This is a genomic window from Epilithonimonas mollis (genome assembly GCF_900142325.1).
Taxonomy (GTDB): Bacteria; Bacteroidota; Bacteroidia; order Flavobacteriales; family Weeksellaceae; genus Epilithonimonas; species Epilithonimonas mollis.
Genome location: NZ_FRAM01000004.1, coordinates 1 through 230,686, shown reverse-complemented (window position 1 = coordinate 230,686; position 230,686 = coordinate 1). Strand labels below are relative to the sequence as shown.

The 230,686-nt window shown below is 36.6% G+C and carries 218 protein-coding genes, 2 tRNA genes, 1 other RNA gene and 1 pseudogene (1 of these 222 cut by a window edge); 137 read left to right on the top strand and 85 right to left on the bottom strand.

Annotated features, from left to right (window positions below; genetic code table 11):
* Positions 1-356, top strand: partial view of a Co2+/Mg2+ efflux protein ApaG gene (gene apaG, locus BUA97_RS15295; RefSeq protein ID WP_072999900.1) — the 3' portion only. It extends 28 nt beyond the left edge of the window; 356 of the gene's 384 nt are visible here — the last part of the coding sequence; its start codon lies beyond the left edge, outside the window; it ends in the stop codon at positions 354-356.
* Between the two features lie 8 nt (positions 357-364).
* Here apaG and BUA97_RS15290 read toward each other — a convergent pair whose 3' ends face one another.
* From BUA97_RS15290 to BUA97_RS15280, 3 genes are read right to left on the bottom strand one after another with little or no spacing between them, the layout of a single operon-like run.
* Positions 365-919 carry a 3'-5' exonuclease gene (locus tag BUA97_RS15290; RefSeq protein ID WP_072999898.1) on the bottom strand — a complete coding sequence of 185 codons (555 nt, stop codon included), beginning with the start codon at positions 917-919 and terminating at the stop codon, positions 365-367.
* Position 920: 1 nt separating this feature from the next.
* Complete coding sequence (locus BUA97_RS15285; RefSeq protein ID WP_072999895.1) at positions 921-1,898, bottom strand: glycosyltransferase family 2 protein; 978 nt, start codon at positions 1,896-1,898, stop codon at positions 921-923.
* The gene (locus tag BUA97_RS15280; RefSeq protein ID WP_072999893.1) at positions 1,898-2,776 is read right to left on the bottom strand and encodes a lysophospholipid acyltransferase family protein; all 879 of its coding nucleotides are present in this window, start codon (positions 2,774-2,776) and stop codon (positions 1,898-1,900) included. Before BUA97_RS15280 ends, BUA97_RS15285 begins: the two co-directional genes overlap by 1 nt.
* 86 nt (positions 2,777-2,862) lie before the next feature.
* On the opposite strand from BUA97_RS15280, the gene BUA97_RS15275 reads away from it, so the two are divergent.
* Entirely contained in the window at positions 2,863-3,414 is a 552-nt protein-coding gene (locus BUA97_RS15275) for a thioredoxin family protein (protein ID WP_072999891.1), read from the top strand.
* 71 nt (positions 3,415-3,485) lie between these two features.
* Here the strand turns inward: BUA97_RS15275 and rplI are convergent, their stop codons facing one another.
* The 6 genes from rplI to folP form a co-directional block, all read right to left on the bottom strand.
* Positions 3,486-3,989 carry a 50S ribosomal protein L9 gene (rplI, locus tag BUA97_RS15270; RefSeq protein WP_072999889.1) on the bottom strand — a complete coding sequence of 168 codons (504 nt, stop codon included), beginning with the start codon at positions 3,987-3,989 and terminating at the stop codon, positions 3,486-3,488.
* 165 nt (positions 3,990-4,154) lie between these two features.
* On the bottom strand, positions 4,155-4,457 hold the full coding sequence (gene rpsR / locus BUA97_RS15265; RefSeq protein WP_027382072.1) for a 30S ribosomal protein S18: 303 nt from the start codon (positions 4,455-4,457) through the stop codon (positions 4,155-4,157).
* Positions 4,458-4,485: 28 nt separating this feature from the next.
* Positions 4,486-4,827, bottom strand: coding sequence for a 30S ribosomal protein S6 (rpsF, locus tag BUA97_RS15260; protein ID WP_072999886.1), 342 nt, complete (start codon positions 4,825-4,827; stop codon positions 4,486-4,488).
* A 120-nt stretch (positions 4,828-4,947) separates the two neighbouring features.
* Positions 4,948-6,570: a T9SS-dependent choice-of-anchor J family protein gene (locus tag BUA97_RS15255; RefSeq protein WP_072999884.1), complete on the bottom strand. Its 1,623-nt coding sequence runs from the start codon at positions 6,568-6,570 to the stop codon at positions 4,948-4,950.
* 200 nt (positions 6,571-6,770) lie between these two features.
* Positions 6,771-8,114: a chloride channel protein gene (locus tag BUA97_RS15250; protein ID WP_072999882.1), complete on the bottom strand. Its 1,344-nt coding sequence runs from the start codon at positions 8,112-8,114 to the stop codon at positions 6,771-6,773.
* A 2-nt stretch (positions 8,115-8,116) separates the two neighbouring features.
* Positions 8,117-8,932, bottom strand: coding sequence for a dihydropteroate synthase (gene folP / locus BUA97_RS15245; protein ID WP_073000111.1), 816 nt, complete (start codon positions 8,930-8,932; stop codon positions 8,117-8,119).
* 147 nt (positions 8,933-9,079) lie between these two features.
* Here folP and BUA97_RS15240 point away from each other — a divergent pair, with 147 nt between their 5' ends.
* The 17 genes from BUA97_RS15240 (at position 9,080) to BUA97_RS15160 (ending at position 24,615) form a co-directional block, all read left to right on the top strand.
* Entirely contained in the window at positions 9,080-9,616 is a 537-nt protein-coding gene (locus tag BUA97_RS15240; RefSeq protein WP_072999880.1) for a DUF1599 domain-containing protein, read from the top strand.
* 17 nt (positions 9,617-9,633) lie between these two features.
* A complete protein-coding gene (locus BUA97_RS15235) occupies positions 9,634-10,707 on the top strand; it encodes a BT_3928 family protein (RefSeq protein WP_072999878.1) in 1,074 nt (357 codons plus the stop codon).
* A 71-nt stretch (positions 10,708-10,778) separates the two neighbouring features.
* On the top strand, positions 10,779-11,129 hold the full coding sequence (locus BUA97_RS15230; protein WP_072999875.1) for a tellurite resistance TerB family protein: 351 nt from the start codon (positions 10,779-10,781) through the stop codon (positions 11,127-11,129).
* Positions 11,130-11,136: 7 nt separating this feature from the next.
* Complete coding sequence (gene tpiA, locus BUA97_RS15225) at positions 11,137-11,898, top strand: triose-phosphate isomerase (protein WP_072999873.1); 762 nt, start codon at positions 11,137-11,139, stop codon at positions 11,896-11,898.
* Positions 11,899-11,946: 48 nt separating this feature from the next.
* Positions 11,947-12,678 (top strand): hypothetical protein, encoded by a 732-nt coding sequence (locus BUA97_RS15220; RefSeq protein WP_072999871.1) that lies wholly within the window; start codon positions 11,947-11,949, stop codon positions 12,676-12,678.
* 12 nt (positions 12,679-12,690) lie between these two features.
* Positions 12,691-13,089 (top strand): methylmalonyl-CoA epimerase, encoded by a 399-nt coding sequence (mce, locus tag BUA97_RS15215; protein ID WP_072999868.1) that lies wholly within the window; start codon positions 12,691-12,693, stop codon positions 13,087-13,089.
* A 61-nt stretch (positions 13,090-13,150) separates the two neighbouring features.
* Positions 13,151-13,224, top strand: a tRNA-Ile gene (locus BUA97_RS15210).
* A gap of 139 nt (positions 13,225-13,363) precedes the next feature.
* Positions 13,364-14,710 (top strand): sigma-54-dependent transcriptional regulator, encoded by a 1,347-nt coding sequence (locus tag BUA97_RS15205; protein ID WP_072999866.1) that lies wholly within the window; start codon positions 13,364-13,366, stop codon positions 14,708-14,710.
* A gap of 157 nt (positions 14,711-14,867) precedes the next feature.
* Positions 14,868-15,227, top strand: a complete 360-nt coding sequence (locus BUA97_RS15200; RefSeq protein ID WP_073000108.1) for a DUF7674 family protein — start codon at positions 14,868-14,870, stop codon at positions 15,225-15,227.
* 232 nt (positions 15,228-15,459) lie between these two features.
* Positions 15,460-15,537 carry a K(+)-transporting ATPase subunit F gene (kdpF, locus tag BUA97_RS17035; RefSeq protein ID WP_139258359.1) on the top strand — a complete coding sequence of 26 codons (78 nt, stop codon included), beginning with the start codon at positions 15,460-15,462 and terminating at the stop codon, positions 15,535-15,537.
* 88 nt (positions 15,538-15,625) lie between these two features.
* Positions 15,626-17,323, top strand: coding sequence for a potassium-transporting ATPase subunit KdpA (gene kdpA, locus BUA97_RS15190; RefSeq protein WP_072999861.1), 1,698 nt, complete (start codon positions 15,626-15,628; stop codon positions 17,321-17,323).
* Positions 17,324-17,421: 98 nt separating this feature from the next.
* Positions 17,422-19,461 (top strand): potassium-transporting ATPase subunit KdpB, encoded by a 2,040-nt coding sequence (kdpB, locus tag BUA97_RS15185; protein WP_072999859.1) that lies wholly within the window; start codon positions 17,422-17,424, stop codon positions 19,459-19,461.
* Between the two features lie 149 nt (positions 19,462-19,610).
* Positions 19,611-20,171, top strand: coding sequence for a K(+)-transporting ATPase subunit C (locus BUA97_RS15180; protein ID WP_072999857.1), 561 nt, complete (start codon positions 19,611-19,613; stop codon positions 20,169-20,171).
* 16 nt (positions 20,172-20,187) lie between these two features.
* On the top strand, positions 20,188-21,267 hold the full coding sequence (locus BUA97_RS15175; RefSeq protein WP_072999855.1) for a porin: 1,080 nt from the start codon (positions 20,188-20,190) through the stop codon (positions 21,265-21,267).
* An 83-nt stretch (positions 21,268-21,350) separates the two neighbouring features.
* A complete protein-coding gene (locus BUA97_RS15170; RefSeq protein ID WP_072999853.1) occupies positions 21,351-22,472 on the top strand; it encodes a histidine kinase in 1,122 nt (373 codons plus the stop codon).
* A 198-nt stretch (positions 22,473-22,670) separates the two neighbouring features.
* On the top strand, positions 22,671-22,763 hold the full coding sequence (locus BUA97_RS17450; protein WP_317041424.1) for a four helix bundle protein: 93 nt from the start codon (positions 22,671-22,673) through the stop codon (positions 22,761-22,763).
* Between the two features lie 133 nt (positions 22,764-22,896).
* A complete protein-coding gene (locus BUA97_RS15160; protein ID WP_072999851.1) occupies positions 22,897-24,615 on the top strand; it encodes a sensor histidine kinase in 1,719 nt (572 codons plus the stop codon).
* 22 nt (positions 24,616-24,637) lie between these two features.
* Here the strand turns inward: BUA97_RS15160 and BUA97_RS15155 are convergent, their stop codons facing one another.
* Complete coding sequence (locus BUA97_RS15155; protein WP_072999849.1) at positions 24,638-26,380, bottom strand: FAD/NAD(P)-binding protein; 1,743 nt, start codon at positions 26,378-26,380, stop codon at positions 24,638-24,640.
* Positions 26,381-26,506: 126 nt separating this feature from the next.
* Between BUA97_RS15155 and BUA97_RS15150 the strand changes: the two genes are divergently transcribed.
* The 15 genes from BUA97_RS15150 to BUA97_RS15080 all read left to right on the top strand — a co-directional run bounded on the left by BUA97_RS15150 (position 26,507) and on the right by BUA97_RS15080 (position 42,121).
* Entirely contained in the window at positions 26,507-27,115 is a 609-nt protein-coding gene (locus tag BUA97_RS15150) for a Crp/Fnr family transcriptional regulator (RefSeq protein ID WP_072999846.1), read from the top strand.
* A 66-nt stretch (positions 27,116-27,181) separates the two neighbouring features.
* Positions 27,182-27,493: a rhodanese-like domain-containing protein gene (locus BUA97_RS15145; protein ID WP_072999844.1), complete on the top strand. Its 312-nt coding sequence runs from the start codon at positions 27,182-27,184 to the stop codon at positions 27,491-27,493.
* A gap of 4 nt (positions 27,494-27,497) precedes the next feature.
* Positions 27,498-27,932 carry an OsmC family protein gene (locus tag BUA97_RS15140; protein WP_084081360.1) on the top strand — a complete coding sequence of 145 codons (435 nt, stop codon included), beginning with the start codon at positions 27,498-27,500 and terminating at the stop codon, positions 27,930-27,932.
* Positions 27,933-28,070: 138 nt separating this feature from the next.
* The gene (locus BUA97_RS15135) at positions 28,071-29,378 is read left to right on the top strand and encodes a TolC family protein (protein ID WP_072999840.1); all 1,308 of its coding nucleotides are present in this window, start codon (positions 28,071-28,073) and stop codon (positions 29,376-29,378) included.
* An 84-nt stretch (positions 29,379-29,462) separates the two neighbouring features.
* Positions 29,463-30,551 (top strand): efflux RND transporter periplasmic adaptor subunit, encoded by a 1,089-nt coding sequence (locus tag BUA97_RS15130; RefSeq protein WP_072999837.1) that lies wholly within the window; start codon positions 29,463-29,465, stop codon positions 30,549-30,551.
* 90 nt (positions 30,552-30,641) lie between these two features.
* Complete coding sequence (locus tag BUA97_RS15125) at positions 30,642-33,869, top strand: efflux RND transporter permease subunit (protein ID WP_072999835.1); 3,228 nt, start codon at positions 30,642-30,644, stop codon at positions 33,867-33,869.
* A 36-nt stretch (positions 33,870-33,905) separates the two neighbouring features.
* Positions 33,906-34,211: a hypothetical protein gene (locus tag BUA97_RS15120; RefSeq protein ID WP_072999832.1), complete on the top strand. Its 306-nt coding sequence runs from the start codon at positions 33,906-33,908 to the stop codon at positions 34,209-34,211.
* On the top strand, positions 34,195-34,386 hold the full coding sequence (locus BUA97_RS17255) for a DUF6132 family protein (RefSeq protein WP_072999830.1): 192 nt from the start codon (positions 34,195-34,197) through the stop codon (positions 34,384-34,386). Before BUA97_RS15120 ends, BUA97_RS17255 begins: the two co-directional genes overlap by 17 nt.
* 19 nt (positions 34,387-34,405) lie before the next feature.
* On the top strand, positions 34,406-34,612 hold the full coding sequence (locus tag BUA97_RS15110; RefSeq protein WP_072999828.1) for a YgaP family membrane protein: 207 nt from the start codon (positions 34,406-34,408) through the stop codon (positions 34,610-34,612).
* Positions 34,613-34,917: 305 nt separating this feature from the next.
* On the top strand, positions 34,918-36,348 hold the full coding sequence (locus tag BUA97_RS15105) for a hypothetical protein (protein ID WP_072999825.1): 1,431 nt from the start codon (positions 34,918-34,920) through the stop codon (positions 36,346-36,348).
* Entirely contained in the window at positions 36,349-37,341 is a 993-nt protein-coding gene (locus tag BUA97_RS15100; RefSeq protein WP_072999823.1) for a caspase family protein, read from the top strand.
* Positions 37,328-38,761 (top strand): hypothetical protein, encoded by a 1,434-nt coding sequence (locus BUA97_RS15095; RefSeq protein WP_139258351.1) that lies wholly within the window; start codon positions 37,328-37,330, stop codon positions 38,759-38,761. Before BUA97_RS15100 ends, BUA97_RS15095 begins: the two co-directional genes overlap by 14 nt.
* A 461-nt stretch (positions 38,762-39,222) precedes the next feature.
* On the top strand, positions 39,223-40,614 hold the full coding sequence (gene lpdA, locus BUA97_RS15090; protein ID WP_072999818.1) for a dihydrolipoyl dehydrogenase: 1,392 nt from the start codon (positions 39,223-39,225) through the stop codon (positions 40,612-40,614).
* 9 nt (positions 40,615-40,623) lie between these two features.
* Positions 40,624-41,256, top strand: a complete 633-nt coding sequence (locus BUA97_RS15085; RefSeq protein ID WP_139258349.1) for a hypothetical protein — start codon at positions 40,624-40,626, stop codon at positions 41,254-41,256.
* Between the two features lie 67 nt (positions 41,257-41,323).
* Positions 41,324-42,121 (top strand): patatin-like phospholipase family protein, encoded by a 798-nt coding sequence (locus BUA97_RS15080; RefSeq protein ID WP_072999812.1) that lies wholly within the window; start codon positions 41,324-41,326, stop codon positions 42,119-42,121.
* Between the two features lie 3 nt (positions 42,122-42,124).
* Here BUA97_RS15080 and BUA97_RS15075 read toward each other — a convergent pair whose 3' ends face one another.
* Entirely contained in the window at positions 42,125-42,952 is an 828-nt protein-coding gene (locus BUA97_RS15075) for an ion transporter (protein WP_072999810.1), read from the bottom strand.
* Between the two features lie 119 nt (positions 42,953-43,071).
* Here BUA97_RS15075 and parS point away from each other — a divergent pair, with 119 nt between their 5' ends.
* The 4 genes from parS to BUA97_RS15055 are packed head-to-tail and all read left to right on the top strand — an operon-like array spanning position 43,072 to position 45,882.
* The gene (gene parS, locus BUA97_RS15070; RefSeq protein ID WP_084081359.1) at positions 43,072-43,530 is read left to right on the top strand and encodes a type II RES/Xre toxin-antitoxin system antitoxin; all 459 of its coding nucleotides are present in this window, start codon (positions 43,072-43,074) and stop codon (positions 43,528-43,530) included.
* A gap of 5 nt (positions 43,531-43,535) precedes the next feature.
* Positions 43,536-43,988 carry an RES family NAD+ phosphorylase gene (locus BUA97_RS15065; protein ID WP_072999808.1) on the top strand — a complete coding sequence of 151 codons (453 nt, stop codon included), beginning with the start codon at positions 43,536-43,538 and terminating at the stop codon, positions 43,986-43,988.
* Between the two features lie 14 nt (positions 43,989-44,002).
* The gene (locus BUA97_RS15060) at positions 44,003-45,100 is read left to right on the top strand and encodes a Nif3-like dinuclear metal center hexameric protein (protein WP_072999806.1); all 1,098 of its coding nucleotides are present in this window, start codon (positions 44,003-44,005) and stop codon (positions 45,098-45,100) included.
* Positions 45,101-45,102: 2 nt separating this feature from the next.
* A complete protein-coding gene (locus BUA97_RS15055) occupies positions 45,103-45,882 on the top strand; it encodes a zinc ribbon domain-containing protein (RefSeq protein WP_072999804.1) in 780 nt (259 codons plus the stop codon).
* Between the two features lie 87 nt (positions 45,883-45,969).
* Here BUA97_RS15055 and BUA97_RS15050 read toward each other — a convergent pair whose 3' ends face one another.
* Positions 45,970-46,785 carry a head GIN domain-containing protein gene (locus BUA97_RS15050; RefSeq protein ID WP_084081358.1) on the bottom strand — a complete coding sequence of 272 codons (816 nt, stop codon included), beginning with the start codon at positions 46,783-46,785 and terminating at the stop codon, positions 45,970-45,972.
* Between the two features lie 150 nt (positions 46,786-46,935).
* On the opposite strand from BUA97_RS15050, the gene BUA97_RS15045 reads away from it, so the two are divergent.
* The 5 genes from BUA97_RS15045 (at position 46,936) to BUA97_RS15025 (ending at position 51,748) form a co-directional block, all read left to right on the top strand.
* Positions 46,936-47,427 (top strand): DUF4920 domain-containing protein, encoded by a 492-nt coding sequence (locus BUA97_RS15045; RefSeq protein ID WP_072999801.1) that lies wholly within the window; start codon positions 46,936-46,938, stop codon positions 47,425-47,427.
* Positions 47,428-47,717: 290 nt separating this feature from the next.
* The gene (locus BUA97_RS15040) at positions 47,718-48,554 is read left to right on the top strand and encodes a 1,4-dihydroxy-2-naphthoyl-CoA synthase (protein WP_072999799.1); all 837 of its coding nucleotides are present in this window, start codon (positions 47,718-47,720) and stop codon (positions 48,552-48,554) included.
* A gap of 26 nt (positions 48,555-48,580) precedes the next feature.
* A complete protein-coding gene (locus tag BUA97_RS15035; RefSeq protein ID WP_084081357.1) occupies positions 48,581-50,122 on the top strand; it encodes a serine hydrolase domain-containing protein in 1,542 nt (513 codons plus the stop codon).
* A complete protein-coding gene (gene menA / locus BUA97_RS15030) occupies positions 50,123-51,052 on the top strand; it encodes a 1,4-dihydroxy-2-naphthoate octaprenyltransferase (RefSeq protein ID WP_072999794.1) in 930 nt (309 codons plus the stop codon). It abuts the gene before it with no gap.
* A 12-nt stretch (positions 51,053-51,064) separates the two neighbouring features.
* Positions 51,065-51,748 (top strand): metal-dependent hydrolase, encoded by a 684-nt coding sequence (locus BUA97_RS15025; RefSeq protein WP_072999791.1) that lies wholly within the window; start codon positions 51,065-51,067, stop codon positions 51,746-51,748.
* Positions 51,749-51,821: 73 nt separating this feature from the next.
* On the opposite strand, the gene ffs is transcribed toward BUA97_RS15025, so the two are convergent.
* Positions 51,822-51,919: signal recognition particle sRNA small type (ffs, locus tag BUA97_RS15020), an RNA gene on the bottom strand.
* 130 nt (positions 51,920-52,049) lie between these two features.
* On the opposite strand from ffs, the gene BUA97_RS15015 reads away from it, so the two are divergent.
* From BUA97_RS15015 to BUA97_RS14955, 12 genes are all read left to right on the top strand, one after another.
* Positions 52,050-52,637: a DUF4199 domain-containing protein gene (locus BUA97_RS15015; protein ID WP_072999790.1), complete on the top strand. Its 588-nt coding sequence runs from the start codon at positions 52,050-52,052 to the stop codon at positions 52,635-52,637.
* A gap of 107 nt (positions 52,638-52,744) precedes the next feature.
* Complete coding sequence (locus tag BUA97_RS15010; protein ID WP_072999787.1) at positions 52,745-53,698, top strand: glycosyltransferase family 2 protein; 954 nt, start codon at positions 52,745-52,747, stop codon at positions 53,696-53,698.
* Between the two features lie 2 nt (positions 53,699-53,700).
* On the top strand, positions 53,701-54,150 hold the full coding sequence (locus BUA97_RS15005; protein WP_072999785.1) for a copper resistance protein CopD: 450 nt from the start codon (positions 53,701-53,703) through the stop codon (positions 54,148-54,150).
* A 370-nt stretch (positions 54,151-54,520) separates the two neighbouring features.
* Positions 54,521-55,222 carry a GIN domain-containing protein gene (locus BUA97_RS14995; RefSeq protein ID WP_072999780.1) on the top strand — a complete coding sequence of 234 codons (702 nt, stop codon included), beginning with the start codon at positions 54,521-54,523 and terminating at the stop codon, positions 55,220-55,222.
* A gap of 17 nt (positions 55,223-55,239) precedes the next feature.
* Positions 55,240-56,958, top strand: a complete 1,719-nt coding sequence (locus BUA97_RS14990) for a phospho-sugar mutase (protein WP_072999778.1) — start codon at positions 55,240-55,242, stop codon at positions 56,956-56,958.
* Positions 56,959-57,150: 192 nt separating this feature from the next.
* Positions 57,151-58,404, top strand: coding sequence for a pyridoxal phosphate-dependent aminotransferase (locus BUA97_RS14985; protein ID WP_072999776.1), 1,254 nt, complete (start codon positions 57,151-57,153; stop codon positions 58,402-58,404).
* 61 nt (positions 58,405-58,465) lie between these two features.
* A complete protein-coding gene (locus BUA97_RS14980; RefSeq protein ID WP_072999774.1) occupies positions 58,466-58,939 on the top strand; it encodes an antitoxin Xre-like helix-turn-helix domain-containing protein in 474 nt (157 codons plus the stop codon).
* A 2-nt stretch (positions 58,940-58,941) separates the two neighbouring features.
* Positions 58,942-59,409, top strand: a complete 468-nt coding sequence (locus tag BUA97_RS14975) for an RES family NAD+ phosphorylase (RefSeq protein WP_072999772.1) — start codon at positions 58,942-58,944, stop codon at positions 59,407-59,409.
* Positions 59,409-60,131, top strand: coding sequence for a 3-deoxy-manno-octulosonate cytidylyltransferase (kdsB, locus tag BUA97_RS14970; RefSeq protein WP_072999770.1), 723 nt, complete (start codon positions 59,409-59,411; stop codon positions 60,129-60,131). The genes BUA97_RS14975 and kdsB overlap by 1 nt, the downstream gene beginning before the upstream one ends.
* Before the next feature lie 86 nt (positions 60,132-60,217).
* Positions 60,218-60,880, top strand: coding sequence for a histidine kinase (locus BUA97_RS14965; protein ID WP_072999767.1), 663 nt, complete (start codon positions 60,218-60,220; stop codon positions 60,878-60,880).
* A gap of 12 nt (positions 60,881-60,892) precedes the next feature.
* Positions 60,893-61,246, top strand: a complete 354-nt coding sequence (locus BUA97_RS14960; protein ID WP_072999764.1) for an MmcQ/YjbR family DNA-binding protein — start codon at positions 60,893-60,895, stop codon at positions 61,244-61,246.
* Between the two features lie 166 nt (positions 61,247-61,412).
* The gene (locus BUA97_RS14955; RefSeq protein ID WP_072999762.1) at positions 61,413-63,671 is read left to right on the top strand and encodes a glycoside hydrolase family 3 C-terminal domain-containing protein; all 2,259 of its coding nucleotides are present in this window, start codon (positions 61,413-61,415) and stop codon (positions 63,669-63,671) included.
* A gap of 49 nt (positions 63,672-63,720) precedes the next feature.
* Here the strand turns inward: BUA97_RS14955 and BUA97_RS14950 are convergent, their stop codons facing one another.
* Positions 63,721-64,653 (bottom strand): bifunctional riboflavin kinase/FAD synthetase, encoded by a 933-nt coding sequence (locus tag BUA97_RS14950; protein WP_072999760.1) that lies wholly within the window; start codon positions 64,651-64,653, stop codon positions 63,721-63,723.
* A gap of 159 nt (positions 64,654-64,812) precedes the next feature.
* Here BUA97_RS14950 and atpD point away from each other — a divergent pair, with 159 nt between their 5' ends.
* Positions 64,813-66,321 (top strand): F0F1 ATP synthase subunit beta, encoded by a 1,509-nt coding sequence (gene atpD / locus BUA97_RS14945; protein ID WP_072999758.1) that lies wholly within the window; start codon positions 64,813-64,815, stop codon positions 66,319-66,321.
* An 84-nt stretch (positions 66,322-66,405) separates the two neighbouring features.
* On the top strand, positions 66,406-66,687 hold the full coding sequence (locus BUA97_RS14940) for a FoF1 ATP synthase subunit delta/epsilon (RefSeq protein ID WP_072999756.1): 282 nt from the start codon (positions 66,406-66,408) through the stop codon (positions 66,685-66,687).
* 160 nt (positions 66,688-66,847) lie between these two features.
* Here BUA97_RS14940 and BUA97_RS14935 read toward each other — a convergent pair whose 3' ends face one another.
* Positions 66,848-67,870, bottom strand: coding sequence for a ParA family protein (locus tag BUA97_RS14935; RefSeq protein WP_072999753.1), 1,023 nt, complete (start codon positions 67,868-67,870; stop codon positions 66,848-66,850).
* 471 nt (positions 67,871-68,341) lie between these two features.
* On the opposite strand from BUA97_RS14935, the gene BUA97_RS14930 reads away from it, so the two are divergent.
* Positions 68,342-69,049 (top strand): DUF6261 family protein, encoded by a 708-nt coding sequence (locus BUA97_RS14930; RefSeq protein WP_072999750.1) that lies wholly within the window; start codon positions 68,342-68,344, stop codon positions 69,047-69,049.
* A 73-nt stretch (positions 69,050-69,122) separates the two neighbouring features.
* Positions 69,123-69,556, top strand: a pseudogene (locus BUA97_RS14925) (FKBP-type peptidyl-prolyl cis-trans isomerase).
* A 206-nt stretch (positions 69,557-69,762) separates the two neighbouring features.
* On the opposite strand, the gene BUA97_RS14920 reads toward BUA97_RS14925, so the two are convergent.
* Positions 69,763-71,958 carry a B12-binding domain-containing radical SAM protein gene (locus BUA97_RS14920; RefSeq protein WP_072999747.1) on the bottom strand — a complete coding sequence of 732 codons (2,196 nt, stop codon included), beginning with the start codon at positions 71,956-71,958 and terminating at the stop codon, positions 69,763-69,765.
* A gap of 251 nt (positions 71,959-72,209) precedes the next feature.
* Between BUA97_RS14920 and BUA97_RS14915 the strand changes: the two genes are divergently transcribed.
* From BUA97_RS14915 to BUA97_RS14890, 6 genes are read left to right on the top strand one after another with little or no spacing between them, the layout of a single operon-like run.
* Positions 72,210-73,676, top strand: coding sequence for a hybrid sensor histidine kinase/response regulator (locus BUA97_RS14915; RefSeq protein ID WP_072999745.1), 1,467 nt, complete (start codon positions 72,210-72,212; stop codon positions 73,674-73,676).
* A 6-nt stretch (positions 73,677-73,682) separates the two neighbouring features.
* Positions 73,683-77,279 carry a response regulator gene (locus tag BUA97_RS14910; protein WP_072999743.1) on the top strand — a complete coding sequence of 1,199 codons (3,597 nt, stop codon included), beginning with the start codon at positions 73,683-73,685 and terminating at the stop codon, positions 77,277-77,279.
* Position 77,280: 1 nt separating this feature from the next.
* Entirely contained in the window at positions 77,281-77,646 is a 366-nt protein-coding gene (locus tag BUA97_RS14905) for a response regulator (RefSeq protein WP_073000102.1), read from the top strand.
* Entirely contained in the window at positions 77,643-78,476 is an 834-nt protein-coding gene (locus BUA97_RS14900; protein ID WP_317041422.1) for a CheR family methyltransferase, read from the top strand. Before BUA97_RS14905 ends, BUA97_RS14900 begins: the two co-directional genes overlap by 4 nt.
* 1 nt (position 78,477) lies before the next feature.
* Positions 78,478-79,050, top strand: coding sequence for a chemotaxis protein CheB (locus BUA97_RS14895; RefSeq protein ID WP_072999739.1), 573 nt, complete (start codon positions 78,478-78,480; stop codon positions 79,048-79,050).
* Positions 79,051-79,077: 27 nt separating this feature from the next.
* Positions 79,078-79,440: a response regulator gene (locus BUA97_RS14890; protein ID WP_072999737.1), complete on the top strand. Its 363-nt coding sequence runs from the start codon at positions 79,078-79,080 to the stop codon at positions 79,438-79,440.
* A gap of 5 nt (positions 79,441-79,445) precedes the next feature.
* On the opposite strand, the gene BUA97_RS14885 is transcribed toward BUA97_RS14890, so the two are convergent.
* The 3 genes from BUA97_RS14885 to BUA97_RS14875 form a co-directional block, all read right to left on the bottom strand.
* Positions 79,446-79,517: transfer RNA gene (locus tag BUA97_RS14885), tRNA-Arg, on the bottom strand.
* Between the two features lie 24 nt (positions 79,518-79,541).
* Positions 79,542-80,060: a helix-turn-helix domain-containing protein gene (locus BUA97_RS14880; protein ID WP_072999735.1), complete on the bottom strand. Its 519-nt coding sequence runs from the start codon at positions 80,058-80,060 to the stop codon at positions 79,542-79,544.
* A 264-nt stretch (positions 80,061-80,324) separates the two neighbouring features.
* A complete protein-coding gene (locus BUA97_RS14875; protein ID WP_072999733.1) occupies positions 80,325-81,377 on the bottom strand; it encodes a TerC/Alx family metal homeostasis membrane protein in 1,053 nt (350 codons plus the stop codon).
* A gap of 339 nt (positions 81,378-81,716) precedes the next feature.
* Here BUA97_RS14875 and BUA97_RS14870 point away from each other — a divergent pair, with 339 nt between their 5' ends.
* The 10 genes from BUA97_RS14870 to BUA97_RS14830 all read left to right on the top strand — a co-directional run bounded on the left by BUA97_RS14870 (position 81,717) and on the right by BUA97_RS14830 (position 89,151).
* Positions 81,717-82,820, top strand: a complete 1,104-nt coding sequence (locus tag BUA97_RS14870) for a M14 family zinc carboxypeptidase (RefSeq protein ID WP_072999731.1) — start codon at positions 81,717-81,719, stop codon at positions 82,818-82,820.
* A 154-nt stretch (positions 82,821-82,974) separates the two neighbouring features.
* On the top strand, positions 82,975-83,496 hold the full coding sequence (locus tag BUA97_RS14865; RefSeq protein WP_072999729.1) for a hypothetical protein: 522 nt from the start codon (positions 82,975-82,977) through the stop codon (positions 83,494-83,496).
* Positions 83,497-84,012: 516 nt separating this feature from the next.
* The gene (locus tag BUA97_RS14860; protein WP_139258347.1) at positions 84,013-85,275 is read left to right on the top strand and encodes a rolling circle replication-associated protein; all 1,263 of its coding nucleotides are present in this window, start codon (positions 84,013-84,015) and stop codon (positions 85,273-85,275) included.
* A complete protein-coding gene (locus BUA97_RS14855) occupies positions 85,272-85,526 on the top strand; it encodes a hypothetical protein (RefSeq protein ID WP_072999723.1) in 255 nt (84 codons plus the stop codon). The genes BUA97_RS14860 and BUA97_RS14855 overlap by 4 nt, the downstream gene beginning before the upstream one ends.
* Before the next feature lie 291 nt (positions 85,527-85,817).
* Positions 85,818-86,462, top strand: coding sequence for a hypothetical protein (locus BUA97_RS14850; RefSeq protein ID WP_072999720.1), 645 nt, complete (start codon positions 85,818-85,820; stop codon positions 86,460-86,462).
* Positions 86,463-86,483: 21 nt separating this feature from the next.
* On the top strand, positions 86,484-87,374 hold the full coding sequence (locus BUA97_RS14845) for a hypothetical protein (RefSeq protein WP_072999716.1): 891 nt from the start codon (positions 86,484-86,486) through the stop codon (positions 87,372-87,374).
* Positions 87,375-87,665, top strand: coding sequence for a hypothetical protein (locus BUA97_RS14840; RefSeq protein WP_072999713.1), 291 nt, complete (start codon positions 87,375-87,377; stop codon positions 87,663-87,665).
* Positions 87,666-87,684: 19 nt separating this feature from the next.
* Complete coding sequence (locus tag BUA97_RS14835) at positions 87,685-88,107, top strand: hypothetical protein (RefSeq protein ID WP_072999711.1); 423 nt, start codon at positions 87,685-87,687, stop codon at positions 88,105-88,107.
* A gap of 28 nt (positions 88,108-88,135) precedes the next feature.
* Positions 88,136-88,282, top strand: coding sequence for a hypothetical protein (locus tag BUA97_RS17180; RefSeq protein WP_175546214.1), 147 nt, complete (start codon positions 88,136-88,138; stop codon positions 88,280-88,282).
* Between the two features lie 95 nt (positions 88,283-88,377).
* Positions 88,378-89,151, top strand: a complete 774-nt coding sequence (locus BUA97_RS14830; protein WP_139258345.1) for a hypothetical protein — start codon at positions 88,378-88,380, stop codon at positions 89,149-89,151.
* Here BUA97_RS14830 and BUA97_RS14825 read toward each other — a convergent pair.
* The gene (locus BUA97_RS14825; protein WP_072999707.1) at positions 89,135-89,479 is read right to left on the bottom strand and encodes a hypothetical protein; all 345 of its coding nucleotides are present in this window, start codon (positions 89,477-89,479) and stop codon (positions 89,135-89,137) included. The genes BUA97_RS14830 and BUA97_RS14825 overlap by 17 nt on opposite strands.
* A 2-nt stretch (positions 89,480-89,481) precedes the next feature.
* Entirely contained in the window at positions 89,482-90,030 is a 549-nt protein-coding gene (locus BUA97_RS14820) for a hypothetical protein (protein ID WP_072999705.1), read from the bottom strand.
* A gap of 51 nt (positions 90,031-90,081) precedes the next feature.
* On the opposite strand from BUA97_RS14820, the gene BUA97_RS14815 reads away from it, so the two are divergent.
* The 3 genes from BUA97_RS14815 (at position 90,082) to BUA97_RS14800 (ending at position 92,100) form a co-directional block, all read left to right on the top strand.
* Positions 90,082-90,717: a hypothetical protein gene (locus BUA97_RS14815; RefSeq protein WP_072999703.1), complete on the top strand. Its 636-nt coding sequence runs from the start codon at positions 90,082-90,084 to the stop codon at positions 90,715-90,717.
* A 100-nt stretch (positions 90,718-90,817) separates the two neighbouring features.
* The gene (locus BUA97_RS14810; protein WP_072999700.1) at positions 90,818-91,093 is read left to right on the top strand and encodes a hypothetical protein; all 276 of its coding nucleotides are present in this window, start codon (positions 90,818-90,820) and stop codon (positions 91,091-91,093) included.
* Between the two features lie 500 nt (positions 91,094-91,593).
* Positions 91,594-92,100 (top strand): hypothetical protein, encoded by a 507-nt coding sequence (locus BUA97_RS14800; RefSeq protein WP_072999696.1) that lies wholly within the window; start codon positions 91,594-91,596, stop codon positions 92,098-92,100.
* Between the two features lie 71 nt (positions 92,101-92,171).
* Here BUA97_RS14800 and BUA97_RS14795 read toward each other — a convergent pair whose 3' ends face one another.
* The 5 genes from BUA97_RS14795 to BUA97_RS14775 all read right to left on the bottom strand — a co-directional run bounded on the left by BUA97_RS14795 (position 92,172) and on the right by BUA97_RS14775 (position 99,968).
* Positions 92,172-92,966, bottom strand: a complete 795-nt coding sequence (locus BUA97_RS14795) for a glycoside hydrolase family 16 protein (RefSeq protein ID WP_072999693.1) — start codon at positions 92,964-92,966, stop codon at positions 92,172-92,174.
* 12 nt (positions 92,967-92,978) lie between these two features.
* Positions 92,979-94,439 carry a glycoside hydrolase family 30 protein gene (locus tag BUA97_RS14790; RefSeq protein ID WP_072999691.1) on the bottom strand — a complete coding sequence of 487 codons (1,461 nt, stop codon included), beginning with the start codon at positions 94,437-94,439 and terminating at the stop codon, positions 92,979-92,981.
* 164 nt (positions 94,440-94,603) lie between these two features.
* Positions 94,604-95,488 carry a hypothetical protein gene (locus BUA97_RS14785; RefSeq protein WP_072999689.1) on the bottom strand — a complete coding sequence of 295 codons (885 nt, stop codon included), beginning with the start codon at positions 95,486-95,488 and terminating at the stop codon, positions 94,604-94,606.
* Positions 95,489-95,501: 13 nt separating this feature from the next.
* Entirely contained in the window at positions 95,502-97,055 is a 1,554-nt protein-coding gene (locus BUA97_RS14780; RefSeq protein WP_072999686.1) for a RagB/SusD family nutrient uptake outer membrane protein, read from the bottom strand.
* A 12-nt stretch (positions 97,056-97,067) separates the two neighbouring features.
* The gene (locus tag BUA97_RS14775; RefSeq protein ID WP_072999684.1) at positions 97,068-99,968 is read right to left on the bottom strand and encodes a SusC/RagA family TonB-linked outer membrane protein; all 2,901 of its coding nucleotides are present in this window, start codon (positions 99,966-99,968) and stop codon (positions 97,068-97,070) included.
* A 206-nt stretch (positions 99,969-100,174) separates the two neighbouring features.
* Between BUA97_RS14775 and BUA97_RS14770 the strand changes: the two genes are divergently transcribed.
* Both BUA97_RS14770 and BUA97_RS14765 read left to right on the top strand, forming a co-directional pair.
* Entirely contained in the window at positions 100,175-101,347 is a 1,173-nt protein-coding gene (locus tag BUA97_RS14770) for an MFS transporter (protein WP_072999682.1), read from the top strand.
* A 5-nt stretch (positions 101,348-101,352) separates the two neighbouring features.
* On the top strand, positions 101,353-102,117 hold the full coding sequence (locus tag BUA97_RS14765; protein WP_072999679.1) for an NUDIX hydrolase: 765 nt from the start codon (positions 101,353-101,355) through the stop codon (positions 102,115-102,117).
* A gap of 60 nt (positions 102,118-102,177) precedes the next feature.
* Here BUA97_RS14765 and BUA97_RS14760 read toward each other — a convergent pair whose 3' ends face one another.
* From BUA97_RS14760 to polA, 4 genes are all read right to left on the bottom strand, one after another.
* Positions 102,178-103,203 (bottom strand): M28 family metallopeptidase, encoded by a 1,026-nt coding sequence (locus BUA97_RS14760; protein ID WP_072999678.1) that lies wholly within the window; start codon positions 103,201-103,203, stop codon positions 102,178-102,180.
* 73 nt (positions 103,204-103,276) lie between these two features.
* Complete coding sequence (locus BUA97_RS14755; protein ID WP_072999676.1) at positions 103,277-103,627, bottom strand: bleomycin resistance protein; 351 nt, start codon at positions 103,625-103,627, stop codon at positions 103,277-103,279.
* Positions 103,628-103,658: 31 nt separating this feature from the next.
* Complete coding sequence (locus BUA97_RS14750) at positions 103,659-103,928, bottom strand: YciI family protein (RefSeq protein WP_072999673.1); 270 nt, start codon at positions 103,926-103,928, stop codon at positions 103,659-103,661.
* A 38-nt stretch (positions 103,929-103,966) separates the two neighbouring features.
* On the bottom strand, positions 103,967-106,810 hold the full coding sequence (polA, locus tag BUA97_RS14745) for a DNA polymerase I (RefSeq protein WP_072999671.1): 2,844 nt from the start codon (positions 106,808-106,810) through the stop codon (positions 103,967-103,969).
* Positions 106,811-106,944: 134 nt separating this feature from the next.
* On the opposite strand from polA, the gene BUA97_RS14740 reads away from it, so the two are divergent.
* Both BUA97_RS14740 and mgtE read left to right on the top strand, forming a co-directional pair.
* Positions 106,945-107,523 (top strand): pyruvate decarboxylase, encoded by a 579-nt coding sequence (locus tag BUA97_RS14740; protein WP_072999669.1) that lies wholly within the window; start codon positions 106,945-106,947, stop codon positions 107,521-107,523.
* 78 nt (positions 107,524-107,601) lie between these two features.
* Positions 107,602-108,921, top strand: a complete 1,320-nt coding sequence (gene mgtE, locus BUA97_RS14735; RefSeq protein WP_072999667.1) for a magnesium transporter — start codon at positions 107,602-107,604, stop codon at positions 108,919-108,921.
* A gap of 1 nt (position 108,922) precedes the next feature.
* Here the strand turns inward: mgtE and BUA97_RS14730 are convergent, their stop codons facing one another.
* Positions 108,923-110,374: a hypothetical protein gene (locus BUA97_RS14730; protein ID WP_072999665.1), complete on the bottom strand. Its 1,452-nt coding sequence runs from the start codon at positions 110,372-110,374 to the stop codon at positions 108,923-108,925.
* Between the two features lie 152 nt (positions 110,375-110,526).
* Between BUA97_RS14730 and BUA97_RS14725 the strand changes: the two genes are divergently transcribed.
* Positions 110,527-110,727: a YqaE/Pmp3 family membrane protein gene (locus BUA97_RS14725; protein ID WP_072999663.1), complete on the top strand. Its 201-nt coding sequence runs from the start codon at positions 110,527-110,529 to the stop codon at positions 110,725-110,727.
* An 87-nt stretch (positions 110,728-110,814) separates the two neighbouring features.
* Here BUA97_RS14725 and BUA97_RS14720 read toward each other — a convergent pair whose 3' ends face one another.
* From BUA97_RS14720 to BUA97_RS14710, 3 genes are all read right to left on the bottom strand, one after another.
* Positions 110,815-113,727 (bottom strand): M16 family metallopeptidase, encoded by a 2,913-nt coding sequence (locus tag BUA97_RS14720; RefSeq protein WP_072999661.1) that lies wholly within the window; start codon positions 113,725-113,727, stop codon positions 110,815-110,817.
* 245 nt (positions 113,728-113,972) lie between these two features.
* The gene (locus tag BUA97_RS14715) at positions 113,973-114,242 is read right to left on the bottom strand and encodes a hypothetical protein (RefSeq protein WP_072999659.1); all 270 of its coding nucleotides are present in this window, start codon (positions 114,240-114,242) and stop codon (positions 113,973-113,975) included.
* Positions 114,243-114,571: 329 nt separating this feature from the next.
* A complete protein-coding gene (locus tag BUA97_RS14710; RefSeq protein WP_072999656.1) occupies positions 114,572-115,606 on the bottom strand; it encodes an acyl-CoA reductase in 1,035 nt (344 codons plus the stop codon).
* Between the two features lie 50 nt (positions 115,607-115,656).
* Between BUA97_RS14710 and BUA97_RS14705 the strand changes: the two genes are divergently transcribed.
* The 6 genes from BUA97_RS14705 (at position 115,657) to BUA97_RS14680 (ending at position 122,426) form a co-directional block, all read left to right on the top strand.
* On the top strand, positions 115,657-116,007 hold the full coding sequence (locus tag BUA97_RS14705; RefSeq protein WP_072999654.1) for a 4Fe-4S binding protein: 351 nt from the start codon (positions 115,657-115,659) through the stop codon (positions 116,005-116,007).
* An 81-nt stretch (positions 116,008-116,088) separates the two neighbouring features.
* The gene (serC, locus tag BUA97_RS14700; protein WP_072999652.1) at positions 116,089-117,144 is read left to right on the top strand and encodes a 3-phosphoserine/phosphohydroxythreonine transaminase; all 1,056 of its coding nucleotides are present in this window, start codon (positions 116,089-116,091) and stop codon (positions 117,142-117,144) included.
* Positions 117,145-117,309: 165 nt separating this feature from the next.
* On the top strand, positions 117,310-118,266 hold the full coding sequence (locus BUA97_RS14695; protein WP_072999649.1) for a D-2-hydroxyacid dehydrogenase: 957 nt from the start codon (positions 117,310-117,312) through the stop codon (positions 118,264-118,266).
* Between the two features lie 3 nt (positions 118,267-118,269).
* A complete protein-coding gene (locus BUA97_RS14690) occupies positions 118,270-119,511 on the top strand; it encodes a DUF1015 domain-containing protein (protein ID WP_072999647.1) in 1,242 nt (413 codons plus the stop codon).
* A gap of 196 nt (positions 119,512-119,707) precedes the next feature.
* Complete coding sequence (locus BUA97_RS14685) at positions 119,708-121,909, top strand: ATP-binding protein (RefSeq protein ID WP_072999645.1); 2,202 nt, start codon at positions 119,708-119,710, stop codon at positions 121,907-121,909.
* Entirely contained in the window at positions 121,890-122,426 is a 537-nt protein-coding gene (locus BUA97_RS14680) for a biliverdin-producing heme oxygenase (RefSeq protein ID WP_072999642.1), read from the top strand. Before BUA97_RS14685 ends, BUA97_RS14680 begins: the two co-directional genes overlap by 20 nt.
* Before the next feature lie 50 nt (positions 122,427-122,476).
* On the opposite strand, the gene BUA97_RS14675 is transcribed toward BUA97_RS14680, so the two are convergent.
* The 3 genes from BUA97_RS14675 to BUA97_RS14665 all read right to left on the bottom strand — a co-directional run bounded on the left by BUA97_RS14675 (position 122,477) and on the right by BUA97_RS14665 (position 125,305).
* Positions 122,477-123,574 carry a peptidylprolyl isomerase gene (locus BUA97_RS14675; protein ID WP_072999640.1) on the bottom strand — a complete coding sequence of 366 codons (1,098 nt, stop codon included), beginning with the start codon at positions 123,572-123,574 and terminating at the stop codon, positions 122,477-122,479.
* Positions 123,575-123,593: 19 nt separating this feature from the next.
* The gene (locus BUA97_RS14670) at positions 123,594-124,103 is read right to left on the bottom strand and encodes an FKBP-type peptidyl-prolyl cis-trans isomerase (RefSeq protein ID WP_072999637.1); all 510 of its coding nucleotides are present in this window, start codon (positions 124,101-124,103) and stop codon (positions 123,594-123,596) included.
* 131 nt (positions 124,104-124,234) lie between these two features.
* Entirely contained in the window at positions 124,235-125,305 is a 1,071-nt protein-coding gene (locus BUA97_RS14665) for a branched-chain amino acid aminotransferase (protein ID WP_072999635.1), read from the bottom strand.
* Between the two features lie 83 nt (positions 125,306-125,388).
* On the opposite strand from BUA97_RS14665, the gene mnmD reads away from it, so the two are divergent.
* Both mnmD and BUA97_RS14655 read left to right on the top strand, forming a co-directional pair.
* Entirely contained in the window at positions 125,389-126,063 is a 675-nt protein-coding gene (gene mnmD, locus BUA97_RS14660; RefSeq protein ID WP_073000100.1) for a tRNA (5-methylaminomethyl-2-thiouridine)(34)-methyltransferase MnmD, read from the top strand.
* Positions 126,064-126,097: 34 nt separating this feature from the next.
* The gene (locus BUA97_RS14655) at positions 126,098-126,514 is read left to right on the top strand and encodes an NUDIX domain-containing protein (protein ID WP_072999633.1); all 417 of its coding nucleotides are present in this window, start codon (positions 126,098-126,100) and stop codon (positions 126,512-126,514) included.
* Between the two features lie 16 nt (positions 126,515-126,530).
* Here BUA97_RS14655 and BUA97_RS14650 read toward each other — a convergent pair whose 3' ends face one another.
* The 3 genes from BUA97_RS14650 to recQ form a co-directional block, all read right to left on the bottom strand.
* Entirely contained in the window at positions 126,531-126,986 is a 456-nt protein-coding gene (locus BUA97_RS14650; protein ID WP_072999631.1) for a hypothetical protein, read from the bottom strand.
* Positions 126,987-127,001: 15 nt separating this feature from the next.
* A complete protein-coding gene (locus BUA97_RS14645; protein ID WP_072999629.1) occupies positions 127,002-128,072 on the bottom strand; it encodes a glycosyltransferase in 1,071 nt (356 codons plus the stop codon).
* 97 nt (positions 128,073-128,169) lie between these two features.
* Complete coding sequence (recQ, locus tag BUA97_RS14640) at positions 128,170-130,380, bottom strand: DNA helicase RecQ (protein ID WP_072999627.1); 2,211 nt, start codon at positions 130,378-130,380, stop codon at positions 128,170-128,172.
* A 186-nt stretch (positions 130,381-130,566) separates the two neighbouring features.
* Here recQ and BUA97_RS14635 point away from each other — a divergent pair, with 186 nt between their 5' ends.
* Both BUA97_RS14635 and tatC read left to right on the top strand, forming a co-directional pair.
* Positions 130,567-131,526 carry a KpsF/GutQ family sugar-phosphate isomerase gene (locus tag BUA97_RS14635; protein WP_072999625.1) on the top strand — a complete coding sequence of 320 codons (960 nt, stop codon included), beginning with the start codon at positions 130,567-130,569 and terminating at the stop codon, positions 131,524-131,526.
* A 54-nt stretch (positions 131,527-131,580) separates the two neighbouring features.
* Complete coding sequence (gene tatC / locus BUA97_RS14630; protein WP_072999623.1) at positions 131,581-132,408, top strand: twin-arginine translocase subunit TatC; 828 nt, start codon at positions 131,581-131,583, stop codon at positions 132,406-132,408.
* A gap of 53 nt (positions 132,409-132,461) precedes the next feature.
* Here the strand turns inward: tatC and BUA97_RS14625 are convergent, their stop codons facing one another.
* Positions 132,462-133,034, bottom strand: coding sequence for a Crp/Fnr family transcriptional regulator (locus tag BUA97_RS14625; RefSeq protein WP_072999621.1), 573 nt, complete (start codon positions 133,032-133,034; stop codon positions 132,462-132,464).
* Between the two features lie 530 nt (positions 133,035-133,564).
* Positions 133,565-134,062, bottom strand: coding sequence for a thiol peroxidase (gene tpx / locus BUA97_RS14620; protein ID WP_072999618.1), 498 nt, complete (start codon positions 134,060-134,062; stop codon positions 133,565-133,567).
* A 197-nt stretch (positions 134,063-134,259) separates the two neighbouring features.
* On the opposite strand from tpx, the gene BUA97_RS14615 reads away from it, so the two are divergent.
* From BUA97_RS14615 to BUA97_RS14600, 4 genes are all read left to right on the top strand, one after another.
* Positions 134,260-136,479 (top strand): NADP-dependent isocitrate dehydrogenase, encoded by a 2,220-nt coding sequence (locus tag BUA97_RS14615; protein WP_072999616.1) that lies wholly within the window; start codon positions 134,260-134,262, stop codon positions 136,477-136,479.
* Positions 136,480-136,574: 95 nt separating this feature from the next.
* Positions 136,575-138,962 (top strand): hypothetical protein, encoded by a 2,388-nt coding sequence (locus BUA97_RS14610; protein ID WP_072999614.1) that lies wholly within the window; start codon positions 136,575-136,577, stop codon positions 138,960-138,962.
* Between the two features lie 403 nt (positions 138,963-139,365).
* Positions 139,366-139,938 carry a hypothetical protein gene (locus BUA97_RS14605; RefSeq protein WP_072999611.1) on the top strand — a complete coding sequence of 191 codons (573 nt, stop codon included), beginning with the start codon at positions 139,366-139,368 and terminating at the stop codon, positions 139,936-139,938.
* Between the two features lie 4 nt (positions 139,939-139,942).
* Positions 139,943-142,066, top strand: coding sequence for a cation:proton antiporter (locus BUA97_RS14600; protein WP_072999609.1), 2,124 nt, complete (start codon positions 139,943-139,945; stop codon positions 142,064-142,066).
* 60 nt (positions 142,067-142,126) lie between these two features.
* Here BUA97_RS14600 and BUA97_RS14595 read toward each other — a convergent pair whose 3' ends face one another.
* The 8 genes from BUA97_RS14595 to BUA97_RS14560 form a co-directional block, all read right to left on the bottom strand.
* Entirely contained in the window at positions 142,127-143,161 is a 1,035-nt protein-coding gene (locus BUA97_RS14595; RefSeq protein WP_084081356.1) for a pseudouridine synthase, read from the bottom strand.
* A 99-nt stretch (positions 143,162-143,260) separates the two neighbouring features.
* Positions 143,261-143,707, bottom strand: a complete 447-nt coding sequence (locus BUA97_RS14590; RefSeq protein ID WP_072999607.1) for a DinB family protein — start codon at positions 143,705-143,707, stop codon at positions 143,261-143,263.
* On the bottom strand, positions 143,707-144,873 hold the full coding sequence (locus BUA97_RS14585; RefSeq protein WP_072999605.1) for a methylmalonyl-CoA mutase family protein: 1,167 nt from the start codon (positions 144,871-144,873) through the stop codon (positions 143,707-143,709). The genes BUA97_RS14590 and BUA97_RS14585 overlap by 1 nt, the downstream gene beginning before the upstream one ends.
* Positions 144,874-144,878: 5 nt before the next feature.
* Positions 144,879-145,229 (bottom strand): FtsB family cell division protein, encoded by a 351-nt coding sequence (locus tag BUA97_RS14580; RefSeq protein WP_072999602.1) that lies wholly within the window; start codon positions 145,227-145,229, stop codon positions 144,879-144,881.
* Positions 145,230-145,240: 11 nt separating this feature from the next.
* Entirely contained in the window at positions 145,241-145,858 is a 618-nt protein-coding gene (gene udk / locus BUA97_RS14575) for a uridine kinase (RefSeq protein ID WP_072999600.1), read from the bottom strand.
* A gap of 95 nt (positions 145,859-145,953) precedes the next feature.
* Positions 145,954-146,415 carry a hypothetical protein gene (locus BUA97_RS14570; RefSeq protein ID WP_139258343.1) on the bottom strand — a complete coding sequence of 154 codons (462 nt, stop codon included), beginning with the start codon at positions 146,413-146,415 and terminating at the stop codon, positions 145,954-145,956.
* A 101-nt stretch (positions 146,416-146,516) separates the two neighbouring features.
* Complete coding sequence (locus tag BUA97_RS14565) at positions 146,517-147,140, bottom strand: SanA/YdcF family protein (protein ID WP_072999595.1); 624 nt, start codon at positions 147,138-147,140, stop codon at positions 146,517-146,519.
* 3 nt (positions 147,141-147,143) lie between these two features.
* Complete coding sequence (locus tag BUA97_RS14560; protein WP_072999592.1) at positions 147,144-148,271, bottom strand: 2Fe-2S iron-sulfur cluster-binding protein; 1,128 nt, start codon at positions 148,269-148,271, stop codon at positions 147,144-147,146.
* Between the two features lie 152 nt (positions 148,272-148,423).
* Between BUA97_RS14560 and BUA97_RS14555 the strand changes: the two genes are divergently transcribed.
* The 10 genes from BUA97_RS14555 to BUA97_RS14510 all read left to right on the top strand — a co-directional run bounded on the left by BUA97_RS14555 (position 148,424) and on the right by BUA97_RS14510 (position 158,932).
* Positions 148,424-149,179, top strand: a complete 756-nt coding sequence (locus BUA97_RS14555) for a hypothetical protein (protein WP_072999590.1) — start codon at positions 148,424-148,426, stop codon at positions 149,177-149,179.
* 8 nt (positions 149,180-149,187) lie between these two features.
* A complete protein-coding gene (locus tag BUA97_RS14550) occupies positions 149,188-149,823 on the top strand; it encodes a TlpA family protein disulfide reductase (protein WP_072999588.1) in 636 nt (211 codons plus the stop codon).
* A gap of 5 nt (positions 149,824-149,828) precedes the next feature.
* On the top strand, positions 149,829-150,803 hold the full coding sequence (locus BUA97_RS14545; RefSeq protein WP_072999586.1) for a FecCD family ABC transporter permease: 975 nt from the start codon (positions 149,829-149,831) through the stop codon (positions 150,801-150,803).
* The gene (locus tag BUA97_RS14540; protein ID WP_072999583.1) at positions 150,803-151,747 is read left to right on the top strand and encodes an ABC transporter ATP-binding protein; all 945 of its coding nucleotides are present in this window, start codon (positions 150,803-150,805) and stop codon (positions 151,745-151,747) included. The genes BUA97_RS14545 and BUA97_RS14540 overlap by 1 nt, the downstream gene beginning before the upstream one ends.
* A gap of 144 nt (positions 151,748-151,891) precedes the next feature.
* Positions 151,892-152,344: a MarR family winged helix-turn-helix transcriptional regulator gene (locus BUA97_RS14535; protein WP_072999581.1), complete on the top strand. Its 453-nt coding sequence runs from the start codon at positions 151,892-151,894 to the stop codon at positions 152,342-152,344.
* A gap of 9 nt (positions 152,345-152,353) precedes the next feature.
* The gene (locus BUA97_RS14530; protein WP_072999579.1) at positions 152,354-154,726 is read left to right on the top strand and encodes a 3-hydroxyacyl-CoA dehydrogenase/enoyl-CoA hydratase family protein; all 2,373 of its coding nucleotides are present in this window, start codon (positions 152,354-152,356) and stop codon (positions 154,724-154,726) included.
* Positions 154,727-154,812: 86 nt separating this feature from the next.
* Entirely contained in the window at positions 154,813-155,274 is a 462-nt protein-coding gene (gene tnpA, locus BUA97_RS14525; RefSeq protein WP_072999578.1) for an IS200/IS605 family transposase, read from the top strand.
* Positions 155,275-155,371: 97 nt separating this feature from the next.
* Positions 155,372-156,547 (top strand): acetyl-CoA C-acyltransferase, encoded by a 1,176-nt coding sequence (locus BUA97_RS14520; RefSeq protein WP_072999576.1) that lies wholly within the window; start codon positions 155,372-155,374, stop codon positions 156,545-156,547.
* Between the two features lie 112 nt (positions 156,548-156,659).
* Positions 156,660-157,025 carry a four helix bundle protein gene (locus BUA97_RS14515; protein ID WP_072999575.1) on the top strand — a complete coding sequence of 122 codons (366 nt, stop codon included), beginning with the start codon at positions 156,660-156,662 and terminating at the stop codon, positions 157,023-157,025.
* A gap of 119 nt (positions 157,026-157,144) precedes the next feature.
* Positions 157,145-158,932: an acyl-CoA dehydrogenase family protein gene (locus BUA97_RS14510; protein ID WP_072999573.1), complete on the top strand. Its 1,788-nt coding sequence runs from the start codon at positions 157,145-157,147 to the stop codon at positions 158,930-158,932.
* Between the two features lie 61 nt (positions 158,933-158,993).
* On the opposite strand, the gene BUA97_RS14505 is transcribed toward BUA97_RS14510, so the two are convergent.
* From BUA97_RS14505 to BUA97_RS14490, 4 genes are all read right to left on the bottom strand, one after another.
* Complete coding sequence (locus tag BUA97_RS14505) at positions 158,994-159,686, bottom strand: DUF5677 domain-containing protein (protein ID WP_072999571.1); 693 nt, start codon at positions 159,684-159,686, stop codon at positions 158,994-158,996.
* Positions 159,683-160,054 carry a hypothetical protein gene (locus tag BUA97_RS14500; protein WP_072999569.1) on the bottom strand — a complete coding sequence of 124 codons (372 nt, stop codon included), beginning with the start codon at positions 160,052-160,054 and terminating at the stop codon, positions 159,683-159,685. The genes BUA97_RS14505 and BUA97_RS14500 overlap by 4 nt, the downstream gene beginning before the upstream one ends.
* 293 nt (positions 160,055-160,347) lie before the next feature.
* Positions 160,348-161,559, bottom strand: coding sequence for a DUF763 domain-containing protein (locus tag BUA97_RS14495; protein WP_072999567.1), 1,212 nt, complete (start codon positions 161,557-161,559; stop codon positions 160,348-160,350).
* Positions 161,560-161,699: 140 nt separating this feature from the next.
* Entirely contained in the window at positions 161,700-162,050 is a 351-nt protein-coding gene (locus BUA97_RS14490; RefSeq protein WP_072999565.1) for an arsenate reductase family protein, read from the bottom strand.
* A 96-nt stretch (positions 162,051-162,146) separates the two neighbouring features.
* Here BUA97_RS14490 and BUA97_RS14485 point away from each other — a divergent pair, with 96 nt between their 5' ends.
* From BUA97_RS14485 to trpA, 9 genes are all read left to right on the top strand, one after another.
* Positions 162,147-162,614: an acyl-CoA thioesterase gene (locus BUA97_RS14485; RefSeq protein ID WP_072999563.1), complete on the top strand. Its 468-nt coding sequence runs from the start codon at positions 162,147-162,149 to the stop codon at positions 162,612-162,614.
* Between the two features lie 293 nt (positions 162,615-162,907).
* Entirely contained in the window at positions 162,908-164,326 is a 1,419-nt protein-coding gene (locus BUA97_RS14480; RefSeq protein ID WP_084081355.1) for an anthranilate synthase component I family protein, read from the top strand.
* 70 nt (positions 164,327-164,396) lie between these two features.
* Positions 164,397-164,987, top strand: coding sequence for an anthranilate synthase component II (locus tag BUA97_RS14475; protein WP_073000096.1), 591 nt, complete (start codon positions 164,397-164,399; stop codon positions 164,985-164,987).
* A 63-nt stretch (positions 164,988-165,050) separates the two neighbouring features.
* Positions 165,051-166,040 carry an anthranilate phosphoribosyltransferase gene (gene trpD / locus BUA97_RS14470; RefSeq protein ID WP_072999560.1) on the top strand — a complete coding sequence of 330 codons (990 nt, stop codon included), beginning with the start codon at positions 165,051-165,053 and terminating at the stop codon, positions 166,038-166,040.
* A 65-nt stretch (positions 166,041-166,105) separates the two neighbouring features.
* Positions 166,106-166,885 carry an indole-3-glycerol phosphate synthase TrpC gene (trpC, locus tag BUA97_RS14465; RefSeq protein WP_072999558.1) on the top strand — a complete coding sequence of 260 codons (780 nt, stop codon included), beginning with the start codon at positions 166,106-166,108 and terminating at the stop codon, positions 166,883-166,885.
* Positions 166,886-166,903: 18 nt separating this feature from the next.
* A complete protein-coding gene (locus BUA97_RS14460; RefSeq protein WP_072999555.1) occupies positions 166,904-167,620 on the top strand; it encodes a phosphoribosylanthranilate isomerase in 717 nt (238 codons plus the stop codon).
* Between the two features lie 103 nt (positions 167,621-167,723).
* Positions 167,724-168,119, top strand: a complete 396-nt coding sequence (locus BUA97_RS14455; RefSeq protein ID WP_221405667.1) for a transposase — start codon at positions 167,724-167,726, stop codon at positions 168,117-168,119.
* A gap of 88 nt (positions 168,120-168,207) precedes the next feature.
* On the top strand, positions 168,208-169,395 hold the full coding sequence (gene trpB / locus BUA97_RS14450; RefSeq protein ID WP_073000094.1) for a tryptophan synthase subunit beta: 1,188 nt from the start codon (positions 168,208-168,210) through the stop codon (positions 169,393-169,395).
* Positions 169,396-169,478: 83 nt separating this feature from the next.
* Entirely contained in the window at positions 169,479-170,210 is a 732-nt protein-coding gene (gene trpA, locus BUA97_RS14445) for a tryptophan synthase subunit alpha (RefSeq protein WP_072999553.1), read from the top strand.
* A gap of 100 nt (positions 170,211-170,310) precedes the next feature.
* Here trpA and BUA97_RS14440 read toward each other — a convergent pair whose 3' ends face one another.
* The 13 genes from BUA97_RS14440 to BUA97_RS14380 form a co-directional block, all read right to left on the bottom strand.
* Positions 170,311-170,655, bottom strand: coding sequence for a phage holin family protein (locus tag BUA97_RS14440; protein WP_072999551.1), 345 nt, complete (start codon positions 170,653-170,655; stop codon positions 170,311-170,313).
* Between the two features lie 45 nt (positions 170,656-170,700).
* The gene (locus BUA97_RS14435; protein WP_084081354.1) at positions 170,701-171,324 is read right to left on the bottom strand and encodes a peptide deformylase; all 624 of its coding nucleotides are present in this window, start codon (positions 171,322-171,324) and stop codon (positions 170,701-170,703) included.
* Positions 171,325-171,820: 496 nt separating this feature from the next.
* Entirely contained in the window at positions 171,821-174,919 is a 3,099-nt protein-coding gene (locus tag BUA97_RS14430) for an efflux RND transporter permease subunit (protein ID WP_072999549.1), read from the bottom strand.
* Between the two features lie 320 nt (positions 174,920-175,239).
* Entirely contained in the window at positions 175,240-176,322 is a 1,083-nt protein-coding gene (locus BUA97_RS14425) for an efflux RND transporter periplasmic adaptor subunit (RefSeq protein WP_072999546.1), read from the bottom strand.
* Positions 176,323-176,326: 4 nt separating this feature from the next.
* Positions 176,327-177,574 (bottom strand): TolC family protein, encoded by a 1,248-nt coding sequence (locus BUA97_RS14420; RefSeq protein ID WP_245795941.1) that lies wholly within the window; start codon positions 177,572-177,574, stop codon positions 176,327-176,329.
* A 226-nt stretch (positions 177,575-177,800) separates the two neighbouring features.
* Positions 177,801-179,165: a sensor histidine kinase gene (locus BUA97_RS14415; protein ID WP_072999544.1), complete on the bottom strand. Its 1,365-nt coding sequence runs from the start codon at positions 179,163-179,165 to the stop codon at positions 177,801-177,803.
* A 31-nt stretch (positions 179,166-179,196) separates the two neighbouring features.
* A complete protein-coding gene (locus tag BUA97_RS14410; protein WP_072999542.1) occupies positions 179,197-179,874 on the bottom strand; it encodes a response regulator transcription factor in 678 nt (225 codons plus the stop codon).
* 148 nt (positions 179,875-180,022) lie between these two features.
* Positions 180,023-181,045, bottom strand: coding sequence for a hemin-degrading factor (locus tag BUA97_RS14405; protein WP_072999540.1), 1,023 nt, complete (start codon positions 181,043-181,045; stop codon positions 180,023-180,025).
* A 110-nt stretch (positions 181,046-181,155) separates the two neighbouring features.
* The gene (locus tag BUA97_RS14400; RefSeq protein WP_072999538.1) at positions 181,156-181,932 is read right to left on the bottom strand and encodes a heme ABC transporter ATP-binding protein; all 777 of its coding nucleotides are present in this window, start codon (positions 181,930-181,932) and stop codon (positions 181,156-181,158) included.
* On the bottom strand, positions 181,929-182,969 hold the full coding sequence (locus BUA97_RS14395) for a FecCD family ABC transporter permease (protein ID WP_072999535.1): 1,041 nt from the start codon (positions 182,967-182,969) through the stop codon (positions 181,929-181,931). Before BUA97_RS14395 ends, BUA97_RS14400 begins: the two co-directional genes overlap by 4 nt.
* A 64-nt stretch (positions 182,970-183,033) precedes the next feature.
* Positions 183,034-183,915, bottom strand: coding sequence for a heme/hemin ABC transporter substrate-binding protein (locus BUA97_RS14390; RefSeq protein ID WP_072999532.1), 882 nt, complete (start codon positions 183,913-183,915; stop codon positions 183,034-183,036).
* 35 nt (positions 183,916-183,950) lie between these two features.
* Positions 183,951-185,054, bottom strand: coding sequence for an HmuY family protein (locus BUA97_RS14385; RefSeq protein WP_072999530.1), 1,104 nt, complete (start codon positions 185,052-185,054; stop codon positions 183,951-183,953).
* A 15-nt stretch (positions 185,055-185,069) separates the two neighbouring features.
* Positions 185,070-187,169, bottom strand: coding sequence for a TonB-dependent receptor plug domain-containing protein (locus BUA97_RS14380; protein WP_072999528.1), 2,100 nt, complete (start codon positions 187,167-187,169; stop codon positions 185,070-185,072).
* Positions 187,170-187,266: 97 nt separating this feature from the next.
* Here BUA97_RS14380 and BUA97_RS14375 point away from each other — a divergent pair, with 97 nt between their 5' ends.
* Entirely contained in the window at positions 187,267-188,553 is a 1,287-nt protein-coding gene (locus BUA97_RS14375; protein ID WP_072999526.1) for an HmuY family protein, read from the top strand.
* Between the two features lie 107 nt (positions 188,554-188,660).
* Positions 188,661-189,371 (top strand): lipoyl(octanoyl) transferase LipB, encoded by a 711-nt coding sequence (gene lipB / locus BUA97_RS14370; protein ID WP_072999524.1) that lies wholly within the window; start codon positions 188,661-188,663, stop codon positions 189,369-189,371.
* Between the two features lie 32 nt (positions 189,372-189,403).
* Here the strand turns inward: lipB and BUA97_RS14365 are convergent, their stop codons facing one another.
* Entirely contained in the window at positions 189,404-189,814 is a 411-nt protein-coding gene (locus tag BUA97_RS14365) for a hypothetical protein (RefSeq protein ID WP_072999521.1), read from the bottom strand.
* Positions 189,815-189,857: 43 nt separating this feature from the next.
* Complete coding sequence (gene dgt, locus BUA97_RS14360; RefSeq protein WP_072999519.1) at positions 189,858-191,213, bottom strand: dGTP triphosphohydrolase; 1,356 nt, start codon at positions 191,211-191,213, stop codon at positions 189,858-189,860.
* A 71-nt stretch (positions 191,214-191,284) separates the two neighbouring features.
* On the opposite strand from dgt, the gene BUA97_RS14355 reads away from it, so the two are divergent.
* From BUA97_RS14355 to BUA97_RS14335, 5 genes are all read left to right on the top strand, one after another.
* Positions 191,285-192,019 (top strand): DNA-formamidopyrimidine glycosylase family protein, encoded by a 735-nt coding sequence (locus tag BUA97_RS14355; RefSeq protein ID WP_072999516.1) that lies wholly within the window; start codon positions 191,285-191,287, stop codon positions 192,017-192,019.
* A 69-nt stretch (positions 192,020-192,088) separates the two neighbouring features.
* Positions 192,089-193,006: a T9SS type A sorting domain-containing protein gene (locus tag BUA97_RS14350; RefSeq protein WP_072999515.1), complete on the top strand. Its 918-nt coding sequence runs from the start codon at positions 192,089-192,091 to the stop codon at positions 193,004-193,006.
* A gap of 61 nt (positions 193,007-193,067) precedes the next feature.
* Positions 193,068-193,730 (top strand): DUF2461 domain-containing protein, encoded by a 663-nt coding sequence (locus BUA97_RS14345; protein ID WP_072999513.1) that lies wholly within the window; start codon positions 193,068-193,070, stop codon positions 193,728-193,730.
* Positions 193,731-193,784: 54 nt separating this feature from the next.
* Positions 193,785-194,549, top strand: a complete 765-nt coding sequence (locus tag BUA97_RS14340) for an alpha/beta hydrolase family esterase (protein ID WP_072999511.1) — start codon at positions 193,785-193,787, stop codon at positions 194,547-194,549.
* A 171-nt stretch (positions 194,550-194,720) separates the two neighbouring features.
* Positions 194,721-195,125, top strand: coding sequence for a DUF805 domain-containing protein (locus tag BUA97_RS14335; protein ID WP_072999510.1), 405 nt, complete (start codon positions 194,721-194,723; stop codon positions 195,123-195,125).
* A 76-nt stretch (positions 195,126-195,201) separates the two neighbouring features.
* Here BUA97_RS14335 and gcvP read toward each other — a convergent pair whose 3' ends face one another.
* From gcvP to BUA97_RS14305, 5 genes are all read right to left on the bottom strand, one after another.
* Complete coding sequence (gene gcvP / locus BUA97_RS14330) at positions 195,202-198,060, bottom strand: aminomethyl-transferring glycine dehydrogenase (protein ID WP_072999507.1); 2,859 nt, start codon at positions 198,058-198,060, stop codon at positions 195,202-195,204.
* Positions 198,061-198,156: 96 nt separating this feature from the next.
* Entirely contained in the window at positions 198,157-199,155 is a 999-nt protein-coding gene (locus tag BUA97_RS14325; RefSeq protein ID WP_072999505.1) for an NAD-dependent epimerase/dehydratase family protein, read from the bottom strand.
* 258 nt (positions 199,156-199,413) lie between these two features.
* Positions 199,414-200,190 (bottom strand): alpha/beta fold hydrolase, encoded by a 777-nt coding sequence (locus tag BUA97_RS14315; RefSeq protein WP_072999500.1) that lies wholly within the window; start codon positions 200,188-200,190, stop codon positions 199,414-199,416.
* Between the two features lie 16 nt (positions 200,191-200,206).
* Positions 200,207-200,926 carry a pyridoxine 5'-phosphate synthase gene (locus BUA97_RS14310; protein ID WP_072999498.1) on the bottom strand — a complete coding sequence of 240 codons (720 nt, stop codon included), beginning with the start codon at positions 200,924-200,926 and terminating at the stop codon, positions 200,207-200,209.
* Positions 200,927-200,999: 73 nt separating this feature from the next.
* On the bottom strand, positions 201,000-202,259 hold the full coding sequence (locus tag BUA97_RS14305) for a mechanosensitive ion channel family protein (protein ID WP_072999496.1): 1,260 nt from the start codon (positions 202,257-202,259) through the stop codon (positions 201,000-201,002).
* Between the two features lie 142 nt (positions 202,260-202,401).
* Between BUA97_RS14305 and BUA97_RS14300 the strand changes: the two genes are divergently transcribed.
* Positions 202,402-202,890 (top strand): DUF456 domain-containing protein, encoded by a 489-nt coding sequence (locus tag BUA97_RS14300; protein ID WP_072999494.1) that lies wholly within the window; start codon positions 202,402-202,404, stop codon positions 202,888-202,890.
* A 12-nt stretch (positions 202,891-202,902) separates the two neighbouring features.
* On the top strand, positions 202,903-203,319 hold the full coding sequence (locus BUA97_RS14295; RefSeq protein ID WP_072999492.1) for a C40 family peptidase: 417 nt from the start codon (positions 202,903-202,905) through the stop codon (positions 203,317-203,319).
* Between the two features lie 11 nt (positions 203,320-203,330).
* Here the strand turns inward: BUA97_RS14295 and BUA97_RS14290 are convergent, their stop codons facing one another.
* The gene (locus tag BUA97_RS14290; RefSeq protein WP_072999489.1) at positions 203,331-203,975 is read right to left on the bottom strand and encodes a uracil-DNA glycosylase; all 645 of its coding nucleotides are present in this window, start codon (positions 203,973-203,975) and stop codon (positions 203,331-203,333) included.
* Positions 203,976-204,182: 207 nt separating this feature from the next.
* Between BUA97_RS14290 and BUA97_RS14285 the strand changes: the two genes are divergently transcribed.
* From BUA97_RS14285 to idi, 7 genes are all read left to right on the top strand, one after another.
* Positions 204,183-205,256 (top strand): lactonase family protein, encoded by a 1,074-nt coding sequence (locus BUA97_RS14285; RefSeq protein WP_175546212.1) that lies wholly within the window; start codon positions 204,183-204,185, stop codon positions 205,254-205,256.
* 48 nt (positions 205,257-205,304) lie between these two features.
* A complete protein-coding gene (locus tag BUA97_RS14280; protein WP_139258340.1) occupies positions 205,305-207,626 on the top strand; it encodes a DUF5686 family protein in 2,322 nt (773 codons plus the stop codon).
* Positions 207,627-207,689: 63 nt separating this feature from the next.
* Positions 207,690-208,817 carry a lactonase family protein gene (locus BUA97_RS14275; protein ID WP_072999484.1) on the top strand — a complete coding sequence of 376 codons (1,128 nt, stop codon included), beginning with the start codon at positions 207,690-207,692 and terminating at the stop codon, positions 208,815-208,817.
* Positions 208,818-208,851: 34 nt separating this feature from the next.
* Complete coding sequence (locus BUA97_RS14270) at positions 208,852-209,400, top strand: hypothetical protein (protein WP_072999482.1); 549 nt, start codon at positions 208,852-208,854, stop codon at positions 209,398-209,400.
* Positions 209,401-209,471: 71 nt separating this feature from the next.
* The gene (gene rsmA, locus BUA97_RS14265; RefSeq protein ID WP_072999480.1) at positions 209,472-210,251 is read left to right on the top strand and encodes a 16S rRNA (adenine(1518)-N(6)/adenine(1519)-N(6))-dimethyltransferase RsmA; all 780 of its coding nucleotides are present in this window, start codon (positions 209,472-209,474) and stop codon (positions 210,249-210,251) included.
* Between the two features lie 12 nt (positions 210,252-210,263).
* Positions 210,264-210,833, top strand: coding sequence for a hypothetical protein (locus tag BUA97_RS14260; RefSeq protein WP_072999478.1), 570 nt, complete (start codon positions 210,264-210,266; stop codon positions 210,831-210,833).
* Between the two features lie 315 nt (positions 210,834-211,148).
* The gene (gene idi / locus BUA97_RS14255) at positions 211,149-211,658 is read left to right on the top strand and encodes an isopentenyl-diphosphate Delta-isomerase (protein ID WP_072999476.1); all 510 of its coding nucleotides are present in this window, start codon (positions 211,149-211,151) and stop codon (positions 211,656-211,658) included.
* A gap of 97 nt (positions 211,659-211,755) precedes the next feature.
* Here the strand turns inward: idi and BUA97_RS14250 are convergent, their stop codons facing one another.
* A complete protein-coding gene (locus tag BUA97_RS14250) occupies positions 211,756-213,489 on the bottom strand; it encodes an FG-GAP-like repeat-containing protein (RefSeq protein ID WP_072999474.1) in 1,734 nt (577 codons plus the stop codon).
* Positions 213,490-213,686: 197 nt separating this feature from the next.
* Here BUA97_RS14250 and BUA97_RS14245 point away from each other — a divergent pair, with 197 nt between their 5' ends.
* Genes BUA97_RS14245 through BUA97_RS14235 form a run of 3 tightly spaced genes read left to right on the top strand, consistent with a single transcriptional unit; the run spans position 213,687 to position 216,118 of the window.
* Positions 213,687-214,700 (top strand): sensor histidine kinase, encoded by a 1,014-nt coding sequence (locus BUA97_RS14245; protein ID WP_072999472.1) that lies wholly within the window; start codon positions 213,687-213,689, stop codon positions 214,698-214,700.
* Complete coding sequence (locus BUA97_RS14240) at positions 214,697-215,419, top strand: LytR/AlgR family response regulator transcription factor (protein ID WP_072999469.1); 723 nt, start codon at positions 214,697-214,699, stop codon at positions 215,417-215,419. Before BUA97_RS14245 ends, BUA97_RS14240 begins: the two co-directional genes overlap by 4 nt.
* Positions 215,420-215,464: 45 nt before the next feature.
* Complete coding sequence (locus tag BUA97_RS14235) at positions 215,465-216,118, top strand: NAD(P)H-binding protein (RefSeq protein WP_072999467.1); 654 nt, start codon at positions 215,465-215,467, stop codon at positions 216,116-216,118.
* 36 nt (positions 216,119-216,154) lie between these two features.
* On the opposite strand, the gene galE is transcribed toward BUA97_RS14235, so the two are convergent.
* Together galE and BUA97_RS14220 are read right to left on the bottom strand one after the other, a co-directional pair.
* A complete protein-coding gene (gene galE / locus BUA97_RS14230; protein WP_072999465.1) occupies positions 216,155-217,174 on the bottom strand; it encodes a UDP-glucose 4-epimerase GalE in 1,020 nt (339 codons plus the stop codon).
* A gap of 459 nt (positions 217,175-217,633) precedes the next feature.
* Positions 217,634-218,773, bottom strand: a complete 1,140-nt coding sequence (locus tag BUA97_RS14220; RefSeq protein ID WP_072999460.1) for a DegT/DnrJ/EryC1/StrS family aminotransferase — start codon at positions 218,771-218,773, stop codon at positions 217,634-217,636.
* Between the two features lie 129 nt (positions 218,774-218,902).
* Between BUA97_RS14220 and BUA97_RS14215 the strand changes: the two genes are divergently transcribed.
* Positions 218,903-220,498, top strand: coding sequence for a S8/S53 family peptidase (locus BUA97_RS14215; protein ID WP_073000085.1), 1,596 nt, complete (start codon positions 218,903-218,905; stop codon positions 220,496-220,498).
* A 54-nt stretch (positions 220,499-220,552) separates the two neighbouring features.
* Here BUA97_RS14215 and BUA97_RS14210 read toward each other — a convergent pair whose 3' ends face one another.
* Complete coding sequence (locus tag BUA97_RS14210; RefSeq protein WP_072999458.1) at positions 220,553-221,140, bottom strand: Crp/Fnr family transcriptional regulator; 588 nt, start codon at positions 221,138-221,140, stop codon at positions 220,553-220,555.
* 137 nt (positions 221,141-221,277) lie between these two features.
* On the opposite strand from BUA97_RS14210, the gene BUA97_RS14205 reads away from it, so the two are divergent.
* Positions 221,278-222,171, top strand: coding sequence for an SDR family oxidoreductase (locus BUA97_RS14205; protein WP_072999456.1), 894 nt, complete (start codon positions 221,278-221,280; stop codon positions 222,169-222,171).
* Between the two features lie 128 nt (positions 222,172-222,299).
* On the opposite strand, the gene nrdG is transcribed toward BUA97_RS14205, so the two are convergent.
* The 6 genes from nrdG to BUA97_RS14175 all read right to left on the bottom strand — a co-directional run.
* Positions 222,300-222,764: an anaerobic ribonucleoside-triphosphate reductase activating protein gene (gene nrdG / locus BUA97_RS14200; RefSeq protein ID WP_072999454.1), complete on the bottom strand. Its 465-nt coding sequence runs from the start codon at positions 222,762-222,764 to the stop codon at positions 222,300-222,302.
* Positions 222,751-224,544: an anaerobic ribonucleoside-triphosphate reductase gene (gene nrdD, locus BUA97_RS14195; protein WP_072999452.1), complete on the bottom strand. Its 1,794-nt coding sequence runs from the start codon at positions 224,542-224,544 to the stop codon at positions 222,751-222,753. The genes nrdG and nrdD overlap by 14 nt, the downstream gene beginning before the upstream one ends.
* A 661-nt stretch (positions 224,545-225,205) precedes the next feature.
* Positions 225,206-226,609, bottom strand: coding sequence for a helix-turn-helix transcriptional regulator (locus BUA97_RS14190; RefSeq protein WP_139258338.1), 1,404 nt, complete (start codon positions 226,607-226,609; stop codon positions 225,206-225,208).
* Positions 226,610-227,099: 490 nt separating this feature from the next.
* Positions 227,100-227,687 carry a glycoside hydrolase family 97 C-terminal domain-containing protein gene (locus tag BUA97_RS14185; RefSeq protein ID WP_072999448.1) on the bottom strand — a complete coding sequence of 196 codons (588 nt, stop codon included), beginning with the start codon at positions 227,685-227,687 and terminating at the stop codon, positions 227,100-227,102.
* A 956-nt stretch (positions 227,688-228,643) separates the two neighbouring features.
* Positions 228,644-228,865, bottom strand: coding sequence for a hypothetical protein (locus BUA97_RS14180; protein ID WP_072999445.1), 222 nt, complete (start codon positions 228,863-228,865; stop codon positions 228,644-228,646).
* 280 nt (positions 228,866-229,145) lie between these two features.
* On the bottom strand, positions 229,146-230,686 hold a 1,541-nt coding region (locus tag BUA97_RS14175), incomplete at its 5' end, for a helicase-related protein (protein WP_221405666.1).

Here is a 230,686-nt window from a genome sequence, read left to right as displayed (position 1 = left end):
AAGTTAGCGTTACCGCAGAGTATGATAGCTTTAACAGTTATCCTTCTGAGAACCGGTTTGTTTTCAAATATAATATAGAAATTCAGAATCTTGGGACAGAAACTGTAAAACTTCTTAGCAGAAGATGGATGATCTATGATCTTGGATTTGGTTTTACGGATGTAGAAGGTGCGGGCGTGATCGGTTTGACACCAATTCTTGCAACAGGCGAAACGTTTACCTATTTTTCCAATGTGATTCTGAAATCAGGTGTTGGGAATATGGACGGTTCTTATCAATTCGAAAGTTGTACAAATGAGAATTTTACGGTTGAAATTCCAAAATTCAATTTAGTTTCCGAAGTTTTGAGTAATTAATTTAATAATTATAGAATCTTGATTTTTTTGTTAAAAACTTCACGTACTTCATCATTCCTTGTGATGAAAAGTCTTTGGAAACTTAATAAAGAAATCTTCGCACATACTTCCGCATCTGCATCTGCACGGTGATGATTAAAATTGATCTGATGATGGTCTGCCAAACTTCTCAGACCATAACTTTTCAGATCTTTCCATGCTTTTTTGGCAACGCCTATGCTGCATAGATAGTTGATATTCGGTTTGAAAAATCCATAATATTCCAGACATCCTCGCAAAACAGCTGCATCAAAAGCTGCATTATGAGCGATAATCAGATTGCCATATATCAGGTTTTCTATCTCGTACCAAACGTCGGCAAAAGTGGGAGAGTGCTGCACATCTTCAGGCGTGATACCATGAACTGCTGTATTATGATAATTAAAATATGGGAAAGAAGGTGGCTTTATCAGCCAGGATTTGGTTTCTTTGATCAGACCATTTTCCACAATACAAATCCCTAACTCGCAGGCGGAATTTTTCTCATGAGTCGCTGTTTCAAAATCTAAAGCAATAAAATCCATCTTAATGATTTTTAGAACCTAAAAAATGTCTGAAAATCAACCATTTTGATTGATAGTAAGGATCGATCTGTTTTTTTTGCCTCAATGCAATCGATTTCGGAAGCTGCCAATAAAATCCGACATGTGATTTGAAAACTGCCCAAAGATGCTTCCACCCGTTTTTATAGGCAAAATATAAACCAGCAATTGCATCCAGGGATAATCGGAAAAATAAAATAAAGAATGCTTTGGAGGAGGGTAAATTCTTCAGCATCATTGTCAGATTATTTCTGAAATTAAGATATGTTTTTTGCGGATTTTGTTTGTTCAGTGTTCCGCCGCCGACATGATAAACTTTGGATTTTCCGGTGTAATAAATTTGTCTTCCTGCATTTTTCAATCTCCAGCAAAGATCTATTTCTTCCTGATGGGCAAAAAACCTCTCATCGAAACCATTCATGTTCCAAAAATCCTCTGAACGGATGAATAGTGAACAGCCGGAAGCCCAGAAAATTTCGGTTTCGTCGTCGTATTGTCCATTATCCGTTTCAATATCATCGAAAATCCGTCCTCTGCAATACGGATAGCCGAGATTATCAATCAAACCGCCACCAGCACCAGCAAATTCGAATTTATTTTTTTGATTATAATCCAGAATTTTCGGTTGGATTGCAGCGATATTTAGATTTTCGGAAAATAGTGTTGTAATAGGTGAAATCCAGTTTTCTGTCACTTCCACATCGGAATTCAGTAAACAGTAAATATCAGCCTGTATTGATTTTAAACCTTCATTGTATCCTTTTGCGAAGCCTGAATTATTTTTGTTTTGAATAATATTAACAGTAGTAAAATAAGACCTCAAAAAATCAACAGAATTGTCTGTTGAAGCATTGTCGATGACATAAATCTGTGCGTCTGCGGAATATAAAATAACAGATGGAAGAAATTTCTCCAGCCAGTTTTTTCCGTTCCAGTTCAGTATGGCAATTGCTACAGTCATTATTCTTCGTAGGTTTTTATAGCATCCTTATATTTCCATCTTCTGTGCGACCAAAGCCAGTTGTCCGGTCTTTTCCGGATTGTATTTTCCAACAAACCATGGAACTTTTTTACGACTTCATGTTCCACAAATTTTTCTCCATCGGGATAGATTCTGTGATAATTGACTTGATAAAATCCACGTTTGACCTTCTTCATCTCGCAATAGATGAAAACCATGTCCATCCTGGTCGACAATTTATCATAACCAATAAAAGCAGGAGTTTTCTGATTCAAGAATTTCAAACCATAGTTAACGTGAGAGACATGTGGTGTCTGATCCGCAACAAACATATAAATAGAATCTCCATTGTTTGGTGTACGGAAAATATGTTTGATAACTTCATTGGCCTCCAGCGATTTATTATTAAATCTGTTTCGGATCGTTTTGATTTTCTTTTCCCAGAATCTGCTGCTCATTTTCCGGTAGACGGGATGACAATCTTTTTGGGGAACAATAGTTGCCAGTGCATTAAACCATTCCCAATTGAAAACATGGCCGGAAAGAAGGATGATGTTTTTGCCTTCTGCCTTTGCCTCGTGAAAAAGTTCCTGATTCAGATGTTGCATTCTGACCCGTGATTCTGTCTGGCTGATTGTAAAAGCTTTTAGCATTTCTGCCAGATAATCACAAAAATTTGAAAAGAACTTTTTTGAAATCTTTCTTATTTCCTGCTTAGATTTCTCAGGAAATGCATTTCTCATATTTTCTAGGACGACGGCTTTTCTGTAACCAATGAGATAATAATTAAGAAAAAACATTATGTCAGAAAACCAATATAATATCCTGAGAGGAAGACGTGAAATAAGTAATAATATGCTAAATAGAAATTGATTCAATGTATCATGAATATTGGCAAATATACTGAAAAATGGCTGGATTTTTGATTAACTTTGATGTTTAATTAAATCAAGTATCAATAATAATGAGAAAATCTGTAAAGAGTTTGTTGTTTTTAGGAAGCATTTTATTATTTTCTCTGACAAACGCTCAGACTAAAGAGAATACTTTAACTAAGGAGCAGTTAGAAGCGAAGAAAAAAGCTGTAGCTGAAGAAAATGCCAAACTTCCCAAACCTTATCATCCTGAAGCTAATGCGGAAACGGATATTCAAAATGTTTTGAAGCTAGCAAAAAAAGAACATAAGAATGTGCTGATACAAGCAGGTGGAAATTGGTGTATCTGGTGTCTGAGATTCAACAACTATGTCCAGAAAACACCAGAGCTGAAACAGATTGTAAATAAGAATTACATCTATTATCATCTGAATTGGTCGCCAGAGAATAAAAATGAAAAAATCTTGACTAGCTATGGAAACCCAGGCGATAAGTTCGGCTATCCCGTTTTTATCATTCTGGATGAAAATGGAAAGCAACTCCATACGCAGGATAGCGCAGTTTTGGAAGAGGGAAGTGGCTATAGCCTGACGAAGGTAAAAGAATTCTTCAATTCCTGGAGACCAACAACTTCTTCTTAATCCCGAACTTTACACAACCAAAAAAACCACTTCGATTGAAGTGGTTTTTTTTATTTGAATCTTATTTTTGATTAAGCTTCTTCAGTTTTAGGTGCTTCTTCTTTTTTAGCAGGAGCAGCTTCTACCGGTGCATCAGAAACGATATCAAACTCATAGTTATACTCAACATTTCTGTGAAGTCTAACGTTAGCTGAGAATTTACCTGTTCTTTTAATTGTGTTACCAGGGATTTTGATGTATTTTTTATCAACTACTACACCAGCTTTTGCTAAAGCAGCAGCAAGGTCGGCATTATTGATAGAACCGAACAATTTATCACCTGTACCTACTTTTGCAGGAATGGTGACAGAAGTTTTCTTCAATTGATCTACAACAGCGTCAGCAGCAGCAACCAATTTAGCTTCTTCTTCTTTTCTGGATTCCAAAGTAGCTTCTAATTGAGCTTTATTCTTTGGAGTTGCCAATAATGCAAAACCTTGAGGAATCAGAAAGTTTCTTGCATAACCAGGTTTTACATTTACTGTATCAAACTCAAGTCCTAAGTTTTCTACATCTTTTTTTAGGATAATTTCCATTGTTGTTGTCTTGTTTAGATTCTAGAAGTTAGAGGTTAGAATTAAGACATTAGAAATCTAATATCCGGATCTTTTATCTAATATCTAAAAACAGTTAGAATTAATTAATTTATTCAGCAACAAAAAGCCAGAAGCTACCGCTAATGGCTATTTGTAATTTTTTTCTTATTTCAATAAGTCAGCTACATAAGGCATCAAAGCAAGGTGTCTTGCTCTTTTGATAGCAGCAGATACTTTTCTTTGATATTTAAGAGAAGTTCCAGTATATCTTCTTGGTAAGATTTTACCTTGTTCGTTAACGAACTGTAAAAGGAAGTCAGCATCTTTATAATCTACGTGCTTGATTCCGAATTTTTTGAATCTACAATATTTCTTTTCAGATTTTGTATTGATATCAAGTGGAGTGAGGAATTTCACTTCTGATTCGCCTCCGGCAGAGGCTTGTTTTGCCATATCGTCTATTGCCATTGTTTTAAATTTTTTAAGGGTTAATGAATTAAGCTTTTGCAGATTTTAGTTTGCTTCTTCTTGTTACTGCATAATCCAAAGCATGTTTGTCAAGTTTAGTCGTTAGATAACGGATCACTCTTTCATCACGTTTGAAAGCAGTTTCTAGGTCTGCAACCACAGTTCCTTCTCCTTTGAATTCGATCAGGGTATAAAAACCATTCTTTTTCAATTGGATAGGATAAGCCAATTTCTTAAGTCCCCAATTTTCTTTGGCAACGATTTCGCAATTGTTTGAAGTCAATAGATCTTCAAATTTTTTCACTGCTTCCTCCACCTGAGCATCAGATAGAACGGGAGTTAAAATGAAAACAGTTTCGTAATTGTTCATAATGTTAATTAATTTTAATTAAAAATTCGAGTTGCAAAAGTACAACTTTTTTCTGAATTACAAATATTTATAACAAAAAAATCCCGCCGGATAGCGGGATTCAAATTATAGGATCAATTTTTATTTCTTGATAACCTTTGTAGAAGTAGTGGTTCCGTCTGTCAAAGTAGTAGTAACTACATAAACACCAACGTTAAATTTGCTGAAATCGATTTGAGATTTTGCTTCATTCAATTCATTTGTAAATATCTGTTTGCCTGCAGCGTCAAATACTTTCACGGATTTTATTTTTCCTTGAGCTTCGATTGTAAAGATGTCTTTAACAGGGTTCGGATAAGCTTTGATTGCTTTCTTGACTTCAGAAACGGCTAGTACGGACACATTTACGCTGTAGTCTTCTGCCTGTCCATAACTTGCTCCAATACATGGATTTAAAAGATTGGAAACATCTTCGCCTTCATCATCATAGATTTTCTTTATTCTCATCCTGGTACTACCGATAACTGCATCTGAAGGAACACTGATGGAATGTGTTACCTGCTGTCCGTCTGCACCGGTAGAGTTAGTAAGAGTCTGTGTTACCTCGTATACTTCTCCGGCGTCATTTAAAGTTCCGTTTTGATTCCAGTCTATAAATACTGCAAACTTGCTGGTGTAATCTCCGTTTGTATTTCCTTCCAGTGTTATGGTATAAGAATTTCCAGGATTAACGCTTGCAGCTTGGTCTAAGAACATCTCATGTGGTGTTTCTAATGCATCTGGATCAGTCGGATTATTAATCCCTGCAAAATTTACTAAAGTAATAGGTTCTGTTCCGTCCAGTAGAATGCCGAGAAAATCAACTTCGAAAGTCAGAGGGCCACAATAAGGAGGTATAGCGCTTGTTGTAAAAGAAGAAACGGTACATCCTGTTGCAGCACCTGCAGCATTTCTAGGTGCGATTTTCCAATAATAAACTGTGTTTAAAGCAAGATTGCTTGTTACTGTATAACTTGTACCCGTTACATTGCTAACTAATGTTGTAGGGTTAGGATTGGTGTCCATATAAAGATCATAAGAACTTGCACCGGCAACTGAAGCCCAGGATAATGTAGCGTTAGCAGCAACGCCTGTGGCAGCATTTGCTGGAGAAATAATGCTTGTACAAGAAGGTGGAGCGGTAGGAGCATTTTCAACTTTGATGTTATCGACAAGTAAAACATACATATCGTTACTATTATTAACGAATGCTATTCTAACCGTTTGTCCAGCATAAGCTGCTAAAGGAACCTCCCTGCTGGTCCAAGTGCTGTTCTCACCAGTAGTAGAATATAACTGAACTGAAAAATCAGCTACGGTATTACCACCATTCGTTGATAACATGACCTTGTAGCCATCCCGGTAATCAGGATCCTGAGCTTTCGCATCCCATTTTAAGACCGAAGCTGCTGCTGGTAGTACAATCTGTGGGCTTATCAGCCAATCGTTAGATGCTCCTGCAGGACTATACCATGATGTACTCATCGCTGCATAGTCTCCATCAGGTCCACCATAATTAGGGGTAGGTCCTCCTTTGTCTTTTGAAATCCAGGCTCCTGTAAATCCTTGATCGGCAACACCTTCAGCCGGTGTGCGACCATCCACGTCAATAATTGTCCAGGCAGCGATTCCCGGCCCGTTTCCATCGAAATTTTCTTGAAAAGTTTGACCGAATCCTAATACTGGTATAGCCAATAAAGCTAAATTAAGTAAATGTTTTTTCATAAGAATTATTTTTTTAATGTAATCAAATCTATCGAAATTATTCCGAATAAGCCAAATTTTATTTGTTAAAAATGAATACTTTAACTAAATGATCCGGATTCTTTGAGCTTTTGTAATTCTAATAATTTATTGCCATTTTTTCATTTTTAAATAATTTTTTTATTGCTGAAAATTTTTTTTAATGTTAAATTCTGAGAATATTATTTTTTAATATCACTCAGAAAATTGACTTTTAGTTCCTCATATAAAGAGTGACGGCTCACTAAAAGAGAAAATATAGAGGACATCATTCCCGCCAGCATCAGGTGGAAAATCAAAGAATGCCGGTCTGTCATTTCGAGAACGAGAATAGCGGATGTAAAAGGTGCTCTGGTAATCCCGGTAAGGAAAGCAACCATGCCTGCAAGAATCAGAACATTGGTTTCGTTATCGGACAGATTCATAATTTCTGAAAACACGCTTCCGATTGAAGCTCCTGTAGATAATGCTGGCGCAAAAATCCCGCCCGAACCACCGGAAGTGAATGCCAAAGCAGGTCCAAGCATTCTGAGAATGGGAACATACCAAGCTTCGGTTTTATTGTCGGTAAAAAGAACGCGCTCTATTATCTCTTTTCCCGAGCCTAAAATATCGCGATTAATAAAATAAGCAATTGTAGCCACAATCAATCCGCAGATCAATAGAAAAATAATGTTGGAAAAGTCTGTTTTTAGTTTTTTCTTCAGCCTGTTGATTTTCAGCATTGCAACAGAAAGCTGACTGCTGAGAATCCCTGCAATTCCTGAAACAAAAATAATCGGAAACATAATCCATAATGTTACACCTTGCGTTTTTGGATAACCGAGATACAGATAAGAGCCAGCCAGAGTTTGCGCCGTAAGTCCTGCGATAATAACCGCTGTGAAAAGTGCTGTCTTAAAATAACTGATATGCGTTTTGGATAATTCCTCGACGGCAAAAACTATTCCTCCCAAAGGTGTGTTGAAAGCAGCTGAAAGTCCTGCTGCTGCTCCCGTCAAAATCATGTTTTTCTTAGAAATCTTCGGCCACCAATCAGGCAGGAACTCATAGACCTTCCTGAAAATGGAACCTGCGATCTGAATGGTCGGACCTTCCCGTCCGATCGCTCCTCCGGAACTCACCAGAACGAAACTGGATAAGATTTTAATAAGAATAATCCTGAAGCTTAGTAATTGATTGATCAGGTGATTGTCTCTCGGGTTGGCTAATTCTACAGCCGCCATCACCTGGGGGATACCACTACCTTTGGCAAAAGGCGAATATTTTTTTACCAGCCACCACGAAATTACAAACCCGGCTGGTGCAAGAACGAAAATCATCCATAGATGCCAGTCAAGGATTTTGTGAAGCATTTGTTCCCCAAAAGCAAAAATCTGAGCATACAAAACAGCAATTAATCCTGTGATGATGGAGCCAATCCAAAAAGGAACTGCCTGCAGCATATTTTGTTTCAGCCGTTCATTTCTGATATTATCAAAAGATGTTTTCAGTATTTTTCTTACATATCGAATGATCTTTTTCATTGTCAGAGTTTTAGCGTTTCGGGATTATGAAGACGAATGATATCTGCTCCTTTTTCCAATAACTTATGATGCAATTCTAAAGTTTCATTATCCACTTCATTTGCGTATTTCCCGAGAGGTTTATAAATGAATGATTTTTTGGAAATACCAGCCAGAACCGGATATCTTCCGAAGCCAATGTATTCAAAATCATTAATCATTTTATATTGATCCTCAACTGTCTTTCCGAAACCAAATCCCGGATCGAGAATGATATCATTAATGCCTTTTTGCTGTAAGACATTGATCTTTTCCGAGAAAAACCGGTTGATTGACATGATAATATCTTCAAATTTAACTTTCTCATGCATAGATTCATAACAAGAGCTGATATGCATCAATATATAAGGTAAGCCGGCATTTGAAACCGTATCCAAAAGTTCAGCATCAAATTGTCCGGCAGAGATATCATTAACAATATCAATGCCTTCATTGTAACCAAATTTCACAACATCCGAATAAAAAGTATCCAAAGAAATCAGGCTTTCCGGAAATGTTTTTTTGATCAATGATATTGTATTTCCAATCCTTTTGATTTCTTCCCCGGCTTTCAAAAAATCGGCATTGGGACGGGTAGACTGTGCACCAATGTCGATGATTGTTGCACCGTTTTCTAATAAGTTTTCAGCTTGTAAAAGTGCCTTTTTTTCATTGTTGTATTTTCCGCCATCAGAAAAAGAATCGGGCGTTAGATTCAGTATTCCCATCAGTGTTGGTCTAGACAGATCGATCAACTTACCATTGCAACTGATCGAGAAAAACTGAGATTGATTTGACATTTTGTAAGAAAAGACCATGAAACAAAAGTAAGGATTTCAATTAGAAATGACTGACTCCTGACAGATGATTTGAGAAAAACAAAAACTGATAACCATCAATTTTTAACTTTCAACTAAATTTGTATCTTTGAACCAATTGACCAATTTATGCACAATACATCCGCGCAATTTGATGAAGTAATAACAGGTTGCAGAGACCTTTTCCAGAAAAAAATGAAGGATTACGGAACCGCCTGGCGCGTTCTTCGCCCGAGTTCTATCACAGACCAGATTTATATTAAAGTCAGCAGAATCCGTACTTTGCAGATGACAGATGTGAAAATGGTAGACGAAAGCGAGGAAGATGAGTTCATCGCAATCGTCAATTACTCCATCATCGGATTGATACAATTGGAAAAAGGATTTTCCGACGAAATGAATGCAAATCCTCATGAAATTATCAGCCTTTATGATGTTTACGCCCAAAAAGCAAAGGAATTGATGGAGCGCAAAAACCACGATTATGGCGAAGCCTGGCGTGAGATGAGAATTTCCTCTATTACAGATTTAATTTATCAAAAAGTATTGAGAACCAAACAGATAGAAGATAATCAAGGGGAAACTTTGGTTTCGGAAGGTTTGGATGCGAACTATTTTGATATGCTGAATTATGCTGTTTTTTGTCTGATTAAATTTAAAAATTAAAATAACCAGTAAGAATTATGAAAGCAGTTTTACGCTATATAGTTGCACTTATCTTTATCGCTTCCGGTTTCGTGAAAGCCGTTGATTTGAAAGGGTTTTCTTTCAAGCTGGAAGAATATTTTTCACCAGTTGTTTTCAATTTGCCGTTTTTGGAAAATTATGCTTTGGTGTTTTCAATCATTGTAGTTGTTCTGGAATTGGTTTTAGGTTTTATGATGTTGATGAAAATCAAACTTAAGGAAACTATCTATGCACTGATTGTGCTTTGCATTTTCTTTGGTTTTCTTACATTTTATTCCGCTTTTTATAATGTTGTTACAGATTGCGGATGTTTCGGAGATGCACTGAAATTCACGCCCTGGCAATCATTCTGGAAAGATATTACGCTTTTGGTTTTATTAATCATATTGGCTTTTCTTTACAGAAAACGTGAAGAAAATGAGAAAGTGAGATTTGGAAAATTACCTTTGCTTGGTGTTTTTGTTTTGATTATGATTTTCGTGATGTTCAGAGGAATTGTTCACGAGCCGATGATCGATTTCAGAGCTTATGCAATTGGAACAGATCTGGCGTCAGAAAAGCAAAAAATTGATAAAAACCCTTCCGAATACAAAACTTTTTATTCACTTAAAAATTCAAAAACCGGCGAAGTTAAAAAAGTAGATCAGTACGAATACATTAATAAGGAATATTGGAAAGATACAAATTGGCAAATCGAGGAAGGAAAAACTACGTCCGAAATTTCTAAAAAAGGTTATGAATCTGAGATTTCAAAATTCAAAGTGGAAGATATCAACGGAAACAATATCACCGACGGTATTCTGAAAGAGCCGAGAGTAGTTTTAGTTTTCACTTATAAACCAAAGGAAGCAGATCCGGAACTGGTTAAAAAAACAGAGATCAAAGCTTTGACAGAGAAAGCAAAAGTTTACGGAATCAGCACGAAGCCAGATTTCTATAAACAAATTCCAAATTTTATGATGGATGAAATCGCCATCAAAACCATAGCCAGAAGCAATCCTTTCGTTCTGATTTTAGAAAAAGGAAAAGTGGTGGAAAAACTGGGAGTTAAAGATTATTTGGATCAATAATCTTAAATATTAGGAAAAATATCATATTGGTCTAACATCTAAGTCTAATATCTAACATCTATATTTGTATAATGAGAAAATCAAACAAACCAATCGCCGGCTATCATTTACTGATGATTCTGTCCGCAGTCGATGGAATAATAAAGCCGGAAGAAGGACTTAAAATTCAGGAATATATGGCAGAAGAATTTCCGTTCCGCCTGAATTTGGATGACGAGTTGGAGATCATTGCTCAGCTGACGTCGGACCAATGGCAGAATCACTTCGAGTTTCATGCGAAATGTTTTGAAGAGGATTCTACGGAAAAGGAGCGAAAAGACTTTATTCAATTTGCAAAATCTCTTATCAAAGCTGACAACAAAGTGAGCGATGACGAGCACAAATTCTACATTCTACTTAAAAACCTTTGGAAATTAAATTAATATCAAAATGAGAAAGAACATTGTTGCAGGAAACTGGAAAATGAACAAAACCTATGCTGAGGCGCAGGAACTGATGTATCAGCTTTTGGAATACAAAAAAAATAATGCTACCAACTGCGAGGTCTTCATCGCACCGCCAGCTTTGTATCTTGCAGCTGCGAAGGAAGTTTTCAAAAATGGGGAAGTGGGCGTGTATGCTCAGGATGTTTCAGAATATGCGAGTGGTGCTTATACTGGAGAGATTTCTGTAGATATGCTGGCATCCATTGATGCAGACGGAAGCCTGGTTTCGCACTCCGAGAGAAGAACTTTCCACGGCGAAACAGACAGCCATGCTAACAGAAAGGTAAAAGCGCTTTTAGACAAAGGTCTCACGCCAATCTATTGCAATGGTGAAAAGCTGGAAGAAAGAAAATCAGGAAGACATTTCGAAGTTGTTAAAAATCAAACTGAAACTGCACTTTTCACTTTATCCGCTGAAGAAATCAAAAAAGTAGTGATAGCTTACGAACCAGTCTGGGCCATCGGAACCGGTGAAACAGCAACTGCAGAACAAGCACAGGAAGTTCATGCCTACATCAGAAACCTGATTGCAGACAAGTACGGAAAAGAAGTAGCTGATGAAGTTTCTATCCTTTACGGGGGAAGTGTGAAGCCCGATAATGCTAAGGAAATCTTTTCTCAGCCTGATGTGGACGGCGGTTTGATCGGTGGCGCCGCACTAAAAATCGAAGACTTTTCAAAAATTATTGAAGGCTTTAATAATTAATTCATATTTTCACAGGCCACAAATTATTTGTGGCTATTTAAATTTCTTATGAAAAAACTATTAACCACGATTTCTTTATCCGTTTGTGTTTTTCTATTTTCACAAACTTCATTACCACAAACTTCTTCGAAAGGAACAATTGTTACAAAAACCAATCAAACCATTGAGTTTAGGAATTTGAAATTCGAAAAAGGTAAAATTACTTATACTGATAAAAATACTAATGCAGAGGAATTTTTATATGATAATTCTGTAAAATCAATGTCTTATTATGATAATGATGGAAATCTGAAATCTTATGAAGCTCAGGAAATGATAGCAGATAATATTTCTGGTAATGTTTCTCAACAAAATAATCATATTACTGAGCCGGAAAAAATTATCAATAAACCTGCTAAATTAGGCTCTGACAAAGAAATCATCAGTTATCTTATTCAAAACCGGAATCAGGATTATCTGAAAGGTCAAAAGCTGAATAATTTAGGAACCGGATTTCTAATTGGAGGAGGAGCTTGTGTTGTAATTGGAGCTGTTATCAATTTAAATTCAGGTGCTGATGAGCCAACAATAACCAATCAAAAACCTGAATCAAAAGGAAGCCCGATACCCATTATCATTGGATTGGTCGGAATGGGAGCTGGAGCGGTTATGAAAATTTCCGGACATTCCCAAATGAAGAAAGCTGTCAATAATTATAAAACAGCTGGTATTAATAAAATAAACCCTGCTTATTTTGCACTGGCTGATAACAAAGGCTTAGGGTTACAAATTAAATTTTAAAGTCTTTACTTAATGAGAATTGAACATCTTGGAATTGCTGTCAGATCTTTATCAGATTCGGATGATTTATTTGCCCGACTTCTTGGCAAGCCAAATTACAAACAGGAATCCGTGGAAAGAGAAGGTGTAAAAACGTCATTCTATGGACTTGGAGATAGTAAAGTTGAACTCTTAGAAGCCACCAATGCCGACAGTCCGATTGCCAAATTCCTCAATAAAAATGGAGAAGGCATTCATCATATTGCATTTGGCGTGGAAAATATCGGATATGAAATTGAAAGATTGAAAAAACAAGGCTTTATTTTTATCTCAGAAGAGCCTAAAGAAGGTGCTGATAACAAATTAGTTGTCTTCCTGCATCCGAAATCTACCAACGGTGTGTTGGTAGAATTGTGTCAAGAAAAACCTTGAAAAGTTTGGTAGATAAAGAAAAAGTACTATTTTTGCAAACACAAAATTTAACCAATTTTGAGGTCCTATAGCTCAGTTGGTTAGAGCACCTGACTCATAATCAGGTGGTCCCTGGTTCGAGCCCAGGTGGGACCACAATAAAACCCTTGGATGTACTGATATTCAAGGGTTTGTTTTTTTGTAGGGAATATCTTATTTTTTTTCATATTCAAAAAAATAAATTGTTCATTTACCTAACTACTTAATATTTACATTTGCACTATAATTTGATCAATTGAACAAAATCCTTATCATCGACGACGAAGAAAAAATCAGAACTTTACTTTCCAGAATTATAAGTTTGGAAGGTTTTGAGGTTTTTCAGGCTTCTGATGTAAAAAATGCTAAGAAACGACTCGAAGTTTCGGAAATTGATGTGGTTATCAGCGATGTGAAACTTCCAGATGGAAGTGGTGTTGAGTTCTCAAAAATCATTAAAAATAAATATCCATCCCTGGAAGTCATTCTTTTGACCGCTTACGGCAATATTCCCGATGGTGTTCAGGCGATTAAAAATGGTGCTTTCGATTATATTACAAAAGGTGATGACAACAACAAAATCATTCCTTTAGTCTATAAAGCATTGGAAAAAGTAGCTTTAAATAAAAGAGTTTTACAACTCGAGAGACAACTTGACAATAAGCAATCTTTTGATAATGTCATCGGAAAATCAAAACTGATTCAGTTCGCTATCGATTCAGCTAAAAAAGTGGCTGGAACTGACGCAACAGTTTTGCTAAATGGGGAAACCGGAACTGGAAAAGAAGTCTTTGCGCAGGCTATTCATAATGCAAGTAATCGCAATAAACAGAATTTTGTGGCGGTCAACTGCTCGGCTTTCAGCAAAGAATTATTGGAAAATGAATTGTTTGGTCATAAAGCGGGAGCGTTCACTGGCGCAATGAAAGATTCAAAAGGGATTTTTGAAGAAGCCAACAACGGAACTGTTTTCCTGGATGAGATAGGAGAGATGCCTTTGGATTTGCAGGCAAAGCTATTACGTGTCTTGGAATCTGGAGAGTTTTTGAAAGTCGGAGACAGCAAACCGACGAAAGTTAATGTTAGAATTATCGCCGCAACCAACCGAGATTTGCAAACTGAAATAGACAAAGGGAATTTCCGTGAAGATTTGTTTTATAGAATCAATATTTTCAACATCATTCTGCCGTCGTTGCGCGATAGAACTTCTGATATTCCGGAACTAGCCCATTATTTTCTTGTTAAATTTTCTCAAAAAATCGGAAAAAAAATCATTTCTATTTCTGATGATTATATTGATATTCTTAAAAAACATTCGTGGAAAGGCAACATTCGCGAACTTAGAAATATCATCGAGAGAAGCATCATTTTAGAAGATAACAGCATTTTATCAATCAATAGTTTACCTTTTGATTTACAACAGTCAAAAATTTCCCAAACTGCAAACAATACTTTGTCCGCATTCTCAATGGCAAGCGCAGAAAAAATCCATATCCAGAAAACGCTGAATTACACCAAAGGCAACAAAACCGAAGCCGCACGTTTGCTGGAAATCGGGATTGCAACCTTGTATCGCAAAATAGAAGAATACAAAATATCATAATTAATTATCATATTGAGAAAAAGCCTATCATTTTGATAGGCTTTTTTGTTTTTTAAATTTTAAAAAATAATTTTAATTGATTGATTTCCATGGGATTGAATGTTTAAATTATCAAAGGGAATGTATCTTGGCATTAATGATTCAAAATAATAATAAAATGAATCACACAGAAGCCATTCAGGAAATTATCAAAGTTGCACCTGAATCTGAAGAAGAGTTCAAAGAAATCTACAAGACTAAAAATTCTTTTATGGTCATCAATGTTTTCACAAAACAAATCCAAAAACTGATAAAAAAGAAAGACAAAATCATCCTCATCAATTGTCTCAACAAAATGAATGAAATCTACAGAAAGGGCGACCATACCTTGAAAAATGCCGTAGAATCCATTTTCATTTATTCATTGGACAGTATGATTTTTTCCTGTGACCAAGTTTATAAAAATCTCATTTTTGAAAAGATTCCTGTGGGTTTGCAAAAGGCTTATTTCCGTCAGGTTTACAAATCCGGATTATAAAGTTCAAAACAATGAAAAGCAAAAACCGGCATGATTGGGAACTTTGGAAAGCTTCCGGGTCCAGACATCAATTTCAGATTCTAATCGTCAATATTGCTGTGATTCTCAGTGTTTTTGTAGTCGCCGCAATCATTCAATTTTCATAAAATTCAACAATGACAACAATAACAATTTTCTTAGGATCGGCTCTATTTGCCATCTTTTTTCTAACCGTCAAATACTTCGAAAAAATATGATCGTTCTATTCATAATCGCCCTTGCCGTCTTCGCATATATGTGTTACGTGCTTATAAAACCGGAAAAATTTTAAAAGTGAAAGTTTACGGTAAAAAGTTAGTAGGTATGTGCCACTTTTTTTACCTCTTACTTCTAATATCTAACTCATTACAAATTAAAAAATGAACTCAGAAATTTTAGGAATTATATTAATGTTCTTTCTCACCGTATCTCTCGCGATACCGCTTGGAAGATACATTGGTAAACTGTTCAGCAACGAAAAAACTTGGCTGGATAAAATTTTAAACCCAATAGACAACATTTTCTACAAACTCTCAGGCATCAATCCGGAAAAGGAAATGAATTGGAAACAACATCTCTTGGCATTGTTGACCATCAATTTAGTTTGGTTTTTAGCAGCAATGTTCGTACTCACCAATATGAGTTGGCTTCCATTGGATCCGGACAACAATCCATCGATGAGCGGCGATCTGGCCTTCAACACCGCCGTGAGCTTTGTGACCAATACCAATCTTCAGCATTACTCAGGAGAAACCGGAATCTCATATTTGGGTCAATTGACCCTTATGCTTTGGCAATTCATCAGTGCAGGTTGCGGAATGGCCGCAGCAGCAATTGTTTTCACAGCAATGAAAGAAAAAACGACCGATAAGCTCGGGAATTTCTACTTCTTTTTTGTGAGAAGTTGCACCAGAATTCTGTTTCCAATTGCTGTTGTAGTAGCTTCTCTATTAGCATTCAACGGAACACCGATGACTTTTGAAGGCAAAGACACAATCACCAATCTGCAGGGCGATAAGGTAGAAGTGAGTCGCGGTCCTGTTGCCGCATTTGTCGCTATCAAACATTTGGGAACGAATGGTGGCGGATTTTTTGGTCCTAACTCAGCTCATCCATTAGAAAACCCCAATTATTTCACCAATATCGTCGAAATTGTTACCCAAATGCTGATTCCGTTAGCAATGATTTTCGCAATGGGTTATATTCTTAGAAGAAGAAAACTGGCTTGGACAATTTTTGGTGTAATGACAATTGGATTTTTATTGTTGATGATTCCAACTGTGATTTCAGAAACTGGCGGAAATCCTGCAATTTCTAATATGGGAATTTCTCAGACGATGGGAAATATGGAGGGTAAAGAAATCAGATTCGGTTCTGCAGCTTCGGCTTATTGGAGCATCGCAACCACCGTTATTTCAACAGGAAGTATCAACTCGATGCACGATAGTTTTATGCCAATCAGCGGAATGAATCAACTACTCGGAATGATGGTCAATTGTTTCTACGGCGGCGTCGGCGTCGGATTTTTGAATTTTTATATCTTTATCATTCTGGCCGTTTTCATCAGTGGACTGATGGTCGGCAGGACACCAGAATTCCTCGGCAAAAAAATAGAAGCGAAAGAAATGAAAATCGCAATGATGATTGCCTTGCTTCATCCATTTTTGATTCTTGCAGGAACTGCAATTGCAAGTTATACTTATGCCGGTAATCCTGAAACTTACGCCAGTTGGCTCAACAATCCAGGTTTCCACGGTTTCAGCGAGATGCTTTATGAATTCACTTCTTCAAGCGCCAATAACGGAAGTGGTTTCGAAGGTCTGGGCGACAACACGCCATTCTGGAATATTGCCTGTGGGATTGTGATGTTGATGGCAAGATATCTACCAATCATCGGTCCGGTTGCAATTGCAGGCAGTTTAGCTGCCAAGAAATACATTCCGGAAAGTGCAGGAACTTTGAAAACAGATACTTCTACATTTGGATTGATGGTCTTCGCTGTCATTGCTTTGGTTGCAGCATTGTCATTCTTTCCGGCATTGGGATTGGGTCCGATTGCAGAATATTTTTCAATTTAATTTTTATCAGTAATGAAATCGCCATTAACAAGATTCGTAAACAAAACAAGTTATTAGGCGATTGTATTTGACATTTAAAAAAAAATAAATTTTTCCAAATGAAAGGAGATAATAACAATTTGTTTCAAAAAGAGCTCGTGAATGAGGCTTTGAAACAATCATTTATAAAACTAAATCCAGCTAAAATGTTCCGAAACCCGGTGATGTTTATGGTTTGGGTAGGAACGCTGGTAATGGCTGGCGTTTGCGTCTGGATTGCGAAGGGCGAACAAAATCAAGGTAGTTTGATTTATAATGTTGTCGTAACAGCAGTTCTTTTCATCACGTTACTTTTTGCCAATTTTGCCGAAGCTATAGCCGAAGCAAGAGGAAAAGCACAAGCCGACTCACTCAGAAAAACAAGGGAAGAAACGCCCGCAAAATGGATTAAACCTGTTGGTGATATTTTCAATGATGAAATCACAAGCGTGCCTTCTTCTGAACTTAAAAAAGGCGATGTATTTCTTTGTGAACCTGGCGATATTATTCCTTCAGACGGAGAAATTATCGAAGGTCTTGCAACCATTGACGAAAGTGCAATAACAGGAGAAAGCGCACCCGTCATCCGGGAATCTGGCGGCGACAAAAGCAGTGTGACGGGTGGAACAAAAGTGCTTTCTGACAGAATAAAAGTAAAAGTAACAACAGAACCTGGCGAAAGTTTTCTTGATAAGATGATTGCTTTGGTAGAAGGTGCTTCCAGACAAAAAACACCAAACGAAATTGCTTTGACCATTTTGCTGGCAGGTTTTACATTAGTTTTCATCATCGTGACTGTGACTTTGAAACCTTTCGGAGATTACGCCCACACACCAATTACTATTGCCGCTTTCATTTCATTATTTGTTTGTTTGATTCCAACCACGATTGGCGGATTATTGTCAGCCATCGGAATTGCCGGAATGGACAGAGCTTTGCGAGCTAATGTCATCACAAAAAGTGGAAAAGCGGTAGAAACAGCGGGAGATGTAGATGTGCTTTTGCTGGATAAAACAGGAACAATCACCATCGGGAACAGAAAAGCAACGCATTTTCATTTGGCTAACGGAATCGATGATAAAGATTTCAAGAAAGCTGTTATACTAAGTTCAATGTCGGATGAAACGCCGGAAGGAAAATCCATTATAGAATTGGCTGGAGTCAGTCCTTCAAGCTATGAAATCAAAAATTCGGAATTCATCAAGTTCACCGCAGAAACAAGAAGTTCAGGTATCAATTATGACAATATCAGAATTCGAAAAGGTGCTTCTGATGCTATCCGAAATTTGGTAGAGAAAGCAGGCAATCCATTTCCGAAAGAAACAGAAGAAGCCGTAAAAAATATTTCTAGCAACGGAGGAACGCCTTTAGTCGTTTCGGAAAATGAAAAAGTTTTAGGTGTTGTAGAACTTCAGGATATCATCAAGCCGGGCATTCAGGAACGTTTTGAACGTTTAAGAAAAATGGGAATCAAAACTGTTATGGTAACCGGTGACAATCCACTAACCGCCAAATACATCGCTGAAAAAGCTGGTGTAGACGATTTCATTGCCGAAGCCAAACCGGAAGACAAGATGAATTACATAAAAAAAGAACAATCCGAAGGCCGTTTGGTAGCAATGATGGGCGACGGAACCAACGATGCGCCTGCTCTCGCTCAGGCCGATGTTGGTGTAGCAATGAACAGCGGAACTCAGGCTGCTAAAGAAGCCGGAAATATGGTGGATTTAGACAATGATCCGACCAAACTGATTGAAATCGTTGAGATAGGAAAGCAGCTTTTGATGACCCGCGGAACTTTAACGACCTTCAGTATTGCCAACGATGTTGCGAAATATTTTGCCATTGTTCCAGCCTTGTTCATCGCTTCGATTCCAGCGCTTCAGGGTCTTAATATTATGAACCTGCATTCTCCGGAAACTGCTATTCTATCAGCAGTTATCTTCAATGCGATTATTATTCCGATCTTGATTCCGTTGGCTCTGAAAGGCGTTGCCTACAAACCAATTGGCGCCAGTGCATTGCTCAGGAGAAACCTTTTGATTTATGGTCTGGGAGGTGTTTTGATTCCTTTCATCGGGATAAAAATCATTGACCTTTTAGTGTCGTTATTCTTTTAGGATGATTTGGGCAGCTTTTCCGTCCTCCGTTCCCGCTATTTTTTGCCAAGCTTTTCCCGCTACAAAAAAATGAGCTCCACTCAGGCCGGGCTGCAGATTCAGGATAAAAGACGTCTCAACAATCGATAGAACATTTAAAATCAATCATAATGAAACAAAATATATTATCAGCCATCAGACTCACAGCAGTTTGCCTATTATTTTTCGCTGGATTTTACACCTTAATCATTTTTGGAATCGCCCAGTTTTCTCCAAACAACGGGAAAGGCGAAATCCTGACTTTCAACAATAAAAAATATTACGCCAATGTTGGTCAAGCTTTTACGGAAGACCAATATTTCTGGTCGCGTCCATCGGCTGTCGATTACAATGCAGCGGGCGCAGGAGGAAGCAACAAAGGTCCCAACAATCCTGATTATCTAAAAAAAGTACAGGAAAGAATCGACAACTTTATGAAACATAATCCGGACGTCAAGAAATCAGAAATCCCTTCTGATCTGGTCACAGCAAGTGGAAGTGGACTGGACCCGGATATTTCTATTCAGGGAGCCAAAGTTCAAATTAAAAGAATTGCTAAAATCAGAAATCTTAATGAAAATCAAATTGAGAAATTGATCATATCCAATACAAAAAAACCTTTTCTAGGAATCTTCGGAACTGAAAAAATCAATGTTCTGAAACTCAACATTGCTTTAGACGGTTTGAAATAATATTAAAAATTAAAAAATGAAAATAACTATAAAAATGGCATTTTCAATGCTTGCATTATCCACTATGCTTTTTGCACAAGAAGTAAATGAGCCACTGAAAATCTCCGTTTACGCAGAATTATATTATCAGTTTGAGGCCAATAATCCAAAAAATAATTTACGTCCTTCATTTATTTACAGCCACAACAGAAACAATGAAGTCAATCTGAACTTAGGTTTCATCAAAGCGAATTATGAAACCGATAAACTCCGAGCCAATCTCTCATTAGCAACAGGAACGTATATGAATGCCAATTATTCTGCTGAATCTGGTGTTTTAAAAAATATCTACGAAGCCAACGTTGGTGTAAAAATCTCGAAATCAAAAAATCTTTGGATCGATGCAGGGATTTTGCCATCACATATTGGATTCGAAAGTGCTGTGAGCAAAGATTGCTGGGCTTTGACCAGAAGTCTACAGGCGGAAAATTCGCCTTACTTTGAAAGTGGCGCCAAGATATCTTACACCAGCAATTCGGGAAAATGGTTTTTGAGCGGTTTGGTGCTGAACGGCTGGCAAAGAATCCAAAGAGTGGCTGGCAATTCTACCGTGGCGTTCGGTCATCAATTAACTTATAAACCAACCGAAAAAATAACGTTGAACAGCAGTTCATTCATCGGAAATGATAAACCGGATAGTATCAGACAAATGCGTTATTTCCATAACTTGTACGGTATTTTTCAATTGACAGATAGATTCGCTTTGACAACCGGATTTGATATTGGGGCTGAACAAAAGGCGAAGGGAAGTGAGCAGTATAATGTCTGGTATTCGCCGGTTATGATTGCGAAATTCAGTCCGACCGAAAAGCTGAGCTTTGCGGTAAGAGGCGAGTATTACCAAGATAAAAAAGGCGTCATCATTGCGACCGGAACAGATAATGGTTTTCAAACGTTCGGATATTCTCTGAATGCCGATTACTGGATTCTTCCGAATTTGGTCTGGCGGACAGAAGTAAAAAATATGAACAGCAAAGACCCGATTTTCCTTACCAGAAATGAGGCTTTTAAGAATAATAATTTTTCTGCAGTGACATCACTAGCCGTTAGTTTTTAACTGGTGAACAATCTTATTTGTAAACTAACTAACTTCATTGCAATACTTTTTCCACTTACTTTTCACCTCTCACTTAAAAAATTATGGATGAGAAAAAATCTGCGCAGGACTTCCTCGATTTAATCAAAAAATCACGGCGGGGAAAATTCAAGATCTACATCGGAATGAGTGCTGGTGTGGGAAAAACATACCGAATGCTTCAGGAAGCGCACACTCTTTTGTTAAACGGCATCGATGTGAAAATCGGCTATATTGAAACGCATAACCGAAAGGAAACCCACGCTCTGCTGGATGGACTTCCTGTGATTCCGAGACGAACTTTGTTTTATAAAGGAAAAGAACTGGATGAGTTGGATGTCCAGGCGGTGATTAATCTGCGGCCGGAAGTTGTGATTGTGGATGAGTTGGCGCATACAAATATCCAAGGAAGCAAAAATGAAAAACGCTGGCAGGATGTGATGGAGATTCTGGAATCTGGGATTAATGTGATTTCCGCAGTTAATATTCAGCATATCGAAAGTCTGAATAAAGATGTGAAGGAAATTACGAATATCGAGGTCAAAGAAAGAATTCCGGACAGCGTGTTGGGACAGGCCGACGAAGTGGTCAATATTGACCTGACGTCAGAAGAACTGATTGACCGTCTGAAAGCGGGAAAAATCTATGACCAGTCGAAAGTCAATTCGGCCCTGAGTAATTTTTTCAAAAGTGAAAATATCCTGCAACTGCGTGAACTGGCTTTAAAAGAAGTGGCTTCGCAAGTCCAGCGAAAAGTGGAAACCGAAGTTTCATCTATCAAAAATATCAGAAAAGAAAAGTTTCTGGCTTGCATCAGTTCCAACGAAAAAACGGCGAAGAATGTCATTAGGAAAACGGCGAGATTAGCCAATTATTACAACAGCCAATGGTGTTTGCTGTACGTACAGATTCCAAGAGAAAGTGCAGATAAGATTGCGCTGGACAAGCAAAGACATTTGATTAATAATTTTAAATTAGCCACAGAATTAGGCGCAAAAATAATTAAAGTTGAAAGTCCAAGCATTGTGCACACCATTATGGAACAGTGTGAAGAACAGAAAATTACTACAGTCTGCATCGGTAAACCGCATCTCAATCTCTGGAAAATCATTGTCGCGACGGATACTTTCAATACCTTGCTCAATAAATTGTCTAAGGAAAGTATCGACTTGGTTATACTTAGTTGATAGTTGAAAATTTAAAATTGAAATATGAAAAGTCAAAATATTTTAAAAGATAAGTCTTACATTTTTGCTATAAGAAGTGTGAAGTTTTATAAATTTTTGAAAGATGAAAAAAAAGAATTTATTTTTATCAAAACAAGTTTTGAGAATTGGAACTTCTAATGGTGTAATGGTGGAAGAAGCTTTGCATGGATAAATAAAATGGATTTTATTCACAAACTTTCTATAGCAAATAAGGAAGCAAACGAAACAAGATATTGGAATAAGATTATTGAAAGATACAGATTTTATTGAGGAAAAATTATCGCAATCTCTTATTTTCGATTTGGAAGAATTGATAAAGCTTTTGATGGCAATTATTAAAACCACAAAAAATTCTATTTCTAAGTGATTTCAATTTTAAATTCATCGTTATCAATTTATTAAAATGAAAATTAAAACAAAATTAAACATCGGTGTCGGTCTTCTATTTATGATGATTTTGGTACTTTCTGTCCTGAGTGGCTGGTACATCAATCAACTGAAAAAAGATACGAATAACATCCTGAAAGCCAATTACAACACATTGGAATATTCCCGGAATATGCTTCTGGCTTTGGAGGAAATCAACTCTGACCCGTTGGCTTTCAAGGTTTTTCAAAAACATCTGAGTAAACAAAAGGAAAATGTGACCGAACAAGGTGAGAAAGAAGCAACGGATAATGTGGCCATTCATTTTGATGCTTTGAAGAAAGATTCAAAAAATATGCTTCTTCAATCTTCCATAAGAAAAGACATTGCAGAGTTGATGCAACTGAATATGAGCGCCATTGAGCATAAAAGCAGTATTGCAGATTCGACGGCGAAAAGTGCGATAATGGGGATTTCTGTGACGGGGATGTTATGTTTCATCATTGCCTTTATTTTATTGGTAAATTTGCCCTCAAATATTGCAAATCCGATAAAAATATTGACGGAAAGTATCAAACAAATTGCTAACGAGAACTATAAGGAAAGAATTCATTTTGAAAGCAGAAGCGAGTTTGGAGAATTGGCAAGATCTTTCAACACAATGGCAGAAAAACTTCAGGAATATTCGGAAAGTAAGCTGGACAAAATCATCAGAGGCAAAAAACGTATCGAGACTTTGATTGACAATATGCACGATCCTGTGATTGGCATTGATGAAAACAAAAAAATACTTTTCGTGAATGATGAAGCATTGAAAATTACCGGGCTGCAAAAGGAAAATTTTGTTGGGAGGTTGATTCAGGATGTGGCGGTTAATAATGATTTAGTGCGGGATTTGATTAAGGAAATGACTAATAGTTCCAATAATAATTCTGACAAAGAACCAATGAAAATCTATGCACACGGAAAAGAAAGTTATTTTGAAAAGGAAATCATCGACATCAATGTAATCCCGACTGGTGAGAAAGAAAGCCAGTTTATTGGTCAGGTGATTATGTTGAGGAATATTACGCCTTTCAAAGAATTGGATTTCGCCAAGACCAATTTTTTAGGAACGGTTTCTCACGAGTTCAAAACGCCGATATCTTCCATCCAGATGGGACTTCAGCTCCTGGAAAATGAGAGAATCGGAAACCTGAATGATGAACAGAAAAATCTGGTCCATGGCATCAAGGAAGACTCCAACCGACTTTTGACAATCACTGGCGAATTGCTTAATGTCACTCAAGTAGAAAGTGGAATTATCCAGCTTAATTCAAAACTCTCAAATATTCAAGACATCATTGATTATGCTGTGAATGCTAATAAATCATCTGCTGACCAGAAGGAAATTAATATTAAAATCAAAATCCAAGAAGGCCTGACAGAAGTATTCGCTGATGCCGAAAAAACGTCTTGGGTTCTGAACAATCTCTTGTCCAATGCCATTCGCTATTCTTATGAGAATTCTGATATTGAGATTGATGTCAGAAGTGAAAGTAATAAAATCAAATTCTCAGTAAAAGATCACGGGCGCGGAATTGAACAGCAATATTTGGAAAAGATTTTTGACCGGTATTTCAGAATTCCTGGAACCAAAAAAGAAGGAACCGGATTGGGATTGAGCATCAGCAAACAATTTATAGAAGCACAAAAAGGACAAATCTTTGTGGAAAGTGAAATAGGATCGGGAAGTAGATTTTCATTTTATTTGTAGCCAAATTATACAAAATTGATATCTATACAATTACTTTCTCCTCAGATGTCTCATCGGAAAGTTCTTCCCCGATAGATAAGGCCACACGTTTACCAGCTGTATCGCAAAAGTCCAACCCGGAATAATCAGGATTGAGACCACCGATAAAAGGAACAGCCATAATGTACAGTCCTTTTACAATAGCACCAAATGGATCGAGAGACTGAAAGTGATCATTGATCTCAACGCCATGGACATTCATATAATAATTGTTATTAAATCCTTTATGTACCTGAATATCAGCGTTTATAAGCCTGGATGCCTCGTCGTTGTTTTTGAAATTAAGGTAAGCAGCACTTACTAAATCATCTTTTTGGAGACCTGGAAAAGGTATATCTTTAACCTCCAATGGCTGTTGCCCCACAGCATCAATAAAGAGTGGATAATGCTGCTCGATTTTTTTATCATCAACCGACTTATAATGGTACACTGCTCCAACTTTTGAATGCGGTTCTACATAACTTTCCTTGTCTACCTGCGTCAGATCCAGGATGTCAGCTTCATACAATGCGATGAGCTCTTCATAGGAAGACTGAGGAAGTGAAGCGATAATTACCGATATCAGTGGCATCATGGTTTTTCTCAGTCTGATCATATCCTCAGCCGAAAAATGTTTTGCAGGATAGTTCATAGCATAACTGAATGCCGCCAGGCACTCTTTCCAGCTGATGCTTTGCTTTCTGTGTATCGAGCGTTCGGCCTCTTTATATTCGGCCTGGAAAAGAGTGAAACTATCCAATTCTCTGCGAATCCCTATCATTTTCTCCACAAATGCTTCGATGCTTAGATCCTTGATTGTTTCAAAAAATTCAGGATCCCTGTTTTTCAAAGGTTTCTTAAAGCTTTTATCATACACATAATCCAGGTCTATAAATCCACCATGATTTTGTTTATACTCATAGATCTCATCCAATGACATTATCCATTTGCCGGAATATGCCTGATCCTCTGAATGAAACCGCAATGCAGGGAGAAAACCGCCGGTAGAGAACATCTCTATCTTGAAGTTTTGAGACGTATCATTCAATTTATATTTAAGATTGCCATTCTCCAGCCTGATGAAAGTTCCATTCAGTCGTGCAAGAGTTTTTACAGCATCCACTGCAGTCAGAGATGAGCCTCTCACGGCAACAGTATGATTGGATGGAGATGTAAATTTAGACGGTGGATAAGGAGAATCAAACCAGCCTTCTACAAGACCTTCATAAGTCTTTGGCCAATAGTGACCGGTACAAAGAACTGCAAAATGCACGTTCACATTTTCTTTTGAAGTGATGATCGAATAGCTGTTGTCTGAATTATTTTTCACGATATCCCTGACCTCGCAGTTGGTATGGAAAATGACACCTGTTCCCTGCTTTTTTGCCTTCCTGATGTAAAATTTAAATACAAATTCAAGATAATTTCCCAAAAGCAGTCTGGGTATCACTTTATAAGGATTGAAGTTACGAGGCAAAAAATCAGCAAAACTTTCCGGCGGATGCGATTCTATATAATCTTCAAAGCTGATTTCAAAATTTGGCAACTCATTGGCAGAAACATTTGCAACATGTTCCAAGGATGATCCGTCTTTACCATAAGGCATTCCCACACCCATTCTGTCATTTTTTTCAAAAATATATATGCGCTCCAGGTTTATGCTATTCTCCACCATGTTTTTTAGAAGTAGCAAGGCAGCAGGACCACCGCCAACAATGCCTAATATCATAGAATTATTCACATTCATAATTTTTTGTTTTGCATTACCAAAATGTATTCCTTTTTTTATCAGAATATCATTTAAGTATAAAAAATGTTTTAGCTTTATGATTGTATGATATGGAAAGATTGTTAATTATATTTATATTTGAAAATGAATATCAGTAAAATTTCGGATCCGGAATTCAAAAAAGAAATTGCTTCAAATGACAATCTTAAACTTTTTCCCAAGGGAACGGTTATTTTAGATATCAATTCTTACATCAATTATATTCCGTTGGTACTCTCAGGAAGCATAAAAGTAATGCGTACTGATGAAGACGGACGGGAAATTCTTCTTTATTATCTTACGCCTGGTGAAAGCTGTATTTCTTCTATACTTTCCGGGCTTACTCAGGATACTTCAAAAGTGAAAGTTGTAGTAGAAGAAAACGCCGAGATTCTTATGATTTCCCTTCAGCAGGCGAAAGACTGGCTCAGGAAATATCCGGAATGGACGGATTTCATTTTTGGACTTTACCAAAGAAGATTTGAAGACTTATTGGAAGTAGTCAATGCAGTTGCTTTTCAGAAAGTAGATGCAAGATTATTACATCTTTTAAACCAAAAATCGCAGCTTTATAAATCCAAAGAACTTTCTGTAACCCATCAGCAACTAGCAGATGAACTTGGAATCACTCGCGAGGCGGTAAGCCGTGTTCTTAAACAAATCGAAACCGAAGGCAAGATAAAACTTTCCCGAAATAAAATTACGCTATTGTAACTTACATCACTGACGGATATTATTCCTGAAGGTAAATTTGCATTATCAATTTAAACAATCATTAAAATGTTAGATGCAATAAAAAACCTTTTCGGGATGGATAAAACCGATTACGCAGAACTTGTGAAAAAAGGAGCTGTGATTTTAGACGTAAGAAGTAAAAGCGAATATGACGGAGGACATATCAAAGATTCAATTAATATTCCTGTAGATCAGCTTCAGAAAAATCTCTCGAAATTAAAAGACAAGGACAAAACAATAATCACTTGTTGCGCTTCCGGAATGAGAAGTGCTTCTGCTAAAAGTATTTTGCAGAATAATGGCTATAAAAATGTTCACAATGGTGGTGGCTGGGCAAGCCTGAACAATAAAATCTAAACTGATGGAAGCACATTTTTATAACGTCGATGTAAAGTGGGAAAGTGATCGTAAAGGTGAAATCTCATCATCAGAAATTTCTCAAAAATTAGAGGTAGCCACACCACCACAGTTTCCTAAAGGAATGGAAAATATATGGTCTCCGGAACATCTGTTCACCGCAGCAGTAAGCAGTTGTTTAATGACCACATTTTTAGCAATTGCAGAAAATTCCAAGCTGGATTTTGTCAATTTTGAATGCAATTCTAAAGGAAAATTAGAACAGATTGATGGAAAATTTCTGATGACAGAAGTCATTCTGGAACCTGTTGTTATGATTAAGAATGAGGCAGACAGAGAAAAAGCGGAACGTGTTCTCCAAAAATCTGAAGCTAATTGCTTAATTTCCAATTCAGTTAAATCTAAAATTACTATGATTTCTGAGATCAAATTAGCATAAATGTCTCCATATACTTTTCAATTGTTACCGCCGCCTTTGGCGGTTTTTTTTGTTAAGTTTCAGTAAATATTTCTTTATGTGATAAAGGTTACTGTGCAGCATTTTGCATCATCTTATTTTTGCTTTAAAATTAGAGAAATGAGAAAAATAAGCCTACTTATTTTATTATTGACAACCTATTCAGAAGTTTTTTCACAAGAGGCTGTTCCTATTTCAAAAACAGATCTGGAAAGTAAAGTAAGCGACAATAATCTTCAGGTAAAAATGGCAAAAAAAGAAGCAGAGCTTGCCCAAGCCGAACTGTTGGGAACAAGAGCAATGTATCTTCCTAATGTGAATGCTTCTTACACATTTTCCAATACCAACAATCCTTTGTATGCCTTTGGTTCAAAGCTCAATCAGGCGAGGATCACAGCAATGGATTTCAATCCGGATAACCTTAATAATCCTAAAAGCATCTCCAATTTTGCGACAAAAATAGAAGTTCAGCAACCCATTATCAATATGGATGCGGTGTATCAAAAAAAAGCCGGACAAGTAAAAGTTGAGGCGCTCAACATCAAAACAGAAAGAACCAGAGAATACGTTCAGTTTGAGCTGAAGAAATCCTATATGATGCTTCAGCTGGCTTATAAAATGCTCGAAACCCTTGAAAATGCTAAGCAAACAACACTTGCCAATAAAAAAGTAATCGACAATTATTACAAAAACGGTATGATTCAGAAATCTGAAGTGTTGTATATGGATGTAAGGATCAGCGAGATAGAAAGTCAGATTCAGACAGCAAAATCCAATGTAAAAAATGCTTCGGATTACCTTTATTTTTTACTGAATGAAAACTCTGATAATAAAGTGCTAAAGCCCACAGAATCTTTGCAATACACAGAATATATCGTTGATTCTAATCTGAGATTAAACGACCATCGAAAGGATTTACAAGCTTATCAAAAATCTCTCGAAGCTTACGACTGGATGATTAAATCTTCAAAAGCCAAGTTTCTCCCAAAACTCAATGCTTTCGGAAGTTTTGAGATGTATGACAACAAAGTTGCCCAATTCAATGCCAACGGTTATCTCGCAGGAATTCAGCTTTCCTGGAATGTCTTTGACGGACTCAAATCAAAAAGCGAACAGGAAAAATATAAAGCAGAGCGTTCCAAGGCAGAAACCGAAATCGAGCAATATACCAAACAAAGCCAGCTGGAACTCAGTAAAGCCAATCGCCAGATAGAAGATGCGCAAACAAAGGTCAGTTTTACAAAGCAAGCTTGGGAACAAAGCAAAGAAGCCTACAGAATCCGAAAAAACCGTTACGATCAGGGGCTGGAAAAATCGGCCGACCTGCTCTCCGCAGAAACACTGATGTCTCAAAAAGAACTGGAATATCAGCAGGCTGTTTTTGAGTACAACGTAGCCGGTGAATACCAGCAGTTTCTGAAAAAATAATTTTCAGAAGCAAAGACTTGAATGGTTCAATAACAATAGCTGCAGGTGAAATCTGTGGAACAAATAAAAAGAAAAAATTTAATAATGAAAATATACCTTTATTCAACCTTGATTCTCAGCGCACTTCTGATGGGAAGCTGCTCCTCAGACGAAAAAAAATCCGCACAGAATTCCGATGCGCCAATTTCTGTTACAGTCAGTCATAGCATATCAGGCTCGGAAGGTTCATCTGCCACAGCAAGCGGAAAACTGGTGGCAAAAAATTCAGTCAATGTTTCTACCCGGATGATGGGTTATATCACTTCAATGAAAGCTGAAGTGGGACAAAACGTCACAGCAGGTCAGCTTTTGGTAAACATTAATGCAACAGATATTCAGGCAAAAGGCGGACAAGCCAGTGCGCAGATTTCTCAGGCTCAGGCCAATTATAATATGGCTAAAAAAGATTACGAAAGATTTCAGAATTTATATAAATCTCAAAGTGCTTCCCAAAAAGAACTCGATGATATGAGAGCACGCTACGAAATGGCAAGTGCAGGTTTACAGGCTGCGCAACAGATGAAAAACGAGGTGAATGCTCAGTACCGTTACACCAATGTTACTGCGCCAATTTCCGGAACCATTACCGCAAAATTTGCGGAACAAGGAGATTTGGCAAATCCGGGAATGCCTTTACTGACGATAGAATCGCCATCATCTTTGCAGGCTCAGGTTTTGGTTTCTGAGCAGAATATCACAATGATTTCCAACGGAATGCCGGTTGATGTCACCTTAAAATCAATGAACAGAACCGTTTCCGGAACAGTATCAGAAATCAGTAAATCGGCAACGAACACAGGTGGACAATATATGGTGAAAATCAACATTCATAATGCTTCCGATTTGCTTCCTGGAATGTTTGTGAATGTGCAATTCCCTTTCAAAACATCAGGAAAAATAAATCAGGATTTTAATGAAACAATGATGATTCCTACTTCAGCTTTGGTAGAAAACGGTCAGCTTGCAGGCGTTTATGTGGTTAGTTCTCAAAACACAGCCGTTCTCAGATGGATAAGAACAGGAAAAACATTAGGCGATCAAGTCGAGGTTTTGTCAGGTTTGAACTCCAAGGAAACCTACATTGTTTCTTCAACAGGAAAATTGTATAACGGAGCAAAAGTTCAAGTAAAATAATGTAATAATATATCAATTGAGAAATTTACCAATGAAAATCATTGTTACACTGTTAGATTGATTCATTGTTATATTAAAAAAAATATTTTTATGGAAAAAGGATTCGCAGGACGTATCGCCGAGTTTTTCATCAATTCAAAATTGACCATTCTGTTGATGATTGCTTTGATGATTATTGGCCTTTATAGTTCGACATTAATACCGAGAGAAGAAGAACCGCAGATTATTATTCCGATGGCGGATGTAATGGTAGGTTATCCCGGAGCAAATCCGAAGGAAGTGGAAAGCCGTATCGTAAAACCTCTGGAAAAGATTATTTCCAACATCAAAGGTGTAGAACACATCCATTCTATGGCGATGAACGGACAGGCTATGATTATCGTCCAGTTTTATGTTGGCGAAGATACGGAACGTTCTTATGTAAAGCTTTATGATGAGCTAATGAAGAATAAAAACATCTTTCCGAAAGGTGTGATGGAACCAATGGTGAAAACCCGTTCCATTGATGATGTCCCGATGCTCGGCTTGACTTTGTGGAGTGACAATGCTAATTACAATGACTTTCAGCTTCGTCAGATCGGAGAAGAATTATCTTCCGAAATCAAAAAAATAAAAGATGTTTCTCTTACCAAAACCATAGGTGGCAGAAACCGCCAGTTACAAGTTGTTTTAGATAAAGATAAAATGGCGGAACTGAACGTCGATGCAATTTCTGTAATGCAGATGATTCAGGCGAATAACGGAAGTTCACAATCCGGGAAGTTTGATTCAGGCGATTCTGAATATCTTCTGACAACAGGTCAGTTTCTAAACTCTGCTGAAGATGTTGAAAATCTGGTTATCGGAACTTCACAGAATATGCCGGTGTACCTGAAACAGGTCGCAACGATTAAAGACGGTGCTTCAGATCCTGCCAATTATGTAAGTTTCGGATACGGAAACGCCGTAGAAAGCGGCAAAAAATTCAAATCGGAATATCCTGCAGTTACGGTCTCGGTTTCCAAAGTGAAAGGTGCCGATGCGATGAAAATATCGGAGCAGATTCTTACCAAAGTAGACGAGCTGAAGAAGAATCTGATTCCAAATGACGTACACGTAGAAGTTACCAGAAATTATGGAGAAACAGCTTCTCACAAAGTTTCAGAATTATTGATGCACCTTGGCGTTGCTATTTTGGCAGTAACAATTCTTGTGATGTTAGCAATGGGCTGGAGAGGCGGATTGGTGGTTTTCTTTTCAGTTCCATTGACGTTTGCTTTAACCTTATTCAGCTATTATATCTTAGGATATACATTGAATAGAATCACGCTTTTTGCATTGGTTTTTGTCGTCGGAATTGTGGTGGATGACAGTATCATCATAGCAGAAAATATGCACAGGCATTTTCATATGAGAAAATTACCGTTCAAACAAGCGGCAATTTATGCCATTAATGAAGTCGGGAATCCTACTATTTTAGCAACTTTTACAGTAATTGCTGCGATTTTGCCAATGGCATTCGTATCAGGAATGATGGGTCCCTATATGTCACCAATGCCAATTGGAGCTTCGATCGCGATGATGCTTTCCCTTTTTGTGGCATTAACGGTGACGCCTTATCTCGGTTATCATTTATTAAAGGTAAAAGATGAGCAACATCATAAAGAAGAACAAGGTCTGGAAACAGGCAGAATTTATAAGATCTATAAAAAAATTGAACAACCGCTGTTAGATTCAAAATCAAAACGATGGACGATGATGGGAGTAACTGTGGTTTTACTGTTGATTTCTGTAGCAGCGTTTTTTACCAAATGGGTAGCGGTAAAAATGCTTCCGTTTGACAACAAAAATGAAATTCAGGTAGTAATCGATATGCCGGAAGGAACAACGCTGGAAAGAACTTCAGCCGTTACTCAGGATATCGCGCAATATCTGAAAAAAGTTCCGGAAGTGGTGAACTATCAGAATTATGTAGGTTCTTCTGCACCAATAACTTTCAATGGTTTGGTTCGTCATTACGATATGCGTGGAAGTAGTAATACGGCAGATATTCAGGTCAATCTTTTGCACAAAGAAGACCGTGATAAGCAAAGCCACGATGTAGCGAAAGCAATTCGTCCGGAAATTCAGAAAATAGCGGCCAAATACGAAGCCAATGTAAAGGTAGTAGAAGTTCCGCCTGGACCACCGGTTCTTTCAACAATTGTAGCAGAAATCTACGGCCCTGATTATGAAGGACAAATAAAAGTAGCGAAACAGGTGGAAGATATTCTAAAGAAAACCGATGATGTTGTGGATATCGATTGGATGGTGGAAGCGCCACAGAAAGAATTCAAGCTAGTTCCGGATAAAGAAAAGGCTATGTTGAACGGTGTTGCACCACAGCAGATTGTAGGCAATATGACCTATCTGATGGGAGAGTATCCAATTGGAAACCTTTACGATGAAAAATCTAGTGATCCTGTAGATATTGTTATGAAATTGAAAAATGCCGATAAATCTAATATTCAGGATATTACAGGACTAAAAGTAAAAGGGCAAATGGGAATGGTTCCGGTGAGCGATCTTGTAAAAGTGGAGGAGAAAAAACTGGACAAAACCATTTATAGAAAAGATCAGAAAAGGGTAGTGTACGTGCTTGCTGATATGGCAGGAAAACTGGAAAGCCCGGCTTATGCCATTCTCGGAATGGATGAAAAGCTTAAAAAAATCCAGTTTCCGAATGGTTATAGTATGAATGAACTTTATATGAATCAACCCGAAGATGAGAGTAATTATACCGTAAAATGGGATGGAGAATGGCAGATTACGTTAGAGGTTTTCCGTGATCTGGGAACTGCTTTCGCAGTGGTGATTATCATTATTTATATGCTGATTGTCGGTTGGTTTCAGAATTTCAAAACGCCTATTGTGATGATGGTTGCGATTCCGCTTTCACTCATCGGAATTGTTTTAGGACATTGGCTTTTAGGAGCGTTCTTCACGGCAACCTCTTTTATCGGAATGATCGCTCTGGCTGGAGTAATGGTGAGAAACTCCGTTCTTTTAATCGATTTTATAGAAATCCGTCTGAAAGAGGGAATTCCTATGAAACAAGCCATTATCGAAGCAGGAGCTGTGAGAACAACACCAATTTTATTAACGACAGGAGCAGTCGTAATTGGAGCAGTCATCATTCTTTTTGACCCGATTTTTCAGGGATTAGCTATCTCATTGGTTTTCGGAGCAATAGTTTCTACATTGCTTACATTGGTTGTAGTGCCGTTGGTTTATTATGCTACTGAAAGAAAAAAATGGGAGAGAAAATCCGAATCTGATGACAAGTTTTTTGAAGCATAAAATCTATAAAGTTTTCAACAATTCAACATTTATCTTATGAAACTATTATTAATCACCGCAGTAGAAGAATTTGAAAAAGATGTTATTAATATTCTTAAAAATTCGGGAGTGAGATCATTTTCTTATCAATCTGTAAAAGGTTTTAAAAACGATAAAAACGAAATGAACAACTGGTTCGGAAAAGATGATATTGCTATAGATTCTCTTCTTTTCACGGTTTTTTCAGAGTATAACTGTGTGGATAGCATTTATAAAAATATAAACGAATTCAACTCCAATCAGGAAACTGTTTCCCAGATTCACATTGTAACAATAAATTCAGAAGATGAAAATTTTAAGTAAAAAGAGAGTACCATCGCTTATCGGAGCACTAGTAGGAGCCATTGCAGGATATCTGTATTATTACTTCATTGGTTGCAGCACAGGAAGCTGTGCAATTACTTCCAACCCTTTTAATAGTTCTATTTATGGATTAGTAATGGGCTATCTCTTGGTATCAGTTTTTGATAATAAGTAAAAAAAAATAATAAAAAATTATGCAAACAAGAATAGTACATGCAATCGCAGGCACTTTCATTTTGGGAAGTCTGCTTTTAGGAATTTATGTGAGCTCAAACTGGTTTTGGCTTACTGGCTTTGTAGGAATTAATATGTGGATCCACGCTCTCACGAACTGGTGTCTGATGTACATGATCCTTAGTAAATTTGGGGTGAAAAAAGATGGGACGAAATGTTCCTTATAATTTGCTTCAAGATTTTTATCCTTTGTTATTTTTTAATGAGACAGACTGCAAGAATTAGAATCAATTCCGATAATACGTTTCTTTAACGGTATTTTAGATATAGTTTAAATTGTTTATATTTTATTTGGTTTTTATTTTAAAAAATTATTAAATTAGTAGGCATAATACTAATAATGATGATAATCTGTTAATTTGGTTTCTGCCGGTAGTTTCGAGTTAGATTATAAAGGTTGTTACCTGATAAAATAGATAAGAATTGATTTTAAGTTAAATAAACTAATAATAACCATCAAAATCTTATTAAAATGGAAACTCTTGAGAAGAATTACTACATCAATGTTGGTGTTAATGGAACATTTCGCGATTCAGGAAAAGTTCACACCACATCTTCAGACGTCGATAACATTTTTAAATTTCTTAATGAAAATGAGGTTGAAAAGCTGGTCATTTATTTCCATGGAGGTTTGGTAAGTGAAAAAAATGGAATGAACGCAGCGGAGCTCATGAAAAATTATTTTGCGGATACAAAATTGAAAAGGCACGTTGTTTCGTTCGTTTGGGAAACAGGTCCTATAGAAACTCTGGTTCAGAATCTAAAGGAACTGAAAGAACTGGCCGGTAAAGATCTTTTTCAGGAAGTCGTCAAATTTGTCATTAAAATTGTTGCAAAAAAATTGGGGATTGAAGATGCAAGAGGAGGGGGAGAATACCTGACTGATGAGACTATAGATGATGAAAAACATAAAGTTGCCCCCTTTGAAAAGCTGGATAAAAGTTTTGATTCTAAAGGAGGAGGCGGTTTTCAAATTGATGACGAAGATGAAAGCAACAGTCAGTTTTATGCACAACTCGAAACTGAAAGCAGGAACTTAATCAGAGCGGAGGGTTCCGAGGAAATCAAAAATGTAAGTGATGATAATGGAGAAGTCGCTAAAGGTGGTTTTTTTGCTATTGCTAAAGTTGTTGCACAGATTTCTTTTGCCGTTTTAAAAAGGTATCTGAAAAAAAACCACCATGATTTTTACCCGACCGTTATGGAAGAGGCTTTCAGAAAAATATACCTTGACAAGGTTGGGCAATGGGGATGGAAACAGATGAAAGATAAATCGGCCAAAATGTTTGAAACTAATGCAGGACTTTCCGGTGATAATCAGCATGCGGGCACATACTTTCTTAATTTGTTAAATAAACATGTTGGAAGCCTGTCAGCAACGGGTAAAACTATTGAGATAGAGCTGATTGGCCACAGTGCCGGTTCTATTGCTATTTGTAATTTGTTGGAAGCAGTGGATAAAAATTTTAGTTCCATAAAGTTTAATAATATATTTTTCTTAGCACCGGCTTGCCGAACGGATTTATTCCTCGAAAAAGGAAAACCGGCATTGGATAAAGGCTTGGTTAAGAATTTTAAAATGTTTACAATGGAAGAAAAGAATGAGAAAAGGGATCACTGCATTCCTTACACTTACACGCATTCTTTATTGTATATGATTTCTGGATTATTTGAAGACGAAGTTGATGCCAAGATTATGGGACTTCATGAACAATTCAGGATCGAGGGACGTTATGCGGCTTTTGATGAATTGAAAAAGCTCAACACTTTTATAACTGCGAATAAACTTGTATTGTCTATCGATACCATAAACTTTGATGAAAGTATGCGCTCAAATTCTCTGAAGCATGCAGATTTTGATAATGATATCTATACCTTAAGATCGATATTAAAATCTATCTAAATGGAGTATGCAATTGTAATTGGTATTGACCATTATGATCAAAGACCACTAAAAGGTGCTGTAGCAGATGCTGAAGCTTTTGCTAAGTTTTTAACGGATAAAAAGCTTATCAGTGATAGCAATCAGAATCTGAAACTCTTTAAGTCCGATGTGGCTAATACGGTAGTTCTTGGGCCAGAGATTGATAAAGCTATCGAGGATATTGTAAAAGATGCCAAAAAAAGGAAGAATGAAAATAACCGTCTCTACTTTTATTTTTCCGGCCACGGCATTGGTAATACTTTTATAAATACCGCATTGTGTATGCGTTATTGGAGTTCAGTATATATAAACCATTGTATTTCAAGTCTGAAATATACCACAGGTATAATAAATAAAGGCGCTTTTGATGAGGTTCTGATCTTTCTTGACTGCTGCAGGGAACATGATACAACAATTGAGGGACTTCCTCCTATCGGCGATTGGCAAAATAAAGTAGGTGACAGAAATCCGAAATTATTCGTTTGTAATTCTACAATCTATGGCAAACTTAGTTATGAAATCGATATCGATTCCAATAAAAAAAGAGGAGCTTTTACTTCCTTTCTGATTGATAGTTTAAATGGTGATGCCGATATAAATGGAAATGGAAAAGTTACTGCTCTGGATCTGAAAAAACATATTGATGATAATTTTTTAAGTTATGCCCAAAGATTTAATAAGATTCAGCAAGGTACTGTATTTACAGATACAGGTGGCGATTCAATCATAATTTGCGAAGTTGAACAATTGACAGCTGAGTATAATTATGAAATTATTTTTAAAAGGAATTCAAATGTTTCTCTTCTGACGCACCAGTTCGCAGAATTGTATAGAGCCAATGTAAAAGTTGGTGATAAATGGCATAAAAAGCTTGGAAGAGGTACTTTTTTATTAAAAGATAATAATAACAACGAACCTCCGAAAGCAATCTTTAATTATTCTGAAAACACAATGAGCTATGATGAATTCTAAAAATAAATATCAAATAAATATTTCCTTCAATCAAAAACTCGAAGGATTACAATTGACTGTGATCGATGGAATGTTCACTATTGTTTTTGAAGGGAACTCAGAATGTTTGCAACTAGAGCTTGATCCTGGTGTTTATCAGTTAAAAGCAGTCTTGATAGATTATTACCAAGAATATCTTTTGCTTGTTGACAGCAACAAGAGTTTCCGGTTTGATTTTAATTATCCCGCTGTTGCTCCTATACTATCATTCAGGACAACCCATGAGTATTTTAGCCAAAATGCCGAACTATACAGTCAGATGTCAACTGTTGTAAGTTCAGAAGATCATCCGGATTTCTTGCTTTTTGCTGCAAAATATGATAAGGATATGTTTCCGGATATTATAATGGAAAACTTGCTTCCACATTATTCTATAATTAAAAATAATAACGAAATACTATATCAGTTAGGTCCGGAAAATGCAAAATATAATAGTGATTATGGCTGGCTGGCATTCTCTGGTAGGCTGCCTGAAGGTCAATATCTTCTGAAATGGACTGATGGAAATGATAGTAGAATTTTTCCATTCTGTATCTTTGATGGCTTCCAGACACAATTTTTTATCCGTTACTCCTCTTTGCCGGATTTTGAAAACTGTTTTTTCTTTTATACAAAAAAATGTTGCTTTAACGCTGATGCAGAAGAGTACCTTGTGCTGGACAAAATTCTTTTCACATACAGGGACTACAGCAATTTCAAATTATTGACCGAGAAAGACCACAGCATCATCAGGCAGCATCCTTATCTGATGACCCTTATTCATATTCTTCAACTAGAACTGTCAGAAAAACTGGATTATGAAAATTGCCAGCTTTTGCTTTTGCCGGATCTGATTCTCCTTTCAGACAAGCTCCAGCACAATGGAAACGACGAACAACTCCCTGTGATTTCTTCAATAATGAATAAGTATTCCAACAATACAATAGATAAAAAAATGCCTTTCAAACCAGGATCTTTAATTGACAGAGCAATTGACCATGTTAAGTATGATCTCTTCTGGAATAATTTTTCAAAGATCGATAATGTGCAGGAATGGATTGAATCATACACTAAAATGATTAGCGAATCAGATAAAATTCCGATCAGCACCAAGGATAATCAAATAATAAAACTGGGAAAAAAACTAATAAACAGTTTTTCTCCGCCTACTGAAATTGTAATTGAAAACAGACTAAATTCATTAATTGGAGAAATTCATTTAGAAAACCTTGAAACTAATGTTGCCAATACCATCAACAGCATCGGAAATGTTTCTGAAGTTGCTGCTAAGCTGAATTTACCGGCAACTCAGGTGTTAAGAAATTATGATACCTATAAAGATATCTACGATAAACTGAACCAGTCACCTTCGGAAATCACGAATAATAAAACACTTTTTTAAAAAAAAGTGTTTTTTATTTTATTTATAAATTATTCAGAATATTCCAACCTTTTTTAAACTACTGCAGGCGGGTTTTTTCGCCACCTGTAAACGTTACCTGAAAAACAACGAAGTTGAAGAAGAAGTTTTAACCGATACTTTCTACCTGATTTTCACAAAGATTAAGCAACTGAAAGATTTTCAAATTTACATCTTCTGTGGCTTCGTTCGATTGGTTTTGAGGCAGCCATAATTCATCAACGATAAAGATTAAACAAAATCATTAATCTTGCAAAACAAGGAAAATCAAAGGATGAAGGCGGTTGTCGCTCAGAATTTATCAGACTGATTGAAAGTTGTAAGCAGATCAAAAATTAATTTTAAAAATTTATATTAATCCAAAAAGCAACTAACAAAGTTGCTTTTTGTCATATTATGCTTCCAATAATTTTCCGTAAATTCGCATCAAATTTTTAAATCAGATGAACTACGATATTATTGTTATTGGAAGTGGACCTGGCGGATATGTAACTGCAATCAGAGCTGCTCAATTGGGTTTCAAAACCGCTATAATCGAAAAAGAAAATCTTGGAGGTATTTGTCTTAACTGGGGTTGTATCCCGACAAAAGCCCTTCTGAAATCTGCTCACGTTTTCAATTATTTGAAACACGCTGAAGATTATGGTCTTAATAAAGTAGAGAATCCTGGCTTCGATTTCACAAAAGTGATACAGAGAAGTAGAGGTGTGGCTTCTAAAATGAGCGGTGGAATTTCTTTCTTGATGAAGAAAAACAAAATTGACGTCATTATGGGAACTGCAACTGTGAAAGCTGGTAAAAAAGTGACTGTCGTAGATGCAGAAGGAAAATCAACTGAATATTCTGGCACCAACATCATCATTGCAACAGGAGCACGATCCAGAGAATTGCCAAACCTTCCTCAGGATGGTAAAAAAGTAATCGGTTACAGACAAGCTTTGTCTCTTCCCGAGCAACCGAAATCTATGATTGTTATAGGTTCCGGAGCGATTGGAATTGAGTTTGCGGATTTTTATAATTCTATGGGAACTAAGGTTACTGTAGTTGAGTTTTTACCAAACATTGTCCCTTTGGAGGATGAAGAAGTTTCAAAACACGTTGAAAAATCCCTTAAAAAATCAGGAATCGAAATAATGACTAATTCTTCTGTAGAGTCGGTAGATACTTCAGGAAACGGCGTGAAGGCAAAAGTGAAAACGGCGAAAGGCGAAATCACTTTAGAGGCAGATATTCTTCTCTCTGCTGTCGGAATTGCTGCGAACGTAGAAGGAATCGGCCTGGAAGCTGTTGGAATCAAAACAGATAAAGGAAGAGTTCTTGTCAATGAATGGTACGAAACTTCTGTTCCGGGTTATTATGCAATTGGAGATATTATCCCAACCCAGGCTTTGGCTCACGTTGCATCTGCGGAAGGAATTACTTGTGTAGAGAAAATCAAAGGATTACATGTGGAAGCTATTGATTACGGAAATATTCCAGGTTGTACTTATTGTCATCCGGAAATCGCTTCTGTTGGTCTGACTGAAAAACAAGCTAAGGAAAAAGGTTACGAAATCAAAGTGGGTAAATTCCCTTTCTCAGCCTCCGGAAAAGCAACTGCAAACGGTGATGTTGACGGTTTCATAAAAGTTATTTTCGATGCAAAATACGGCGAATGGCTGGGTTGTCATATGGTTGGCGACGGCGTTACTGATATGATTGCTGAAGCTGTTGTAGCAAGAAGATTGGAAACAACTGGGCACGATATCATCAAATCTATCCACCCGCATCCGACATTGTCTGAATCAATCATGGAAGCAGCAGCAGCAGCTTACGGTGAAGTGATTCATATTTAAATAACTTTAGTGAAAAATTTATTTTTATTCTTATTAGTTCTTTTTGGTGCAATGTCCCTTTTTGGACAAAAAAAGTTTGAATATAAAAATTATCATTTTTCTGCTAAATATGTACTGAAAAATTCCAAGGATACTATTTTCACAAAAATTGAAAATTTTGACAAGAACAGGTATCCGATTTTTTCTTATTCAACAATTGTTAAAAGACTTCATTTTAGGAATAGTAATGGGGAAAAGGAAGCAATTAATGAGGGTGATATCCAATATTTAGAAATCAATGATAACCTGAATGTCAACAGAGAGTTTATTGCTTCATCATCAGTTCTAAATAAAAATAAAGGATTGTTAGAAGTTTTCCATACCGGCAAAATAAGTTTCTTCTCTGATTATAACTATAATTATGATTTAAGTATTAATAGTTTTGCAAGGGATATTATTGTTGTAAGAGATTATTTAGTGGATAATCAAAATGGAAAATTTTACGGGCCATATGCTCATAAATTAGGTGCTTTTTCTGCAATAACGCTCATGGACAACCTAAAAGAGAATTTTAAAGATTATCCGGATTTACAGAGTATGACAGAGAATGTCCAATCTAAAGAGAGTTTTATTAATTTACTAAAATCTTATGATGCTAAATAATCAGGATTAACATAATATTCATATTATAAAACCACAGATTGTTCTGTGGTTTTTTTAATTTTACTTAATGGAAAATTCGAAAACAGGATTGGTTCTTTCAGGAGGCGGAACGCGTGGACTTGCTCACGCCGGTGTTCTGAAGTTTCTTAAGGAGAAGAATATAGAACCAGACGTTATTTCATGCTGCAGCGCAGGTTCCATCGTCGGTTCTTTATATGCTTTCGGAAAAACAGCGGAAGAGATTTTGGATTTTTTTCAGTCGGTTTATTTTTTCAACTGGAAGCATTTTACGTTTAATCAGCCTGGATTTGTCTCATCAGCTATTTTTTCAACTTATCTCAATCCGATTTTTAAAGATATTACTTTGGGAGATCTGGATAAAGATGTCAGAATCGTTGCCACAGAACTGATTAGCGGACAACAAAAAGTTTTTGAAAAACATTATAAAGTGGTGGATGCCATTATTGCTTCTTCTTGTATTCCGGGTATTTCCACGCCATATTTTATCGGAAAGGAAATGTACAGCGACGGTGGCGTTTTGAATAATTTTCCGGCAGATATCATTCATAATGAGTGTGATAAAATAATTGGTGTCTATGTCACACCGCCACAAGATGTGGAGGTGAATGATCTGAGAAGCATACGTTCAGTTACTACCCGCGCCTATGAATTGTTATCACACAGAACCGAGATTTATAAATTTGCGTTTTGCGATTGGTTTATTACTTCTAAAAAATTATCAAAATATGGAACTTTCGAGCGGAAACCTCATAGACTGGAAGAGATTTTCCAAATCGGTTATGATGAGGCGAAGCGAACCTTTTACGAAAATGAAGAAGAATTTGAAATCTTTTATAAGTCCTAATTATTATATTATTTTTTCACCACAGATCTTACAAAAACGTGCATTGTCTTCATTGTCTTCATTGCCGCAGCGGCTGCATTGGATATCACTTCCCCTACGTTTTCGGAATTCTGAGGTCACGATACCTGTAGGAACAGCGATAATACTATAACCGCAAAGCATTACTATAATTGATAATAATTTTCCAAGTGGTGTTGCCGGAGATATGTCGCCATATCCGACGGTTGTGATAGTAACCACCGCCCAATAAACACTTTGCGGAATACTGCTGAATCCATTTTTTCCACCTTCCACAACATACATAAGTGCCCCTATTATAACGATGAAAATAACCATAAACAAAAGAAAAATATAAATTTTTCTCGAACTGTGCCTGAGTGCAGAAACAATAAAACGGCCATCGTGCATATAGTCTGCCAGATTAAAAATCCTGAAGACCCTCAGTATTCTCAATATTCTGATAATGGCCACAAAATGCCAAACTGGAAAAAATAGACTGATGTAGAAAGGAATAATGGAAAGAAAATCAATGATTCCAAGTGGACTGAAAATATACTCTTCTCTGTCTTTGATGCAGATTATCCTCAGAATATATTCTATCGTAAATATTATTGTAATATAAAATTCGGCGTAGTAGAATTCTTTATAATATTGTAATTTGATGATGGGTATGGTTTCTACCATCAGCAGAACGGTACTGAAAATAATTAATATCAGCAGGCTTATATCGAATATCTTACCAGCTTTAGTATCCGATAAATAAACGGTTTCGTAAATTTTTTTTCGCCAGCCATCTTCTGGAATAAGATCAAATTCTGGTTTTACTTTCATTGATTAAAAATATTAAATGAAGATAGTCAAAAGAATTAAATCAAAAAACAATAAAAAACGAGACAAAAGTCTTTATTTTGTAGACAAAAGTCTTATATTTGTAGAAGAAAAAATTACAAATGAAAAAATACGCACCTTCCAAAGCACATTCGGATATAGTTAATGAGCCTATAGCAGCCTATGGTTATCAAAACTTTGATGATGCAGGATTGTTTCGACTAATGGATATTGCAAAGCATGGGATATCCTTCAAGATATTCGATAATATTACAAAAAAATTCCCTTTTACAATGCAGGAGTGGGCGGATTTTCTTCATATTTCCGCAAAGACTTTGTCCCGTTACCAAAAAGAAGAGAAATCTTTTGATACGCTACAGTCCGAAAAAATCCTGCAGATAGAAATCCTTTACAAAAGAGGAGAAGAAGTTTTTGGTTCGGCCGATGGTTTTTTGATTTGGTTGCAGACGGAGAATATGGCATTGGGAAGAACAAAACCCCAGGATTTACTGGGCAGCAGCTTTGGAATTTCTCTTCTTATGGATGAGCTTACGCGGATAGAACACGGCATTTTAGCATAATCCCAATGATCGTTTACAGGCTCAGCAAGGAGATCTATGCGGATGATCTTAGCGGGAAAGGTGCAGAGATAGCTGGCGGAAGATGGAACAGCAAAGGAAATGCAGCACTTTATACGGCTCAGTCTATTGCGCTTTGTGTGGCAGAGATTGCGGTTCATATTCCTTTAGGGATTTTGCCAAAGGATTATCGTTTGACTCATATTGAGATTCCGGATATTGATTTTCTGGAACCAAAACGCCTTCCGAAGGATTGGAACAGTTTTCCTCATATTCACGATACTCAGAAAATCGGAGACAGATTTCTTAAAGAAAGAAAATTTCTCATTTTGAAGATTCCTTCTGCTGCTGTTCAGGGCGAGTTTAATTATATCATTAATCCGAGACACCAGGATTTTTCTGGAATAAAAATAAAGAAGATAGAAAAGTTTACTTTTGATGACCGGTTGTTTATCAGATAAAAATATTAATTCAAATGAAAATCAAAGAGTTTATTAAAGATTTTGAGCAAATAATCCCAGCAAGACAAGCTGAAGATTTTGATAATGTTGGATTACTTTGTGGAAATCCCGATCGGGAAATTTCCGGTATCCTGATTGCGCACGATGCTTTGGAATCCGTTATAGATGAAGCGATCAAAAAGGATTTTAATCTGGTTCTTTGTTTTCATCCGATTATTTTTTCAGGTTTAAAATCAATCACGGGAAAGAATTATGTTGAGAAAGCGGTTCTGAAAGCTTTAGAAAATAAAATTGCAATCTATGCGATTCATACAGCATTTGATAATGATTATTTTGGGGTTAATTTTAAGATATGCGAAATTCTGGGTGTAAAGGATCAAAAAATCCTGTTGCCTAAACAAAATCAATTAAAAAAACTGGAGGTTTATGTTCCTGTTGATGCTGCTGAGAATTTGAAAAATGCTATGTTTGAAGCTGGAGCTGGAAATATTGGTTTCTATGATGAATGCAGTTTTTCGATCGATGGAAACGGAACTTTCCGAGCTTTGGAAGGTTCAAATCCGGTTGTTGGAAATCAAAATGAAAGAGAAAATGCAAAAGAAGTTTTGCTTTCTGTGATTTTTGAAGATTATAAAAAAAACCAAATTCTCTTTGCAATGCAGCAGAATCATCCGTATGAGGAAGTGGCTTATCAATTGATTGCTCTCGATAATGATAATCAATATACAGGTTTGGGAAGATTTGGAGATTTGGAAACGGAGATGGATGAAACCGGGTTTCTAACATTTGTAAAAGAAAAATTTAATATTAATGTCATCAGACACAATCCTTTAACCCAGAAAAAAATTAAGAGAGTAGGTGTTTTGGGCGGAAGCGGAGCCAGTGGTATCAAAGCGGCTTTAGCGGTAAAATGTGATGCATACCTCACGGGAGATGTCAAGTATCATGATTTCTTTTCAGGAGAAGAAAAAATGCTGATTTGTGACATTGGACATTTTGAGTCGGAACAATTTGTGGTTCAACAATTATTTGAAATTTTGTCCGAAAAATTTACTACCTTTGCCATCGCTAAAACGACAATAAAAACAAATCCTGTTAATTATTTTATATAGATATGGCTAAAGTAAACGAAATTTCTGTTGAAGAAAAATTAAGAGCTCTTTACGATTTGCAAATCATCGATTCCCGTTTGGATGAGATTCGCAATACAAGAGGCGAATTGCCGATTGAAGTGGAAGATCTTGAGATAGAAATTGAAGGTCTTGAAAAAAGAGCCCAAAAATTCGAATCCGAAATTGCTGAGCAGAATGCTGAAATCAACGCTAAAAAAGAGTTGATGAAACAAGCGCACAACCTTATTGAAAAATATAAGACGCAGCAAGATAATGTTAGAAATAACAAAGAATTCGAAGCATTAGCAAAAGAAGTGGAGTATCAGGAACTGGAGATCCAGCTTGCTGAAAAAAGAATCAAAGAATTCGGAGGCAGAATCGATCATAAAAAAGAAACTTTATTGGATCTTACTAATAAAATTGATGAACTTAAAAATCATCTTTCTCATAAAAAAAGCGAACTGGACACACTGATCGCTGAAACTCAGAAAGAAGAAGACTATCTGTTAGAAAAATCTAAAGAGTTTGCCGAGAAAATTGATGAAAGACTTTTGGTCTCTTATCAGAGAATCCGTCAGGGTTCTTCTACAGGTCTTGCAGTTGTAGGTCTGGAAAGAGGAGCACCGAAAGGTTCGTTCTTCACCATTCCGCCGCAAAAGCAGATGGAAATAGCGCAGAGAAAGAAAATCATTATCGATGAGCATTCCGGGAAAATCCTTGTGGATGATGAGTTGGTAAACGAAGAAACTGCAAAAATGGAAGATATTATTAAATTCAACTAATCGGATTTAACTAAAGCCAAATAAAAAGAGCCTTGAAATTTTCAAGGCTCTTCTCGTTTTTGAAAGAAAATAATATAATATAATGAATTATCGGATATTAACAGATCCGGAGCTGCTTTCGTTTTTGGTCACTTTATTCAGTTCCCCTCTCTTGATAACATTGATGTCTCCGCTGGAAGATGCGCTTGCGGTAAGGTTTTGACGGACTCCAATTGTTATATCAGCCGAGGACGACGTTGTCAGAACTGCACTGTCGGCTGTCAAGTTTTCCGCTTTGATATCTCCCGAGGAAGAAGCCTGAGCACTCACGCTGTCCACTTTTCCTTTGATGCTGATTCCGCCGGAAGACGAGGTCTGCATATTCAGAGTTTTGGCGTTCACCTCTCCGTTATAATCGCCGCTGCTGGAAGCCTGGATGTTGATGTTGTTTCCGCTGATATTTCCTTTGATGCTTCCCGAGCTTGATACCTTCACATCAAGGTCAGAAAATTTGAAAGCATCTTTCAGAACAATACTTCCGCTGGAGTTGGCTGCCAATCTGTCAAAATCTTTAGCATACACCTTAATTTTTATTCTGTCGGTAGATATGCTTTTCATGCCTTTGGACTCGATTTTTACCTGCACTTTTCTTCCGTCTTGTTTTACAATGACATATTGCATCAGATCAGAAGGAGCATAAACAACGATTTTTTCCTGGTCAGATTTATAAACTTCTGCATTCAGTGAAGTGGAAATCTGTAATTCGTCAAAGTCTACAGAATAAGATTTCTCAATCACTTCACCTTTGCCGGCATCGGAAAGAATGTGAGAAAACATCACGTCATTAGAGCCATTTTTGGTCTGTATGCAAGAGAAATTTCCTACAGAAGCCAAAAGAATCAGAGATAAAAGTTTTATTTTCATAAGTATAAATTTTATAAGTACAAATTTTAGAGGATTTTGAATTTATATAAGATAAGACAACCGGAAAGTCTCTTTCGTTACATCAAAAAATAAATATTTTCATTTTAATTAATTTTCTAAATTTACAGCATTAAAAATAAATCATTGATTATGAAAAATATATTGTTTGCATTCGTATTGACAGGGTTGTCTGTTTCGGCTTTTGCACAATCTGCTCCGCCAGCCGGTGATGCAAAAGTGGGCGAGTTCTATGGTAAAGATGTTTCTGCAAAGTCGGTTAGGAAGGCGATCTCTACAGACGAACTGAACAAAGAATTAAAATCAACACCAAAAATTGCCAAAACTTCCGTAAAAGGAAAAGTAACCGGTGTTTGTCCGAAAAAAGGATGTTGGGTAAGCCTCGCAACAGATTCAGGAGAAACAATCTTCGTTAAGATGAAAGATTATGCATTCTTCGTTCCAACAGCCTTGGAAGGTAAAACGGTAGTTTTGGAAGGCAGTGCAGAAAGCAAAACCACTTCTGTAAAAGAATTGCAACATTACGCTGAAGATGCCAAAAAATCTCAGGCAGAAATCGACGCTATCACAGAACTAAAAACTGAAACCAGATTTTTGGCAAGCGCTATCAAAGTTGTAGAATAAATTGATTTCAAAATAATTTATAAGCTCTGGATTTTTCCGGAGCTTTTTTATTGGGGCGTAACCCTTTGTTTTATTTGCCTTTTACGTTTTGGTCGCAAAAGAAATTTTCTTCAAGGCAAACAAAACAAGCGGGTCGGGCTATCCGCTAATATCTTTTTTGCCCAAGCTTTTGCCCATGCAAAAAAGGATAACCGCTACTATCCCTTTCGCATTCCAATAAAACGTTTCATTGATTTCCTTTTGAAACAACATCTGTTCTGCGTATATTTACACTCTAAAATTTTCAAAAAATGGCAGACTGGAAGACCGTCAAAGAATACCAAGATATTACCTATAAAAAGTCAAATGGCGTCGCAAGAATCGCTATCAACAGACCAGAAGTCAGAAACGCTTTCCGACCAAAAACAACCTCAGAACTTTACGATGCTTTTTATGACGCTTACGAAGATTCGTCAATCGGAGTAGTTTTGTTGACAGGCGAAGGTCCAAGTCCGAAGGACGGCGGTCACGCTTTTTGCAGCGGTGGCGACCAAAAAGCACGTGGACATCAGGGTTACGTTGGAGAAGACGGAAGACATCGTCTCAATATTTTGGAAGTTCAGCGTTTGATTCGTTTTATGCCAAAAGCGGTGATTGCTGTTGTTAATGGTTGGGCAGTTGGTGGCGGACATTCGCTTCACGTGGTTTGTGATTTGACTTTGGCGAGTGAAGAGCACGCAATTTTCAAACAAACCGATGCTGATGTTACAAGTTTTGACGGTGGTTATGGTTCTGCTTATTTGGCGAAAATGGTTGGTCAGAAAAAAGCCAGAGAAATTTTCTTTTTAGGAAGAAATTATTCGGCTCAGGAAGCTGCTGATATGGGAATGGTCAACGCCGTTATTCCTCATGCAGAATTGGAAAATACCGCCTACGAATGGGCGCAGGAAATACTTGCTAAATCTCCAACATCCATCAGGATGTTAAAATTTGCGATGAATCTGACAGACGACGGGATGGTAGGTCAGCAGATTTTCGCTGGTGAAGCAACGCGTTTAGCTTATATGACAGAAGAAGCGAAGGAAGGTAGAAATGCTTTCCTAGAAAAGCGTAAGCCGAATTTCGGAGACGACCAGTGGATTTCTTAATTAATAAATAAACAGAACAATTGCTTATGTTCCATTCATCTTTTATTTGCAGAAAAACAATATTGCCACAGATGGCTTTTGCTTGTGCGCTGTTGTCTGCTCAGACTCCTTTGCAAAAAAGCATTCCTGAAAAAGAAGGGATTTCTTCGGAAGCAATTATAAAATTTCTGACGGCTGCAAATAAAATAGAATCAACGGAATTTCACAGTTTTATGCTTTTGAGACACGGGAAAGTGGTTTCGGAAGTATATTGGAATCCTTATCAGAAAGATTTGAAGAACAGATTGTATTCCTGCAGCAAGAGTTTTACTGCGACGGCAATTGGTTTTGCCGTTCAGGAAAATAGGTTGAAAGTTACAGATAAGGTCATTTCGTTTTTTCCGGATAAACAACCTTCAGAAATCAGTGATAATCTTAAAGAATTATCAATTCAGAATCTCCTGACAATGGCATCAGGAATGGAAAAGGAACCTGAATTCATCCGTGGAAGTGAAAACGATTGGGTAAAGGCTTATCTGGCTGTTCCGATTGATAATAAACCGGGAAGTAAATTCAATTACAGTTCGTTAGCCACATTTATGCTTTCGGCAATTATCCAGAAAGTGACCGGGCAGACTGTTGCGGATTATCTGAAACCTAGATTGTTTGACCCGCTTGGAATCAAAGATTATGATTGGGAAAATAATTCGCAAGGCGTCAATACAGGAGGTTGGGGATTGCGTGTAAAGACCGAAGATATGGCAAAATTTGCCCAGCTTTTTCTCCAGAAAGGAAAATGGAACGGAAAGCAGATTATCTCTGAAGATTGGATTAATGAAGCCAGTTCTGTACATATTTTACAAAATCCAAATGCCGGTGAAAAGCTGAAAAGCGAAAACGACTGGGTTCAGGGTTATGGCTATCAGATGTGGAGAAGTCGTTTCAATTCTTTCCGTGGTGATGGTGCTTACGGACAATATATGTTGGTTTTGCCGGATGAGGATGCGGTTGTTATTATCACAGCAGAAAGTAATAATCTACAGGAAGAATTGAATGTTGTTTGGGATAATCTTTTACCTGCTTTTGATACAAAAACACTTGCGGAAAACAAATTAGCTTATCAGAAATTAAAAAATCTGGAAAATAATATTTCCATTGAATCTTTGAAAAGTGAAATCTTCCCTAAAATCAATAAAACTTATTCTTTCGCTGATAATAGCGACAAATATCAATCCGTTTCATTCATTTCAAAAGGCGAAAAATTAGAAGTGAAATTAGTGATTGACGGAAAATCATATCCTTTCAGATTCACTTCCGGAAAATGGAATCAGCAGGAAACAATGAGGATTCAGCCAACTTCGGATAAAAGATCATTAACGGATAGCTACAAACTTTATCCTGCAAAAATCACAAACAGTTTCCGCTGGAGAGATGAAAACACTTTGGAGCTGAAAACAATTTATCTGGAAACACCACATTCTCATTGGATGACGGTTTCATTCAAAGATAATTCTATTGATTTCGAATTGAAAAACAGTGCAGATTTCGGTGCAAAAAAAATGACTTTAAAAGCCACAGAAATAAAATAAATGGAACATTGGATACAAGCCGCAAGGCTTAGAACTTTACCACTTTCTATGAGTGGAATAATTATGGGAAGTTTCATTGCAAAATGGAGACTTTCTGAAAATGGAGGAACTTGGGATTGGAGAATTTTCGCTTTAGCGCTGTTGGTAACATTATTATATCAGGTGCTTTCCAACTTTGCCAACGATTATGGCGACGGTGTAAAAGGAACCGACAAGAACAGAATAGGAGAAGCGGAACAGAGAGCTGTAGCATCCGGAAAAATTACGGCAACTCAAATGAGAAACGCTGTGGTTTTGTTATCAATATTATCTTTAATAGCAACGGTTGCTTTATTGTATCTTGCTTTTTATCCTGCAAATATTAGAGAATTCTGGATTTTCGTTGGATTGGGAATTGCTTGTATTTTGGCGGCAATTGGTTATACAGTTGGGAAAAAACCTTACGGATATATGGGATTGGGCGATATTTTTGTGTTTATCTTTTTCGGATTGGTTTCGGTTTGCGGCAGTTATTTTCTGTTTACCAAATCTTTCAGCTGGGATTTATTATTTCCTGCAACAGCTGTCGGAATGCTAAGTATGGCTGTCCTGAATCTGAATAATATGCGGGATATTGTCAATGACGAATTGGCTGGAAAGAAGACTTTAGCATTGAGATTAGGCTTCAGGAATGCAATGATTTATGAAATTATCCTTTTACAACTACCAATCTTATTAATGCTGGCTTTCCTGATGTATAACGGATTTCAGCAAAAAGGTATTTATTATCCATTCATTGTGATGATATTGATATTTCCTTTTATGAAAATAAGGAGAAGTATAATGGCCGTAAAAGAACCGAAAATGCTTGACCCATTCTTGAAGCAAGTTGGGATCTTAACTTTTCTGATGGCTGTTCTGACAGCTTTCGGACTTAATTATTTCAATTAATAATCTAAAAAAATGAAAATAAAATTCCTTGGACAAAATTGTTTTTTGTTCACATACAACGGAAAGACCATTCTTTCGGACCCTTTTTATAACTACCAGAAAGAGGAATCTGGATTTGACATCAAAGCCCAGAAAATCGATTATGTTTTGATTACACATGCGCATGGCGATCATATCGCTGATGTGAAAGAAGTTCTTGAAAATCATCCTGAAGCAACAGTTATCGGGCAGCCGGAGATTTGCGGATATTTTGGACATTCCAATAATATCGATATCAATTTCGGAGGTTCTGCGAAGTTGGATGGTTTGAAAATCTCTATGGTTCCGGCATTACACACAAGTTCTTTCCCAGACGGAAGTTACGGAGGTTTGGCAGCCGGTTATATTTTCAGATTTTCGGATAAAAGGAATCTGTATTTGGCAGGAGATACTGGTGTAAGTTCAGAAATGAGCCTGTTTCCGCAGGTTTTCGGGACTTTAGACTTGTCAATCCTTCCAGTCGGAAAACATTATACAATGTGTCCCAGAAAAGCAGCTTTTGCGGCATCAGAATTATTGAAAACGCCTAAAGTAATCGGATGCCATTTCGACACTTTCCCTCCTATTGAAATCAATCATGACGAAGCCAAGAAACATTTCTCGGATAAGAACATCCAGTTTACTTTGCCAAAACTGGGAGAGGAGTTTGAATTTTAAATAAAAAAAATTCTGAGATTAAATTGATTTGGAAATTATTTAATCTCAGAATTTCTTAATGTATAGATACAAAAAATGGCAAGCTACCTAAATCACACCGCTACGACCAATTACCTTTGCTGCGTTCCCACCCTGGAGGATTCTCAGGAGCTGGTTGTTTAGGACTTGCCGGTACAAAGATAGGAATTTTAAGAAAAAAGAGAAAAGAAAAAAGAGAAAAGAATTTTGTTTGTGTTCAAGGTATTGATTATCAAAAACATTAAATTAAAATTTTCTGCTTTTAAAAAAAATAAAAAAAATTATGACAAAAAATCCTTTAGCTGTAGGCTTTGGTTTATATTTAGCAACAATGCTGGTTTTCTTCGTTGTGTATTATTTTTTTGCAGACGCCAGTTATTTCGATACCAGTATGAAAGTCAATGCTTTCGGTATGACATTTTTATATGTTTTAGGCGGATTCTTATCTGTTCTTTGGTTGCGCGGAAATAATAAAATCACTTATCCACAGGCCTTTAAACAATGTTTTCTGACTTTGTTCGTCGGAGGTTTTTTATCAATCATGTCTATTTTCGCATTCCTGAATTATGTAGATACTGACGCCAGAGATATGTTGAGTCATCAATATATTCAGACAGAATTAAACAATCTGGACGAAGCTTATCAGCAGAAAAAACTGGAAGCAGCCAATCTTAAAGATCAAACCAAAATAAAAGAACTGGAAACAGATTATAAAAATGCGAAAGTAGCAAGAGAAATGGCCCAGAAAGAAAAACGAAACTATTTTTCCTTTCAGTTTTTGTCTGCGGTTTTTGGTGGATTTGTTTTGTTTTATTTACTTTTGTCCATTATTATTGCGGGATTTTTAAAAAACAAAAAACGATACGAGTAAGATATTGGATTATAATTAATTAAGAGGTTTATTTAAATTAATAATTAAATCTCAAAAATTAAAATTCTACATCTGATATTTTAAATCTAACATTTTAATTATAAAATATGAACCTTTCTATAATCGTCCCATTGCTTAACGAACAAGACTCTTTGGAGGAATTGTTCACCAGAATAGACAACGTTTGCCGAAACAATAAATTATCCTACGAAGTCTGGTTCATTGATGACGGAAGCACGGATTTGTCTTGGTCCATTATTGAAAATCTGAAAATCCAGCACCCTCAGATTCACGGGATTAAATTCTCAAAAAATTACGGAAAATCTCAGGCACTTCACGCAGCTTTCGAAAAAGTAAATGGCGATGTGATTATTACAATGGATGCAGATTTACAGGATTTTCCGGAAGAGATTCCTGAACTTTACGAAATGGTAACTGCAGGGAATTACGACATCGTTTCCGGCTGGAAAAAGAAACGTTTCGATAATGTGATGACCAAAAATATTCCTTCAAAACTCTTCAATGCAGCGGCAAGAAAAGTTTCCGGCGTTTCGCTTCACGATTTCAATTGCGGACTGAAAGCTTACAGAAAGCAAGTCGTAAAATCAATCGATGTTTATGGCGATATGCACCGTTATATTCCGGTTTTGGCGGCTAATGCAGGTTTCAGAAATATTACGGAGAAACCTGTTCAGCATCAGGCAAGACCTTATGGAACATCGAAATTTGGAACTGAACGTTTTGTTCGTGGATTTCTGGATTTGGTAACCCTTTGGTTTGTCAGCAGATTCGGCGGAAGACCGATGCATTTCTTTGGCGCAGCTGGAACTTTGATGTTTATTATCGGGTTTTTATCTGCCATTTGGTTAGGCATTTCAAAACTGATTGACGTCTATATTTTCAAAATCTACGGCAATCTGATTGCCAATAATCCTTGGTTCTTTATTGCTTTGACAATGATGATTTTGGGAAGTCTATTATTCGTTGCAGGATTCTTAGGCGAACTGATTATCCGGACAAATCGCGAACATAAGAATTATCATATCGAAGAATTGATTTAGATATGAGTCATCATTTGCTATTGATTCTCCATCTTTTGGGTGCATGTGTTTGGGTTGGCGGACATTTGATTTTGTCAGTAACAATTTTGCCTCAGGTTCTCAAAAAGAAAGATGTGAAATTGCTTCTAGATTTCGAAAAAAAATATGAGAAAACAGGAATTCCTGCTTTATTCCTGATGGTTATTACCGGAGTTTGGATGTCTTATCAATTCGGAATTGGATTTTCAAATTGGTTTCATTTTTCGAATCCTATAGAAACTGTGATTTCTTTGAAATTGATTTTACTTCTAACAACCGTACTATTTGCAATCAGCGCTAATTTCTTCGTAATTCCAAAACTGACGGTTAAAACCTTACCATTAATGGCTTTTCACATTTTGTCGGTTACAACAATTGGTGTTTTGATGCTGTTATTGGGAAGTTTCGTGAGATACGGCGGACTTTCTTTTTGATTAAAGTCATCTTCTGATTTCTGAAAAAATTGTAAATTGCTTCGAATAAAATATTAGATTAGGATTGTGAATAAAGGGTTTCAAAAAGTTATTCTGATATTGTTAAATGTTTTTTATTCGATTTATTTTGATTATCGTGTATTTAAAACTTTTAGAGTCAGAGAAGAATTTCCAAAAGCCATTAAAGATGAAAGTTTTTGGTTTTTACTTTTGATTTTATTAATAATTTTCAATTTTATTTTTGAAAAGCAAATTTTAAAGCATACAAAAAGAAAAGTTTCAATCATTTTACTTTTTGTAAACCTAATAATTATTTTACCGATAATATATTTTACAATCAATGAGCTGATAATAAAAGGCTTCTAAATTTATGAAAAATTTTTTTTACATAGTAACAATTTTCACAATAATCTCCTGCGGAAAAGTCTCTCCAAAAGGAGAAATCCAATCAAAAGATATCGAACTCTCTGAATTTTCAAAACTTGATTTGAAAGGGAAATTTCGTGTATTTTACGTTCAAAGTCCACACAACTTTGTGAATGTAGAAACTTATCCGAATTTCTTTGATAATCTGAATATTGAAGTTAAAGATAAAAACCTGTCCATCTCAGAGAAAAGTGAAACGGATAAAGTTGATTTTTATAACATCACGATTTATGGAAAAAACCCTTTTGATGTGATTAAAATCGCTGATTCTGTAGAACTTAACATCTCAAGCCAGATGAAAGTTGAAAATTTCGCTCTTCATTTAAAAGATAATGCTAAATTTATCGGTTCAGTGATTTCAGAGAAGGCAGAGATAGAAATGGCGAACAAAAGCCGGGCTAATCTGTTGGGGAAAACGACTTTGGCAAAGCTTAATATCAAAGATACTGCAAGTATTATTTCGCCGTATTGGTATATCAAAGATTTGGAAATCGAGTCTCAGAACGGAAACTACGCGGAACTGAATGTGGATGAGGAAATCAAAGGAAAAATCGGTAATACATCAAAGTTGATTTATTACGGAAATCCTTCGAAAAAACTGAAAGTAACTGAAAAAGCGACTTTGGAAAACAAGAAAATTAATTAAACAAAAAACTATAAATAATGTCAGAATTATCAACATTAGATAAAGCAAAACTTTGGCTTGGAGAAGCATTTGATGAAGAAACAAGAAATGCTGTACAGACTTTAATCGATTCTAATTCACCGGATTTGGAAGATTCTTTTTACAGAGAATTAGAATTCGGAACCGGAGGAATGCGTGGCGTAATGGGTGTTGGAACTAATCGTTTAAATAAATACACATTAGGGCAGGCTACTCAAGGACTTGCGAATTATCTTCATCAGCAGTTTTCAGGCGAAATCAAAGTAGCTATTGCTTATGACGTTCGTAATAACTCGAAAGAATTCGGGAAAATAGTTGCTGATGTTTTGACAGCCAACGGAATCAAAGTTCTGTTGTTCAAAGAACATCGTCCAACGCCGGAATTGTCTTTCACTGTTCGTGATAAAAAATGTAATGCGGGAATCGTTTTGACGGCTTCTCACAATCCGCCTGAATATAACGGTTATAAAGTGTATTGGAATGACGGTGCGCAAATCGTTCCGCCAGACGACGAAAATATCATCAGAGAAGTTTACGCAACTAAGTTTGAAGACATCAAATTCAATGGAAATGATGATTTAATCGAATGGGTTGGCGAAGACCAGGATGATGTTTACATCGATGCTTGTATGGAAAACTCTCTTTATCAAAATGTTGGAAGAGACAATCTGAACATCGTGTTCACATCCATCCACGGAACAACTTATACAACTGTTCCAAAAGCATTGAAAAAAGCAGGATTTACCAAATTGGATTTGGTTAAGGAGCAAATGATTCCAAGCGGAAATTTCCCAACAGTTGCTTCTCCAAATCCGGAAGAACCTGCAGCGCTTTCTATGGCAATGGATCTGGCGAGAATTACCAATGCTGATATCGTTATCGGAACAGACCCGGACGGCGACAGATTGGGAATTGCTGTAAGAAACCTTGAAGGCGAAATGCAACTTCTGAACGGAAATCAAACCAATACAATCTTAACTTATTATATCCTTGACCAATGGAAAAAAGCTGGTAAAATTACCGGAAAAGAATTTATTGGTTCTACAATTGTGACTTCTTATATTTTCTTTGATGTTGCAGAGAAATTCGGAGTGGACTGCAAAGTTGGATTGACTGGTTTCAAGTGGATTGGAAAGATGATTCGTGATTTTGAAGGTCAGGAAAAATTCATTTGCGGAGGTGAGGAAAGTTTCGGTTTTATGACCGGAGATTTCGTTCGTGATAAAGATTCTTGTGGTTCGATTTTGACGGCTTGTGAAATCGCTGCTTGGTGCAAAGCAAATGGAACAACGGTTTACGAATATATGATCGACATCTATAAAGAAGTTGGTTTCTATTATGAAGGTTTGATTAATGTCGTAAGAAAGGGTAGAACCGGAGCTGAGGAAATTACCCAAATGATGAGTGATTTCAGAAGTAATCCTCCAAAAGAAATTGCAGGTTCTCCTGTGGAAGAAGTGAAGGATTTCAAAGAGCAGACTAATTTCATCGTTTCTAAAAATGAGAAAAAAGTAATGGACGATATTCCAAAGTCTAACGTATTGATTTTCTATACTCAAGATGGAACTAAAGTTTGTGTTCGTCCTTCAGGAACTGAGCCTAAAATCAAATTCTATGTTTCCGTAAAAGATAGCATCTCTTCCAAAGAAGATTTTGTAGCAAAGTTGCCTAAGCTTGAAGAGAAAATCGCTAAAGTGAAACAGGATCTCAATTTGTAATTGAAAATTTTTATTAGAAAAAATATAATATAAAATATTTTTAACCTAAAGTTCTCAATTACTGAAGCGATTTAGTGTTGGGGACTTTTTTTGTTGTGTAAGTTGAATTAATCCGCTACATTTAACAAATTTGCAAATCATAAAAAGTAAAAATCCGGATGGAGTTCCGGGACAACATCAAAAAATAATTAAGTGAAAGTATCTAAACTCGCATCTAACCTGATTGGTTCAGAAATTATCAAAATCGGAAATGAAGTAAATGACCTGAAAGCGAAAGGTGCACAAATTTCAAATCTCACCATCGGTGATCTTAACTCTAATATCTATCCAATTCCATCCGAATTGAAACAGGGAATTGAGAAAGCTTATCAAAATAATCTAACCAATTATCCGCCAGCAAACGGTTTGCAGTCTCTGAGAACTTCCGTAAGCAATGATCTTAAAAAGCGTTGGAATCTGGATTATTCTGCCAATGATATTTTGATTACGGCTGGTTCCAGGCCTTTGATTTATGCGATTTTCAAAACGATTGTTGACGAGGGCGATAAAGTGATTTACCCGATTCCTTCATGGAATAACAATCATTACGCTTATTTGACGACTGCCAACGCAGTTGAAGTGCAGACGCAGGAATCCAATAATTTTTTACCGACTGCAGATGATCTTCGTCCTTATGTTGACGGTGCTGTTTTGCTTTGTCTTTGTTCTCCGCTGAATCCAACTGGAACAATGTTTACAAAAGAGCAATTGTCTGAGATTTGCGAATTGGTTTTAGAGGAAAATAAAAAAAGAGGCGAAGACCAAAAGCCGCTTTACCTGATGTATGACCAGATCTATGCAATGCTGACTTTTGGTGCAGACCATTATAATCCGGTAAGTCTTTTCCCAGAAATGAAAGATTACACGATTTATGTTGACGGCACTTCCAAATGTTTCGCAGCGACAGGTGTCAGGGTAGGTTGGGGATTCGGGCCAAGTTTGGTCATTGATAAGATGAAAGCTCTCTTGACGCACGTTGGAGCCTGGGCGCCAAAACCGGAACAGGAAGCTGTGGCTGAGTTTTTAGCGGATAATTCTGCGGTTGATGCATTCTTAAGCGATTACAAACAAAAACTGAATACAAGTTTAAAAGAACTTCATGCAGGAATCCAGGAATTGAAATCCAAAGGTTTAACAGTGGAAAGTATCTCGCCAATGGGCGCACTTTATTTAACTATCAAATTGGATTATCTTGGAAAAACTGCTCCAGACGGAAGCAAAATTGAAAACTCTACAGATTTGGTTTTCTATTTAATCAATAATGCAGGAATGGCCTTGGTTCCGTTCTCTGCTTTTGGAAATGATAAATCAGTGCCTTGGTTCAGAGCTTCTGTAGGCGGTTGTTCTTTGGAGGATATAAAAGATTGTCTTCCGAAATTAGAAAAAGCTTTGGATACTTTAAAATAAAATGGAAAAAATTCGTTTTTGTTTTAGAAAAAATTCTATCTTTGTGTGAAGAAAAACAGAAATGGCAAATTATAAACAAAACGAAAATTCTAAAAAATCAAAAATAGAAGAGCCAATAGCGACTTACAATGTCGGTTCTTCTATTTTTAATCGGTTTTCTATACAAGACGATTATAAACTATTGAAAAAAGCAAGAGAAGGTCTGAAAACAGATGTTTTTTACTCTCTTGCAGATGCTATCAAGATGCCGGAAAAAACTTTGGCATCGGTTATTAATCTTTCTCCAAGAACCATTAGTAATTACAGAGACCAGGAAAAAGGTTTGGATCCAATCTATAGCGAGCATCTTTTAAAATTAATCAATCTCTATAGCTTCGGAAAAGAGATTTTTGGAAATCTGGATGAGTTTACACTTTGGATGAACCGTCCTTTTTGGAATTCTAATGATAAGCCAATCGATTTTATTTCTACTTCTGGTGGTGTAGATTTGATTTATGAGGAAATAGAAAAACTAGCTCAGGGTTATCCTGTATAGCAATGTTGGTTTACAGAATCGTTCATAAAAAATACTCAGATTCACTTTTTGCAAGCGGATTGCAAGGAAGATGGAATTCGGAAGGTAAAAAAGTACTTTATACTTCGGAAAGTATATCGCTTGCATACTTGGAAACTCTTGCTCATCGGAAAGGATTAGGATTTAATAAGGATTTTAGAATTATGGTCATCAAAATTCCAAATAATGCAGAATTTCAAAATATTGAAACTTCAGAATTATCCAAAAATTGGAGAGATTTCAGAAACTATTCCGATTGTCAAAAAATTGGAAATGCTTGGTTTGATGCTGATGAAAAACTTTGTTTGAAAGTTCCTTCTGCTGTTGTTCCTGAAAATTGGAATATCGTAATCAATACTTCTCATAAAGATTTTAAAAAAGTTAAGCTAATTGACGTTCTTGATTTTGAACCTGATGATCGATTGGAACAAATTATAAAACAATACAAATAATGAAGACCATCGCAGTCATTCCTGCCCGTTACAATTCTACAAGGTTTCCGGGGAAATTAATGGAAATTTTAGGGAACAAAACAGTCATTACAACCACTTATCAAAATGTTGTGCAAACCGGTTTGTTTGATGAAGTTTTTGTCGCTACAGATTCCGAAATCATTTTTGATGAAATATCCGAAAACGGCGGAAAATCGGTAATGACAGGCGAACACGAAACGGGAAGCGACAGGATTGCGGAAGCTGTTCAAAACATCGATTGTGATATTGTGATTAATATTCAAGGCGATGAACCATTTCTTAAAAAAGAACCCTTGAAGCAGTTGATTGACGTTTTTTCTAATGATGACACAAAGGAAATTTCTTTAGCTTCATTGAAAATTGAATTGAAAGAATCAAAGGAAATTCAGAATCCAAATAATGTGAAAGTAATAACGGATAATAATGGGTTTGCTTTGTATTTTAGCCGTTCTGTGATTCCTTTTCTGCGTGACCAAGATTTTGATGTCAAATATTATAAACACATCGGCGTTTATGCCTTCCGAAAAGAAGCTTTGCTGGAGTTTTCGAAACTTCCGATCTTGCCATTAGAAACTTCTGAAAAACTGGAGCAACTGCGCTATCTGGAATATGGCAAACGTATCAAAATGATAGAAACTGATTTTATAGGTGTCGGAATTGATACGCCGGAAGATTTGGAGAAAGCTAAAAAACTGATTTAATTTAGGTCTTATTCATCTCAAAATTAACGTTCTTTAAGACAAGAAGCCAATTGAAAATTTTATCTTAGCAACCTTAAAATTTCTGAATGAAAAAACTGATCCTTATATTTTCCATTATATTTTCTATCGTTATTTCTGCTCAATCTGCTAAAGATATCATTGATAAAAACATAGAAAACTCCGGTGGACTTACCAATTGGAAATTACTCAATACAGTTCAGATACAAGGAAGAGTTACCCTTGGCATAAATGACTCTTATCCTGTGAAGATTTATCAACAGAGACCTAATCTTACAAAAACAGTAATTGTAATGGGCGGAAAAGAAACGCCTGTTGAGGGTTTTGACGGAAAGAACGGTTATGCAATGAACTATGCTCAGAACAAGCTTCAGCAATACAATGATTACGTTGCTGAAAATTTTGATAATGACTTTATCGATTGGGAAAGTAAAGGTTTCGAAGCTGAACTGCTAGGGAAAGAAAAAATAGGTGAGCAATATTATTTCAAAGTGGAGCTGACAAAAAATGTAAATAAAACCATTTACTTTTTCGACGTCAAAAACTACATGTTGTTCCGTGAGATCAAGAAAGATGAGATCCTGACTTATTCCGATTACAAAAAAGTCGGAAATCTCCTGATGGCTTACAGAATCGAATCGTCTTCACCAAAAAAAGAAAGCGATTATGTAATGATAATTAATAAAATCGACTTTAACAAAGAACTTCCGAAGAATACTTTCAAATTCTAAATCTCTATTCAAATGGAAGCAGAAGACATCCGCGAATATTGCCTTCAAAAAAAAGCTGTAACAGAAAGTTTCCCTTTTGATAATGAGACTTTGGTGTTCAAGGTTGGTGGGAAGATGTTTCTTTTGATTTCCCTAGAAAAACAGCCTGTAACTTTTGCCGCAAAAGCTGATCCGGAATGGAGCGAAGAGCTTCGCGAAACCCATCCTCAGATTTCCGGTGCTTATCATATGAACAAGCTGCACTGGAATTCCATCGTTTGTGAAAGTCTGAAAAAGGAATTGATTCTAAAACTCATTGACCATTCTTACGATTTGGTTTTCAGATCTCTAACAAAAAAGCTAAGAGACGAAATTCTTAATAGTTAATCCTATTTTCACTGTTAATACTGAGTTCATCTACGGATTTGTGAAATTAATTATTGAGCTGATTATTCCCACAGATATTTAGAAATATTTATTTTCTCATTATGAGATAATAAAATAATTTGTATATTGGTCACTCGAAAATTTTAATTTGTAAAGAGCAAATTTTATGATCAAAAAAATATTATTATGTTCTGTCCTTACCTGTATGACGCAGTTTGGTCTGGCTCAGAAAAAAATACCGGTATATCTGGATGATTCCAAACCTGTGGAGCAACGGATTGAAGATGCGTTGTCAAGGATGACTTTGGAAGAAAAAATTGCAATGCTGCATGCACAATCCAAATTCAGTTCGCCCGGTGTTCCTAGACTTGGGATTCCGGAATTTTGGACAGCAGACGGACCTCATGGTGTCCGTTCTGAAGTGCTTTGGGATGAGTGGGATCAGGCAGGCTGGACCAATGACTCTATTATTGCTTATCCGGCTCTTACAGCTTTGGCTGCGACGTGGAACAGAAATATGTCTTCCATTTATGGTAAATCTCTCGGCGAGGAAGCGAGATACAGAAAAAAAGATGTGCTGCTCGGTCCGGGTGTCAATATTTACAGAACACCACTCAACGGCCGTAATTTCGAATATATGGGAGAAGATCCGTTTTTAGCCTCTCAAATGGTCGTACCATATATTAAAGGTGTACAATCCAATGGCGTTGCAACAAGCGTCAAGCATTTTGCATTGAATAATCAGGAGACATTCAGACATTCCAGTAATGTTATTGTAGATGACAGGGCGTTGTATGAGATTTATCTGCCACCATTCAAAGCTGCAGTTCAGGAAGGTGATTCCTGGACAATAATGGGGGCTTATGATCTTTATAAAGGTCAGCATGCCAGCCATAATCAGTATTTGTTAAATGACATTCTGAAGGGAGAATGGGGTTATAAAGGTGTGGTTATTTCGGATTGGGGTGCTGTTCTGGACACTAATCAGGCGATACATAACGGACTGGATCTGGAATTCGGAACGTGGACCAATGGTCTGTCTGCCGGAACCAGCAATGCCTATGATAATTATTATCTAGCCAAGCCTTATCTTGATTTGATCAAATCCGGGAAAGTCGGTACCAGGGAACTGGATGATAAAGTAAGACGCTTGTTAGGGCTGGCATATAAAACGACAATGAATAAAAACAAACCGTTTGGATCCATTGCTTCTGAGGAACATCGTGCTGCGGCAAAACAAATTGGTTCGGAAGGAATCGTTCTTTTGCAAAATCAAAAATCAACATTGCCAATCAATCTTTCAAAAACAAAAAAAATCGCAGTAATAGGGGAGAATGCGATCAAAATGATGACTGTTGGCGGTGGAAGTTCTTCTCTGAAGGTGAAATACGAAACTTTGCCGCTGGATGGTATCAAAGAACGTTTCGGTAAACATGCTGAAGTGGTTTATGCCAGAGGTTATGTTGGCGATATCGGCGGCGATTACAATGGTGTAAAATCCGGACAGAATCTTAAAGAAACCCGTTCTTCTGCTGAATTGATTGCAGAAGCTGTGAAATTAGCTAAGGAAGCGGATTTTGTAGTGTTTGTTGGTGGTCTCAATAAAAGCGATCGTCAGGATGCAGAAGGAATGGACAGAGAAAGCTATGGCTTACCGTACAATCAGGATAAACTGATTTCTGAATTATCAAAAGCCAATAAAAATCTGGCAGTCGTTCTGATTTCCGGTAATGCCGTTGCAATGCCTTGGATCAAAGAAGTACCTTCTGTTTTACAGTCATGGTATCTTGGTTCAGAAGCCGGACATGCTATCGCGGCAGTTTTAGCTGGTGATGTTAATCCGTCTGGAAAATTACCGTTTTCATTTCCTGTCAAGTTGGAAGACAACGCTGCACACGCTATGGGAGAATATCCGGGTAACAAAGCAGAATTGGCTGCCGGAAAAGGAAAAGATCTGAAAGATCCGGTTAACATTACTTATAATGAAGGTATTTTCGTGGGTTACCGTTGGCACGATACAAAAAAGATCAAACCATTATTCAGTTTTGGACATGGCTTAAGCTATACAACTTTTGAATACGGAAAAGTAAAAGCTGATAAATCGGAATTGACAGCGAATGATAAAATCACTTTCACGGTTAATGTTAAAAATACAGGTAAAGTAGATGGAGCAGAGGTTGTGCAATTGTATATCAGCGATTTGAAATCTTCGTTGCCAAGACCTTTGAAAGAGTTGAAAGGATTCGAGAAAGTTTATCTGAAAGCGGGAGAATCCAAAGAGGTCTCTATCACGGTTGATAAATCTGCTTTGAGTTTCTTCGACCCGGTAAAGCACGATTGGGTTGCTGAGCCAGGCGATTTCGAAGCTTTGGTAGGAAGTTCATCTTCTGATATCAGAACGAAAATCAAGTTTACTTTGAAGTAAGTTTCATCGAAAAATATAAAATAAGAGGATAGCAATCGCTATCCTTTTTTTATTTCTTAAACTGAAATACTTCCGTGAGTCTTTTATCTTCATCCAACTTTTCAATCAGCTTTTCCAGACCTTGAAATTTGATTTCATTGTGAAGGAAATCTCTAAATCTGATAGTGATTTCTTTACCATAAATATCCTCGTCAAAATCCAAAATGTAAACTTCGGTATGCAAGGATTCATTCTGATCGTCGATTGTAGGATTGGTTCCGATGCTCAGCATTCCTTTATAAAATTGACCGGCCATCCAGACTTCAACGATATAAGCACCTTTTTTAGGCAATAATTTATTGATGGGAACTTTTATATTCGCCGTTGGATAACCAATTGTTCTGCCTAATTTTTTCCCGTGAATCACTTTTCCTGTCAAAGGATAATTGTAACCCAGCATTCCATTAGCATCTTTGATTCTGCCTTCTGACAAGGCGATTCTGATTTTTGTAGAACTGATATTAAGGTCATTTGTCTGAACAGCTTCCAGTTGATTGACTTTAAACCCCAATTCCTCAGATAAAGATTTCAGCAATTCGAAATTTCCGCTTTTGTTTTTCCCGAAAGTGTGGTCGTGTCCTATTATAATATGTTTGACATTGAGTTGATCAACCAAAATCTTTTCACAGAATTCGGTTCCTGTCAGATTTCTGAATTCTTCGTCAAAAGTCTTTAAGAATATATTTTTAATGCCGCTTTTTTCAAGCAGTTCTAATTTTTCTTCCAGTGTATTAAGCATTTTAACATCATCATCCGGATTCAGGAATTTCCTCGGATGCGGCCAAAAGCTAAGGATGGCAGACTCCAGATTTTCCTTTTCTGCGATTTCATTCAATGTATTGATAATAGATAAATGCCCCAGATGCACACCGTCAAACATTCCCAGGGATAATGCTAATGGTGTTGTGGCTTTGTAATCTGTAAGATCTCTGATGATTTTCAAATTCTGAATTTTTTAGCAGATGATAATAGATCTGCCCGTGTAAAAATACACCTTAATAGGGTGTTCATAAATGTCATACAAATATGATAAAAATCTTTTTTTCTGACAATGCTCGTTTGCAAACTTTTATTATCTTTGCGCACAAGTAAAAATTTAGTAATGGCAAACCAAATTAAAGGAAAAATTTCACAAATTATTGGACCGGTTATCGACGTGGTTTTTAATGAAGTTGAAGAATTACCAAAAATATATGACGCTTTAGAGATCATCAAGCACAACGGAGAAAAAGTTGTACTGGAGGTAGAGCAGCACATTGGAGAAGATATGGTAAGATGTATCGCAATGGATGCTACGGATGGTCTTCAGAGAGGTCAGGAAGTTACCGGTACAGGTAAGCAAATCACAATGCCAGTAGGGGAAGAAGTTAACGGACGTCTTTTCAACGTGGTAGGTGATGCTATCGACGGGATCCAGACTTTGTCAAAAGAAGGAGGTTTGCCAATCCACAGAGAAGCACCAAAATTTGACCAGTTATCTACTTCAGCAGAAGTATTGTTCACAGGTATCAAAGTGATTGACCTTATCGAGCCTTATGCAAAAGGTGGTAAAATCGGATTGTTCGGTGGTGCCGGTGTAGGTAAGACAGTATTGATTCAGGAATTGATCAACAATATCGCAAAAGGACACGGTGGTCTTTCCGTATTCGCAGGAGTAGGAGAAAGAACCAGAGAAGGAAATGACCTTTTGAGAGAGATGTTGGAATCCGGGATTATCAAATATGGTGACGAGTTTATGCACTCTATGGAAAACGGAGGCTGGGATCTTTCCAAAGTAGATTTGGAAGCAATGAAGGAATCCAAAGCTGCATTCGTTTTCGGACAGATGAATGAGCCGCCAGGAGCAAGAGCAAGAGTAGCATTGTCTGGTTTGACTTTGGCTGAATATTATAGAGACGGTGGAGAGACAGGACAAGGTAGAGATGTATTGTTCTTCGTAGATAACATCTTCCGTTTTACACAGGCTGGTTCTGAGGTGTCTGCACTTCTAGGCCGTATGCCTTCAGCGGTAGGTTACCAGCCAACTTTAGCATCTGAAATGGGTGCGATGCAGGAAAGAATTACTTCTACTAAAAACGGTTCAATTACATCAGTACAGGCGGTTTACGTACCTGCGGATGACTTAACTGACCCTGCTCCGGCTACAACATTTGCCCACCTGGATGCAACTACGGTATTAGATAGAAAAATCGCTTCATTAGGTATTTATCCGGCAGTAGATCCATTGGCTTCTACGTCCAGAATCCTGGCTCCGGAAATCATCGGTGAAGAGCATTATAATTGTGCACAGAGAGTAAAAGAAATTCTTCAGAGATATAAGGCATTGCAGGATATCATTGCGATCCTTGGTATGGAAGAATTGTCTGAAGAAGATAAATTGGTAGTTTACAGAGCGAGAAAAGTACAGAGATTCTTATCTCAGCCTTTCCACGTTGCTGAGCAGTTTACAGGGATCCCGGGATCTTTGGTAGATATCAAAGATACCATCAAAGGATTTAATATGATCATCGACGGTGAGCTGGATCAGTATCCTGAAGCAGCATTCAACCTGAAAGGAACTATAGAAGAAGCGATTGCTGCAGGACAAAAAATGTTGGCTGAAAACGCTTAAGAAATTTTAAATGTTAAATTTTAGATTTTAGATTAAATTGCAATAATTTATAATTTAAAATCTACAATCTATAATTTCATAAAAATGAATATAAAAATTTTAACTCCGGAATATGTAGTTTTTGAAGGCGAGGTAGATTCTATTCTTCTTCCCGGGAAAAGCGGCCAGTTCCAGATTTTTAAGAACCACGCGGCGATAGTTTCTGCATTGGTAAACGGTAAAGTGAAGATCTACACAGACAAAGTCGGTGCAGCTTACGAAAAATACCTGACCAAAGAAACAGAAGCCAAGTCTGCTTTCTCCTACGAGATCAAAAGTGGCGTTCTTGAATTTAACAACGATAAAGGTATTATTCTCTGCGAATAAGCCCGGACAACAACAATTGACAAAGAAAAGCGAACCAGTAATGGTTCGCTTTTTTGTTTGTGGGCTACTTAAAATAAAATTTTCATTCATTATTTTAATCTAATAACAAAAAATGCTGTGAAGCAGATTTTATTTATAAAAATAACCATATAATAATTGATTACAATTTCTCAGTTATAGATTCCATTGCTATAATACAATTATTTAAATAATCTTGTCTAACTTGAGTTTCAGTGCCAAAAATATTATGTCTTCCCACTGATAGTTTTGTAAAAGGAACGGCTTTTGCAAATGAGACAACTCCAGTTGTTTGAAAATCTCGTACATTAGATATCCCATCTGCTAAGCTATCAAACGTAAATATTTCAGGATAATGATCTATTATGTTTTGTATATCTTCATCAATAGAAGTTAATACAGAATAATACGCCGATGCTGGCCCCATATATTGTGTAAGTCTATTTTTAACTACAAGGTGTATTTTTGGAAGTTCTAGTCCACCAGAAGTTATTTTTGTATTGTAAGCATAATCATTGTAAATGCTAGAAGGTAAATTAATTCCATAAATAAGAGAAAAAACATTACTAAGTGCTCTACGAGAAGAATCATCTGCCATAACGGGAACAATTAATCTTTCTGTTGCAGTTATAGCAATTTGAGTATAAATTGCAAAGCTAGGATTAGTATCAATAAATATTACATCATATTCATTTTCTGATTCTATCGAATCAAACAAATCTCTAAGCCAACTAACTACTTTAACATATGTATCGACACCTGGAATTTGAGTTATAGATAGAGCTGAAATTGAGTTTGCTTGTAATTCTATTATTCTATCCCCAGCAATGATATCCAAATTTTCAGGAATATTTATGTTATAGTCATTAACTTTAGCTATATAATTATTAATATTTATTGCAGGTATATTATAAGGTGTCGAAAGTCTTACTTGAAAATAACCTCCAATTGATCTTCTTATTGGCTCGTCCCATAATTCTGTTAATCTACTACTTCCATTATTAAGAAGCCCCCCCAACATTAATTCTGTTAAATTTGCTTGTGGGCAAAGATCAACACATAAAATTTTTTGTGTCGGATTGCTAATAGCATATTCAGCAATTGTTTGAAAGCACAGACTGGTTTTTCCTGTACCACCTTTATTATTCCAAAAAGTATATTTCATAGTTTCTGTTTTAATTAAAAAAAGTAATGTTTATATTAATAGATTTAGTAAAATTACTATAATTATTTTATGTGCGATTTTTGAGTATTATATAATCAATAATTCTTACGTTATTTTTTATTCAAAAGTAAAAACTTTCGAAATCCGGAAATTCAGTACTTCTACTGAAAATAAATACTTTAAAAACTTCTGTAATCCCAAACCAACAGAAAGCCTGATCAGATTGTGGTAGCTATCTGTTATAATACATAAAGTGCAAACAACTTGCAGGAACTCACCGTACATCTACAGAATTTCCAAACAACTTGTGGAAAAGCTCTGTAGAAGTACGGTAAGCTTTAACAGATTGCGGGAATTATAATTACATCAACAGAATATTTAAACAAATTGTTTGGTTGTAATGAAAAAAATACTAATTTCATCCTCAGAATATTTAAAATAATTTTAATCTAAAAAAAAACACACTTGATTATGAAAATCGCATTATCAAGGCTGAGCACAAAAGACTTAGCCACATTGTCACAAAGAATTATCAACACTTCTGAGCCAGGAAAATATCCTGTTATCGACAATCATCCTCTTCTTACTGCACTCAAAACCAAATATGCCGATTATGATGCCGTTTACACCAAAATGACATTTAGCGGAATGGGAAATGATGTTGCAACTTCTGATAGAGAAAGAGATTTGTCATTCAGTACCGTGAAAATATTTCTGAATGGATACAGGAAAATGAGCACTTTACCAAATTTTCAATCTGCGGAAGAATTGTATCAGATCTTCAGCCAATACGGCTTGGATCTGGACAGATTGAGTTACTCATCCCAGACTGCACAGATGAAAAAGCTGATCGAGGAACTGGAAAAACCGGAGAATACTGCGAAGATCACAGCGCTTTCTCTCAAAGATGCTTTCACAGATATGAAGACGAAGCAAACGGCTTTTGAAGAGATTTTCGCAGTGCAGGCCGGTGCCAATGCCGACCTGAGAAATCAGAAAACGGCATCTGCCATCCGGAAAGATCTGGAAAAATCCCTGAAGGCGCTTTTGGGCCTCATCACAGTCATGAAGGATGTTGCCGACTGGAAGTTGTTCTATGCGGAGATCAATGAACTGGTGAAAGCAGCGAAGAATTCTAACCTGCCGGACAATCCGGGAAATGACAATCCTCCTCAGTAAATAGTTAAGCGGTCTTGATTGACCGCTTTTTTATTTTCAAAACCTTATTTTTGTGTTCTCAAAAAGATTATTTATGGGTGTTGCAGATTTATTATTAAAAAAGAAAAAAGCCTTGGCAGAGAAAAACCTGAACGACGGCAAAGCGTATATGGAAGCCAACGCTGCGAAAGAGGGTGTAGTGACCTTACCAAGCGGATTACAATATGAGATCATCACGGAAGGCGAGGGCGCAAAACCAAAAGCGAAAGACACGGTAACCGTGCATTACCACGGCACAACGATCACAGGTGCAGTCTTCGACAGCTCGGTGAAGCGTGGCAAACCGGCATCGTTTCCGCTAAACCGGGTGATCTCCGGCTGGACGGAAGGTTTACAGTTGATGCCTGTGGGCAGCAAATGGAAACTGACATTGCCACCAATCTGGCGTATGGCGAGGAACAGATCAGTAAAGAGATAGGCCCCAACAGCACTTTGATCTTTGAAGTGGAACTGTTAGGTATCAAATAAATATAATCCCGAAATTGTTTTCGGGATTTTTCTTTAGTAAGATTTAGGAAAAGCGATTATCAATATCAATTGCGTTGGGCTTTATTATGGCGTTTTTAATATTTTCCAGCAGATTAAACAAATTTTGCAGGTTTATAATGACGAATCCATCTGTTGAATCTCTAAGATCAGCGAGAAATAATCTTTTAAATCTAAGCAAAAGCATTTTACAAACTCAGAATAATACCATTTTCTTTCAGTTGCTGAACCGGTTTGGAAAACCAGAACAGTTCAAAGTCTTCAAAATTATTTTCGTACAGATCCTTAAGTTGCTGAAGGGTCAGTTTCCTCGGATTTTCTATGCTGTATGCGCTGATAATCTCAAGAAGCCACTGTGCTTTTGCCTGATCCAGTTCAATTTTTACAATATTGGTTTTGAGATGAAAGGTCAGCTGTGTTACATTCCACGAATTGCCTTTTTTGGTTTTGATGATATGATTTGCCAAAGCATTGGTTTCGGTAAAAATCACTTTAGAATTGGCTTTGAAGCTGAATTCTTCTTCATTCACCAGACAATCGTGAATGTAATCGGGATGAATGGTTGTTCTCGGGATTTTAAAATCAAACCATTCCTGCAACGGTAGATCAAAGTTGATCCCGTGCATATAATTGAAAAGCGATTTCTTCAGACCAAACCCGAATTTTCCGTGGTCAATGCCGGTTTTATCAATAAAATCCACATCATTATTCGCAAACTGAATGTCCTGCAAAACAGGCGTCACGCCAAACTCCTGTGGATTTTGTCCTACTGGTGAGTGCGCCGTCATTGCAAACTGGTGCCAGAAGCCGCTTTGCAAAACGCCCATCTCAAAAAGCTGGCGAACCATCTCCAGCGAGTCCACCGTTTCCTGAACAGTCTGAGTCGGGTAGCCGTACATCAGATAAGCGTGAACCATAATTCCGGCTTCGGTAAAATGCCGAGTAACTCTCGCTACCTGTTCTACAGAAACGCCTTTATCAATGAGTTTCAGAAGACGGTCACTGGCAACTTCCAGTCCGCCGGAAACGGCGATGCAGCCGGAAAGTTTCAGCAGGAAACAAAGATCCTGGGTAAAGCTTTTCTCGAAACGGATATTCGTCCACCAGGTCACAACAAGATTTCTCCTAAGAATCTCAAGAGCGACTTCCCGCGTCAGAGCCGGCGGTGCGGCTTCGTCCACAAAGTGAAAGCCGGTTTCTCCAGTTTGCTGAATCAATTCTTCCATTCTGTCCACGAGAATTTTGGCAGAAATTGGTTCATAGATTTTGATATAATCCAGGGAAATATCGCAGAAGGTACATTTGCCCCAATAGCAACCGTGCGCCATTGTCAGCTTGTTCCAGCGCCCGTCACTCCATAGGCTGTGCATTGGGTTGGCCACTTCTATGACGGAGATATATTGATGGAGTTTCAGGTCAGAATAATCCGGCGTTCCGATTTCCGATTGTTTGTAGTCGTGTCTTTTGGAATTATTTTTATAAGTCACTTCGCCATTTTCCAGCAGGAAAGTTCTTTTGAATTCGGCGTCATCATTAGTTTGTTTATCAAGGATATGAGCTGTAACTAATTCCAAAGGTAATTCGCCGTCATCGAGAGTAATAAAATCAAAGAATTCAAAAACCCGGGCATCTTTTAAATCCCGAAGTTCGGTGTTGGGAAAACCACCGCCCATCGCTGTTTTTATCTGAGGATAATGGTCTTTTATATACTTTGCACACCGGAAAGCTGAATAGAGATTACCTGGAAACGGCACCGAAAAGCAAACCATTTTTGGCTGGACAATGTCTAATTTTTCCTTTAGGATTTTTAAAGTGATGTGATCGATGAAAGTTTCCTCGGCATTGATTTTAGAATATAATTCATCAAAAGAATTGGCACTTTTACCCAATCGTTCGGCATACCTGCTGAATCCAAAGTCGGCATCGATATTTTCCACAATATAATCCGATAGATCTTCCAGATAAAGCGTTGCAAGATGTTTGGCCTTGTCCTGCATTCCCATATTCCCGAAAGCAAATTCCATATCATCCAATTGATTGAAGCGGGACGCTTCCGGAAGGAAATTCATGGAACAGATCTGTCTTGCCAGCGTCGGATTCTGATTCTGTAAAAATAGGATAACCTGATCGATTGTCTTGATATATTCTTCCCGAAGCGCAAAAATCCGCTGAGTATTTTCAGAACTGTTTATATGATCATATTGCTTATTGAAAACCTTTTCCAGTCCTTCTTTTGAAAACAACGCCAGGATCACTTCTATCCCCAGATCAATCTGGTAACAGGAAATATTTTTTGTGTTCAGAAAACCTTTGATATAAGCTGTTGCAGGATAGGGTGTATTGAGCTGAGTAAAAGGCGGCGTGATGAGCAGAAGGTCTTTCAAAAGATTATTTTCCGCAAAGTTAAGGTTTATAAATATTATCAGAAACGAATTATTTTTACCTAAATAACAAGTTTAGAATGGTTTTTGCTAATTGAGACTTTCTTACAATATGCATAATTATTTTTTAATTGTTATTAAATAATCTGATTCGTTTGTTTAAGCATTAAAAATATCGCATTATTAAAATATTGTAAGTATTTTTGGATAGTTTAAGAATCTTAAAAACAACAATCAGTATAGTATAAAAATCTATGGTCTTAATTGTCGATGATAACCAGAATAATATATATTCATTAAAAAAGCTGTTAGAGTCCAACGATTTTCAAGTTGATACTGCCGATTCCGGTGACAAAGCACTCGGAAAAGCACTCAAAAATAGTTATTCACTCATCATTCTGGATGTCCAGATGCCAGATATGGATGGTTTTGAAGTGGCGGAAACATTGTCCGGATACAGCAAAACCAAAGATATTCCTATTCTTTTTCTTTCTGCAGTAAATACGGAGAAACGATTCATAACCAAAGGCTATAAATCCGGCGGGATCGATTATGTCACAAAACCCATCGATCCGGATATTCTGATGCTGAAGGTCAGGACTTTTTACAATCTTCAGGAAAACAGCTTGGCATTGAAGAAAACGCAGCAGAACCTGGAAATGGAGGTCAAAGGGCGGCGGGAATCACAAGCAACTATGAAGTCTCAAATCGACCATTTTCATCTGATGCTTGAGGCTTTGCCACAGATTGCATTTACACTCAATCAGAATGGGGAGGTGGATTTTGTGAATTGTAAATGGTATCAGTATTCCGAATCTGAGCAGCAATTCCCGGAAACACATCCCGATGATAAGGATATCAGAACAGAATTCGAAGAATGCAGAAAAAGAGGTAAATCTCTTGAGCTTGAAATCAGAATAAAAAACATCAAAACAAGCCTTTACAGATATCACCTGCTGAGGATGTCGCCTGTTTACGAAGGAGAGACGATCAAAAACTGGGTCGGGACTTTTACGGATATCGATGACCAGAAAAGAATCGAGAAGGAAAAAGATGAATTTCTAAGCATTGCCAGCCACGAACTGAAAACGCCACTTACCAGTATTAAAGCTTATACACAGCTGGTGGAAAGGAAACTAAAACAAAACGAGGAAAACTCAGAATTGGTTTATGTGAAAAAAACGCTGGATCAGATTGAAAAGCTTAACAGCCTTATTACAGATCTGCTGGATGTCTCGAAAATTGAAAACGGAAAACTGAAAATCAATAAAAAACCTGAAAATTTGGAATCAGTCATCCAAATTGCCATTGAAACCATTCTGCATACCAACGGATCTGATGTGAAGATAGAACGTCATGGTGTGAAACCAGATTTTCTGATTCCTTTTGACAGGATAAGGATAGAGCAGGTTCTCATTAATTTTCTGAGTAATGCAATCAAATATTCTCCTAACAATAATCAGATTATTGTAACGACTTTCAGCGATGAAAAAGAAGTACGGATCAGTGTTACGGATTTTGGTATCGGTATTCCGGCGTTCAAGCAGGAATATGTTTTTCATAAATTTTACCGCGTGGAAGAGTCCTCTTTACAATTCCAGGGAATGGGAATCGGTCTCTACATCTGTTCAGAAATTATCAAACAGCATCACGGAACCATTGGTGTTTCCAGCGAAGTCGGAGAAGGTTCCACTTTTTATTTTACACTACCATTAAATTAATCCTTTATGCCAAAGAAAATCATAAGAAATCTGCAGTTTGGCGTTGGCGTATCTCTTCTGATACTGATTGCCAGCTCTATTGCGTCTTACTTGAGTATTCAGAAACAAATGGAAAACAGGGAAAAACTCTCTGTAAGCCGAAGATCTATAACAGCGGTGAAAGATGTTCTGGTAGCTCTTCTGGATGCTGAAACAGGTAACAGAGGCTATCAGCTTACCGGAAAGGAAAGTTTTCTTGAGCCTTATAACCGGAGTGTCGAAGAATTTCCAAAAGCAATTGAAAGAGCAAAATCTTTGGATATCAATGATAAATCACAACTGCAACGGCTGGATGAGCTGGAAGAAAATATTAAAAATAATTTCAGCAATCTGAAGCAGTTTGTTGATAACAGACATAGAGGAGTTCCAATGACCCAGGAGCAGATCCAGATGAGCAAAGTCTATATGGATAACTGCAGAAAAATTGTTAATGATTTTGTAAAGCATGAAGAGAAACTTCTTGATATCAAAAACAAAGATCTTATAAGTTCTTCCAGTACTACTGTTCTTTTCATCATGTTCTCTGCCATAGCAGCAATTATTGTTACCATATTTTTTTACAGAAAAATGCGTGCTGATCTTATCAGAAGGGATAAGCTGGAGAAAGAACTTACGGCAAAAGACCTAGAGATCAGCCGTCGTGTGAATGCTATCAAAGAAATTGCAAACAGAGTAGCCAACGGTGATTACAGCCAAAAGGCAGTAGATAATTCTCAGGATGATCTGGGCGATCTAGTGGAATCTCTCAACCATATGACGGATTCTCTTAAGAAATCATTTGATAAGATTAACAGCAGCGAATGGCGACAGTCCGGACTTGTTTTGCTTAATGAATCCCTTGTAGGCAATAAATCGGTTAAGGAAGTCAGCAACGAATCTCTTAATCATTTTATAGATTATGGAAACTGCATCAACGGTGCTTTGTACCTGAACGATGACGGAAGATTGAAACTGAATGCAGCTTACGGACTGGAAGATCGCATGAAAAAGAGCTTCGAGCCAGGCGAAGGAATGGTGGGCCAGGTTTATATAGAAAAGAAAATTAAAGTATTTAATAATATCAACGATACTGATTTTGCAGTTTCTTTTGCCAGCAGCAAGGTTAAAGTTAATAGTATTTTATTGCTTCCGATCATTTTTGGAGATCAGAATTACGGGGTTGTTGAGTTGACTTCTATAGAAGATTTCAGTGAAGATAAAATTGATTATTTTACGGAAGGTTGCCGTAATATAGCGGTCGCACTAGGCGCGGCAAAAGGGAGAGAACAGGAGCAGCGTCTATTGGAAGAAACCCAGACTCAGGCTGAAGAATTGCAGGTACAGCATTCAGAATTGGAAAACCTGAATACCGAGCTGGAAGCACAGACACAAAAGCTTCAAGCTTCCGAAGAAGAGCTAAAAGTCCAGCAGGAAGAACTCATGCAGACCAATTCTGAATTAGAGGAACGATCCAAATTGCTGGAAGAGAAAAATATACTGATTGCCGAACGCAATGCAGAGATACAAAGGAAAGTCGAGGAACTCGCATTAAGCACAAAATATAAATCAGAATTCCTGGCGAATATGTCGCATGAGTTGCGGACACCACTTAATTCCATATTGTTGCTTTCAAGACTGATGGCAGAGAATCCCGATGAGAATCTCAATGAAGACCAGATAGAATCGGCAAAAGTTATTCAGAGTTCCGGAACCAGTTTACTGACTTTAATTGATGAGATTCTGGATCTTGCCAAGATAGAATCCGGAAAGATGACTCTGGAACATCAGAACATTTTGTTGAGCAACGTTGTAAAAGACCTGAAAAATCTTTTCGATCCTGTGATCAAGCAGAAAGAACTTCAGTTTATAATTAGTATTGATGAAGATGTCAAAGCTAATATAGAAACTGACAGGCTGCGACTGGATCAGGTTTTGAGAAACCTTTTGTCCAATGCGATCAAGTTCACTTCGGAAGGAGACATCACTCTAAGCATTAAAAATGATGCTAAGAAAAAAGACTTTATTGTTTTCTCAGTAAAAGATACAGGAATAGGAATCCCAAGCGATAAACAGAGCGTAATTTTCGAAGCGTTCCAACAGGCTGACGGGTCTACAAGAAGGAAATTTGGCGGTACAGGATTGGGATTATCAATCAGCCGGGAAATTGCAAGATTACTTGGCGGTGAACTGACGCTTACCAGCAAGGTTGATGAAGGCAGCGAGTTTTGTCTGATCATTCCATCATTCAAAAAAGATGAAAACGAAGTCATAGAAACAGATAAGGATCTGGTTGAGATCATCAAAGATGATACAGAAATTATCCAGAATCTTTTGTCGGATAAAGTTTCACCATTAACTGTTTTGGAGATTCCTGATGATGTAGATGATGACAGGGATTCTATCAATGATAATGATAAGGTGATTCTTATTGTAGAAGATGATACTAATTTTGCCAAAGCTCTTTTGAAATATGCACGCCTTCAGGATTATAAAGGTGTCGTGGTTGTGAGAGGTGATCTTGCTCTGTCTGCAGCTTTGCAATATCATCCTTCTGCCGTGTTGCTGGATATTCAGCTGCCTGTAAAGGATGGATGGCAAGTCATGGATGAACTCAAATCCACATCGGCTACAAGACATATTCCGGTTCATATGATGTCATCAATGCGCGCCAAACAGGAAAGTCTGATGAAGGGTGCAGTCGATTTTATTAATAAACCGGTTGCACTGGATGAGATCAATAATGTATTCAGAAAGATCGAGGAAACCATCAGAAAATCATCTCAGAAAGTTCTGATTGTGGAAGAAAATGCTAGACATGCATCGGCTTTGTCTTACTTTTTAAGCAATTATGATATTGCACTTTCGGTGGAGAATAACGTTGAGGACAGTGTTCAGGCCTTATATTCTGACAAAGTGGATTGTGTGATCCTTGACATCGGTGCTTTCCGGGGGAAAGAATTTGAAATCGTGGAATCCATCAAAAGCAATGAAGGTTTGGAAAATCTTCCTATCATTATCTTTACGGAACACAGCTTGTCCACTTCAGAAGAACTGAAGATCAAGCAATATGCAGATTCTATAGTTGTAAAAACAGCTCATTCTTATCAGAGAATTCTGGATGAAGTTGGGCTTTTCCTGCACCTTGTGGAAGAAAAAAATAACTCCGAAGAAACAAAAAGTAAAACACTTGGCTCTCTGACGGAAGTTCTGAGCGGAAAAAAGATCTTAATTACTGATGATGATGCCCGAAATATTTTCTCATTGACAAAAGCATTGGAAAAATATAAAGTTGAAGTCATCCTCGCAATGGATGGAAAGCAGGCTCTGGAACAGATCAATAAAAATCCGGAAATAGATGTGGTTCTAATGGATATGATGATGCCGGAAATGGACGGTTACGAGACGATCCGCGAAATCAGGAAAATGCCAAAATACAAAAAATTACCGATCATTGCTGTCACGGCAAAATCTATGATGGGAGACCGTGAAAAATGCATAACAGCAGGTGCGTCTGATTATATTTCCAAACCTGTGGATATCGACCAGCTTTTGTCACTATTACGCGTCTGGTTATATGAAAGTTAATATGAAAAAGAAAATACTGATCGTGGATGACGATCCGAGGAACATATTTGCGCTGAAACTTACACTGAAGTCGAAAGGTTATCCGGTAGAAAGTTCTGTTTCCGGCAAGGAAGCTATTTCGGTATTAAAAAATAATGAAGACATAAAAGTGGTCCTGATGGATATGATGATGCCGGATATGGATGGTTACCAAACAATTAAAATCATAAGAGAAACGGAATCAATAAAGAATAGTACAGTTCTAGCAGTAACAGCACAAGCCATGCCCGAAGACCGTGAAAAATGCCTGAATGCCGGTGCAGATGACTATGTAACCAAACCAATCAACGTAGATGTTTTAATAAGTTTAATTGAAAAATTATCATGATGTTAGAGTCGGGTATTATAAAAGATGAAGAAGTAGAGTATCTGATCAGAGATGTTTATGAATTGTATGGATATGATTTCTCTATGTACAGTCGTGCTTCATTTAAAAGACGGGTAAACCGAATCTGTCTGATCGATAAATTTGCAAGTTTTGCGGAACTGCGATACACTTTAATCAATGATCCGGACTATCTCAAACGATTCATAGAAGAAGTTACAGTGAATGTTACTGAGATGTTTCGTGATCCTTTTTTCTTCAAAGCACTAAGAGAAAACATACTTCCACAATTGGGAACGTATCCTTTGATAAGGGTTTGGGTGGCGGGCTGTTCTACTGGCGAGGAAGCTTATTCCATGGCAATAATGCTGAAAGAGGCCGGATTATACCAAAAATCTCTGATCTATGCCACGGATATCAATCCATCCGTTTTGGAAACCGCCCGTGCTGGGATTTTCCCAATTAGCCAGATGAAGGTTTATTCAGAAAATTATATTCAGTCCGGCGGCAAACAGGATTTTTCGGATTATTATACGGCCAATTATGACAGTGCAAAATTCGATACAAATCTGAAAGAAAAATTGATCCTTTCTACACATAATCTGGTATCCGACAGTTCTTTCAATAGTTTCCAGCTGATAATCTGCCGGAATGTACTGATTTATTTTGATAAAGCTTTGCAGGAAAGAGTTTTTCAATTATTTGACGACAGTCTGGAAAATCTTGGATTTCTGGGTTTGGGTTCCAAAGAAACACTAAGGTTTTCAAATCTTGGTAAACATTATCAGCAGGTAACAGATCAAAAAATCTGGAAAAAAGCGGCACATAATTGATATGGATAACAACAGTACAGAATTGGTGATTATTGGAGGATCTGCAGGGAGTTTACAGGTTATTTTGGAACTTGTACGACATCTCGATGCGGAACTTGATTTCCCAATCGTTCTTGTTGTTCACCGAAAGGCACAGTCAATAAGTATTCTGCAGACGCTACTGCAGCAATTCTCTACAAAGAAAGTTATCGAAATAGAAGACAAGACCGAAATCGAAAATAATATAATCTACATTGCACCGGCGGATTACCATCTTTTATTTGATTCCAAAGTGAATGTTTCTCTTGACCGATCGGAGAAGTATCATTTTTCCCGGCCTTCTATTGATATTGCGTTTTCATCAGCATCAGAAGTTTATCAGAAAAATGTTTTAGCAATCTTACTTTCCGGAGCAAATGCTGACGGCATCGATAGTTTACAATTTATAAAGAAAAATGGTGGACAAGTCTGGATCCAGGATCCTGAAACAGCAGAAGTTGATTATATGCCGAGACAAGCTGTAGAACAGGTCGATTATGATTTGCTTATCACTCCGGAAAATCTGTACCAACATATCAACCAACTAAATAAATAGGAAAGAAATAGACTTAATTAAATATATATGGACAAGAAAAAAATATTAATTTTTGATGATGACACCACTTTGCTGGAGCTTATATCAATTATCTTCGAAGATGGTGGCTATGAGGTTGACATCTCACAAACCTCGCACAATATTCTGGAAAAAGTCTCAGAATTCCATCCGGATATTATCCTGATGGACAATTGGATTCCAAATATCGGAGGTATAGAAGCAACTAAGCTTCTAAAAAGTAAAGAAGAGTTCCGCAACATCCCGGTGATCTATGTTACCGCAAATAACGATATTGAAGCTTTGGCAGCAAGTGCAAAAGCAGATGACTATGTTGCAAAACCTTTTGATCTGGATGATCTTGAACGCAAAGTTGCAAAATATATCAAATAAATTTGTAGCCTCACCAGGAATCGAACCTGGATCTAAAGTTTAGGAAACTTCTATTCTATCCGTTGAACTATGAGGCCTATGAAAATTATTGTCAAAAGTAATCAATTTTCGTAGGTCTCAAAAGTTCCGTCGTCAAAGAAAAACACAATTCTGCGTATTTTTTTTGAGAAAGAATCTTGTCTTTTTGAAAAATTCTCTAATGGCTGAGAATTGTTTATTTTATTTTCCTCTGTTGATTGTACTGGAATAACTGATTCTCGCGCTGTTTCCTTTTCTAATTTATTATCTGTTTCGGAATGACCGAATTGATCATCATTGATAAGAGAGAACAAATCCGGCAAGCTTTTTTTGACCGACTTTTTTTCTTCCGTTTCAGTAATTTCTCTTTCTTCTACTAATTCTTTGTTTTGCAACATTTCGCCTGTGCCAGTGATTAGCCAGTTCCATTCAATATCCGGAAATTTCGATTTGATTTTAGTGATGAAATCAAGGGAAGGTCTATTTCTGCCGGATAAAATGTGAGATATGCTGGAACGCTGTACACCAATTTCCTCAGCAAACTCAGCAGGAGAAAACTCCGAATATTCGATAACTTTTGTAATTCTGTCATTAAATTCCATATTACAAATGTAATAATAAAAAACACAACGTGAGTTACATTTGTAACCCTTCGATATTTACTTTTGTAAATGAACTCTAAATGACATATTTGTTTTATAAACATAACTTATTCAGTAAGTTACATATTTAATGTGAATAAATTGCTCAAAAAGAAGTTATCAGCAATTGTTTATTTTGCTGACTATTCATTTTATTCAATATTTAATAAAACACAAAAAAACCGCTTTATTTAGCGGTTTATAATATTTAATTATGAAAGAATCCTAAGCTTTTTTTGCCTTTTTTTCTGGAAAGAGTAGGGAAGTTCCGATACTTATTAGTAGTATTGACATAATAACAATCAGAGATTCAGAGGTTCCAAAGCCAATAGCTTCCAGGTAATGATGAAATACCATTTTCAAACCGATAAATGCGAGGAGTGCTGCCAGACCAATTTTCAGGAATCTGAATTTATCCACAATTCCTGCCAGTAAAAAGAACATAGATCGCAGACCTATAATTGCAAAAATATTGGAAAAGAAAACAATATAAGGATCTTTAGTAATAGAAAAAATAGCAGGAATACTGTCTACTGCGAATATCAGATCCGTGGCTTCTACTATAATCAAAACAAGAAAAAGCGGTGTCATTTTCTTTATTCCGTCCACTACCACAAAGAACTTATTTCCGACGAACTGGTTGTGAACTTTGAAATGCTTTTGCGCAAACTTAACAATTGGATGATGTTGCGGATCAATTTCCTCATCCTTGTTCCTGTCAATAAACATCTTTATTCCTGTATATATAAGGAAAGCACCAAAAACATACATAATCCATTCGAATTTCTGTATCAATGCAGCACCTATAAATATAAACAGAAAACGCATTACTATGGCACCGAAAATTCCCCAAAATAAAACTCTGTGATAATTTCTTGGTGCGACGCCAAATCCGCTGAAAACCAATAAGATTACGAAGATATTATCGACAGAAAGGGCATATTCTACAAGATAACCAGTCAGGAACTCCAATCCAAGGTTTTTATCATATAACATGATGGAGTGTTCTAGATTGTCAGGATTCACCTGGATAGGATGTTTATGCTTAGCGACTATTTCCTGAAGGCGGTCTACGGTATCTATATTATGAATATGATGGCCATAATAGGTGAGTAGGATATAAAACCCCATAGATAGTAATACTATAAAGAAACTCATCAGTCCGGCTTGCTTCAGCGAGACGGGCGCATCTTTTTTACTGAATAAACCAAGATCCAACAAAAGGATAATAACGATAAAAAGAATAAATCCTGAAAGGAATAGTAACTCGTTGCTCATTGTTTAAAATAATAGCAAAAATAGGGAATTAATTGTGATATAAGTGGTTTTACATTTGTAAATAACTATTAAAAACAGCTACAATTATGTTTAACCGATCGATAAACAAATTGTTGATTAACCTATAATATACACTTAAAGCAAATTTAAAAATTAACTTTATTTAAAAGTCATAATTAATTGATATTTAATTAATTAACTGTTTGATTTAAAAATAATTCATTCCACAAAATAATCAACAGACAGATTGACATTTGTTACTGTTTGATAATTTTACAAATGTAACAATGGATATTTGACATTAAATGTTATTTTTGTTGCAAATCAACTCATATAAAAATGAATTTCAGTTTCCCATATTTTAAAAATGTAAACTTCCCAGACCGCTATATTTTGCCTGAAAAATTATTTTCTTACCTACAGACCAATTTCAGCGATTATATAAAAGAGGTAGGTAAATCAAGTCTTGGAAAGCCGATCTACATGATGACACTGGGAACCGGACCAACAAAAATCGCAGCCTGGTCCCAGATGCATGGGAATGAATCAACTGCGACACTTGCCATGCTCGATCTGCTGGTTATATTTGAAAAACATCCGGAGCTGAAAGACAAATTGTTTAATTCTATTCAGCTGGATTTTATTTTTATGCTTAATCCTGACGGTTCCGAACAATGGACCAGGCGAAATGCTTTTGATATCGATATCAACCGTGATTTTCTCAGAAGTTCCAGTACAGAAATGAAAATCCTTAAATCAATTGTATTCAATGGCAATTACAGCTATCTGCTGAATCTGCATGATCAGAGAACTATTTTTACTACTGATGGCGTTCATCCTGCAACGTTATCTTTCCTGGCTCCATCAGAAAGTACAGAAAGAGAAATTACAGAAAACAGAAAGAAAAGCATGGCTGTAATTGCCGGGATATATTTGCATATGAAACAAATCCTTCCGCAAAGAATTGCAAAATACACCGATGAATTTTATCCGACTTCTACGGGGGATAATTTTATGAAAGCCGGGATTCCGTCTGTTTTATTTGAAGGTGGGTTTTATGAAAATGATATAGCGAGAGAAAAAACAAGAGAATTTTATACACAGGCTTTATATTTTGCTTTGAAAGCGATGTCAGTTTTAAAAGGCGATACCTACAGCTACGAAACATATCTCGATATTCCCCAGAACAAAGAATCTCACTTTGATTTGATTTACAGAAATGTAAAACTTAACACAGACTTTGAATGCATACTTGATATTGCAGTTCAATACAGAGAAATTCTTGACGAAAATAAAAATCTTACTTATCAACCAATTGTTGTTGAAGTCGGTGATCTTAATCATAAAAAAGGCTGGACAGAAATTGACTGTAGCGATAAAAGATTTGTATCGGTTAAAAAATTTCCTAAACTGGACGCTTTAATGGATTTCAGCTTTGAATAAATATTTAAAATGCTTTTAACTAAACGTAATTAATTCAATGAGTAATCTACAATAAATCAATTGATTAAAACACCTAATTTAACATAATATAAATTATAGGACATTTGTGTTCTTTGTAAACGAGTTTTTATTTTTAATAAAAAACTTTAATTACATGTACCAAATTCAGCCTGTTGATCTTTCAGAGAATTTTAAAATAATTCATGATAAGAAAAAGTATTCATTACTATTTTGTATAGGAAAATCTATACAGTTTACCTCTAAACGTGAGTGTTTTGATTTTATAGGTAAACTTTCTCAATTCTTTTCTGAAACTCTCGCAATCTGCGAGATGACTCACCAAACTATAAATACATATAGTTTCCATATTAAACCATTATCAAAATCTAATTCTGATCTTTATAATCAATATCATGAAAATTCCAAAAGAATTTTTGATTATATCAAAGAATTAAAATTTTATCAAACTGATAAAACAAAGCTTTCAAATGTTTATTTCAAATTCACTCATTTAATCGGTTTAATTCTCGATAATTGCGAGATTCTTAATAAGAAAAATAAAAACTGTGTATTAGCATACTATGCTATAATGCAAAAGCTTTCTAATGCTTTTTATCACACTACTGATAATGCTGAATATTTCTACAGAAATCAATCTTTAACACTTATAAAATAATGCTTTACAACTACGCTATTTCGGATGTGCGTTTCATTTCGCATGGTATTACAGTCCCAAACAAGTTAAAAACAGGTATGATATATCCTGTTTTAGAACTTAACACTAGTACTCTTTACTTCTACTCTATTTGTGGTCAATTCCTAACCCCTATTGGTTATCAAACAGAATTACAACCTTTATTTTCTAACCTAAAAACTAATTAGTTATAAAATGAAAGTTCTTCAAACATGCGCTCTTAAATCATTAGAATACGGTGATTATTTTCAATTCAAAGGACGTGATCAAATGTATGTTTGTATAGGTCGTTTTTCAGACTCGTCTATACATTATCAGAGTACCAACTCAGGACGACGCTATATTTCTAATTGGTGGGATAAAAATCAAAATTCTCCTGTTGAAATTCTTCAATACGGTAACTAAAAAAAAACTCATATCCCCAATCTTTCCAGAATTCTCAAGTATGTACTTGCCTAAAGAATCGGTGCAATCGGAAAAAATTAATCAGGTAGAAAAATGGTAGAATCAGTCGCAAAAGTAAAAAAACGTTCAATCGTGTATTATACACGATTCTCCAGAAAAAAGTATAACGAAAAATCATTAAATAATTTAAAACAAAATTTGAAAACAGATGAAAACAAAATGCTTCAAAAACTTAGAAATCAAAGTGAAATTGAATGTATTAACTCCTACGTCAGTACCTATAAAATGGCTTATGAGCAAACAACTCAAAAACCGCTTAAAACAAAACTGTCAAAACAGCAAGCGTCAAAGATATCCGAAATCACAAACGTTTTTATACAATCATTATTATCACAGTTTAAGCCTCAAAGTGGTTTTAATCAACGATCAGTCACATTTGCTCTTCTTACGTTACCAACACAGAACCAACATGTGTCTGATAAGAAAGTTATTTCGCAACTAGTAAAATTCATTGACGATCTGAAACGGGTAAAGAATTACATAATCTGTCCTGTTACAAAACATCAGACAAAAGATCATGCATTGTCCATTGAAAATTATATTTGGCGTGCTGAAACAACCGAAAATGGTGTAATACATTTTCATATTTTATTTGACAGTTTCATCAATAAAAACGTTTTAAAAAGGGTCTGGAATAACCATTTAGAAAAACTAGGCTTCGAACGCTCATATAATTCTGCTCATATTCATTCTGTAAAGAATCTCCGTGACTTGGGTGCTTATGTTACAAAATACTTAACAAAGGAACCTTTAAGAGATAAGTATAAACACTACACAAAAGATCAGTTAAGGAATATCCCTGATTCAGAAAAATACCGCCGTCCTGTGATTGGAAAAGTTTGGGGATGCTCAAAAGCGGTTTTGAAGCTTAAATATATCGACTTTGTTGAATCAGATCAAGCACACATTGAGGAACTCCGAACCCAAATGAAAGAATACAAATCCGAGAAACTTCCGGATTTTGTATCTGTGTATGTGGGCAATGTAAAAGAATGTTTAAAAAAATGTTCAATAAAGTTACAATCCATGTTTAAAAAATGGCATCAACGCCAGTATGAATTTTTATACAATTACAAATCTATGATAATGGAAAAATCAGATCAGATTATTACCTATGGTAAAAAAGAACTCCACAACATTTACAAATTGTTGGAAAAGCGTAACATATCTTATAATCCGTATAAGAAAGTTATCATAATCCCTACTGATTATGATTTCGAGAAAGACAAAGATTTAATGATTTTAAGAAATCATTTTGGCTACCAGTTTATCAGAGAATTAAATTTTTCATCATGAAAAATAATATAACCTGGTATAACAAAAACTTTCGTTTTGTTTTTAGTCCAAATTCTTTTATAGCTTTTCAAATTGACTGTGAGTTTGATATTATTAACTCAGATCGTTTTTTAGTTGGTGCTCGTCAACTTTATAAATATATTACATGGAAAAACGCAGAAATAGTATTAAAAAGCGCTGAAAATATGAAGACAGATAAAACTACTATTAAATTCAGAAAGTACGGTAAAATAGAAATTTATGTAAAATAACTATGAAAAATCAATCATTTACAATAGATGAATCTTTCAAAGTAAAGATAATAACAGCAAAAGATATTCAATCTTTGTCAGAAGTAAGTTTATCAACTGCAAAGCGAATTTATAAGTCTATAAAAGAAACTTATAATATAAAAAAAGTTACTATGTACTATTACATCAGATATTATTGTCTCGATTAAAAAAGTATCAAAAAGACTCAAAAAGGCTCAAAACGTATCAAAACGTTCAAGCCTTTTTTTTTATGTCTAATCTTTGTCATTTAATTAAACAAATAATAAAATTATGATTCCACAAAATGTCGTTTTAATGGATGTGCAAACTGAAAACTCAATGCGTGGCACGTTTGCAGGTAATGCTTTATCTCATGTTATAGACGTAAAAACTAGGTCTATGGGTGTTATTTTAAATAAGGCGTACAAAACATTATCAAATGTTCAAGTAAAACTTATTTCAACTGATCTTCCTGATAAAGTATTGTATAATCTTTCTGGAAGTTTGTTACAAAAGGTTACTCAAGATAAAATGGATTATCTTTCTCTTTCTTCTGAGCAAAATGCTTTTATTCCTTTTTCTTTAACTGGAAATTTGGACCTCAATGACGATTCGTATATCCAAATAACTATTACTGTTGCTGTTGCTACTGTTATTACTTATGATACTGTTGTTTCTGCTCATGTTGGTTCCTCTCCATTTTTTGTAAAGGAAAGTTCTGGTGTTGAGTTTGATTCTCAGTTTTATAATCAGGTTGTTTTTCCTGCTGGTGCTTTGCCGGATGTTCGTTATAATCATCTTGGAAAATCTGTAAGAATACCGCAATTAGTTACTGCTCAAATGTATGCTGTTTATGGTGTTTCTGTTTTAGGTCTTATTCCTAATACAACTTATACTTTTTCCGAAGAAAGTACATTTTATTTGCTAGAATATTAATCACTAAAATTTAAAAAAAATATGGGTTTTGGTGATGTTTTAACAGGTGGCGGTACTTCCACAACAGGCGGTCAAAGTACTATTAGTTCTTCCCTTTCCGGACTTGCAAATACAATTTTTCCCGGTCTCGGTTCTCTCTTAGGTGGTATTTTAAATGGTTTAAGATGCCTTGGAAATCAGGCTGTAACAAACGCGGATTATAATGCCTGGGAAAATGCTTACGCCGGTTTGATTAACACGGTTGCTGCCGATGGTCAAAGCAATATTTCTGCTATTCAGGGCGCAATGGATGATATAGAGTATTATCTATACAGGTGGGTTAACGTGGATATGCCAAAATTAGTTAATCCGTGCTCGAAAGAGTTGCAAGGTAAATTGATAGAGCTTGCAAAAGCTACTAGGCAAGCGGTTTGGGGTGTATATAACTTGGGTCCTACATATCAAAAGAATATTAACGGATATACAGTAACATGTACTCGATTATTGAGTAGAAAACAAGGCGTATCACCTTCGACTACAACAAATTCTCCAACAAATCCCCCTTACAATCCTCCGGTAACAAATCCTCCTACAAATCCTCCGGTTAATACCAATACAGGAAATACAGGAAGTGGTACAACACAACCGGATATTACGCCTACTACTGGTGTAGGATGGGAAACAGTAGAAACCGAAAACGGTGACGGTACAAAAACCTTAACACAATTTAATAATGGTGTTTTTGTAAAGCAGGTTACAGTACCTTCTTCATTGGCGTCATCTTTAACAGGTGATCCAATTGATATCAATGGAAATATAGGCGGATGGACATTTGGGGTTTCAAACGGACAAAATAACCAAATGATGTATATCCTGGGCGGTCTTGGTGCATTGGCTGCTATATTTATGCTAACAAATAAAAAACGAAAATAAATGTCAACAACAAATTTAATGTCACGCGGTGAGCAAGCTAAAGCTGCCGCAGTTGATCAAACTATTAAAGTAGCTACCACTACTACGCTTGCTCCGGAACTTCCGACAACAACTACAACCAGTTCCACAACATCGATTGTAGATAAAGTAAAAGCTTTTTTCCTTAAACCAATTAGCGCAGGTTCAAAAATTCTTATCTGGCATGTTGCTTTAGGTGCTGTCGTCGCTTTTATTCTATATGTCGAAATGGTCGCAGATCGTAAAAAACAGAGAAAGTTAAAATTTTGGTAACCTCTAAATAATAAATATTATGTCAAGTTTTAGAAATTATAATAATTCTAATAATTCAAATTGGAATTCAAACAGAGGTAACGGTTACAACCGTTCAAATTCTTCCGGTGGCTATGGTCAAAAGAAAAAGCGTTCTGGTGCTAAATTCACCCGTTATGTTAATGGAAAAGGTGACCAAATGTATTTAACAACCGGCTGGAAGGTTACGAAAAACGGTCTTATTTCGATCAAATGTACCACTACAAAAGATTCAAAAGAATCTGATAAAGGTTGGTTTGGTTCTGTCGCTTGCACCTTTGTAAATGTTCAGACAGGTGAGACTAATTTTCATTGGGGAACTATGGAAGCCAAGACCGGCAAAGTAGTAATTGACCGTATGGCTATGGTAATCAATCCAAGGGCTAAAAATGGTGGTTATGCCGGGACGTTTATTAAAAAATAATTATTAACCTAAGTACAATTAAAAAGCGATGAAAAAGTTACTTGACGTTTTCAATTTCTTGAGAAAAAATCTTCCGTTAGTGAAGTACTACGCAAATGCCATCATTCATTTTATCGATATGCTCGATGGTGTACAGGACTGGCAAAAGAATAACCCTCCACCTGAAAAGAAATAATTTTTTTCTTAATTAATAAGTGTTGAAAGCCTAACCCCGTAAGGTTAGGTTTTTCTTAAAAATTAACAATAATAAAATAATAAAATATGTTTCCAATGTTTCTTTTACTCGGTTTTAAATCTGCTGAAGAGTTAGCCGTAATGCTTGGATTAACACAAAATACACTTTTACAGCCTATGAAATATCGTGATTTCGAAATAGATAGACAGGCTTATGATTTAATCTCTTTTTTTGAGGGTTCTAAATTAAATGCTTATAAGGTAAATGGTGAAAAACTTTATACTATTGGTAATGGCTCAACTTTATTGCTATTACCTAATGGTCAAAAATATAGAGGACACGGTAATGTTTTGGCAACTGATACTATTTCTAGTTTGCGTCAAGGTATGGGATTAGTTTCAATGTCTGATCTTGATTTTATGTCTTATTTAATGAAAACCCATATTAAATATAGTCCTAGTTCAAAATATATGATTCGCGCTGTTCCTAATTTAGAAGCTATTAAATTACCTTTTTATCGTGAGTTAGCTATTTCTTTAATTGATGCAAATTATATGAGTGGTTCTATTTTTAGTAGTGTTTCTTTTTCAATTTTTTTATCAGTAATTGCTCAAAATCCAAATAATAGAAAAGTTATTGCAGCTGCATATCTTCAAATGCGTTATAATTATATCCGTACTCTTAACGCTTGGGGTTCTTTAGTCCGTCATGGCTGGATGATTCGACTTTATGCTAATGCTCGTAATATTGAGTTTGGTTTATACGATTATAAAAAAATAGGCGCTTCATTTGGTAGTGAAACGCCCTCTAGTCGTGCTTTAATGATTAAGAAATGTTGGGATGAATATGGTGTTAAGGTAGTTTATTAAAATTTTCATATTCTTTAATTAAATCTTGTTTTGAAAATGTTAAAATAATTTCTCTATCATTTCCATGCCAGTTTTCGTAAACAAATAATACTTTATTTAAAAATTCTTTTGAGTTTTTGTTACTAAAACCAATTGCTTTTTTATAGTTGTGTTTTTCTCCGTCAAATATTTGTTTATAAGTAAACTTAAATTGAGATATAGGAATTTTTAATTTTTTTCTAACATCAGAATTTTTAAATGCTATTAATGCTTCTTTTTTGTTAACGTCTTTAGATTGACTAAGTGTTAAAATCGGTATAATTAATAAAATTAAAAGTAAATTTTTCATTTTTATGGTCTTAGATTTAGTATAAAATTACAGTCTTTTGTATCTGTCTCGTTGCTTAATAATCCTGTTTTCTTTGTTATAAATGTCATGTTTTTATAAAGAATTCCTTTCTTATAATTTAAACATCTTGCAACTTCGGTTACATATTCTTTAGGTATTGAATTTTTATCATTTTTTATATCTGTTGTAATTGCTTTTAATACTTCATCTGAATAATCTGCTTCCATATTCATTTGTTGAGGATAAAATCTTTGACCTATTGTTAAAAGTGATTCACATTGTAATTTAATTTTTTGTTTGCATTCATCACAATTATCCCAAGGATTTGATTTAACTGTGTTATTAAAAATTCTCATTGTATTAAAATTATATCCAAATGCATATTTTATACATTTTCCATATAATACTACTTTATCTGGTTCATACTTAAAATTGTTGTGGGCATTTGTTAATAAAACTTTTTCTCTTAAGTCTTGAAAGTAAAAATCTTTAGACTGAGAAAAACCGATAGTAAAAGCCGAAAGGCTAAAAAGTAATAATAATTTTTTCATGATTAAAAAGTTAAAAATTTGTTAAAATAACTAATTCAAATAATATTCCAAATGTATAAAAATAGACGTTCAGTCAAAAAAAATAATTCATCTTCATCCTCTGCCGACTGGCAGGGGTTGATCTACTACTCTATTATAGGGGTTTTACTCTATATTGGATTTATGGCCATCCGTTCATTATCCTTAGGAACTGGTAACAAATCAAGTTTTGCAGATTGGTTCAAATCAATCTTTGATATCTTTTCAGCCGGAACCGGCTTTGGTGATTCTGATCAAACTGTCAAAGGAAATGATAACTCGGGTTTTGAAGATACCGTAGATCAGCAAGGAAACGGACAGGATTTGTACTCTGGTACAATTAGAGATTATGAGTATTTCAAAGCAAACGAATACTTTGGAAACTATCCACGGCCAACCAATGGAACTTATATCGCAAATTATGATAGATTAATGCGTGACCTCGATTTAATAAGATTAAATTATGGTTCTGCTGTTAAGATATCCTCCGGGTATTTAGCTTCCGATATCGCAATTTTCAAAGAATGTAAAGGCGCACATATAAAACCCTCAAACGGAAATAATGAAGCTTTAAACAAAGTTGTTGTTGCTCTTAGAAATTCCGGACAACTAAAGGGAAGTTCTGTTTATTTCCCTGATACTGGCGAAACTCGCTATTATATTAAATAACCTCAAATCAAATAAACAATGAAAAATATCACTAAAAAAGATTTAATAATCTTCGCTTGCCTTGCATTTGTATTTTACAAACTAAACGGCATTAAGTTTAATGTACAGGGAAAAAGTCCAGACTGTGGATGTCAATAATATGGAAGCTTTAATTAAGTTTGTAAACTCTCACCCTTTGAGTACAACCTTTGCAATGGTATCTCCAATGGCTATTCCTCCGCAATACCATTTAGTGTTTGCTCAATTGCTTTTACAGGTTGGTATTTTCGGGATTGAATGGCTTTATAAAAAGTTGAGGGTTAAAGCTAGAAAAGCCGACTATGAACAGTCATTTGATGAGTATCTAAATGATAAAGACCCTACCGAAAAAAGGTAAATGAAATGGAAAATATTTGGAAAAATAAGAACGATTATTCTATTATCGTATTTGATCAACAAAATAATCAGATATGTAAAATTGAGTATTGCGACAATCTATACAAAGCTAGTATTTGGCTCAACAATTCAAAATATAGAGATTGGTCCTACTTTAATTGCTATAATCGACGTTCTCAAAACTTCCTAAAAAGATATCATAAAGGACAATTTATCCCTGCCAAGCCTCGTTAATCGGGGCTTTTTGCATTTTTTTTTTTTTATCTTTTTGAATAATAATTTTTTATACATTTACACCTGTAAACACTCATTTACAAAACAACACACTTTTTAAAAGTTGTTAACATTGGATTAAAATTCTAAAAATCAATCTATTACTATTTAACAATTTATAAATTATAGGACTTTTTATAATTACAATATTTATTCTTTTGTTATGCTCTAATCCATGAGATTTTGGTATAATATTTTCTCATTAGTTATTATTCAAAATAAACTGATATGAAAAAGCTTTTTTTTATTTTATTAACGATTTCACTTGTTATGTCCTGTGAAAAAAATGATGGAAAACAAATGAACGTTGAAAACAGAAAACCCGACACACTGGCGATTCATGATCATGAGAAAAATGTGATTGAAAATAAGGAAAATACAGATTACTGCTATCTGAATGTAATTGGAAAAGATTCTCTGATGATGAAATATAAAATTACAAACGGAAATGTGTCCGGTAAACTAATTTACAAAAATTTTGAAAAAGACTCATCCACAGGTGATATAAGCGGAAAAATATCAGGTGATACTTTGAAACTCAACTATAAATTCGCTTCTGAAGGTATGATCAGTGAACAGGAAGTTTATTTTCTCCAAGACAGCGGCGTTTTACTGGAAGGTATTGGCGAATATTCTGATAACAGCTCTTCCCAGCAAAAATATCTATCAGGGAAATCCGTTAATTATTCTAAAGGTCGCAGATTGGCACCGGCTGACTGCAATGTGATAAAATAGAAACAGCAGCGAAAGCTGCTGTTCTAAAAAACCCTTAAATATATAATCTGTAAAGAATTATAATTGGTTAATCATTGATCATCTCTGAATTTGTATATTCTGACATAATCAATTAAAAATTTTTGTGGATATATGCTGGAATCCAAACCTTCTTTCCCACCCCATGTTCCGCCAACAGCCTGATTTAGTATCAGGTAAAAAGGACTGTCAAATGGCCATGCATCTTTACCTTCTTCTGATTTAGTATAAGTGAAATATTTTATATTATCAACGTATATGTCAATCTTTTGCGGTGTCCAGTCGGCTCTGTAAATGTGAAATTTCTGCGTTGCATCTTTCACAAATATGGTATCTGTTTTCTGAGTGCCCAGGACATGGTTATACTTTTTCGTATGAACAGATGCATGGATAAAACCTTCGTTGTAGCCAACATGTTCCATAATATCGATTTCGCCGTCGTCCGGCCATTCTTTCATATTGTCACTCAGCATCCATATTGCAGGCCAGGTTCCCTTTCCTTTTGGTAATTTTGCACGGACTTCTATACTTCCATACTGGAAAGGAAATGTTTTTTTTGTAATTAGTTTTGCTGAAGTATAATCATTTTTTTTCCATTTTTCTTTTCTGGCTTCGATGATAAGATGACCGTCTTCTACCCTTGCATTTTCTCTACGCTCTTTGGTATAAAACTGAAGTTCATTGTTTCCGAAACCATGCCCTCCGGTTTCCAATGTCCATTTGGTATCATCAATCTCAGGTTTTGAGAATTCGTCCTGCCAGATCAGAACACGATTATCTTTTATACTCGAACAGGAAATTGAAACAGATAATATAAGGCTGCAAAGAATCGGGAAATAAATTTTCATTATTAAAAATGTTTAAAAGACAAATGTAGCTACAGTTTTAGCATTAATCAGAGTGGCAGCATTTTTATTATTGTACCTGATATTGAAATTTTCAATATTATCACCTTCATTCAGAACTATTAATGCAACTTTTCCGTCCGGTCTCAAGAATGCAACCGAACTAAGATTTCCGGGCTGTGTAGAGGCAATTCTCTGAGAACCCTGTGGAACGAATTTGGAAGCCTGAGCGATGATATAATAAGCCACATTTTTTGTGAATGTCCCGCTGGAATTAATGGTAACAGCTCCCTTGCATTCTGTACAACCGCCTGTTGTATGAGGATTGAATGAAGCATCATTAGCAAGATTCCATTCCAGAGCCACCTTACTCCAGTTTCTTGTGGAACCGATGATTACATTTTTGATATGCCAGATAAGGTCACCTGCGAAAGATGAATTGGAACCTGTCCATTGTTCTGTGAAGTAAAGATTCTTATCAGGATAAGCCAAATGAACATTGCTGAGAACATTTATATTTCCTGCATATAGATGGAATGCTGAGCCATCGACATATTTTGCAGCTTCAGGATCTGCAAGGATATCCATTGGATAATCTGGCTTGTCGCAGTTATGATCGTAAAGGATGATTTTTGTGTTGATATTTGCTGTTTTAAAAGCAGGTCCTAGATGATTTTTGATAAATTCTCCCTGTTGCGCAGAAGTCATGTACATACTGGGATTATTTCCAGGATGCAAAGGCTCGTTCTGAGGAGTAATCGCATCAATTGTGATACCTTGAGCTTTCATACCTTGAATATATTTAACAAAATATTGGGCATAAACACTGTAATATTCAGGCTTAAGACTTCCGCCTATACTACTTCCGTTATCTTTCATCCAGACCGGAGGCGACCATGGCGTAGCAATGATTTTGATACTTGGATTGATAGTCAGAATCTTTTTTAGCATATCGATGACAGCCTGATCTTTTGACATAGAAAAATTTGCTAAAGTCAAATCAGTCTGGCCAGCTGGTAGATCATTATAAGAAAAAACATCTGAGTTAAGATCAGACGCGCCAATGCTCAGTCTCAGATAACTCACACCGATAGAATTTTCCTTGTCAGAAAAAAGATCCTGTAACAGTTCTTCTTTTTTAGTAGCAGATAATTGATTGATTACCTGTACACTCCCACCTGTCAATGTATAACCGAACCCATCAATAGTCTGGAATTTTTGTCCCAAGTCAATATCAATAGTCTGATAATTATTGGAAGCGTTTTTGAAAAAAATATCAGGTTGTTTCTGAAGTTTTGCAGTTTCATCAGCTTTGGTGATCCAGACACTTGCCGCGGCGTAATTGCTGTTGTCTTCTCCATTATTTTCAGGATTGCCTGTCTGGTCATCCACACTATTGCTCTGACAAAATAAAAGAGAGAAAAAGCTCACACCAACAAAGAATAATTTGTTTGGAAAAATTTTATTATTGTACATTTTTATTAGATTTTTAGGAAATATTCTTTAAAGATTTAAGGAAAATTGTTTTGAAATCTTGGTTTCACCACAGCTTTCTTAAAAGTTACAATATTTCGTATTAAAAAAGAAAAATGAAAGAGGCTATTACACCCCTTTCACCCTAAGAATATGATAAGAAAAAATTAGTTCACACCTCGGAATTCTACACTGGTAATAGAAATTCCGTCCTTCATATCATTACCACCGGATCTGATGGCAAAATATGCTGTACCTGTTTTAGTGGCTGTGAAAATACCTTCAGGATTATTAGCATTCTTGGATCCGACAACAGATATCTTTGCTTTATCAAAAGGGTCTTTGCCACTTCCTGCCCAGGTATTTATACCTCTTAACCAAGTAGAATCATTTCCGTCACCAGTATAATCTTCATTTGCAGTTGGTTTTTTATAACCGACGTAGATTTCAAACCAGGAATCTGATACACCGGATTTTGAACTTACGATAGCATCAGCCTGGTATTTTGTGCCTTCAACTACTTCTACAGCCTGATACATAACATTTCTGTTCCATCCAGACGATGTAAAAGTTGCACTCTCAGTTCCCCAAGTCCAAAGAGCTGTGCTAGACGGATTTGGAAATGTTAAAGTCCACATAGCAACATCAGCTGCATCTGCGAATTTACCACCTTTAATAAGGTTTCCAGCCTTTGGATCCCGTACAGGCACTGTAATGGTCTGGCTGGCTGTTCCGCCAACAATACCACCTTGTCCGATAATCTGATGCTTGATTTCATATTTTCCTTCATCGGGTAAGAAAATGTCATAAACATTTGGACCGGGAGAAAATGTTCCGATATTCAGATCCCATTTTGACTGAATGTAATTATTATTCGATGCCGTTAACCTATAATGGTTTTCAGATGTCTTTGTTACTGTGAAAGATGCATCTGAGTTGGTCGGAGTAAGTCCGTTTCCATCGCTGTCTATTGTATCTGGTATACAAGATGAAGTTGTTATTGCAAACGAAAGAACGAGTAATAACTTATTGTTAAATATTTTTGTTTTCATAAATCTATGCTTATTAGTAATTCTGATTTTGCTTTAAAGCTGTATTCAATAGCTCTGCATAAGGAATTGGTAAAACTTCATTTTTGTTAGTTACAAATCCTTTAGATGATAAAGCAGAAGGAGCATCTCCCCATCTTACCAGATCAAACCATCTGTGGCCTTCGCCGGCCAATTCTTTTCTACGTTCATCTTTTATTGCCTGCATACTAACCGGCACTGATGGAAGTCCGACCCTTGCTCTAACAGCATCAAGTAATGCTTGTGCCCTTGTACCTGTTCCTCCTAAGGATTCTGCTTCCATAAGATAACTATCTGCTAAGCGTATTACTATGTAATTCTGTCTAAAATTAAGTTCCATTGAACCAGGAAGATCAGATACTCCTTTTCTGAAAGGTGCATATTTTTTGAGAAAATAACCTGTATCAGCATAAGCTGGCGAATACGTTATTTTACCATCAGTTTGTAACTGTTTTGCATTTAGTATAGTAATATCTGCTCTCGGATCATTCTGCATAAAATTAAAAAGATTTTCACTTACCGTATTAAATGCCCATCCAGATACTATATCAGGTGCATTACTACCCGAAGCCAAATTGTATGATCTTGGACCTGTCATTATACAAATAGAGTTACCTTCATCTTTACCTTGACCCCAAAAACTCCAGTCTGACATACCTGCATTAGTATACACCGCTTCAAGTATTGATTCACTGGTAAACTTATTATACTCATATTTACCTGGAGATACCTCAGAAAGTTCAAAAAGTTTATTATAATTGTCTACTAATTTGTAACCATATTGACTGGTCTGTCCAGGTGTACCATTCACTTGTGCAAATTGAGCCGCTGCTTCTGTATTCTTTTTGTCGTACAAATAGATTTTTCCAAGTATTGCTCTGGCTGCTCCTTGGGTAATTCTACCATTCTCAGCACCTCCTACAGTCATTGGCAAATCATTTACTACTGCTAGGATATCATTTTCAATTTGATTATAAACCTCCTGCTTAGGTGTTTGAGGTATGTTCCAGTAATCATCGTTCGAGCTAATTCTCTTTAAAATGAGTGGAACATTCCCAAACATCTTAACAAGTTCAAAATAGTATAGTGACCTTAAAACTGTTACTTCCGCTATAATTCGTTTCTTAAAATTTTCGGAAACAGGAGCATCAGGCATTCTCTCTAAAACCCAATTGGCATTAGCCACACCTTGATAAAAATCTTTCCAGTAGCTAGCAGGCATAATGATAGGATTAATAGTATAATTATTAAATCCTTGGATGCCGGCACCATCTGTTGAACTACCCCCACCAGCATAAAAATCATCAGAGCCAGCGTTAAAAAATGTTACCATATTCTCGAATCCACCAGCATATTTTTTCATTTTATCGTACACAGATGCTGTTGCGCTAAGACACTGATCTTCTGTCTTGAAATAATTAACATCATCGAATGAGCCTATGTTTTCTACATCGCCAATGTAATCCCCTGTACAATTTATACTTCCAAGACTTAAACCTGTAAGCATAATGACCGAGAAAGTCTTAGATATAATTCTTTTATTTTTCATTGTTTTCTAAATTTAAAATTGAATGTTTGCACCAAATAAAAATGTTCTTGCCTGTGGATAATATGCTCTGTCTATTCCATACTCATTACCACCTGCAATTTCAGGATCGTATCCAGTGTATTTTGTGAATGTGAAAAGGTTTTCACCAGTAACAAAAATCCTGACTTTATTAGCTCCGAACTTTGTAGTAACATCCTTCGGAATTGTATACCCTAATGAAACTAATTTAATTCTCATATAATCTCCTTTCTGTAGATAATATTTTGACATTTTTGTGTAATTTCCATTCGGGTCATTACGAGTAAGTCTCGGATTATCATTGGTAGAACCTTCTCCTGTCCATCTATTAAGAATTGCCGTCTGATAATTAGCGTCCAGCATATCCAATCTTCTAAGTCCCTGAAGTAGCATATTGCCACCCTGTCCTTGTGCGAATACTATTAAATCAAAGTCTTTGTAATTCATATTTAACGTAAATCCATAGGTGAATTTAGGAAGAGAACTTCCAATATCTACCATATCATCTTGAGTTATTTTCCCATCTCCGTTATTATCTTGCCAAATGAAATCTCCTGGTTTTGCATTTGGAATTATCAAATCTCCATTACCATTTGTGTAGGAGTTGATTTGCTCTTGATTTTGGAATACGCCACTGTAAGTATAACCATAAAATGTCCCAACAGGTTTACCTACTTGCAATCTAGAAACAGGTCCCATTGAATGTAAACCAGCAAACTCTCTCCATTCTACATCATCTTCGAGACGTAAAACTTTATTTTTATTGGTAGAAAAATTACCATTGAACGAAAAACCGAAATCCTGCCAGTTTTTCTTGTAACCCAACTCGAACTCCATACCCTTATTTTCCATATCACCAATGTTAGCAAATGGATCGGTAGGTACACCAACATAACCAGGAATGGCTACTCGTCGAAGAATATCCTTAGTTTTCTTATAATAATAATCAAATCCTAGAGTAAAATCATTAAGAAAACGTATGTCTGCTCCGATATCACTCTGTGCAGTCTCCTCCCACTTAAGATTAGGGTTTCCTAATGTGTTTGGACTGTAACCAATGATTATAGTAGGATTAATCTCTCCATTTGGATAATTGCTTCCTGAGACAAGAGAACTTCTATACATAAAATCTTCAATTGCATCGTTACCTAAGACACCGTATCCACCACGGATTTTTAGAGTATTGATGATGTCATTATCTTTCCAGAAACCTTCCTTGTGAACATTCCATCCAGCTGAAAAAGATGGAAAATTACCCCAGTATTTTAAAAACTTGGATGATCCATCTCTTCTGAATGTACCTGTAAAAAGGTATTTGTCCTGATAGTCATAAATAAATCTTCCGAAATAAGAGGCTCTTCTTGTCTGTGGTGTATCCCAAGCACTAGCAGTAATACTCTTGGCATCAACTGAGTAAAAAGCCGCTTCGTACCAGTTTTCTACAGGTATATTACTATAAGTTACACTCTGACCTGAACCAATATTATATCTGTAAACTCCCTGTCCTAGCATAATATTAAAATTATGGTCACCTAGTCTCTTTTGGTAGGTTAAGGTATTTTCCATACTCCATTCAAATTTAGTCTGGGTTACTCTATTAAGGTTATTATTGACTAGATTACTGAGAGTTGGGCTTAAATAAAACTTAGGCGTAAATCCCTGGCTACCCCAATAAGATTTTTTTCCGTTTAATGTTGTTTTAAAAGTTAACCCTTCTGTAAGTTTAAGTTCTGCAAATACATTTCCAACAAAATCATCAGACCAACCATATCTACCTTGTTGTGTATAACGATATGCTAATGGATTAGACATTTCTTGATTCACCCAAGGCGATATCCCATAAGGATTTCCGTTTAGATCCCTAATTATATAGGCATTAGTATAATTAGCTGGATTAACTTGTGACCAGTCGGTCACCACAGCCGGTGTAGTAGGATCAAGGTTAATGGCTGAACTTAGTGGACCACCAAATGTTTCATTGACTCCAATACCTTGGCTTTTTTGATGTGTATATAAAAATGTTTGACCTATAGTTAGAATATCAAGCACTTTATGTGTGGAATTTAAACGTGCATTGATTCTTTTGTAATTTGATATGTCACCCATTACAATACCGGTTTGGTCGAAATAACCAAATGATGCATAATAAGTAGACTTATCATTTCCACCATTGATACTTACTTCGTGTGATTGTCTGTCTCCAGTATTGAATATTGTATCTTGCCAGTCCGTACCGATACCAAACATACTTGGATTTGTAAATCTAATGGGAGAATTATCGTTTGCAAATCCCTCATTAATTATTGTAGCATACTGCGTAGCATTTAGTAAATCTAATTTTCGTGCGGCTTGCGATGTTCCAAAACTTCCATTATAAGCTAAACTCAAAACACCTTTCTTTCCCTTCTTTGTTGTTACTAAAACAACACCTCTAGCAGCACTAACTCCATATATTGCAGATGATGCACCATCCTTTAAGACTTCGATACTTTCGATATCAGATTGATTTAGCCAACTAATTCCATCTACAATAATTCCGTCCACAACCCACATTGGATCATTACCACCAGCTCCAAAACTAGTAAGACCTCGGATTCTTACCGTAGCTCCAGAACCCGGCTGACCTGAATTAGTTACCACAGATACACCTGCAGCTCTACCTTGTAATACCTGCTCAGGTTTACCGGCCGGGATATCTTCAATATCAGATGCTTTGATACTGGCAATAGCCCCCGTCACATTGCTTTTCTTTTGAGTCCCATAACCGATAACGACAACTTCTTCTATCATTTTTTCTTTAGAAGTAGTATCATTTACCTGTTGCTGAGCTGAGTAGTTCGCTGTAAAGTAAAGTACAGCAGCTAACCCTAGACATTTTGAATACTTTAAGTTCATATTTTAATTAATTTTTGTTAATCTCATATTGAGACAATAAAAATATCCTTTTTTTTGATATATCAAAAAAAAAATAAAAAAAATTAAATTTTCCTCTGTTTATAATGTTTTTAGATAGGTTAAGATCAATGTAAACCATTATTTTTATTATATTTGGAATCCCAAAAACAGACCTCAATGTTAAAAATAAGTTAACAACTGGTAAAATGAATGCTAATAAATCTAAATTAACTCTACCCCTCATATTGAGCTTTTTGATTTTTTCAATGCTGCTTAACAGTATGGGTGTTATTATTCTTCAGTTATCAGAAAAAATATCATACAAAGGACTAGGGTTTTTGGAGTCTTTCAAAGACATTCCGATGGCGTTGGTTTCTCTGTTTTGTGTCAATCTTATCAGCAAAACGGGGAATAAAAATGCACTTACTTTTTCCCTTATTTTTATTATTATAAGTTGTTTTGCATTACCATTGGTCGATACGTTCTGGTTTTTTAAAATATGGCTCAGCATTATCGGTGTCAGCTTTGCGCTGGCAAAAATTGCCGTTTTCAGTATTATTAAAACTAATTTCCGGGATGGGCATCTTGCCAGTGTAATGAGCCGTGTGGAAGCATCATTCATGATAGGGATTTTCATTGTGAATATCGGTTTCGGAAGCCTGCTTTCCAGCGACTATGCTTCGTTGTGGAAATATGGATTCTGGCTGATCGCCATTCTCAGCATTATCACATTATTCATTTTGTGGCCTGTCAAAATTGATGAAATTACCTCCCAAAGTAAAAGTGTTTTTTCGGGAGGAACAAAATTCCTGCGTTCGCCAAAGATTATTTATTTTTTTATAATCATTTTTCTGATGGTTTTTGTAGAGCAGAGTTTCAACTCGTGGTTGCCCAGTTTTTACAAAAATAATTTGAAGGTCAATTCTTATTTCGCACTGCAGTCATCAGCTTTTCTGGCATTATTTTCTTTTTTTGGTAGGCTGATCACGAGTAAGCTCATTTTACATTTTCACTGGTTTAGATTTGTGACCATCTGTTTGATTTTTTTATTCCTGATATTAGGGATATCTCAGATACTGATCACCTATTTTTATGATAACGCCCGATTGGTACTTATCTTTCTGATACCGTTTACAGGTCTTTTTCTCTCACCACTCTATCCGCTTTATAATTCGGAAGTTCTCAATAAAATTCCTACGGAAAGAACTCATTTTTTTCTTTCGATAGTAGTGATCTGTTCATCGCTTGGCAGTTCAATGGGATCGCTTTATATGGCGATGATTTTTTATGAAAAGCTTAGTTATTTTTATCCGCTTTGCATTATTTTGCCATTATTAATTATATTTGGACTCACTTTTTTCTTAAATAAAAACTTCTAAAATCTATGACTGAAAACAAAAAAATAAAACATAGTTTAAAAGAATTAATCGATACAAAAGACTTTGTAGAACACGTTTCTGTGGACTGTGTGATTTTTGGATTTCATAAAGATACACTCAAAGTACTTTTGCTGAAATATCATGACCTCGATCTTTGGGCAGTTCCCGGTGGATTTATTTTCAATGACGAGAATCTGAATGATGCCGCTGCAAGAACACTTTACGAGAGAACACATCTTTCGGATGTCTTTCTGGAACAATTCTATACATTCGGCGATATCAAAAGAACCGAAAATAATGTCCATCAAAAATTACTGGAAAACAAAAACATCGAAGTGGATAAAACACACTGGATCTATCAGCGTTTTATCTCCGTTGGCTATTGTGCATTGATCGATTATACACTTACCTACACTTTTCCGGATTCGTTCAACGAGGTCTGTCAGTGGTTTGATGTCGATAAGCTTCCGGATATGGCATTCGACCATAAGGAAATGACTGAAAAAGGTTTGCTGTATCTCAGAAAAAATATTGATTATCAAGTGATGGGCAGCAATCTTCTTCCGGACAAATTCACGATGAAGGAACTGCAGCATCTTTATGAAGCTATTCTTGGTGAACCATTGAGAAGAAATAATTTCCAAAGAAAAATGCTCAGTCTCAATATTCTGGAAAGACTGGAAAAACACTATACAGGTTCAGCAAACAAAGCTCCATATCTTTATAAATTTCTGGAAAATCCCGAAATTAAGAATAACGATTTTTCCTAATAAAAAAGCAACTCAATTGAGTTGCTTTTTTTAGTTTTATAATTCCTGATTATTTTGAGATTATCTTGTATTTTTCCCGTCAACAATAATTCTTTCCGGTCTGTTAGCCAGTTCCCAGGCTGTAGAAAATATCAGCTTTGTACGTTTTGTCAGCAGTTCATAGTCAATTCTGTCCGGTGTATCGGTCGGTTTGTGATAATCTTCGTGGATACCATCAAAGAAAAATGCAACCGGAATATTATGTTTTGCAAAGTTATAATGGTCTGATCTGTAATATAATCTGTCCGGATCTTTTGGATCATCATATTTATAGTTAAGTTCCAGATTAACAGATGTTTTATTGGCGGCTTCATTGATTTTTTTCAATTCTGTGCTCAGCATTTCTGAGCCGATGACATAGACGTATTGTTTGCCTCTGTTTTCCGGATCATCGCGACCGATCATATCAATATTAAGATCCGCAACTGTATTAGCCAAAGGGAAAACCGGATGATCAGAATAATATTCTGACCCGAAAAGTCCATGTTCCTCGCCCGTTACATGAAGAAAAAGAATAGAACGTTTCGGACCGTAACCTTTTTTCTTAGCTTCCTGGAATGCTTCTGCGATTTCCATCACGGCAACTGTCCCGCTCCCATCATCATCCGCACCATTATAAACTTCACCATTTTTCATCCCGACATGGTCGTAATGGGCAGAAATCACGATGATTTCATTCGGTTTTTCTGAACCTTCTATAAAAGCCATGATATTTTCAGAATCCGGAAGAGTTTCGCCGTATTTTTTCATTGCATCTGAAGGAACTTTCTGATAATACGAGCCTAAAGCTGCCGGAAAACCGATCCCATTCTTTTTGTATTGTTCTATCATATATTCCCCGGCTTTTTTCTGTCCTGCACTTCCAGTGTCTCTTCCTTCCATTTTATCATCAGCAATAATATACAGATTCTCTTTCAGTTCAGAAGATGTGATGCTGTTGTAAGCTTCTTTGAAACCTTTTCCTTCATAAGAGAAATTTTTTGTGGAAGCACAGCTGTTCAGAAGCGCAACGCCCAACAGGAAGCCATATAGTTTTATGTTTTTCATAAATTAAATTTAATATTAAGTCGGGTTAATAAAATAATTGTTACAAGTCTTTTTCAGTTTTTATATCCTATTCCTAAATTTTCTCTCCGAAAGTGAGTAATGTGCCATTCGGATCGGTCAGGGAAAATTCTCTCATATTCCAGGGTTTTGTTTCGAGATTTCCGTTGGGATGAATTTTTATATCTTTAAACATGACATGCTCATAGAATTTATCAATATTACTTGATATTTTCAGATAAAGCATAAAATCGGATTTTTCCGGTACAAGTTCTTTAAATTCAAAGAAATGCAGTTCGGAATTATTATAAGTTGCGATCAGATAATGGTCATAATCTGCAACAAATTCGAATCCTAGATTCTTATAATAATCAATCGTTTTTTGCTTGTCTATAAAAGGTAGTTTCGGAATTATTTGTGAGATCATTATATATTTGATTTAGATGTTTTAAAATAGTTTAAGACAGCTCATCATTCCATTCTCTGATGGTTACTTTGGCAATAAGGCCTTCCTGTACAAAAGGATCGCCGTTTACAAAATCCTCGGCAGCTTGTTTATCGACAAAAATCGCCATTGCGCCTTCCCCAGGATTGGCAAATGCTCCGGTTCCCAAAACTTTTCCGGATTTCAGAAATTCTGCTTCAAAGGCTTCATGCCTTGGAAAAACAGCCATAAACTCGTCCATCGACTTTTCGGAGTTGTGTTCGTAAAATACTACTGCCTTCATAATTTTATATTTTAAATCTAAGTTATTCAATTATAATTTTAATGTGCTTCCAGCCAATTATTTCCTACTCCCACTTCAACTAACAAAGGAACTTTCGTAGGGAAAGCAGATTCCATTTCTTTTTTGATCAACGGTTTTACAGTGTCCAATTCATCCATAGGGACTTCGAAAAGCAATTCATCATGAACCTGCAAAAGCATTTTAGTTTCAAGCTTTTGTGCTTCCAATTCCTGATCGATTTTAATCATTGCGAGTTTGATAATATCGGCCGCACTTCCCTGGATTGGGGCATTCACAGCGTTTCTTTCGGCGTGAGCTTTGACTACGAAATTGCTGGAATTAATATCTTTCAAATGGCGCTTTCTACCGAGAATGGTTTCTACATAACCGAAATCCTGTGCTTTTTTGACTTGCTCTGCCATATATTCTTTAAGTCTTGGATAATTCTCATAATAAGAATCAATCATTTTCTTAGCTTCGGATCTGGAAAGTCCGGTTTGTTCTGCTAAAGCAAAAGCACCTTGTCCATAAATAATTCCAAAATTCACGGTTTTTGCCTGGCCTCTCTGGGTTTTTGTAACTTCTTCCAGAGGAATATTAAAAAGTTTAGCAGCCGTAGAAACGTGAATATCTTCGCCATTTTGGAAAGCTGCAATCATGTTTTGTTCGCCGGAAATTTCTGCAATCAATCGCAGTTCAATTTGAGAATAATCGGCAGAAATGATCTTTTTGCCTTCATCCGAAACAAAAGCACCTCTTATCTGTTGTCCTCTCAGCGTTCTGATCGGTATATTCTGAAGGTTTGGATTCACACTTGCCAAACGTCCGGTTGCGGCAACAGTCTGAGCAAAAGTTGTATGGACACGGTTGTCTTTTTTCTCGATCTGAGCCGGCAATGCATCTACATAAGTTGATTTCAGTTTTTGTAAAGTTCTGTATTCAAGAATCGAACTGATTATTTCATGTTTTGAAGATAATTTCTGAAGCACATCTTCCGACGTAGCATATTGTCCTGTTTTTGTTTTTTTGGCTTTTGGATCCAGCTTCATTTTGTCGAACAAAATCTCCCCCAGTTGTTTTGGCGAATTCATATTAAATTCTTCTCCGCACAGTTCGAAGATTTTTGATTCTAAAATCCTCAAATCATTTTCCAAATCAATACTTTCCTGAGCCAGCCACTTTTCATCGAGTTTTACACCGGTCAATTCTATTTTGGCAAGAACTTTCATCAATGGCATTTCGACATTATAGAATAATTCTTCCAGATTTTCTTTGGCTAACTGAGGCGCAAATAATTCATACAATTGAAACGTCACATCTGCATCTTCCGCCGCATAATCGGTCTGGGTCTGAACATCTACTTCCCGAAGTGTCAGTTGATTTTTTCCTTTTTTCCCGATCAGGGTTTCAATAGAAACTGGTTTATAATCCAGATACATTTCGGAAAGATAGTCCATTCCGTGACGTCCATCGGGATTGAGAAGATAATGCGCAATCATTGTGTCGAACAGTTTTCCATTAACGTCAATGTTATAATTTCGCAGAACTTTATAATCATATTTCAGATTATGGGCTATCTTCAGGACATTCTGATCTTCAAAAAACGGGCGAAAGATCTCAACCGTTTTCTGTGCTTCTTCCTGATTTTCAGAGATGGGAATATAATAAGCCAGGCCTTTTTTATAAGAAAAGCTCATCCCGATCAGTTCAGCTTCCAGCTCGTTCAGCGATGTTGTTTCCGTATCAAAACAAACTGCTTTCTGCTTCAGGAGATTATTTAGAAGGATTTTTTGCGATTTTGGATTGTCGATATATTGATAGAGATGATCGCTTTCCGTGATCGTAGATTTTGTGGTTGTTGCCTGTTCCAGCTGTTCGAATGTTGCAAACAAATCCATTGTCCCGTTTTTATGAATGGTTACGCTAGTATCCACAACTTCGGTTATTTTGATTTTGTCATCGTCACCTTCCATCAGCTCTTCAACATATTCCTTATTAGCAAAAGCACGATAAAGATTCTCATACAATCTTCGGAATTCCAGCTCATCAAAAACCTCCTTTACCTTTTCAAAATCAGGAACTTCCAGATCATATTGTTCTTCGATGAATTCAATAGGCGCATCACAAAGAATAGTTGCCAGCTTTTTGGATAATAATCCTCTTTCTGCACTGGCTTCCACTTTTTCCTTGAGTTTTCCTTTCAGTGTATGTGTATTGGCCAGAAGATTTTCCATGGAACCAAATTCCTGAATGAATTTTTTAGCCGTTTTCTCGCCAACGCCTTCCAGTCCCGGAATATTATCTACAGCATCGCCCATCATCCCGAGATAATCGATGATCTGTTTCGGATCATTGATTTCGTACTTGGCTTTGACTTCTTCGATACCAAGAATTTCGATATCGCCACCTTTTAATCCAGGCTTATAAATTTTAATTTTATCAGTAACCAGTTGCGCAAAGTCCTTGTCGGGTGTCACCATAAAAACATTATAATCTTGTTTTTCTGCTTTGCAGGCAATAGTTCCGATGACATCATCCGCTTCATAACCTTCTACTCCAAGAATCGGGATATGCATGGCCTCCAGAATCCGGTGTATGTAAGGAATAGCGATGAGGATAGGTTCTGGCGTTTCCAGCCGATTGGCTTTGTATTCTGTAAAATCCTGATGCCGGACATTGGTTCTGCCGACATCAAAAACCACCGCGAGATGTGTCGGCCGGTCTCTTTTGATTAGTTCTATCAAAGAATTTGTAAAGCCGAAAATGGCTGATGTATTGACGCCTTTTGTTGAGATTCTCGGATTTTTTATAAAGGCAAAATACCCACGGAAAATCATGGCATAGGCATCGATGAGATATAATCTTTTGTCTGTAGAAGTCATAAAAACAAAAGTAATAATTTGAACCGGTTATTATATATAAAGCTTTGATAAAAATGAAAAATGATTTTGTTAAAAAATCTTAAATTTTTGATACAATAATTGAAAAATGGTTGTATTTTTGCAAAACTAATACAATGAAAAAAACTCTATCCATTTATTTAGGTCTTTTATTTTCAATACTCCTGGTTTCATGTGCAAATTTTGGAGACAGCCTGCTTTACTTCAATAAGAATGCCAAAATCTCCAAAGTCAAAACGGTTCTTTACTTTAATCCTGAGGTTTTTCCTGATGTTTCTGAGATCAAGGAACCAACATACGCTGCCTTTTATACAGCAACATCCGATCAGATGAAATCCTTCGGAAATCTGAAATACCTGCAGGTTGACACACCTATTTTATTTGATGAAGTAGATATCAGAACTATAAAAGACATCTGCAGAAACAACAATGCAGATGTGGCCATTGTTCCGAAAGTGAAATATTTCAAAGTCGGATTCGGAAAGTATGTGTTTTCTAATCAGGTTATTGTGAGTATGAAAGTCTATAATGCTGATGGTGTTTTCGTGATGGAAACCGCTTATGATACCTATAAAGGCAATGGCAGATTATTAGGAAGTGCCGAAAACTCTGTAATTATCGGGACAAAAGGTGCCATCAGAAAAATCAGTAAAGAGCTGAAAAATCTACAGATTACAGGTAATCCAACCATCTGATTATTACATAATTTTAATACCCGTTTTCTCTGTAATTCCTAAGATTTTTAATACTTTTGCAAAGCAAAATCCGTAGAAATCGAGAAACAAGACATCATATTAAATGCTGCTGACGTTGCCGAAACGCTGAGCAAATTGCCGGCAGAAGAACGCATCCTGCAGTTTCTGAAACTTCCCAAATCTGAAAAGGCGGAAGTGTTTTCGCATCTTGACCCTGATTTCCAGGAAGATACTATCAGAAGTATTGCCAGCCACGAGGTTTCCGATATCCTGAACGAAATGTCTCCCGATGACAGGACACAGCTTTTTGAAGATTTTCCGGATGAATTGATCAAATATTCCATCAACCTTCTGAATCCCCAGGAGAGGCGTGTTGCTCTCAAACTTCTTGGCTATGATTCTGACTCTATTGCCCGTTTGATGACACCCTATTATGTCCAGATCAGAAAAGAATGGACGGTAAAAAGATGTTTTCAACAAATCAAAAAGGTTGGAAAAAAAGTAGAGACACTCAATTTTCTCTATGTTGTTGATGAACGAAACCGGCTGATAGATGATATTACGATCGGTTCCCTCCTGTTGGCAGATGAAGACCAGATGATCTCTGAGCTTTCTGACAATCATTTTGTAGCCATCACTACAACCACTTCTAAAGAAGATGCTGTTCCGTATTTTGAAAAATATGACCGGAGTGCTTTGCCAATTATCACAGAAAATGGCGTGTTAGTCGGTATCGTTACGATTGATGATATCCTTGACCAGATTGAACAGCAGAATACGGAGGACATCCAGAAGTTTGGAGGTCTTGAGGCTTTGGATGTTCCATATACCCAAACCTCTCTTATAGAGATGGTTAAAAAAAGAGGAATGTGGCTGATCATTTTATTTTTCTCAGAGATGCTGACCGCTTCTGCAATGGGTTATTTTGAAGATGAAATCCAGAAAGCAGTCGTGTTGGCATTGTTTGTTCCGCTGATTATTTCAAGTGGGGGAAATTCCGGATCACAGGCTGCAACTTTAATCATCCGTGCGATGGCACTTCAGGAAATAGGATTGAAAGACTGGTGGTATGTGATGCGAAAAGAGATATTTACCGGATTGTTTCTGGGAAGTATTCTTGGTATTATTGGTTTTTTAAGGATTATGGTGTGGCATGAAGCAGGATTTTTCAACTACGGAGAATACTGGCCATACGTAGGCTTAAGTGTCGGGATTTCTCTTGTAGCCATTGTACTTTGGGGAACTCTTTCAGGATCTATGGTTCCGTTTATTCTTAAAAAATTAAAACTCGATCCGGCAACTTCTTCAGCGCCTTTTGTTGCGACATTGGTTGATGTCACGGGACTGATTATTTATTTTTCTGTTGCGGGTTTATTCCTGACGGGAAAATTATTATAAATTACTTCTCACAATCACATTTCTTTCTTCTGTGACGTTTCATTTCATTATCCCAAAACGGATACAGCTTGATTGCCAAATAAAAATGAGCGGCATGAAGCTTCTTTTGTTTAAACAATAAGGGAAAAGCATTTTCACTACCCAGAATCAATGGCCCGATTCTGAAATAACCACCAAACTGAATATTCCTGTACTCCGAAAGATTTGTAGAAATCCCGTAACCAATGACGGCTTTCTGAACAGAATAATTAATATTCATACTGTTATTTCTTTTTAAAGAATTCTCTAAAACCGGAATACGCTGGATCCAGTTAAAATTAATGAAATGGTTTTCTTTTATTCTCCTGCTGTAATTAAAATAGAGGCTTGTCGGCAAACCGATTTTGAAACCATTGCTTGTAAATGACCTTTTCTCATCAGCGTAAGCTTCTTTACTCAATAATTTCAAATACTGTTCAGGACCTTCAATTTCCAGGTTTTCAAAATCCGGGTTATTTTGCAGCCATATCTTATTACCATTTACAAAATTATGATTAAGCCCTTGCTTAAAATTAACAAAACCCAAATCCAGAATATTAAAAGAAAATCTGGATTCATATTCATTTTCTCCGGGATTTTTGTCTACCATCGTCAGGCCCAGATCTGCGCCTAAACCCATTCCATTCTGTTTGTAATCATAACTTTTTTTTTCAGAATTATAATTGGTAATATAATTCACAGATACATTATAATCCGAGGCATAGATGTTTTTTTTATCAGGATTTGTACCCAAATCCGGCTCTGTAGCTGTAAGCGTGATATTTTGCTGACTGATTATGTGAGCGGCATCCAGACCCATTTCATATTTCAGATTCAAGCCGATAACCCATTGTTTATTAGAATAGTGAAAAATTGTGGTGGCTGCATTCAGTCCGATTTCATTCCAGTTCATGATAATCGAAGAGAAAGGTTTCATTTCATAATAATCAGGCTGCGAAATCATTTGATTTCCATATTTAAAATAATTATCCAGATCAAGAACCGAAGCCTGAGATCTTAATCGGGTGAATATTCCAAAGACGTATTTTTTTTCTCTGAAGTTGGTGATTATTGAAAAGGATGGTCCCATAATATCTGAAGAAAACAGAAAATTTACCTTATCCTTCTTATAAAAGTCAAACACGTTGGTTTGATTTTCTCCTGTAATTCCTTTCTTTGGGTTAGCGGTTTCTATCGTTGCATTTCGCAAGCCCATAATACTGCTCTGAGAAATATATGCATAATCATTCTGTAAAAATACATCAGGCGAAAACAGATTGATATCCCAAGGATTGGGGTTTAGAAAAGGTTCTGCCGGCGATAAAACTGCGGAATTAATTCCACTGTAAACGTCATTGGAAAAGCTAAAATTATTCTGAGCTGTAATGGTAATATTACAGATAATCAGGAATTCTATAAGAAATAATTTCAACATTTTACAACCGGGTAAACAATAAACTCATTTATACAGAAAATATTGTTGTAAAATAAAAACTAAAAATAAGCTATCTGTTAAAATGTTATATTATCAGCCTGTTCAGCTGCCTATCACTGATATTTGACTATATTTACTGAAATAATTAAACTATGCTATTAGCCATTCTGCTACCCTTCGTATCGTTCTTTGTGAGAGGAAAGATCATTACTGCTATTATTTGTTTCATTTTACAAATCACTGTTTTAGGTTGGCTTCCGGCAGCGATTTGGGCAGCATTGTCTCTTAATAATGCCAGAGCAGAAAAACGCAATCAGGAATTGATCAGAGCAATCAGGGAAAATCAGAATTGATTGAATCAGGTATAATTACTTTGATTATAAAAACAAAAAAGTGAAGCACTTCTGCTCCACTTTTTTTATACTTTAAGATGATCAGAATTAATATCCAAAAATCTCTTCCAAGCTCACTTCTTTGAACTCTCCCATTTTGTTGACAGACTCCATATTTAGGTTTTCTTTTTTACCGATGATGGCTGTGTTGTACTGCAACGGCTTCACTTCGGTGTTGTAGAAACTGGTCAGTTCCGGTAACGTCAGTTTCTGGATTTCTGCATAGATATCCTTTCTTACATCATAATCAATTCCCAGTTTTTTCAATGATAACTGATTGTAATAGATCACTGTCCTGTTGATTCTGTTAGAAGCAATTTGTTTCAAAGCAGATCCTTTTGCATTTTCAAACTGAGCCGGAATCTGTGGTAATTCTGCCATCAGATCGCCCATTGCAGCTACAGCCAAAGGCAATTTGTTTGCCTGGGTCCCGATATAAGTCGTAACATAGTTCGGATGGTTTTTCTCCGTGGCATTGGCATAAGAAACGTAAGCAGAATAGGCCAGAGACTTACTTTCTCTGATTTCCTGGAACACTATCGAAGACAGTCCGCGTCCAAAATACTCATTGAAAACACTTGCTTTTCCAAAGTTGGCAACATCCACATTCCCGGCTTTTGCCACTTTTGCCATTTCCATCTGAACCATGTCATAAGGTGTGAAATAGACTTTTCCGGCAGTTACTGGTTCAGCATAAACTTTTGCTGCAGCAGGTTGTAATTTGGTGTTGACAATGTAAGGCTTTACCGCTTTTTCCAGTCCTTTCTGATTTTCACCGTAAAGAAAAACTTCATAAGGATACTCGTTCAGGGTTTTGATTTTCGAAATCAATTCTGTCACGTTGATGCTTTTCAAGCGCTCTTTAGAAATCACATCCGTCAGTCTGGAATCTTTCCCGAATTTGGCATAATTTGTCAAAGCTGCCATGATTCTGGTTTTATCTTTTTTGGCAACTTCCCTGGATTCCAAAATCGTATTCACCGTTTGATCGTAGATGGCTTTGTCAGCTTTCACATTATTGATCCAGTGGTTCATCAGCTCCACACCTTTTTTCATATTGCTTTCCAATCCGCTTAGCGCAATAATCATTTGGTCATTGGTCGTTCTGAATTGATTCGTGATTCCCAGTTTGTAGAACTCTTCCTTCAGTTGCTCCGGTGTGTATTTGTCTGTTCCAAGATACTGGAGAACTGTTACACCCAGCGCCAGCTCTTTGTCATTATCTGTTCCGAAAGGAAAAACATAATTCACCTGAGCTACTTCATTGTATTTGTTCTTGATGAAGCTTACTTTTTTATCTTTAATGGTCGAAGTCGCGATGGCAGTTTTGAAATCAATAAATTCTGGTTTGATGTCAGAAGATTTGGTATTGATAATGTCCTTCAGAAAGGGTGATTGCGCATCTCTGTTCAATTTGATCGGCGTGATTCCCGGGTTTTCTACACGAACCAATTTGTCATTCACTCCTTTTTCTTTGTAAACTACAACATAATTATCCTTAAAAAAATCGTTTGCGAATTTCACAACATCAGCTTTCGTAATCGCTTCGTATTGATTGATTTCGTCCAGTTCCTGCTCCCAGGTTCTGTTGCCGATGTATGTTGAATATAATGTTGTAGCCAGACCATCAGCCGTTTCCCAACGTTTCATTCTCTGGACTTTCAGATCATTCACGATCGCGTTCAGCATCCAATCCGGAAATTGTCCTTTTTTAACCAAATCGATTTGTTCCAATAATAGTTTCTTAGCATCATCGAAGCTCTGTCCATCTTTCGGAACCACGCTTAAAACAAATGCCCCATAAGTTTTGAACGGAGACTCATAAGCTCCAGCGCCAAGCGTTTTTTGTTTTTGATTAATATTAAGGTCAATCAATCCTGCATCTCCACTGTTACTCAATATTTCAGCAACAACATCTGCCAATCTTGCTTCCTGAGTTGCGTTGGAATCCGTTCGCCAGGCCATTGTCATTCTTGGAGTGGAAGGACTTTTTACGGTTCTGGAAACGATGCTGGTCATTGGCTCTTCCGAAACCATTTTCTTCATTGGCAGTTCCTTGTATTTGAAAGTTCCGAAATATTGATCCACCAATTTTATGGTTTTATCAAAATCCAGATCTCCAACCAAAACGACTGCCATATTATTAGGCACATAATATGTATCAAAATACTTATGAATTGCCACCATAGAAGGACTCTTCAAATGCTCTGAAGTACCGATAGTCGTTTGCTGACCATTCGGATGTTTTGGGAAAAGTGCTTCCATCATGGCATAGTTAACAAGACGTCCATCATTATCCTGAGCACGGTTATATTCTTCGTAAACCGCTTCCAATTCTGTGTGGAACAATCTCAAAACCAATTCTGAGAAACGTTCTTTTTCAACTTTTAGCCATTTTTCCAATTCGTTGGAGGGGATGTTGTTTTTGTAAACCGTCTCGTCCAGCCAAGTATGGGCATTGGTTCCTGTTGCACCAAGAGAAGAAATAGCTTTGTCATATTCATTGGCAATCGCATATTTTGAAGCTTCCTGGGACACTTCGTCGATTTTCTTGTATAATGCTTTTTTCTTGGCAGGATCTTTCTCTGCTTTATGTTGTTCGTACAAATCAGAAATCTGGGTCAACAGAACTTTTTCCTTTGCCCAATCGCTCGTTCCCAACTTCGACGTTCCTTTGAAAACCATATGTTCCAGGTAATGCGCCAATCCTGTATTATCGCTCGGGTCATTATTAGAACCAGTTCTTACAGGGATGTAAGTCTGAATCCTCGGAGCGTCATCATTTTTTGCAAGATAGACTTTCAGTCCGTTTTTCAGGGTATAAACCCTTACACCTGACTGGTCATTTTTTACGGTTTCATATGTGTAACCTTGTTTATCTGTAGCAGTTTGCGTTTCAAATTTCTGTGCCATTGCATTCATCATAAATAATAGTGAAATCGAAATAAATAGTTTCTTCATAGTAATACTTTTATTTTTTCGGAGCGTAATTTACGCAACATTTTTATTAGTTGTCAATTGTTGAAAATTGTTACTCTGAATAAAATCAAAAAGCACTTATGAATCTGTGCTTTTGTTTTTACTGCTAGCCCGTATTATATCAGTTGGCACGAGCAAGAAGTCTTTGCCAGCGTGTCAATATTTTAACAGGTCGCTCCTCCGGAGCTTGTTTTTGGCGCAACATATATATCTATTAACAGTAGCCTCTACGAGGCAAAACATTTCAAATAATCCCTGTCGTACTCTGCCTTATCCAGAAATACCGGAACGTGCTGTGGCACCTGTTCCATAAGGCCTTTTGCCTTGTTCACAAAAAGTTTGTTCTGCTCGGCGATGCTGCCATACTGCTTTTTCTGTTCAGGAGTCAGGTTTGTAGTTTTCCCGATAAGGACGCCTTCTATCAGACCAAGTCCTTCATCTAGTTTTGCCAGTTCAGCTTCTGTGAACTCCAGGCTGAATAAATTTTCTAAAGCCATTTGTTTCTTTTTTAATTGTTATTGAATTATTATATCGACACACACCAAACAATATTTCAAGATCACCGTCGCCCTGTTGGTGCCTCACATCACCCCGCTATTACATACGGACGGGATGACATTGGAGTCGGAGAATTCTGAAGAAACGCAGTTGCGGATGTGAAATGGTTGCCAGGGAAAGGCAGAAAAGGTTCTGAAAAATCATATTAACATCATTCGTGTGTGTTTGACAAATATATTTAAAATATGGATACAATATTAATCTGTTCAATAAAAAAACGGAATCTTGCGAATCCGTTTCTGTCTATATTTATCCTGCGTTGTTTTACCTATACGACACTGAGAAAAGCTATCGTATCCACGTTATCGGCATACGTATCCAGCGAAGGGTTCTGTGTCTCTCCGAAACCAATGGTGTCCAGTCCCAGCTCCGGCTTTGCAACGATTGTCTGAATCTCGTCTCTGTTATTTTCTACAAATGCTTTCACTTCTTCCAATGTGTTATAACGGGAAAAATTAATCACAGACAGCGGGCTGAATAACTTTTCGTCTTCCTTCAGCATCACAAAGTTATTATCCCAGAACTGATCCTGGTTCAGCAGGTAGATCGCTCTGTTGTAATCATAATTATTAGCGTATTTATGATGATTGATGACATCTTTATAATTGATGAAATTCTCGAATAACCTGTCAAGCAGGAAGTCCTGCGGAATCAGTAATCTTGTCACATTCCGGCAGCCTAATCCATAATACCGGAAAATGTCATCAGCCAGTAGCTGCAGTTCCTCATCGGTTTCGTCGCCCTTCAGAACAGCCACGGAAGTCCTGTTTTTCCGAATGATGCTCAGGCTGTTTTTGAAATAATATTCCAGGTATCTTGCCGTGTTGTTGCTTCCGGTTGCGATCACCGCATCAAAGTTCTCCAGTCTTTCAACAATGTGATATTCGATCTCGTGATTAGAAAATCCGTTCCACAATTCTAATAGAAAAGGTAGCATCAATAGGTCTTTTGATGATAATTTAATAATAGGGATATGATTGCTCAGAACCACCGAAATAATATCGTGAAAACCGACAGCCGGGATGTTGCCCGCCAAGATAAGTCCTACTCTTTTGGATTCGTTGGATAATTGATATTTGGACAGCCAGTTCATAATATTTTCTTTAGTGAAAAGACTTGCCCATTGCTGCAGGTTGTATCTCTGATTTTCTTGGGTGAACCACGGATTTTCTATCTCGGAACGTGTCATCAGATAAGCCATTCGCTCTTCTTTCTCATTGTAATTATCTTCATGGTTCTGAATAAAATCATTAATGAAAATACCGAGTTTTTCGAGTCCTGAAATTTTGTTTTCGTTCAGCATAGCTGGCTTTTTTTTTGTAATTTTGCACAAAAATATAAATAAATATAGCAATGGCTATCAAGATAACAGACGAATGTATAAACTGTGGCGCTTGTGAACCGGAATGTCCGAACAACGCTATCTATGAAGGAGCAGTAGATTGGAAAGCATCAGAAGGAACAGCACTGAAAGGAATGGTAGTCCTTTCATCAGGGCTCACCGTGAATGCGGATGCAGCACAGCAGCCCGTGAGTGATGATTATTATTTCATCGTGACGGATAAATGTACCGAATGTAAAGGCTTCCACGAGGAACCGCAATGTGCGGCGGTTTGCCCTGTAGACTGCTGTGTCCCCGATGAAGATCATGTGGAATCTGAGGAAAAACTATTGGAGAAAAAAGCATTTCTCCATAACGAATAAAAAATTGAAGCCATTAGCCACAAGCTCGTGGCTTTTAAAAATCCTATACCCTATCCCTAACACCCTAATTACTTAATAAAAATGAAAAAACATAATTTCAGCGCAGGACCAAGCATCCTTCCTCAGGAAGTTTTCCGGAAAGCATCAGAAGCCATTCTTGACTTCAACGGCATGGGGCTTTCCATTTTGGAGATCTCACACCGAAGCAAAGAATTCGTAGCAGTGATGGATGAAGCCCGTGCGATTGTAAAAAGACTGATGAAGCTTGGCGATGATTATGAAGTGCTTTATCTGCAAGGCGGTGCCAGCCTTCAGTTTCTGATGGTTCCTTTTAATCTGCTCTCGGTAGACGGCAAAGCAGCCTACACGGATACGGGAACATGGGCGTCCGGCGCAATCAAAGAAGCGAAAAATATAGGAAATGTAGACGTAGTAGCATCTTCGAAAGAATCCAACTATTCCTACATTCCGAAAGATTATACCGTTGGTTCGGAATACGATTATTTCCACTGCACTTCCAACAACACGATTTTTGGAACCCAGATGAAAACTTTTCCAAAGGTAGATACACTGATGGTTTGTGATATGTCGTCTGATATCTTCAGCAGAGAGCTGGATTTTTCTCAGTTTGATCTTATCTATGCCGGTGCGCAGAAAAATATGGGTCCTGCAGGTGCTACTCTTGTGGTCGTTAAAAAATCAATTCTGGGCAAAACAGGAAGAAAGATCCCTACATATCTGGATTATTCGGTTCATATTGATAAAGAATCGATGTCTAATACGCCTCCTGTTTTTGCAGTTTATGCGTCTTATCTGACATTAAAGTTCCTTGAAGAGAATGGCGGAATCGCAGCAGCAGAAGAGAAAAATAATGCCAAGGCAAAATTGCTTTATGACGAAATTGACAGCAACCCGAATTTCCAAGGTGTAGCAGCTGTGGAAGACCGTTCTTTCATGAATGCGACTTTCACTCTGACAGACGAATCTAAACAGGAAGCTTTTGATAAAGCATGGAAGACAGCAGGAATCAGCGGACTTAACGGGCACAGAAGTGTAGGAGGCTACAGAGCGAGTATCTATAATGCCATGCCAATAGAAAGCGTGCAGGTTCTGGTGGATGTGATGAAAAGCCTTTAAGTACTTTTCTCGTAATAAATCATAACGTCTTCATGGATTTGAAGACGTTTTTTTTGTTAAATTAATGTTAATTCAGAGAAAAAGTTGTATCTTAGCCAACCTCGAATTTAACTCAAACAAATTGAGAAAAAGCCATTAACTAAAGGATTTTTTGAATTAAACAAAATGATTGTATTAGCCAATGATGGAATCTCCGGAAAGGGAGTTCAGCTTCTGAAAGATTCGGATATCACCGTTTTGGAAACCAGAGTATCTCCGGAACATCTGAGCAGCTTCATCAATGATAATCAAGTGGATGTTCTATTGGTAAGAAGCGCAACCCAAGTAAGGAAAAACCTGATTGACGAATGCCCGAATCTGAAAATCATCGGACGTGGCGGAATCGGGATGGATAATATCGATGTGGAATATGCCATTGATAAAGGTATTTATATCATCAACACCCCCAAGGCTTCCTGTAAATCTGTTGCAGAATTAGTCTTTGCGCACTTCTTTTCCCTGGCAAGATGTCTTCACGACAGCAACAGACTGATGCCGCTGGAAGGGGAAACAAAATTCAATGCACTTAAAAAATCATATCAGAACGCTGTGGAGCTTTCCGGCAAGACACTTGGTGTTATCGGAATGGGAAATATCGGTATCGAAGTCATTAAGATCGGTATCTCTCTGGGAATGAAAATACTGGCTTACAACAGAACGTCCAAAACTGAGAATATTCAGCTCACTTTTTTCGATAATCAGTCGTTGAATTTTGAAATTAAATCGGTAACTTTAGATGAGGTTTTAAAAAATTCGGATTTCATTACGATGAATATCGGCAAGACCAAAGACTATCTGATAGACTACAAAGAACTGGAGCAGATGAAAGATGGTGTCTACATTGCTAACACAGCCAGAGGTGGTATCATCAATGAAGTGGCACTCATCGATGCTATAGAAAACGGAAAGGTTGCCGGCGCAGCACTCGATGTTTTCGAAAAAGAACCAAAACCGGAACTGGAAATCCTGATGAATCCTGCGCTGTCATTGTCTCCGCATGTTGGCGGAAATACGATAGATGCTCAAAACAGGATCGGCGAAGAGCTGGCACAACAGATTATTAAAATAAAAGCCCAATTATAATATATGCCTGTATTTAAACCATTTAGAGGAATAAGACCCAATCTTGATTTCATCGAGGTTTTCCCTACCTATTCTTTGGATAATTTTACTCAGGAGGAGATCAATAAAAAAGCTCACGTAGAGGATTCTTATATCCAGATGATCAAGCCGGCTGTGGTAAGCAAGTCAAAAGATGTAGACAGAAATCTGAGAAAAATCCGGTCTAATTTTGAAGAATTATTGCAAGATAAAAAACTAGCGCAGGACGACTCTGCTTATTATCTTTACGAACAGACTTTACCCGATAAAACAAGTTTTCGCGGATTGATGGGACTTGTGAGTGTGGATGATTTCTGGGAGGGAAAAATCAAAAAGCATGAATCCACCATCACGGAAAGAAGAATGAAAATGGCACATTATCTTGAGAAAGTTGGTGTGCAGGCTGAGCCGGTTCTTCTGACCTATCATTCCAACTCGAAGGTAGAACTGCTGATGAACCACGAACAAAAAAATGTTCCCATCATCAACTATACTGATGACAAAGGTGTGCGTCATAAAATATGGAGAATAGATAACCGGCTGAAACTTCAGCAATTTAAGGAAGTTCTTGACCCCATTGATTCGTTTTATATCGCAGACGGGCATCACAGGATCGGTTCTGTTGCTGAATATGCGAAAAAGCAACGGGACAAATACAAACGTTCTCACGGAACGGAACATTACAACTTTGTTTTCAGTTTTATTGTTTCCAATCAGTCTATAAAAATCAACGATTATAATCGTCTTCTTAAAGATCTTAATGGGCTTTCCGATGAAGATTTTCTTGAAAAACTAGCAGAAGATTTTCAAATTCATGATAAAGGCGAAGCGCCTTACTTCCCTTCCCAAAAATTCCATATCAGTATGTATCTTGGTGGCAGATTTTACAGTTTACATGTAAAGCATACGATGCGTGAAACTTATAAAAATGAAAACGATCTGGATCATCACTTGGTGAACAAATATATTTTCGAAAATATCCTCGGAATCGAAAATGCCAAGCACACGGATAAGATTACTTATCTGAAAGGAACTTCGGATATCAATGGCATCATCGAGCTGAAGGAAAAAGTGGATAGTGGCGAATATAAAGTCGGATTCGGAATTTATCCTATAAGTTTTACAGACCTCTTGAAAATCTCTGATATGGAGATTAAAATGCCGCCGAAATGTACTTTGATCGAACCAAAGCTGATTACAGCACTAATCATGTATGATATGAAATAATTCTACAATAATAATTTTTTGAAGACAGCAATTTGCTGTCTTTTTTTTCTTTAAAAATTTCTATATGATACTCAAATCATTACAGATCCATAATACGAAATTTGTTTTCATAATCAATTAAATTAACTTTAGTTCATTATTATCTTTATCTTTACTCGTCAAAAATTTAAAGATATATTTTTACTAATTATTATTTATGTATCCGAAAGAATATGTTAACTGTGACCAAGAACCTATTCATATCTGTGGCTCTGTTCAGGAATATGGGTATCTAATTGGCGTCAAGGATTCCAAAATCGCTTTTTACAGCGAGAATATCGTAGAACTATTTTCTATAGATCCGGCTTTACTGCTTGGGAAAGAGATCCGTTCATTTTTTAGCCAGCTGGCTATTGATGTTAACTGGGAAAACTATTCTGATAACGAGATTCTTGCGGTACAGCATTTTAGTTTTGAAAACAAGGAATATACTTTAAGCATCCATACCAATAATGGACTTGTCTTTTTCGAAATAGAAAAAGTTCTTCCTAATCATAAAATCAATAAAGAATATGCATCAATTCAGAATATTCTCAGGAATTCTGTTGATGAAAATATATGGAAAATCTTGCTGAAAGAAGTTCAGGAGATTATCGATTTTGACCGCGTAATGATCTATCAGTTTCACTACGATGGCAGCGGCCAGGTTATTGAAGAACTGGTCAAGCCAAACCTAGAAAGTTATTTGCATCTCCATTATCCGGAATCCGACATTCCTGCACAGGCAAGAGCACTTTATCTCAAGAATCCTGTTAGAATCACTTCTCATGTTTCCGGGAAAACCTATCCTATTGTCGGCATCGTACCTAAGGAAGAAATCGACCTTACATATAGTGTAACAAGAGCATCGTCTCCGGTCCATATACAGTATCTTAAAAATGCGCATGTGGAATCCAGCTTCAGCACTTCAATTATTGTCAATGGAGAGTTATGGGGAATGGTCGCGTGCCAGAATGCTTTGCCAAAGCATCTGGATCTGCAGTCAAGGTTACTGGTAGAAACACTGACCAGAACCTCTGCCAATGCATTTGCTTCCTACAGATCCTTGGAAACCCTTCAGGAATATCAAAGGATCAATCTCAATAATATCACGCTACGTCAGAATCTTCTGAATGAAGAAAGTTTTGGGAAAGCATTGGAAAATAATATTGTTGATATTATGAGTACTTGTGATGCAGACGGACTTATTATTAAAATCAATAATGAAATACTGACAGCAGGAAATATCCCCAGCAATTCTGACATTGAAAAAATAATAGACTGGAGTCGCGAAAATAATAAGGATTTTGAAGAAAATATCTATATCTCAAATGCATTCTGCAACGTCCTGACTGATCTTGAAGGTCCGGAAAGAAGCTGTGGAATTATCATCAGTGTATTGGGAAACAATACTTCGGATATGCTGATCTGGCTTAGAAAGGAACAAGGTCAAAAAATAAAATGGGCCGGAAAACCTGAAAAAGAAACCATTTCGGAAATAAAAGATGGTGTTGAGATTATCAAATTCTCTCCAAGAAAATCCTTCGAGGTCTGGAAAGAATATGTGAAAGGAACTTCAATGCCGTGGAAGATTAAGGAAATAGAATCAGCAAAATGGATTACTTCCATCATTCTGAAAGCATCTCATACAAAATCATCAAAGATCCAGGAGCTGAATAATCAATTAAAAGAGCTGAATGCTGAGCTGGATTCTTTTTCCCATACGATTTCTCATGATCTGAATACGCCTCTTACGGTTATAAAGCTCAATGCTCAACTTGCGAAAAGAGTTCCAGATCCGGAAAATATGCAAAAAACTCTCGATAATATTATCACACAGGTTGATAGCATGAGTGATATGATCCGGAATGTACTGGAACTCAGCAAGATCAAAAAATCCGAAATCGAACTGAGAAGTGTGGAAGTAGAATCCCTGATAAGTAAGCTCGTGGAAGATTCGAAAATAAGTTTCGAATCACCTGATACAGATATTGTTATACAAAATACGCCGGAAGTCTTGGGAGATAAGACAATGGTTTACCAGGTTTTTGGAAACGTTATAGGAAATGCTGTGAAATATTCTTCCAAATCTGAAAGACCGAGGGTCAGAATCGTGGGTGAAGTGGAAGAAAACCTTGTGATCTATAAAATCTCTGATAATGGAATCGGAATCGATAAAAAAGATTCTAACAAAATGTTTAAAATCTTCAGCAGAATGAATAATGCCAAGGCGTTTTACGGCAATGGTGTTGGTCTCAGCATTGTGCACCATCTGATGGAGAAAATGGGAGGAAAAATAAGCTATGAAAGTGAAGCGGGAAAAGGAACAACATTTATTCTAAAATTTCAAAAACCGAATTATGATTTCCTCAATTCTTAAAGAAAAAACAAAAGAACAACACGATGAAACCGAAGCGAAATTACAGTCACAGAAGATTTTTGACAAATCATATTCGCTTGATGATTATAAAAAATTACTCACACATAATTATAAACTGATCAGCAGATACGAGCCACAGATTCGTGAGCATCTTAAAAATTATTCTGAACTGAATTTGGAAGAAAGAAGCAAGATTGAAGCACTGAAAACAGATTTATCAAAGTTAAACATTGATATGCCTGCAGAAAGTCCAATTCAAAATCTTGATAATGAAGCCGAAGCCTTCGGTGCACTATATGTGATTGAAGGTTCTACACTTGGCGGAAATGTCATTGCAAAGCAACTCAGAAAAAATCAGGAATTTGAAAATATTGAATTCAATTATTTCGGAGTCTATGGTGAAAATACAGGCTTTTTCTGGCAGGAATTTAAAGCCATCATAGACGAAAAGATATCGGAAGATGCTTATGAAGATTGTATAAACGGAGCAAAAAAAGCCTACCAGTTATTAGCATAAAAAACGGAGCAAAATTAATTTGCTCCGTTCTTCATCAATTTATTTCAAAATTATTTTGCGATTTTTACCAGTTCAACATCGAAAACCAACCAGGAATTTGGTGGAATGACGCCTCCTGCTCCTCTTTCACCGTATCCTAAAGCAGGCGGAATCAGCAATGTTGCAGCTTCTCCTTCTTTTAGCAGAAGAATCCCTTCATCCCAGCCTTTGATCACCTGACCCACACCAATTGGAATGTCAATCGGTTGTCCTCTTTTGAAAGAATTGTCAAATTCTTCACCATTGATCAGTTTTCCTGCATAATGTACAGATACTGTCTGGCCTGCTGTCGGAGTGGCACCTGTAGAATTTTTGGTGATTTTGTAATATAATCCGGACGCTGTGGACTGCATTCCAGCTTTCATTTCATTGACCAATCTTTCCTGATTTTCTGCGAATTCCTTTTGTTTTTTAGCTTTCTCCTCTTCTTCTTTCGCCAGATATACTTTGTTTTTGTCCTGAATTTTAGATTTTCCTTCAGAGAAAATTTTAGCAGCATCATAATGGTTATAGGCATTACCTTTTGCGAAAACTGCTACTTTATTGAGAACAATATCTGTTTTTGGTTTATCCTGTGCTCCTTTTTCAACATTTGCGATAGAATCGATAACAGCTTCACCTTTGATTACTTTTCCGAAAATAGTATGTCTGCCGTCCAGCCATGGTGTTGCCACTTCGGTGATGAAAAACTGAGAACCGTTGGTGTTAGGACCAGAATTAGCCATTGAAAGAATTCCTTTTCCGGTATGCTGAAGATCATTTTTCTCATCATCGAATTTATAGCCCGGATCTCCCATTCCTGTTCCCTGAGGATCTCCGCCCTGGATCATAAAATCTTTGATAACCCTGTGAAAAATTGTCCCATCATAAAATGGTTCCCCTTTTTTCTTAGATTTATTTTCGATTTTTCCTTCTGCCAATCCTACGAAATTAGCTACAGTTACCGGTGATTTTTCATCCTCGAATTTTACAAGGATTTCACCTTTGCTGGTTACAAAATTTCCATAAAGTCCGTCTGGCAGGCTTTTGTAAGTGTCTTTGTCTATTTCCAATGTTTTACAGTTTAATAATGTTAATAATGTTATAGAAAGTGCTATAATTTTTTTCATTTTATATAATCGTTATTTTTTACAATACTTTTACTTTGATGATAAGCGGCATGTCATTCGATATTTTTTTACCGTCACCATAAGTTCCGAAGGCCAATACAGAAGGAATAAGAAGTTCAGCCTCCTCTCCTTTTTTGAGATATCGGACGGCATCTTCCACAGCATCCAGTTCTTTAAAATGCCCGAACTCCACATTTATATTTTCTACAGGCACATCATAAAGCCTAGTTCTGTCAAAGTCATAAATATGATACTGATAAGAGATTCTCTCACCATTATTTTTCCGGGGCCTTTTCTCGAGGTTTTCTACATTTATCCAATAGTTCATTCCCATTGGATAATATTTTATATTCTGAGCATTTATCCAATCCTCTATCTGGGCTCTTTCCAAGTTGTTCAGATCTTTTGAGCGATTTTTGGAGTCTTCCATTTCACTTTCAGACAAAAACTGCCCTTCAGGCTGTACAGGTGTTTGCTTGGCACAGGAAACCACAAGCGCTAAAAAGGTGATATAAAATAATTTATTCATATTAATCAATCTTCTGTATCTCAGAAAACTTTTGCGAAAATAAGAATTTTAAAACATTTAATAAGTATCCAAAAATAAAAACCGGAAGCAATTTTCCGGTTTTTATTTTCAATTTATATACAATTTAATTCTTACATACTATAAACATGTTCTTCTACCATAACTCTCCATCCGAAAGGGTCTTCTGAATTGTTGGTCTGTATGTCAACCAAATCATTTTTTAACATGGCTGCAAAGCTTTCTCCCTCTGATAGTTGCGGTAATAAAAGATGCTCACCCTGATAACCAAGTGCCTGAAAAATGCTAGTAACAACAGCTGTACCAACACCCCAGACTTCTTTCAAAGATCCGTTTTTCTGTGCTTCTATCACATCAGAAACTTTCACGTCACCAATAACAACCTCGATACCTCTTTTCTTTGCAAGTTTTATAAAGCTGTCTCTTGTAACACCGTCCAGGATTTTATCGGATGTTTTAGGCGTATAGATTGTATCATTGATTCGGACAAAAACATTCATTGTTCCACTTTCCTCAAAATATTCGTGAGAACAATCATCGGTCCAGATGATCTGCTCGTAGCCTTCTTCTATTGCCAGTTGTGTAGGATAGAATGAAGCCGCATAATTTCCTGCAGCTTTTGCGGCGCCAACACCTCCACTTGCCGCTCTGGAATAATGGTCGGCAATTTTCACAGAAACTGGTGCAGTATAATAATTCTTCGCCGGTGTTGCCACAATTGCAAACATATATTTTTCCGAGATTCTCGCTTTTAATGCTTCTTCTGTTGCAAATAACAAAGGTCTCAGATAAAGTGACATGCCTTCTCCATGCGGAATCCAGTCTCTGTCAATATCTACCAGAGCTTTCAGTCCTTCTATGAACATTTCTTCAGAAACTTCAGGAATTGCAAGTCTTTTTGCAGATTTGTTAATACGTTCAAAGTTTTTTTCCGGACGGAAAAGGAAAACCTGACCATCCTTATCTTTATATGCCTTCATTCCTTCAAAACATGCCTGACCATAATTAACCCCCATCATTGCCGGGGTAAAACCTATTGGTCCATAAGGAATCAGCTGAAGATCCCCCCATTTTCCGTTCTCATATTCACAAATAATCATATGATCTATAAAAGTGTTCCCGAAAGAGAAATTATTAGGATCAAATGAAGAAATTCTTGGGTTTGAAGTTTTTTGAATTATCATTTTTTAATTTTTTAATGAGGTATTACAAATATATAATAATTTTTTAATAATCAAAATTTAGTTTAAATTTGGAAAAAAATACTTTGAAAAGACAATTAATCACAACAAGCGACGGAAGTAAAACTCTATTAATAAATGACTTACAGGAAACATACCACTCCAGGCATGGTGCATTGCAGGAAGCTGTTCATGTATTTATCAAAAACGGACTTAATTTGATAAATGATTATGAAATTAATATTTTAGAGTTGGGATTTGGAACAGGTCTTAACGTTTTGGTAACATTTGATGAATATTTGAGAAATGATAAAAGTCATAAAATAAATTATTTTGGTATAGAAAAATACCCGATTTTATTTGAAGAAGCCTCAGAATTATCTTATTCTGAATTATTTCCAAACGAAATTGTGAAAGATTTAACATTTAAAATCCATCAAAAAGAATGGGAGAAAACAGTGGAACTCGATTCATATTTTAATCTTACCAAAATCCAAAATGATTTTTTCAATATCAGACATATGGATCTGCCTGCTATCGATCTGGTTTATTTTGATTGTTTCGGCGCAAGAGTACAGCCTGATCTTTGGGAAAAGGAACTGTTTGAAATTGTTGCCTCTAAAATGAAAAAAGGAGGATTATTAACCACCTACTCTTCCAAAGGAAGTGTGAGAAGAACTCTGAAGGAATTAGGTTTTGAGGTAGAAAAAAAACAAGGCCCACCCGGAAAAAGAGAAATGATCAACGCCTGGAAAAAATAATTTTCCTAAATTTAAAGTTCACAAATCACATTTTATGATTGACAATATCAATATCCGCGTTTATGCGCTTTGTATAAAAGATAACAGGATCCTGGCACTTCATGAAGAGTATGCCGGAGATTTTCTAGTGAAGCTGCCGGGCGGCGGATTGGAATTCGGAGAAAGTGTTATCGAATGTCTAAAAAGAGAATTTCAGGAGGAGCTGAATCTCGACATTGATGTTATAGACCATTTCTATACGCAGGATGATTTCCTGGTTTCCAGATTTCGGGACAATGAGCAGCTTTTGACTATATATTATCTAGCTGAAATTAAAAATGAAGAAGATCTGCTGATATTGGATCCATGTATAGAAAAGACAGAATGGATTGCACTGGAAGGTGAAAATCCTTTTCCATTACCGATTGACAGGCGTGTTTTTGAATTGGCAAAACAAAAATTTCTGAATTGATAATTCGGATTTCTTATTATTCTACCTCTACAAGATTGACGTCGCCTTCATATTTTCTATCGATAATAAGGATCATCACCGGTTGCGACTTATAGGTTGGGTTTATATCTCTGATAATTTTTCTATACTTAATTTCCAGAATATTGGCATTTTTACTTACCGAAACGGGCTTTAATTCAACACTCTGAGACGATGGATCTTCGATCTGAGCAACAGCAAATTCTTTTGAAAAATCTATTGGCGTCGGTTTTCCATTCTCTCCCATTATGGTAGCCATTCCGAAGACTTTATCAAAATCCTGTTGACTGTCAAACTGCGGATTGTCTAATGCACCTTCGAAGTTATTTTTGACAAAATAATTTTTTGCTTCTTTGTAAGGAATTTTTTCGTTCAGTAATCCTTTTCCGGGTTTTTCGGAACTGCAAGAAATTATAAACCCCACAATTATAAATAATAAAAAAGACTTCTTCATTTTAGTAATATTATATTAAATATTCCATAACAAATCTTCATATTTTTTCAGAATAATTTCTTTTGAAAATCTGGATTTGATCGATTCTCTGATGTTGGCTTTATCAATAGTTTGATGCAAAGCCTGTTTTATTCTTTCGGCAAAATTTTCATGATCATCAATATCGGCAATCTCACCGTTGATATGGTCTATAATAATTTCATCGATACCTCCAGGACAACTGTTGGCTAAAGAATAAATGCCACAAGCGCCTGCTTCCAGAAGAACATTTGGGAAACCTTCATATCTGGACGATAAAATAAAAAGATCCGCATACTTCAGGTACTGATAAGGATTGCTTTTTTTTCCGTGGAAAATCACATGATCGAGGCCAAGCAGCTCTTTCATCTTCAGAAGCAGTTCTCTATCTTTTCCCTCACCAAGAATATGAAGCATGATGTTCTGATTTTTCAGTCTGCTGAATACTTTCAAAAGGTTATCAAAACCTTTCCGTGAGGACAGATTCCCTATAGCAACTACATTTTTGTACTGGTGAGAAAACTCTGAAGGCCTTTCGGATTCATTAAGTTTTTCATCGATAAAGCTGATATCCACCGGATTATTGATTTTTACAAGCTTGTCATTTTTGATGGAAAAATTACTCACCAGATCATTCTGCATATCATTGCTCTGAGCTATTATTTTGTCATAAGCATTATAAAAATTGTAGAAGAAACGAATCTCCTTTCTTGTAACATGCTGCGATACGACATTGGTCTCTCTTGCAATGAACTTTGTTTTAGGAAACAGCTTTGTAAATAGTGACAGATAAGCATTGACTTCTCCAAAACCTGAAAACACGATGTCCGGTTTTCTTTTTTTGATTTCGATCAGGATTGGTTTCAGAGAGTTTCTGATTCTCGGTGTATTGATATCGATGATTTCTACATCGGATTTCAGAAAATCAAGATATGCACCTTCTTTTCTCAGCAAAAGTATAGAAGGCGAGAATCTGTCTCTCGGAAGGTGATTTGCAATAGTTGTTACAATGCGTTCTGCACCACCGGTTTCCAGATCTGGCAATATGAAAATGATTGATTTTTTCATTTTTGTTATAATGATTCCGGAAATTTTTTTGAGAATAATTGTTAAGAATGTAATTAGTAATTAAACTTATACATGCTGATTATTAATTTTTATCGATTTAATTTGCTACATCACTGATGAATTTAATTCTCAAAACACGCACTTCATCATCGGTAAGATCATCGCCATATTCTGCAAGCAATGTCTTCATACTGTCGCTTTCAGAACCTTTCATAAAATCCATAAAATCATCCACAACATCCTCATCAAAATTTTCTTCGATATAATAATCGATGTTCAGTTTTGTTCCTTGGTAGACAATGCTTTCCATTTCAGAAAGCAATTCGGTCATTGTAAGATTTTTAGCTTTTGCAATATCCTCAAGATCAATTTTCTTATCAGTATTCTGAATGATAAAAACCTTATGGCTGGACTTATTTGCGACCTGCTTCATTACGAGATCCTGAGTCCGTTCTATATCATTGTCTTCTACATATTTTTTGATAAATTCAGCAAATTCTTTACCATATTTTCTGGCTTTTCCTTCACCAACGCCATAGATTTTGGCTACTTCTTCCACGGATATCGGATACTGAACCGTCATATCCTCCAGACTTGGATCCATAAAAACCGTATAAGGCGGGATTCCATGTTTTTTTGCTACGGTCTTTCTCAGTTCCTTGAGCTGACCAAACAGAACCTGGTCCAGCCCACTGCCAGCCTGAGTCTGGACTTGCTCACTGTCAGATTTTGATTTCAGCTGGGTAAGATCATACTCCCTGTCTTCAGCAATCAGGAAAGATTCATTGAGTTTTCCGCTTATGGATTGTTGACCCTTTTCTGAGATTTTCAAAACACCGTAAGTTTCGATATCTTTCCTCAGGTAATCCTGTACCGTTGCCTGCCTGATAATAGATTTCCAGTAATTATCAGATTCTGCTTTTCCAAATCCGAAAAAATCAGTTTGTTCCAGTTTATAAGACTTTGTAACGGCAGACTCTTTCCCTACAATAATTGAAATGAGATCTTTGGTACGGAATTTTTCTCCGAGAGATTTTATCATCTCGAGGACTTTTTTCAAATCCGCAGCGGCATCTTTCAGTTTCGGAGGATTTTGAGAGTTATCGCACATCATTGCGCCTTCTCCTTTCACAGGATCAAATTTTTCTCCAAAATAATATAAAAGATACTGTCTCCTGCTCATTGACGTTTCCGCATATCCGACTACTTCATTCAGTAGCTGTAGTCCGATTTCTCTTTCTGAAACAGGCTTTTGAGCCAGGAATTTTTCTAATTTTTCAATATCTTTCGGGTCATAAAAAGCCAAACAGTAACCTTCTCCTCCATCCCTTCCTACACGTCCTGTTTCCTGATAATAACTTTCCAGTGATTTTGGAATATCATAATGAATCACGAACCGGACATCAGGCTTATCAATTCCCATCCCAAATGCAATAGTGGCAACAATGACATCCACTTCTTCCATTAAAAACTTGTCCTGATTCGCGACTCTCGTCTTTTGATCCAGGCCTGCGTGATAAGGCAAAGCATTAATTCCGTTGACCTGTAAAAGCTGCGCAAATTCTTCAACCTTTCTTCTGCTCAGGCAATATACAATTCCGGATTTTCCTTTATGCAGATTGATAAATCTTACAATTTCTTTATCAACATTCACCTTAGGACGGATCTCATAAAACAGATTGGCACGGTTAAAACTTTCCTTAAAAACCAAGGCATTGTTCATCCCAAGAGTTTTCTGAATATCATCCTGAACTTTTGGCGTTGCAGTTGCAGTAAGCGCAATCACGGGAACATCGGCAATCCTGTCGATGATGCCTTTCAGGTTTCTGTATTCCGGACGGAAATCATGTCCCCATTCCGATATGCAATGCGCCTCATCTATGGCAACGAAAGATATTTTTACCGCTTTCAGAAAATCAAGATATTCTTCTTTTATCAAAGATTCCGGAGCAACATACAGAAGTTTGGTTTTACCGGCTGTGATGTCATCCATCACTTGTTTTGTCTGGGATTTATTCAGGGAAGAGTTTAGAACGTGGGCAACACCTTCATCGGAAGAAAGTCCGTTTACTGCATCCACTTGATTTTTCATGAGGGCAATCAGTGGAGAAACCACAATTGCAGTGCCTTCGGAAATCAGTGCCGGCAGCTGATAACAAAGTGATTTCCCGCCACCCGTCGGCATCAAGACAAATACATCTTTTCTATCCAGGAGTTCTCTTATGATCTGTTCCTGTTGCCCTTTGAATTTAGAAAAGCCAAAATATTTTTTGAGTTCTGCAGATAAGTTGATGTCTTTTGTGCTCATCCTTTGATATAGTTTGCTAAATTTGCATTTTGTTGAATGTTAAACATTTTATAATTAAGGATAAGAATCCTCAATTTAAGGGGATAAAAAAATGAAGCCCGAAAACCTCATTCCTTGTTTAAAATTATTAGCGTGAAGATACAAAATAAAATATTATTAAAAAAATAATCAAATATTTTTAAAATTTTGAATCCGAATGAAATTCTTTCCAATGCTCATCAAGCATTGGATATAGAAATAAATGAACTCAAAAACCTTCGTGAAAGACTCGGCGACAGCTTTATAAAAAGCGTTCTTGCTATTAACGAATGCAAAGGAAAACTGATTGTAGTAGGTATCGGAAAATCAGCTCATGTTGCGAGTAAAATAGTTGCAACGCTGAACTCCACGGGTACGCCTTCTCAGTTTCTGCATGCTGCAGAAGCCATCCACGGTGATCTTGGAGTGATCCAGAAACAGGATATTGTACTCTGTATTTCCTACTCGGGAAATTCTCCTGAGATTGTCAATCTTTTACCTTTTTTGAAGGAATATTCTTCTGCACTTATAGGGATGACAGGGAATGCCGAAAGTAAATTAGGCAAGATATCAGACATCGTTCTTAATACCTATGTGGAAAAAGAAGCCTGTCCGAATAAACTGGCTCCCACAAGTTCTACAACGGTTCAAATGGCTTTGGGCGACGCTCTTGCAATCTGCCTTATGGAGCTTAAAGGTTTTAAGGATATTGATTTTGCCAAATTTCATCCAGGTGGAAGTCTCGGAAAAAATTTAACCGCAAAAGTAGAACAATTTGTATCTCAGAACAAGCCTGAAGTCTCGCCGGAATCTGGAATCCGGGATGTTATAATATCCGTCAGCGGTTCAAAACACGGGATTACGGTTGTAATTGATAATGAAAATATTGTCGGGGTGATCACTGATGGCGATATCCGGAGAATGCTTCTGAATCAGGATGATATTTCTAAGATAAAAGCTGCTGATATTACTAGCAGAAATCCGAAAACGATTGATAAAGAACAGCTTGCAAAAGAAGCAATGCATATTTTGAAAGAATATAATATCGGACAGTTAATTGTAACCGAAAACGGAAAATATTATGGAATCATTGATATCCATAAATTACTGGACGAAGGAATCATTTGAGTTATATCGTACAAAAACGACATAGGATTTTAAATAATTTATCATTTATAAATAATGAGTGAAGAAAAGGAAATGTCCTTTCTTGGACATATCGGAGAACTAAGGGCACATCTTGTGAGGTCTATTTTAGCGATCGTTGTTTTGGCAATTGTTGTGGGATTCAACATCAACTGGGTCATGGATCATATTTTCTTTGGGCCGACAAGAAATGACTTTTTAACATTCAGGATTGTAAACCATTTTTCCAGAGAACTAACGGGAAATGACAGTTTTATTCTGCCGGCACAGTTCAGCGTTCAGCAGAAGCAATTGTTTCAACAGTTCAATGTCATGATGGCGGTTTCCATTTTCTCAGGATTGGTTTTGGCTTTTCCATACATTGTCTGGGAAATATGGAAGTTCATTAGTCCTGCTTTGATGCCGAAAGAAAAAAAGAATTCTATTTTCTATATCAATTCAATTTGGATTCTTTTTATGTGTGGTGTTTTGACTGGCTATTTTCTGATTTTGCCATTTGCAATTAATTTCGGGTTATTATTTAAGGTTTCAGATAATATCGTTCAGCTTTTCGATTTGTCAGATTATACCACATTGTTTTTACAGGTCACATTAGGAATGGGCGTTGTTTTCCTTTTTCCAATTGCAGTTTATATCCTTACATCCATAGGAATTCTGACACCAAAATTCCTGAGAACTTACAGAAGACACGCTATTGTTCTGATAATGGTGGTTGCAGCGATCATTACACCTGCAGATGTTCTGAGTATGATGGCAGCAGCACTTCCGTTAGTTTTACTCTATGAAATAAGTGTAATAATGTCGAATGTTATTTATAAGAAGATGCAAAAGAAAAACCTGAATAAAGATTTTGCGGATCAGTAATTTATGAAACGACTATAAATTAAAAATCAGCAATAGTAACATTGCTGATTTTTTTATCCTTTTATAATATCCTTTCGAATTCTACTAAGTGAAGTATCCGTAATCCCAAGAAAAGATGCAATATTTTTAAGTGGAGCAGATTTTAAAACTTCGGGTTTTGCTATAATTAAATCAAGATAACGTTCTGTTGCCGATTTGGTTATCATTTCCACGGAACGGTTTTTAAGATAGAATAATTGATAAGACATCCACGCTCTTCCCCATTCCGTAAGTGCGGGAATGGTCAAAAATAATTCCTGGAAATCATCATAATTTATTTTCCAGACAATACAATCTGTCTCCGCCTGAATGTTTTCTATCGATGCTATTCTTTGGAATATAGATGATGCTTCTATAATAATATCTAATTCTGTAAAGAAATTAATCGTGATGTCATTGTTATCTGTATCGAATACAAAGGAGCGTGCAACGCCCGTTTCTAAAACGAAATATTCATTTGAAACTTCATTTTCCTTTAGGAAAAATTCGCCTTTTTTGAAATGTAATTTTTCATGCTTTTCGAAGATAAGATTAAGGTCTTCTTCAGAAAATGCGGGATGCTGATAGATACTTTTTAATACGTCCATAAAATAAAACGGAAAATCTAAAATAATAGATTTATTTATTAATACAAAAATAATTTTGTGAATTGAAGATATTTAACCAGCAATCCATTCTCCTAGATTATAGGTCTCCATTCTAAATATCACTAAAAGCAGAATAAATCCGATTAAGTATAAACAAACATTTTTTTTCATTACTTTTCTATTTAAATCTTTAAAATAAAAAAGTTTAAAAATTAAGTATGGATAATAAAGAAAGGAAAAAATCAATATCATCTGATAAATAATAACTGATATGTAAAATTCAGAGTTTTGGGGTCAGGATTCGAATAGGTTGGAAAATGACCAAACAAAATGTACGAATGTAAAATCAATATTAAAAGTGAAATTAAATTGACTATTGGTATAAATGAAACGATTTTGAATAGAGTTGAATAATTCATAAGTTATTATAAATCAAAACGATTTAAAAATAAATTTATTTCTCGGTAAAATAAAAACGGGAAATCTATTATTTTAGATTTCCCGCTATAAAGAATAATTTTATTCAGAAATTATTTCAATGCGTTTACAGCAGCTTCGTAATTAGGCTCCTGACCAATTTCCGGAACCTGTTCCGTATAAATCACAGTTCCTTTTTCATCCAAAACTACAACAGCTCTGCTCAGTAATCCCTTTAAAGGAGAACCATCCAGTGTCACTCCATAATCTTCACCAAAATTCCCCCGGAAATCCGACAATACTTCTACATTTTCAAGACCTTCTGCTGCGCAAAATCTATTCAATGCGAAAGGCAAATCTCTGGAAACGTTGATTACAACAGTGTTCTCCAAAGAACTAGCTTCTTTATTGAATTGTCTGGCAGAAGCTGCGCAAACACCCGTATCGATACTTGGAAAGATGTTCAGTAAAACTCTTTTTCCTGTGTAGTCGGCAAGATGCTTTTCTGATAAATCTGCTGCAACCAAGGTGAACTCCTGAGCTGTAGCCCCAATTTCCGGTAATGTTCCGACAGTATGAACTGGATTTCCTTTGAATGTAATTTGTGACATTGTTTATATTATTAATTGCATCAAAGTTAATGGTTGATCTTTGGATTTTGAATATTAAAATCGACTTTAATAAAATTTAACTTTTGATGATATGATCACTAATTATCACTCTGAACAAAAATCATATATCCATCATCATAAAATCATTATAAAATACGTATTTTTGTGATTCAGTATGTAATAAAATCAAATAAATAATGTCAGAAAAATCAAAAATTATCTACACGCTCACGGATGAAGCACCAATGTTAGCAACTCACTCTTTCCTGCCCATCGTTAAGGCTTTTACATCGGTTGCAGATATCAATATCGTTTCAAAAGACATTTCACTTTCAGGCAGGATTCTTGCCAATTTTCCAGAGTTTTTGAAGGATGACCAAAAGATCGGAGATGCATTAGCGGAATTGGGCGAATTGGCTACAACCCCAGAAGCGAACATTATTAAATTACCAAATATCTCTGCATCTGCGCCTCAGTTGGAAGAAGCAATTGCAGAATTACAAGCTAAAGGTTTTGCAGTTCCAAACTATCCTGCTGAACCGAAAAATGATGAGGAGAAAGCTATCAAAGCTAAATATGCCAAAGTCTTAGGTTCTGCTGTAAACCCTGTTCTGAGAGAAGGAAATTCTGACAGACGTGCTCCAAAAGCGGTCAAAAATTATGCTAAGGCTAATCCTCACAAAATGGGAGCTTGGGCATCTGACAGCAAAACAGATGTAGCGCATATGACCAGCGGAGATTTCTACGGAACTGAAACGTCTATAACCGTAGAAAATGATTCCAAATTCAGGATTGTTTTCTTTGGAAATGATGGTTCTGAAAAGGTTTTGAAAGATTTTGCTAACCTAAAAGCAGGCGAAGTAATCGATTCTTCCGTGATGAATCTTAACTCACTGAAAGCTTTTGTTCAGACTGCAATTGATGAAGCAAAGCAAAGAGGCGTGATACTTTCTGCACATTTGAAAGCGACGATGATGAAAATCTCTGACCCTATTATTTTTGGAGCTATTGTTGAAACGTTTTTCAAAGATGTTTTTGCTAAATATGCTGAGATTTTTAAATCATTAGACATCAATCCAAACAACGGATTGCAAAATCTTTACGATAAAATTGCCGGAATTCCTCAGGAAGCAGAAATCAAAGCGGATATTGACAAAGTTCTTTCTGAAGGTCCAAAAGTAGCAATGGTAAATTCTGACAAAGGAATCACGAATTTCCACGTTCCTTCTGACATTATTGTGGATGCGTCTATGGCAGCATTAATCAGAAATGGAGGAAAAATGTGGGACAAAGCTGGTGCAGAAGATGATACTTTGGCGATTATTCCGGACCGTTCTTACGCAGGTTTCTACCAGGCGGCAATCGATGATATGAAAAAGAACGGAGCGCTTGACCCAACAACAATGGGTTCTGTTCCGAATGTTGGGCTGATGGCTCAGAAAGCTGAGGAATACGGTTCACACGATAAAACTTTCCAAGCTGAAGCGGACGGAGCAATCAAAGTCCTTGATGAAAACGGAAACACTTTACTTGAACAAAAAGTGGAAAAATCTGATATTTTCAGAATGTGTCAGACTAAAGATGCGCCAATTCAGGACTGGGTAAAACTGGCTGTTAACAGAGCAAGATTGTCTGAAACACCTGCGATTTTCTGGTTAGACCAGGCAAGAGCGCATGACAGAGAAATGATCAAAAAGGTTAATAAATATTTGGCAGATCACGACACAACCGGATTGGATATCAAAATCCTTGATGTGAAAGATGCGATGACCGAAACTTTGGAAAGAGCAAGACAAGGCAAAGACACCATTTCTGTTTCCGGAAACGTTTTGAGAGATTATTTGACCGACCTTTTCCCTATTTTGGAACTAGGAACTTCTGCGAAAATGTTGTCTATCGTTCCATTGATGAACGGTGGCGGATTGTTCGAAACGGGCGCTGGAGGTTCTGCTCCGAAACACATCGAGCAATTCATCGAAGAAGGTTATTTGAGATGGGATTCTCTTGGTGAATTCTTGGCACTGCAAGCTTCTTTGGAACATCTGGCACAAACTCAAAACAATACAAAAGCTCAGATTTTAGCGGATGCTTTGGATGAAGCTAATGCAAAATTCCTGGCAGAAGATAAATCTCCGGGTAGAAAACTGGGAACTATCGATAACAGAGGTTCACACTTCTATTTGGCAACTTATTGGGCGGAAGCTCTTACAAAGCAGACTAAAGATGCCGGTATCGCTGCGAAGTTTGTGCCTGTCGCAAAAGCTTTAACAGAAAACGAAAGCAAAATCAATGAAGAACTGATCGGTTCTCAAGGCAAGCCTCAGGATATTGATGGTTATTACAGGCCGGATTTCGTAAAGACTGACAAAGCAATGAGACCTTCGGAAACTTTGAATCAAATTGTAAACAGTATTTAATCCTGTTAAAAATTACATAAAACCCTCGGCAGATGTCGAGGGTTTTCTTTTGAATGATTAATTTGCAGAGAGAAAACTAACTTTACTTTTTCAGTATGAAAAAAATCTTCATTTGTCTTCTTTATGCGCTCGGCATTTCTTTATTCAGCGCACAGGGCAAGATTGACAAAGCTATCGATAATCTCGAAAAAAACTATGGACAGGAAAAAGTATATCTTCTGCTGGACAAAGATCAATATGTAGTCGGCGACAATCTCTATTTCAAATCTTTTGTTTTCAATGGTTACAGCCGGGCGGAAGCGCCCACTACTCTATTTGTGGAACTCTATGACCATCAGAAAAATTTGGTTGATAAAAGAACCGTTTTCCTGAACAAAGGTGAGGGCGAAGGAAGTTTTAACCTGACCAATGCGCTGAAAGAAGACATCTATTACATCAGAGCCTATACGGGCTGGATGGCTAATTTTCCTGAAGAATTCAATTATATCAAAGCGGTGCCGATCTATAATCCGACTTCTGAACAGAAACTGATACTTGATAAAAACACCAGTTGGACTGCTGGCGTCTTCCCGGAAGGCGGCACGTTTGTCAGCAATATTCCTACGAAAGTTGCAGTAAGAATTTATTCTCAGGAGGTTCCTCCTGTGGCATGGAGCGGCTATATCATCGATTCCGAAAAGCCTAATGAAAAGCTAACCAGCTTTAAAGCCCTGGATCAGAATGTCGGCTCGTTTTCCATTACTCCAAAAGCCGGAAAAATATATAAAGCTGTGGTAGAAGACGACAAAGGTCAGAAGCAGATCATCACGTTGCCAAAAGTTTCCGAATCCGGGATCAATGTCCAGGCGAACAGCAATTCTGAAGGCATACAATTTACGATCAAAAGCAGCAATCTTCCGGAAGGTCTGAAAGGTTATACCATCATCGGAACCATCAATAATCAGCTGGCTTATAAAGCGAACATCAAAGCCAATGCCCCTGATGCATCAAGTAAAATTCCTATCAAAGCAAGTGACGAGATCAATGGCATTCTGCAGCTTAGTATTTTTGATGATAAGGAAAACCTTGTAGCGCAGAGACTTTGTTTCATCAAGCCTAAAAATCTGAGCATCGATGAGCCAAACTTTGTAGATATATCTCTGAATAATCAGCCCAGAGCTTTTAACAGTTTTGACCTGCATCCTGACCCGGATTATCAGCATTATACGGTTTTGGTGAGAGATGCCAACAATATTCCGGACAATTACAGTAAGGAAAATATCCTGAGTGCGCTCTGGCTCACGAGCGATCTGACTTCACCAATGGTTTCGCCGGCGCAATATTTTAATAAGGACGCTAATGCTGATGCTTTGGACGCTCTTATGATCTCCGAACAATGGAAACGTTTTGACTGGAACGATCTGTTTGCCGGTAAAACCCCGGAAATCAAATTCAAACCTCAGATCAACCTGTCTTATAAAGGAAGAATGACCAACAACGGACGTGCACTCCCGAATACACCTGTCAACTTACTTTTCAAATCAGAAAATACCGAAAAATCCTTTGTCCAGGCACAGACTGATGACAGCGGGAATCTCTATCTGGACAATCTCCGGTTCGATGAACCTCTGACTGTCTCTTATTATCTCAATAAGGATAAAGCTTCCGAATCTGACAACCTGAATCTGATCTTCCAAAGCGTGACAGAAAATGCCCCATACAAAGGAACTTTGCCGGCAACAAATTACCGCCTGACAACAGAAAAGACGCCTGCTAATCCTATTGTTATAAACGCTTTGCAGAATATAAAAAATCAGAACAATATCAGGAATGATGAAATCCAGATCCAGGAAGTGCAGGTGACCGCAAAGAAAAAAGATCTGACGGCGGAACTGGACAAACAGCTCTCCACCGGAAGATTCAGCAGTTTCAATGCCACGGTTTTTGATTTCGTCAATGAAAATCAGGATGCGCAGGCTTCTCTCAACATCCTGCAGTGGTTACAGGGAAGAGCGGCCGGACTCACTTTTACCATGGACGGCTCCGGCAACTATGTGCCGTCTATCCGTGGCTCGCAGGCAAAACTGTATCTGGATGAGATCCCTGTGGATGCCAGCATGATCAACTCCCTTCCTGTAAGTAATATAGCGATGGTGAAAGTACTGAAAAATGACGGACTCGTTGGCAATGCCGTCGCAGTCTACACCAAAAGAGGAAATATGGGTGCCGCTCAGGATGATAAGAAAGAAGCCACCAATAAAACACTTTTACGAGGTTATGACAAAGCCGCTGAATTCGAGCAGCCGGATATAACAAGTGATAATTACAAGAAAATCACACAGGATACAAGGCAATTACTCTATTGGAACCCAAGGTTATCTGATGAACCGAATGTCCCTGCAAGAGCCAAATTTTTCAACAATGATGCGGCAAAAAACCGGGAAATTATAATTATCAGCTTTGATAAGAATGACAGGATTCTTTTTTATGATGAAGTGAAATAACCTTTTCAACTATCTGCCTTTTTTACAAGGATTCCGGATCGCTAAAAGTAATGCTTTTAAGACAATTTTTGGTAGATTCCGGAACGGCCTTTTATTCTGTCCGCATCCGTCATCTCACGGGACCGTCCCCATCGCTTGACGGGGGCGGTCCCGTGAAGAGAGCAGACCGCCCCCGTTGACTCACGGGGGCGGTCTGGTGACACAAGCTTCGAAGTGCTCGCTGGCAGGGGCTTTTTATAAGGTGTTTTTTTAAAAATCGCTTATATGGTCTGATGTTTGGTTGGATATTTCCGGAACATTAGAATTACTTATGAGCTTAAAACAAACTTCAGACCTATAGGCTGCTGCTGCTCAGATTTCCCGATATATTTTGTGTATATTGAAAAGAAAAAAAATAAAGTTTATGATCAAGAAAAATATTATCTGGACTACTCTCATTCTATGGCTTCTCAGTTCCTGCCAGAACAAGCAGGACGATGCGTTAGCTCTCCGTGAAAAAGAACTGTTAAAAAAAGAACAGGAATTTGCACTGAAAGAAGCCGATTACCAGTCACTAGTGAAAATGAGGGATAGCATCAGCAGCATCAAAAAGGATACAGCTTCTGTAATAAAAGCCTGGCCGGAAGCTATTGCAGGAAGCTGGAACGGCAAAGTGATCTGTACAGAATCCAACTGCAGCGATTATGTTATCGGTGACCAGCGTACAGATAACTGGGTATTTGTGAGCGACTCTACACAGATGGCTGTCAAGATCCTGAATAATAATAAAATTGTAAGAATCTACACTTCCGAATATACCAATGATGAAATAAGAATGAAGTTCCGGACAGACTCTACATCATCCAAAAAAGTAGAAATGAACATTCTTCTCGACGACATCACACCCACCAAGATGCGGGGAACAAGAACCGTGATCTCTGATAAGAACTGTATCGCCAAATTCTCTGTAGAGCTTGTAAGACCTTCTAATAAATAAAGCAATGATGATTCTTACCATTCATAATCTCAGCTTGCCGATAGAAGATCCGGTGCTGAAGTTTTTGCTCGTGCTCATCATCATTCTCGGGGCACCGCTTCTGCTCAACAAGATCAAGGTTCCTCACCTTCTGGGACTCATCATTGCCGGTGCTATCATAGGCCCGAATGGTCTCAACGTGCTTAGCCGGGACAGTAGCATCGTGGTGACCGGAACTACAGGTTTACTCTACATCATGTTCCTTGCAGGACTGGAAATCGACATGGGCGACTTCAAAAAGAATAAATGGAAAAGTCTCGGATTCGGGGTTTACACTTTCATTATTCCCTTTGTACTGGGCTATCTTGGCGGATTTTATTTACTGAAATTCAATGTTCTGACGTCCGTTCTGTTCGCCAGCTTATTTTCTTCGCATACACTGATTGCCTATCCGCTGGTGAGCAAACTTGGAGTCTCAAAGAACAAGGCTGTCAACATTACCGTCGGCGGAACTATGATCACCGATATTCTGGCATTATTGGTTCTTGCTGTAGTGGTAGGCATGACGCAGGGCGAAGTCGGCAGCGAATTCTGGATCAGATTATCGTCTTCAGTCCTCATCTTCGGGCTTATTGTGCTGTTGGTTTTTCCGATTATCGGGAGATGGTTTTTCAAAAAAGTCAGTGATAAGATCTCACAATATATCTTTGTCCTGGTAATGATTTATCTGGCTGCAGTATTGGCAGAGCTTGCAGGTGTAGAAGCCATCATCGGTGCATTTTTAGCCGGGCTTGCGCTCAACAGGCTCATTCCCCACACATCATCCCTCATGAACCGTGTGGAGTTTGTCGGCAATGCGATATTCATTCCTTTCTTTCTGATAAGCGTGGGGATGCTGATAGATTTCAAGGTTTTCTTCAAAAGCTGGGATACGATCTTTGCAGCAGCAATTATGCTGATCGCATCGATCGGCGGTAAATACATCGCCGCTGTGATGACACAGAAAACATTCCGCCTTTCTCGGGATGAAGGGAAGCTTATCTTCGGGCTCAGTTCTGCATCCGCTGCTGCGACACTGGCTTCGGTAATGGTCGGTTATAATATCATCATCTCTGAAACCGAAGCGGGCGAACCGGTGAGGTTATTAAATGAGCATGTACTTAACGGCAGTATTCTTCTGATATTGGTTTCGTGTACAGTTTCTTCTTTCATTTCGATGTCCAGCGCACAAAAGATTGCAGACGCAGACCATGACGAAACCGTTTCCGGAGAATCCAATGAAGAAGAAAATATATTGCTTGCGATGAACTACGAAACTACCGTTGACAAGATGATTAATCTGGGTCTACTCATCAAGTCCCACGAAAATCATGACCGTCTTTTTGCTTTGAATATCATCAACGAAGATAAAAATGAATCATCTGTCAGGAACGCAGAGAAGATCCTGGAGCAGGCTGTGCATACCGCCGCTGCTGCGGATGTCCGGCTGAAGGCATTAACAAGATATGATAACGATGTGATCTCGGGCATCAACAATGTTATCAAGGAGCAGAAAATCACGGATCTGATTATAGGTTTGGAAGAAGAAAAAGGGTTTTCTCAGTCGTTCCTTTATAATCTTTATAATGGATACCTTCAGAATGATAATGTCAATATCCTGATCTATCATGCTGTGCAGCCGCTTGCAACGGTTAAGAATTATAAAGTACTGATTCCTGATCACGCTCAGAAAGAAGCTGGCTTTTTCCATGCAATGCTGAGAATCTGGAACATTGCCAAAAACTCTGGCGCAACGGTAAGTTTTTATTGTAATCAGAGTATCAGACAGATTCTGGAAAGAATACTCAAAAAGAACAGTATAGAAGCCAGATTCTTTGTAACCGACAATTGGAAGGATGCTCAGAAGGCAGCTGAAAATGTTGATAGTGATGAAGCTGTGATCTTTGTGATGGCAAAACGCGGAATGGTATCATACATCCAGCCTATGAGACTTATCCCTGAATTTCTGAACGCATCATTAAAAGATAAGAATCACTTGCTTATATATCCTTTTACTGCAACAGAAACCATGAAGTCCGAGAAAAGGTCTATAAACAACCATGGAGATTTCGTCGAGATCGGGAATATTATCAGCAAGGTTTTTAAATGATATTATAAAGAAAAACGAGATCAGGAATTGATCTCGTTTCTATATTATGTGTTGAAAAACTTATAACATTTTCAAATTATTCACTTCCTGTTCCGTAAGGATTCTCCAGTGCCCGCGTTTGATGTTTTTCTTGGTCAGTCCGGCAAACATCACTCTGTCCAGCGCTTCCACTTCGTAGCCCAGCTTCTGAAAAATTCTTCGGATCACCCTGTTCCATCCGATATGGATTTCTATGCCAACTTCATTTTTTGGTTTTCCTTCAATGAAAGAAATGCTGTCCACTTCGGCAACACCTTCTTCCAGTCTGATACCTTCTGCAATCGACTTAAGATCTTCAATAGATAATTTTCTGTCCAGCGTCACATGATAGATTTTTCTCATATTGAAGGACGGATGCGTAAGCTTTTTAGTCATATGTCCGTCATTGGTCAACAGAATAACACCGGTCGTTTGCCTGTCCAGCCTTCCGACAGGGAAAATCCTGTAAGGAGAAGCATTTGCCGTAAGATCCATCACTGTTTTTCTGGCTTTTTCATCCTTCGTTGTGGAGATATAACCTTTAGGTTTGTTCAAGAGAACGTAAACCGGTTTTTCCGGCGTGATATTCTGTCCGTCAAAAACTACTCTGTCGGTTTTCTGAACCTGATACCCCATTTCTGTTACCACCTTTCCGTTCACTTCCACAAGACCCTGCGTGATGAGTTCATCAGCTTCTCTTCTACTGCAGATTCCTGAGTTCGCAATATATTTATTAAGTCTGATCGTATCTTTGAAAACTTCTTTCGTAATTTTCTCTAATCTTCTTCTTTGGATATATGATTTAGTTCTGTCTTCCGAAGTTTCCGGCCGGATATATGGTTTTTTATTTGCAGGTTTTTTGCTAAATGATTTTCTTTCGCCATCTTCATATTTATCTCTGCTGTCGAAACGGTCACCGCCTCTTGTTGTTTTCGGTCCTCGGGAATTTCCAAAAGATTTTCCGCCCGCAGAATTTCCTCTGTTATTACTGGAGCTACGGGAGCTTCCGGAAGGTCTGCTGCCTCCAGAAGTTCTTGGTTTTTTGTTTCTACCTGATTGATTTCCGTCTCCGCTCATTATCTAAAATTTTTGCAAAGATAGTGAATTAGTTAAGATTTACGAATTGTGAGTTAATAATTACCAAAATTGAGAATAATGTAATTTTAAATTGAGAATTCAGAAATGTCTTTTATAGAAAATATAATCTGTATTGATAGGCTCCAATCCCGACTGTTTCATCAGCGTTGCGATCTGTCCGCGATGATATGTTGAATGATTGATGAGATGAAATAATACCTGTTGAATTGTATTTTTAAATTCTTTTCCCTGCGAATTCCTGTAGCAAATAATATCAGAAAATTCCCGTTCGGTAAGGATTTTAAAACTACTGTTAAAATTATCCGAATTGATATGAAGTAACGAATCATCAGCATGAACCTCCCAAACGCCCATTGTATCCTGATTAAGGATTCTTGCATTCCATATTTGATGCGCATTCAGGATATGATTGAGAAGATTCTTACTTCTCTCCGACCAAGCCGAATTATTTTCCAGAAAATTCTGAATCAATAATTGGTTAAAATGAAGATTGTACTGCAAAAGATCCTGAAAATGCGTTCTCATTACTCAAACATTTCTGACAGACGGACAGCTTTAATTTCATTAGAATTATAAAGTTCTTCAACAGAATTCTTTTTTTCTAATTTCGGATAAAGATTAACGCCAATTAATTTAATTTTCCCTTCTTCAACCCAGCTTTGCTCTTTCACAGCTTGTTCAAAAATCATTTTCTGTATTTCACCAGCTTTCAAAAGCTCGAGATAACCGCCGTTTTCTTCAATTTCCAAAAACAGTTTCCATGATTTCTCAGCGAATTGTTGCGTGATATCTTCCACGAAATAACTTCCGGAAGTTGCGTCTTCAAATACATTGATAATACTTTCATAAGCTAGAACGACCTGCTGTTTGAAAGAAATCTCTTTGGAAAGTTCTGTTTTATTTTCAATTTTATAATCATTGGAAAAAACAGCATCTGCACCGCCAATCATCGCCGAAGCCAATTCCAGTGTAGATCTAATCAGATTATTTTCAGCATCATTTTTAGCTTTATTTCTGAATGAAGTTTCAGCAAACATATAAGGAATCAAATCTTTTTCAAATTCTTTAGAAAACTGATTGAAGAGATATTTGAAAGCTCTGAGTTTAGCAATTTCGAAAAAATAATTGGAACCAATTGCAAATCTGAAAACTAATTTTTCAAGAATTTCCGCACCGAATTTTTCCACCAATTCTTTAGACTTTGACAGCGCAAAAGTCAATTGCTGGATGATTGAAGCACCAGCATTTTGATGCAAACTGATGTCTACACATATCTGTCTTTCAAAAGCTTTTGATAATAGCTCGCCAGCCAAATGGTCATTGATTTCGGCCATTTTATCATCAGAGAAAACATCAATCAAAGAGAAGTAACGATTGGTTTTATCAGTTAATATATGTTCTGCCAGATCCGGATTGTTGACGAACAGAGCTTTTTCATCTAAGGCTTCAATATTTTCATTCAAAAGAAATGCAAAAGCCTGTTCTTCCAAACCATCCTGATATTCTGCAACCAGATGTGTGCTTTCTTCGACTTTTGGAAGAATTTTAGTCTTTTTATTATTTTGATAATATGGTTTTACAAAAATGTTTTCCAGATTATCTTTAGAAAGAATTTCATAAATATTTTCTGTTTTGAGTTGCTTTTTAACAAGGTTTTCCCAATCTTCCAATGTATTTTCTATGAAACTCATTTGTATTATTTTTTTGTGATTTTGGAACTGTCGACTACCAAGATGAAAATTTCCTCATTCGGTTTTTTCATAAAGTAATTTTCGCGGGCATATTTTTCTTTTTCCTGCTTATTGTTCATCAGTTTACGATAGAATTTATCATTCTTTTCGTATTCAGTTTTGTAGAATTCTCGTTGGTTTTCATAGCGTTTGATTTCGCCATTCAGTTCATTGATAACCAAAAAAGAAGTGCTGTCAAAAAATATCATCCAAACTAAAAACCCCACTAATGTCAGCATATATTTATTAAATACATAAGTTTTCATAAACTCAAGTGTGGGCGATTTTTTCTTGATATCTTTGATGAGTTCTTTCATAACAAATACTATTAATGAACCTTTTTAAGCGAATTGTTGATCACGGTTGTTAAGAAGTCAATTGCTACAGAATTTTGCTTCATATTAGGAACAATAAGGTCTGCTTCATTTTTAGAAGGCTCAATAAACTCCTGATGCATTGGCTTGAGAGTTGTCTGATATCTGTGTAAAACTTCCTGCAGATCACGTCCTCTTTCCTGCGTATCTCTTCGGATTCTTCGGATCAATCTTTCATCGGAATCTGCGTGAACAAATACCTTCAGGTCAAATTCTTTCAATAATTCTTTGCTTGTCAAAACCAGAATACCTTCCACAATCAAAACATTTCTTGGCTCCACAGTAACGTGATCGCCAGTTCTGGAATGGGTCACGAAAGAATAAATCGGTTGTTCTATACTCTGATTATTTTTCAGTGCCTTAACATGTTGCAACATCAGGTCAAAATCGATTGATTTTGGGTGGTCATAATTGAGAACTTCTCTTTCTGATAAAGTCAAGTTAGGATTGTCGTGGTAATAATTATCCTGAGAAAGCACATTAACGCCTTCTAAATTAAGTTGTTGAAGAATCTTATTAACCACAGTTGTTTTTCCGGAACCTGTTCCTCCGGCAATTCCTATCACGAGCATCTTTACTTTTTTTACAAAAATAAGATAATTTCTTTTTTATAGTGAAATAAAATGAATGGATTGCACAAAAAAAGCTGCGAATTGCAGCTTTATATTTATCGTCTTCCGCTATTTTCGCCAGAGCGTACTTCTCTCTGAGGCTGGGTCTGCTGTTGTGGTGTTGTTCTGATTGAATTGGGCGTTTTTCTTGTTGGTTGTGTTTTTGTATTTTGCTGATCAGTCTGCAACATTCCGCTATTCCTTTGCGTTCTGTTTGGCTGGATTCTGATATTTTGATTGTGAAGAGAATTTCTTTTTGGAGAGATTATCAGATTATTGCTCAGCCTGTTTCTTGAATTGTAGATGGCACCGTTCCTGTAATAATTATTGTTGTTGTCCAGATAAACCACATTTGGAGCATACCAGTAACCATCAGGCGAACGGAAATAACCGTCCCTGTAACCATCCGAATACCCTTCTGAATAAGGATCATTATACGCATAACTGCTTGTTCCGGCTACACAGGAAACCATGGTTAATGCCAATGTAGCTATAATTATTTTGATTGAATTTTTCATTTTCTTTGATTTTAAAATTATACTTTTCAGTAATCTTTTTATAAATTACAAAGAATCTGCCAAGATGGATTTGGAAAAATAATGCAGTTTAAATTTCACAATTACTCTTCCGGAGAAATTCCCAGAATATAGTAGAAAACGGCCAAAACTCTGGCAAAAAATTCTCGGGTATGATTTCTGTAGTAGCTTTCGTTTTTACTGACATCCTGCGCGTCGAATCCGAGAGCATTCATTCCGTTATTTCTTGCAAAGAACAAGGCCCGAAGGTTGTGGAAACCCTGTGAAACAATAATCACATTTTTCTCATTATAGACATTTTTACAGCGCAAAATACTTTTATGGGTGTTAAAGCCTTTCGGATCTTTGGTAATAATATTTTCAGGAACACCTTCATTGTAAACCAGAAAATTTTTCATGGCTTCCGGTTCATCATAGTTTTCGCTTTTCTCTCCGCTCACAATGATTTTTTTGATTTTTCCGTGGTGATAAAGTGTTCCGACAGCGTCCATTCGTGCAACGAAATAAGGATTTGCAACGCCTGAACGCATCTTCGGAGACGTTCCCAAAACCAAAGCGCAATCTCTTGGCGGAACTTTGCTGATTTTCGTATATGTTCTTCCGCTGGTGAGTGCCACAACCCAGACATTTGCTAAAATCAATAGCAAAATACCCAGTTCCAAAAGCCTGAATAATACTTTAAAAATGTTTGTTAGCACCCTGAGCATATATTAATACAAATCAAAATCTAAATATACGTCTTTACTCATTGCTATGGAAACACAAGGTAAAATTTTCCCCTGAAGTTTTTCTTTTTCGGTCAGATATTCGTCTTCCGTCATATCCACTTCGCCATTTTTCAGATAACAAAGACAACTTCCGCAGATTCCCGACTTGCAGGAATAAGGTAATTTGTAACCCATATCCAATAACTGTTGTAAAATCTTTCGCTCATTATTCTTCAGGACAATTCCGTCTTTTTCAATATGATTGAATTTGATTTTAACGTTTACATTTTCAATCAGAGGAAACTCTTTTTCCGTCGGATAGATATCATCATTGAAAGTTTCAAACAATTCAAAATGAATATTCTTTTTAGGAATTCCGTGATTGTAACAAGCATTTGCAACAGATTTTATCATTGTACCCGGACCACAGATCAAAACTTTGTCCGTACTGTCCCAAATCGTCGATTCCTCGTCATCTTCATCAAGATGAAGAATCTGATTGATGATTAATGAAATCTTTTTTTCATCCAGTCTTCCCTGAAAAAGCTTGTCTTTAACCGGTTCCTGAGACAAAAAATAATAAACCTCCAATCTTCCGACATTATCTTTCAGCAATAGTTCTAATTCATCTTTAAGGATGATATCTTCATAGCTTTTATTACCATAAAAAAGAAAAATTCTCGTTGATTTTTCTTCAAACAAAATATTCTTAATATGGCTGATAATCGGTGTGATTCCAATTCCTGCAGCGAAAGCGATAATGGTTCGTTTCTCGTTTGGCTTTGATGGGATGAAAAATCGGCCTAAAGGTTCACTCACAGAGATTTCGTTGCCGATATGATAATTCTGAAACAGGAAGTTGGTAGAACTTTTCTCACCATTTATTTTGATTGCAAGTTCAGTTTTATCTTCAAAAGGTGCAGACGTAAAGGAATAATCATTCTGAATTTCCTTTTCATTAAAATGATATTTCAGCGTGACAAATTGCCCAGCCATATATTGATATTTGGATTTTAATTCTTCAGGAATCTCCAATTCCAAGGCAAAAGCATTTTTGGTAAGTTGCCGTTTTTTAGCTATTTTTAGCCTGTGAAATTGAGGCTGATTTGCGATTGTTAATTGATTCTCCATTGTCAAGAATCAAATTTAATGAAAATTGGGAAACGAAAAAGTTGAACCTGTAAAAAACTATGAAAACCAAACTATTTTTAATATTATTTCTTTTATCAGATTTTCTGCTTTCCCAGTCACGAGAAAATATTTTGAAAGCTGACCTTCATAAAATGAAATTTTTTTTTATCAATAATAATATTCCGGGATTTGTAAATTATCTGTCTTATAATATTAAAATTAATGAAGAAGGATTGACCAAAAGAATCAAGGACAATCAGGAAAAAGCTGAATCAGTTTCAGACAGCCTTGTTGATTTCTATTATAAAGATTTCAGCAAACCGATAAAATTCAACGACAAATACCAATCATCTTTTATAAAAGTGATGATAAGGAACACACCAAACGGTAAGATTGTGAAAGAATATCCGATGGTTGGTATTTTTGATGAATATGATAAACAATGGCGATTCATTGATACTTCTGTCCTTTCTGATGAAGAAGTTAATGTACATTTTCCAACGTTGGGCGATAAAATAAAATCATCTGTAAAGCCAGTCCTGCAATATAATTTTGATAATAATAGTTTAATTAATAAATGTAAAGATTATCAAAACATTGAACTGAGTGCAATATCACCAATTACCTTGAAAAGGCAAAGAATCATTGTTTTGGAAAATGAGAAAAAAGATATTGTAGAAGACGGTTATTACTTGATGGATATTTTCAGAGATAAGAATAATCCCTGCAAGATAAAATCGATACTGAAGGATTTCAAAAGAGAAAAAACAAAATTTAAAATTGGAGATGAACTTGATATGGAAATTACCGCATTTGATGATGACACCTATTATTTTATAATTAAATTTAAAGATGACAAAAGATTATTTTTTGATGATTCAACTGTTATAAAAAAAATTAATCCTTAATATTACTTATGAAAAGATTTCTTATATACTCCATTCTGTCAATCAGCTTTTTAGCTTGTAAAAAGAATGATGAAAAAGTAGCAGAAACTAAGGCAAAAGAAGATTCAATAAAAATTGAACCCACAAAAACAGAAGCTGATGTTGCGCAACTGAAAGAGTTGTCTCCCGAAAAAATTTCAACTGTTTTAAAATCCAGTCATTCTGATACACTTTATGTGACCAATTTCTTTGCAACGTGGTGTGGACCGTGTATGCAGGAGATTCCGCATTTCAGAAAAAAGATGGATGAATTGGCAAAGCAACCAGTGAAATTTACGTTTGTAAGTCTTGACAATAAAACAGACTGGGCAACGGCTGTCAGTGATTTTGCCGATGAATATGATATCAGAAACAATGTGATTCTCTTGGACGGGATGCTTTTGAAAGAAAGCTTTTTCAAACAAAATTTTCAGTCCTGGAACGGGGAAGCAATTCCTTTTACCCTGATTAGAAAGGGTGACAGATCTGATGAAACGGTTGGTTCTATGAGCGAAGAAATGCTGAACCGGAAAATCGAAAATCTTTTAGCTCATAATTCTACTGCAAAAGTTGTTGAGAATAAAGAAAAATCAGGGATTTCTGGCCCGAAAAAATCTTTGAAATAACAATTATTTTGATGAAACGTTTTCCTGTTTTGGTAACATTGATAATCCTATTTGCGATTATTGCATTTTTCATCAACCTCAATATTGGTTTTGCAAAACTGAATTTCTCAGACTTTTTCAATTCAGTATCCGACAATTATCAAATTGCGGGTTTTAGAATCAATCGGGCTTTGGCAATGCTTTTGGCTGGAATTGCAATTCCAACAAGCGGGTTTCTTTTGCAGGACTATTTTAAAAATCCGTTGGCTGGCCCGGATGTTTTGGGAATCACTTCGGTTTCCAGTCTGTTTGTAGCATTTTATATTTTCTTTTCTCAGAATATTGTCATTCCTGATTTTTTGCAGAGTAGCTTTATCAGCTTATCTTCAATCATTGGAAGTGTTCTTTTGATGGTGATCTTACTGTTATTTTCTAATCGTTTCCGGGATAAAAGTTTCATCATTATTTTTGGGTTTCTGATTTCGGCTTTGGCTGGCGCAGTGGTTTCTTTTCTGCAGTTTTATGTGGAAAGTCAAAGTTTGAAAAATTATATGCTCTGGACTTTCGGAGCCAATAACCAGGCGAGTCTGATTCAAATTTCGATTCTTACAGTTTTAATTATCATTGGACTGATTTTCACTTTCAAATCCATAAAACCGTTGATAGGTAATGCTCTTGGAGCAGCTTATGCACAAAGTTTCGGAATCAGTCAATCTAAACTTAAGATCAGTATCATAGTAGCTTCTTCTCTTCTTTCTGCTTCTGTTACGGCATTTCTGGGACCGATTTTATTTATTGGTGTTGTCGTTCCGCATTTTTGCAGAATGATTTGGAATCCTGCACAGCTTTGGCATCAGTGGGTTCTGAATATGATTCTGGGTGCTTTTATAATGCAGGTTTTTTCAATTATTTCGGAGTTGAGTCAGTTTCCAATTAATATAATCACAACTTTCTTTGGAATTCCTGTGATATTGTTGATGCTAACCAAAAATCAAAAGTAATGAGTTTTCTAAAGATCGAACAAGCATCAATCGGTTATTCAAATCCGCTAGTTTCAGAAATTAATTCAATTCTAGAATTAGGCGAAGTTTGCCTGTTGATGGGAAATAACGGCATTGGAAAAACCACTTTGATCAAATCAATTCTTGGGCAAAATAAACTTTTGAAAGGTGAAATCTCTATCAATGGAAAAGCCGTTCAGAAAATGGAATCAAACGAAATTGCTTCTCAGGTTGCAATTGTTTTTTCAAAAGCTGAAATTCCTGATAATTACACCGTTACAGATTTAATTTCGCTCGGAAAGTACATTCATTATCCTTATTATTTCAAATTAGATGAAAATGATAAACATGAAATCCTTGATATCATAAACAAACTCAATTTATCGGAATATCAGCATAAAAAATTAAACGAATTATCTGACGGAAACCTCCAAAAAGCTTTTATTGGTCGTGCCTTGACTCAGAATTCTCCCTTCATTATTCTTGATGAACCAACCACACATCTGGATGAAGAAAATAAACTGATGATTCTTTCACTTCTCAGAGAACTTTCAAAATCAGAAAAAAAACTGATTCTTTTTTCTTCTCACGACTGGCGATTGGCAAAGGAGTTTTCGGATAAAATATGGTGGATAAAAGATAAAAAAATGATTAGCGGAATTTCTGAAGAAGTTATTCTCAATAACCCTGAACTGATCAATCCAAAGCTTTTGGAATTCAATCCCAATTTCCATCCTCCACAAATTACGGCTCCGGAACTAGAAAGAGAAATGATGTTTTCTTATCTTCAAAAAAACTTCAGTTCAGATTTATCTAAAATAAAAATAGTACTTAAAGATCAGATTTGGGAACTAAATTGTGGTACTTTTCATGATAATTGTCATACTTTTCCGGAAATTAAACAATTTCTGAAAACAATGATGAAAACAAGTCATCATAGTTAAATTCAATTTTATCATATTTAATTGTTACGATTTGCATAGTAATTAAAATATTAATAATCAACAACTTAACAATAATACATTCGAAATACTATGCATGCATAGTATTTTTTTTATATTTGTAATGAACGCTTCAATAAGCAACTTATGGAAAAGAAAAATTCAGAAAAAGTAGAAAGTGTTGACTTAATGTTAAAGTCAGCTTGGTTGGCAGTTTCTAAAATGTATTCGGATCAAGCTTCCTTGTATAATTCTACTGCTGTCCAAGCACTTACATTATTGAAAATCGATCCTAAGGAAGGAACAAGAAGTACAAACCTTGGTCCCAAAATGGCTATTGAACCAACTTCTTTAACAAGAATCATCAAGCTATTGGAAGATAATGGTTATATCTATAAAGAAAAAACCACGACAGACAAGCGCGAAGTGATCATCAAACTAACTGATAAAGGACTTAATTCCAGAAACTTGTCAAAAGAGGTGGTTGTTAATTTTAATAAAAAAATATTGGAAAATATTCAACCTGAAAAATTTGAAGTTTTCAAGGAGGTGATGAATGACATTCTGAAAATTGCTAATGAACTTAATCATAAAAAATAAATCTTAATAATGAACAGAAAAATAAAACATGTTACAGTTCTTGGTTCCGGCGTCATGGGTTCCGGCATTGCCTGCCATTTGGCAGGAAACGGCATTCAGGTTTTGATGTTGGATATGCCTGCGAAAGATTCGGAAGGTACCGACAAAAAAACGAGGAATAGCGTTGCGCAAGGTCATCTTAACAATGCTTTGAAAAGTAATCCTTCGCCAATCTATGACAAATCTTTTGCTTCTAGAATCACTGTTGGAAACTTCGAAGATGATTTGGAAAAAATCAAAAATTCGGATTGGGTAATTGAAGTGATTGTAGAGCGATTGGACATCAAACAATCAATGTTTGAAAAAGTGGACAAACTTCGTAAACCGGGAACTTTAGTTACTTCTAACACATCAGGTATTCCGATTCATTTGATGTCGGAAGGAAGGTCAGAAGATTTCCAGAAACATTTCTGTGGAACACATTTTTTCAATCCACCAAGATATTTGAAATTATTTGAAGTCATTCCAGGCCCGAAAACGGATAAATCAGTGATTGATTTCTTTATGTCTTATGGCGAAAAATTCCTCGGAAAAACTACGGTACTTTGTAAAGATACACCAGGTTTTATAGGAAATAGAATTGGCGTTTATTCTATGGCGAAAATTATGGAATTGACGGAAGAAATCGGTTTAACTATTGAAGAAGCAGATTCACTGACAGGCGATTTACTGAATCGTCCAAAAACCGGAACTTTCAAATTGGGAGATTTGGTTGGATTAGACACCGCTTTCAATGTTACGAAAGGACTTCAAGCCAATTTGAAAGACGATGACATGGTTCAGGCACTTAAAGATTCTAAAACTTTGAATTACCTGATCGAAAATAAATTCCTTGGCGATAAAGCTAAAAAAGGTTTTTACTACAAAGAAAAAGATACTGGCGGAAACGTGAACCGTTTCGTTCTTAATTATGAAACATTGGGTTACGAACCTACAAAACAGCCTAAACTGCCTATCGTTTCAGCCGCAAAAGAAGCCGGAAGTCTAAAAAATCGTTTGCCGATTTTGTTGAAAGACCAATCCAAAGCCGGAGAATTAATTAGAAAACATTATGCTTCTCTTTTTGCTTACGTTTCTCAACGCGTTCCGGAAATCACGGATGTATTCTACTCTATCGATGATGCCATGAAAACGGGCTACGCTTGGAAATATGGACCTTTCGAAAACTGGGATTTCCTTGGAGTTCAGAAAGGAATTGATTTGGTAGAAAGCGAAGGTTACAAAGTAGCTGATTGGGTAAAAGAAATGTTGGCTTCAGGAAACGAATCTTTCTACAAACTGGAAAACGGTAAACAATTATTCTACAATCAGAATACAAAAACTTACGAGCCAATTCCGGGTCAGGATGCTTTCATTATTTTAAACAATATAAGAAAAGAAAAAACAGTTTGGTCTAATTCCGAATCCGCATTAATTGATCTTGGCGATGGCATCCTTAACTTCGAATTCCGTTCAAAAATGAATTCGCTTGGAGGTGGCGTTTTAGAAGGTCTTAATAAATCCATCGACATAGCTGAGAAAGATTACAGAGGTTTGGTTGTAGGAAATCAGGCTGACAATTTCTCAGTCGGTGCAAATCTCGCAATGGTAATGATGATGGCAGTTGAACAGGATTGGTACGAACTGAATATGGCGATTGCGATGTTCCAGCAGACTTCTATGAAGTTGAGATATTCATCAATTCCAGTTATTGCGGCTCCGTTCGGAATGACACTTGGTGGTGGTTGCGAATTCTCTATGCACGCAGACAAAATTGTAGCTGCAGCGGAAACTTACATCGGCTTGGTGGAAGTTGGTGTTGGTTTGATTCCAGGTGGTGGTGGAACAAAAGAGTTTGCTTTACGAGCTTTGAAAGGAACCCTTCCTGATGACGTTAAAACCAATCATTTGAGAAATTACTTTATGAATATTGCAACCGCGAAAGTGGCAACTTCCGCGCACGAAGCTAAGCAGATGGGAATTCTGACCGATAAAGACATCATTGTTGTAAACAAAGACAGACAGATTGCAGAAGCCAAACGTCAGGCCATTGTTTTGGACGAATTAGGTTATACTCCACCAGTTCCAGAAAAAGTCAAAGTTCTTGGAAACGAAGCAATGGGAATGTTCTATGTCGGAACTGACCAAATGGTTGCAGGTGGTTATGCATCGGAACACGACAGAAAAATCGCTAACAAAATAGGTTATGTGATGACTGGCGGTAATCTTTCTGAACAGACGGAAGTTTCTGAACAATACTTATTGGATCTGGAAAGAGAAGCGTTCCTTTCACTTTGCGGAGAAAGAAAAACGCTTGAGAGAATCGGTGGAATGTTAAAAACTGGAAAACCGGTGAGGAATTAGGAAGCTCCGTAGGAGCGACCTGTTAATAGATAATTATATTATAGTTAAACAGAGCCTCGTAGAGGCGACCTGATAATTAAAAAAAGATGGCAAATACCTATACACAGATTTATGTTCAGATTGTTTTCGCTGTAAAAGGAAGACAAAATCTGATTCCAAAAGAGAATCGGGAAGAACTGCATAAATTTATGACAGGTATAATTTATAATAGAGGACAAAAATCATTCGCTGTTTTTGCAATGCCAGATCACGTCCATATTCTGATAAGTATGAATCCAAATATTTCAGTATCAGATTTAGTGAGGGATATTAAAGCTGGTTCATCCAAATTCATCAACGACAAGAATTGGATTAATGGCAAGTTTAACTGGCAAGAAGGTTATGGAGCTTTTTCGTATTCTAAAAGCAGTGTGGATGCTGTAGTGAAATATATCTTAAACCAAGAAGAACATCATAAGAACAAATCTTTCAAAAACGAATATTTGGATTTTTTAGAAAAATTCGAAATCGAATATGATTCTAAATATTTATTCGAATGGATTGAATAAAAATTATCAGGTCGCTCCTACGGAGCTCCGCTAAAATAAAATCATCGCTATTAACAGAAAACCTCTACGAGGCAAATTAAAATCAAAAATCAAAAATATGGAAGCATATATAGTAACAGGATACAGAACAGCAGTTGGTAAAGCGCCGAAAGGGTCTTTGCGTTTTACACGTCCGGATGATATGGCGGCAACTGTAATAGAACGTCTTATGAAAGATGTTCCAAATCTTGACCCGGCTCGCATCGACGATTTGATAGTCGGTTGTGCAATGCCGGAAGCAGAGCAAGGACTGAATGTCGCAAGACTCATTTCATTGATGGGATTGGATACAGATAAAGTTCCGGGTGTGACAGTGAACAGATATTGTGCATCAGGGTCAGAATCGATTGCGATTGCGGCAGCGAAAATCAAAGCAGGAATGGCAGAATGTATCATCGCTGGTGGTGCGGAAAGTATGTCTTACATTCCGATGGGCGGTTACAAACCAATTCCGGATACGGATCTGGCCAGATCAAATCCCGATTATTATTGGGGAATGGGATTGACAGCGGAGGCGGTTGCCAACGAATTCAAAGTGAGTCGTGAGGAGCAAGATCTTTTTGCCTATAATTCTCATCAGAAGGCAATGAAAGCCATCCAAGAAGGAAAATTTGAGAATCAGATTGTTCCGATTGATGTGAAATATAATTTCCTTGACGATAAGGAAAAAATTCAGACCAAAGAATATGCATTTAAACAAGACGAAGGTCCAAGAGCTGATACATCAATTGAAGCCTTGGCAAAACTTCGTCCTGTTTTTGCAGCCAATGGTTCTGTAACGGCTGGAAATTCTTCACAAACATCTGACGGCGCCGCTTTCACAATGGTGATGTCGGAAAGAATGGTGAAAGAATTAAACCTGACTCCGGTGGCGAGACTTCTCTCCTATTCTACTGTCGGTGTTCCGCCAAGAATTATGGGAATTGGACCAATGTATGCCATTCCGAAAGCGTTGGAACAGGCAGGTCTTAAACAATCTGACATCGATTTGTTTGAATTGAATGAAGCGTTTGCTTCTCAATCCGTCGCTATCTTGAGAGAATTGAACATCAATCCAGAAATCGTCAACGTAAACGGAGGCGCAATCGCACTAGGACATCCACTTGGCTGTACAGGAACCAAATTAACAGTTCAACTTCTTGACGAGATGAAACGCAGAAACAGCAAATACGGCGTTGTGACAATGTGCGTTGGAACAGGTCAAGGTGCTGCGAGTGTGTTTGAGTTGCTTTAAGACTAATAGATAATAGACGGATAGATGATAGACGAATTAAAAAAAAAATTGAAAATCTATTTCTATTAGTCTATTATCTATCATCTCAAATAAAATTTTTAAAACACAACAAATGAATGAATTTAAAAGACACAATTTTAAAAAGCTTAAGATTTGGCAAATGGCAATGGAAATATCAAAACTGACATTAGACCTAACTGATACTTTTCCAACTTATGAAAAATATGGTTTGAAAACTCAGATGGACAGATGTTCAATATCAATTCCGTCAAATATTGCAGAAGGTTCAAGCAGAACCAATAAATCTTTCAGTCATTTTTTGGATATTTCTTTAGGTTCATCATTTGAATTGCAAACTCAAATTTTGTTAGCAAATCATCGAAAATATTTATCAAACGAACAATGTGAAATCTTCGAAATTAAAATTGAAGAATTTCAAAGAGCAACAATGGTATTTCAAAATACATTAAAAGACTAAAGAGATGATAGACTGATAGAAAATAGACAATTAATGATATTTAAAAACAATTCAAAAAGTCTATCATCTATCCGTCTATTATCTATCATCTCAAATTAAAAATTTAAAATCACAACAATATGTCAACAGAAACTAAAACATTAGACGGCGGAGAATTCTTGGTAAAGGATATTTCTGCTCAGGAAATTTTCAGCATCGAAGAACTTTCCGAAGAACAAAAGATGCTTCGGGATTCTGCAAAGGAATTCATAGATAAAGAAGTAGTTCCGAATAAGGAAAGATTCGAGAAAAAAGATTACGCTTATACGGAGGAAGTGATGCGTAAAATCGGGGAAATGGGATTCCTGGGAATCGCTGTTCCGGAAGCTTATGGCGGATTGGAAATGGGATTCGTAACAACAATGCTGGCTTGCGATTACCTTTCCGGTTCTACGGGTTCATTAGCAACGGCTTATGGTGCGCACACCGGAATCGGAACGCTTCCTATCCTGCTTTACGGAACCGAAGAACAAAAACAAAAATATCTACCGGACTTGGCGGCTGGAACTAAATTCGGAGCTTATTGTTTGACTGAACCGGATGCAGGTTCTGATGCCAACAGCGGAAAAACAAGAGCAAAACTGTCTGAAGACGGAAAACATTATATCATCAACGGACAAAAAATGTGGATTTCCAACGCAGGATTTGCTGATACATTCACATTGTTTGCAAAGATTGATGATGATAAAAACATTACAGGATTCGTCATCAACCGTTCAGAATTGGAAAACCCTGAGAGTCTGACTTTTGGAGAAGAGGAACACAAATTGGGAATCCGTGCGTCTTCTACGCGTCAGGTTTTCTTCAATGATATGAAAATCCCTGTGGAGAATCTTTTGGGCGAAAGAAACAACGGTTTCAAAATCGCATTGAACGCTCTGAACGTTGGACGAATCAAATTAGCAGCAGCTTGTCTGGATGCCCAAAGAAGAATCCTGAATTATTCTTTGACTTACTCTGCGGAGAGAAAACAGTTTGGCGTTTCTATCAATACCTTTGGAGCGATTCGTAAGAAGTTGGCAGAGATGGCGACAGGTGCTTTCGTGAGCGAAGCGGGTTCTTACCGAGCTGCAAAAAATGTGGAAGACAAAATCGAAGAATTGGTTGCTGGCGGAATGAACCACGAAGAAGCGGAACTGAAAGGTGTGGAAGAATTTGCTGTAGAATGTTCTATCCTGAAGGTTTTCGTATCAGATTTAGCACAGCATACAGCTGATGAAGGTATCCAAATCTATGGTGGAATGGGCTTCTCCGAAGATACTCCAATGGAAGCGGCCTGGAGAGATTCCAGAATTTCCAGAATCTATGAAGGAACCAACGAAATCAACCGACTTTTAGCTGTTGGAATGTTAATCAAACGGGCGATGCAAGGCAAAATCGATTTGTTAACGCCGGCGAAAAACGTCGCTAAAGAATTGATGAGCATTCCGTCTTTCGACATTCCGGATTATTCAGAATATATGTCTGAGGAAAAAGAAGTGATCAAGAATTTGAAGAAAGTATTCTTAATGGTTTCCGGTTCTGCGCTTCAAAAATATATGATGGACATCGAGAAACAGCAGCATTTGCTACTAAACGCTTCCGAAATCCTGAACCAAATCTATATGGCAGAATCCGCCATCCTGAGAGCTGAAAAGCATTTCTCAACAGATTCTGTAGAAGCAGCAATGGCAAGACTGAATCTTTACAAAGCGGTAGAAATCATCACTACCAACGCCAAAGAAGGTATTGTTTCTTTCTCCGAAGGCGACGAGCAAAGAATGATGTTAGCCGGACTAAGACGTTTCACAAAATATGTGAACACACCTAATCCAATTGCATTGACAGAAAAAGTTGCTGCGCATTTTATTGAGAAAGGTTCTTATTAATAATTAATCAATTTGATTGAAATAATAAACCCGCCTAAGAGATTTCTTAAGCGGGTTTTAATTATTTAAAATCAAACGTCTTTAGTGATTCATCTAAAATTTTTCTAAACAAAGATAAATTTAAGTTATATTCATTTAAAGGAGAAAATTCAAACAAAATATAATCATTGATTTCGTGTAAAATACTAAGTGTAAACTGCATTGGGTCAACAAATGCTTGTAAATCAATTTCAGGATGTAAAAGACTAGGCAGAAAATATCCTTTACCATCTTTAAAATTGTTGAAGCTATTAAAATTAGAATGCACTTGCTCACTACATAGTATATAGTATGGTCTATATCTCTCCATTTCAACTTTTTCTTCAAGTAATTTAAGATTTGCTTTTTGTTTTCCTGGAAATAAATCATTTGCCCAACCAAATTCATTTTCTAAAAAATCTTTTCCATATTTTTCATTTATTTCATTAATTTGATTAGCAATGATTTTGTCAGTTGATTTTGGCAATGGAGGAAATTTTAACAGCTTGTGTGTATTATTATAACTTTGGATTTTCCTTTTGGAACTCCTTGTAGAGTGAAGAGAAAACTTCTGAGCTAAATCATTACTATTTTCAGTGGCTAAAATTAATAAAGTTATTGCATTTTCATAAAGCGAACGCCAGATAATCATCGAACCATCAATATGACCATTAGCTAATAAGTCATTAATTTGAAATGCTTTTCGAATGATTAAGCCATATATTAATATACTCACTTTAAAGTTTGATCTATTCGTTTTCTAGGGATTCTTTCAATTATCTTCTCGTACAGTATTGAGCATCCATTTAAATATAAATTGAAATAAATAAAAGATTTTTTATTATGAATTACAATCTTTCTTTGATTTCTAAAATGACTTTTTAAGTATTCATTAATTTTGAATTTGTGATTTTTCACATACAAATCTATACTTGTTTCTTCATAATTCTTTAATAAATCTTTTATTTTTGGTTCTATTTTTTTTACAATTTCACCCTCTGTTAAAGTAGATTCTTTTGCAAAATCTACTAAAGCTGAATCAAAGATTTTATAGAAATCTTCAAAAAATAAGTCTTTAATTTCAACGCTTTTAAATCTTCCCATTTTTATTAAAATATTTAATTTGATAACATTAAATCTACAAAATTCCGATGACGCAAAATTGCAATCCGTGAATATCAAAATAAAAAATTACTGTCAATAAAAATAATCTTCTACTACAAAAAGAAAACTCCTCACTGAAAGTAGAAAGTTAGCAACCGCAAAGAGAAAACTCTTATCCGTAAGTAGAAAGTTAGCTACTGCAAAAAGAAACCTAGCATCCGTCAAAAGAAAACTCGTGATCGTCAGAAGAAATCTCCTGTCCGTAACATTATTATTTACTCGAAAAGAAAAAATCAAAACAAACTCAATTGTATCCCATCATTCGGTTTCGGAGGTTTAGCATCGCCAAAAACTGTTTTCCCACCAAAGCGCCAAGAGTTTTGCCGCTCCTCTTCTATCACTTTTTCAACATTAAAATCCGGTGTGAAATTCTCTTCGGTTCTCACAGCAATTTCGTGTAGTTTTTTAATCGCAAGATTCTTATCCTGATTTCCCAACTTAGCTTTCTCAATGCCGGTTTTTAGGATAGAAATCGTCTCATCATAAGTTTGGGTCGGAACAGGAAACGGATGACCGTCTTTTCCGCCGTGCGCAAAAGAAAAACGAGCCGGGTCTGTAAATCTGGAAGGCGCCCCGTGAATCACTTCACTCACCAAAGCCAGAGACTGCATCGTACGCGGACCAACGCCTTTCAGCATCAGTAAATCTTCAAAATTCTCAGGTTCATTTTCTCTCGCCAGCCAAAGAATATTACCTAACTTTTTCATATCAACATCACTCGCCAAAACCTCGTGATGAGCCGGCAAAATCAAACGCTGGAAATCCTGCATCCATTTCTCGGAATCGGTTTTTGTGATGTCAACAATTCCGTTTCTGTTTTGTTCTGCTTCTGAAGAAGTGAGATTCAGAATATTCCCACGATTAACCCCGGAGATTCCCGTGTGAGGTTCATTGACAAAAGAAATCACATTTTCTGACAGCCAATGATATCGTCTCGCCGTTCCGTCAGAATCGTGCATCCCTTGCTGAACAACCGCCCAATTCCCTTGGTCGGACAATATAAAATTATGCAGGTAAAGCTGGTAACCATCCTGAATCGCCGTGTTATCAACCTTCGCAGACAATTTACTGCAACGCACCAATTCATTTCCGTCAAGTCCTGTTGAATCTGCAATTCTAAGTAATTCATTCGGTGCATCTTTGGAGAACTTGCCTTTTCCGCCAGCGATATAAATCCCAAGCGATTTAGAATTCGGATTAATGGCTCGTTTCAAAGCGCCCATCACAGACGTCGTAATACCCGAAGAATGCCAATCCATTCCCATCACTGCCCCAAAACTCTGAAACCAAAACGGGTCGGCCAATCGTCGCAATACTTCATCTTTTCCGTAATCTGCCAGAATCACTTCCACAATCGCCAATCCAAGTCTGGACATACGCTCATACAGCCAAGGCGGAACCTGACCGTAATGCAATGGTAAATCTGCAGTTCCGGAACGTTTCATTTTATTTTTTAAACCACAAAAGTCACAAAAAACTGATGTGGAATTTACTTTTTAAGATTGCAAAAGTCAATATTATCAACTTATTTGTGCTTTTCGACATTACAAAAGCATCTAAATCTTTGTGACTTCTGTGGTTAAAACTATTTCTCAAAAATTGTACTGAGATTTTCAAGGTTCTTTTTATCATTTCCTGCAAAAACCTCTTTATCTGTGACAAAAACCGGGCGTTTCAAAAAACTGTAATGGTCTAGAATCAGCTTTTTAAAATCCTTTTCTTTCAAAGAACTCACATCAATTCCTCTTTCCTTGATTTGCGTCGATTTTTTGCTGAAAAGAGCTTCATAAGATTTCGTTTTGTCATACATTTCTTCCAGTTCCGCTTCCGTTATAGGTTGAGATTTGATTTCTCTTAGTTCCCATTCAGAAAGGTCAAGCGGCGACATTATTTTCTTGTTGGTGCCGCAGGTTTTGAGGTAGAATACTTTTTTCATACTTCAAATCTACGCACAAATAATCTGGAATTAAAATGTAACCTGTTAATTAAAATCCAAATTTTCTTTGCTATTTTTGATACAAATATCATTAGAATGGAAAACAAACCGGTTACATTTCAGTTTATTTCTGAACCGACAGATGTTAATTTTGGAGGCAATGTTCACGGCGGAAGCGTTATGAAATGGATTGATCAGGTCGGCTATGCCTGCGCCAGTAATTGGTCAGGAACTTATTGTGTTACGGTTTATGTGGGCGGAATCCGGTTTTATAAACCCATTAAAATAGGGGAAATTGTGAAGCTGGAATCCAAGGTGATTTTCACGGGTAATTCCAGTATGCATATTTCAATCGATGTATTTTCCAGGAATGTCAAGGAGAAAAAGTTTGAGAAACGAACGCATTGCATCATCGTTTTTGTGGCGGTTGATGAAAACGGAAAATCCGTAGAGGTTCCGAAATGGATTCCGGTTACAGAAAAAGAAATCCAAATGGAACAATACGCCATCAAACTCAAAGACCTGAGAAAAAATATTGAAGATGAGATGAAACCTTTCCTATAATTTTTTGAAAAAAACATTGCAGAATTAAAAATCATTTCTAAATTTGTCCCAATGAAACTTATGAACAACAAAAACTGGTGGTGGCTTTCAAACTCTTTGTCGGGTCTGAAACGATTATCGGTGTTCTAAAATTCTGAACTAACTATAACTCAATCATAATAAGACTTTGACAAATTTTGTTGAAGTCTTTTTTATTTTTAAGGCTTCGAGAGCCTAAGCCTGACAGAGATTGGTTTTCAAGAATTGTCATCCTGAGCAGAGTCGAAGGATTTTAGAAAAAAAATTTAAATAGTATGAAATTAAATAACATAATCAATATAAAAACTTCTGTTAAATCCCGTTTAGCAGACCTTTACACGCCAATTGGAATCTACCTTCGTCTTCGCGACCAGTTTCGTGACACAATTCTTCTGGAAAGTGCAGGAAACCAGAATTCTGAAAATTCGTTTTCTTTTATTTGCGTTAATGCGATTGCCGGAATCGAAATCAGAAATTATGATGAAGCTGAGCTTAAGTTCCCTCTCGAAAATCCTACAAGAATTAATCTGAAAAATGAAAAATTATCAGATTTGATGCAGGAATTCTCCAACTGTTTCCAATGCGAAAAACCAAATCACGAGATTGGAAAACAGGCTCAGGGATTTTTTGGATACACAAGTTATGATGCGATTCCTTTTTTTGAGAATATCAAATTCAAGGAACAGTCTGAAGACAATAAAATTCCGTTGATGCGTTACAGATTGTATCAATACGTGATTGCCATAAATCATCACAACGATGAAATGTTTTTGATTGAGAATAAAATCAATGGTTTGAAATCCGAATTATCGACACTGGAAAATATCATCAGCCAAAAAAATGCGCCGGTTTTTCCTTTCGAATTAACCTCAGAGGAAACTTCGAATTTGAAAGATGAAGAGTTTTTGGAATCGGTGGAATTTGCGAAGAAATATTGTTTCCGTGGAGATGTTTTCCAGTTGGTTTTGAGCAGAAGATTTGAACAGAAATTCCAGGGTGACGAGTTCAATGTTTATCGTGCTTTGCGGAATATAAATCCTTCGCCTTATTTATTTTTCTTCGATTATGGCGATTATAAATTGATGGGTTCCAGCCCGGAAAGTCAGTTGATTATCAAAAACGGAAAAGCAATCATTCATCCGATTGCAGGCACTTTCAGACGAACCGGAAACATCGAAAAAGATTTGGAATCCGCAGAAGAACTCAAAAAAGACCCGAAAGAAAATGCGGAACACACGATGTTGGTAGATTTGGCAAGAAACGATTTGAGCATTCACGGGAAAAATACAACGGTTTCCAAACTGAAGGAAATTCATTTCTTTTCTCACGTGATTCATATGGTTTCCGAAGTCCTAACCGATGTTAAGGAAGACCAAAATCCATACGAAATGATTGCAACCACTTTCCCACAAGGCACTTTGAGTGGCGCTCCAAAATACCGCGCAATGCAATTAATTGACGAACACGAAAAAACTTCCAGAAGTTATTACGCAGGTTGTATCGGCTTTGTCGGCTTTGACGGCAGTTGCAATCAGGCAATTATGATTCGGACTTTCCTGAGTAAAAACAACACTTTATTCTACCAGGCCGGAGCAGGAATCACCGCAAAATCTGTCGCAGAAAGCGAACTTCAGGAAGTTAATAATAAATTGAACGCACTTAAAAGCGCAATAAAAAAAGCAGTAAATCTATAACGCACTTTTGTCATTCTGTAAGAATCTAAGCAGTCTAGATTCCTACGGAATGACAATTAAAATTTACAAAATGAAAAATAGCATAAAACCATCAACCAAAATTTTGGTGTTTGACAATTACGACAGTTTCACATACAATCTCGTTCAAATCATAGAGCAGATTGTTGACGAGAAAGTAGATGTTTATAGAAATGACCAGATTCCGTTGGAAGACATTGAAAAATACGATAAAATAATTCTTTCACCCGGTCCGGGAATTCCGGAAGAAGCAGGCATTTTGTTAGATGTGATTAAGAAATATGCGCCAACGAAATCCATTTTCGGCGTTTGTTTGGGACAACAAGCAATTGCAGAAGCTTTTGGAGGAAGTTTAATTAATCTTTCCGAAATTTATCACGGCGTGGCAACTGAAGCCACTCAAACCAATGAACATAAGATTTTCAACGATCTTCCTGAAACTTTGGAAGTTGGACGCTATCATTCCTGGGCAGTTAATCCCGATGATTTTCCAGATGAATTAGAAATTACAAGTGTTGACAAAAACGGAATGATAATGAGTCTGAAACACAAATCTTATGATGTTCACGCTGTCCAATATCACCCGGAAAGTATTTTGACGCCTGATGGAAAACAGATTTTAGAAAACTTTTTAAATGGTTGACAGTTGCTTGTTGTCAGTTGATAGAAAACCGACAACCATCAACCATCAACTAACAACTATATTATGAAACAAATCCTACAATACCTTTTCAATCACCAGACTTTGACGAAAGCCGAAGCCAAAGCGATTCTGATTGAAATTTCACAAAATAAATTCAACGAAAGCGAGGTCATTTCGTTTATTACCGTTTTCTTAATGAGAACAATTACGCTCGAAGAACTCACCGGTTTCCGCGAAGCGTTGTTGCAATTGGCGAAACCAGTCGATTTGGGAACCAAAGATTTGGTCGATATCGTCGGAACTGGTGGCGACGGAAAAAACACCTTCAACATCTCGACTTTGGCGAGTTTTATCGTTGCAGGAACTGGGCAAAAAGTTACGAAACAAGGCAATTACGGCGCATCTTCTATTTCTGGTTCGTCTAATGTTTTGGAAGAATTGGGCTACCAATTTAAAGATAATTCCGAAGATTTGAAAGCCGATTTGGAAAAAGGAAACATCTGTTTTCTGCACGCACCGCTTTTTCATCCCGCTTTGAAATCCGTTGCGCCTTTCAGAAAACAGCTCGGTTTGAAGACTTTTTTCAATCTTTTGGGACCGTTGGTCAATCCTGCACGTCCTGATTTTACGATGATTGGCGTGGCAAATCTCGAAATTGCAAGAGTCTATCAATATCTTTTACAGAAGCAGAAAAGCGAGTTTATGCTCGTTCACGCTTTGGATGGTTACGACGAAATTTCTTTGACAGGCGATACCAAAATTTTTAATAAATCTGGTGAAAAAATCTATTCCGCTGAGGATTTGAAATTCAAAAATATTGCCCCAGAAAGTATTTTCGGAGGCAATACAAAAGAAGAAGCTTCCAAAATTTTTCTTCAAATCTTGGAAGGAAAAGGAACTGAAGAACAAAATTCAGTTGTTCTCGCCAATGCTTCAATTGCTTTGCAAAACACCGGAAAGTTTGGAAATTATGACGATTGTTTAACGTTGGCAAAAGAAAGTTTAGAAAGCGGAAAAGCTTTGAAATCGCTTCGCTCAATTATTACTGATTAATTGTTAATGATTAGCTGAAAAATATTATTTAACAATCAATAATTTACAATTGATAATTATTAAAAATGAACATCCTAGATAAAATCATCGAACGGAAAAAACAGGAAATTGCAGATGCCAAATCCAAAATTTCTATTGAAAAACTGAAAGATTCAGAGTTTTTTGGAAGGTCAACTTTTTCGTTAAGAGAAACCATCAAAACAAAATCCGGAATTATCGCCGAGTTCAAAAGACAATCGCCAAGCAAAGGCATTATCAATGATCAAGTTTCACCTTTGGAAGTCGTTTCTCAATATGAAAAATTCGGAGCAATCGCAGTTTCAATTTTGACGGATAAAGATTTTTTCGGTGGAAGTTTTGATGATGTTTTGAGTGTTCGAAATCACATCAACATTCCGATTTTAAGGAAGGATTTTATGATTGATGAATACCAATTTTACGAAGCAAAATCAATCGGAGCCGATGTTATTTTATTGATTGCATCTTGTCTTTCTCCAATTCAGGTTTCAGAATTTACAGAATTGGCGCATTCACTAGATCTTGAAGTTTTGTTGGAAATCCATTCCAAAGATGAACTGAAATACATCAATAAAAATGTTGATTTTGTAGGCATCAACAACAGAAATTTGAAAGATTTTAAAGTGGATTTGCAACATTCTGTAGATTTGAAAAACCAACTTCCAAACGATATTTTGTCAGTTGCAGAAAGCGGAATTTATAACGAAGAAGATTTCAAATTCTTGAAAGAAAAAGGCTTCGAAGGTTTTCTGATGGGCGAATATTTCATGAAAAATGAAAATCCGGGACAAAAATTTGGAGAATTTATTTCTAATGTAACAGTCTAACAGTTTATCAACATAACAATGTCTGAAAACCAACAACTATCAACCAACAACTATCAACCAAAACTAAAAGTTTGCGGCTTGACAAAACTCAACCAAATTCAGGAATTAATTTCTATGAAGATTGATTATCTTGGCTTTATTTTCTACGAAAAATCGCCAAGATATGTTCTGAATCATTTGAATTTGAACCAAATTTCTGAAATTAATCATCAAGGAAAAGTTGGTGTTTTTGTGAATGAAAATTTAGAAAAAATTGTTGAAATTTCAGAGAAGGCAAAACTCAATTTCATCCAGCTTCACGGCGATGAAAATGATGATTATATTCTGGAATTAAGACAAAAATTAAATCCTGAAATTGGAATTATAAAAGTTATAAGAGTTGGAAGTCAGAAGTCAGAAGTCAGAAGAGAAATAGGAAAAGTCTTCGACCACGCTCAGACTGACAACCAAAAACCAACAACCATCAACTACCTTTTGTTCGATACCGATTCTAAAGCATTTGGTGGAACAGGGAAAACATTCGATTGGAATATACTGAATGAAATAGAAATCCCGATTCCCTATTTTTTAAGCGGCGGAATTTCATTGGATAATATCCATCAACTGTCAATCATCAAACACCAACCAATTGCGCTCGATATCAATTCTAAATTTGAAATTGAGCCGGGAAATAAAGATTTAGAAAAAATAAAACGTTTTGTAAATTTATTAAACAGTCCCAAAGGGACGACTTAATACAGAATAGGATAAAATCCTATATAAAAAATACAAATTGGAATAATGCCACAATCTCTAGTTAAAAATTACATTCATATCATTTTTAGTACGAAATATAGAAATGATTTTTATTGATGATACTATCGAAAATGAACTATTTGCTTACATTGGTTCGGTTTGTAAACAATTTGAAAGCACAGCAGTCCAAATCGGAGGAACAGATAATCACATTCATATTCTTTGCTTGCTCTCTAGGAAAATTGCATTGATGAAATTAGTACAAGAAATAAAAGCACATTCTTCGAAATGGATTAAAGCAAAAGGTAAAAAGTATGAATCTTTCTTTTGGCAAGACGGTTACGGAGCATTTTCAGTTAGCCCAAATAATATTTTTGCTGTGAAAAATTATATTAAAAATCAGTGGGAACATCATAAAAACTATGATTTCAAAAAAGAACTAGTCAGTTATTATAAAAAATATAGAATCGAGTATGATGAAAAATATCTTTGGGATTAAATTACAATTAATTCAAATGCGAATAGGATAGGATTGCATCCTATTCTTTATTAAATCGCCACTTTGTGGCTAAATAAAAATGAAAAATATGAACTACCAAAACCCAGATAAAAACGGTTATTACGGCGATTTCGGAGGCGCTTTTGTCCCAGAAATGCTTTACCCAAACGTTGCCGAATTACAGGAACAATACATCCAAATCATCGAATCAGAAGAATTCCAAGCGGAATTTCAGGATTTACTGAAAGATTATGTTGGGCGCGCTACTCCACTCTATTTTGCGAAAAATCTGAGCGAAAAATATCAGACTCAGATTTATCTGAAAAGAGAAGATCTCAATCACACCGGAGCACACAAAATCAACAATGCTCTTGGGCAGGCGTTGCTGGCAAAGAAATTAGGAAAACACAGAATAATCGCCGAAACCGGCGCCGGACAACACGGCGTTGCAACAGCAACTGCTTGTGCTTTATTAGGTTTGGAATGCATTGTATATATGGGCGAAATCGATATTCAAAGACAAGCACCAAACGTTGCCCGAATGAAAATGCTGGGCGCAACTGTGATTCCTGCAACGTCGGGTTCAAAAACATTGAAAGACGCAGTGAATGAAGCCTTGAGAGATTGGATTAACAATCCATCTACAACACATTATATTATTGGAAGTGTGGTTGGTCCGCATCCGTTTCCGGATTTGGTGGCGAGATTCCAAAGTGTGATTTCAAAGGAAATCAAAGAACAACTAAATGAAAAAATCGGTAGAGAAAATCCGGATTATGTCATCGCTTGCGTGGGTGGCGGAAGTAATGCGGCCGGAACTTTTTATCATTTCGTGAACGAGGAAAATGTAAAATTAATTGCGGCTGAAGCTGGCGGTTTGGGTGTCCATTCAGGTAAATCTGCTGCAACAACTTTTTTGGGAACCATTGGGATTTTACACGGAAGCCAGAGTTTGGTGATGCAAACTGAAGACGGACAAGTAACAGAGCCACATTCCATTTCAGCAGGTCTGGATTATCCCGGAATTGGGCCGATGCACGCCAATTTATTCAGAACCAGCCGTGCGGAGTTTTTTAGTATTAATGATGATGAAGCTTTGAAATGCGCTTTTGAACTGACAAAAATAGAAGGCATTATTCCGGCTTTAGAAAGTGCGCACGCTTTGGCAGTTTTGGACAAGAAGAAATTTGAGAAAGATGATGTGGTTGTGATTTGTCTTTCTGGCCGTGGTGATAAGGATATGGAAACTTATTTGAAAAATTTGGTTGACAGTTGATAGTTTTTGGTTGATGGCTGTTAAAGCTGTCATATATTAAACTTTTAACTATCAACTGACAACCAACAACAATTAACAAACTTATGAAAAAACTAAACATATATTTCACAGCAGGAATTCCAAAGCTGGAAGATACGGGAAAAATTGCCAAACTAATTCAGGATTCTGGAGCAGATATGATGGAAATCGGGATTCCTTATTCTGATCCTGTTGCAGATGGACCTGTGATTCAGGATGCACATTCTTTGGCTCTGAAAAATGGAATGTCAATCAAAAAACTATTCGAACAATTGGCTGAAATCAAAGAATCTGTGACGATTCCGAAAATACTGATGGGCTATCTGAATCCCGTTATTCAATTTGGATTTGAGAACTTTTGTCAGAAATGTGCAGAAGTAGGCGTTTCAGGACTGATTATTCCGGATTTGCCACCCGTTGCCTTTGAAAAACATTATGGCGAAATCCTGAAAAAATACAAACTTAATTTCACTTTCCTTGTGACGCCGGAAACTTCAGAAAAGCGCATCAGATATTTGGATTCTTTGAGTTCGGGATTTTTGTACGCCGTGAGTTCCTCATCTACAACAGGAAACGCAAATGCAGTTTTGAAAAACGAAGACTATCTGGACAGACTGGCTTTATTGAATTTGAAAAATCCTGTTTTTATTGGTTTTGGAATAAAGGATAAATCTGATTTTGAGAATGTGACGGAAAAAGCGAAAGGCGGAATTATCGGGACTGCTTTTGTGAAGATTCTATTGGAGAATGAAGATTGGGAAGCGAAAGGAAGAGAATTCATCAAAGGAATTAAATAAGAATTCTCGCAGATTCAATTATCTGCAAAATCAGCTCAATCTGCTGGAAATAAATTCAAATAAAAAAAGAGTTTCAAATAACTGAAACTCTTTTTAATTTTTAATCGTTGCTTTCAAAAATGGTTGAGAAAGCGGATGTCACCAGCGACAGCAGAATACTGAATAACAGTGCCCACCAGAAGCCGTCAACCTGCATGCTTCCCATAACGTATGCGGCCAGCATAATAATTAATGCATTGATAACGAATGAAAACAAACCAAGTGTCAGGATCGTGATCGGTAACGACAGGATTGATAGAACTGGCTTGACAACCAGGTTCAGAAGTCCCAATACGATCGCAAAAATAATGGTTGCGCCAAAGCTGTCAAAGTGTACGCCTGAAAGGATTTTGCTGAGCAAAAAAGCTGATATGGCGGTAATCAGCAAACGGATAATAAAGTTCATAGTTTGATGTTTTATTGATTGCTATTCTCTATTCAAAAACCAGACCTAATTCTTGATTTTCTGATAAACTTTCACTTCTTTGTATTGGATATCTTTCTCTTTCTCCAGCTTGTCAGGAATCAGAATTCCCGAAAGATGGTCTGTCTCATGCTGGAAAATCACAGCAGTGAAGCCTTCCACCATCTCATCATGCTTCTTGTTACTCAGGTCATAGTACTCCAGGCGGATGCTGTAACTTCTGTAAAAAGCATCCCGGAAATTCTCGATGGACAGGTCGCCTTCCGGACCTTTGTTCAGCAGTTCCGACCGCCATAATATTACGGGATTGATGAAATACTCTACCGGATAATCGGGTTTATCAAACCGCTGAACCAGGATCACCCGCCTGTTGATCCCAACCTGCGGGGCAGCGATGCCCACGCCGCCGTCTGTTGCAGCCAGAGTCCGCTTCATCCGGTCAATCAGGACGGGAAGTGTTTTATCTTTTGGCGATATCTCCTCCGACTGTGCCAGTAAAATCCTGTGCTGCTCTATATTATCCGTTTGGTAGATTGGCAGTGCAGTTGCCAAATCGCCTGCCAGGATCAAATCTTTTTCTTCCTTAGAAAACTTCTGAGAAAATCCGCTGATACCAGCAAACAGTAACAACAGAAAAGTAAAGTTCCGCATAGTTTTATTTTATGACCAAAGATAAGAATTAGAACAATCAAACGAATGACTGGAGCATCTTTATCCGCCTTCCGATGTCAAACGTTCATCAATTCGAATAAAAACAAATGAAAATCAGGGACATACCGCATACACATCGCCGGTTGGAAATTGAGGATTTTGAATGAAATGCAGTACAAAATCTAAGCTGTTTCAAAGCTGGAAAATGACCTTCGTCAAGTCCTATGGATAGGACGTTTGCAGAGGGCATCGAAAACAACTTGATGTTTTCATAAAAAGGTCAAGTTGTTTTATTGAAAACGTCTTGATGTTTTTATCAAAACATAAAGACCTTTTCGGAAACTCATCAAAATGAAAACAAAAACGTTCCCTCAGAAATAATCGAAGGGAACGCCAATAGAGAGAAAAATAAACAACTGTAAATTGTTCTGTTGGTATGGACTTCAAGAGCATCAGCCTGATAAAACCAAATGTCACACCGGGAGTCCTGGAGTTTTTAGTTAATGGCTTCATTTTTTCTCCTGTTGAAAATCCAGAAGATAATCGGGAAAATAAGAAGCGTAAGAACAGTCGCAGTAATCAATCCGCCAATAATGACAATCGCCAGAGGTTTCTGAGATTCGGATCCGATTCCTGTGGAAAGTGCAGCAGGAAGCAAACCGATGGAGGCCATCAAAGCGGTCATTACTACGGGTCTTGTGCGCACTTTCACGCCTTCCATTATTGAATGATCTAATGATAATCCTTTCTTGACATTCGTATGGAATTCTGAAATCAAAATCACACCATTCTGGATACAAATCCCTATCAGGGCAATCATCCCGACTCCTGCCGAAATCCCGAAATTCATATGCGTCAAATGCAGGGCGATGATAGCGCCAATCAAAGCAAAAGGAACATTGGCTAAAACCAAAAGCGAATCTTTCATATTCCCAAACAGGATGAACAACAGGAAGAAAATCCCCAAAATACTGATTGGAACAACCTGAGCCAATCGGTTAGTCGCTCTCTGCTGATTTTCAAATTGTCCTGTCCAGCCAATCTTGTAACCATCCGGCAATTTGATTTTGTCCACTTTCTTCTGAGCATCGGCGATGGTTCCACCCAAATCCCGGTCACGAATCGAGAACTTAACCCCGATGTAACGTTTGATATCATCCCGGTAGATGAACGCCGCGCCATTTTCCTTTTCAAGCGTGCTAATCTCCTTCAGCGGAATTTTTGCACCGTCCTGCGTTGGCACCATCAGGGACGAAATATCCTCTTCGTTCTTTCTGTAATCCTCGGCATAACGCAGTCTGATAGGGAATTTTCTTTCGCCGTCAAACATTTCGGACGCTGTTTTTCCACCGAAAGCCATTTCCAGAACCGCCTGAGCATCGGCAGGCAAAACACCATAAGCGGCCATTTTGTTTCTGTCCAAAACCACACTGATCTCGGGCTGACCAATATTTTTAATGATTCCTGGTTCTTTGACACCGTCCACATCTTTGATAGATACCAGGACTTCCTCTGCCAACCTGTCCAAAGTGTGAAGGTTGTCGCCATGGATTTTGATTCCGTTTTCTGCTTTGAAACCAGCGACAGCTTCGGCCACATTATCGGAAATCGGTTGGGAATAATTGTAGGTAATTCCCTGGTAGTTCTTTAGCTTCTTATCAATTTCTTCCACCAGTTCATCATAGGTAATTTTCCGTTTCCATTCCTCTTTTGGCTGGAGACTCACTGCAAACTGCACGAATCCGAAACCATTCGGGTCGGTTCCGTCATTACTCCTTCCCGTCTGTGCGAGAACACCCGTGACTTCCGGGAAACTCATAATATCTTTCTTCAAGATATCTGCGGTTTTAAGCGATTCTTTGAGGGATGAACTCATCGGCATCTCTGCGGTAATCCAGAGTGAACCTTCATTCAGCTGCGGTAAAAATTCAGTTCCTAAGAACTTAGCCGAGAATAAGGTCACCGCCAGAACTGCAGTGGATATCAACAAACTGACTTTTTTATATTTGAATGTGAACTTCAGACCTTTCATCACATACTTGTCCCAGAAATTCACGAATGGGTTATTCTTTTCCTTCACATTCTTCTTTAATAACAAATGGGACATCACGGGAACCAACGTCAGTGTGAATATCAATGCGCCGAGCAAAGCGAAACCTAGTGTAAATGCCAATGGCGAGAACATTTTGCCCTCCACTTTCTGGAAAGAAAATATCGGCAGCAATGAAGTGATGATGATTAATTTTGAGAAGAAAATCGCTTTTCCCAGTCCGGTTCCGGTTTGCTTTATCCAGCCTGCTTTCGCCATTTTGTTGAAGCGTTCCATTCCGTATTTGTGGGCTTTGTGGTCGAGCATTACGAATAATCCTTCGACCATCACGACGGCTCCATCAATGATAATCCCGAAATCTACGGCTCCTAATGACAACAAGTTGGCACTCATACCAGCCATCCTCAGACAGAAAAATGCAAACAACAGTGACAACGGAATGATGATGGAAACTATCAAAGTGGTTCGCCAGTCTGCCATAAAAATCAGGACAATCACGGTTACCAGAATAATACCTTCCAACAAGTTGTGCATTACCGTTTTGGTTGTGAAATCCATCAGATTCTGACGGTCATAGAAGGTTTTCATCTTCACATCTTTGGGAAGAATCTTGGTGTTCAGTTCGTTGATTTTGTCTTTGACGGCAAGGAGAACTTCCTGCGCGTTCTCACCTTTTCTCATTACCACAATTCCTTCCACGGTATCCGCTTCATTGTTCAAAGAAGCCTGACCAACTCTTGGTAAACTGCCCTCGTGAACATCAGCTACATTCTTAACAAGGATTGGATTTCCGCCGTCATTGTGAATGGTAATGTTTTCGATATCCGAAATGGATTTGACCAAACCAATTCCCCGAACGACATAAGCCTGACCACTTTTTTCGATAACATCACCACCGACATTCAGGTTGCTGTTGGTGACGGCTTCCAAAACTTCGGAAGGTGTCAGATTATACTTGTCTAGTTTTCTTGGGTCGATACTCAGCTCGAAAACTTTGTCCTGCCCACCGAAAACATTGACATCGGCAACGCCGGGAACACTTCGGAGCGCCCGATCGACCACCCAGGTTTGTAAGGTTAAAAGGTCTCTGGAATCCCGGTCTTTGCTTTCTAATGTGTATCGGTAAATCTCGCCGGTTGGTCCGTACGGAGGCTGAACTTCCGGGTCAATGTCTTCCGGTAAACTTACCGTTCGGAGTTGATTATTGACCATATTTCTGGCAAAAATATCGTCTACACCATCTTCAAATAAAATCTTGACGATGGAAAGCCCGAACATCGTCGTACTTCGGACGCTGGTTTTCTTCTGAACAGGACTCATTGCCAGCTCGATTGGTGTGGTCACGAAACGTTCTACTTCTTCGGCGCTGCGCCCGTTCCATTGGGTGATAATGACGATTTGGGTGTTTGTAACATCCGGAAATGCTTCAATCGGCATATTCTTGAAACTGATGAATCCCGCAACCGCCAATATTGCGACCCAAATGAAGGTAAAGGCTTTATTCTTGAGAGAAAATCCGATGATGTTTTTGATGAATTTGTTCATATTTTATATTTAATCACAGGTCAAAACTGTGGTTATTAAAATTGAATCCTTCGGATTCGGTATGTGTTTGATTCGGTTTCCATAGGTTGCACCTACGGCATTAATATTGAATCCTTCAGATTCGGATGGAACTATGATTCCGTATATAATATCCAATACCTTGTATCCATAGGTTTCACCTACGGCTATTGATATTAAACCCGATCGGGTTTGTCGAATAAAGATTTAAATATCTATTAATAATGAAGTTCAATATATGTTAGAGATTAAAAGAGAATTATTGTAAGACTATCATCTTTTCTCTACTATCTATCATCTTCTTAATTATTTAAAGAACGGTAAATCAACAGTTGATTGGTGGTTACGATGGTTTCGCCTTCGGAAAGTCCTGATGTGATGTAGGTATTTTCTGCATTTTGCTTCAGGATTTTGATCTCTTTGACTTTGATGTCTGCCTGCGTTTTATAAACCACAACAAAATATCGGTTGTCATCAAAAATCACTGCGCTGGACGGGATTGCCAAAGCCATTTCATTTTCCGCAGACGACACTCGGATGGTCGCTTTACTTTCCGGAATCAATAAACCTTGCGTGTTATCCAGCACTACTCTGGCTTGCATCGCATTGGTCGCTGGATCTATGATTTTAAAAATCTTATCAATCTTACCATAAAAAACCTTGTCCGGATAAGACAATGTAGAAACCTGAGCCTTCATTCCAAGGTTGATTTTATCGATGTCAGCCTCATTCACATTCATAATGGCCCAGACATTTTTGGTATTGGCAACATCGAAGATATTTTCGCTTCGGTCGCTTCTGAGTTCCATATCTTTATTGATATCCTTATGAACAATGAAACCGTTGATTGGCGAAATCACACTGTAGATATTTCCTTTTTTCACATTGTAAACCGTGCTCACAGCATTGGAACGCTGAACGGCATCTTTTGCTCTTTGCACATCAGCCTGTGCTTCTTTGATGTCTTTTTCGGTGTTCAGTTTTCCTTCGTACATTTCTTTTGCAACACGCAGATTGTTTTCTGCGACACGCAAATCGGTCTTTGCATCGCTCACGTCTTTCTGAACATCAGCCAATTCTGTACTTCTGATGGTTGCCAAGACCTGACCTTTATGCACATAATCGCCTAATTCCACATTCACGCTCAGCACGTTACCGCCTACCAAAGGGAAAATGTCAATGTAAGTGTTTTTATCTGCCGAGATTTTTCCATAGAAACTGAATTCATCTTCAATGAATTTTTTCTCTACTTTGGCGAATGTTGTAGATTTCAGCATCGTTTGGCTCAACTCAAAACCTTTTGCTTCATCCTTTACTATTTCTTCTTTTTTAGAACAAGAAGACAGGCTTATAGCGAGGATAACTGGAATAATAATATTTTTCATACGTTTAATAAAAGATTTTGGTTTGCACTAATTGATTGATTTCTTCGGCAGAAATCATAATCTGTTTCTTCATTTCGTAAACCTGCAAAACGGTTTGCCTGTAACTCTCCAGGAAGTCTGTGAAATCCATCAGGCTGATGTTTCCGCTTCGGAAGTTTTTCAGAATGCCGTTGTAAACCGTATCCAGGTTTTCCATATCCACAGGTTTCAATTCGTAATATTGATCATATTGATTTTTCCAGGTCTGATATACCGATTCCACCTGAGTTTGGAGATTCAGTTTTTGATATTCTAAGTTTTTCTCATTTTGCTGAATCGCATATTTCGCCTTTTCTACATTCCCTTTATTCGATTGCCACAGCGGTATCGGAATTCCGATTTTCAAATTGACCTCATTATTGAAAGTTCCTGAGGCCTGGTCATATTCGGCGCCAAGATTAAGGTCTGGAATGTTCAGTGATTTTTGCCATTGTGCGTAAAGCTTGCTGTTCTCAATCAGTTTTACTTGGTAGAGATAATCTGCATTGTTTTCTAAAGCTTTGCTTTTCAGGACTTCAACATCTCCGAAAGGCTGAGAAATCAAAATCTCATTCTCTTCTGCTTTGGGAATATTGGGTAAAATACTTTCTGTATTTCCAGTCAGGACTTTCATCTTTTGCTGAAAAGCCAGTATGTTATTATTGATTTCAATTTTATCATTATTCAGCTGAATAACAATACTTTGAAGTCTTACATAATCTTTAAGAGAAACATTCCCTTTGTCTGTCTGCGTTTTGTAAGCCGACAAAAGGTCGTTCATATATTTCAATTGATTTTGTATACTAATCTGCTTTTTCTGCTCATAAATCAGATTGTAATAAGTTTGTCTCAATTCGGTTTTCAGATCCACCAAGAGTTGACTGAATTGCAGTTGTGATAATTCTTTGTTTGATTTGGCGAATTGGATTTCATTTTTCTTTTTCCCACCCAGATAAATCAGTTGTGTTATTTCTACACCTTTCGCTCTTGTTACATCAAAAACTCTTTTATCCTGAGGGTTGATCGCATTCACATAACCTTCGATTTGTGGAAGTTCCCAGATTTTTGCCTGAATAATATCGGCGTCTGCCATATTGATATTGTACTGCGCAGCAAGAAGTTGGAGGTTGTTTTTTTGAAATGCGAGTTCGCAATCCTGAAGAGACATCTGCTGCTGTCCGGACAGACATACAAATGCCGAAACGGATAACACCAGCGTTGTTGTTTTAGTCATTCTTATCTCGTTTTGGTGATGCAAAGGTGGTTTTCTGAGATTAAAACGGACTTAAATAAGGCTTAAAAAAAGCTTAATTGTTTTGAAGATATTAGATAATGGACTGATGGATAACAGACTTTTGTACACAATTCATCATTCTCTAGGAATCTAAACTGTTATGCCTGACTTTGTCAAACCACTTAGTTAGGTTGCTTTCAGAATAACAATATTATATTTTCAACTTTTACTTATTGAAAATCACAGTGAAAAGGTTTTCTTTATCAGAATCTGAACTGTAAGAAATTTCAGATTTATGGTATTCCAGGATGCGTTTTACGATGCGCAAACCGAGGCCGGATCCGGTTTTGTTTTGAGAATTACTGCCTCGCATAAAGGCTTCGAAAAGTTTTTCTCTTTCTTCAAAAGGAATCACCGGACCGATGGAAAAAACGTTGACAATAATCCTAAAATCAGTTTCCTTAATGGAAATATCAACTTCCTGATTATCCGAATACAAAGCCGCATTTTTAAACAGATTAATGAATGTAATTTCCAACAACGATTTCACGCCTTTTACAGTTAAAATGGAATCTTCCACGCTTTCTTCATCGATTTGGAAATCCAATTTGAACTCCGGAAAGTTGCGGTGAACAGTTTCGAAAGCATCAAAAACCACTTCGTCAATTCTCACTTCTTCGTAAACGCTTGCAATGCCTTCTTTATCAAATTTGGACAAAAGAAGCAATGATTTTGTAAGGTCTGACAGCTGGTATACATCCTGCAACATCTGCTGTAATGTAGTTTTAGTCTTTGATGAATGATTTTCCAGCTGAATCAAATTCTCGAGCTGAAAAGCCATTCTGGTGAGTGGCGTCCGCATCTCGTGCGCTGCACTGGAATTGAAATCTTTCTGAGATTGGAACACGTCGTTGAGCCGGCTTGTCATCAGGTTGAATGATTTTGCCAGAACGCCAATTTCGTCTTCTGTGTTTTTGACAATTACCGGCGTTGTGAGCTTGTGAACGCTGATGTCGGAAATATCTGATTTCAAGATTTCCAAAGGCTCCAGGAATTTTGAAACCAGATAATAGCTGAAAAACCAAATCAGTAGAATGCTGACAATGTAGGAAAAAATAAGCATATACTTCAGGAAAGCCAGTTTGGACTGTCCTGTAACATCCTGAGCACTGGTAAGTATGTAATAATTTTCACCTTTAATATTTCTCAATGTAGCATAAACCTCGGGAACAGAGTTCTCATTGTATATCGTTTTCTGTTTGTCCAAACGGTCTAATAAACTTTGATCCCAAGTGATTTTCTTGTCTTTTAAAGTACTGTAAACCAAACCTTTGTCAGCGCCGAAAATCATTATATTTTCATTCAGAAGAACATTGTCTGAATTTTCATCAAAGAAAATGGGTGCTTCTTTTTCAAAGTCACCGGATTTCTCGATAAAATTAACGGTAAAAACCAATCGTTTCTGGAATCTCTCCCGGAATTCATCTTTTCTGAAATCATTAAATGAAACGTAAATCACGAACATCATAATCCCGAATATCAAGGAAAATGCGATGCTTAGACTGATGGCGATTTTACGTTTTAATGACATTTCTTTTAATTATAAATTATGAATGATAAAATTAAAGCGGGCTTAGATAATATCCGAATCCGGGTCTTGTATGAATGAGTTTTGTTTTAAAATTTTTATCGATTTTTTTTCTGAGAAAATTGATATATACTTCGATGGCATTGTTGGTGGATTGGAATTGGTTTTTCCAAACTTCGTCGGAAATGTATTGTTTTGAAAGCGTTCTTCCGTTCGCTCTCGCTAACAAAACCAATAACTGGAATTCTTTTACTGTCAGATTAATTTCTTCACCTGAACGGAAAACCTTGCTGTCTTCGGGATAAATAATCAAATCTTCAACTACTATTTTTTCTTTTTCCTCCGTTTTTGGTGTGAGTCTTCTCATCTGAGAATTGATTCTCAGTAACAATTCTTCCAGCAGAAATGGTTTTACGAGATAGTCATCAGCAGCTCTGAGGAATGCTTCTTTCTTCTCCTCGATACCATCATACGCAGAGATAATGATAATCGGCGTTTCCAAATTGCTTTCTCTGATTGTTCTGCAAATATCCAAACCGTTGATTTTCGGAACATTGATATCCAAAAGAAAAACGTCGTAAGGTTTTTTAGAAAATATATCAAGAAACTTTTCGCCATCTTCCGCTTTGTCGGTTTTGATGGATCTGGATTCGAGGAAAAGTGCAATTTCTGAAGATAAGACAGCATCGTCCTCTAAAAGTAATGCCTGCATTTTGTATTATTTATTTTACAAATATGGGGAAAAGTAAATTGACAAAGCAATATATTGACTTATCAAAATTCAAAATAATTGCTATAAAATCGCCGTTCCGTAGTTAAAATTAAAACTATAGAACGGCTTTTTATAAAATTACATGTAACTACAATCCACCAACCAAGTCTTTCCATTCCTGAAGTTCAGGATTTCCTGGCTTTCTTTTCCCAAAGAACTGAATGATGAATTCGCCTTCTTTGTTAAAGACTTCCACGGAAGTTACTTCGCCATCTTGGGTTGGTTTTTTCGTAATCCAGGACTCTGCAATCTTAGTCGTGTCAAGATGCAGATTGAAATCAGGATCCATTACATTGAACCATTGCTGATGCCAGAGCGTCTTTTTCACTTCGCCCGTATGAATCTGAATAATTCCTCTGTTTCCAACGAAAATCATTACCGGAATTTGGTTTTCAGACGCATCTTCAAGTACATTCACAACTTTGGAATTATCAATTTTATAAGCAAAACCTTCCGGAGCCAATCTCAAAGCCTGTGTCCTGCTAACGCCGAATTTTTTGGTCATCATAAAAAAATCATGTGTATCTTTCAAATCTTTCCAAGCCTGTTGGAATCCAGGTACATCAATTTCCGAATCAGGTTTTTCTGCCGGTTTTGGAGCGATTGGTTCGATGACAATTTCGGAAGATTGTTCAGAAGCTTTGTATTTTTCTGTCAACGCATCAAATTCTGTTTCGTTGCTGTCTTTGGTAAGATAAATTTTATGAAGTGCCAATCCGTCTTTCCCGAAGAACTGGAAGCTTTTCCTATCGCCTTCAACAACAGAAAAACCGAATCTCCAAGAGTTGATAAAGATTCTCAAATCGATATCTTCACCCACAAAAACCTGTCCGTGCGGATTGCTGAAATCCGGGTTCAGATAAATCCCCTTTCTTTCGTGTACACATTCTTCATTTCTCGTTAAAGCAATTACTTTTCCCAATTTTTCAATTTCCTGAAGAAGTGCTGCAAATTCAGAATTTAAAACAGTGGTTCCGTTTCCAACATTGGTCAGCAGAAGTTCGGCTTCGCTTACGCCCAGTTGTTCTGCTGCATTTCTTATTCTGAGATGTGGATTTTCTGCTTTCAGAGCTTTCCATTTTTCTTTTAAAACATTTATTAATGTGCTCATATTGATTCTTTTTTAATTGTTAAAAACATTGTAATTTTATATAGTTTTTGCAAGATCATTTCTTTTTCTCTGGAATTATCCTTTTTGAATTTCTCCGACAATTTGTTATTTTATCCAAATAAAATCATGGTGCTTTCATTGATCGGATGTTTGCAAATGCTGCAGGGAAAACCGTAGGCTCTGCTGATTTTATCCTCAGTAAACACTTCTTCAGGAAGGCCGTAAGCTAAAACTTCGCCTTTCTCCATCAATAAAATTTTATCAGCAAAACTGGCTGCCAGATTCAGATCGTGCAAAACCACGATTGCAGTATTGTTGTTTTTTGTAAATTTTTTGATTAACTCTAAAGTTTTATGCTGATGTTTGATGTCAAGATTATTCAGTGGTTCATCCAGAAATAACAGTCTGTGGGCTATATCATTGTCCAGCTGAGCCAATACTCTGGCAAGATGTACCCTTTGTTTTTCTCCCCCTGAAAGCGAATTATAATCCCTCTCCTGAAAATGAACAATATCTGTTTTCTGCATTGCCTTTTCTACCACCACAAAATCCTCAGTAGCAGGCTGAGAACTGAAATAAGGATAACGCCCCATCAAAACCACATCTTTTACCAAAAGCGGAATATCCTGCGCATTATGCTGGGAAAATTTGGCCTTATGTTTTGAAAGTTCTTCCAGATTCCAGCGGGAAATGATTTTTTCTTTGAAATAAATATCCTGTTTTTGATCAGTTTTGATCTCGTTGGCAAGAACATTCAGAAGACTGGATTTACCTGCGCCATTGGGTCCGACGATCGCCAGAAACTCGCCATAACCAACATTGATATCAACACCTTTTAAAATACTGACTTTCTGACTTTGGTAACTAATCTTATGGCCTTTTATCATCTTAAATTATTTTTAAATTTCAACAAAATTGCGATGAAAACCGGGCCTCCCATTACAGCGGTCAAAATCCCGATCGGCAATTCAGAAGGTGCAACAATGGTTCTGCTGAGCGTATCTGCAAACAGCAATAAAATGCTTCCGCAAATGGCTGATAATGGTAAAATAAAATGATAATCCGAACGGAATAGCAGCCTCAGAATATACGGAACTATCAATCCTACAAATCCGATAGTTCCGGAAAACGCTACGCAGGTTCCCACCATTAATGCAGTAAGAATGACAATTTGTTTTTTGAGACTTTCTACGTTGATTCCCAAATGCTGCGCATCTTTTTCACCTAACATCATTGCATTCAGGGCTTTTCCTTTTGGCAGTAATATAAAATAAGAAATCAATAAAACACCGAAGAGAATTGTATTTTTCGTCCAGGTGGCCGCTGCAAGACTTCCCAAATTCCAAAATGTCAAATCTCTCAACTGTTCGTCTTTGGAGATATAAATCAGCATCCCTGTAATTGCAAAACCGATCGCAGTAATAGCCACTCCGCTCAGCAACATCATGACAATATTGGTTTTCCCAGCAGAAGTTGATATTCTGTACACTAAAATCATTGCCAATAATGCGCCAACAAATGCGGAAACACTTACCAAAGAAAATCTTATCCATTCCGGGAGATAATCTTCGAAAGTATGTCCCAGAACTATAGCGATAGCGGCTAAAAGCGTTGCACCGGATGTCAGACCAATTAAATCTCCGGTTGCCAGCGGGTTTTTGAACATCCCCTGTAAAATAGTTCCGGAAACGGCTAGCATACTTCCAATCAATATGGCCATAACGATTCTTGAAGCCCTAACCTCCCAAATGACATATTTTTCGCTGAGAGATAATGAAGCATCGCCGCTTATGTATCTCCAAAAAACTTCATAAGCTGAAGATTTACCAAAATCATAGATCCCGGTTTTTAAAGCTAAAATCATCATCAATATCAATATAAAGATGCCTATAATGGTGTAGAATGTCAGACTTTTTGATTTCAAAATAATTTAATTTTCTGTAGATTTCATCTACGGCTAAAAATATCGAATCCTTGAGTTTGTGGTTTTATTTTGAAGATTCGATCAGCAATTTGTTAAGGCCTAAAGCAGCTTCGCCAACTCTTGGTCCGAAAGACGACAATAGTCCGCCATCCAGTGCAATTATATTTTTATGCTTTCCTGCATTGGTCTGAGAAACACCAGGCATTTTTAGTGCGCCTTCTATACCACCAGGACCTTGTAAACCAGTTGTAAAAAATAGCAGCACATCAGGATTTGCCTTGACAACTGCTTCTGGTGTCAGTGGTTTAAAATCTTCAAAATCATTAGCGACATTCTGACCGCCAGCAATTTCTATCATCCTTGTCATCGGTGTGTTTTTCCCTGCAACCATCAGCATATTTCCTCTTGCATAGATGAAAAGAACTTTTGGTTTTTGAGCGATGGGCTGGATTTGTTTTACATCCGTATCGATTTTATCCAATAAGCTTTTTTGATTGCTGTTTCCTAAAGCTTTTGCTACCTGGTCAATTAATTTTTTGGTTCCATCAATCGTGAATTCCTGTTTGAATAATTCCAGCTTAATTCCGGAATTTTTGATTTTTGCCAATAGATCCGGGTTGATATCTTTATCTGAAGCTAAAATCAATGTCGGGTTAAGCGCCATAATCGGTTCTATAGTCATTGATCGAACGTGACCAAGGTTTTCTGCCGATTTTTCAAGCGTCTCCGGATAAGTACTCGTAACATCTGTCCCGACAATTTCTTTCTCATGACCAAGCGCTGCGACAATCTCGGTAACACCACCGCTGACACTCACAATCCTTTGATTGGAAACCGGTTTTTCAGTTTTCTTTTCTCCCTGTGCTGCAATTTTCGAATCTTCTTTTTTACAGGAAATTCCGAGTAAAAGTATTGCGGAAAGAAAAGCAGTTTTTATATTTTTCATTTTTGATAGTTTATTTTTTGAATAGATTAAATTTTTTATAAAGGCTCATATTCGAATTCTGGATGCCCTCTGATACCGTCTTTCATCATTTTACTGAATCTTAGCTTGAAGAAAAATCCATTCGCATCCTTGATAACATAAAACCTGTCTGCAAAGACTTGTGCACCATTATTTCCAGTAACAGTTCTCCAGTGATCGCCAATTGCACGCTGATCATTGAAGATAAATTTAGAGACATCAACATCATTTAGTTTAAACTGATTATAGATATCATTCTGATTTTGTCCGTTTGGAATATTAACCTGATAAGCGCCCACATTGCTGAAAATATTGATCAGGACAAAGTCATTATAGATGTAAGTTCCGCCCTGGAAAACACCAGAAGTATCATAGCCATAGTTTGTAAATATTGTAAAGGCGATATCCCAGTTTTTCTTTTTAGGCTGGATACTTACGGTTTTTTCGGATGTCATACTGAAAAACTGAAAATGGTAGTCGGCATCCTTTGTTATTATGAATTCTTTATGGTCAGTTTCCCCGATGTTGGCATATTTTATTTTATAGCCATTATTTCCATTTCTCACAATCTGAATTTTTTTCCACCCTCTGCTTTCTCCGCCGGATATGCTACTTCCGGGAAGAATAGTCCCTGTATAGATATCCCTTCCCATATTGATGAGATAGATGGGATTTTCTTCATTATTTTCTTTGATTTCCTGGATTCCTGTTTTTTGACTGAGATAATGCCCTGCTGGATCATCAATATATTTCTCAGTATCAGGTTCTTGCGGAGCAATATATATTTTGTTCATCAAATCTTCCACATCTGACATTTTCACGGCATCAATATCGGTAACATTCTGGATTTTACCGGCTCCCATCATTACAGAAAAATTCAGAATTACGCGGTATTCGTCCCCCGAATAAAAAGCCAGATCCCAATCCGTTCTTTTATTGACAGATTTTGTAGAATCTGACAATTTTATCCATACCTGATTGGGCTGAGCAGCGCCACCGACCTGTGGACTCAGAATTGCTCCAGATATTGGCGCAACCTTTACCGGATCTTCGTCTGCCGGAAAACAGGCTTGTATTGAAAGTGCTAGAATAAAGAAAATCAGACGTTTTATATTTTTCATTATTAAATATTGTTTTTAGAATTGATAAGTTAATCTCGCCAGGTAGCTTCTGCCATAGAAAAGATTTGTTACACCTGTAGAAACCTCATGTCCGACGGAACTCTGTACTGAATTGTTGATAGAAGTAACATCAAACATATTTTTAACCCCGATTGAGATTTCAAAGTGATTTTTCCAGAATGGCTGTGTTACAATGAGATCCATCATGTGATAACTGGCGGTCTTTCCCAGATCAAACCCGCTCCCATTACTTATATATCTTCTTTCAGCTCCAGAATATTTATAATATAATGCCAGTAAAGTATTCCAGTTTTTCATTTTATATGTTGCAGATGCCCCAATCTGAAAATAATAATTGAAATCGGTCGGCGAAGTATTGGAAAGCGATTTCAATTCTTGAGAAATACCGTTAACAGAAGCCTTTAATCCAAAAAATACATTATCCTTTCGAAGATCAATATTTGAAGAGAACAAAAGACTTTTATATAAATCGATATTCTGATATTTGTAGGTAGAAGGAAATTTCATCAGAACCATTTCTATTCTGTCCTTTACATCAAGATAAAGCCCGCTAATGCTGTAATTGAGATTCCATCCGTCCAATTCTCCAAGATGCTGATCCCAGAAAACACCGATTGTATAACCTTTTTCGGGAGAAAGCTCTTTATTACCCTGAACATCATGATTAGAATCTACGAAATAAGTAAACAGTTCATCATAGATTGGGAATCGGTTTGCTGAGCCAAAGACCGCCCTGATATTTGAGTTTTCTGAAGTCTTAAATCTCGTTGAAAATGAATAATTTGTTTGATTATCAAACTGATTACTGAATGAAACTCTGAATCCAGGTCTGACGGAAAATTTATCCGAGATATTCCATTCCGCCGAGAGAAAATTAGCATAAGTGAAAATCTTGCGAGTTACACTGTCTCCGAAAAAATCGCCTGCGATCAACGCCGCATAACCATCGGTATGATCCAACTCAAAACCCAATTGGAAATCAAATTTTTTATTATTAAGGAAATTGCTGAACATCCCTCTGGAATAAAGAACATTGGTTTTATAATAAGATTTTTCTGCATTCTTGTCAATCATTTGCCTATTTGGTATATCATAAGTGTAATCGAAATATTTTCTGTTTTGGCTCTGGTAAGAAAAATCACCATCATATCTTATATTACCTAACTTCGTCTGGATATTAAACTGATGAATCCAACGGTTGGTCTGGTATTCCCGATCTTTGCTGACAAAAGTTTGTCCGCCGAGACCATCATATAGAGATTTTGGATCTACTACAGGACTATAAAAATTGAAAACTTCGTTTAAATAAGAAATTTTATAAAATAAAGACGTTGTTTTCTTACTGTATCTGATGAGTGCATTGAAGTCATACTGATCTTTGGGATTCCATTCGTAGCCACGCATGTTATCTCTTTCAAAGTATTTGTATCCCTCTTTTGAACCTTTGTAGCCGTTGAAGTCATTATGATTCAGGCTCATATTTGCAGACCAATGCTCATTGAAATTATAACCTATTAGTAAATTCTGTAAATGCCTACCTTTTCCACGTATTCTCCAGTCATAATTATTTCTTACAGTCTCTTCCTGGAGAGACGCTTTCAGGTTTATTTTCCGGGAATCATTCTTTTTTGTGATAATATTGATAACACCTGCCAATGCACCGTTTCCGTATTCTACGCCCATACTTCCCTGCACAATCTCGATGCGCTCGATGTTGTTGAGAGAAAGTTTCGTGAGATCTATGTTGCTACCTAATCCTGTATCGCCAACTACTGGAATATTATCAATCAGTATCTTGACATAATTACCATCTAGTCCGAGAATATTAGCAGTTGAGTTTCCAGATTTAGTATCCGGTGTAACCATGATATTGAGACTGTAGTTAAGAACTTCTGCAACATTATTTGCAGCCATATTTCTGATTTTTTCCGCATTAATTATTTCTACTTTATAAATCGATTTGCTGATAGACTGAGGATTATACTGTCCTGTAATCACAACTTCTTCTATGCTTTTTTGACCGAGAGAATCTTTCTGAGCCCAGACGAAACTGATTGCTAAAAGCCCGAAAACACTCATCACCTTCTTATTCATTGGAAATAATTTGTGACAAATATAAATATTTATTTAGAATAATTAAAAATAATTATATAGTTTTGTAGAATAATTCTAAATAACATAATTAACGATTATGAAAACAAAACTATTCCTTGCAAGTTTACTTGCATTTTCTGTCAATCAGACTGTCTTATCACAAACCGATGAATTGGGTTATACACCTGTCAATCTTACAATGGGTCCGCAATATGAAAACAGGGTTTTCTTTGATCTCTCTGCAAATAATATCGTTTCTCAGCCAGCAAATAGCTGGGATGTTGCATTTTACAGGAATTCTACAATGGATTTCGGAGAAAGGATCAATGATGCTAAAAATGTGAATGTTTATCAGGTTTCTGCAAATCCATCAGCATTTGATACCGTCACACCGGCAGACAAACCTAATTGGGGCGAACCATTATACAATCCGGATCAGACGACAGCATTGCAGGACGGCGTTTTTGATAATGCTACCCTGCTGCCCTCTTCTCAGTTCAATTACGGATGGGGTTCTTATGATATTGTCACTCACAAAATAACAGGAAAGGTAGTCTTCGTGCTGGAGTATGGAAACGGTGATTATTATAAGTTTTTCATCAGTGAGTATTATGGTGGCTATACTTTCAAATATGCGAAATGGAACGGAACATCCTGGGATGCAACACAGACCAAAACTATAGCCAATGGTTCTGATGATGCTTTCTTCAATTATTTTTCATTCTCAACAGGCGCAAAAGTTGATAATCTGGAACCTGCCAAAGCCAACTGGGACCTGATGTTCACAAGATACTGGACATTCTATAACGGGCAAATGATGTACAGACTATCCGGGGTTATACAATCACCAAATGTTTCTGTAGCAAAAGTACAGCCGGAGAATCAGGCAACGTCCACTTACACAGCGCCTTCTGCGACTGCTTACTCCAACAATATCACAACCATAGGCCACAGCTGGAAACCTACGACAGGTGTCTATAATGATGTTGTCTACTACATCAAAGAAGGTAATAGTTATTACAGAATGTATTTTACCTCAAACGGCGGCTCATCTACAGGTAATATGTATTTTAAATATAAGAACATAACAAGTGAATTATCTGTAACGGATCTTGGGAAAAAGGGAAGTTTTGGTATATATCCCAATCCAACTAAAGAAGATAAAAAAATCAATATTTTAATTAATATAAAAGAAACAGGATCTAAAAACGGAAATGTTGAAATCTTCGATTTATCGGGTAAAAAAGTTTACGAAAGTCTAATAGATAAGCAATCAGGATTCTCAGCCAAGGAGGTTGACCTTAACAGGCTTTCATCAGGCGTCTATCTGGTAAAAATATCTTACGATGGACAAACAGAAACAAAAAAGCTTGTTGTAAAATAAGCCATATTTTCAGATTTTATTCTTTATATGAACCACCTTAGGGTGGTTTTTTGTTTGTTGTAACTTGGGTAAATATTGAGTAAATTTGTAGAAATAATTCAATTACAGTGAATTCTATTATCAACAAAAAAGTCAGATTTCAGGAATTGGGAACTAAAGATTACCAGCTGTCCTGGGATTATCAGGAAGAATTACTGAAAAAAAATCTGGATATCAAAATCCATAACCGAGAGAATCCAGGAAAGCAGATTCCGACAGAGAATTATCTTCTTTTTGTAGAACACCCGCATGTTTATACATTAGGAAAAAGCGGACATGAGGAAAATCTGCTTGCCAACGAAAATAAACTAAAAGAGATCAACGCAAGTTATGTTAAAGTCAACCGCGGTGGCGACATTACCTATCACGGATTCGGACAGATCGTCGGTTATCCTGTGTTGGATCTGGAGAATTTTTATACTGATATCCACCGATATATGCGGGATCTGGAAGAAGTTATTATCCGGACTATTGCAGAATATGGACTGAAAGGCGAACGCTCCAGTGGCGAAACCGGTGTCTGGCTGGATGTAGGAAAACCTTATGCCAGAAAAATCTGTGCAATGGGTGTCAAAGCTTCCCGCTGGGTGACAATTCATGGATTTGCCCTGAATGTCAATACAGACATGAAATATTTTGAATACATCATCCCTTGCGGAATCACCGATAAACAAGTCACATCTCTAAAAAGGGAACTGGAAAGAGAAGTGGATATGGAAGAAATAAAAGTAAAGATCAGAAGACATTTTGCAGATGTTTTTGACTGCGAGCTGATATAAAAAAAGAGGTTACTTGGTTACCTCTTTTTTATTTATTTTCCTGAATATTGAATAAGATTAGACATTATATCGCCATCATTATCTGCTGTTGCCGTGGTAGATTTTACTTCCTTGCCGTCTACATACATTTTGATTGTGATTTTTTCACCTTTTTTGCCGGATTTGTCCCAGGTCATCGCCCCGATTCCCATGGCATACTCTCCTTTCACATCCACGGATTTTGTCCATGTTAGTTTTTCCACATCTTCAGCTTCTGCGTTGACATTGTCCATACTTCCGTATGTAATCGTGGCTTTTAGATTTCCTGTGTAATTCCCTTTGATTTCGAATTTCAAAGTGTGGTTCGCAGGTTCGTTGTCATCGCGACAAGAGATCGCAAACATTGCCAAAGCAGACAGACAAATAAAACCAAAAGTGATTTTCCTGATAATTGTTTTGTTCATAGTTGTTTAATTTATTGTTTTTTTTTAAATGTTTATATAATTTTTACATAGTCATTCCAATATCGATTCCTTTTATTTTTCTGTAAAGATCTGTCGCAAAATTGTCTGTCATCCCGGAAACAAAATCAATCACACCAAGCACTTTTTGATAGTCGGTGCCATCTTCATAAAAAAATTGTTTCGGAATAAGCTTCAGTCCTTTTTTATCATACGATTTTCTATCGTCATTAGATTTTAAAATAGAGGGAATAAAATGATCCAATAGCTCGTACATAACGTTGTATCCTGCATTTTCAATTTCTATCACAGCCTTGTGATTATAGATCTTTTCGATGGAAAAGCTTTCTATATCCTGAAGCGTTTTATTTCCGGATCTGTAAATGTCCAGAAGACCTTTTTGAAGATTTCCTTCCATAATGCTGCTAAAATTATTTTTGTAAAGTTCAAAAGATTTATTGATCAAAGCATTGATGGCCTTTGCACGCAGGTAAGAGATCTGTTCATTTTCATTGCTGATAGAGCTGAGTTTTCGCTCTACTCTTTCGGTATCATTGGTTTCAGATTTTATCAGCTCAAAGAAAAGATTCTTGCAGTCTGATGTAGAAACAATTCCCAGCCTGTGTGCATCTTCCATATCGATGATGTTGTAACAGATGTCGTCCGCCGCTTCCACCAGCCATACAAACGGGTGCCTTCTGAATATATAAGGATCATTACTTTCCTCAATCATATCCGTACCTTTGGCAATATCGAGAAAAATATCTTTTTCGTTTTGAAAAAAGCCAAACTTTTTACGATGAACTATACCCTTCTTTTTAGCAATTGCTTCGCAGGGATATTTGGCAATACTTGCTAACGTAGAAAATGTAAGCTGAATTCCGCCCGCATCTTTACCTTGCTGTTGCTGTGCAAGGACCCTTATTGCATTAGCATTCCCTTCAAAGTTTACCAGATCTGCCCATTCTTTTTCATTGAATTTTGATTTCAAGTCACTTTCGTTTCTGTCAAAGTAGCTGGCAATAGCATCTTCACCGGAGTGACCGAAAGCCGGATTGCCGACATCATGACAAAGACAGCCTGCAGCGATGACATTACCGAGGTTGTGAAGGTAAAAATTTTTGGAGTCTTCTGTCAGATCATTATTAAAATTATCATGGATGAATTCTCCGACAACGCTTCCCAGACTCCGGCCTACAGAAGAAACTTCTAAAGAATGCGTGAGTCTGTTATGTACAAAAACACTTCCGGGAAGCGGAAAAACCTGAGTCTTGTTCTGCAGTCTTCTGAATGCCGACGAGAAAATAATCCTGTCAAAATCTCTCTGAAAATCAGTCCTGGAAGCTTTAGTGTACGGATTATTTCCCGTGCGCTGATTGCTGAAAATAGAATTCAAGTTCATAATTGCTTCAAAAATAAGCTATATTTTATTTTCAGCGGAATAATATTTGATTTTATGTAAAAAAAATCGAAATGCCAGAAGGTCCGTCAATCGTTTTAATGAAAGAAGATCTCCTCAAATTTGTCGGAGAAAAAGTCACTGCTTCTGTCGGAAATGCCAAGATCGACAAAGATTTGCTTGTTGGCAAAATACTCCGTGAGATCCGGTTGTACGGCAAACAAACCTATCTGATCTTCGATAATATCAATGTAAGAGTCCATCTTCTGATGTTCGGTTCCTATGAAATTGATGAACAGACCAAACCTGACAAGAATCTCCGTTTAGGTCTGACTTTTAAAAATGGAAAAGCGTTCTTTTTTACCTGTTCGGTCAAGCTCTTAGCAAATGATTTTCTAGACACCATAGATTGGGAAGCCGATATCATGAGTGATAACTGGAATCCAAAAAAAGCAAAAGCCAAGCTGAAGCAAAACCCCAAAATGATGATCTGTGATGCGATGATGAATCAGGATATATTTTCGGGTGTAGGGAATATTATTAAAAATGAGGTTCTTTTCAGAATTAAAGTACAGCCGGAAAGTATCATCGGAAATATCCCGGCTAAAAAGCTTAATGATCTGATCTCGGAAGCCAGAAATTACAGTTTCGATTTTCTCAAATGGAAAAGGGAATTCGTTCTCAAAAAGCACTGGCTCGCCCACACAAAAAAAATCTGCCCCAAATGTGGAAAGCCGCTGATTAAAAAGATTACAGGAAAATCCAAACGCCGGAGTTTCTACTGCGAAACGGATCAAAAGCTCTATTAAATCCAGATATCATTAGCGAAAATTTGACTTGAAATATTATTTTACATATCATTGGCAAAAATTTAATTTATGAAGAGTAAATACTTATTAATTCTATCCTTTTTTTCAACATTTACATTAGCACAGCAGTCTATTTCTTTCGAAAGTTCAGAAGCTTACACCTTGGGAAGTATCAACGGGCAGAACAATTGGGAAGTCACACTGAACAATGACGAGCTTCCTATACAAAATCAAGTGATCTCCAATGAGATTGCATCCGCCGGAACACAGTCTCTGAAAATTGATGTGGATATTAATGAAGACTTTGGCTGGTTGCCGATTTTTGGTGCAGCTAAAGCCTTTGACAGAGCTTATGACTTTAAAAATACCACCGTCGAATTTGATGTATATATTACAGAATTGGATGGTTCTACATTTGAATTCGGAACTTTTGGGATTGCAGATACCGACGAGTTTATGCCTGTTGCAATTTATTCTTTCAATTATACCGGAAATCTTGAAGTGGTAAAAAACCCAGATTATGGTTATGAAAATGCTAATTTTACATGGGAAGCCAACAGATGGTATAAGCTGAAATCTGTTGTCAGTCAAAACGATATCAAATTTTATATCGACGGAAACCTGATTTATACTCTCCCTAATTTTTCGCAGACCAATATCACAGGAGTTAATTTTGTTCACGATAATTTTAAAGGAAGTGCTTATATTGACAATATTAAAATCAATGATGAAGTATTGGCCGTTTCAGACATCAACAAAGCAAACATAAAGCTGTACCCGAATCCGGTGAGAGATCTATTAAAAATCAATGTTCCGGATAATCAGAATATCAGCGAAATCAATGTTTATAATATCGCAGGTCAAAAACTGAGAACATTTACTTCTCAGAAAGAAATCAATGTGGAAAGCCTGTCAAAAGGAACTTATATCATTAATATCAGAACCGGTAAGAACACCCGATACGATTCAAAGTTCATTAAACAATAAATTAACGATCCTGCAAACTAAGCAGGATTTTTTATTAACTTTATTGTAAATATCATAAATAATGAAAACTATCCATCCAGATACGCTCCACTTTCTCTCGGCTTTGCAAATCAATAATAATAGAGAATGGTTTAATGATAACAAAAATCTCTATCTGCAGGCCAAAGACAATGTAGAAAATGTAATGAACGAGATTATTTCCGGCATTTCGGAATTTGATAGTAGCGTGGAACGCCTGGAAGCTAAAAACTGTATTTTCAGGATCTATAAGGACACAAGATTCTCCAAAGACAAAACGCCTTATAAAACGAATATAGGTGCTTCAATCGTAGAAAAAGGACCGAAAACACTGAACCATGCGGGTTATTATGTCCATCTGGAACCGCGTAAATCTTTTCTTGCAGGCGGTGTCTATATGACCGATTCTAAAAATCTGAAAGCAATCCGTGAAAAGATTAGTGTAGAAGCTGAAAAATTTCTGAATATTCTTAATAAAAAAACTTTCAAAGATGATCTGGAACTACGCGGAGAAAAACTTGTAAAAATCCCGCAAGGTTTCGATAAGGAAGATCCGATGGGCGATTATATCAGATTCAAGCAGTTCACTGTCTTCCATCCTTTAAGTGACAAAGAGGTTCTGGACCATCATTTTATAGAACATACGGTTAACATATTTAAAGAAATGTATCACTTCAACCGGTTTCTGAACGAAGCTATTTCCTGATTCCTGATTTAACTTTGCTGCGTAAAAACCAATCCAAATCATAAATTTACTAACATGAAAAAACTATTCACTGTTTTATGTCTGGCTTGGTCAATTGCAGTTTTTTGCCAGATCACAAAAAATTACACCGTCGACGGCGTTTCAAGAAAAGCCATCATCTATGAACCAGCTTTAAAATCGGATAAAGTTCCGGTGGTTTTTGTGTTTCATGGTCATGGTGGCAATGCCAGCTTGGTAAGCAGAAGAATTGACGTCCAGAATTATTATAAAGAAGCTCTTGTGATTTTCATGCAGGGATTACCCGGCAGAACGGTTCCCGGTCTTGATCCCAATGGCAGAATGAACGGCTGGCAGATCTTCACCGATGATCTGGATGGCAGAGATATCAAATTTTTTGACGAAGTTTTTTCTGACATTCATAAGAATTACAAAATCGATGACAGGAAAATATATCTGATCGGGCATTCCAACGGTGCCAGATTTGTGAATGTTCTCTGGAAAACGAGAGGCGACAAAATCACGGCCATCTGTTCCGCCTCAGCTCAGGGCGGCGATATGATCACGGGTGCCGTTCCGCTCTCGGTCTGGATGTATATAGGGAACAATGACCGGATTGTCTCTCCACAAAGCCAGCAGCAGTCTATTCCTATAGTAAAAACCAATCTCGGCATCACTGGTCAAGGGAAAAGTGATGGCGACAAAACCATGTTTTCCGGAAAAGACAGTACCGAACTTGTTCTGCAGCAAAGCAATGCGGGGCACGAATTTCCGAAAAGTTCTCTCCCAGAGATTGTGGCTTTTTTTAAGAGAACACCTTAACTTTATTATCTGTTTATAAAAAGCTTTTTAAAACATATTTTGTATTAATTCTGATATTCAGTTTAAATAAAACATAGCATTACTTAAGTCATTAAGAAAAAATAATATTGGAATATATTTTTAATTAAAAAAAATGTTATTTTTGAGTTTAACAAAAAAAAATAGTAAGCTATGAATTGGTATTTAAAAGTTCTGAGACAGTACGCCGATTTCAACGGCAGAGCAAGACGCATGGAATATTGGATGTTTATACTTTTTAACATCATCTTTGCCATTGCAGCAGTCATTCTCGATAATCTCTTGGGATTAAAATTTTCTTCTGAAATTCCGTATGGATTTATTTATTTAATTTATGTATTGGCTACGCTTATTCCAGGGATTGCAGTTGCCGTGAGACGATTACATGACGTAGATAAGAGTGGATGGTTCTATCTTATCGCATTTATCCCGATTATCGGTACTATATGGCTTTTGATTTTGTTCTGTACAGAAGGAACACCGGGAACAAACCAATATGGTGTCAACCCTAAAGAAACCTATCAGGAAATCAACGAAATCGGGGAGAAAGAAATGTAATTCTATCCTGATGTATTAATAAAACAAACCTCTCAATCACTTGAGAGGTTTTTATTTGTATAATAATTATTAGTTCTTACATGTAAGCTTCAATCGGCTCACAAGTACAAACCAGATTTCTGTCGCCATAAGCTTCATCTACTCTTGCGACGGTTGCAAAGAATTTGTGCGTTCTCACCCACTCCAGCGGGTATGCTGCTTTTTCTCTTCCGTACGGTTTGTCCCAGTTGTCTGAGATTACTAATTGCTCGGTGTGCGGCGCATTTTTCAATACGTTGTTTGTTGCATCGGCATCACCATTTGCTATTTCTTCAATTTCTTTTTTGATGCTGATCAATGCTTCTGCAAAACGCTCTATTTCTTCTCTGCTTTCGGATTCTGTTGGTTCTATCATCAGCGTTCCTGCTACAGGGAAACTCACTGTTGGTGCGTGGAAACCATAATCCATTAATCGTTTCGCAACATCAGCCACTTCGATTCCCAAAGATTTGAACTGGCGGAAGTCCACGATACATTCGTGTGCTACTCTGCCATTTGCATTGGCATAAAGAATCGGGAAATGTTCTGCCAATATTTCTTTCAGATAGTTAGCGTTCAGGATCGCATATTCCGTTGCTTTTTTCAATCCGGAAGCTCCTAACATTTTGATATAAGCGTAAGAAATATTCAGAATCAAGCCTGAACCATAAGGTGCAGCGGAGATGCCTTCAATAGCATCTTTTGTTCCTACAGGAATATTAGCATTGGTCGGCAGGAATGGAACGAGATGTTCCGCCACACAGATCGGACCAACACCGGGACCACCACCACCGTGAGGAATAGCGAAAGTCTTGTGAAGATTCAGGTGGCAAACATCTGCTCCGATATTTCCCGGACTTGTAAAGCCAACCTGAGCGTTCATATTCGCACCGTCCATATAAACCTGGCCGCCGTGGTCGTGGATCAGTTTGGTTATTTCTTTAATATTAGCATCGAAGAATCCATAAGTAGACGGATAAGTAATCATGACTGCAGAAAGATTCTCAGAATGCTGTTCAGTTTTCGCTTTCAAATCTTCAAAATCGATTTCTCCATTTTCAAGATTTTTCACAACTACGATCTTCATTCCTGCCATCGCAGCTGAAGCAGGATTGGTTCCGTGTGCAGACTGAGGGATCAATACGATATTTCTATGGCCATCTCCTCTGTTTTTATGATATTCGCGGATAACCATTAGTCCTGCATATTCACCTTGTGCACCGGAATTTGGCTGAAGTGATGTTCCGGCAAATCCTGTGATTTCTGCCAGGTCTTTTTCAAGCTGCTTGATCATTTTCTGATAGCCGCCTGCCTGCTCTGTAGGGATGAATGGATGGACACTTCCCCATTCTGCCCACGACAAAGGAATCATTTGTGTTGCAGCATTCAGTTTCATGGTGCACGAACCGAGAGAAATCATCGAATGGGTTAATGACAGATCCTTTCTTTCCAGACGTTTGATATAACGCATCAATTCTGTCTCTGTATGGTATTTATTGAAGACTTCTTCCTTCAGAATTTCATCCGTCCTCAATAATTCTGCCGGAATCGAATATTCTTCTTTAAGGCTAACTTTATAACCCTGCTTTCCTTTGAACTGAGCAAAAGATTCGATCAAATGGTTTAATTTTTCAACAGTGGTGGTTTCATTAAGAGAAATACTGACAATACCCTGAGAGAAATAATTAAGGTTGATTTTCTGGTCTCGCATTTTCATCCTCAAAGAAGTTTTCTCCTCCTCATGTAATCTGAATTTGACAGTATCGAAAACCGGTTCGGATACAATATCATAGCCTAAAATCTGTAGTGCATCGCCCAGTGCATTCGTTTTATAATGGATTTGGTCTGCAATGAAATTAAGACCTTTCGGACCGTGATAAACAGCGTACATACCAGCCATTACTGCAAGAAGAACCTGCGCTGTACAGATATTAGACGTTGCTCTTTCTCTTTTGATATGTTGCTCTCTGGTCTGCAAAGCCATTCTTAGTGCGCGTTTTCCGTACATATCCTGAGAAACGCCAATAATCCTTCCGGGTATATCTCTTTTGTAATCATCCTTACATGCAAAAAATGCTGCATGAGGACCACCATAACCAATAGGAATCCCGAATCTCTGTGTTGTTCCTACTGCACAGTCTGCCCCCATTGTTGCAGGCGATTTCAATTTAATCAAAGCCATAGGGTCACAAGCTACAACTACCTGTATGTCAAATTCTTTTACTGAACTGATAAAATCCGTATAATCCAGAACAATTCCGTTTTTACCTGGATATTGCAGCAATACGCCATAATAAGATTCATTGAACTGGTGATTGCTATGATTTCCAACTATAATGTCAATTCCAAGACCTTCTGCCTTAGTTTTCAGAACAGAAATCGTTTGTGGCAACACTAAATCAGAAACGAAAAACTTAATTGCATTATTCTTTTTCTGATCCTTCGTTCTGTTGTTGAAGAACATATGCATGGCTTCTGCAGCCGCAGTAGATTCATCCAAAAGAGAAGCGTTTGCCATCGGAAAACCTGTCAGATCACAGACAACGGTCTGGAAATTAAGAAGTGCTTCCAGTCTTCCTTGTGCAATCTCTGCCTGATAAGGCGTGTATGCTGTGTACCAGCTAGGATTTTCAAGAATATTTCTTTGGATTGGTGAAGGCAGGATCGTATTATTGTATCCGAATCCGATGTAAGTATCAAAATCGACATTTTTAGATGCCAGATCTTTGGAGTGAAGCAACATTTCATATTCTGAAAGTGGTGCTGAAAGATCCAGATCTTTTTCTAATCTGATGCTGTCCGGAATGGTTTGTGAGATAAGTTCATCGATACTACTGACCCCGATTTTGCTAAGCATTTCCGCTTTATCAGCTTCATTCAGGCTGATGTGACGGTTTACAAATTGCTGTGTGTTCATTTATAAACTTTGAATTAGATTTTTTTACTAAAAAGGTTCGTAAAAATACTACTTTTCAAAGAATTAAGCAACGAATAATATCATTATCGAAAACTTCTATTTCCTATCAGAAAGGTAGTTTTTTAGATGAAAATCGACACTGTCTGCTGTAGAAATAAATTTATAATCAAGGAATTCGGTAATTTTTTTATTAGAAATTCTGGAGTCCAGCTTCAAAGATTCTAATGATGTTTTCCGTAAAAGTCTGAGTACAGGAAAAAGAAATCCGAAAATAGTCAGTACCGGCAAGACGCTGAAAAGGAATTCCGGAACTGCTTTAGCCGGTTTTTTTCCTAATGCTGCTCTCACTTTATCAGACACCAGACTGAACTTCGCATTTTCAGAGATCACGACAAAACGTTCTCCAAAAGCATTTTTGTCCATCAGCGCAACAGCAATTTTTGCAACGTCTCTGACATCCACAAAAGCAGTTCCGCCGGTATATGTGAATGGATAAGCGGATTTTGCAAAAAGATCGCCGCTGCTGTTGCCCCAGTTTCCGGAACCTATGATCAAGCCGGGATTGACAATGATTGTATTTAATCCTTCTGCCGAAGCTCTCCAGACTTCCATCTCAGAAAGATGCTTGGAAACTGCATATCCTGAATGGTCAAGCTTTGGATTGAAATCAGAATTCTCATCCATCATTCCCGCTTCATTATAACCGTCCAAAACCGCTATGGAACTCACAAAAAGGAATTTCTTAACCGCTGAATTTTCTATGGCGTAAAGAAGATTTTTAGTACCATCGATGTTGGTCTTGTACAGTTCCTTGTCATCACCGGGATTGAAGCTGACTTTTGCAGCACAATGATAGACTTCTTCTACTCCTTCCAGCGCATTCTGCAGAGATTCTAGCGACTCAAAATCAGCATCGACCCATTGGATTTTATTAAAATAAAAATCCGGTTGATCTGTGTAAAATTTGTACGATTTGCGGACTTCCTTTATATTACTTGATTTTCTTTTGGTCGCTTTAACATTTTTGCCTTTTTTCAACAATTCCAAGGCGATGACTCTGCCTAAAATCCCTGTTGCACCTGTTACTAAAATCATTTCTGAAAACTTTTAAGCTTTAAAAATCTAACAATAAAGACAGCATTTGCCAGCGAATAAGCAAAAACAACTCCGAAGAAAAACCACAAGCGTCTGCTGTCCAAAATTAAAAACCAGTACCCAATTCCGGAAAGTGAATCTCTGAGAACAAAAAACAGCAGCACAATTAGAAAAAGATTGATAAGTGCTGAAAAAATTAGTACGCTTTTGTATATGGTTTCCTGATATCGGTTCATAGGAGGTTTTAGCAAAGATAAATTAATTCAGCAGAAATTCCTTTACGGCCGCATTGAAATCGACAGGATTGTTTGCCTGGACCCAATGTTCTGCGTTTTTTATTTTTATGATTTTCGCTTTCGGAAACTGCTGTTTTATGAGGAATTCGTCCTGAGGTAAAATGTAATTGGAATTTGCTCCGCCAATGAACAAGGTCGGGCCATTGAAAACTCCGAATTTGATTGCATTAGAAACAAACTCTGTATATTTTTCCGCCAAAGTTGTCAGGTTGAATCTCCAGTCCAGTTTTTTATCATCTGTCCAATAGAGGTTTTTCATCAGAAACTGAATCACAAACTTTTCATGAATATATTCGCCCAAAACTTTTTCCACATCTTGCCTTGATTCCACTTTTTCGAAATCCACACTTTGCAAAGCTTTTATAATCCCCTGATGATGTGGCGGATAAGCTTTTGGAGTAATATCTACAACAATCAGCTTTTCTAGTCTTTCAGGAAAATTAATTGCGAATTGCATGACTGCCTTTCCTCCCAAAGAATGTCCCAGCAGATTGGCTTTCTGGATATGATGCGCATCTAGATAATTAACGATATCCTGAGCCAGATCATCGTGCGACATAGCATCCGAATGAAAACTTCTGCCATGATTTCTCAAATCCAAAATGTGCGTTGGCATCAATTCACCGAATTCTTTTCCAAAACTTCCCCAATTATCGAGCATGCCGAACAATCCGTGAAAAACCAAAAGCGGCGTTTCTGTTCTCTCCTCACCGTATATTTTTGAATGTAAAATTTCCATTAATAATAAATTATAATTACCACTTCGCCAACCGTTTCAGATAAGCCTGAACTGTATTTTCCAAACCAAGATAAAGTGCTTCCGAAATCAAAGCGTGACCAATGGAAACCTCCAAAAGATTCGGAATATTGTCAGCAAAATATTTCAGGTTATCTAATGACAAATCGTGACCGGCATTGATTCCCAAGTTGTATTTTGTTGCCTCAACAGCCGTATCATAATACGATTTTATCGCTTCTTCTTTATTATCTGTATAATGTTTTGCGTAAGATTCTGTGTAAAGTTCGATTCTGTCCGTTCCTGTTTCTGCTGCAAATTTCACCATGTCCGGATTCGGGTCAAGGAAAACAGAAGTTCTGATGCCCGCATTTTTAAATTCAGAAATGACAGATTTCAGGAAATCCATATTTTTCTCACAATCCCAACCGGCATTGGAAGTGATCGCATTATCAGCATCCGGAACCAATGTCACCTGTTCTGGTTTTACTTCCAAAACCATATCGATAAACGGACGATGCGGATTTCCTTCTATATTGAATTCTGTGGTTACCAAAGGTTTAAGATCATAAACATCTTTTCTTGTAATATGTCTTTCGTCCGGTCTCGGATGGATGGTAATTCCCTGTGCGCCGAATCTTTCGAGATCCAAAGCCACCTGAGTTACACTTGGTACATCACCGCCTCTTGCGTTTCTGAGTGTTGCAATTTTATTGATATTGACACTTAATTTTGTCATTTATATTGGTTTTTGGTTGTCAGTTGTCAGTTTTTTCCATTAAGTAACAACAATCAACTGTCAACTGATTATTTTAAATTTTGTGAACCTGCATTATTTCCAAATCAAATTCCTTGGAAGCCACCAAAAGATGATCGAAAATATCTGCCTGTATCTGCTCAAAATGTTCCCATTTTGAATCATTGGCAAAACAATAGATTTCCAAAGGCATTCCCTGTGGTGTGATTTCCATTTGTCTTACCATCACAGTGCCGGTTTGGTCGATATTAGGATTGTTTAATAAATAGTTCATGGCATACATCCTGAAGGTTCCAATGTTGGTCAGCTGTTTTCCGTTGATGATTTCCTCAGAGTTTTGCAAGGTGGCTTTTTCATTGTCGATTTCTTTTTTTCTTTCTAAAAGATAATCGTGAATTAAATTGATTTTCAATAATTTATCAAATGATTCATTGTCCAGGAATTTGAAAGATTTGATATTGAAAACGATGGATTTTTTTATTCTTCTCGTATTGGTTTCCGACATCACCTGCATATTTTTTATTTCCGTGGTCAGCAGATCATAAGTAGGAATGGTGGAAAGTGTTTTATCAAAGTTCCGGATTTTCGTGGTCAGCAAATCAATGCCTTCAATATTTCCTTCAATTGAATATTTGGGAATAGAAACCCAGTCTCCTACTTTCAGGTTCTTGGATGTCGCAACATGTATCCCGGTCACAAATCCTAAAATGGTATCCCTGAAAATCAAAACAATTACCGCTGTGATAGCTCCGAGACTTCCCAATACTGTTGCACTGCTGATCCCAAATATGACGCAAACAGCGATAACACTGAAAATAAACATTCCAAAAATCCGGACGGTCTGTGAAATGGAATTGATCGCAATGATTTTATAATAATCCTGCTGTATCAGATAGTAGTTCTGTAATACTTTTATAAATCTGAATGCCATATTGGCAACCGCCAGCACTATCAGAAAACCAATCAGCCTTTCCAGAAAAACAAAACTTTTCGGATGCCTGTAGAAAATAGAAAAAAGAGCATAGCTACCAAGTCCCAAAGCCATAATATTGGCTACAGAGTTGGTTACCTTCGCTTTATAAATTGATTTCATAACCGGATATTTCTCTTTGTCAAAAAAATATCTGAATATAATATTGATAGACGTTTTCAGAATAAATGAAAGAAAATAAATCAGAAGAATCAATAACAGGAATTTCAATGTAATCTGCCCGATCAGGACAAAATCATCCGGAAAAAAGTCTTTGCAAAAGAAATGAATCTCATCACTCATTTGCTGAAGAAAATCTTTATAATCGTTGATTTCTTTTTTCATTCTTTATTATTTTTACTGATTATATCGTCAGCAAGAGTTATTGGTGTCTAATTTGCATAAACCTCAAATAATTTTCAAATTTAAGGATAAAAAAAATGTTAGCTTTACTTTTTGAAAATTGTATTTTTAAATAGATTAAATAATGGATCCAGTTTTTATAGACATAATCGCTCTTGTTTTGCTTTTGGCGGGATTTCTAGGAACATTTCTTCCCGTTTTACCAGGATTGCTTCTGAGTATCTGCGGACTGTTGATTTTTAAGTTTGGGACAGAAAATAATATGCCAATGATCTATGTATGGATTTTCATTTTACTGACGATCATCTCAACAGTTCTGAATTATGTCATCCCTGCCAGAACCAATAAAAAATATGGCGGAACGCGCTACGGCAGCATCGGTTCGTTTGTAGGGACTTTACTTGGCTTATTTTTCATTCCGATTCCTTTGGGATTTTTGATAGGGATGCTTTTGGGTGTTTTTGCCGGAGAATTGCTGCATGATTTTAATGACAGGAAAAAAGCTTTCAATTCTGTGAAAGGAGCATTGATTGGATTTGTCTACGGCACGGGATTCGGGATGATGGTTGGTCTGGCCATGTTTTTGGTTGTAGGTTATTATATATTCTTCTAACAAATTATACTTATGAATTTCAAAATATTTCTTCTGGCACCGGCTTTATTATTAATGAACAATTGCAAAACGCAAACATCACAAGCTGATACATCTGTCGCATCAGCCAATACGATCAGAATCAATTTGGAAAAACAAGCTAAAATTCCTAATTCACAGGTTAATCTTAAGTTCAGAGACATTACGGAAGACAGCCGTTGTCCGGTTGATGTAACCTGTGTTTGGGAAGGTATTGCTATTGTAAACATCGAAGCAACTTCCGGAAGTCAGACCAACAGTTTCCAGGTTGGCACAAGAGATTTCTCAGCCAAAAATGTAAGTAAGTCATTTAGCTTTTCGGGATATAAATTCACATTAGTAGAACTGAAACCACAGCCTGGCGGAAAAGCGGAAGCTGCATCCTTGACTTTGAAATATGAAAAAGAATGATTTAATTAAAATCATCCCCACACAATTGGTTTCTTCCCTTTTTCCAGAAGATAATTATTGATCTTTGAAAACGGTTTGCTTCCAAAAAAACCTTTGTATACAGAAAAAGGAGACGGATGTGCAGACTGGATGATAAAATGTTTGCTTTGATTGATTAGCAATGCTTTTTTCTGTGCAAATGCACCCCACAGAACAAACACTACGTTATCTTTTTTGTCCGAGATTTCTTTGATGATATAATCGGTAAATGTTTCCCAGCCAAGATCTTTATGAGAATTCGGTTCATGGGCTTTTACTGTTAGAGTTGCATTTAGAAGAAGAACTCCTTGCTTTGCCCAATCCTGTAAATCTTTATTTTTCCTTTCAATTCCGGTATCATCTTTCAGTTCAATAAATATATTTTTGAGAGAAGGCGGTGCGGTCACATTTTCAGAAACAGAGAAGCAGAGTCCGTTCGCCTGTCCGTCGTTATGATAAGGATCCTGACCGATAATCACGACTTCGACATCTTCAAATTCTGTTAATTCCAGCGCCCGGAAGATTTCGTTTTTCGGTGGAAAACATTTATTAGAATTATATTGAAACTTCACTTTTTCCCAAAGATTTTTAAAATAATCGCTTTCTTTGATCGGATTCAGAACTTTTTTCCAGGTCATCTTTTAAATTTTTACAAAATTATATTTACAAATCAATACAAGCAAATGCTATGACAACTAAATAGAAATAAAGTTAATTAATCATAAAAGACCTTTGGCTTAATTTTTATTGTAATAAATTCGGGCAATTTTTAAATGGTATTATCTACAAAAAGAGCCCGTCTTGGAATGAAAATCTGGAACAGTTTTATTTTTTCAATATTTTTTATGGCAAATTTACCGGCACAGCATACAATCATCGTGGGTACCTATACCAACAGTAAAAAGTGCACCAGCGGCGGCATTTATATTTTTGATTTTGATGAAAATACTTATAAATATAATCTGAAATTCCACACGGAAAATATTATTAATCCTAGCTTTATAAGCCTGAGTCCGGACAAAAAACATCTTTATTCCGTAAATGAAAATGGAGATAAAAGCACCGTTACATCTTTTTCAATAGATGAACAATCAGGAATTTTAATCGAAAAAGACCAGAGAAAAACAGAAGGCGAAGATCCCTGTTTTTTAATTTCGGATGAGAAAAATATAATTGTAGCCAATTATTCCGGCGGAAGCATCAATGTTTTTAAACGGCTGGACGATGGAAAATTGTCTGATGTAGTACAAAATATCAAATTCGAAGGTGCTGGTTTTGACATGAAACGGCAGGACAAATCACATGTTCATCAGGTTCAGTTTTCTCCGGATCATCAGTATGTTCTAGCCACGGATCTTGGATTGGATAAGATCTATCTCTTCAAATATAACAAAAATGGAAACCAGATTCTGGAGAAAATCAACGAATTTGACACAAAAAAAGGCTCTGGTCCGCGTCACATAGCTTTTAATAAGACAGGCAATATTATCTATCTCGTTCAGGAACTTAGCGGGGATTTGTCTGTTTTGGGTTTTAAAAATGGCAAGATTGAACTCCTTCAGGAAGAAACGTTGTTATCGAGAAAAGTACGGTTTAATTTCCGTGCGGCAGATATTCATTTATCTGATGATGAAAAATTCCTTTATGTAACCAATCGTGATGATGCAGATGACATAACAACATTTGAAATCCTTACAGATGGAAAGGTGAAAAAAATTCAGCAAATCAAAACTACAGGCAGAAATCCGAGGAATTTTGCCATCAGCCCAAATAATAAACTGGTTCTGATAGCCAATCAGGATACAAACAGGATCAATATTTTCAGCAGAGACCCGGCGTCCGGTGAGCTCTCATCCACAAAGAAATCTATCCCGGTCTGCAGCCCTGTAAATGTTATATTCTATGAAAAGGGAAAATAATTGGAAGCTAGTATAATATTTTAATGAAAATCAAGTTTTAATTGTTTAATGTTTGTAGACTCGATGTGTGATAAAAAAATTATTCTTTCACTTTTTCTGATCTGTATTTCCGGATTGCTTTTTTCGCAAACCGAGAAAGAAAACGAAATCGAAAATGTCACCATACAATCCGTAAAAAAATATAAGAATAAAAAGGAAAACCCGGCTTACGCAATCATGCAGCAAGTCTGGAAAAAGAAAAAGTCCAACGGCCTGCTGCTACATAAAGATTATCAGTATAAAACTTATGAAAAGATCGATTTCCGGCTGGATAATATCGATAGTGCATTCACTAAAAAACGTGCATTCAAAGGTCTTGATTCTATCATTTTCAAATATAATGATTCATCGGAAATAGCGGGAAAAGGTGTTTTACCACTTTTTATAACCGAAAGTGTATCACAGACTTACGGCAAAAACAATCCAAAAAAAGAACGTAAAGACCTGCTGGCCATAAGAAATTCGGGGCTTAACAATAATCAGATCGTTGCAAAAACAGTCCAAAATATGTACAAGGACATCAACATTTATGATAATACTATCAATTATCTGAATATTGGTTTCACAAGTCCTGTGTCTACAGAAGGCTTCGCTGTTTTCGATTATAATATCACGGATACACTTGAGGTCAATACCGTTCCGAGTTACGAAATCCGCTTCACTCCGAAGAATCCCGATGCACTGGCTCTGAAAGGAAGGCTGTATATCTCCAAAGACAAATATAATGTGATGAAAGTGGAAATGGAGACGAACAAAAAAATCAATATTAATTTCGTTAAAAATATTGCCACCAATCTGGAATTTGACAATCCGGATGATTCTACCTTTATCCCGATCAGAAATGAGACCACATTAAATCTGACACTTAATGATAAAGAAAGCGCAAAAAACGTCATTGCCAAAAGGATTGCCAACTACACCAATTATGAATTTGACAAAGGCCTGGAGGATGCATTTATTAATAAAATAGTAATTCCGGAAGATGAATCCATCACAAAAGACGAGAATTACTGGCAGGATAACAGAACGGAAATCCTTACACAGAGCGAACAAAATATCTATAAAATGTACGATGAGCTGGAAAATGTTCCAAGATATAAGCGAATCGTCAAAACAATCGAAGTACTGAATTCCGGTTATCTGCATTTCGGGAAATGGCTGGATGTCGGTAATATTTTCCAGACCGTAGGTTACAATGATATTGAAGGATTAAGGCTGCGGGCTGGTGCCAGAACCTATTTCGGAAAAAACGACATGTGGAGAGTGCAGGCTTACACGGCGTATGGTTTCCGGGACGAAAAATGGAAATACGGAGCTGAAGCCAAATATATGTTCAACAAGACGAACCGCTTCATGATCGGTGCAGGAACAAGAAAAGATGTTTTGCAACTCGGTGTCCAGCTGACTACGGACGAAGGCATTATGACAAGGTCTTTCGCTTCATCTTCTGTGATCAATACAGGTGACAATACCTCTTTGAGCTCTGTCAATCAGACTAATTTTTTCACCAGTATCGAACCATGGAAAAACTTCCAGTTCCGTCTCGATGCCACTCAACAAAGCATTACTGCAGCAGATCCCAGCCTATTCAACATCAGTTATATCCAGAACGGAATCCTTAAAAATAAATTAGATGATTCGCGATTGATTTTCAGTCTGATGGCAAGACCTGGCGCCAAATTTTCTACTTATGGTGTTGAACGTTACGAAATGACCGCACTTGCAACCAACCCAACTTTTATTCTGAAATATACCAAAGGTTTTAAAGATATATTCAATTCGGATTTTAATTATAATAAGCTTCAGTTCTATTTTTATCAGCCTGTTATTTTCGGTAATTGGGGAAGATTGTTTGCGAACTTTGAAGCAGGAAAAAACTTTGAATCGCTTCCGCTTGCTTTACAGAACGTCATGCCTGCCAATCAGTCATACGGATTGCAAAGAGGCGTTTTTTCACTGATGAATTATTATGAATTCGTGGCGGATTCTTATGCGGTCTTGTTTCTGGAACATCATTTCAATGGTAAGATCCTGTCACAGATCCCGTTAATTAAAAAATTAAAACTCAGAGAAGTAGCATTTTTCCGATCAGGTGTAGGAAGTTTGAAGCAAGGCTCCATGAATATAAATGCCAGCAACATGACTCTGAGTGCTCCTGAAAAACCTTATTATGAATATGGGTTCGGAATAGAGAATATCGGGTTCGGAAATTTCAGAATTCTGAGAATCGATTTCAATTGGAGAGGAAATTACCTGAATCATATAACGCCCAATTCCAGTTCGGACGTCAGGAAATTTGGGATTCAGTTTGGTTTCCAGATGAATTTTTAGCAAATTTGTGACTATTCAGTTTTAAGTCTGAATCAGCCTAATTTTCCAAACAAAATCTCATCAATGAAAATCCAAAAAATCGCATTACTATTAAGTTTTTTAATTTTTACAAGCCTTTATTCTCAAAAGCAATTTGTATTTTTTGGCTCTTATAATTGGGACAAAGGTTCCGAAGCGGTTTACGTTTATGAACTTGATAATGAAACCGGAAAACTGACCAAGGTTGCTTCATCCTCTGATGTTATTAATCCTGGTTATATTACGGTTTCGCCTAACGGAAAATACATTTATGCTTCATCTGACGCCAAAACGCCTAATTACGGAACAGTAAGTTCTTTCGCTTTTGATGCTGACAAAAAATCTTTAACTTTCCTTAATCAACAAAAAACTGGTGGAGAAAATCCGGTTTACGTAAACGTTGATAAAAATGGAAAATGGTTGATTAATGCAACTTATAATCAAGCAACCATTTCCGTTTTTCCACTTCTTGAAAATGGAAAAATAGATTCAATTGCTCAACATTTTAAATTTACGGAAGGAAGCGGCGTTGATGCGAAAAGGCAGGAAAAAGCGCACACACATTCTGCAGTTTTTTCGCCGGATTTTAAAACTGTACTTTTTGCAGATTTAGGCACGGACAAAATTTTGCAATATCCTTTTGATGCGGATCAGAAGCAACCTTTGATTGACAGCCAAAGTACGTTCATCAATACAAAACCAGGCAGCGGACCGAGGCACATCACTTTTAGCAAAGATGGAAAATTGGTTTATTCTATTGAGGAATTGGCTGGGATGATTTCGGTTTATGATTTTTCTGAAAACAAGCTGAAAGAAATCCAGAGAATTGCAACACATCCAGACAAAATAAAAGAAGGTTTTGAAAGTTCTGATGTTCATATCTCGCCAGATGGAAAGTTCCTTTATGCGACCAACAGAGGAAAAGAAAACAATATTGCGATTTTCAAAGTTTTGAATGATGGAAAATTAGAATCTATCGGATATCAAAAAACAGGCGGAAAACATCCGAGAACTTTTGCAATAGATGAAACGGGAAAATTCATTATTGTGACCAATGTAATTTCGCAAGATGTAACCGTTTTCAAAAGAAATTTTGAAAACGGGATGTTGAAAAAAACAGGAAAACCAGTTAAAATCAAAAATGTGACTTGTGTAAAGACGAAGATGTATTGATTTAATTTGTAATTTGGTCTTATAAACCTTTGAAATGGAAATTAAAAATTTACTCAGAATTATATTTAGAATTTTTGGACTTTACACAGTTATCAATTTAATTTTCAACTTTCTCCCACAACAGTTTTCTTATCTTATCAATTCTAAAATTTACTTTCCTTTTGACAATCAGGAAAATGGAGTTTCTGAAATTTGGATTTATCTGATTCTTGTTGTTATACTAATCATATTTGTTTTCTATTTATTAATTATCAACCCTGATTTAATTATTAACAAACTTAAACCAGAAAAGTTTCTTGAAGAACAGATTAATTTTGAAAAATTCAATGCTGAAAGTTTATTACAAATCGCGGTTTTATCAATTGGTGTTTTAATTTTATTTGATGCGCTTCCAGAGCTCATCAACAAAATTTTTCTAATTGCGAAAATGAAAAATATGAACCAGAATTTAGCCGACGATATTAGCACAGTCGGAGTTAATTATGAAATAATAACAGCTTCTGTAAAGGCATTCTTAGGATTATTATTTATTATTTTTCAAAATGGAATTGGAAAGCTTTTGTACAAGCAAAATGTAAAATAATTTTTGATTTATATTCAGTTGACAACCTATTCGATTGAATAGAATTACATTATCTTTGCAAAAAATCGGAATTGGACGTTAGAGCAAAAAAACATCTCGGTCAACATTTTCTTACAGACCAGAATATCGCACGCAACATTGTAGACTCGCTTTCTTTTGAAGGTTATAAAAAAGTATTGGAAGTTGGTCCCGGAATGGGCGTTCTTACAAAATTTCTTCTTGAAAAAGATTCAGAAATTTATGTTGCGGAAATCGATAACGAATCCATCGATTATCTTAAAAAACATTATCCAAAACTGGAAGAACAGCATTTTGTTGGCGACTTTCTGAAGACGGATATTTCAACAGTTTTTGGTGAAGAACTGGCTGTAATTGGAAATTTTCCTTATAATATTTCGTCTCAGATTTTGTTCAAAATCATTGATAATTTCCAGTTTATTCCTGAAATGAGCGGTATGTTCCAGAAAGAAGTGGCAGAAAGAACTGCAGGAAAACCACGCACGAAAGATTACGGGATTTTATCAGTTTTGGTTCAGGCTTATTACGATGTGGAATATCTGTTTACCGTTCACGAAAACGTTTTCAATCCGCCGCCAAAAGTAAAATCCGGCGTCATCCGAATGACGAGAAACCTGAAAGAAGGACTGGCTGGAAATGAAGTTCTCTTCAAACAAATCGTGAAAGCTGGATTTGGGCAGAGACGGAAAAAAATGAGCAATGCGCTTAAAGTTCTCGGCATTCCTGAAAATATGAAATCTCATCCTTTCCTTGACATCCGTGCTGAAGAATTGTCTGTTGCAGATTTTATTGCATTTGCGAATAAGTGGAAAAGTGGTTTGGAGCTTCCATAATTTTAATAGAATATGACAAAAGAAGGCATTAAAACAATAATAAACTTACTAAATGAATCTCTTTCAGAAAACATAAAAAAAAGACATTTATTTTTTGAAAGAGCAGAACAAATAGTTCTTTGGATTGTAGGTTTTTCATTAGCCGCAATTGTTTTATTAATAACAAATGGAAAAAGTGAAATTGATAAAATTCAAGGCACCGAAGCTTTAAGAGTAATGGTTATAAAAAATTTTTTACTAATTTGTTGTTTTGGTTTATCATTTAGAATATTATCTTTTGTAACAGAATTAATATTGGAAAACATTTCCAAAAGTTTGTACGGACTATTAAAAGGTTTTCATTCATCATTAAATCTTGAAAAAAATAAATTTAATAACAATGAAGATTCGGAGGAAATAATCAAAATTATAAATAAAGATTTTGATTGGAATTTAACTTATAATGAGCAATTAAGAAATGACCCAAATTTCATAAAATTGTTAAAAGAAATTTATGAAAACGAATTTGAAAATAAGGAATATTTAGATAAAATTCAAGAGTTGTTTTTGCTATTCTATGGATATAAGTCTAAAAAAATATAACTCTTTATTTTTGAATAACACTTTTATTTATTGGCGAGGTTTAATATATCGATTTTCGTTTTACTTAACTATACTATGCTTTATACTTACTCTTGGAACATTAATTTTTCTAGGTATAGAATTATTTAAGGAAGTCAATTCATTCTACTAGATTTCAATTTACAGACAAAACACATAGCCCGGATTGTAGTGGAAATCCTTTTTTGCTTTTACTAAAAGTTCTATTTATTAGTGAAAACTTCTTGCAAAAAAAGATTGCAACGGAAAGCGGGATTAGCTCCTAAAAATTACATTTAAAATCCGTATTTTTGTGCTATGGAAAAAGTGGTTTTGGTGAATCCTCAGGATGAAGTTTTGGGGCAAATGGAAAAAATGCAGGCGCATGAAAATGGACTTTTGCATCGTGCATTTTCGGTTTTTCTATTCAATGAAAAGGGTGAAATGCTTTTGCAGAAACGTTCGGGACAAAAGTACCATTCGCCGAACCAGTGGACCAATGCGTGCTGTTCGCACCCTCGCCTGGAGGAGTCTTATCTTGATGGCGCGAAAAGACGCACGAAAGAGGAATTGGGCATCGATTGTGAGCTGACGGAAAAATTTCATTTTATTTACAAAGCGGATGTTGGAGACGGGCTTTGGGAACACGAATTGGATCACGTTTTCACTGGAAATTTTGAAGGCGAATTTGATTTGAATCCTGAGGAAGTTTCTGAAATCCGGTATATTTCTATCGCTGATTTGCAGACTGAAATCACGGAGAATCCTGATGATTTTACGGAATGGTTTAAGATTATTTGGGCAGAATACCGTAACCAGTTGAATTGAGATATTAAAAAACTCCGGAAAACATCGGAGTTATCATTATGATTGACAAACCGTCAACCGACGATCAGCAACTATTTATATGATTTTTTGTGTTTTTTTAATCTTTTATAATTTTCCCTGATTTTATATTTTGTTTATCATTTGAAATTTGATAAAAGTAAACGCCTTTTGGAATATGCTTTAAGGAAATTTTATTTTCAGTTTTAGATTTCAAGTTTTCGGTTCTTATTAATTTTCCCGACGAATCCGAAATATCTAACTTGTTATTTTCATTTAAAACATTGTCTTTCAAATCGATAAAAAGAATTTCTTTTACCGGGTTAGGATAGATTCTTATTGAATGTGTTTTTGAATCGCTCACATTCATAGTTCCCGTTCCTTCAGTCAAATGATTGACAGAATTAACCGAAACATTATCGAAAACTTCCGTTAATCCAGATGGCCATTTGATTTCTAATTTTTGGATCTGTATTGCACTATCCAATCCGAAATGTGCCGTCAGACTGTTTTGGCTACAATATCCGGATGCTGATTCTATTTTACGGGTTTGCGTGATTGTTTTCCCATCGATCATTGTTGTCAATTTCAGAATAGCTCCTATTGCAGATTTGTTGGAATTGGTACCTGACAGCCTCACTTTTGTCCAGTTTTTTCCCGAACCTGTGTTTTTGAAAACAGAATTGGTCTGGGCTTCATTTTGATTGTTAGCGAGAATAACGTCCAGCCAGCCATCATTGTTATAATCTCCAAAAGCCGCAGAATAGGTCCATCCAACATTGTTTGCGAGTTCACTTTCTGTATCTTTTGTAAAGTTTCCTTTTCCGTCGTTGATAAAAACTGAATTCAGGAAGTGATTGTCTGAATAAGAATTTGCGATAAATAAATCAAGATCGCCATCATTATCAAAATCTGCAAAAACAGACCCGAAAGAATTGGTGATTTCTGCAGCAATCGCAGAATCTTTTTTCTCTGTAAAATTCCCGTTTCCATCGTTTATAAACAATTGGTTTGCCTGATTACTGTTGGTTACCAAAAGGTCAAAATCACCATCGTTATTCACATCTGCCCACGAACTTCCCATAGAATCGCGGATGTCTAGAACAATGGCGTTATCCGCGATCTGAGTAAACTGCCCGTTTCCGTCATTCCTGTAAAGTGTGTTTCTATTATTACCCTCGTTGGTCACAAAAAGGTCATTATCGCCATCGTTGTCATAATCCACCCAATCTGCAGATCGCGATGGTTTTTGCTCGTTAGTAATTGCAAGATTTGTTTTCTGAAGGAATGTTCCGTCTTTTTGATTTTCAAAGTACAGATTTCTGAGAGCAGCAGCACTGTTGGTGACGTAAAGGTCAAGATAACCATCATTATTTGCATCTATCCAAGCTGAGGTTTCGGAATAAGTAAGATTCGGAGCAACATTCTCTTCGAAAGTAAAACTTCCGTTTCCGTTGTTTCTGTAGAAATAATTTCTTTTTGACTGTCCGTTAGCTCCCCAAGTTACAACATAAGCGTCATTATCACCGTCATTGTCAACATCAGCGAAACTAGCTCCAACTGCTCGAATGCTGTGTTCTACAATATCATTATCTGTAACAGTAGTAAAAGTTCCGTCTCCATTGTTGATGTAAAGCATATTTTTTTCGCCAGTCGATAAACCGTTTGTAAAAAAAATATCATCCAATCCATCGTTATTAACATCCAGAAAATTAGCGCTTCTGGAAGAAGAAATTGTAGTCGTAATATCCGGAAAATGAATTTCTTCAAAAGACTGGGAAAAAGAGGAATTTGCCATCAGAAGAAAAATAACGGATAGAGAAATTGTTTTCATAAGTATAGATTTTGTTGATTTTGAATTGTAAAATTCAAAATCATTTTTGTTTGTGATTAGAATTTGATATGAAATCAGAAAAATTTGATATGAAAACCTGATTTTGTATTTGCGAAAGCAAAATCAGACTTATAATTTTATAGAATAATTCCAGAGTAATAAAAAAGGATTATTTTTATTTGCATAAAATATTGAAAATGAATCGCATCAGTTGGGTTTTGATATTATGGTTTGCCCTGGCAATTTTTACTGTTTTGCAACTCGCAGCAGTAGAAATATCTGGTTTGCATATATATAAACTGAGCGATTATCTCATTACGCCCGGCGCCAGTTTACTCACCGGTATTTTTTTATTATTCTTATTTCTGATTCCCGTTTTCGATTATTCTTCCAGATTCAAAACTTTTAGCAGGGTTTTAATTTTAGGCATTTTTGGTATATTTTATAGTTTTGTTTTCATTCTGATAATGCATCTTTTTCCTATTATTTTTTCAGAAAACCCTTCGGATTATAAAGAAAGCATCTTTCGTTTTGCAGTTGCCAATTTCCACAACATTACCAAGAATTATCTTTTTCAGATTGCTGTTTTGTATGCTTATGAATACATCAACAAAGAAAAATTGCTTTTCGAAAAACAAAAAAATCTGGAGTTGGAACTTAACAATACAAAACTTCAGATCCTGAAAAGTCAGTTGCAACCGCATTTTCTGTTTAATGCTCTCAACAGCGTTGTTGCAGAGATTGATGACAATAAAAGCAAGGCTCAGGAAATGCTCATCGACATCAGTGATATTTTGCGAACTTCTCTGCATACCGATTTTCTAACACCAGTTTCCGTCAAAGAAGAACTAGATCTTATAAAAAAATATCTTTCTATCGAAAAAATAAGATATGAGGAACAACTGAATTATGAAATTTTGATTGAGGAAAAAATGATGGACAAAAAAATCCCAAGTATGATTATGCAACCTTTGGTAGAAAACGCTATCAAACATGGTTACAAAGATTTACAAAAACCACTTACGATCATTATAAAATCTGACGACAATTCCATCATCATAAAAAACGACGGGCATCCATTGAATTTAATTGCTCAAAAAATAGGACTTAACAACGTTTCCCAAAGAATGGAACTATTTGCGGGAGAGAAACACTCTTTTCAGATTTACCAAGATGAAGACTGGGTGATCAATAAGATTTTTCTACAATGAGCCATATAAAAACAATAATCATAGAAGATGAAGCTCCAGCTCTGAAAAGATTGACGAGAATGGTTGAAAATCATCCTAAACTTCAGTTGCTGGATGTTGCAAAATCTATGTCCGAAGGCGAAGAAAAAATTCAAAAATCACATCCGGATCTTATTTTTCTAGACATACAATTGAAAGATGCTTCTGCTTTTGATCTTTTATCAAAAATTAAAAATACTTTTTTTGGGAAAATTATTTTTGTCACCGCTTTCGATGCCTATGCAGTAAAAGCTTTTGAAATCGAAGCACTGGATTATCTGTTGAAACCCTATTCGGAGGAACGGTTTCTCAAGTCTGTAGAAAAAGCTGTCTCCAAAATAGGAACTTTGGATTTTGAAAAAATGCTGTTGCAACTGAAATCCGGATTGCAAAATGAATCTCAGATTTTGATAATCCCAGAAGGAAATAGAAACCATTACATAGAAAAATCAAGCTTAATGTACCTCTCTTCGGAAACGTACTACACTAATTTCATTTTGGAAAATGGAAAAAAAACCATTCGCATTTCTTTGAAAAAATTAGAATACATCTTGCCAGAAAATTTTGTTAGAATCAATAAATCAACGATTATTAATAAGAATTATATTATGGAAATCAACCGTGGCAAAAGTACCGGCAAAATAATTCTTAAAGACAAAAATGAATTTTATATTTCTGAAAATTTTAATCAAAGTTTGTAGTTATCAATAAATAAATTTTTAACTTTATTATCAAATCTCTATTTTATGAAAGCTTTGATAATTGGTGCGACTGGTGCAACAGGAACAGATCTGGTGAATCTGCTTTGTGAGGATTCTGACTTCAAACAAATCGATATTTTTGTGCGCAGACGTTCGGATTTTCATCACGAAAAAGTAACGGCTCATATTGTAGATTTTGACCATCCGGAAGAATGGAAACATCTTGTGAAAGGCGATGTGGCTTTCTCTTGCCTGGGAACAACTCTTAAAAACGCAGGAAGTAAAGAAAATCAAAAAGTAATTGATTATGATTATCAATTCAATTTTGCTAAAGTGGCGAAAGGAAATGGCGTTGAAGATTATATTTTAGTTTCTGCTTACGGAGCAAGTCCTGATTCTAAAATCTTCTACTCCAGAATAAAAGGAGAACTGGAAGATGCGGTTAAAAATCTGAAATTCGAAAAGACAACCATTTTCAAACCAGGAATGCTGGAACGTAAATATTCTGACAGAAGTGCAGAAGTTACAGGTTTGAAATTTATTAAGTTCCTTAATAAATTTGGACTTTTCAAAAGTCAAAAACCTCTTCCTACGGAAATTTTGGCGAAGGCAATGGTAGTTGCTTCGAAAATTAAATCTAAAGGTTTTTCGGAAATTAAACTTCATAATATTTTCAGTTTTGCTGAGAAGGAAATGTAATGAAAATTCCAATCAGAGTTGATTGGATTTTAATTTTTAATTATTTCTGTCATTCAAATATTTTTGCCATTCCCAGGTGGTTTTGAGTGATTCTTCCAACGAGGTTTCAGATTTCCAGCCGAGTTCTTTTTCGGCTTTGTCTGCATTGGCGTACGCAACAGTGATGTCTCCTTCTCTTCTTGGACAGATCTGATATGGAACTGGAACATTATTAGCCAATTCAAATGCCTTAACGACTTCTAAAACGGAAGAACCTTTTCCGGTTCCGAGATTGTAAATATCAAGAACGGTTTCATTTTCAGAATTTAGCAACTTTTTGAGTGCAGCAACGTGTGCTTTTGCCAAATCCACCACATAAATATAATCGCGAACTGCCGTTCCGTCTTCAGTAGGATAATCATCGCCCCAAATGCTCAGTTTTTCTCTGATTCCTGCAGCTGTTTGCGTCACATAAGGAACCAAATTGTTTGGAATTCCTGCTGGCAACTCACCTAATAAAGCGGTTGGATGTGCACCAATCGGGTTAAAATATCTTAATAAACTTACTTTTTTTTGATAAGCTCTGGAAAAATCTTTCAGGATATCTTCACCCATTTGCTTGGTTTTTCCGTAAGAAGATTCGGCTTCTTTGAGTGGCGTATTTTCATCAATTGGCATTTCGTCTGCCTGACCATAAACTGTACAGGAAGAACTGAATATGAAATTAGAAATATTCCTTTCTTTGAATTCCTGAAGCACATTGATCAAAGAAAACAAATTGTTTTCATAATATTTCAACGGTTCTGTCATACTTTCTCCCACTGCTTTTGAGGCGGCAAAATTGATACAACCTTCGATATTGTGAGCATCAAAAACCTGAGTCAGCAATTCTTTTCTTCTCAGATCAAAAGGATAGAAAATCGGTCTTTTGCCTGTGATTTCCTCGATATTATCAAGGATGAATTTTTCTGAATTTGATAGATCATCTACAATAATGACATCAAAATTATTATTAATAAGTTCTACAACTGTGTGAGAACCGATATAGCCGAGACCGCCTGTTACAAGTATGGACATAGTTTTATGTGTGTTATTAATCTATTTTATTTTTCATTTCCGATTTCTTCTAACTCGTGAAAATAGCTTCTTCTATATTGACTTTTACGAACCATTAATATTAAACCCAATAATATCAAATAAACTATTGGAGTTAAAATATAATCCATGTTAGATCCATTACCGAAAGTTTTTAAAATAAAAATTGATTCAAAAATGCTATAAGAGATTGCAATAATTATAAGATAGATAATGCTAGAAAAAAATAATATTGATTTTGGGTTTTTAATTATCAATAAAAAGAAGGTTACAGATGATAATATCGTCGTAATAAATATAAACATGGAATACAAAAAATCTCTGATATTCAGAAATGCATTGGTAATTATTCTATTAAGGGAAGCAAAACTGAACAATATTGCAAAAATTAAACTTACAATGACAGTGAACCAATAAACCAATTTATATTTAAAAACCTTTTTACTCTCCATATCTACTAGCAAAAAACTCCAAAACAGAATCCGCAATATATTTCAATTGTTCCTCGTCCAATTCTGTATGCATCGGTAAAGAAATCACTTGATCCAGTAATTTATCTGTGTTGATGAAATCAGCAGGATCACTCTCCTGATAATAAGCTTTTTGTTTTCTAAGCGCCACCGGATAATAAATCATTGCCGGGATTTCTTTCTCAGCCAAAAACTGCTGTAATTCGTTTCGTTTTCCGTTCGTGATTCTTAATGTATATTGATGAAAAACGTGTGTCGAGTTTTCCGCTCTTTTTGGAGTCAGGATATTTTCGTTTCCGGCAAAAGCTTCATCATAATAATCGGCTGCTTTTCTTCTCGCTTCGTTGTAGGAATCCAGGTTTGGTAATTTTTTTCTTAAAATCGCTGCCTGAATACTGTCTAACCTGGAATTAACGCCAACTTCGTCGTGGTAATAGCGCTCGTACATTCCGTGGTTGACAATTCCACGCAATCTGTGAGCCAATTCGTCATCGTTAGTGAAAATTGCACCTCCGTCGCCATAACAGCCCAGATTCTTTGAAGGGAAAAATGATGTTGTTCCGATAGTGCCCATTGTTCCTGATTTCTTTTCAGTTCTATCAGAAAAAATGAAATCTGCACCGATAGCCTGTGCATTATCTTCAACTACATAAAGATTGTGTTCTTTTGCTATTTTCAGAATTTCTTCCATATTGCTACACTGTCCGAACAGATGAACCGGAATTATCGCTTTTGTTCTTGGCGTGATAGCCTTTTTAATGGCGTCTGTATCAATTATAAAAGTGTCATAATTAACATCCACTAAAACAGATTTCAGTTTCAATAAATGAATTACTTCCACGGTTGCAGCGAAAGTAAAATCCGCAGTAATGACTTCATCACCTTCCTTTAGATCCAATGCCATCAAAGCAATCTGCAGCGCATCTGTTCCGTTGGCACAAGGAATAACATGTTTTACATCCAAATAATTTTCCAGGTCAGCCTGGAAGGATTTGACTTCGGGACCGTTTATAAAAGCAGCAGAATCCATCACATTGAGCACTGCATTATCAACTTCACTTTTTATTTTATAATACTGGCTTTGTAAATCAACCATCTGGATCTTTTTCATAGGCAAATATTTAATTTTTCAATGCTTATAAGCTTTCATTTTATTTTTATTTATGATTCTTATAAGCGAAAAGTTTATTTTGTAAATTTACATTTATTTATCAGTTTAAAAAATCAAATTCCCCGAAACGTGAGAAAAATCTTTACAATTTTATTGGTCGGCTTATCATTGGCGGCCAATGCACAGACTGAATTGGTTTTTGTTTTCTTCAAAGACAAACCCAATAAAACAGCCTTTTACAGCAACCCATTGTCAGAGCTCACACAGAAATCTCTTGACAGACGAACCAACCTGGGAATCGCCCTCACAGATCAGGATGCTCCGATTGAACAATCCTATATTCAGAATATCAAAAACCTTGGATTCATAGTTACAGATTACTCTAAATGGCTGAATGGTGTTGCTGTGAATGCCACAACCGCACAGATTGTCCAACTGTCCCAGCAAAACTATGTGGATCATGTGGAAAGTTTTGTGAGAAATCCAAATGGTGGAAAGCGGAAGGATAAAATTGAAAAATTCAAAGAATACGATAATAAAGGAATTCTTACGAATTACAATTATGGAAACGGGCTTGCACAGATCGACCAGATTAATTTGCGTGCGTTGCATGTCGCAGGCTACACAGGAACAGGGATGACCATCGCTGTGATCGATACCGGCTTTCCATCTGTTGACACCGGCAACGCATTTAAAAGACTTCGTGATAACGGTCAGATCAAGGGCGGTTATAATTTTATCAATAAAAGCAATGACATATACAATACCAGCCTTAATACTCACGGATCGATCTGTCTGGGAACCATTGGCGGATTCCTGAATAATCAGTTTGTCGGGACTGCACCTGACGCAGATTTTTATCTTTATGCCTCTGAAGATGCTGCTAACGAAATTCCGGAGGAACAGCTTTACTGGATAGAAGCAGCAGAAGAAGCAGACAGAAAAGGTGTTGATGTCATCTCCACATCTCTCGGCTATACAACTTTTGATGACAGCCGGTACGATTATACCTATGAAGACATGAACGGTACAACTTCTTTCATAGCAAGGGGCGCGCAGATCGCTACACAAAAAGGGATTTTTGTAACCTTTGCAGCCGGGAATGAGGGAAACAATGAATGGCATTATGTGTCAACACCTGCAGACAATTCAAAAGTTTTCACCATTGGGTCTGTAACAGCTTTGGGCAAAAGCTCATCTTTTTCGTCCTTTGGTCCTAATTCTGTGGGTGTAATAAAGCCTGATGCTTCAGCAAGAGGTTCAGAAACCTATACTGTCTTTGGCAGCCAAGTGACGCAAGCCAGCGGAACATCTTTGGCAAATCCCGTTGCAGCAGGAGGTGTAGCCTGTCTTTTACAATCTCTTCCAAAAACTATATCAAGAGAAGAAATCAAAAACAGGCTGAGACAAAATGCTTCATTATATCCCAATTACACAGCCCAAATGGGTTATGGGATCCTGAATTTTTATAACACTTACCAGACACTTGGCGTGGCTGATGTCAATAAAACTCAGGTTACGGTTTATCCGAATCCTGCCAAGGATTTCATCTATATCGATTCCCAAAAATCTGTCAAATCTGTAGAAATTTTTGATACATTAGGAAGACTAATTAAAACTGAAAATTCGGATAAGATAAATGTCAGTCAGCTTTCTAAAGGAAATTATTTATTGAAAATAAAAACAGACTCGGGAGAGATTGTAGAAAAAATGATTAAACAATAATCAATTTGATAAGAGCTTTGTTCATTACAATTTAAAAAACTCCAGATGGATAGTTTAAATCACGGTTTTCAGAATATTTCTGCGGACACGCGATAATGTTTCTCTTGAAAGCCCCAGATAGGAAGCCACCATATGCAGAGGAACACGATTGAAGATGTCAGGGTAAGTGTTTATGAAATCCCGGTATTTTTCTTCCGGACTGCTGCTGATATTCATCAAAAGCCGTTTATGGATTTCCATCGATTTTCTTGTCAGGATGTTTTCTACAAAAATATTAAGTTCAGGGATTTGTTCTCTTAGTTCAGTAAAATCTTCCAGATTGAAAGCGAAGATCTCAGACACTTCCATTGCTTCTATGTTGAGTTTAGAAGGCGTATTGTTGTAGAAACTTTCGGGGTCGGTTGTCCAGGACATTTCATTCACAAACTGAAGAATATGTTCATTGCCGTCTTCAGAAACTGAATAATTCCGCAGAAGTCCTTTGGCAACAAAGATTTTCAGATTACAAACTTCGCCCTGTCTGCAAACAACCTCTTTGCGCTGGAGTTTTATCAATTGGCTTTTATATACAATGAAATTAAACTTTTCATCTGTAAAATCGGGAAGCACTTTCTGAAAGTAATTTTTAAGAATCTCTGACATTTTCAAAACTGAAATTATATTTAAAATTAATTCTTTTTATTGAATTAATATAAAATTGTGTCAAATGACCTCGTTTTTGAGATTCACTCACCACTAAATTTGCATTAGAATTGTAACAAAAAACAAAATTTAAGAATATGAAAGTATTTGTAACAGGAGCTTCCGGATTTGTAGGCTCAGCAGTTGTAAAAGAATTATTATCAAACGGACATCAGGTAGTTGGACTGGCGCGTTCGGAAGAATCTGCAAAATCCATCAGAGAAGCAGGAGCAGAAGTTTTAATGGGAGATTTGGATCGTCTCGATATTTTGCAAAAAGGAGCAAGGGAAACGGATGGTGTTGTTCATACAGCCTTTATCCACGATTTTTCAGATTATCAGAGTAACGCGCTAAAAGACCAGAAAGCCATCGAAGCAATGGGCGAAGTGCTGAAAGGAACAGATAAACCTATTGTGGTAACAGGCGGAACCTTGGGACTTCCACTTATCGACGGAAAAATCACAGAGGAAAGTAGAGCACCGGCAGAATCAATCAGATTCTCAGAAAAAGCTTTTGTAGATCTATCAGAATCTGGTGTTAAAGCATCTATCGTTCGCCTTTCTCCCAGTGTTTACGGAAATTCCGAATCAGGTTTCAAAGGAGGTTTTGGAGTCATGCTTGCTGAACTGGCGAAGGCTAAAGGATTAGCAGCTTACATCGGAGAAGGAAATAATGTTTGGCCGTCTATTCATCGTGCAGATGCTGCAAAACTATTTCGTCTGGCACTTGAAAAAGGAGAAACTGGAGCGAGATATAATGCTGTTAATAATGATAAACCATTGTCAATGAAAGAATTTGCAGAGTTAATCGGCGAAAAGCTTGATATTCCTGTAAAATCTTTGACTCCAGAAGAAGCATCAGAATATTTTACATGGATGACGTTTTTTGTTGTAGCAGATTGTCCGGCAACAAATGTGAAGACTCAGGAAAAATTAGGATGGGAGCCTCATGAAAGAAGTTTTGTAGAAGAACTGAATCAATATTTATTTTAAAATTAAAAACAGTCTTAATCCGGAATTAAGACTGTTTTTTTTATTTTTCACATATAAGAAGGATGATTGAAGAATGTATTGTATAATAAGCCTTGAATTACAAATATCCACACAAGTAATTTGAAAGATCAGTGATGAAAATATTTGTTTAATATTTCCCCAGACTTTAGATTTCTTAGGACTTGATTGGTTTTGGAACTCCCAAGTCCACCTAAACCGGAAATCCATTTTCCTGTTTTTATAAAATCCAGATTTGCCAATAAGTCAGGATATTTTCTTTGCATTTGCTTTTCATTTAAACCTGTATATAAGGCCACCTTCAGAAATCTTTTTTTTGCCAAAGCTAATAAAATAAGAAGATCAGCACTGCACCACTCTCCTCCCATAAAAATCACACAGGTAATTGTTTCACAATATTTTAAAAGTAATTTTTCAAACATATCGGGACTCAGTCTTTTCCCATTTTTGAGATTCCAGAGGTGTTCAGAATGACAACCATCACAAGCCAATTGACAGCCTGTAATGGTAAAGCACAGAGAAATTTCGTTAGGGATCTCCTGCAGTACAATATCGTAACTGTCATACTTCAGCATTGCCGTAATATCTGATATTTTCTTCTTTTTGACGGTCCTTCGAGAAATTAGTAACTTTTTTCAGATATCCAATTATTCTTGTCGCGTAGTCAATGTTGGTGGAATGGCATTCTGTACAGTGATTCATTGTTCTTTTATTGATAAATCCGCATGTATTACAGACAGTAACCTTTATATTGAAGCAAAAATAATTGCAGCCTGTATATGCTGCTACATCCAATAATTTTTTAAAACCTTTCCGGGTAGGATATTCCTCCAAATTGCAATGGTAGGCAGATCCGCCATCCAGATATTTAATGTAATCGTTTCCGTGGAGATAAAATTTATCAATCAGATTTTGACTCCCATCTTCAACAATATAAAAATAAGAATTGTAGCAATCTCTCGGGACAAAAAGGCCATCTGCTCTATCCCAATTTGCATTTTTCACACCTAAATTTTCAGCAGGGACAAATTCTGTATTAAACATAAACCCGTAAGTTTTCTTTGCTTTTTTATTTTTATCATAAATCAGCTTCAAATTATCATTAATGAATTTTTTGTAACATTCATTATCCGAAATTTCTATGTTATGAAATTCTGCTGCCTCAACCATTCCGTTGATCCCGATCGTTAAAAATTGTTTATCCAGGGAAATAAATCCGGCATCATAAACAGGAAGCATCCCCGCATTTTTATAATCCTGAATAAGACTTCTGAAAGCCACCTGATATTTGTGAATATTATCAATCATAATATCCAGAGAAAGTCCTTTTTGATAAAGACGGTTCATATTGATCGTAATTACATTAATACTTCCGGTAGAAACCCCGCCAGCTCCTAAAGAATAACTGAAAGTGTTGTCAGAAATTTCATTTCTCAAACGGCAACAACTTGCCAAAGAATCTGCATTTTCTGATTGATAAATGAAAAATGAATTGCCTTCGCTTAGTTCTTTGGAGCAAAAATCAGAAAAAGATTCATCCAATACCTTTTTATCTTTTGTGAGCATTGCTGCTGTAATTACGGGAAAAGTGAGGACAGCCTTTGATCGTTCTTTGTTAAACCATTGCATAAAAAACTGTTGAAGCCGATCTAGAGAAGGATAATCCGGCATGGTTCCGTCAGGAAAAACGAATGTTCCAAACATGGATTCAAAATAAGATTGATCATAGATTGAAATATTCCAAAATACGGATTGATAGCCTCTGGCCGCAGCCGGCTGGTTAATCGCATAAACGACATGCTGAAGTTCATTTTCAATCATTTTATGATAATTTTGAAGGTAATTTTCTCCAAAATCTTTTTGGGCAAAATGATCAAAATATAATAGGAACTCTACTGTAGCAACGGCCCCCGCAAATTGGGATGAAACTGAAAACAAAAAGTTAACAAATGATCCGCAAAAGCTCGTCAAATGTTTAGGAGCTTTAGACTCACCGCCAAGTGTCGTCAATCCATCTAATAGCAAAGGGTACATTGAAACACTTGCGCAATAAGGTTTAAGGCTGGTTTCGTCATGGACATAGATCTCATGTTCTTCCAATTGCCTGATGTATTCATTAGCCAGGTCTTCTCCGAAAAGTTCATGTATTTTGTTAAAGACAAGTTTTCGATTAACCTGTATATTGATATCTTTATTCAGTTCGGCTTCCATTGTCGCAATATTTTTATTGGAGACATTAGCATTGGAGTCGAATAATGCACCACTTGCAGCATTTTGCGATTTCAAATAATTTTCGATGAAACTGGATTTGGTGGTCAGCTGTTCCTCATTAAGTCTGGTGAATTTGTTTTTCATAATATATAAGAAGATAAAGATATTTAAGCACGCTGTTCAGATAACATAAAGTGTAGATTTGAAATCGATTTGATTTTAAAAATCCCAGCGAAACAAAATTAGTAAACTACTTTAATGATCAGTTTATTAATTCCTAGTTTTAAATTAGATTCTAACAATAGAAAAAGAATACCTGTTAGCGTCTATCAATAATGTTTTAATTATTCAAAAGATAATTAGGTCTTTGCTGCTCTCCGCCAATAAAGTGTTTAAAAAATCGAATTCGATCAGAATGGTAATTTGAGATTATTGTAACTCCTTTAGGAAATGCTATTTTAATAGTAAAAGACATTACATCTTTTTAAGTTAGGATATTATATAAAAAAATTAAGGAGATTAAAACCTCCTTAATTTAAATTACTGTAATAAATTGATACTTATGTACAGATCTATATATAAAATTTGTGTCCGGGAAAATTAAACGAAATTTTGTGATGTTTAATCACTACTACAAAGCAAATGATCTTGGACAACTAAAGCAATTATCATAATACTCACCTGATACTCTTTTTTACAATCAATTATATATCAATATATTACAAATCAAAAACGTAACATTACACCAGTCTCATGGGTAAAAACAGATAACAATGCACCTAGATTATTTATTAACAGAATTTAATTAAAGATCAGTCATCAATTCTTTTAACCAGATATGAAAATCCTGATTACTTTTAAGTCCTAATTTTTTTCTAAGGTTATACTTTCTGTTTTGTACAGTTCTAATTGATTTATAGGTGAGGTCTGCAATATCTTTAGTCTCAATATCCAGATAGACGTAGGCAAGTAAAATAAATTCGCTGCTGCTGATATCCCGGTTAATCAATAGCAATTTTCTTTGAAAATCAGGATAGATTTCATTAAAACGGTGGTAGAAAGATAAATCTCTTGATTTAACAAGACTTAATAATTCACCGGAAGTATTATGAATTTTTCCTTGCAGCAATAATTTTTCTGCTTCATTAGCGGCAATTAACCTTCTCTTCATTGCGAGCCGGCTCTCTGTTTGTTCCAGTACTTTTTTTATTTTTTTATTTCTGCTTTGATGGTGTCCGATTGAAATTATAATCACCATAATGATTAAAGTAAGGAATATAGTAACGATACCAGTATACTCATCATCTCTTGTTTTATTGGTTTCGCTTAAGATCACGTCTACTGCTTTCCGGATATTTTCAGGATTGCTATTCACTGTAATTTGATTCTCACGATTATAAAGTTCCAGAAAAGATTCAGATTGCTTAGTGTGACCAAGTTTTGCATAGAGATCTGAGATTTTCTTAAATAATTCAGCTTTATAATTCAGGATATTCAGTTTTCGGTTTTCTATGTCCTTAACAGCTAAAAGATAATAATGTAAAGATTTTTCCTGATTCTGACGTAGGCTGTAATACTCTCCCATTGCTTTGAAAGCACTGGATTTCGATTCTTCTTTTTCATCTATTACCGTTGCAAGTGCTTTTTTGAAGTAGTAAAATGCGGAGTCCTGATTCTTGTATCCGTACAGATATAGATAACCTTTATTAACCTGTAGGTTGGATATTGCACCTTTGATATGTTCCGTTTTTTGTAGCAGGCTATCTTTAGAACTGTTTTCTGCCAGATTTGTATAATGCAATGCCAATTTATACTCACCAATATTCATATAATGAGCAGCTATATTACCATATGCCCTCAAACGGATCCTTGCGGCTTTTGGCGTATTTATCTGATCAAGCAGGAGAATGATCTGCTCGTTCTCTTTTAAAACCTGATCATTTAAGCCAAGTCTTCCAAAATTAGCTGATTTTTCCTGTTTGATAAAGGCCTGTAAAACCTTGTCGCCTGATGTATAGCGTTCATCTGATGCCTTGCTCAAATAGTCCAGGCTACTGTCAGTTACACCTAAAAAACTGAGCACCTGAGCTATATATACATAGCTATATGATTTTTTTTCAGGATCATTAATCTTTTCAGCAATAGTTAGAGCCTGCTGCGCATATTTTAGAGCTTTTATACGGTTTTCCCAAGAGTATTTTTCAGTCAATTTGAATAGCTGGTCAATTTTTTGCCGGTTCTTATCCTGAGCATAAAGACAAACAGAGAAGAAACAACTTGACAGAAGAAAAATTTTTAATAAGAAGTTATTCATTACATAGAGCTTGCCAGCAAAAATAACAATTAGACTGCCAAATAATCAGGAAATATTATCAAATAGATCTCTTTAAAGAACAGTTTTTTAGAACACTTCAATTGAATTCAGTAATCCAATGAATTATACTGATTAACATTGACTTAAAAAAAAAGCATTTTTGAAAAATGCTTTTTACCGCCAAGTGACCTCAGCGGTACATTTTTCGAACACTTTTGTAGAGGACTTGAACAGTTTAACAATGCTTAACTGTCTTTAAGATAAGGCTTCCAACCGAAAAAGTCTCAATTTAAAATCGAAAATTTTAAGATTTTTTCTCAACCCATAAAAAAAAGAAGGTTACTTTTCAACATTGAAGAATAACCATCTAAAAAATAATAAAAATCTATAATTGTGAGAATATTATAGCCACTCCTCCACTTCTTGCCAGTTCGACTGACAAAATCGTTTTACTGTCAACTTCTTTCTTCTCAATGATTATTAGATAAGGATTAGTTTCGTAATCCGAATCTTTACCATCCCGGAAAATTTTTGCTATGTATTTTTTATTTGGGTCCAGAAACTTTAAATTTAATTTTGCAGTTCTCGCATCTATGTTGGTGATACTTCCCAAGAACCAATTTTCGGACACTTTATCTTTTCGGGCAATCGTTACAAATTCGCCAATTTTTGCATCCGGAACTACGGTTTTGCTCCAGTCTGTAGGGCACGATGTGATGAACTCAAACGCTGGATTGTTCTCATAGTTTTCGATCATATCAGAAGCCATTTGAAGCGGACTGTAGATCACAACAGACAATGCCAATTGTTTCGCCAAGGTTGTATGAACTTTCGTATTTGGTAAAGCCATATTTTTGAAGTTGAAAGTGCCAGGTGTAAAATCAATAGGGCCAGCCAAACCTCTTGTAAAAGGGACGATTGTCGTATTTTCCGGTGGATTGCCACCATAATTGATTCGGGAGCAAAAATACATATTTCAGTTTAATGTTTATATAACTTTAAGGTTGCTATTTTTGTTCTGAATAAGTTGTTCCATAATGAGATTTGTATTTGGATTTATCTTGAAAACCTTAATCAGTTATTAGTGGTTTTTTGCTATAAAAACTAAATCTATCGATACTATAAAAGATATAACAGGAATAAAAAATCCATTACGATAACAGATAATCTCTGCAAGCGAAAATACTGTTGGCACTCGTAATGCATCTCATACCAAATCCTTGAAAGCAAATGCCAATACCAACATAGCTCCGAAATACTTTATTCCAAATAGATTTGCTGTTATTAAAGGTAAAGCTGATAACAACAAAGCCAATTCAAAACAAAAAATAAGGAATATCCAATTAATGAGTTAGAATCAATGCTGGATTGGAAATTCATCAAAAATGAACCAAATTGTCATAAAAAATCCATTCATTATCAGCCCGTCAATGCTTACCCTGAGCCGATTAGTATATTTGAAAGATAGAAGAGCAATATTATGACTTACAGAAAGCATTAAATAACCTCTGCATAAAAGCATTGTTCCAGCAACAATAAAATCACACTCTGGCTTTTGACATCTGCATAACTGAGAAAACACCCATCAAACTCATACTTATTGTAAATAGTGAGAAATGCAATATTCATAGTTGTGTAGACTTTATCGAAATTTATTAAAAAAATAAGACATATAATTTATCTGTAAGAAAGAGCCGTCTAAAAGATTAGACAGTTTTCTTTACATTATGAAAATTGAATAAAAATCATTTCAGATAAATAGCAGAAATCAGACAGTTAATAATTGCTAAACTCTCGTCATTTATTATCTCAGATTGAAATATAGAGAATTTAGATAAAATTTTTAGTTTGTTATAAGACTTGGTGGCAAATACTTTAATTAGTCATTTTATAAATTTCTATAATACATTTTAAGCAATAATATGTGAATTAATCTTGGTTTAAAATAAACTCTTTAATAGTTATTTTAGCGAGTGAATGTGCTAAAGCTAAAATTTCAGATGCCTCTTCCTCTGCAACATTGATCCCTGAATTTTTGAGTATTCTTATTGCTACATCTAAAGGCATTTCACGAAAATTCACAATAGAAAAAGGATCAAAATTATTTGAACCATCAATTGTAGAGCGTTTCTTTGTTTTTCTTATAGCCAATATTAAAAGATATATCGAACAAGGGACTAAATATTTTTCAATTAAATGAAAACTTTCTTAATGAAAAACGATAATTAAATTCCTTTCTTTCTACAAGTAAAAATCGACAATAAAAAGCAAAAAAAACACCTTACAAAAGGTTGTAAGGCCATTTAAGATAAATCTGGAATATATAAATATTAAGTTGAATGATTCTAATTTAGAGAAGATTATTTTAGATGAAATGTTAATATCAGTAGCTTACAAAATTAAAATAAATTTTAAAAATTGTAATGTATAACTATCTCTTTTTGCCAAATGAATTAGAATAGTTATCATCATCTAATAATTGCGACTTTTCATGAATTTTCATTAGTTCGTCATTTTCTATAAGTTGAGCGTGCTCTATTTTATAATAATCTAAAAATAATTTCGAATTTTCTTCCGACATTTCTTTTATTTTATCAAAAGTTAGAGTCTTAATCAATTTCTCCTCTTTTTCCATTTGATACCGCAGAATTAAATTCGCTTTCAAATTAGAAAGTCCTTCTATTTTTTTATCTAATTCAGCAATTTTTTCTTGAACAATTTTTGTCTGAAGCTCAATATGCACAACATTGACTCCCTTTTCAGCTAAAACTTCGATTGTTTTCTGAACTTCCACTTTAGCAAGGTCAATCGTTTTCCGGTAAGATGGAAGTTGATTTTTCCAGTAATTAGCATTTATATCACCATCTTGAGAATAACCTAAAATTCTGTTAAAGGAATGTTCAGCTTTAGTCACCATCTCTTTCACCTTAAGAAAATCTTCTTGTTTTCTAAGGACGAACGCAATATTTGCCAGATATTTATTTTTCTCACTTTCAATTTTTTTCTTCAGCAACTCGATCTCAATATTAGCCCTTGTTTCAGGATTCGTTATGATTGAGGTTTTAAGTTCCTGTGTGCTGATATCCGAAATGTCCAGCACATCAGCTCCCTTCTTCATCGCTTCCAGATATCTTGCCTGTTTCGATTGTAATTTCTGCAGCATAAAAACATCAATGCTATCATTGGTGAGCATAAAGTTCACCCTAACATTTTCATGCCTATTTCCCTGTCGCCAGGCACGGCCTTCTACCTGTCTTAATGTGGTAAAGTTGTATGGTAGGGACAGCAGGTATAGGTCCGTAGTATTTTCCTGGAGATTCATTCCCTCCTGAATAGCTTCACTGCCGATAACGATTTTGATCTTCCCGGAATTAAAATCATTCTGAATGGATATCCTCTGTGCTTTACTCGTTGCACCAGTAATGACACCTATTTCATCAGGCTTGTAACCAATATTGGTTACAAGATACTCTTTCAAGTTTGGAAATTCAGAAACGGCCAGTTCAGAATATATGATCTGACCAGCCTCCGGAATGTCTTGTTTATTCTGTCGGATGAGGTTCATCGTTTCGTTGAGCTTCGGTGAGTTTTCAATAAATTTGTCAACAGATGGAAATCCCCCATCATAATAAGGCGACAAATACGGAGAAATGGCAATCAGCCGCGCATTAAGAATGTGCGTGAGTATTGCTCCCTTTTCCGTTTCGCTGAAACTTTCCGTCAATAGATCATACTGCTCTTTCGTCAAGTCATTTTGCTCAATCTTATATTCTTTGTTGATCTTATTGGGACGGATCAGTTCGGGATTATCCTCTTCGCCTTTGATATCAATAAATTCAGATAGAAGTTGCTGGAAAAGAGAATTGTTCTTGAACCGGCGAACATTAGCTTTGAACTTTACATCACCTTTAGCATCGATCTCCATATCGGTGTCCGCCTCCATAAAGGTTTCAAAGAAGGTATTGACATTGA

What these genes read in the sequence shown, in the direction of transcription:
- BUA97_RS15290 (WP_072999898.1), bottom strand. Translation starts at nt 919, where the DNA reads ATGGATTTTATTGCTTTAGATTTTGAAACAGCGACTCATGAGAAAAAT.
- BUA97_RS15285 (WP_072999895.1), bottom strand. Translation starts at nt 1,898, where the DNA reads ATGACTGTAGCAATTGCCATACTGAACTGGAACGGAAAAAACTGGCTG.
- BUA97_RS15275 (WP_072999891.1), top strand. Translation starts at nt 2,863, where the DNA reads ATGAGAAAATCTGTAAAGAGTTTGTTGTTTTTAGGAAGCATTTTATTA.
- rplI (WP_072999889.1), bottom strand. Translation starts at nt 3,989, where the DNA reads ATGGAAATTATCCTAAAAAAAGATGTAGAAAACTTAGGACTTGAGTTT.
- rpsR (WP_027382072.1), bottom strand. Translation starts at nt 4,457, where the DNA reads ATGGCAATAGACGATATGGCAAAACAAGCCTCTGCCGGAGGCGAATCA.
- rpsF (WP_072999886.1), bottom strand. Translation starts at nt 4,827, where the DNA reads ATGAACAATTACGAAACTGTTTTCATTTTAACTCCCGTTCTATCTGAT.
- BUA97_RS15255 (WP_072999884.1), bottom strand. Translation starts at nt 6,570, where the DNA reads ATGAAAAAACATTTACTTAATTTAGCTTTATTGGCTATACCAGTATTA.
- BUA97_RS15250 (WP_072999882.1), bottom strand. Translation starts at nt 8,114, where the DNA reads ATGAAAAAGATCATTCGATATGTAAGAAAAATACTGAAAACATCTTTT.
- folP (WP_073000111.1), bottom strand. Translation starts at nt 8,932, where the DNA reads ATGTCAAATCAATCTCAGTTTTTCTCGATCAGTTGCAATGGTAAGTTG.
- BUA97_RS15240 (WP_072999880.1), top strand. Translation starts at nt 9,080, where the DNA reads ATGCACAATACATCCGCGCAATTTGATGAAGTAATAACAGGTTGCAGA.
- BUA97_RS15235 (WP_072999878.1), top strand. Translation starts at nt 9,634, where the DNA reads ATGAAAGCAGTTTTACGCTATATAGTTGCACTTATCTTTATCGCTTCC.
- BUA97_RS15230 (WP_072999875.1), top strand. Translation starts at nt 10,779, where the DNA reads ATGAGAAAATCAAACAAACCAATCGCCGGCTATCATTTACTGATGATT.
- tpiA (WP_072999873.1), top strand. Translation starts at nt 11,137, where the DNA reads ATGAGAAAGAACATTGTTGCAGGAAACTGGAAAATGAACAAAACCTAT.
- BUA97_RS15220 (WP_072999871.1), top strand. Translation starts at nt 11,947, where the DNA reads ATGAAAAAACTATTAACCACGATTTCTTTATCCGTTTGTGTTTTTCTA.
- mce (WP_072999868.1), top strand. Translation starts at nt 12,691, where the DNA reads ATGAGAATTGAACATCTTGGAATTGCTGTCAGATCTTTATCAGATTCG.
- BUA97_RS15200 (WP_073000108.1), top strand. Translation starts at nt 14,868, where the DNA reads ATGAATCACACAGAAGCCATTCAGGAAATTATCAAAGTTGCACCTGAA.
- kdpF (WP_139258359.1), top strand. Translation starts at nt 15,460, where the DNA reads ATGATCGTTCTATTCATAATCGCCCTTGCCGTCTTCGCATATATGTGT.
- kdpA (WP_072999861.1), top strand. Translation starts at nt 15,626, where the DNA reads ATGAACTCAGAAATTTTAGGAATTATATTAATGTTCTTTCTCACCGTA.
- kdpB (WP_072999859.1), top strand. Translation starts at nt 17,422, where the DNA reads ATGAAAGGAGATAATAACAATTTGTTTCAAAAAGAGCTCGTGAATGAG.
- BUA97_RS15180 (WP_072999857.1), top strand. Translation starts at nt 19,611, where the DNA reads ATGAAACAAAATATATTATCAGCCATCAGACTCACAGCAGTTTGCCTA.
- BUA97_RS15175 (WP_072999855.1), top strand. Translation starts at nt 20,188, where the DNA reads ATGAAAATAACTATAAAAATGGCATTTTCAATGCTTGCATTATCCACT.
- BUA97_RS15170 (WP_072999853.1), top strand. Translation starts at nt 21,351, where the DNA reads ATGGATGAGAAAAAATCTGCGCAGGACTTCCTCGATTTAATCAAAAAA.
- BUA97_RS17450 (WP_317041424.1), top strand. Translation starts at nt 22,671, where the DNA reads ATGGATTTTATTCACAAACTTTCTATAGCAAATAAGGAAGCAAACGAA.
- BUA97_RS15160 (WP_072999851.1), top strand. Translation starts at nt 22,897, where the DNA reads ATGAAAATTAAAACAAAATTAAACATCGGTGTCGGTCTTCTATTTATG.
- BUA97_RS15155 (WP_072999849.1), bottom strand. Translation starts at nt 26,380, where the DNA reads ATGAATGTGAATAATTCTATGATATTAGGCATTGTTGGCGGTGGTCCT.
- BUA97_RS15150 (WP_072999846.1), top strand. Translation starts at nt 26,507, where the DNA reads ATGAATATCAGTAAAATTTCGGATCCGGAATTCAAAAAAGAAATTGCT.
- BUA97_RS15145 (WP_072999844.1), top strand. Translation starts at nt 27,182, where the DNA reads ATGTTAGATGCAATAAAAAACCTTTTCGGGATGGATAAAACCGATTAC.
- BUA97_RS15140 (WP_084081360.1), top strand. Translation starts at nt 27,498, where the DNA reads ATGGAAGCACATTTTTATAACGTCGATGTAAAGTGGGAAAGTGATCGT.
- BUA97_RS15135 (WP_072999840.1), top strand. Translation starts at nt 28,071, where the DNA reads ATGAGAAAAATAAGCCTACTTATTTTATTATTGACAACCTATTCAGAA.
- BUA97_RS15130 (WP_072999837.1), top strand. Translation starts at nt 29,463, where the DNA reads ATGAAAATATACCTTTATTCAACCTTGATTCTCAGCGCACTTCTGATG.
- BUA97_RS15125 (WP_072999835.1), top strand. Translation starts at nt 30,642, where the DNA reads ATGGAAAAAGGATTCGCAGGACGTATCGCCGAGTTTTTCATCAATTCA.
- BUA97_RS15120 (WP_072999832.1), top strand. Translation starts at nt 33,906, where the DNA reads ATGAAACTATTATTAATCACCGCAGTAGAAGAATTTGAAAAAGATGTT.
- BUA97_RS17255 (WP_072999830.1), top strand. Translation starts at nt 34,195, where the DNA reads ATGAAAATTTTAAGTAAAAAGAGAGTACCATCGCTTATCGGAGCACTA.
- BUA97_RS15110 (WP_072999828.1), top strand. Translation starts at nt 34,406, where the DNA reads ATGCAAACAAGAATAGTACATGCAATCGCAGGCACTTTCATTTTGGGA.
- BUA97_RS15105 (WP_072999825.1), top strand. Translation starts at nt 34,918, where the DNA reads ATGGAAACTCTTGAGAAGAATTACTACATCAATGTTGGTGTTAATGGA.
- BUA97_RS15100 (WP_072999823.1), top strand. Translation starts at nt 36,349, where the DNA reads ATGGAGTATGCAATTGTAATTGGTATTGACCATTATGATCAAAGACCA.
- BUA97_RS15095 (WP_139258351.1), top strand. Translation starts at nt 37,328, where the DNA reads ATGATGAATTCTAAAAATAAATATCAAATAAATATTTCCTTCAATCAA.
- lpdA (WP_072999818.1), top strand. Translation starts at nt 39,223, where the DNA reads ATGAACTACGATATTATTGTTATTGGAAGTGGACCTGGCGGATATGTA.
- BUA97_RS15080 (WP_072999812.1), top strand. Translation starts at nt 41,324, where the DNA reads ATGGAAAATTCGAAAACAGGATTGGTTCTTTCAGGAGGCGGAACGCGT.
- BUA97_RS15075 (WP_072999810.1), bottom strand. Translation starts at nt 42,952, where the DNA reads ATGAAAGTAAAACCAGAATTTGATCTTATTCCAGAAGATGGCTGGCGA.
- parS (WP_084081359.1), top strand. Translation starts at nt 43,072, where the DNA reads ATGAAAAAATACGCACCTTCCAAAGCACATTCGGATATAGTTAATGAG.
- BUA97_RS15065 (WP_072999808.1), top strand. Translation starts at nt 43,536, where the DNA reads ATGATCGTTTACAGGCTCAGCAAGGAGATCTATGCGGATGATCTTAGC.
- BUA97_RS15060 (WP_072999806.1), top strand. Translation starts at nt 44,003, where the DNA reads ATGAAAATCAAAGAGTTTATTAAAGATTTTGAGCAAATAATCCCAGCA.
- BUA97_RS15055 (WP_072999804.1), top strand. Translation starts at nt 45,103, where the DNA reads ATGGCTAAAGTAAACGAAATTTCTGTTGAAGAAAAATTAAGAGCTCTT.
- BUA97_RS15050 (WP_084081358.1), bottom strand. Translation starts at nt 46,785, where the DNA reads ATGAAAATAAAACTTTTATCTCTGATTCTTTTGGCTTCTGTAGGAAAT.
- BUA97_RS15045 (WP_072999801.1), top strand. Translation starts at nt 46,936, where the DNA reads ATGAAAAATATATTGTTTGCATTCGTATTGACAGGGTTGTCTGTTTCG.
- BUA97_RS15040 (WP_072999799.1), top strand. Translation starts at nt 47,718, where the DNA reads ATGGCAGACTGGAAGACCGTCAAAGAATACCAAGATATTACCTATAAA.
- BUA97_RS15035 (WP_084081357.1), top strand. Translation starts at nt 48,581, where the DNA reads ATGTTCCATTCATCTTTTATTTGCAGAAAAACAATATTGCCACAGATG.
- menA (WP_072999794.1), top strand. Translation starts at nt 50,123, where the DNA reads ATGGAACATTGGATACAAGCCGCAAGGCTTAGAACTTTACCACTTTCT.
- BUA97_RS15025 (WP_072999791.1), top strand. Translation starts at nt 51,065, where the DNA reads ATGAAAATAAAATTCCTTGGACAAAATTGTTTTTTGTTCACATACAAC.
- BUA97_RS15015 (WP_072999790.1), top strand. Translation starts at nt 52,050, where the DNA reads ATGACAAAAAATCCTTTAGCTGTAGGCTTTGGTTTATATTTAGCAACA.
- BUA97_RS15010 (WP_072999787.1), top strand. Translation starts at nt 52,745, where the DNA reads ATGAACCTTTCTATAATCGTCCCATTGCTTAACGAACAAGACTCTTTG.
- BUA97_RS15005 (WP_072999785.1), top strand. Translation starts at nt 53,701, where the DNA reads ATGAGTCATCATTTGCTATTGATTCTCCATCTTTTGGGTGCATGTGTT.
- BUA97_RS14995 (WP_072999780.1), top strand. Translation starts at nt 54,521, where the DNA reads ATGAAAAATTTTTTTTACATAGTAACAATTTTCACAATAATCTCCTGC.
- BUA97_RS14990 (WP_072999778.1), top strand. Translation starts at nt 55,240, where the DNA reads ATGTCAGAATTATCAACATTAGATAAAGCAAAACTTTGGCTTGGAGAA.
- BUA97_RS14980 (WP_072999774.1), top strand. Translation starts at nt 58,466, where the DNA reads ATGGCAAATTATAAACAAAACGAAAATTCTAAAAAATCAAAAATAGAA.
- BUA97_RS14975 (WP_072999772.1), top strand. Translation starts at nt 58,942, where the DNA reads ATGTTGGTTTACAGAATCGTTCATAAAAAATACTCAGATTCACTTTTT.
- kdsB (WP_072999770.1), top strand. Translation starts at nt 59,409, where the DNA reads ATGAAGACCATCGCAGTCATTCCTGCCCGTTACAATTCTACAAGGTTT.
- BUA97_RS14965 (WP_072999767.1), top strand. Translation starts at nt 60,218, where the DNA reads ATGAAAAAACTGATCCTTATATTTTCCATTATATTTTCTATCGTTATT.
- BUA97_RS14960 (WP_072999764.1), top strand. Translation starts at nt 60,893, where the DNA reads ATGGAAGCAGAAGACATCCGCGAATATTGCCTTCAAAAAAAAGCTGTA.
- BUA97_RS14955 (WP_072999762.1), top strand. Translation starts at nt 61,413, where the DNA reads ATGATCAAAAAAATATTATTATGTTCTGTCCTTACCTGTATGACGCAG.
- atpD (WP_072999758.1), top strand. Translation starts at nt 64,813, where the DNA reads ATGGCAAACCAAATTAAAGGAAAAATTTCACAAATTATTGGACCGGTT.
- BUA97_RS14940 (WP_072999756.1), top strand. Translation starts at nt 66,406, where the DNA reads ATGAATATAAAAATTTTAACTCCGGAATATGTAGTTTTTGAAGGCGAG.
- BUA97_RS14935 (WP_072999753.1), bottom strand. Translation starts at nt 67,870, where the DNA reads ATGAAATATACTTTTTGGAATAATAAAGGTGGTACAGGAAAAACCAGT.
- BUA97_RS14930 (WP_072999750.1), top strand. Translation starts at nt 68,342, where the DNA reads ATGAAAATCGCATTATCAAGGCTGAGCACAAAAGACTTAGCCACATTG.
- BUA97_RS14915 (WP_072999745.1), top strand. Translation starts at nt 72,210, where the DNA reads ATGGTCTTAATTGTCGATGATAACCAGAATAATATATATTCATTAAAA.
- BUA97_RS14910 (WP_072999743.1), top strand. Translation starts at nt 73,683, where the DNA reads ATGCCAAAGAAAATCATAAGAAATCTGCAGTTTGGCGTTGGCGTATCT.
- BUA97_RS14905 (WP_073000102.1), top strand. Translation starts at nt 77,281, where the DNA reads ATGAAAAAGAAAATACTGATCGTGGATGACGATCCGAGGAACATATTT.
- BUA97_RS14900 (WP_317041422.1), top strand. Translation starts at nt 77,643, where the DNA reads ATGATGTTAGAGTCGGGTATTATAAAAGATGAAGAAGTAGAGTATCTG.
- BUA97_RS14895 (WP_072999739.1), top strand. Translation starts at nt 78,478, where the DNA reads ATGGATAACAACAGTACAGAATTGGTGATTATTGGAGGATCTGCAGGG.
- BUA97_RS14890 (WP_072999737.1), top strand. Translation starts at nt 79,078, where the DNA reads ATGGACAAGAAAAAAATATTAATTTTTGATGATGACACCACTTTGCTG.
- BUA97_RS14880 (WP_072999735.1), bottom strand. Translation starts at nt 80,060, where the DNA reads ATGGAATTTAATGACAGAATTACAAAAGTTATCGAATATTCGGAGTTT.
- BUA97_RS14875 (WP_072999733.1), bottom strand. Translation starts at nt 81,377, where the DNA reads ATGAGCAACGAGTTACTATTCCTTTCAGGATTTATTCTTTTTATCGTT.
- BUA97_RS14870 (WP_072999731.1), top strand. Translation starts at nt 81,717, where the DNA reads ATGAATTTCAGTTTCCCATATTTTAAAAATGTAAACTTCCCAGACCGC.
- BUA97_RS14865 (WP_072999729.1), top strand. Translation starts at nt 82,975, where the DNA reads ATGTACCAAATTCAGCCTGTTGATCTTTCAGAGAATTTTAAAATAATT.
- BUA97_RS14860 (WP_139258347.1), top strand. Translation starts at nt 84,013, where the DNA reads ATGGTAGAATCAGTCGCAAAAGTAAAAAAACGTTCAATCGTGTATTAT.
- BUA97_RS14855 (WP_072999723.1), top strand. Translation starts at nt 85,272, where the DNA reads ATGAAAAATAATATAACCTGGTATAACAAAAACTTTCGTTTTGTTTTT.
- BUA97_RS14850 (WP_072999720.1), top strand. Translation starts at nt 85,818, where the DNA reads ATGATTCCACAAAATGTCGTTTTAATGGATGTGCAAACTGAAAACTCA.
- BUA97_RS14845 (WP_072999716.1), top strand. Translation starts at nt 86,484, where the DNA reads ATGGGTTTTGGTGATGTTTTAACAGGTGGCGGTACTTCCACAACAGGC.
- BUA97_RS14840 (WP_072999713.1), top strand. Translation starts at nt 87,375, where the DNA reads ATGTCAACAACAAATTTAATGTCACGCGGTGAGCAAGCTAAAGCTGCC.
- BUA97_RS14835 (WP_072999711.1), top strand. Translation starts at nt 87,685, where the DNA reads ATGTCAAGTTTTAGAAATTATAATAATTCTAATAATTCAAATTGGAAT.
- BUA97_RS17180 (WP_175546214.1), top strand. Translation starts at nt 88,136, where the DNA reads ATGAAAAAGTTACTTGACGTTTTCAATTTCTTGAGAAAAAATCTTCCG.
- BUA97_RS14830 (WP_139258345.1), top strand. Translation starts at nt 88,378, where the DNA reads ATGTTTCTTTTACTCGGTTTTAAATCTGCTGAAGAGTTAGCCGTAATG.
- BUA97_RS14825 (WP_072999707.1), bottom strand. Translation starts at nt 89,479, where the DNA reads ATGAAAAATTTACTTTTAATTTTATTAATTATACCGATTTTAACACTT.
- BUA97_RS14820 (WP_072999705.1), bottom strand. Translation starts at nt 90,030, where the DNA reads ATGAAAAAATTATTATTACTTTTTAGCCTTTCGGCTTTTACTATCGGT.
- BUA97_RS14815 (WP_072999703.1), top strand. Translation starts at nt 90,082, where the DNA reads ATGTATAAAAATAGACGTTCAGTCAAAAAAAATAATTCATCTTCATCC.
- BUA97_RS14810 (WP_072999700.1), top strand. Translation starts at nt 90,818, where the DNA reads ATGTACAGGGAAAAAGTCCAGACTGTGGATGTCAATAATATGGAAGCT.
- BUA97_RS14800 (WP_072999696.1), top strand. Translation starts at nt 91,594, where the DNA reads ATGAAAAAGCTTTTTTTTATTTTATTAACGATTTCACTTGTTATGTCC.
- BUA97_RS14795 (WP_072999693.1), bottom strand. Translation starts at nt 92,966, where the DNA reads ATGAAAATTTATTTCCCGATTCTTTGCAGCCTTATATTATCTGTTTCA.
- BUA97_RS14790 (WP_072999691.1), bottom strand. Translation starts at nt 94,439, where the DNA reads ATGTACAATAATAAAATTTTTCCAAACAAATTATTCTTTGTTGGTGTG.
- BUA97_RS14785 (WP_072999689.1), bottom strand. Translation starts at nt 95,488, where the DNA reads ATGAAAACAAAAATATTTAACAATAAGTTATTACTCGTTCTTTCGTTT.
- BUA97_RS14780 (WP_072999686.1), bottom strand. Translation starts at nt 97,055, where the DNA reads ATGAAAAATAAAAGAATTATATCTAAGACTTTCTCGGTCATTATGCTT.
- BUA97_RS14775 (WP_072999684.1), bottom strand. Translation starts at nt 99,968, where the DNA reads ATGAACTTAAAGTATTCAAAATGTCTAGGGTTAGCTGCTGTACTTTAC.
- BUA97_RS14770 (WP_072999682.1), top strand. Translation starts at nt 100,175, where the DNA reads ATGAATGCTAATAAATCTAAATTAACTCTACCCCTCATATTGAGCTTT.
- BUA97_RS14765 (WP_072999679.1), top strand. Translation starts at nt 101,353, where the DNA reads ATGACTGAAAACAAAAAAATAAAACATAGTTTAAAAGAATTAATCGAT.
- BUA97_RS14760 (WP_072999678.1), bottom strand. Translation starts at nt 103,203, where the DNA reads ATGAAAAACATAAAACTATATGGCTTCCTGTTGGGCGTTGCGCTTCTG.
- BUA97_RS14755 (WP_072999676.1), bottom strand. Translation starts at nt 103,627, where the DNA reads ATGATCTCACAAATAATTCCGAAACTACCTTTTATAGACAAGCAAAAA.
- BUA97_RS14750 (WP_072999673.1), bottom strand. Translation starts at nt 103,928, where the DNA reads ATGAAGGCAGTAGTATTTTACGAACACAACTCCGAAAAGTCGATGGAC.
- polA (WP_072999671.1), bottom strand. Translation starts at nt 106,810, where the DNA reads ATGACTTCTACAGACAAAAGATTATATCTCATCGATGCCTATGCCATG.
- BUA97_RS14740 (WP_072999669.1), top strand. Translation starts at nt 106,945, where the DNA reads ATGAAAAAAACTCTATCCATTTATTTAGGTCTTTTATTTTCAATACTC.
- BUA97_RS14730 (WP_072999665.1), bottom strand. Translation starts at nt 110,374, where the DNA reads ATGTTGAAATTATTTCTTATAGAATTCCTGATTATCTGTAATATTACC.
- BUA97_RS14725 (WP_072999663.1), top strand. Translation starts at nt 110,527, where the DNA reads ATGCTATTAGCCATTCTGCTACCCTTCGTATCGTTCTTTGTGAGAGGA.
- BUA97_RS14720 (WP_072999661.1), bottom strand. Translation starts at nt 113,727, where the DNA reads ATGAAGAAACTATTTATTTCGATTTCACTATTATTTATGATGAATGCA.
- BUA97_RS14715 (WP_072999659.1), bottom strand. Translation starts at nt 114,242, where the DNA reads ATGGCTTTAGAAAATTTATTCAGCCTGGAGTTCACAGAAGCTGAACTG.
- BUA97_RS14710 (WP_072999656.1), bottom strand. Translation starts at nt 115,606, where the DNA reads ATGCTGAACGAAAACAAAATTTCAGGACTCGAAAAACTCGGTATTTTC.
- BUA97_RS14705 (WP_072999654.1), top strand. Translation starts at nt 115,657, where the DNA reads ATGGCTATCAAGATAACAGACGAATGTATAAACTGTGGCGCTTGTGAA.
- serC (WP_072999652.1), top strand. Translation starts at nt 116,089, where the DNA reads ATGAAAAAACATAATTTCAGCGCAGGACCAAGCATCCTTCCTCAGGAA.
- BUA97_RS14695 (WP_072999649.1), top strand. Translation starts at nt 117,310, where the DNA reads ATGATTGTATTAGCCAATGATGGAATCTCCGGAAAGGGAGTTCAGCTT.
- BUA97_RS14690 (WP_072999647.1), top strand. Translation starts at nt 118,270, where the DNA reads ATGCCTGTATTTAAACCATTTAGAGGAATAAGACCCAATCTTGATTTC.
- BUA97_RS14685 (WP_072999645.1), top strand. Translation starts at nt 119,708, where the DNA reads ATGTATCCGAAAGAATATGTTAACTGTGACCAAGAACCTATTCATATC.
- BUA97_RS14680 (WP_072999642.1), top strand. Translation starts at nt 121,890, where the DNA reads ATGATTTCCTCAATTCTTAAAGAAAAAACAAAAGAACAACACGATGAA.
- BUA97_RS14675 (WP_072999640.1), bottom strand. Translation starts at nt 123,574, where the DNA reads ATGAAAAAAATTATAGCACTTTCTATAACATTATTAACATTATTAAAC.
- BUA97_RS14670 (WP_072999637.1), bottom strand. Translation starts at nt 124,103, where the DNA reads ATGAATAAATTATTTTATATCACCTTTTTAGCGCTTGTGGTTTCCTGT.
- BUA97_RS14665 (WP_072999635.1), bottom strand. Translation starts at nt 125,305, where the DNA reads ATGATAATTCAAAAAACTTCAAACCCAAGAATTTCTTCATTTGATCCT.
- BUA97_RS14655 (WP_072999633.1), top strand. Translation starts at nt 126,098, where the DNA reads ATGATTGACAATATCAATATCCGCGTTTATGCGCTTTGTATAAAAGAT.
- BUA97_RS14650 (WP_072999631.1), bottom strand. Translation starts at nt 126,986, where the DNA reads ATGAAGAAGTCTTTTTTATTATTTATAATTGTGGGGTTTATAATTTCT.
- BUA97_RS14645 (WP_072999629.1), bottom strand. Translation starts at nt 128,072, where the DNA reads ATGAAAAAATCAATCATTTTCATATTGCCAGATCTGGAAACCGGTGGT.
- recQ (WP_072999627.1), bottom strand. Translation starts at nt 130,380, where the DNA reads ATGAGCACAAAAGACATCAACTTATCTGCAGAACTCAAAAAATATTTT.
- tatC (WP_072999623.1), top strand. Translation starts at nt 131,581, where the DNA reads ATGAGTGAAGAAAAGGAAATGTCCTTTCTTGGACATATCGGAGAACTA.
- BUA97_RS14625 (WP_072999621.1), bottom strand. Translation starts at nt 133,034, where the DNA reads ATGGACGTATTAAAAAGTATCTATCAGCATCCCGCATTTTCTGAAGAA.
- tpx (WP_072999618.1), bottom strand. Translation starts at nt 134,062, where the DNA reads ATGTCACAAATTACATTCAAAGGAAATCCAGTTCATACTGTCGGAACA.
- BUA97_RS14615 (WP_072999616.1), top strand. Translation starts at nt 134,260, where the DNA reads ATGTCAGAAAAATCAAAAATTATCTACACGCTCACGGATGAAGCACCA.
- BUA97_RS14610 (WP_072999614.1), top strand. Translation starts at nt 136,575, where the DNA reads ATGAAAAAAATCTTCATTTGTCTTCTTTATGCGCTCGGCATTTCTTTA.
- BUA97_RS14605 (WP_072999611.1), top strand. Translation starts at nt 139,366, where the DNA reads ATGATCAAGAAAAATATTATCTGGACTACTCTCATTCTATGGCTTCTC.
- BUA97_RS14600 (WP_072999609.1), top strand. Translation starts at nt 139,943, where the DNA reads ATGATGATTCTTACCATTCATAATCTCAGCTTGCCGATAGAAGATCCG.
- BUA97_RS14595 (WP_084081356.1), bottom strand. Translation starts at nt 143,161, where the DNA reads ATGAGCGGAGACGGAAATCAATCAGGTAGAAACAAAAAACCAAGAACT.
- BUA97_RS14590 (WP_072999607.1), bottom strand. Translation starts at nt 143,707, where the DNA reads ATGAGAACGCATTTTCAGGATCTTTTGCAGTACAATCTTCATTTTAAC.
- BUA97_RS14585 (WP_072999605.1), bottom strand. Translation starts at nt 144,873, where the DNA reads ATGAGTTTCATAGAAAATACATTGGAAGATTGGGAAAACCTTGTTAAA.
- BUA97_RS14580 (WP_072999602.1), bottom strand. Translation starts at nt 145,229, where the DNA reads ATGAAAGAACTCATCAAAGATATCAAGAAAAAATCGCCCACACTTGAG.
- udk (WP_072999600.1), bottom strand. Translation starts at nt 145,858, where the DNA reads ATGCTCGTGATAGGAATTGCCGGAGGAACAGGTTCCGGAAAAACAACT.
- BUA97_RS14570 (WP_139258343.1), bottom strand. Translation starts at nt 146,415, where the DNA reads ATGAAAAATTCAATCAAAATAATTATAGCTACATTGGCATTAACCATG.
- BUA97_RS14565 (WP_072999595.1), bottom strand. Translation starts at nt 147,140, where the DNA reads ATGCTCAGGGTGCTAACAAACATTTTTAAAGTATTATTCAGGCTTTTG.
- BUA97_RS14560 (WP_072999592.1), bottom strand. Translation starts at nt 148,271, where the DNA reads ATGGAGAATCAATTAACAATCGCAAATCAGCCTCAATTTCACAGGCTA.
- BUA97_RS14555 (WP_072999590.1), top strand. Translation starts at nt 148,424, where the DNA reads ATGAAATTTTTTTTTATCAATAATAATATTCCGGGATTTGTAAATTAT.
- BUA97_RS14550 (WP_072999588.1), top strand. Translation starts at nt 149,188, where the DNA reads ATGAAAAGATTTCTTATATACTCCATTCTGTCAATCAGCTTTTTAGCT.
- BUA97_RS14540 (WP_072999583.1), top strand. Translation starts at nt 150,803, where the DNA reads ATGAGTTTTCTAAAGATCGAACAAGCATCAATCGGTTATTCAAATCCG.
- BUA97_RS14535 (WP_072999581.1), top strand. Translation starts at nt 151,892, where the DNA reads ATGGAAAAGAAAAATTCAGAAAAAGTAGAAAGTGTTGACTTAATGTTA.
- BUA97_RS14530 (WP_072999579.1), top strand. Translation starts at nt 152,354, where the DNA reads ATGAACAGAAAAATAAAACATGTTACAGTTCTTGGTTCCGGCGTCATG.
- tnpA (WP_072999578.1), top strand. Translation starts at nt 154,813, where the DNA reads ATGGCAAATACCTATACACAGATTTATGTTCAGATTGTTTTCGCTGTA.
- BUA97_RS14520 (WP_072999576.1), top strand. Translation starts at nt 155,372, where the DNA reads ATGGAAGCATATATAGTAACAGGATACAGAACAGCAGTTGGTAAAGCG.
- BUA97_RS14515 (WP_072999575.1), top strand. Translation starts at nt 156,660, where the DNA reads ATGAATGAATTTAAAAGACACAATTTTAAAAAGCTTAAGATTTGGCAA.
- BUA97_RS14510 (WP_072999573.1), top strand. Translation starts at nt 157,145, where the DNA reads ATGTCAACAGAAACTAAAACATTAGACGGCGGAGAATTCTTGGTAAAG.
- BUA97_RS14500 (WP_072999569.1), bottom strand. Translation starts at nt 160,054, where the DNA reads ATGGGAAGATTTAAAAGCGTTGAAATTAAAGACTTATTTTTTGAAGAT.
- BUA97_RS14495 (WP_072999567.1), bottom strand. Translation starts at nt 161,559, where the DNA reads ATGAAACGTTCCGGAACTGCAGATTTACCATTGCATTACGGTCAGGTT.
- BUA97_RS14490 (WP_072999565.1), bottom strand. Translation starts at nt 162,050, where the DNA reads ATGAAAAAAGTATTCTACCTCAAAACCTGCGGCACCAACAAGAAAATA.
- BUA97_RS14485 (WP_072999563.1), top strand. Translation starts at nt 162,147, where the DNA reads ATGGAAAACAAACCGGTTACATTTCAGTTTATTTCTGAACCGACAGAT.
- BUA97_RS14480 (WP_084081355.1), top strand. Translation starts at nt 162,908, where the DNA reads ATGAAATTAAATAACATAATCAATATAAAAACTTCTGTTAAATCCCGT.
- BUA97_RS14475 (WP_073000096.1), top strand. Translation starts at nt 164,397, where the DNA reads ATGAAAAATAGCATAAAACCATCAACCAAAATTTTGGTGTTTGACAAT.
- trpD (WP_072999560.1), top strand. Translation starts at nt 165,051, where the DNA reads ATGAAACAAATCCTACAATACCTTTTCAATCACCAGACTTTGACGAAA.
- trpC (WP_072999558.1), top strand. Translation starts at nt 166,106, where the DNA reads ATGAACATCCTAGATAAAATCATCGAACGGAAAAAACAGGAAATTGCA.
- BUA97_RS14460 (WP_072999555.1), top strand. Translation starts at nt 166,904, where the DNA reads ATGTCTGAAAACCAACAACTATCAACCAACAACTATCAACCAAAACTA.
- BUA97_RS14455 (WP_221405667.1), top strand. Translation starts at nt 167,724, where the DNA reads ATGATTTTTATTGATGATACTATCGAAAATGAACTATTTGCTTACATT.
- trpB (WP_073000094.1), top strand. Translation starts at nt 168,208, where the DNA reads ATGAACTACCAAAACCCAGATAAAAACGGTTATTACGGCGATTTCGGA.
- trpA (WP_072999553.1), top strand. Translation starts at nt 169,479, where the DNA reads ATGAAAAAACTAAACATATATTTCACAGCAGGAATTCCAAAGCTGGAA.
- BUA97_RS14440 (WP_072999551.1), bottom strand. Translation starts at nt 170,655, where the DNA reads ATGAACTTTATTATCCGTTTGCTGATTACCGCCATATCAGCTTTTTTG.
- BUA97_RS14435 (WP_084081354.1), bottom strand. Translation starts at nt 171,324, where the DNA reads ATGCGGAACTTTACTTTTCTGTTGTTACTGTTTGCTGGTATCAGCGGA.
- BUA97_RS14430 (WP_072999549.1), bottom strand. Translation starts at nt 174,919, where the DNA reads ATGAACAAATTCATCAAAAACATCATCGGATTTTCTCTCAAGAATAAA.
- BUA97_RS14425 (WP_072999546.1), bottom strand. Translation starts at nt 176,322, where the DNA reads ATGAAAAATATTATTATTCCAGTTATCCTCGCTATAAGCCTGTCTTCT.
- BUA97_RS14420 (WP_245795941.1), bottom strand. Translation starts at nt 177,574, where the DNA reads ATGACTAAAACAACAACGCTGGTGTTATCCGTTTCGGCATTTGTATGT.
- BUA97_RS14415 (WP_072999544.1), bottom strand. Translation starts at nt 179,165, where the DNA reads ATGTCATTAAAACGTAAAATCGCCATCAGTCTAAGCATCGCATTTTCC.
- BUA97_RS14410 (WP_072999542.1), bottom strand. Translation starts at nt 179,874, where the DNA reads ATGCAGGCATTACTTTTAGAGGACGATGCTGTCTTATCTTCAGAAATT.
- BUA97_RS14405 (WP_072999540.1), bottom strand. Translation starts at nt 181,045, where the DNA reads ATGAGCACATTAATAAATGTTTTAAAAGAAAAATGGAAAGCTCTGAAA.
- BUA97_RS14400 (WP_072999538.1), bottom strand. Translation starts at nt 181,932, where the DNA reads ATGATAAAAGGCCATAAGATTAGTTACCAAAGTCAGAAAGTCAGTATT.
- BUA97_RS14390 (WP_072999532.1), bottom strand. Translation starts at nt 183,915, where the DNA reads ATGAAAAATATAAAAACTGCTTTTCTTTCCGCAATACTTTTACTCGGA.
- BUA97_RS14385 (WP_072999530.1), bottom strand. Translation starts at nt 185,054, where the DNA reads ATGAAAAATATAAAACGTCTGATTTTCTTTATTCTAGCACTTTCAATA.
- BUA97_RS14380 (WP_072999528.1), bottom strand. Translation starts at nt 187,169, where the DNA reads ATGAATAAGAAGGTGATGAGTGTTTTCGGGCTTTTAGCAATCAGTTTC.
- BUA97_RS14375 (WP_072999526.1), top strand. Translation starts at nt 187,267, where the DNA reads ATGAAAACAAAACTATTCCTTGCAAGTTTACTTGCATTTTCTGTCAAT.
- BUA97_RS14365 (WP_072999521.1), bottom strand. Translation starts at nt 189,814, where the DNA reads ATGAACAAAACAATTATCAGGAAAATCACTTTTGGTTTTATTTGTCTG.
- dgt (WP_072999519.1), bottom strand. Translation starts at nt 191,213, where the DNA reads ATGAACTTGAATTCTATTTTCAGCAATCAGCGCACGGGAAATAATCCG.
- BUA97_RS14355 (WP_072999516.1), top strand. Translation starts at nt 191,285, where the DNA reads ATGCCAGAAGGTCCGTCAATCGTTTTAATGAAAGAAGATCTCCTCAAA.
- BUA97_RS14350 (WP_072999515.1), top strand. Translation starts at nt 192,089, where the DNA reads ATGAAGAGTAAATACTTATTAATTCTATCCTTTTTTTCAACATTTACA.
- BUA97_RS14345 (WP_072999513.1), top strand. Translation starts at nt 193,068, where the DNA reads ATGAAAACTATCCATCCAGATACGCTCCACTTTCTCTCGGCTTTGCAA.
- BUA97_RS14340 (WP_072999511.1), top strand. Translation starts at nt 193,785, where the DNA reads ATGAAAAAACTATTCACTGTTTTATGTCTGGCTTGGTCAATTGCAGTT.
- BUA97_RS14335 (WP_072999510.1), top strand. Translation starts at nt 194,721, where the DNA reads ATGAATTGGTATTTAAAAGTTCTGAGACAGTACGCCGATTTCAACGGC.
- gcvP (WP_072999507.1), bottom strand. Translation starts at nt 198,060, where the DNA reads ATGAACACACAGCAATTTGTAAACCGTCACATCAGCCTGAATGAAGCT.
- BUA97_RS14325 (WP_072999505.1), bottom strand. Translation starts at nt 199,155, where the DNA reads ATGATTTTAGTAACAGGTGCAACAGGGATTTTAGGCAGAGTCATCGCC.
- BUA97_RS14315 (WP_072999500.1), bottom strand. Translation starts at nt 200,190, where the DNA reads ATGGAAATTTTACATTCAAAAATATACGGTGAGGAGAGAACAGAAACG.
- BUA97_RS14310 (WP_072999498.1), bottom strand. Translation starts at nt 200,926, where the DNA reads ATGACAAAATTAAGTGTCAATATCAATAAAATTGCAACACTCAGAAAC.
- BUA97_RS14305 (WP_072999496.1), bottom strand. Translation starts at nt 202,259, where the DNA reads ATGAAAAAAGAAATCAACGATTATAAAGATTTTCTTCAGCAAATGAGT.
- BUA97_RS14300 (WP_072999494.1), top strand. Translation starts at nt 202,402, where the DNA reads ATGGATCCAGTTTTTATAGACATAATCGCTCTTGTTTTGCTTTTGGCG.
- BUA97_RS14295 (WP_072999492.1), top strand. Translation starts at nt 202,903, where the DNA reads ATGAATTTCAAAATATTTCTTCTGGCACCGGCTTTATTATTAATGAAC.
- BUA97_RS14290 (WP_072999489.1), bottom strand. Translation starts at nt 203,975, where the DNA reads ATGACCTGGAAAAAAGTTCTGAATCCGATCAAAGAAAGCGATTATTTT.
- BUA97_RS14285 (WP_175546212.1), top strand. Translation starts at nt 204,183, where the DNA reads ATGGCAAATTTACCGGCACAGCATACAATCATCGTGGGTACCTATACC.
- BUA97_RS14280 (WP_139258340.1), top strand. Translation starts at nt 205,305, where the DNA reads ATGTTTGTAGACTCGATGTGTGATAAAAAAATTATTCTTTCACTTTTT.
- BUA97_RS14275 (WP_072999484.1), top strand. Translation starts at nt 207,690, where the DNA reads ATGAAAATCCAAAAAATCGCATTACTATTAAGTTTTTTAATTTTTACA.
- BUA97_RS14270 (WP_072999482.1), top strand. Translation starts at nt 208,852, where the DNA reads ATGGAAATTAAAAATTTACTCAGAATTATATTTAGAATTTTTGGACTT.
- BUA97_RS14260 (WP_072999478.1), top strand. Translation starts at nt 210,264, where the DNA reads ATGACAAAAGAAGGCATTAAAACAATAATAAACTTACTAAATGAATCT.
- idi (WP_072999476.1), top strand. Translation starts at nt 211,149, where the DNA reads ATGGAAAAAGTGGTTTTGGTGAATCCTCAGGATGAAGTTTTGGGGCAA.
- BUA97_RS14250 (WP_072999474.1), bottom strand. Translation starts at nt 213,489, where the DNA reads ATGAAAACAATTTCTCTATCCGTTATTTTTCTTCTGATGGCAAATTCC.
- BUA97_RS14245 (WP_072999472.1), top strand. Translation starts at nt 213,687, where the DNA reads ATGAATCGCATCAGTTGGGTTTTGATATTATGGTTTGCCCTGGCAATT.
- BUA97_RS14240 (WP_072999469.1), top strand. Translation starts at nt 214,697, where the DNA reads ATGAGCCATATAAAAACAATAATCATAGAAGATGAAGCTCCAGCTCTG.
- BUA97_RS14235 (WP_072999467.1), top strand. Translation starts at nt 215,465, where the DNA reads ATGAAAGCTTTGATAATTGGTGCGACTGGTGCAACAGGAACAGATCTG.
- galE (WP_072999465.1), bottom strand. Translation starts at nt 217,174, where the DNA reads ATGTCCATACTTGTAACAGGCGGTCTCGGCTATATCGGTTCTCACACA.
- BUA97_RS14220 (WP_072999460.1), bottom strand. Translation starts at nt 218,773, where the DNA reads ATGAAAAAGATCCAGATGGTTGATTTACAAAGCCAGTATTATAAAATA.
- BUA97_RS14210 (WP_072999458.1), bottom strand. Translation starts at nt 221,140, where the DNA reads ATGTCAGAGATTCTTAAAAATTACTTTCAGAAAGTGCTTCCCGATTTT.
- BUA97_RS14205 (WP_072999456.1), top strand. Translation starts at nt 221,278, where the DNA reads ATGAAAGTATTTGTAACAGGAGCTTCCGGATTTGTAGGCTCAGCAGTT.
- nrdG (WP_072999454.1), bottom strand. Translation starts at nt 222,764, where the DNA reads ATGCTGAAGTATGACAGTTACGATATTGTACTGCAGGAGATCCCTAAC.
- nrdD (WP_072999452.1), bottom strand. Translation starts at nt 224,544, where the DNA reads ATGAAAAACAAATTCACCAGACTTAATGAGGAACAGCTGACCACCAAA.
- BUA97_RS14185 (WP_072999448.1), bottom strand. Translation starts at nt 227,687, where the DNA reads ATGTATTTTTGCTCCCGAATCAATTATGGTGGCAATCCACCGGAAAAT.